Annotated in this window: 228 protein-coding genes, 1 pseudogene, 4 riboswitches and 1 other annotated feature (2 of these 234 cut by a window edge); of the genes and pseudogenes, 167 read left to right on the top strand and 62 right to left on the bottom strand. The window is 45.3% G+C overall.

Translation table 11 applies throughout. The features are described from left to right. Together DP120_RS01620 and DP120_RS01615 are read left to right on the top strand one after the other, a co-directional pair. Positions 1 to 216, top strand: the 3' end of a protein-coding gene (locus tag DP120_RS01620) for an amino acid ABC transporter ATP-binding protein (RefSeq protein ID WP_084243924.1). It extends 507 nt beyond the left edge of the window; only the last 216 of its 723 coding nucleotides appear in the window; its start codon lies beyond the left edge, outside the window; its stop codon occupies positions 214 to 216. A gap of 117 nt (positions 217 to 333) precedes the next feature. Continuing rightward, positions 334 to 759, top strand: coding sequence for a CBS domain-containing protein (locus DP120_RS01615; RefSeq protein ID WP_112221435.1), 426 nt, complete (start codon positions 334 to 336; stop codon positions 757 to 759). Positions 760 to 845: 86 nt separating this feature from the next. Here the strand turns inward: DP120_RS01615 and DP120_RS01610 are convergent, their stop codons facing one another. Further along, complete coding sequence (locus tag DP120_RS01610; RefSeq protein ID WP_112221434.1) at positions 846 to 1,265, bottom strand: hypothetical protein; 420 nt, start codon at positions 1,263 to 1,265, stop codon at positions 846 to 848. A gap of 157 nt (positions 1,266 to 1,422) precedes the next feature. Here DP120_RS01610 and DP120_RS01605 point away from each other — a divergent pair, with 157 nt between their 5' ends. After that, positions 1,423 to 1,722 carry a cupin domain-containing protein gene (locus tag DP120_RS01605; protein ID WP_112221433.1) on the top strand — a complete coding sequence of 100 codons (300 nt, stop codon included), beginning with the start codon at positions 1,423 to 1,425 and terminating at the stop codon, positions 1,720 to 1,722. 232 nt (positions 1,723 to 1,954) lie between these two features. Here DP120_RS01605 and DP120_RS01600 read toward each other — a convergent pair whose 3' ends face one another. Together DP120_RS01600 and rluF are read right to left on the bottom strand one after the other, a co-directional pair. Then, a complete protein-coding gene (locus DP120_RS01600) occupies positions 1,955 to 2,671 on the bottom strand; it encodes a DUF6904 family protein (RefSeq protein WP_112221432.1) in 717 nt (238 codons plus the stop codon). Positions 2,672 to 2,683: 12 nt separating this feature from the next. Next, positions 2,684 to 3,391, bottom strand: coding sequence for a 23S rRNA pseudouridine(2604) synthase RluF (rluF, locus tag DP120_RS01595; RefSeq protein WP_112221431.1), 708 nt, complete (start codon positions 3,389 to 3,391; stop codon positions 2,684 to 2,686). 241 nt (positions 3,392 to 3,632) lie between these two features. Here rluF and adh point away from each other — a divergent pair, with 241 nt between their 5' ends. The 4 genes from adh (at position 3,633) to DP120_RS01570 (ending at position 6,772) form a co-directional block, all read left to right on the top strand. After that, positions 3,633 to 5,153: an aldehyde dehydrogenase gene (gene adh, locus DP120_RS01590; protein ID WP_112222275.1), complete on the top strand. Its 1,521-nt coding sequence runs from the start codon at positions 3,633 to 3,635 to the stop codon at positions 5,151 to 5,153. Positions 5,154 to 5,195: 42 nt separating this feature from the next. Continuing rightward, positions 5,196 to 5,558 (top strand): DUF779 domain-containing protein, encoded by a 363-nt coding sequence (locus tag DP120_RS01585; RefSeq protein ID WP_112221430.1) that lies wholly within the window; start codon positions 5,196 to 5,198, stop codon positions 5,556 to 5,558. A 442-nt stretch (positions 5,559 to 6,000) separates the two neighbouring features. Further along, positions 6,001 to 6,189 (top strand): hypothetical protein, encoded by a 189-nt coding sequence (locus DP120_RS01575; RefSeq protein WP_084246736.1) that lies wholly within the window; start codon positions 6,001 to 6,003, stop codon positions 6,187 to 6,189. Further along, positions 6,182 to 6,772 (top strand): Fic/DOC family protein, encoded by a 591-nt coding sequence (locus DP120_RS01570; protein ID WP_112221428.1) that lies wholly within the window; start codon positions 6,182 to 6,184, stop codon positions 6,770 to 6,772. The genes DP120_RS01575 and DP120_RS01570 overlap by 8 nt, the downstream gene beginning before the upstream one ends. A gap of 35 nt (positions 6,773 to 6,807) precedes the next feature. Here the strand turns inward: DP120_RS01570 and DP120_RS01565 are convergent, their stop codons facing one another. Then, entirely contained in the window at positions 6,808 to 7,611 is an 804-nt protein-coding gene (locus DP120_RS01565; protein WP_112221427.1) for an AAC(3) family N-acetyltransferase, read from the bottom strand. A gap of 106 nt (positions 7,612 to 7,717) precedes the next feature. On the opposite strand from DP120_RS01565, the gene DP120_RS01560 reads away from it, so the two are divergent. After that, the gene (locus tag DP120_RS01560; RefSeq protein ID WP_084243934.1) at positions 7,718 to 8,194 is read left to right on the top strand and encodes an acyl-CoA thioesterase; all 477 of its coding nucleotides are present in this window, start codon (positions 7,718 to 7,720) and stop codon (positions 8,192 to 8,194) included. A gap of 33 nt (positions 8,195 to 8,227) precedes the next feature. On the opposite strand, the gene DP120_RS01555 is transcribed toward DP120_RS01560, so the two are convergent. Further along, the gene (locus DP120_RS01555) at positions 8,228 to 8,737 is read right to left on the bottom strand and encodes a DUF421 domain-containing protein (protein ID WP_112221426.1); all 510 of its coding nucleotides are present in this window, start codon (positions 8,735 to 8,737) and stop codon (positions 8,228 to 8,230) included. Positions 8,738 to 9,012: 275 nt separating this feature from the next. Between DP120_RS01555 and DP120_RS01550 the strand changes: the two genes are divergently transcribed. Next, complete coding sequence (locus tag DP120_RS01550) at positions 9,013 to 9,219, top strand: hypothetical protein (RefSeq protein ID WP_112221425.1); 207 nt, start codon at positions 9,013 to 9,015, stop codon at positions 9,217 to 9,219. 233 nt (positions 9,220 to 9,452) lie between these two features. On the opposite strand, the gene DP120_RS01545 is transcribed toward DP120_RS01550, so the two are convergent. Both DP120_RS01545 and DP120_RS01540 read right to left on the bottom strand, forming a co-directional pair. Continuing rightward, entirely contained in the window at positions 9,453 to 10,475 is a 1,023-nt protein-coding gene (locus DP120_RS01545) for a YecA family protein (protein WP_112221424.1), read from the bottom strand. A gap of 107 nt (positions 10,476 to 10,582) precedes the next feature. Beyond that, positions 10,583 to 11,491 (bottom strand): acetamidase/formamidase family protein, encoded by a 909-nt coding sequence (locus DP120_RS01540; RefSeq protein WP_112221423.1) that lies wholly within the window; start codon positions 11,489 to 11,491, stop codon positions 10,583 to 10,585. Between the two features lie 96 nt (positions 11,492 to 11,587). Between DP120_RS01540 and lepB the strand changes: the two genes are divergently transcribed. From lepB to hutH, 7 genes are all read left to right on the top strand, one after another. Further along, the gene (gene lepB, locus DP120_RS01535; RefSeq protein ID WP_112221422.1) at positions 11,588 to 12,160 is read left to right on the top strand and encodes a signal peptidase I; all 573 of its coding nucleotides are present in this window, start codon (positions 11,588 to 11,590) and stop codon (positions 12,158 to 12,160) included. Between the two features lie 24 nt (positions 12,161 to 12,184). Next, positions 12,185 to 13,609 carry a helix-turn-helix transcriptional regulator gene (locus tag DP120_RS01530; protein ID WP_112221421.1) on the top strand — a complete coding sequence of 475 codons (1,425 nt, stop codon included), beginning with the start codon at positions 12,185 to 12,187 and terminating at the stop codon, positions 13,607 to 13,609. Positions 13,610 to 13,800: 191 nt separating this feature from the next. Further along, on the top strand, positions 13,801 to 15,483 hold the full coding sequence (gene hutU / locus DP120_RS01525) for a urocanate hydratase (RefSeq protein ID WP_112221420.1): 1,683 nt from the start codon (positions 13,801 to 13,803) through the stop codon (positions 15,481 to 15,483). After that, positions 15,476 to 16,723 carry an imidazolonepropionase gene (gene hutI, locus DP120_RS01520; RefSeq protein WP_112221419.1) on the top strand — a complete coding sequence of 416 codons (1,248 nt, stop codon included), beginning with the start codon at positions 15,476 to 15,478 and terminating at the stop codon, positions 16,721 to 16,723. Before hutU ends, hutI begins: the two co-directional genes overlap by 8 nt. Continuing rightward, the gene (locus DP120_RS01515) at positions 16,720 to 17,655 is read left to right on the top strand and encodes an agmatinase family protein (RefSeq protein ID WP_112221418.1); all 936 of its coding nucleotides are present in this window, start codon (positions 16,720 to 16,722) and stop codon (positions 17,653 to 17,655) included. The genes hutI and DP120_RS01515 overlap by 4 nt, the downstream gene beginning before the upstream one ends. Positions 17,656 to 17,669: 14 nt before the next feature. Continuing rightward, positions 17,670 to 19,010 (top strand): YjiH family protein, encoded by a 1,341-nt coding sequence (locus tag DP120_RS01510; RefSeq protein ID WP_112222273.1) that lies wholly within the window; start codon positions 17,670 to 17,672, stop codon positions 19,008 to 19,010. Between the two features lie 141 nt (positions 19,011 to 19,151). Continuing rightward, the gene (gene hutH, locus DP120_RS01505) at positions 19,152 to 20,666 is read left to right on the top strand and encodes a histidine ammonia-lyase (protein ID WP_112221417.1); all 1,515 of its coding nucleotides are present in this window, start codon (positions 19,152 to 19,154) and stop codon (positions 20,664 to 20,666) included. Positions 20,667 to 20,731: 65 nt separating this feature from the next. Here hutH and DP120_RS01500 read toward each other — a convergent pair whose 3' ends face one another. Beyond that, positions 20,732 to 21,895: a pyridoxal phosphate-dependent aminotransferase gene (locus DP120_RS01500; RefSeq protein WP_112221416.1), complete on the bottom strand. Its 1,164-nt coding sequence runs from the start codon at positions 21,893 to 21,895 to the stop codon at positions 20,732 to 20,734. 235 nt (positions 21,896 to 22,130) lie between these two features. Further along, positions 22,131 to 22,235, top strand: a riboswitch (SAM riboswitch). A gap of 71 nt (positions 22,236 to 22,306) precedes the next feature. Between DP120_RS01500 and DP120_RS01495 the strand changes: the two genes are divergently transcribed. From DP120_RS01495 to DP120_RS01440, 12 genes are all read left to right on the top strand, one after another. Continuing rightward, positions 22,307 to 23,320: a methionine ABC transporter ATP-binding protein gene (locus tag DP120_RS01495; RefSeq protein ID WP_112221415.1), complete on the top strand. Its 1,014-nt coding sequence runs from the start codon at positions 22,307 to 22,309 to the stop codon at positions 23,318 to 23,320. Then, positions 23,310 to 23,981 (top strand): methionine ABC transporter permease, encoded by a 672-nt coding sequence (locus DP120_RS01490; RefSeq protein WP_112221414.1) that lies wholly within the window; start codon positions 23,310 to 23,312, stop codon positions 23,979 to 23,981. Before DP120_RS01495 ends, DP120_RS01490 begins: the two co-directional genes overlap by 11 nt. Before the next feature lie 12 nt (positions 23,982 to 23,993). Beyond that, the gene (locus tag DP120_RS01485) at positions 23,994 to 24,824 is read left to right on the top strand and encodes a MetQ/NlpA family ABC transporter substrate-binding protein (RefSeq protein ID WP_112221413.1); all 831 of its coding nucleotides are present in this window, start codon (positions 23,994 to 23,996) and stop codon (positions 24,822 to 24,824) included. Positions 24,825 to 24,845: 21 nt separating this feature from the next. Further along, positions 24,846 to 25,934 carry an iron-containing alcohol dehydrogenase family protein gene (locus DP120_RS01480; RefSeq protein ID WP_112221412.1) on the top strand — a complete coding sequence of 363 codons (1,089 nt, stop codon included), beginning with the start codon at positions 24,846 to 24,848 and terminating at the stop codon, positions 25,932 to 25,934. A 103-nt stretch (positions 25,935 to 26,037) separates the two neighbouring features. Then, positions 26,038 to 26,487, top strand: coding sequence for an OsmC family protein (locus DP120_RS01475; protein ID WP_112221411.1), 450 nt, complete (start codon positions 26,038 to 26,040; stop codon positions 26,485 to 26,487). Positions 26,488 to 26,824: 337 nt separating this feature from the next. Then, positions 26,825 to 27,832: a M14 family zinc carboxypeptidase gene (locus tag DP120_RS01470; protein ID WP_112222271.1), complete on the top strand. Its 1,008-nt coding sequence runs from the start codon at positions 26,825 to 26,827 to the stop codon at positions 27,830 to 27,832. A gap of 186 nt (positions 27,833 to 28,018) precedes the next feature. Continuing rightward, entirely contained in the window at positions 28,019 to 29,608 is a 1,590-nt protein-coding gene (locus DP120_RS01465; RefSeq protein WP_112221410.1) for an ATP-binding protein, read from the top strand. After that, positions 29,608 to 30,276: a response regulator gene (locus DP120_RS01460; RefSeq protein WP_112221409.1), complete on the top strand. Its 669-nt coding sequence runs from the start codon at positions 29,608 to 29,610 to the stop codon at positions 30,274 to 30,276. Before DP120_RS01465 ends, DP120_RS01460 begins: the two co-directional genes overlap by 1 nt. A gap of 152 nt (positions 30,277 to 30,428) precedes the next feature. Then, complete coding sequence (locus DP120_RS01455; protein WP_112221408.1) at positions 30,429 to 31,442, top strand: Bug family tripartite tricarboxylate transporter substrate binding protein; 1,014 nt, start codon at positions 30,429 to 30,431, stop codon at positions 31,440 to 31,442. 64 nt (positions 31,443 to 31,506) lie between these two features. Further along, positions 31,507 to 31,965: a tripartite tricarboxylate transporter TctB family protein gene (locus DP120_RS01450; RefSeq protein ID WP_112221407.1), complete on the top strand. Its 459-nt coding sequence runs from the start codon at positions 31,507 to 31,509 to the stop codon at positions 31,963 to 31,965. 15 nt (positions 31,966 to 31,980) lie between these two features. Then, the gene (locus tag DP120_RS01445; RefSeq protein WP_112221406.1) at positions 31,981 to 33,480 is read left to right on the top strand and encodes a tripartite tricarboxylate transporter permease; all 1,500 of its coding nucleotides are present in this window, start codon (positions 31,981 to 31,983) and stop codon (positions 33,478 to 33,480) included. Positions 33,481 to 33,518: 38 nt separating this feature from the next. Next, positions 33,519 to 34,871 (top strand): SLC13 family permease, encoded by a 1,353-nt coding sequence (locus DP120_RS01440; RefSeq protein WP_240611937.1) that lies wholly within the window; start codon positions 33,519 to 33,521, stop codon positions 34,869 to 34,871. 190 nt (positions 34,872 to 35,061) lie between these two features. On the opposite strand, the gene DP120_RS01435 is transcribed toward DP120_RS01440, so the two are convergent. Further along, positions 35,062 to 35,727: an oxidoreductase gene (locus tag DP120_RS01435; RefSeq protein ID WP_112221404.1), complete on the bottom strand. Its 666-nt coding sequence runs from the start codon at positions 35,725 to 35,727 to the stop codon at positions 35,062 to 35,064. A 136-nt stretch (positions 35,728 to 35,863) separates the two neighbouring features. On the opposite strand from DP120_RS01435, the gene DP120_RS01430 reads away from it, so the two are divergent. The 5 genes from DP120_RS01430 (at position 35,864) to DP120_RS01410 (ending at position 40,054) form a co-directional block, all read left to right on the top strand. Further along, on the top strand, positions 35,864 to 37,972 hold the full coding sequence (locus DP120_RS01430) for a type IA DNA topoisomerase (protein WP_112221403.1): 2,109 nt from the start codon (positions 35,864 to 35,866) through the stop codon (positions 37,970 to 37,972). A gap of 24 nt (positions 37,973 to 37,996) precedes the next feature. Then, positions 37,997 to 38,656: a potassium channel family protein gene (locus DP120_RS01425; RefSeq protein ID WP_112221402.1), complete on the top strand. Its 660-nt coding sequence runs from the start codon at positions 37,997 to 37,999 to the stop codon at positions 38,654 to 38,656. Between the two features lie 26 nt (positions 38,657 to 38,682). After that, the gene (locus DP120_RS01420) at positions 38,683 to 38,889 is read left to right on the top strand and encodes a heavy-metal-associated domain-containing protein (RefSeq protein WP_112221401.1); all 207 of its coding nucleotides are present in this window, start codon (positions 38,683 to 38,685) and stop codon (positions 38,887 to 38,889) included. 148 nt (positions 38,890 to 39,037) lie between these two features. Then, positions 39,038 to 39,328 carry a hypothetical protein gene (locus DP120_RS01415; RefSeq protein ID WP_240611936.1) on the top strand — a complete coding sequence of 97 codons (291 nt, stop codon included), beginning with the start codon at positions 39,038 to 39,040 and terminating at the stop codon, positions 39,326 to 39,328. Positions 39,329 to 39,559: 231 nt separating this feature from the next. Beyond that, positions 39,560 to 40,054, top strand: coding sequence for a DUF2243 domain-containing protein (locus DP120_RS01410; RefSeq protein WP_112221400.1), 495 nt, complete (start codon positions 39,560 to 39,562; stop codon positions 40,052 to 40,054). 276 nt (positions 40,055 to 40,330) lie between these two features. On the opposite strand, the gene DP120_RS01405 is transcribed toward DP120_RS01410, so the two are convergent. Next, on the bottom strand, positions 40,331 to 40,912 hold the full coding sequence (locus DP120_RS01405; RefSeq protein WP_112221399.1) for a protein-L-isoaspartate(D-aspartate) O-methyltransferase: 582 nt from the start codon (positions 40,910 to 40,912) through the stop codon (positions 40,331 to 40,333). A 554-nt stretch (positions 40,913 to 41,466) separates the two neighbouring features. On the opposite strand from DP120_RS01405, the gene msrA reads away from it, so the two are divergent. The 9 genes from msrA (at position 41,467) to DP120_RS01365 (ending at position 46,718) form a co-directional block, all read left to right on the top strand. Beyond that, a complete protein-coding gene (gene msrA, locus DP120_RS01400) occupies positions 41,467 to 42,147 on the top strand; it encodes a peptide-methionine (S)-S-oxide reductase MsrA (RefSeq protein WP_112221398.1) in 681 nt (226 codons plus the stop codon). A gap of 165 nt (positions 42,148 to 42,312) precedes the next feature. Further along, positions 42,313 to 42,507, top strand: a complete 195-nt coding sequence (locus tag DP120_RS01395) for a PLDc N-terminal domain-containing protein (protein ID WP_112222267.1) — start codon at positions 42,313 to 42,315, stop codon at positions 42,505 to 42,507. Next, a complete protein-coding gene (locus DP120_RS01390; RefSeq protein ID WP_112221397.1) occupies positions 42,504 to 43,385 on the top strand; it encodes an ABC transporter ATP-binding protein in 882 nt (293 codons plus the stop codon). Before DP120_RS01395 ends, DP120_RS01390 begins: the two co-directional genes overlap by 4 nt. Then, positions 43,382 to 43,870 carry an ABC transporter permease gene (locus tag DP120_RS18640; protein WP_240611935.1) on the top strand — a complete coding sequence of 163 codons (489 nt, stop codon included), beginning with the start codon at positions 43,382 to 43,384 and terminating at the stop codon, positions 43,868 to 43,870. The genes DP120_RS01390 and DP120_RS18640 overlap by 4 nt, the downstream gene beginning before the upstream one ends. A 9-nt stretch (positions 43,871 to 43,879) precedes the next feature. Further along, complete coding sequence (locus DP120_RS18635) at positions 43,880 to 44,167, top strand: hypothetical protein (protein WP_240611934.1); 288 nt, start codon at positions 43,880 to 43,882, stop codon at positions 44,165 to 44,167. Between the two features lie 82 nt (positions 44,168 to 44,249). Continuing rightward, positions 44,250 to 44,645, top strand: coding sequence for a VOC family protein (locus DP120_RS01380; RefSeq protein ID WP_112221396.1), 396 nt, complete (start codon positions 44,250 to 44,252; stop codon positions 44,643 to 44,645). A gap of 1 nt (position 44,646) precedes the next feature. Then, on the top strand, positions 44,647 to 45,351 hold the full coding sequence (locus DP120_RS01375) for a CBS domain-containing protein (RefSeq protein WP_112221395.1): 705 nt from the start codon (positions 44,647 to 44,649) through the stop codon (positions 45,349 to 45,351). A 13-nt stretch (positions 45,352 to 45,364) separates the two neighbouring features. Further along, the gene (locus DP120_RS01370) at positions 45,365 to 46,189 is read left to right on the top strand and encodes a metallophosphoesterase (RefSeq protein ID WP_112221394.1); all 825 of its coding nucleotides are present in this window, start codon (positions 45,365 to 45,367) and stop codon (positions 46,187 to 46,189) included. Between the two features lie 46 nt (positions 46,190 to 46,235). After that, positions 46,236 to 46,718 carry a GNAT family N-acetyltransferase gene (locus DP120_RS01365; protein WP_112221393.1) on the top strand — a complete coding sequence of 161 codons (483 nt, stop codon included), beginning with the start codon at positions 46,236 to 46,238 and terminating at the stop codon, positions 46,716 to 46,718. Between the two features lie 377 nt (positions 46,719 to 47,095). Here the strand turns inward: DP120_RS01365 and DP120_RS01360 are convergent, their stop codons facing one another. Beyond that, the gene (locus DP120_RS01360; RefSeq protein WP_112221392.1) at positions 47,096 to 47,419 is read right to left on the bottom strand and encodes a CHY zinc finger protein; all 324 of its coding nucleotides are present in this window, start codon (positions 47,417 to 47,419) and stop codon (positions 47,096 to 47,098) included. 82 nt (positions 47,420 to 47,501) lie between these two features. Then, positions 47,502 to 47,669: riboswitch (FMN riboswitch) on the top strand. A gap of 58 nt (positions 47,670 to 47,727) precedes the next feature. Here DP120_RS01360 and DP120_RS01355 point away from each other — a divergent pair. The 5 genes and pseudogenes from DP120_RS01355 (at position 47,728) to DP120_RS01335 (ending at position 50,335) form a co-directional block, all read left to right on the top strand. After that, positions 47,728 to 48,012 carry a hypothetical protein gene (locus DP120_RS01355; protein ID WP_112221391.1) on the top strand — a complete coding sequence of 95 codons (285 nt, stop codon included), beginning with the start codon at positions 47,728 to 47,730 and terminating at the stop codon, positions 48,010 to 48,012. Then, positions 48,012 to 48,644 carry a riboflavin synthase gene (gene ribE, locus DP120_RS01350; RefSeq protein ID WP_112221390.1) on the top strand — a complete coding sequence of 211 codons (633 nt, stop codon included), beginning with the start codon at positions 48,012 to 48,014 and terminating at the stop codon, positions 48,642 to 48,644. Before DP120_RS01355 ends, ribE begins: the two co-directional genes overlap by 1 nt. Before the next feature lie 13 nt (positions 48,645 to 48,657). Beyond that, positions 48,658 to 49,254: pseudogene (gene ribB, locus DP120_RS01345) on the top strand (3,4-dihydroxy-2-butanone-4-phosphate synthase); the annotation flags it as partial. A gap of 44 nt (positions 49,255 to 49,298) precedes the next feature. After that, complete coding sequence (gene ribH / locus DP120_RS01340) at positions 49,299 to 49,766, top strand: 6,7-dimethyl-8-ribityllumazine synthase (protein ID WP_112221388.1); 468 nt, start codon at positions 49,299 to 49,301, stop codon at positions 49,764 to 49,766. Between the two features lie 38 nt (positions 49,767 to 49,804). Next, positions 49,805 to 50,335 carry a histidine phosphatase family protein gene (locus DP120_RS01335; protein WP_112221387.1) on the top strand — a complete coding sequence of 177 codons (531 nt, stop codon included), beginning with the start codon at positions 49,805 to 49,807 and terminating at the stop codon, positions 50,333 to 50,335. Between the two features lie 34 nt (positions 50,336 to 50,369). Here DP120_RS01335 and DP120_RS01330 read toward each other — a convergent pair whose 3' ends face one another. Then, on the bottom strand, positions 50,370 to 50,993 hold the full coding sequence (locus DP120_RS01330) for a flavodoxin family protein (protein ID WP_112221386.1): 624 nt from the start codon (positions 50,991 to 50,993) through the stop codon (positions 50,370 to 50,372). A 132-nt stretch (positions 50,994 to 51,125) separates the two neighbouring features. Between DP120_RS01330 and DP120_RS01325 the strand changes: the two genes are divergently transcribed. The 4 genes from DP120_RS01325 (at position 51,126) to DP120_RS01310 (ending at position 55,704) form a co-directional block, all read left to right on the top strand. Continuing rightward, positions 51,126 to 52,139, top strand: coding sequence for a GTPase (locus tag DP120_RS01325; RefSeq protein ID WP_233786114.1), 1,014 nt, complete (start codon positions 51,126 to 51,128; stop codon positions 52,137 to 52,139). A gap of 95 nt (positions 52,140 to 52,234) precedes the next feature. Continuing rightward, positions 52,235 to 52,915 carry a response regulator transcription factor gene (locus DP120_RS01320; protein ID WP_112221385.1) on the top strand — a complete coding sequence of 227 codons (681 nt, stop codon included), beginning with the start codon at positions 52,235 to 52,237 and terminating at the stop codon, positions 52,913 to 52,915. Next, a complete protein-coding gene (locus tag DP120_RS01315; RefSeq protein ID WP_233786116.1) occupies positions 52,896 to 54,299 on the top strand; it encodes a sensor histidine kinase in 1,404 nt (467 codons plus the stop codon). Before DP120_RS01320 ends, DP120_RS01315 begins: the two co-directional genes overlap by 20 nt. Before the next feature lie 214 nt (positions 54,300 to 54,513). After that, positions 54,514 to 55,704 carry a S1C family serine protease gene (locus DP120_RS01310; protein ID WP_112221383.1) on the top strand — a complete coding sequence of 397 codons (1,191 nt, stop codon included), beginning with the start codon at positions 54,514 to 54,516 and terminating at the stop codon, positions 55,702 to 55,704. A gap of 86 nt (positions 55,705 to 55,790) precedes the next feature. Here DP120_RS01310 and DP120_RS01305 read toward each other — a convergent pair whose 3' ends face one another. Both DP120_RS01305 and DP120_RS01300 read right to left on the bottom strand, forming a co-directional pair. Beyond that, complete coding sequence (locus DP120_RS01305; RefSeq protein WP_112221382.1) at positions 55,791 to 56,009, bottom strand: hypothetical protein; 219 nt, start codon at positions 56,007 to 56,009, stop codon at positions 55,791 to 55,793. Between the two features lie 56 nt (positions 56,010 to 56,065). After that, on the bottom strand, positions 56,066 to 56,770 hold the full coding sequence (locus tag DP120_RS01300; RefSeq protein WP_112221381.1) for a type 1 glutamine amidotransferase domain-containing protein: 705 nt from the start codon (positions 56,768 to 56,770) through the stop codon (positions 56,066 to 56,068). Positions 56,771 to 56,996: 226 nt separating this feature from the next. Here DP120_RS01300 and DP120_RS01295 point away from each other — a divergent pair, with 226 nt between their 5' ends. From DP120_RS01295 to DP120_RS01285, 3 genes are all read left to right on the top strand, one after another. Beyond that, on the top strand, positions 56,997 to 57,314 hold the full coding sequence (locus DP120_RS01295; RefSeq protein WP_112221380.1) for a hypothetical protein: 318 nt from the start codon (positions 56,997 to 56,999) through the stop codon (positions 57,312 to 57,314). 22 nt (positions 57,315 to 57,336) lie between these two features. Then, positions 57,337 to 58,155, top strand: coding sequence for a manganese catalase (locus DP120_RS01290; protein ID WP_112221379.1), 819 nt, complete (start codon positions 57,337 to 57,339; stop codon positions 58,153 to 58,155). Positions 58,156 to 58,222: 67 nt separating this feature from the next. Next, on the top strand, positions 58,223 to 58,906 hold the full coding sequence (locus tag DP120_RS01285) for a YqjF family protein (RefSeq protein ID WP_112221378.1): 684 nt from the start codon (positions 58,223 to 58,225) through the stop codon (positions 58,904 to 58,906). A 170-nt stretch (positions 58,907 to 59,076) separates the two neighbouring features. Here the strand turns inward: DP120_RS01285 and DP120_RS01280 are convergent, their stop codons facing one another. From DP120_RS01280 to DP120_RS01260, 5 genes are all read right to left on the bottom strand, one after another. Beyond that, a complete protein-coding gene (locus DP120_RS01280) occupies positions 59,077 to 59,472 on the bottom strand; it encodes a DUF2512 family protein (RefSeq protein ID WP_205854486.1) in 396 nt (131 codons plus the stop codon). Between the two features lie 114 nt (positions 59,473 to 59,586). Then, positions 59,587 to 60,462: an SDR family oxidoreductase gene (locus DP120_RS01275; protein WP_112221376.1), complete on the bottom strand. Its 876-nt coding sequence runs from the start codon at positions 60,460 to 60,462 to the stop codon at positions 59,587 to 59,589. A gap of 82 nt (positions 60,463 to 60,544) precedes the next feature. Then, a complete protein-coding gene (locus DP120_RS01270) occupies positions 60,545 to 63,124 on the bottom strand; it encodes a YfhO family protein (protein WP_112221375.1) in 2,580 nt (859 codons plus the stop codon). A gap of 19 nt (positions 63,125 to 63,143) precedes the next feature. Further along, on the bottom strand, positions 63,144 to 63,539 hold the full coding sequence (locus tag DP120_RS01265; protein ID WP_112221374.1) for a GtrA family protein: 396 nt from the start codon (positions 63,537 to 63,539) through the stop codon (positions 63,144 to 63,146). Further along, the gene (locus DP120_RS01260; RefSeq protein ID WP_112221373.1) at positions 63,529 to 64,467 is read right to left on the bottom strand and encodes a glycosyltransferase family 2 protein; all 939 of its coding nucleotides are present in this window, start codon (positions 64,465 to 64,467) and stop codon (positions 63,529 to 63,531) included. The genes DP120_RS01265 and DP120_RS01260 overlap by 11 nt, the downstream gene beginning before the upstream one ends. A 363-nt stretch (positions 64,468 to 64,830) precedes the next feature. On the opposite strand from DP120_RS01260, the gene DP120_RS01255 reads away from it, so the two are divergent. The 11 genes from DP120_RS01255 (at position 64,831) to serA (ending at position 77,356) form a co-directional block, all read left to right on the top strand. Further along, the gene (locus tag DP120_RS01255) at positions 64,831 to 65,445 is read left to right on the top strand and encodes a TerD family protein (protein WP_112221372.1); all 615 of its coding nucleotides are present in this window, start codon (positions 64,831 to 64,833) and stop codon (positions 65,443 to 65,445) included. A gap of 13 nt (positions 65,446 to 65,458) precedes the next feature. Beyond that, a complete protein-coding gene (locus DP120_RS01250) occupies positions 65,459 to 66,037 on the top strand; it encodes a TerD family protein (RefSeq protein ID WP_112221371.1) in 579 nt (192 codons plus the stop codon). A 394-nt stretch (positions 66,038 to 66,431) separates the two neighbouring features. Beyond that, positions 66,432 to 67,577, top strand: a complete 1,146-nt coding sequence (locus DP120_RS01245; RefSeq protein ID WP_112221370.1) for an HpcH/HpaI aldolase/citrate lyase family protein — start codon at positions 66,432 to 66,434, stop codon at positions 67,575 to 67,577. Further along, complete coding sequence (locus DP120_RS01240) at positions 67,510 to 68,859, top strand: phosphoribosyltransferase family protein (RefSeq protein ID WP_112221369.1); 1,350 nt, start codon at positions 67,510 to 67,512, stop codon at positions 68,857 to 68,859. Before DP120_RS01245 ends, DP120_RS01240 begins: the two co-directional genes overlap by 68 nt. A 13-nt stretch (positions 68,860 to 68,872) precedes the next feature. Next, positions 68,873 to 69,982 carry a cysteine protease StiP family protein gene (locus DP120_RS01235; protein ID WP_112221368.1) on the top strand — a complete coding sequence of 370 codons (1,110 nt, stop codon included), beginning with the start codon at positions 68,873 to 68,875 and terminating at the stop codon, positions 69,980 to 69,982. Beyond that, a complete protein-coding gene (locus DP120_RS01230; RefSeq protein ID WP_112221367.1) occupies positions 69,979 to 70,794 on the top strand; it encodes an HAD hydrolase family protein in 816 nt (271 codons plus the stop codon). The genes DP120_RS01235 and DP120_RS01230 overlap by 4 nt, the downstream gene beginning before the upstream one ends. A 15-nt stretch (positions 70,795 to 70,809) precedes the next feature. After that, positions 70,810 to 72,423 (top strand): YceG family protein, encoded by a 1,614-nt coding sequence (locus DP120_RS01225; RefSeq protein ID WP_112221366.1) that lies wholly within the window; start codon positions 70,810 to 70,812, stop codon positions 72,421 to 72,423. 23 nt (positions 72,424 to 72,446) lie between these two features. Then, positions 72,447 to 73,523 (top strand): toxic anion resistance protein, encoded by a 1,077-nt coding sequence (locus DP120_RS01220; protein WP_112221365.1) that lies wholly within the window; start codon positions 72,447 to 72,449, stop codon positions 73,521 to 73,523. Between the two features lie 21 nt (positions 73,524 to 73,544). Continuing rightward, positions 73,545 to 74,123 carry a TerD family protein gene (locus DP120_RS01215; RefSeq protein WP_112221364.1) on the top strand — a complete coding sequence of 193 codons (579 nt, stop codon included), beginning with the start codon at positions 73,545 to 73,547 and terminating at the stop codon, positions 74,121 to 74,123. Positions 74,124 to 74,307: 184 nt separating this feature from the next. Next, positions 74,308 to 74,526: a binding site (T-box leader), on the top strand. Positions 74,527 to 74,609: 83 nt separating this feature from the next. Continuing rightward, the gene (locus DP120_RS01210) at positions 74,610 to 75,767 is read left to right on the top strand and encodes a pyridoxal-phosphate-dependent aminotransferase family protein (RefSeq protein ID WP_112221363.1); all 1,158 of its coding nucleotides are present in this window, start codon (positions 74,610 to 74,612) and stop codon (positions 75,765 to 75,767) included. Further along, the gene (gene serA, locus DP120_RS01205; protein ID WP_112222263.1) at positions 75,767 to 77,356 is read left to right on the top strand and encodes a phosphoglycerate dehydrogenase; all 1,590 of its coding nucleotides are present in this window, start codon (positions 75,767 to 75,769) and stop codon (positions 77,354 to 77,356) included. The genes DP120_RS01210 and serA overlap by 1 nt, the downstream gene beginning before the upstream one ends. A 19-nt stretch (positions 77,357 to 77,375) precedes the next feature. On the opposite strand, the gene DP120_RS01200 is transcribed toward serA, so the two are convergent. Next, positions 77,376 to 78,161 (bottom strand): HAD family hydrolase, encoded by a 786-nt coding sequence (locus DP120_RS01200; protein ID WP_112221362.1) that lies wholly within the window; start codon positions 78,159 to 78,161, stop codon positions 77,376 to 77,378. A gap of 127 nt (positions 78,162 to 78,288) precedes the next feature. On the opposite strand from DP120_RS01200, the gene DP120_RS01195 reads away from it, so the two are divergent. The 5 genes from DP120_RS01195 (at position 78,289) to DP120_RS01175 (ending at position 82,136) form a co-directional block, all read left to right on the top strand. Continuing rightward, positions 78,289 to 79,392, top strand: coding sequence for a nitric oxide synthase oxygenase (locus DP120_RS01195; protein ID WP_276310387.1), 1,104 nt, complete (start codon positions 78,289 to 78,291; stop codon positions 79,390 to 79,392). Positions 79,393 to 79,406: 14 nt separating this feature from the next. Beyond that, positions 79,407 to 79,628 carry a hypothetical protein gene (locus DP120_RS01190; protein WP_112221361.1) on the top strand — a complete coding sequence of 74 codons (222 nt, stop codon included), beginning with the start codon at positions 79,407 to 79,409 and terminating at the stop codon, positions 79,626 to 79,628. A 139-nt stretch (positions 79,629 to 79,767) separates the two neighbouring features. Continuing rightward, a complete protein-coding gene (locus DP120_RS01185; protein ID WP_112221360.1) occupies positions 79,768 to 80,487 on the top strand; it encodes a YebC/PmpR family DNA-binding transcriptional regulator in 720 nt (239 codons plus the stop codon). Between the two features lie 392 nt (positions 80,488 to 80,879). Next, positions 80,880 to 81,149 carry a hypothetical protein gene (locus DP120_RS01180; RefSeq protein ID WP_112221359.1) on the top strand — a complete coding sequence of 90 codons (270 nt, stop codon included), beginning with the start codon at positions 80,880 to 80,882 and terminating at the stop codon, positions 81,147 to 81,149. 36 nt (positions 81,150 to 81,185) lie between these two features. Then, positions 81,186 to 82,136, top strand: coding sequence for a dipeptidase (locus tag DP120_RS01175; RefSeq protein ID WP_112221358.1), 951 nt, complete (start codon positions 81,186 to 81,188; stop codon positions 82,134 to 82,136). A gap of 70 nt (positions 82,137 to 82,206) precedes the next feature. On the opposite strand, the gene DP120_RS01170 is transcribed toward DP120_RS01175, so the two are convergent. From DP120_RS01170 to DP120_RS01160, 4 genes are all read right to left on the bottom strand, one after another. After that, entirely contained in the window at positions 82,207 to 83,049 is an 843-nt protein-coding gene (locus DP120_RS01170; RefSeq protein ID WP_112221357.1) for a YihY/virulence factor BrkB family protein, read from the bottom strand. 58 nt (positions 83,050 to 83,107) lie between these two features. Beyond that, positions 83,108 to 83,275 (bottom strand): hypothetical protein, encoded by a 168-nt coding sequence (locus DP120_RS18315; RefSeq protein WP_165843686.1) that lies wholly within the window; start codon positions 83,273 to 83,275, stop codon positions 83,108 to 83,110. Between the two features lies 1 nt (position 83,276). Further along, positions 83,277 to 84,560, bottom strand: coding sequence for a hemolysin family protein (locus tag DP120_RS01165; RefSeq protein WP_112222259.1), 1,284 nt, complete (start codon positions 84,558 to 84,560; stop codon positions 83,277 to 83,279). 86 nt (positions 84,561 to 84,646) lie between these two features. Further along, positions 84,647 to 85,297: a YfbR-like 5'-deoxynucleotidase gene (locus tag DP120_RS01160; protein WP_112221356.1), complete on the bottom strand. Its 651-nt coding sequence runs from the start codon at positions 85,295 to 85,297 to the stop codon at positions 84,647 to 84,649. Between the two features lie 89 nt (positions 85,298 to 85,386). On the opposite strand from DP120_RS01160, the gene DP120_RS01155 reads away from it, so the two are divergent. Continuing rightward, a complete protein-coding gene (locus DP120_RS01155) occupies positions 85,387 to 85,866 on the top strand; it encodes a metal-dependent hydrolase (protein ID WP_112221355.1) in 480 nt (159 codons plus the stop codon). Between the two features lie 618 nt (positions 85,867 to 86,484). Then, positions 86,485 to 86,676, top strand: coding sequence for a hypothetical protein (locus DP120_RS01150; RefSeq protein ID WP_112221354.1), 192 nt, complete (start codon positions 86,485 to 86,487; stop codon positions 86,674 to 86,676). A gap of 39 nt (positions 86,677 to 86,715) precedes the next feature. On the opposite strand, the gene DP120_RS01145 is transcribed toward DP120_RS01150, so the two are convergent. The 4 genes from DP120_RS01145 to ggt all read right to left on the bottom strand — a co-directional run bounded on the left by DP120_RS01145 (position 86,716) and on the right by ggt (position 92,327). Continuing rightward, positions 86,716 to 87,147, bottom strand: coding sequence for a hypothetical protein (locus DP120_RS01145; RefSeq protein WP_112221353.1), 432 nt, complete (start codon positions 87,145 to 87,147; stop codon positions 86,716 to 86,718). Positions 87,148 to 87,401: 254 nt separating this feature from the next. Then, positions 87,402 to 89,012 (bottom strand): L-lactate permease, encoded by a 1,611-nt coding sequence (locus DP120_RS01140; RefSeq protein ID WP_112221352.1) that lies wholly within the window; start codon positions 89,010 to 89,012, stop codon positions 87,402 to 87,404. A 19-nt stretch (positions 89,013 to 89,031) separates the two neighbouring features. Beyond that, positions 89,032 to 90,645: an L-lactate permease gene (locus DP120_RS01135; RefSeq protein WP_112221351.1), complete on the bottom strand. Its 1,614-nt coding sequence runs from the start codon at positions 90,643 to 90,645 to the stop codon at positions 89,032 to 89,034. Between the two features lie 23 nt (positions 90,646 to 90,668). Further along, positions 90,669 to 92,327 carry a gamma-glutamyltransferase gene (gene ggt, locus DP120_RS01130; RefSeq protein WP_112221350.1) on the bottom strand — a complete coding sequence of 553 codons (1,659 nt, stop codon included), beginning with the start codon at positions 92,325 to 92,327 and terminating at the stop codon, positions 90,669 to 90,671. A 129-nt stretch (positions 92,328 to 92,456) separates the two neighbouring features. On the opposite strand from ggt, the gene DP120_RS01125 reads away from it, so the two are divergent. The 15 genes from DP120_RS01125 to DP120_RS01055 all read left to right on the top strand — a co-directional run bounded on the left by DP120_RS01125 (position 92,457) and on the right by DP120_RS01055 (position 108,779). After that, complete coding sequence (locus DP120_RS01125) at positions 92,457 to 93,134, top strand: SOS response-associated peptidase (protein WP_112221349.1); 678 nt, start codon at positions 92,457 to 92,459, stop codon at positions 93,132 to 93,134. Between the two features lie 89 nt (positions 93,135 to 93,223). Beyond that, the gene (locus tag DP120_RS01120; RefSeq protein ID WP_233786122.1) at positions 93,224 to 93,667 is read left to right on the top strand and encodes a GNAT family N-acetyltransferase; all 444 of its coding nucleotides are present in this window, start codon (positions 93,224 to 93,226) and stop codon (positions 93,665 to 93,667) included. A 29-nt stretch (positions 93,668 to 93,696) separates the two neighbouring features. Beyond that, positions 93,697 to 95,301, top strand: coding sequence for a gamma-glutamyltransferase family protein (locus tag DP120_RS01115; RefSeq protein WP_112221348.1), 1,605 nt, complete (start codon positions 93,697 to 93,699; stop codon positions 95,299 to 95,301). Between the two features lie 6 nt (positions 95,302 to 95,307). Beyond that, complete coding sequence (locus tag DP120_RS01110) at positions 95,308 to 95,886, top strand: chromate transporter (protein ID WP_112221347.1); 579 nt, start codon at positions 95,308 to 95,310, stop codon at positions 95,884 to 95,886. Beyond that, the gene (locus DP120_RS01105) at positions 95,883 to 96,416 is read left to right on the top strand and encodes a chromate transporter (protein WP_112221346.1); all 534 of its coding nucleotides are present in this window, start codon (positions 95,883 to 95,885) and stop codon (positions 96,414 to 96,416) included. The genes DP120_RS01110 and DP120_RS01105 overlap by 4 nt, the downstream gene beginning before the upstream one ends. A gap of 431 nt (positions 96,417 to 96,847) precedes the next feature. After that, positions 96,848 to 97,729, top strand: a complete 882-nt coding sequence (gene hslO, locus DP120_RS01100) for an Hsp33 family molecular chaperone HslO (RefSeq protein WP_112221345.1) — start codon at positions 96,848 to 96,850, stop codon at positions 97,727 to 97,729. A gap of 125 nt (positions 97,730 to 97,854) precedes the next feature. Next, positions 97,855 to 98,457, top strand: a complete 603-nt coding sequence (locus DP120_RS01095; protein WP_112221344.1) for an alpha/beta hydrolase — start codon at positions 97,855 to 97,857, stop codon at positions 98,455 to 98,457. Between the two features lie 218 nt (positions 98,458 to 98,675). Continuing rightward, positions 98,676 to 99,641, top strand: coding sequence for a glutaminase (locus DP120_RS01090; protein WP_112221343.1), 966 nt, complete (start codon positions 98,676 to 98,678; stop codon positions 99,639 to 99,641). A gap of 131 nt (positions 99,642 to 99,772) precedes the next feature. Beyond that, complete coding sequence (locus DP120_RS01085; RefSeq protein WP_112221342.1) at positions 99,773 to 101,821, top strand: catalase; 2,049 nt, start codon at positions 99,773 to 99,775, stop codon at positions 101,819 to 101,821. A 123-nt stretch (positions 101,822 to 101,944) separates the two neighbouring features. After that, positions 101,945 to 103,132, top strand: coding sequence for a YsnF/AvaK domain-containing protein (locus tag DP120_RS01080; RefSeq protein WP_112221341.1), 1,188 nt, complete (start codon positions 101,945 to 101,947; stop codon positions 103,130 to 103,132). Positions 103,133 to 103,261: 129 nt separating this feature from the next. After that, complete coding sequence (locus DP120_RS01075) at positions 103,262 to 103,855, top strand: hypothetical protein (RefSeq protein WP_112221340.1); 594 nt, start codon at positions 103,262 to 103,264, stop codon at positions 103,853 to 103,855. Between the two features lie 82 nt (positions 103,856 to 103,937). After that, positions 103,938 to 104,138 carry a YwbE family protein gene (locus DP120_RS01070; RefSeq protein WP_112222255.1) on the top strand — a complete coding sequence of 67 codons (201 nt, stop codon included), beginning with the start codon at positions 103,938 to 103,940 and terminating at the stop codon, positions 104,136 to 104,138. A 64-nt stretch (positions 104,139 to 104,202) separates the two neighbouring features. Continuing rightward, complete coding sequence (locus tag DP120_RS01065; RefSeq protein ID WP_112221339.1) at positions 104,203 to 105,186, top strand: general stress protein; 984 nt, start codon at positions 104,203 to 104,205, stop codon at positions 105,184 to 105,186. Positions 105,187 to 105,332: 146 nt separating this feature from the next. Continuing rightward, positions 105,333 to 107,462 carry an ATP-dependent helicase gene (locus DP120_RS01060; protein WP_112221338.1) on the top strand — a complete coding sequence of 710 codons (2,130 nt, stop codon included), beginning with the start codon at positions 105,333 to 105,335 and terminating at the stop codon, positions 107,460 to 107,462. Between the two features lie 48 nt (positions 107,463 to 107,510). Further along, complete coding sequence (locus DP120_RS01055) at positions 107,511 to 108,779, top strand: MDR family MFS transporter (RefSeq protein WP_165843719.1); 1,269 nt, start codon at positions 107,511 to 107,513, stop codon at positions 108,777 to 108,779. Between the two features lie 101 nt (positions 108,780 to 108,880). On the opposite strand, the gene DP120_RS01050 is transcribed toward DP120_RS01055, so the two are convergent. Beyond that, positions 108,881 to 109,192 carry a DUF3243 domain-containing protein gene (locus DP120_RS01050; RefSeq protein ID WP_112221337.1) on the bottom strand — a complete coding sequence of 104 codons (312 nt, stop codon included), beginning with the start codon at positions 109,190 to 109,192 and terminating at the stop codon, positions 108,881 to 108,883. Positions 109,193 to 109,354: 162 nt separating this feature from the next. On the opposite strand from DP120_RS01050, the gene DP120_RS01045 reads away from it, so the two are divergent. Further along, positions 109,355 to 110,239, top strand: a complete 885-nt coding sequence (locus DP120_RS01045) for a VLRF1 family aeRF1-type release factor (RefSeq protein ID WP_112221336.1) — start codon at positions 109,355 to 109,357, stop codon at positions 110,237 to 110,239. 168 nt (positions 110,240 to 110,407) lie between these two features. Here the strand turns inward: DP120_RS01045 and DP120_RS01040 are convergent, their stop codons facing one another. Next, entirely contained in the window at positions 110,408 to 111,088 is a 681-nt protein-coding gene (locus DP120_RS01040) for a hypothetical protein (protein WP_240611933.1), read from the bottom strand. A 145-nt stretch (positions 111,089 to 111,233) separates the two neighbouring features. Between DP120_RS01040 and DP120_RS01035 the strand changes: the two genes are divergently transcribed. Next, positions 111,234 to 111,596 (top strand): VOC family protein, encoded by a 363-nt coding sequence (locus DP120_RS01035; protein WP_112221335.1) that lies wholly within the window; start codon positions 111,234 to 111,236, stop codon positions 111,594 to 111,596. Positions 111,597 to 111,710: 114 nt separating this feature from the next. Here DP120_RS01035 and DP120_RS01030 read toward each other — a convergent pair whose 3' ends face one another. Beyond that, positions 111,711 to 112,355, bottom strand: coding sequence for a hypothetical protein (locus DP120_RS01030; protein ID WP_112221334.1), 645 nt, complete (start codon positions 112,353 to 112,355; stop codon positions 111,711 to 111,713). Between the two features lie 2 nt (positions 112,356 to 112,357). Further along, on the bottom strand, positions 112,358 to 113,182 hold the full coding sequence (locus tag DP120_RS01025) for an ABC transporter ATP-binding protein (protein WP_112221333.1): 825 nt from the start codon (positions 113,180 to 113,182) through the stop codon (positions 112,358 to 112,360). Positions 113,183 to 113,376: 194 nt separating this feature from the next. On the opposite strand from DP120_RS01025, the gene DP120_RS01020 reads away from it, so the two are divergent. Both DP120_RS01020 and DP120_RS01015 read left to right on the top strand, forming a co-directional pair. Next, positions 113,377 to 114,354: an ABC transporter substrate-binding protein gene (locus tag DP120_RS01020; protein ID WP_112221332.1), complete on the top strand. Its 978-nt coding sequence runs from the start codon at positions 113,377 to 113,379 to the stop codon at positions 114,352 to 114,354. Further along, positions 114,354 to 116,315 carry an iron ABC transporter permease gene (locus DP120_RS01015; protein WP_112221331.1) on the top strand — a complete coding sequence of 654 codons (1,962 nt, stop codon included), beginning with the start codon at positions 114,354 to 114,356 and terminating at the stop codon, positions 116,313 to 116,315. The genes DP120_RS01020 and DP120_RS01015 overlap by 1 nt, the downstream gene beginning before the upstream one ends. Positions 116,316 to 116,526: 211 nt before the next feature. Here DP120_RS01015 and DP120_RS01010 read toward each other — a convergent pair whose 3' ends face one another. Together DP120_RS01010 and DP120_RS01005 are read right to left on the bottom strand one after the other, a co-directional pair. Then, positions 116,527 to 116,952, bottom strand: a complete 426-nt coding sequence (locus DP120_RS01010; protein WP_112221330.1) for a pyridoxamine 5'-phosphate oxidase family protein — start codon at positions 116,950 to 116,952, stop codon at positions 116,527 to 116,529. A gap of 122 nt (positions 116,953 to 117,074) precedes the next feature. Then, positions 117,075 to 117,308, bottom strand: coding sequence for a hypothetical protein (locus tag DP120_RS01005; RefSeq protein ID WP_112221329.1), 234 nt, complete (start codon positions 117,306 to 117,308; stop codon positions 117,075 to 117,077). 176 nt (positions 117,309 to 117,484) lie between these two features. On the opposite strand from DP120_RS01005, the gene DP120_RS01000 reads away from it, so the two are divergent. Beyond that, positions 117,485 to 118,504, top strand: a complete 1,020-nt coding sequence (locus DP120_RS01000) for an STAS domain-containing protein (protein ID WP_112221328.1) — start codon at positions 117,485 to 117,487, stop codon at positions 118,502 to 118,504. Between the two features lie 36 nt (positions 118,505 to 118,540). On the opposite strand, the gene pepT is transcribed toward DP120_RS01000, so the two are convergent. After that, on the bottom strand, positions 118,541 to 119,758 hold the full coding sequence (gene pepT / locus DP120_RS00995) for a peptidase T (protein ID WP_112221327.1): 1,218 nt from the start codon (positions 119,756 to 119,758) through the stop codon (positions 118,541 to 118,543). 206 nt (positions 119,759 to 119,964) lie between these two features. Further along, the gene (locus DP120_RS00990; protein WP_112221326.1) at positions 119,965 to 120,606 is read right to left on the bottom strand and encodes a glycerol-3-phosphate acyltransferase; all 642 of its coding nucleotides are present in this window, start codon (positions 120,604 to 120,606) and stop codon (positions 119,965 to 119,967) included. A gap of 133 nt (positions 120,607 to 120,739) precedes the next feature. Then, positions 120,740 to 120,855, top strand: a riboswitch (SAM riboswitch). Positions 120,856 to 120,961: 106 nt separating this feature from the next. On the opposite strand from DP120_RS00990, the gene DP120_RS00985 reads away from it, so the two are divergent. Further along, positions 120,962 to 122,251, top strand: coding sequence for an O-acetylhomoserine aminocarboxypropyltransferase/cysteine synthase family protein (locus DP120_RS00985; RefSeq protein ID WP_112221325.1), 1,290 nt, complete (start codon positions 120,962 to 120,964; stop codon positions 122,249 to 122,251). Positions 122,252 to 122,262: 11 nt separating this feature from the next. Beyond that, positions 122,263 to 123,279: a homoserine O-acetyltransferase MetX gene (gene metX / locus DP120_RS00980; RefSeq protein ID WP_112221324.1), complete on the top strand. Its 1,017-nt coding sequence runs from the start codon at positions 122,263 to 122,265 to the stop codon at positions 123,277 to 123,279. Positions 123,280 to 123,619: 340 nt separating this feature from the next. Here metX and DP120_RS00975 read toward each other — a convergent pair whose 3' ends face one another. Further along, entirely contained in the window at positions 123,620 to 123,850 is a 231-nt protein-coding gene (locus DP120_RS00975) for a helix-turn-helix domain-containing protein (protein WP_112221323.1), read from the bottom strand. A 108-nt stretch (positions 123,851 to 123,958) separates the two neighbouring features. Between DP120_RS00975 and DP120_RS00970 the strand changes: the two genes are divergently transcribed. The 5 genes from DP120_RS00970 (at position 123,959) to DP120_RS00955 (ending at position 129,796) form a co-directional block, all read left to right on the top strand. Further along, positions 123,959 to 124,843, top strand: coding sequence for an EamA family transporter (locus DP120_RS00970; RefSeq protein ID WP_112221322.1), 885 nt, complete (start codon positions 123,959 to 123,961; stop codon positions 124,841 to 124,843). Between the two features lie 79 nt (positions 124,844 to 124,922). Continuing rightward, positions 124,923 to 125,615, top strand: coding sequence for a response regulator transcription factor (locus DP120_RS00965; RefSeq protein ID WP_112221321.1), 693 nt, complete (start codon positions 124,923 to 124,925; stop codon positions 125,613 to 125,615). After that, positions 125,593 to 125,754: a hypothetical protein gene (locus DP120_RS18310; protein ID WP_165843685.1), complete on the top strand. Its 162-nt coding sequence runs from the start codon at positions 125,593 to 125,595 to the stop codon at positions 125,752 to 125,754. Before DP120_RS00965 ends, DP120_RS18310 begins: the two co-directional genes overlap by 23 nt. Position 125,755: 1 nt before the next feature. Next, complete coding sequence (locus tag DP120_RS00960) at positions 125,756 to 127,909, top strand: sensor histidine kinase (RefSeq protein ID WP_112221320.1); 2,154 nt, start codon at positions 125,756 to 125,758, stop codon at positions 127,907 to 127,909. 138 nt (positions 127,910 to 128,047) lie between these two features. Next, positions 128,048 to 129,796 (top strand): mechanosensitive ion channel, encoded by a 1,749-nt coding sequence (locus DP120_RS00955; RefSeq protein ID WP_112221319.1) that lies wholly within the window; start codon positions 128,048 to 128,050, stop codon positions 129,794 to 129,796. Positions 129,797 to 129,996: 200 nt separating this feature from the next. Here the strand turns inward: DP120_RS00955 and DP120_RS00950 are convergent, their stop codons facing one another. The 5 genes from DP120_RS00950 to DP120_RS00930 form a co-directional block, all read right to left on the bottom strand. Continuing rightward, positions 129,997 to 130,632, bottom strand: coding sequence for a response regulator transcription factor (locus DP120_RS00950; RefSeq protein WP_112221318.1), 636 nt, complete (start codon positions 130,630 to 130,632; stop codon positions 129,997 to 129,999). Continuing rightward, positions 130,610 to 131,653, bottom strand: coding sequence for a sensor histidine kinase (locus DP120_RS00945; RefSeq protein WP_112221317.1), 1,044 nt, complete (start codon positions 131,651 to 131,653; stop codon positions 130,610 to 130,612). The genes DP120_RS00950 and DP120_RS00945 overlap by 23 nt, the downstream gene beginning before the upstream one ends. Further along, a complete protein-coding gene (gene liaF, locus DP120_RS00940) occupies positions 131,650 to 132,348 on the bottom strand; it encodes a cell wall-active antibiotics response protein LiaF (RefSeq protein WP_112221316.1) in 699 nt (232 codons plus the stop codon). The genes DP120_RS00945 and liaF overlap by 4 nt, the downstream gene beginning before the upstream one ends. A 65-nt stretch (positions 132,349 to 132,413) precedes the next feature. After that, complete coding sequence (locus DP120_RS00935; RefSeq protein ID WP_112221315.1) at positions 132,414 to 133,052, bottom strand: PspA/IM30 family protein; 639 nt, start codon at positions 133,050 to 133,052, stop codon at positions 132,414 to 132,416. Positions 133,053 to 133,064: 12 nt separating this feature from the next. Further along, on the bottom strand, positions 133,065 to 133,406 hold the full coding sequence (locus tag DP120_RS00930) for a lmo0954 family membrane protein (protein WP_112221314.1): 342 nt from the start codon (positions 133,404 to 133,406) through the stop codon (positions 133,065 to 133,067). A gap of 169 nt (positions 133,407 to 133,575) precedes the next feature. On the opposite strand from DP120_RS00930, the gene DP120_RS00925 reads away from it, so the two are divergent. The 5 genes from DP120_RS00925 (at position 133,576) to DP120_RS00905 (ending at position 138,110) form a co-directional block, all read left to right on the top strand. Beyond that, entirely contained in the window at positions 133,576 to 134,655 is a 1,080-nt protein-coding gene (locus tag DP120_RS00925; RefSeq protein ID WP_240611932.1) for a metallophosphoesterase, read from the top strand. Positions 134,656 to 134,673: 18 nt separating this feature from the next. Further along, complete coding sequence (locus tag DP120_RS00920) at positions 134,674 to 135,282, top strand: DedA family protein (RefSeq protein WP_112221313.1); 609 nt, start codon at positions 134,674 to 134,676, stop codon at positions 135,280 to 135,282. A 76-nt stretch (positions 135,283 to 135,358) separates the two neighbouring features. Further along, the gene (locus DP120_RS00915) at positions 135,359 to 136,309 is read left to right on the top strand and encodes a 2-hydroxyacid dehydrogenase (protein WP_112221312.1); all 951 of its coding nucleotides are present in this window, start codon (positions 135,359 to 135,361) and stop codon (positions 136,307 to 136,309) included. 334 nt (positions 136,310 to 136,643) lie between these two features. Next, positions 136,644 to 137,606, top strand: a complete 963-nt coding sequence (trhO, locus tag DP120_RS00910; RefSeq protein ID WP_112221311.1) for an oxygen-dependent tRNA uridine(34) hydroxylase TrhO — start codon at positions 136,644 to 136,646, stop codon at positions 137,604 to 137,606. A gap of 162 nt (positions 137,607 to 137,768) precedes the next feature. Next, positions 137,769 to 138,110: a general stress protein gene (locus DP120_RS00905; protein ID WP_112221310.1), complete on the top strand. Its 342-nt coding sequence runs from the start codon at positions 137,769 to 137,771 to the stop codon at positions 138,108 to 138,110. Positions 138,111 to 138,384: 274 nt separating this feature from the next. Here the strand turns inward: DP120_RS00905 and DP120_RS00900 are convergent, their stop codons facing one another. Next, the gene (locus tag DP120_RS00900) at positions 138,385 to 139,251 is read right to left on the bottom strand and encodes a MerR family transcriptional regulator (protein WP_112221309.1); all 867 of its coding nucleotides are present in this window, start codon (positions 139,249 to 139,251) and stop codon (positions 138,385 to 138,387) included. A 253-nt stretch (positions 139,252 to 139,504) separates the two neighbouring features. Here DP120_RS00900 and DP120_RS00895 point away from each other — a divergent pair, with 253 nt between their 5' ends. Genes DP120_RS00895 through DP120_RS00885 form a run of 3 tightly spaced genes read left to right on the top strand, consistent with a single transcriptional unit; the run spans position 139,505 to position 143,395 of the window. Continuing rightward, positions 139,505 to 140,986, top strand: a complete 1,482-nt coding sequence (locus tag DP120_RS00895) for an aldehyde dehydrogenase family protein (protein ID WP_112221308.1) — start codon at positions 139,505 to 139,507, stop codon at positions 140,984 to 140,986. A 21-nt stretch (positions 140,987 to 141,007) separates the two neighbouring features. Then, the gene (locus DP120_RS00890; RefSeq protein ID WP_112221307.1) at positions 141,008 to 142,174 is read left to right on the top strand and encodes a saccharopine dehydrogenase family protein; all 1,167 of its coding nucleotides are present in this window, start codon (positions 141,008 to 141,010) and stop codon (positions 142,172 to 142,174) included. A gap of 27 nt (positions 142,175 to 142,201) precedes the next feature. Continuing rightward, positions 142,202 to 143,395: an acyl-CoA dehydrogenase family protein gene (locus tag DP120_RS00885; RefSeq protein WP_112221306.1), complete on the top strand. Its 1,194-nt coding sequence runs from the start codon at positions 142,202 to 142,204 to the stop codon at positions 143,393 to 143,395. An 80-nt stretch (positions 143,396 to 143,475) separates the two neighbouring features. Here DP120_RS00885 and DP120_RS00880 read toward each other — a convergent pair whose 3' ends face one another. After that, positions 143,476 to 144,387 (bottom strand): diacylglycerol/lipid kinase family protein, encoded by a 912-nt coding sequence (locus DP120_RS00880; protein WP_112221305.1) that lies wholly within the window; start codon positions 144,385 to 144,387, stop codon positions 143,476 to 143,478. Between the two features lie 103 nt (positions 144,388 to 144,490). On the opposite strand from DP120_RS00880, the gene DP120_RS00875 reads away from it, so the two are divergent. The 5 genes from DP120_RS00875 (at position 144,491) to DP120_RS00855 (ending at position 150,490) form a co-directional block, all read left to right on the top strand. Then, positions 144,491 to 145,675, top strand: coding sequence for an alanyl-tRNA editing protein (locus DP120_RS00875; protein WP_276310385.1), 1,185 nt, complete (start codon positions 144,491 to 144,493; stop codon positions 145,673 to 145,675). A 67-nt stretch (positions 145,676 to 145,742) separates the two neighbouring features. After that, a complete protein-coding gene (locus DP120_RS00870; RefSeq protein WP_112221303.1) occupies positions 145,743 to 147,905 on the top strand; it encodes a beta-propeller domain-containing protein in 2,163 nt (720 codons plus the stop codon). 101 nt (positions 147,906 to 148,006) lie between these two features. After that, positions 148,007 to 149,146 (top strand): zinc-dependent alcohol dehydrogenase, encoded by a 1,140-nt coding sequence (locus tag DP120_RS00865; protein ID WP_112221302.1) that lies wholly within the window; start codon positions 148,007 to 148,009, stop codon positions 149,144 to 149,146. A gap of 108 nt (positions 149,147 to 149,254) precedes the next feature. Continuing rightward, on the top strand, positions 149,255 to 150,010 hold the full coding sequence (locus DP120_RS00860; protein WP_112221301.1) for a threonine/serine exporter family protein: 756 nt from the start codon (positions 149,255 to 149,257) through the stop codon (positions 150,008 to 150,010). A gap of 12 nt (positions 150,011 to 150,022) precedes the next feature. Continuing rightward, positions 150,023 to 150,490, top strand: a complete 468-nt coding sequence (locus DP120_RS00855) for a threonine/serine exporter family protein (RefSeq protein WP_112221300.1) — start codon at positions 150,023 to 150,025, stop codon at positions 150,488 to 150,490. A gap of 29 nt (positions 150,491 to 150,519) precedes the next feature. Here DP120_RS00855 and DP120_RS00850 read toward each other — a convergent pair whose 3' ends face one another. Further along, positions 150,520 to 152,532, bottom strand: coding sequence for a sensor domain-containing protein (locus tag DP120_RS00850; protein WP_112221299.1), 2,013 nt, complete (start codon positions 152,530 to 152,532; stop codon positions 150,520 to 150,522). 192 nt (positions 152,533 to 152,724) lie between these two features. Continuing rightward, the gene (locus tag DP120_RS00845) at positions 152,725 to 155,049 is read right to left on the bottom strand and encodes an S-layer homology domain-containing protein (RefSeq protein ID WP_165843684.1); all 2,325 of its coding nucleotides are present in this window, start codon (positions 155,047 to 155,049) and stop codon (positions 152,725 to 152,727) included. A gap of 394 nt (positions 155,050 to 155,443) precedes the next feature. Here DP120_RS00845 and DP120_RS00840 point away from each other — a divergent pair, with 394 nt between their 5' ends. The 3 genes from DP120_RS00840 (at position 155,444) to DP120_RS00830 (ending at position 159,941) form a co-directional block, all read left to right on the top strand. Then, positions 155,444 to 157,171: an ABC transporter ATP-binding protein gene (locus tag DP120_RS00840; protein ID WP_112221297.1), complete on the top strand. Its 1,728-nt coding sequence runs from the start codon at positions 155,444 to 155,446 to the stop codon at positions 157,169 to 157,171. Continuing rightward, positions 157,164 to 158,990, top strand: a complete 1,827-nt coding sequence (locus DP120_RS00835) for an ABC transporter ATP-binding protein (protein WP_112221296.1) — start codon at positions 157,164 to 157,166, stop codon at positions 158,988 to 158,990. The genes DP120_RS00840 and DP120_RS00835 overlap by 8 nt, the downstream gene beginning before the upstream one ends. A 105-nt stretch (positions 158,991 to 159,095) precedes the next feature. Continuing rightward, entirely contained in the window at positions 159,096 to 159,941 is an 846-nt protein-coding gene (locus tag DP120_RS00830) for a GNAT family N-acetyltransferase (protein WP_112221295.1), read from the top strand. Positions 159,942 to 159,979: 38 nt separating this feature from the next. Here the strand turns inward: DP120_RS00830 and DP120_RS00825 are convergent, their stop codons facing one another. Next, on the bottom strand, positions 159,980 to 160,483 hold the full coding sequence (locus DP120_RS00825) for a YusW family protein (RefSeq protein WP_112221294.1): 504 nt from the start codon (positions 160,481 to 160,483) through the stop codon (positions 159,980 to 159,982). 148 nt (positions 160,484 to 160,631) lie between these two features. Here DP120_RS00825 and kynA point away from each other — a divergent pair, with 148 nt between their 5' ends. Beyond that, a complete protein-coding gene (gene kynA / locus DP120_RS00820) occupies positions 160,632 to 161,486 on the top strand; it encodes a tryptophan 2,3-dioxygenase (RefSeq protein ID WP_112221293.1) in 855 nt (284 codons plus the stop codon). A gap of 10 nt (positions 161,487 to 161,496) precedes the next feature. Then, the gene (locus DP120_RS00815) at positions 161,497 to 162,225 is read left to right on the top strand and encodes a glycerophosphodiester phosphodiesterase (RefSeq protein ID WP_112221292.1); all 729 of its coding nucleotides are present in this window, start codon (positions 161,497 to 161,499) and stop codon (positions 162,223 to 162,225) included. Between the two features lie 482 nt (positions 162,226 to 162,707). On the opposite strand, the gene DP120_RS00810 is transcribed toward DP120_RS00815, so the two are convergent. The 4 genes from DP120_RS00810 to DP120_RS00795 all read right to left on the bottom strand — a co-directional run bounded on the left by DP120_RS00810 (position 162,708) and on the right by DP120_RS00795 (position 166,834). Then, on the bottom strand, positions 162,708 to 163,727 hold the full coding sequence (locus tag DP120_RS00810) for a DUF2804 domain-containing protein (RefSeq protein ID WP_112221291.1): 1,020 nt from the start codon (positions 163,725 to 163,727) through the stop codon (positions 162,708 to 162,710). Positions 163,728 to 163,809: 82 nt separating this feature from the next. Continuing rightward, positions 163,810 to 164,664: a DegV family protein gene (locus DP120_RS00805; RefSeq protein WP_112221290.1), complete on the bottom strand. Its 855-nt coding sequence runs from the start codon at positions 164,662 to 164,664 to the stop codon at positions 163,810 to 163,812. Between the two features lie 109 nt (positions 164,665 to 164,773). Further along, the gene (locus DP120_RS00800) at positions 164,774 to 165,340 is read right to left on the bottom strand and encodes a glycerol-3-phosphate acyltransferase (RefSeq protein ID WP_112221289.1); all 567 of its coding nucleotides are present in this window, start codon (positions 165,338 to 165,340) and stop codon (positions 164,774 to 164,776) included. Between the two features lie 117 nt (positions 165,341 to 165,457). After that, a complete protein-coding gene (locus tag DP120_RS00795; protein ID WP_112221288.1) occupies positions 165,458 to 166,834 on the bottom strand; it encodes a dipeptidase in 1,377 nt (458 codons plus the stop codon). Between the two features lie 154 nt (positions 166,835 to 166,988). On the opposite strand from DP120_RS00795, the gene DP120_RS00790 reads away from it, so the two are divergent. The 3 genes from DP120_RS00790 (at position 166,989) to DP120_RS00780 (ending at position 171,019) form a co-directional block, all read left to right on the top strand. After that, on the top strand, positions 166,989 to 168,230 hold the full coding sequence (locus DP120_RS00790) for a CNNM domain-containing protein (protein WP_112221287.1): 1,242 nt from the start codon (positions 166,989 to 166,991) through the stop codon (positions 168,228 to 168,230). Positions 168,231 to 168,838: 608 nt separating this feature from the next. Further along, on the top strand, positions 168,839 to 169,375 hold the full coding sequence (locus DP120_RS00785; RefSeq protein WP_112221286.1) for an RNA polymerase sigma factor: 537 nt from the start codon (positions 168,839 to 168,841) through the stop codon (positions 169,373 to 169,375). 192 nt (positions 169,376 to 169,567) lie between these two features. Continuing rightward, positions 169,568 to 171,019, top strand: coding sequence for a phospholipase D family protein (locus tag DP120_RS00780; protein WP_240611931.1), 1,452 nt, complete (start codon positions 169,568 to 169,570; stop codon positions 171,017 to 171,019). A gap of 421 nt (positions 171,020 to 171,440) precedes the next feature. On the opposite strand, the gene DP120_RS00775 is transcribed toward DP120_RS00780, so the two are convergent. Further along, entirely contained in the window at positions 171,441 to 173,006 is a 1,566-nt protein-coding gene (locus DP120_RS00775; protein ID WP_112221285.1) for an ABC-F family ATP-binding cassette domain-containing protein, read from the bottom strand. A 140-nt stretch (positions 173,007 to 173,146) separates the two neighbouring features. Beyond that, entirely contained in the window at positions 173,147 to 173,329 is a 183-nt protein-coding gene (locus DP120_RS00770; RefSeq protein WP_112221284.1) for an SE1832 family protein, read from the bottom strand. 159 nt (positions 173,330 to 173,488) lie between these two features. Here DP120_RS00770 and DP120_RS00765 point away from each other — a divergent pair, with 159 nt between their 5' ends. Then, positions 173,489 to 175,315 carry a cation:proton antiporter gene (locus DP120_RS00765; protein ID WP_112221283.1) on the top strand — a complete coding sequence of 609 codons (1,827 nt, stop codon included), beginning with the start codon at positions 173,489 to 173,491 and terminating at the stop codon, positions 175,313 to 175,315. Between the two features lie 162 nt (positions 175,316 to 175,477). Next, a complete protein-coding gene (locus DP120_RS00760) occupies positions 175,478 to 176,041 on the top strand; it encodes an NADPH-dependent FMN reductase (protein WP_112221282.1) in 564 nt (187 codons plus the stop codon). 667 nt (positions 176,042 to 176,708) lie between these two features. Here the strand turns inward: DP120_RS00760 and DP120_RS00755 are convergent. Beyond that, positions 176,709 to 177,695, bottom strand: a complete 987-nt coding sequence (locus DP120_RS00755) for a nuclease-related domain-containing protein (protein WP_112221281.1) — start codon at positions 177,693 to 177,695, stop codon at positions 176,709 to 176,711. 153 nt (positions 177,696 to 177,848) lie between these two features. On the opposite strand from DP120_RS00755, the gene DP120_RS00750 reads away from it, so the two are divergent. The 9 genes from DP120_RS00750 to DP120_RS00710 all read left to right on the top strand — a co-directional run bounded on the left by DP120_RS00750 (position 177,849) and on the right by DP120_RS00710 (position 188,210). Further along, the gene (locus tag DP120_RS00750) at positions 177,849 to 180,008 is read left to right on the top strand and encodes a DNA topoisomerase III (protein ID WP_112221280.1); all 2,160 of its coding nucleotides are present in this window, start codon (positions 177,849 to 177,851) and stop codon (positions 180,006 to 180,008) included. A 64-nt stretch (positions 180,009 to 180,072) separates the two neighbouring features. Next, positions 180,073 to 180,564, top strand: a complete 492-nt coding sequence (gene ybaK / locus DP120_RS00745) for a Cys-tRNA(Pro) deacylase (protein WP_112221279.1) — start codon at positions 180,073 to 180,075, stop codon at positions 180,562 to 180,564. 88 nt (positions 180,565 to 180,652) lie between these two features. Beyond that, entirely contained in the window at positions 180,653 to 181,291 is a 639-nt protein-coding gene (locus DP120_RS00740) for a YczE/YyaS/YitT family protein (protein WP_338066459.1), read from the top strand. A gap of 83 nt (positions 181,292 to 181,374) precedes the next feature. Then, complete coding sequence (locus tag DP120_RS00735; protein WP_112221277.1) at positions 181,375 to 182,010, top strand: class I SAM-dependent DNA methyltransferase; 636 nt, start codon at positions 181,375 to 181,377, stop codon at positions 182,008 to 182,010. A 14-nt stretch (positions 182,011 to 182,024) separates the two neighbouring features. Further along, on the top strand, positions 182,025 to 182,498 hold the full coding sequence (locus tag DP120_RS00730) for an S-ribosylhomocysteine lyase (RefSeq protein WP_205854484.1): 474 nt from the start codon (positions 182,025 to 182,027) through the stop codon (positions 182,496 to 182,498). An 11-nt stretch (positions 182,499 to 182,509) separates the two neighbouring features. Continuing rightward, positions 182,510 to 183,442, top strand: coding sequence for a PLP-dependent cysteine synthase family protein (locus DP120_RS00725; RefSeq protein ID WP_112221276.1), 933 nt, complete (start codon positions 182,510 to 182,512; stop codon positions 183,440 to 183,442). Then, positions 183,442 to 184,575, top strand: a complete 1,134-nt coding sequence (locus tag DP120_RS00720) for a bifunctional cystathionine gamma-lyase/homocysteine desulfhydrase (RefSeq protein WP_112221275.1) — start codon at positions 183,442 to 183,444, stop codon at positions 184,573 to 184,575. Before DP120_RS00725 ends, DP120_RS00720 begins: the two co-directional genes overlap by 1 nt. Positions 184,576 to 184,805: 230 nt before the next feature. Beyond that, positions 184,806 to 186,926 (top strand): immune inhibitor A domain-containing protein, encoded by a 2,121-nt coding sequence (locus DP120_RS00715; RefSeq protein WP_112221274.1) that lies wholly within the window; start codon positions 184,806 to 184,808, stop codon positions 186,924 to 186,926. A 93-nt stretch (positions 186,927 to 187,019) separates the two neighbouring features. Beyond that, positions 187,020 to 188,210: a glycine C-acetyltransferase gene (locus tag DP120_RS00710; RefSeq protein WP_112221273.1), complete on the top strand. Its 1,191-nt coding sequence runs from the start codon at positions 187,020 to 187,022 to the stop codon at positions 188,208 to 188,210. Between the two features lie 415 nt (positions 188,211 to 188,625). On the opposite strand, the gene DP120_RS00700 is transcribed toward DP120_RS00710, so the two are convergent. Beyond that, positions 188,626 to 189,258 carry a hypothetical protein gene (locus tag DP120_RS00700; RefSeq protein ID WP_112221271.1) on the bottom strand — a complete coding sequence of 211 codons (633 nt, stop codon included), beginning with the start codon at positions 189,256 to 189,258 and terminating at the stop codon, positions 188,626 to 188,628. Positions 189,259 to 189,483: 225 nt separating this feature from the next. Between DP120_RS00700 and DP120_RS00695 the strand changes: the two genes are divergently transcribed. Beyond that, positions 189,484 to 190,428 carry an L-threonine 3-dehydrogenase gene (locus DP120_RS00695; protein WP_112221270.1) on the top strand — a complete coding sequence of 315 codons (945 nt, stop codon included), beginning with the start codon at positions 189,484 to 189,486 and terminating at the stop codon, positions 190,426 to 190,428. A gap of 181 nt (positions 190,429 to 190,609) precedes the next feature. Here the strand turns inward: DP120_RS00695 and DP120_RS00690 are convergent, their stop codons facing one another. The 3 genes from DP120_RS00690 to DP120_RS00680 form a co-directional block, all read right to left on the bottom strand. Next, positions 190,610 to 191,977: a YjiH family protein gene (locus tag DP120_RS00690; protein WP_112221269.1), complete on the bottom strand. Its 1,368-nt coding sequence runs from the start codon at positions 191,975 to 191,977 to the stop codon at positions 190,610 to 190,612. Between the two features lie 158 nt (positions 191,978 to 192,135). Next, positions 192,136 to 192,825 carry a bacillithiol biosynthesis deacetylase BshB2 gene (bshB2, locus tag DP120_RS00685; protein WP_112221268.1) on the bottom strand — a complete coding sequence of 230 codons (690 nt, stop codon included), beginning with the start codon at positions 192,823 to 192,825 and terminating at the stop codon, positions 192,136 to 192,138. A gap of 12 nt (positions 192,826 to 192,837) precedes the next feature. Further along, on the bottom strand, positions 192,838 to 193,188 hold the full coding sequence (locus DP120_RS00680) for a YojF family protein (protein ID WP_112221267.1): 351 nt from the start codon (positions 193,186 to 193,188) through the stop codon (positions 192,838 to 192,840). Between the two features lie 139 nt (positions 193,189 to 193,327). On the opposite strand from DP120_RS00680, the gene DP120_RS00675 reads away from it, so the two are divergent. From DP120_RS00675 to DP120_RS00665, 3 genes are all read left to right on the top strand, one after another. After that, complete coding sequence (locus DP120_RS00675; protein WP_233786131.1) at positions 193,328 to 194,191, top strand: ABC transporter permease subunit; 864 nt, start codon at positions 193,328 to 193,330, stop codon at positions 194,189 to 194,191. Beyond that, positions 194,192 to 195,211 (top strand): ABC transporter permease, encoded by a 1,020-nt coding sequence (locus DP120_RS00670; RefSeq protein WP_112221265.1) that lies wholly within the window; start codon positions 194,192 to 194,194, stop codon positions 195,209 to 195,211. A 163-nt stretch (positions 195,212 to 195,374) separates the two neighbouring features. Next, complete coding sequence (locus DP120_RS00665; RefSeq protein WP_165843683.1) at positions 195,375 to 196,262, top strand: GNAT family N-acetyltransferase; 888 nt, start codon at positions 195,375 to 195,377, stop codon at positions 196,260 to 196,262. 53 nt (positions 196,263 to 196,315) lie between these two features. On the opposite strand, the gene thiD is transcribed toward DP120_RS00665, so the two are convergent. Beyond that, on the bottom strand, positions 196,316 to 197,149 hold the full coding sequence (gene thiD / locus DP120_RS00660; RefSeq protein ID WP_112221263.1) for a bifunctional hydroxymethylpyrimidine kinase/phosphomethylpyrimidine kinase: 834 nt from the start codon (positions 197,147 to 197,149) through the stop codon (positions 196,316 to 196,318). Positions 197,150 to 197,212: 63 nt separating this feature from the next. Beyond that, positions 197,213 to 197,467: a hypothetical protein gene (locus DP120_RS00655; RefSeq protein WP_112221262.1), complete on the bottom strand. Its 255-nt coding sequence runs from the start codon at positions 197,465 to 197,467 to the stop codon at positions 197,213 to 197,215. A 71-nt stretch (positions 197,468 to 197,538) separates the two neighbouring features. On the opposite strand from DP120_RS00655, the gene DP120_RS00650 reads away from it, so the two are divergent. Genes DP120_RS00650 through DP120_RS00635 form a run of 4 tightly spaced genes read left to right on the top strand, consistent with a single transcriptional unit; the run spans position 197,539 to position 199,669 of the window. Further along, positions 197,539 to 198,261 carry a DUF4230 domain-containing protein gene (locus DP120_RS00650; RefSeq protein WP_112221261.1) on the top strand — a complete coding sequence of 241 codons (723 nt, stop codon included), beginning with the start codon at positions 197,539 to 197,541 and terminating at the stop codon, positions 198,259 to 198,261. Positions 198,262 to 198,273: 12 nt separating this feature from the next. Beyond that, positions 198,274 to 198,948: a uracil-DNA glycosylase gene (locus DP120_RS00645; RefSeq protein ID WP_112221260.1), complete on the top strand. Its 675-nt coding sequence runs from the start codon at positions 198,274 to 198,276 to the stop codon at positions 198,946 to 198,948. 60 nt (positions 198,949 to 199,008) lie between these two features. After that, positions 199,009 to 199,272 (top strand): YwdI family protein, encoded by a 264-nt coding sequence (locus tag DP120_RS00640; protein ID WP_112221259.1) that lies wholly within the window; start codon positions 199,009 to 199,011, stop codon positions 199,270 to 199,272. Positions 199,273 to 199,291: 19 nt separating this feature from the next. Next, a complete protein-coding gene (locus tag DP120_RS00635) occupies positions 199,292 to 199,669 on the top strand; it encodes a DUF423 domain-containing protein (protein ID WP_112221258.1) in 378 nt (125 codons plus the stop codon). 620 nt (positions 199,670 to 200,289) lie between these two features. On the opposite strand, the gene hemQ is transcribed toward DP120_RS00635, so the two are convergent. Then, positions 200,290 to 201,039, bottom strand: a complete 750-nt coding sequence (hemQ, locus tag DP120_RS00630) for a hydrogen peroxide-dependent heme synthase (protein WP_112221257.1) — start codon at positions 201,037 to 201,039, stop codon at positions 200,290 to 200,292. Positions 201,040 to 201,215: 176 nt separating this feature from the next. On the opposite strand from hemQ, the gene lipL reads away from it, so the two are divergent. From lipL to DP120_RS00615, 3 genes are read left to right on the top strand one after another with little or no spacing between them, the layout of a single operon-like run. Beyond that, positions 201,216 to 202,031 (top strand): octanoyl-[GcvH]:protein N-octanoyltransferase, encoded by an 816-nt coding sequence (lipL, locus tag DP120_RS00625; protein ID WP_112221256.1) that lies wholly within the window; start codon positions 201,216 to 201,218, stop codon positions 202,029 to 202,031. 59 nt (positions 202,032 to 202,090) lie between these two features. Next, positions 202,091 to 203,395, top strand: a complete 1,305-nt coding sequence (locus DP120_RS00620) for an HD domain-containing protein (protein ID WP_112221255.1) — start codon at positions 202,091 to 202,093, stop codon at positions 203,393 to 203,395. After that, positions 203,396 to 203,890: a YwgA family protein gene (locus tag DP120_RS00615; RefSeq protein ID WP_112221254.1), complete on the top strand. Its 495-nt coding sequence runs from the start codon at positions 203,396 to 203,398 to the stop codon at positions 203,888 to 203,890. 136 nt (positions 203,891 to 204,026) lie between these two features. Here DP120_RS00615 and DP120_RS00610 read toward each other — a convergent pair whose 3' ends face one another. Continuing rightward, positions 204,027 to 204,212 (bottom strand): 2-hydroxymuconate tautomerase, encoded by a 186-nt coding sequence (locus DP120_RS00610; RefSeq protein WP_033542009.1) that lies wholly within the window; start codon positions 204,210 to 204,212, stop codon positions 204,027 to 204,029. A gap of 62 nt (positions 204,213 to 204,274) precedes the next feature. Here DP120_RS00610 and DP120_RS00605 point away from each other — a divergent pair, with 62 nt between their 5' ends. The 25 genes from DP120_RS00605 to icmF all read left to right on the top strand — a co-directional run. Then, positions 204,275 to 204,790 (top strand): YwhD family protein, encoded by a 516-nt coding sequence (locus DP120_RS00605; protein WP_112221253.1) that lies wholly within the window; start codon positions 204,275 to 204,277, stop codon positions 204,788 to 204,790. A gap of 562 nt (positions 204,791 to 205,352) precedes the next feature. Next, positions 205,353 to 206,186: a spermidine synthase gene (speE, locus tag DP120_RS00600; RefSeq protein ID WP_112221252.1), complete on the top strand. Its 834-nt coding sequence runs from the start codon at positions 205,353 to 205,355 to the stop codon at positions 206,184 to 206,186. A gap of 3 nt (positions 206,187 to 206,189) precedes the next feature. Beyond that, a complete protein-coding gene (gene speB, locus DP120_RS00595) occupies positions 206,190 to 207,062 on the top strand; it encodes an agmatinase (protein WP_112221251.1) in 873 nt (290 codons plus the stop codon). A gap of 420 nt (positions 207,063 to 207,482) precedes the next feature. Beyond that, positions 207,483 to 208,727 (top strand): cation:proton antiporter, encoded by a 1,245-nt coding sequence (locus tag DP120_RS00590; RefSeq protein ID WP_112221250.1) that lies wholly within the window; start codon positions 207,483 to 207,485, stop codon positions 208,725 to 208,727. 161 nt (positions 208,728 to 208,888) lie between these two features. After that, complete coding sequence (locus tag DP120_RS00585) at positions 208,889 to 209,299, top strand: YwiB family protein (RefSeq protein ID WP_112221249.1); 411 nt, start codon at positions 208,889 to 208,891, stop codon at positions 209,297 to 209,299. Then, the gene (gene argS, locus DP120_RS00580; protein WP_112221248.1) at positions 209,296 to 210,957 is read left to right on the top strand and encodes an arginine--tRNA ligase; all 1,662 of its coding nucleotides are present in this window, start codon (positions 209,296 to 209,298) and stop codon (positions 210,955 to 210,957) included. Before DP120_RS00585 ends, argS begins: the two co-directional genes overlap by 4 nt. 44 nt (positions 210,958 to 211,001) lie before the next feature. Further along, positions 211,002 to 211,188: riboswitch (cobalamin riboswitch) on the top strand. 327 nt (positions 211,189 to 211,515) lie between these two features. Further along, entirely contained in the window at positions 211,516 to 212,493 is a 978-nt protein-coding gene (locus DP120_RS00575) for an ABC transporter substrate-binding protein (RefSeq protein WP_112221247.1), read from the top strand. Continuing rightward, positions 212,486 to 213,487 (top strand): FecCD family ABC transporter permease, encoded by a 1,002-nt coding sequence (locus DP120_RS00570; RefSeq protein WP_112221246.1) that lies wholly within the window; start codon positions 212,486 to 212,488, stop codon positions 213,485 to 213,487. Before DP120_RS00575 ends, DP120_RS00570 begins: the two co-directional genes overlap by 8 nt. Then, positions 213,480 to 214,940 (top strand): adenosylcobinamide amidohydrolase, encoded by a 1,461-nt coding sequence (locus DP120_RS00565; protein ID WP_112221245.1) that lies wholly within the window; start codon positions 213,480 to 213,482, stop codon positions 214,938 to 214,940. The genes DP120_RS00570 and DP120_RS00565 overlap by 8 nt, the downstream gene beginning before the upstream one ends. After that, positions 214,937 to 215,890 (top strand): adenosylcobinamide-phosphate synthase CbiB, encoded by a 954-nt coding sequence (gene cbiB, locus DP120_RS00560; RefSeq protein ID WP_112221244.1) that lies wholly within the window; start codon positions 214,937 to 214,939, stop codon positions 215,888 to 215,890. Before DP120_RS00565 ends, cbiB begins: the two co-directional genes overlap by 4 nt. Further along, the gene (locus tag DP120_RS00555) at positions 215,877 to 216,956 is read left to right on the top strand and encodes a pyridoxal phosphate-dependent aminotransferase (RefSeq protein ID WP_112221243.1); all 1,080 of its coding nucleotides are present in this window, start codon (positions 215,877 to 215,879) and stop codon (positions 216,954 to 216,956) included. Before cbiB ends, DP120_RS00555 begins: the two co-directional genes overlap by 14 nt. Beyond that, entirely contained in the window at positions 216,938 to 217,486 is a 549-nt protein-coding gene (locus DP120_RS00550) for a bifunctional adenosylcobinamide kinase/adenosylcobinamide-phosphate guanylyltransferase (RefSeq protein ID WP_112221242.1), read from the top strand. Before DP120_RS00555 ends, DP120_RS00550 begins: the two co-directional genes overlap by 19 nt. 12 nt (positions 217,487 to 217,498) lie before the next feature. Continuing rightward, on the top strand, positions 217,499 to 218,269 hold the full coding sequence (cobS, locus tag DP120_RS00545; protein WP_112221241.1) for an adenosylcobinamide-GDP ribazoletransferase: 771 nt from the start codon (positions 217,499 to 217,501) through the stop codon (positions 218,267 to 218,269). Beyond that, a complete protein-coding gene (locus DP120_RS00540; protein ID WP_112221240.1) occupies positions 218,242 to 218,826 on the top strand; it encodes a histidine phosphatase family protein in 585 nt (194 codons plus the stop codon). The genes cobS and DP120_RS00540 overlap by 28 nt, the downstream gene beginning before the upstream one ends. Next, the gene (locus DP120_RS00535; protein WP_240611930.1) at positions 218,823 to 219,203 is read left to right on the top strand and encodes a bifunctional adenosylcobinamide kinase/adenosylcobinamide-phosphate guanylyltransferase; all 381 of its coding nucleotides are present in this window, start codon (positions 218,823 to 218,825) and stop codon (positions 219,201 to 219,203) included. Before DP120_RS00540 ends, DP120_RS00535 begins: the two co-directional genes overlap by 4 nt. Continuing rightward, positions 219,178 to 219,768, top strand: coding sequence for a cob(I)yrinic acid a,c-diamide adenosyltransferase (locus DP120_RS00530; protein ID WP_112221238.1), 591 nt, complete (start codon positions 219,178 to 219,180; stop codon positions 219,766 to 219,768). Before DP120_RS00535 ends, DP120_RS00530 begins: the two co-directional genes overlap by 26 nt. A gap of 1 nt (position 219,769) precedes the next feature. After that, entirely contained in the window at positions 219,770 to 220,255 is a 486-nt protein-coding gene (locus tag DP120_RS00525) for an ECF transporter S component (protein ID WP_112221237.1), read from the top strand. Continuing rightward, a complete protein-coding gene (locus DP120_RS00520) occupies positions 220,245 to 220,922 on the top strand; it encodes an alpha-ribazole-5-phosphate synthase (RefSeq protein WP_112221236.1) in 678 nt (225 codons plus the stop codon). The genes DP120_RS00525 and DP120_RS00520 overlap by 11 nt, the downstream gene beginning before the upstream one ends. 259 nt (positions 220,923 to 221,181) lie before the next feature. Beyond that, complete coding sequence (locus DP120_RS00515) at positions 221,182 to 223,326, top strand: (Fe-S)-binding protein (RefSeq protein WP_112221235.1); 2,145 nt, start codon at positions 221,182 to 221,184, stop codon at positions 223,324 to 223,326. 573 nt (positions 223,327 to 223,899) lie between these two features. After that, the gene (locus tag DP120_RS00510; protein ID WP_112221234.1) at positions 223,900 to 225,093 is read left to right on the top strand and encodes an acetyl-CoA C-acetyltransferase; all 1,194 of its coding nucleotides are present in this window, start codon (positions 223,900 to 223,902) and stop codon (positions 225,091 to 225,093) included. Between the two features lie 2 nt (positions 225,094 to 225,095). Continuing rightward, complete coding sequence (locus DP120_RS00505; RefSeq protein ID WP_112221233.1) at positions 225,096 to 225,947, top strand: 3-hydroxybutyryl-CoA dehydrogenase; 852 nt, start codon at positions 225,096 to 225,098, stop codon at positions 225,945 to 225,947. Between the two features lie 17 nt (positions 225,948 to 225,964). Next, on the top strand, positions 225,965 to 227,101 hold the full coding sequence (locus DP120_RS00500) for an acyl-CoA dehydrogenase (RefSeq protein ID WP_112221232.1): 1,137 nt from the start codon (positions 225,965 to 225,967) through the stop codon (positions 227,099 to 227,101). 16 nt (positions 227,102 to 227,117) lie between these two features. After that, positions 227,118 to 228,257 (top strand): acyl-CoA dehydrogenase, encoded by a 1,140-nt coding sequence (locus tag DP120_RS00495; RefSeq protein WP_112221231.1) that lies wholly within the window; start codon positions 227,118 to 227,120, stop codon positions 228,255 to 228,257. A 14-nt stretch (positions 228,258 to 228,271) separates the two neighbouring features. After that, positions 228,272 to 228,916 carry a TetR/AcrR family transcriptional regulator gene (locus tag DP120_RS00490; RefSeq protein ID WP_112221230.1) on the top strand — a complete coding sequence of 215 codons (645 nt, stop codon included), beginning with the start codon at positions 228,272 to 228,274 and terminating at the stop codon, positions 228,914 to 228,916. Between the two features lie 3 nt (positions 228,917 to 228,919). Continuing rightward, positions 228,920 to 230,686, top strand: partial view of a fused isobutyryl-CoA mutase/GTPase IcmF gene (icmF, locus tag DP120_RS00485; RefSeq protein WP_112221229.1) — the 5' portion only. It continues 1,485 nt past the right edge of the window; the window shows 1,767 of its 3,252 coding nt (coding positions 1-1,767); the start codon lies at positions 228,920 to 228,922; its stop codon lies beyond the right edge, outside the window.

Here is a 230,686-nt window from a genome sequence, read left to right as displayed (position 1 = left end):
GAATTAGTGGGGGAAGTACTTCAGGTTATGAAGCAGCTTGCAGAAGAAGGCATGACGATGGTTGTCGTCACCCATGAGATGAAGTTCGCCAAAGAAGTGGCGGACCGTATCATCATGATTGACCAAGGGACGATCATTGAATCTGCCGACCCCAAGAATTTCTTTGAAAATCCACAAAATGAGCGCACCAAACAATTTATCCAATTGGTTGAGTGATTTAGCTGAAGCGATTCCGTTTAATAGCGGAATCGCTTTTTTTGTGTCCAAAAGGTTTCGATGGATTCAGAAAGGATAAACAAGGAATATGATGAAAATATAAAGGAGGCTTTTCAAATGAAAGTAGCAGATATAATGACAAAGGAAGTAGACACATGCACGCCTCAAACATCCCTGCAGGAAGCAGCCGCAAAAATGAAAGAGATTAATGTGGGATCAATTCCGATAGTTGATAATGACAAGTTGATCGGCATCATTACGGACCGCGATATCGTAGTCCGGGGTATTGCAGATAATATTTCATTGGATACTGCGGTTTCTGAAATCCTTTCAGAGAGCATGGTGACAGGAAGCCAAGATATGTCTGTGGAAGATGCAGCAGAACTGATGGCTGACCACCAGATTCGTCGTTTACCAATCGTTGATAATGACAAGGTTGTTGGAATCGTGTCGCTCGGGGATATAGCTGTAAAAGACAAATCGTATGGCAATGCAGACATTGCACTGGATGAAGTTTCAGAACCGGCAGAACCGGAAAAATAATCAACAAAAAACACAGAGAAACTATGAAAAAACCGGCCACCAAACGGCCGGTTTTTTCGTTTTTCGTTATAAAATATAGAGTTATTTTATTCCACAGTGATTACAGAAGCTGAAATAAGAGGCATATCTTCTTCGGCGTTGCCGTCGTAAATTCCTTCAAGCAGTATGGTGTCGCCCGGTTCAACAGGGGTTTCAGCCATGTTCCGTATATATACCTGCTGGCCGTCATTGACAAGAATGAAAGAAGGGAAAGCGACGTCATCTGCAAGTTCCTCTACCGTGCCTGAAATTTCAACAGCTGCGCCTTCTTCGATATTTCCTGCAGCCAGGTCTGAAACAGTAGTGGCTTCAGCGTTTTGCACTTCTTCAGGGTCGGTGGGATCGAGTTCATCACCTTCGGGGGCAGAAACTTCCGTTTGGGACTCTTCTTGCAGCTCAGGTGTTTCCTCACCGCCGCAGGCTGAAAGCAATAGCACAACACCAATTGGCAAGTACCATTTCTTCATCATAATCACTCCAGTGCGTTAAATTTTATCGTTACAGAAATATACCCTTCTTTCCGCTTTTTTAAAACGATTGGCAAAGTCATGAAGCAGGAATCAAGGCAGGTCTTCCCTGTCGTTTGTCGAATGGAGTGAATAAGGAAAGAAATGAGGTGCAAACATGGAATTATTTGAATTGCCCTATCAACTGGACAATAAGAAGAAACATGTCCAGAAAGTTGCGAAACTCGAAAAAATCAATATCGTGAACATGCAATTGGCAGCCGGAGAAAAGATTCCTGCACATGATGCGGACGCTGATGTCCTGATTATCGTAAATAGCGGGCGTGTCGAATTTACAGTAGAAGGAACAATCGCGGAAGTATCTCCCGGTGTCATGATGAGAATGACGCCGAAGGAAAAACATAGCCTGAGAGCTTTAGAAGATTCGAACTTCCTGGTTATTCAAATTAACCAATAGAAAAAGGAGTTATCCCAAAAGTAATTTTGGCAACTCCTTTTGCGACGAAGCTAGCGCTGCGATGCAACGCACTTTCATGTCTCGAAGCTAGCGCAGCGATGCAGAGACAGAGACAGGAGCAATAGTATTCCCTGCGCTTTATTAGAGACAAAAGGGCTGTCCAATAAGTCAATTGATGACTTACTGGACAGCCCTTTTTTCTATCTATACTTTTGAGATAAAGATTCTAAAATTACCATTCGAAATCCTCTGGATACTCAGCAGATACTTCGATTTCATGAATCTGCTTCTTGCCAGGGGTGGCGGCGGCCAGAACCTGCTTGCGGAATGCTTGATATTCATTGTCCTGAACAGCAAGTTTCAATGCAATTGTGGAAAGGCTCTTTTCGCGCTGCTCTTTCGTCATGCCGATATATTTCAGATTCATCAAGTCCACATATTGAATGGCATAATCATCCACTGTGACAGGCTGATTAAAGCCCTTTAAAATCGTTTCGTATTCTGCATCGGGAATATGTCCCTGCAGGCAATCGAGCACAAGAGACTGGAACCGATAGATAACCGGGAGGTGAATATCCCATATCGATTGAGATACCCGTTTCTGATAAAGGCCCACAAAGTCTTTCAGCGCTATTGCTGCGTATATCAATTCCGGCCACAGGATTTCTGCAGAAAAATAAATGTTCTTATCCGGCGCGATGAATTTGTGCTGTTTCATCGTGTGTTCATGGAGGCCATTGAAGACAAATTCGACATTGCGGTCACCTTGGGCAGCATGCCGGATTTCGTATGAAATTCCGAGGATGCGCCGGCGCGAACCTTCGTAGCCGTGGTATTGGTCTTCTTTGCCAATCACTTTATAAAAAGCCTGGTTCAACTCGTCCAGGTCAAAATAATCGCCGCTAATCTTTACTCCAGTATGGTTCGGTGTGCTCATCATCGTCAGCATGCTGAATCCTCCTCAACGTTTGGGTTTGTAATCAAGTTGCTTGAATAATTCATTGCGTTCTTCGTCGGTCAAATCGCGCCATTCACCTACAGGCAAATCTCCCAGGTGGATGTTCATGATCCGAATCCGCTGCAGGCTCCGCACTTCATAGCCGAGGGCCGTACACATCCTGCGGATCTGGCGGTTCAGTCCCTGGTTAATAGTCAGCTTGAAAATATACTTGGTCAGTTTTTCCGCTTTTGCCGGAAGAGTGACCGTATCCAGAATTTCCACGCCTTCCTGCATTTTTTTCAGGAAAGAATCGGTGACAGGCATATCGACTCTGACAATGTATTCTTTTTCGTGTTCATTTTCCGCCCGCAGAATTTCATTGACGATGTCGCCATCGTTTGTCAGGAGAATTAATCCTTCTGAATCTTTATCGAGGCGGCCGATGTGAAAGATCCTTTCGGAGTGATTTACGAAATCCACAATATTTCCTTCGATATGGCGTTCGGTCGTACTCGTAATGCCGACGGGTTTATTCAGTGCGATGTAGACGTATTCCTGCTGGGGCTGTTCAATCAGCTTGCCGTCGACATGCACTTGATCACCCGGCTGGACTTTGCTGCCGAGTTCCGCCGGTGCACCGTTGATGGTAATGCGGCCGTCTTCGATGAATTTATCTGCACCGCGGCGGGATGTGATTCCCGTCTCACTTAAAAATTTATTGATTCGCATAATAAAATCCCTTCGATTTATAGAATTTGCTGTGTGTTTCCATTATACCCTCAAATCAGAAAGAACAAAACGAAGCGCTAATTATGTTTTTAGGTAAAAAGAAAAGTTTAATCTATTGCAATTTTCTAAGTTGTTTGACAATATAAGAGGTAAGCTGTTTCATTATGTGCAGACAGATCAACAGTATAATGAAAGCGCATACATAACGGCAATTCAATTAAGGGGAGGAAACGGAATGGTAATGGAATATGCAGTACCGAACACAAGTGGGGCGAAGAGTTCATTTAAGGAAAGGTATGAAAACTATATTAACGGTGAATGGAGAGCGCCGGCAAAGGGACAGTATTTTGATAATGTTTCTCCTGTAAACGGTAAAAAATTCACAGAAATTGCACGTTCGACCGCGGAAGATGTGGAAGCCGCGATAGATGCGGCCCATGCAGCGAAGGATGCCTGGGGCAAAACATCGGTTACGGAACGAGCCAATATTCTTTTGAAGATCGCTGATCGGATGGAGCAAAATCTGGAAATGCTTGCAGTTGCAGAAACATGGGACAACGGCAAGGCAGTGCGGGAAACCTTAAATGCTGATATTCCTTTGGCAATTGACCATTACCGGTATTTTGCAGGAGTTATCCGTGCACAGGAAGGATCGCTCAGCCAAATAGATGATGACACTGTTGCGTATCATTTCCATGAGCCGCTTGGGGTAGTTGCACAAATCATTCCGTGGAACTTCCCACTGCTAATGGCAACCTGGAAACTGGCGCCAGCACTTGCTGCAGGAAACTGTGTCGTATTGAAACCGGCAGAGCAGACCCCTGCAAGTATCCTGGTATGGGCTGAACTGGTCGGCGATCTACTGCCGCCGGGAGTTCTGAATATCGTTAACGGTTTCGGGCTTGAAGCAGGGAAACCGCTTGCATCCAGTCCACGAGTCGCCAAAGTCGCTTTCACAGGTGAAACAACGACTGGGCGGATGATTATGCAATATGCGTCACAAAACTTGATCCCGGTCACTCTGGAGTTGGGCGGCAAATCACCGAACATCTTCTTCAAGGATATTATGGATCAGGACGACGCTTTCCTGGATAAAGCAATTGAAGGGTTTGTCATGTTCGCGCTGAATCAGGGTGAGGTATGTACTTGTCCGTCACGTGTATTGATTCAAGAGGATATTTATGAAGAATTCATGGAACGTGCGTTGAAGCGCGTTGAAGCAATCAAAATCGGGAACCCGCTTGATCCGGAAACGATGATGGGGGCGCAGGCTTCCCAGGAGCAGATGGAGAAAATCATGTCCTATCTGGATATCGGCAAGCAGGAAGGCGCGGAAGTCCTTGCCGGCGGCGACCGAAATGTGCTTGAAGGCGATTTGGCGGAAGGCTTCTATATCAAGCCGACCGTGTTTAAAGGAAACAACAAGATGCGCGTATTCCAGGAAGAGATTTTTGGACCGGTTGTTTCCGTAACAACTTTCAAAACGAAAGAAGAAGCGATGGAAATTGCAAATGATACATTATATGGACTGGGAGCCGGCATCTGGACTCGCGATACCCATACGGCTTATCGTTTCGGCCGCGGAATCCAAGCAGGACGCGTCTGGACAAACTGTTATCACCAGTACCCAGCTCATGCTGCATTCGGTGGATACAAAATGTCCGGTTTTGGCCGTGAAAACCATAAGATGATGCTGGACCATTACCAAAACACGAAAAATATGCTGGTCAGCTACAGTCAGGACAAGCAAGGGTTCTTTTGATCGGAAGAAAAGGTCCTTCTTCATTGAAAGGGAGGAATTCCAATGGTTGAACGTGTCATAGCTACTGATGCTGCCCTTGAATTGATTGAGTTTTTAAAAGAGAAGCATGGCCCTCTGATGTTCCACCAGTCAGGCGGCTGCTGTGACGGCAGCTCGCCAATGTGCTATCCGGAAGGTGACCTGTTTATCGGTGACCAGGATATTTACATGGGAGACATTGGAGGCAGTAAATTCTATATGCACAAAAATCAGTTTGAATACTGGCGCCATACTCAATTGATAATTGATGTAGTGCCTGGGCGCGGGGGGATGTTTTCACTTGAAGGCGTCGAAGGAAAACGCTTTTTGACAAGATCCCGGGCGTTTACAACGGAAGAAACGAAGGAATTGCAGGAACAGGTGTGAAACGAAGGCGGGATTTTGATCCCGTCTTTTTTTGTTTGGCAAAATTATTGGGATGGGACAGTTATATATATACAATAAATTCACTTATGAATTTCGGAAATGAAATTGGAAAGTATTTGAGCCGAATTGGAAAGTATTTCAGGTGTTTTGGAAAGTATTTTAGGAGAACTGGAAAGTATTTTAGTTGAACCGGAAAGTATCGCCAAATTATGGAATTAAAATTTCAAGTATTTCAATGTTTGAGTTGCTAAGACTTGAAAAAAATTATTTCTGTAAAGAATTTGCAGTGAAAAACGAGAAGGTATTCATTCCAACTGAAGTCCGGAAAAATGCGTTAAATATCAAGCCTGCGAAGGTGGTTTTTTTCTTTAAAAACCCTTGTTGTCAATAGATTTGATGCATGTTAAATGGTATAATGGAAGAATGAAAGGTGGTCATCAATTTGACGAAATTAGTTAACCGTATTTCTTTTGAGCAAGCCGAACACGCCATTTCTTATGCCTCACATTCACTTCATATTGAAGGCTTTGATGTGACCCATGAGGACTGTAATTTTGTCCGCTCGGTTTTGACAGGAGAAAAAACGGAAGCTCAATTCCATAAGGCCATTCGAAACAGATTTGATGTCTAGGTATAAGCATTCTTCCATGTATTGCTATCCGGGCTCGGACGTTCTGATCAATCACTTTTCCATCAAGGATGACAACAAATTGAAGGAATTGGAGACGGTGTATTCATTGCTGCGCCTCTCTGAACTGAAGTTGAAAGAACCGGCTGATCCGCTGGATATGGATGCTTTCATAGAAATCCATCGGACCATTCTTCAGGATGTCTATCCTTTTGCTGGTGAATTGCGCAAAGAGATGATTTCCAAAGGGTCTTCTTCCTTCGCACATCCGGACCATATAGAAGTCCAGATGCACAGGATTTTTAATGAACTGGAACAAGAAAGTTATTTGAAAGATTTGCCGCGCGACAAGATGATCGAGCGATTGGCCCATTATCTTGCGGAACTCAATGCGCTGCACCCATTCAGGGAAGGCAACGGGCGGACCGTGCGTGAATTTGCGCGCCAATTGATGGCAAATGCAGGCTATCAATTGAACTGGGAAAAAATTGCGGGGCCTGCAGAAATTATCAATGCATTTGTGGATTCATTCAATTCTACAAACGACCGGCTGGAAAATCTTCTTGATGAAATGATAAAACCATAGGATTGCCGCGTGCAAAAGGCGGCAATCCTATGGTTTTATTGTTTTTTATTTTCCTGCAGCCACTCAATTCCAAATTCCACCAAGGGCCTCATATAGACCAGTTTTACCTCCGCCTGTCCGAGTTTGTCGATTTTGATATCGCCATGAAAATTCTTGGCGATTTCAGGGAAGCGGTCCGAATCCATGTCGACGCATTCGAATCTTTGCCAAACCCTTTCGCCGTTCAGCATAATCGCAGCGCCTTGCGGAGAAGTTGTCCGATCATCCTGTGCAAATTCGGCGTAATGCAAAGCGGTACACGAATCAAAACCGACGCCGATGAAAAGGATTTTCACTTCAGCCTTCATCATTTTCGCAAGAGGTGAACCTTCTCCGAAAGAATCTTCAACGGGATGGTTACGCATCCACTCTGCAGCGTCAGCCCCCCAGGCCATAAAGGAGTGGGACGGATGCGGGCTGCGGATTGTGGAAGGGTGCCGGTGAAAACATTCAGCAATCTTCCCCATGCCTCTGAGCGGAGTCAAATGGGGATCATAAGCAGGAAGGTTTCCCCTCAGATCAGCATGCCAGTTTTCAGGAATCGGCGGCTCCATCCAATAAACCGGATCCGAGTTGTCAGCGGATTGCGAAGGCATAACGATGGTGCCGCTGTCAGTCACTGTTTCCATTAGAGCTTCGACGACTGCTTGGGCGCCGCCCGCAATCCATCCCATCGACTTCAGCGAAGAATGGACCATAATCTGGTCGCCTTTTTGGATTCCAAGTTCATTTAACTGTCTTTTCAATGACTTTTTTGACTGGAATTCGGGTGTGTTTAAAATGCTCATTAACTCTGTCATGGAGCACCTCCTGTCAAATCAATATAACATACGGCTAAAAGTTGCCGACCTGAAATATTGCGTATAGCATTAGTATATATCAATAAAAAGAGCAGGAGTGAAGAGTATGGAAGCAAGGCTAATGAAAGAATCACGGACGATCCAGACGAAATTGGTGCTTCCGCCTGACACGAACCACATGAATTCGATTTTTGGAGGAAAAGTTCTCGCGTATATCGATGAAATCGCAGGAATTACAGCAATGAAACATGCGCGCCGGCAAGTCGTAGTGACAGCTTCCATCGATTCGGTCGATTTTCTGTCTTCGGCACATGTGGGAGATGTTCTTGAGCTCGAAGCGAACGTCACTTCAACGGGGCGCACTTCCATGGAAGTCTATGTCAGAGTGAAATCGAAAAACCTGCAGACGGGAGAAGAAAGGCTGACAACCGAATCCTTCCTGACAATGGTAGCGATGGGCGATGACGGCAAGCCTACTCCAGTTCCAGCTGTCATCCCCGAATCAGAAGGGGAGAAGCTATTCTTTGAAACAGCGCCGGCCCGCCGGGAACACCGAAAGCAAAGGGCGAAAACGCCTCGATGAACAAAAGGTTCCGGAAGGATTTCCGGAACCTTTTTAAATGTTTTTTTTCGATTCCACATTGCTCAATGTGTTTCCAGGTTCTCCTTTAATGATGGACATGCTTCCATCAGTCTCCAAAACAACTGCTTTTACTTTCTCCAAATTGCCGATTCCCTGATTGCGGATGGACTGTAGTATTTCGACTCTGTTAATCCGTTCTTTTTTCATCGCATCTTCCAAAAAAGAACCATCCAAATAGAGTAATTTGGGCTCTGACTTTATAAACTTATTAAAACTCTTCGAGCGCACTGCCAAAAATGTAAAAATGTATTGTCCACCGATCAATAGCGCGAATGCGGTCAGTCCTTCGAGAAGGCTGACTTGACTGTTCAACAATATTGTAGCCAAAGTCGAACCGAGAGCTACTGTGACAACAAGGTCAAATGCGTTCAATTTGGTCAATGTCCGCTTACCGGATATTCTCAAAAAGAAAATTAGGCCAATGTAAGCGAGCGAACCTACAGTGACAATCCGTATAAAACTGTCCCAGGTTATTTCAAACATTCCTTCGGCTCCTTTCTGTGGAAAATATATTTGCCTTATGACTTACTTAACATGTTGATAAGTCTGCCTTATTTCCTTTTCTCGAAATAAAAGCAGAGTTACCCCCATCATGCACAAAGTTTTCCCGTATTCCATCTTTTCCCCATATACTTCCGAACAAACAGATTTCGATAAAACATCTTTTGTGAAAGGAATGAGATTCTGTTAATTAAGCATAGAAAGCTGGAAAAGGGTATATAAAGAAGAAAGGAAGTCACAAAAAAGGAGCGATTGCGATGAAAGTGTTCCTGAATGTTATCCGGTATGCGGGGCTCGTCATTTTCGTATTGGCCGTCCTCTTGCTGCTGGCAGCCATACTCAACTACTTTGTATCGTTTACAGATATATTATGGTTTGAACCAGCCTTCATCCGGTTATATCTGTTCCTTGCGGTCACTGGAATCCTTGCATATATATTGGTCAGGTTTCGGAGGAGAAAATAAAAAAAAGAGCAGCGAAGAGTTGGCCGAAGGAAGTTCGGCCGACTCTTTGCGACGAAGCTAGCGAAGCGATGCAGGAGCAGGGGTTAGGCCGAAGGAAGTTCGGCCGACTCTTTGCGACGAAGCTAGCGAAGCGATGCAGGAGCAGGGGTTTCAGAAGGATATATTGAGTAAGATTAATTCTCGAAAAATACTTTAATAAAAAAAGAGCAGCTGAAGCTGCTCTTTTTTTATACCTATTTAGCTTTCGCCAATAACTCATCAAAATAAGAACCGAATTCCTTCGAGCGTTTCAGGATAGTACTTGAAGCCACGCCGAATTTTTCGCTTAATTGTTTCGGTGCAAGCATAGGTCCCTTGATCAATTCATGATCCTGCAGGAATCTCCAATAACCGCCGACAAGTGCCTCCGGTTTTTGGACGCTAGGCTGCTGGCTTGCCAGGTAGCTGTTCATGATGCTGGTCACGTTATCAACCGTTTCCGCGTCAAAGTCGGCTTCCTGTACATGCTTTTGCAATTCGTCCATGACGGACTGATGTTCAGGTGAAAGGTCGATGCTTTCATCCACAGTACCTGTGGAATATTTGACGATGCTTTCAACGACCGCCAAGTAATTGTCACGGACGTATCGTTCGCCATCAGTCGCATTTTCTTTCTTCATATCAGCTTTTAATTGCTCGAAGAAAGGAGCAAATTCGCCGACAATGGTCAAATAGCCGTTAAGGAATAAAGCACCTTCTTCACCTACACGTGAATCCGGCAATAGGATTGCAAGCAAGCCCTGGCCGTCTTCCATGTCTGTCGGCGGCTGGTCGGACATCGTATAAGTTTCGCCTGTGAAAGCGTCTTTAAATTGAGCAGAGCTTTCGTCGCCTTTTACATATTGGCCGACAAATACTTTTACATCGCTCCAGTTTTTCAGAACGTCCTGAGTGGTAGGGCGCTGGGAAAGTTCAATCTGCTTATCCAGGTGTTCCTGCCAAAGTTCAGGTTTTTTCATGAACAGAAAATTCTCGATGACAAATGCCTGTGCATCATTTTCTGCCATTGTTTTCATCAGGCGCGGCTGCCATTCCTGCTGTAATTCACGGAAATCCGCAAGCTGTTCCTGATTCGGGTTTTCTGAGAAGAACAATTGGCGCACTTTGAATAGTTCCTCGTTCACCAAGTCATTTACCGAGACAGATTGTTCTTTCCCGTGACATTTTTTGTATTTCTTTCCGCTGCCGCATGGGCATGGATCATTTCTTCCTACCATTCTAATCACCTACATTTTTTCTTGAGTGTACCATACATTGCAGTTTCGCTCAAAAGTCCGACGATTCTGACGTCCATTTGACACGAAAACCATCAACAAGTGATTCTTTATACCTGGTTGAATAACTTAATCTCTAATGAGTCCAATATATGCTGTGGAACGAAGAAACGGGCAGTCACCAGTGGATCGACAACCTGGCTGATCTGCGCCTCGCCAGCCGCACTCATCAGCATGGTCATCTCACTTACACTTAAATCTGTGTAAGGCAATAAAAGATCGATCATTTCTTCGGTTGCAACTTTCACTGCTTCATCGAGCGTCATTGCTGAGACTAGAAGAGAAACCCCTTCGCTATTGATCAGCACAGGGAATTTTGAATGGAACCCTTTCACCACTTCAAGTGTGACCGTGGCGCGCCCAGGAACTTCTATTCCGGAAACACTGACTTCTCCGTCACCCATGGCGGCATGAAAATCACCGAGAGCAAACAAAGCGCCTTCTGCAAAGACTGGGAAATACAAAGTAGCGCCTTGTGTGATGTGCTTGGTATCCATATTGCCGCCATGTGCACCAGGGGTGCCGCAGGAAACCGGTTCGCCTTCAGGGGCAACACCGATGACACCAATCATCGGGTTCAACGGCAGATGCAATTTTTCATTGAAGATGGCTTTGCCGTTTTCAATCGGAATGATTTTGGATTCCATCGCTTCCATGCGGTGACCAATAACACCGAGGTCCGGCCCCGTTACCATGACGCCCTGATTGCCGATTTCAAGTTCGTCAATCGTCACTTTGAGCAAGTCGCCGGCAACCGCACCTTCTACGTAGACGGGTCCTGTTGCGGGATTAATGCGGTTCCAGTCGATTGCTTCCACTTCCTGATCGGCTGACTGGATCTGATTAGTGAAACAGTCGTAGGTATCAATACTGACCGTATCGCCGGAATTCACACGGAGTACGGGAGGGTTTTTTCTTGAAAAAGAATAAATAACATCATCGTTGGACAGTTTATGCACAGAAAATCACTCCTTTTCTTACTATTTAGTTAATTGTAGCAACTGCCCCTTTGAATAGCAAAACCCCGGATGCGCCCAGTTCAGCAGTATAGTATGATGAGAGAAAACAAAGTGGCATTGAAGGAGGAAGCTGATTTGATTGAAGAACCTTCTGAGCGGTTGATTGCCTGGATGAAAGTGATCATTTTAGCCTCATTGGTCGTTCTGAGTGCCCGGCAATTCATATTTGAACCAGTTGAAGTGCACGGCAAGTCGATGATGCCGACATTTGAGGAAAATGACCGCATCATACTGATGAAAATAAGTGAAATCGAACATTCCGATATGATTGTGTTCAAAGTGGCTGAGGATAGAAATTATTTGAAACGTGTAGTTGGAATTCCGGGTGACGTGGTGGAAATGAACAACGACCACCTATATATTAATGGCATAGAGACAGACGAACCTTATCTTGAGCAAAACAGGAAAGTGGCCGAACAATTGGGATACAGTCAGCTGACGGAAGATTTTGCGGCAGTGACTGTGCCTGCGGGCTATTATTTTGTGCTGGGCGATAACCGCCTGAATAGTGTCGATTCCCGCATACTTGGATTTATCAAAGAGGAAAATATTGTCGGAGAAGTAAAGTTCAGATTGTCTCCAATTGAACATTTGGGACCTGTGAAGTAGTGGCCGGAGAAAGAGGGGGACTTTGTGAAAATTGTGGTTATCTCGCAAAATGAGCTGGAAGCCCAAGGGTTGAAATGGGTAATGGAATCGCATATGAACGGCGTTGCAGTATCGTTTTCCAAGGAAGATGCTGCAGATTGCCTGGTGGTTGATATGGACCTATGGAACGACGAACTTGAAAAGGAATATACACAGCGCAACATTCCTTGGATCGGCTTGTCGTCCGACCGCACATTCATGACAGCTTACCGGGCTCTAAAGGGAAAAGCGGCTGATTTATTGTTTCGGCCATTCGACCCGTTGCTTCTTGTGAAGCAGCTGCAGCAGATCCGCTTTCAGCTGCGCAATGAAAAAACAGATGAAGGAAGCTTGAAGCATACGCTACTCAGATACGAAGATTTCTTTGATGCTGACGTACTGACGCCTGCTGTCACTTTAACTGCTTTTGTGTTGCCTGACAAAGCAGGCTACCCATTATTGAGCAAACAGCTCAAAAGTTATCCATTCCATAAAGGAGCGGAGGTATTTGCCTTTTCCGATTTTGTTCTAGCTGCGTTTTTGACGGATGATGAACAGTCCTGCATCGAAGAAAGCCGGATGTTCTATGAATCCTGGAAACGGGAGACCAATGAGGATCTGTCGATTTTCGTCAATGCCAACCGCCAAATGCGGCTGAAAGATTACTATCAGGGTACGAGGGATATGACTTCGCTGATTTTCTATGAAGGCTATGATATTTCTGTCATCGAACATGAACCAATCACCTGGCAGCCGCTCGATCCGTTTTTATCGCCGGTTGAACAGCGTGAATGGATAGAAATGCTCGAGAAAAAAGATACACGCGCCATCCACGCCTGGATGCACAATGAGTTTCTTTCCTATTCGCGTCCATACCCCGATCCTGAAATGATCCGTGTCCGGCTGACGAGTGTGCTGGCCCAGGCGCGCCGCTATATGAAATCAGCTCATCTGCATGATGAGCAATGGGAACAGCGCTATCATGAAATTTTTGAAGTTATCGTCAAAGATCCTGTTGTTTATAAAATTGCCCAGTCAACATTGAACTTCATTGTGAATGTGGTATCAGCGGCCGTTAAGCATGCTGAAAGCGGGGAATCTCCGGCTTCGGAAGAAATCCGGGCGCTGATGGAAGCGAATTACTGGAATCCGGATTGGAATCTCTCAGCCTGTGCTGAGCAGCTGCGGATGAATAAGAGCACATTGAGCCGCAGGTTCCAAAAGCAGAACGGTCGAAAGTTCAGCGAATTGCTGATGCAGATCCGCATTCGCGAAGCCAACCGGCTGATGAAGGAAACGGATATTCCGCTGGATGAAGTGGCGCGGCTCAGCGGCTTTGGAACCGCTTCGTATTTCAGCGCGGTATATAAGAAGCATGAAAAATTGACCCCTTCCCAGTATCGGCAGGGTGAACTTCATTTATTGGAATGAACGGCTTTCTTCGGAAAGCCGTTTTAAATTTGTCGAAATGTTAATGAAATGATTAGTTATATAAAATAATTCTAAAAATAAATAAGAGAATCAAAAATTATTTAAACAAAACAAAAGAAATGAAATAAATTATAAATAATTAACTGAATTATTAGTATAAGATAAAAATATAGACAAAGGAGGAGCTTGAAATGAAAACGGTTTCAGAACAAAAAGTAATCCAATATACAGGCACAAAGCTTAATACAAAAGGATGGCAGCAGGAAGCGGCATTGCGCATGCTGATGAATAATCTGGATCCGGATGTAGCGGAACGACCGGAGGATTTGGTTGTATACGGCGGCATCGGCAAAGCGGCAAGAAATTGGGAGAGTTTTGACGCCATCGTCCGGTCGCTGAAAGAACTGGAGAATGACGAAACGCTGATGGTGCAGTCGGGCAAACCGGTCGCCATTTTCAAAACACATGAAAATGCACCGAGGGTTTTGATTGCCAATTCAAACATTGTTCCTGCATACGCCAATTGGGAAACGTTCCATGAACTCGATAAGAAAGGGTTGATGATGTACGGCCAGATGACAGCGGGCAGCTGGATTTATATCGGTTCACAGGGAATCGTGCAAGGAACCTATGAAACTTTTGCGGAACTTGCGAAACAGCATTTTGGGGAGTCGTTGAAAGGGACTATCACGCTGACGGCAGGTCTTGGCGGCATGGGCGGCGCACAGCCATTGGCGGTCACGATGGCTGGCGGTGTCTGCATCGGCATCGAAGTGGATGAGACACGCATCGATCGCCGAATCGCTACGCGCTATACAGACGTGAAGACGGATTCACTTGATGAAGCGATCCGAATGGCTGAAGAAGCGAAACAGGAAGGGCGCGCGTTATCCATCGGCTTGCTGGGCAATGCAGCGGATGTTCTGCCGCAAATGATCCAAAGAGGCTTCACGCCGGACGTCCTTACTGATCAGACTTCAGCGCATGACCCTTTGAACGGCTATATCCCGTCAAAAATGTCGCTGGAGGACGCAGCTGCTCTGCGCGAAAGGGATCCATCGGAATATGTGAAGCTATCGAAAGCGTCGATGGCGCAGCATGTTCGTTCAATGCTGGAAATGAAAGAACAAGGGGCCATTACATTTGATTATGGCAATAATATCCGCCAGGTCGCAAAAGACGAAGGCATCGAAAATGCTTTCGATTTCCCTGGATTTGTGCCGGCTTATATCCGTCCTCAATTCTGTGAAGGCAAAGGTCCGTTCCGCTGGGTGGCATTATCCGGCGATCCGGAAGATATCCGCAAGACGGATGAAGTGATTCTTCGTGAGTTCAGCTACAATACGCATCTTTGCAATTGGATCAAGATGGCACAGGAGAAGATCCAGTTCCAGGGATTGCCTGCACGGATCTGCTGGCTCGGTTACGGTGAACGTGCCCGCTTTGGTAAAATCATCAACGATATGGTGGCAAGCGGCGAGTTGAGCGCACCGATTGTTATCGGCCGCGACCACTTGGACTCCGGTTCTGTGGCATCGCCAAACCGCGAAACGGAATCGATGAAAGACGGCTCGGATGTTGTTGCTGACTGGCCGATCCTTAACGCAATGGTCAACGCGGTCGGCGGTGCGACATGGGTTTCGCTTCATCACGGCGGCGGTGTCGGCATGGGTTATTCCATACACTCGGGTATGGTCATAGTTGCGGATGGCACGAAAGATGCCGAAGCGCGTCTGGAGCGGGTATTGACGACAGATCCTGGAATGGGAGTAGCGCGCCACGTTGATGCCGGCTATGATATTGCCGAAAAAACAGCGCGTGAAAAAGGCGTTAACATTCCGATGATGAAAGGTGGAAACCAGAAAAATGACTAAATCAGTTTGGATTAAGCATGCACAGCTTGCAACAATTAAAGGCCAGCAAGGCCCAAGATCTAAAGAAGCGATGAGCGAACTTGGATTGATTGAAGACGGCAGTGTCTGGCTGGAGGACGGAAAAATAGCAGCAGTAGGCACAACAGCCGAATTGGAAAAGAAATTCGCTGACCGATCAGCTGACGCTGAAGTCATCGATGCCAAAGGGCAATTGGTGACGCCGGGGCTGGTCGATCCGCATACGCATGTTGCGTATGGCGGAAGCCGCGAAGGCGAATTCGAAAAACGGCTGCAGGGAGTTTCCTATATGGACATTATGAATGCCGGCGGCGGAATACATGCCACGATGCGCATGACCCGTGAAGCGACGGAAGAGGAATTGGTGGAGCAGACGACGAAACGGCTTGATTCTTTCCTCGAACACGGTGTTACGACGGTTGAAGGAAAAAGCGGCTACGGCATGAATCTGGAAACAGAGCTGAAGCAATTGAAAGTGATGAAGAAGTTGAATGCGGAACATCCGATTGACCTTGTGTCAACATTCATGGGCGCGCATGCGGTGCCGTCTGAATACAAAGGAAAAGAAGATGATTTCGTCGATTATTTAATAGAAACAATGCTGCCGGAAGTTGCTGAGCTGGCGGAGTTCAATGATGTTTTCTGTGAAAAAAATGTCTACACACCGGAACAATCCGAGCGCATTCTGGAAGCGGGTAAAAAACACGGTCTGACGCCCAAAATCCACGCCGATGAAATCGTTTCATATGGCGGAGCGGAACTGGCTGCGAAAGTCGGCGCCATTTCAGCGGAGCATCTGTTGAAAGCTTCCGATGAAGGCATTGAAGCAATGGCGGATGCCGGCGTTATTGCCTGTCTTCTTCCTGCAACAGCCCTTTATCTCCGCGAAGAAGCGGCACAGGGGCGTAAAATGATCGATTCGGGAGTAGCGGTTGCAATTTCGACTGACTGCAATCCAGGGTCATCGCCGACCGTTTCAATGCCGCTCGTCATGAACCTGGCCTGCATTTCGATGCGCCTGACGCCGGCAGAGGCTTTAGTGGCAGCCACCTATAATGCAGCTTGCGCAATAAAACGTGAAGACCGGGCAGGATCGATTGAAGTAGGTAAAAAGGCAGATATCGTTTTATGGAAAGTGAAATCGTATCAGGAACTCCAGTATTTATTCGGTGTGAATCATGTTGAATCGGTTTGGAAAAATGGAGAGAAGGTGGTTGGATGAGTTATTTGAAAAGACCGGAATGGACTTGGCAGCCGGCGGAAAGAGTCACTCATGTGCATCATTGGGTGAAACAGGAGGGTGAAGCGGATGTCGTCCTTTTCGGCGCGCCGCTCTCGCGTTCGTCCATCTCCGCTTCGGCGGCTTCTGAATATCCCGAGGCTTTCCGTAAAATGTGGAAAGGCTTTGCCGCCTATAACTTGGACGAACGAATCGATCTGACAAAAGTTTCTGTGCGTGATGCAGGAGATGTCGCTATGCACACAACGAACATCAAGGAATCGCACCGCCGAATCGAAGAAACTGTGGAAGGTCTGGCAGACAGTAAACTGACTTGCATGATCGGCGGCGACCATTCGACGACTGCTTGCGCGGTCAGAGGGGTGAAAAAAGCATTTTCCCGTGAACGCATCGGCATTCTGCAACTCGATACACATCTGGATGTGCGGGACCCAAAGGCATTAGGGCCGGCGAACGGTACGCCGATCCGCCAATTGATTGACGGGGAAACGGTCAAGGGAGAAGATGTCGTAAACATCGGTCTCCATGGTTATTTCAATACAAAAGAGCTGGTTGAGTACGCAGATGAAAAAGGCATTCAGATGGTGACAATGCGTGAAGCGAGAAGAGCCGGCTTGACTGAAACAATCCGAAAAGCGGTAAAAGCGCTTGAACACGTGGACCGCATCTACGCCACAATCGACATGGATGTACTCGACATCAGCGTGGCTCCGGGTGTCCCTGCTTCTACGCCAGGCGGAATGAAATCAGAAGAATTGTTTGAAGCGTTATTGGAAATAGGCAAATCGGAGAAAGTGAGACATATCGATTTTGTCTGTCTGGATCCGCAAAAAGATAATCATGTGTCAGCCACAGTCAAAACAGGGGTGTATGCGTGGCTGCAATTTATGACCGGCGTTGCGATGAGAACATAATCCATTATAAGGGGATGGGGAAAATGGTCACAAAAGGGGTTAAAGGAAACGATCTTCCAGAAGTGAAAAGTAATACAGGAATGTGGAAATTTTTCGTTTACAGTTTTATCGGTGCGTTCATGTTTTTTGTGCCGGTGACAATCGGAGAAAAAAGCACCATTATGCTCGATCATATCGTTTCTTTTCTGCGCGCTAACGTCAGCGGCGTCTTACCTTATTACGCACTGGCAATAATTGCCGCAGGAGCGGTTTATCCGTTTGTATCGGGAACCTGGAAAAAGAGTACGGTAGATAAAGTGTTTTCTGTTTTCAAGGTGGTCGGTTTAGTTGTAGGATTGATGATTGTATTCAACATGGGACCTGCTTGGCTGTTTGATCCTGATATGGGGCCGTTTCTTTTCAATGCATTGGTAATTCCGGTCGGCCTGCTGGTTCCGATCGGCGCAGTTTTCCTGGCGTTATTAGTCGGTTACGGCCTGCTTGAATTCATAGGGGTTTTGCTGCAGCCGATCATGCGTCCGCTCTTCAAGACGCCAGGGCGGTCTGCAATAGATGCTGCTGCATCATTTGTCGGCAGTTACTCGCTGGGTTTATTGATTACAAATCGTGTTTATAAAGAAGGAAAATATTCAGCGAAAGAAGCGGCAATCATCGCGACCGGCTTCTCCACTGTTTCTGCAACTTTCATGGTTGTTGTCGCATCAACGCTTGATATTATGGATATGTGGCTGACGTATTTCTGGGTTACTTTAGTGGTGACGTTCCTGGTAACAATGGTAACAGTCAGAATCTGGCCATTATCGAAAATAAAGGACGATTACCATCCGGATGCAACTCCGCAGCCTGAGCAAAAAGTAAAAGGCAATAGATTTACCGCAGCTTGGAGCGAGGCTAAAGAAACGGTTGGGCGTTCACCAAGACTGGTTGATAATGTGCTTCAAAACTTGAAGGACGGAATTTTGATGGCAATGGCAATTTTGCCGACAATCCTTTCCATTGGTTTGTTGGGACTGGTACTGGCTGAGTTTACACCAATCTTTGACTGGGTAGCCTATCTATTCTATCCATTCACATGGGCGCTTCAATTGCCGGAACCGATGCTTGTTGCTAAAGCCAGCGCACTTGGCATAGCTGAAATGTTCCTGCCGGCGCTGTTTGTAACAGAATCAGACCTGCTTGTGAAATTCGTTATTGCGGTCGTTTCTGTATCTTCCATCATCTTCTTCTCGGCATTGGTGCCATGTGTTGTTTCGACAGAAATCCCGTTGTCGATTCCAAAAATGGTGGTTATCTGGGTACAGCGTGTAATTTTAACGCTGATTTTTGTAACACCAATCGCTTACCTGATCCTTTAACGCGGTGATACGTTACCACTGTATCTTGTTAAAATATGGTAATTAATACTTGAGCTTTGGTTAGCTGAAATTTATACTGAGGGTAACTCAAGATGCGATGGCGGCTGCTATCGCATCTTTTTTCGAAGGGATGGGAATTGAATGATTACATTAACAGGGAACGATTTAACAATCGAACAATTGCGAAGGATTCTGTTTGAGAACGAGACGATCGAATTGGACGACGGCGCAATGGAACGTGTATGCAAGAGCAGGGCAGCTGTCGATCGGATTGTAGCGGAGAAAAAGACCGTTTACGGCATTAATACCGGATTTGGCAAATTCAGTGACGTTAGCATCTCAGAAGAAGACGTTAATCCGCTGCAGCTCCATTTGATCCGGTCACATGCATGTGGCATCGGCAAACCATTTTCGGAAGCGGTTTCACGGGCGATGGTTGTGCTGCGCTTGAACGCGTTATTAAAAGGATTCTCTGGAATCCGTCCGATTGTCGCTGAACGGCTGGCGATGATGGTCAATGAAAAGATTCATCCGGTCATACCGCAACAGGGTTCGTTGGGAGCTTCAGGTGATCTGGCTCCGCTTTCGCATCTGGCATTGGTGCTGATCGGAGAAGGAGAATACTGGAAAGACGGGGAGCCGGCAGACGCTTCTTCTGTCTGGCAGCAAAAAGGCCTGTCTCCTGTAGAATTGCAGGCAAAAGAAGGGCTGGCGCTGATCAATGGTACGCAGACAATGACGGCCCAAGGAGTGGTCACATATATCGAAGCGGAAACACTGGCTCTTCAAAGCGAATGGATTGCGGCAATAACTTTTGAATCCCTATTCGGTGTTATGGATGCTTTTCATCCGGCAGTCCACGCGGCACGGGGCTATAAGGAACAAATGGCAGTTGCAGAGCGCATGCGCTGGTGGCTCGACGGCAGCCGTCTTTCAACGGTACAAGGAGAAAAACGGGTTCAGGATGCTTATTCACTGCGCTGCATCCCGCAAGTCCACGGCGCGAGCTGGCAGACGCTGGCATATGTAAAAGAAAAACTGGAAATCGAAATGAATGCGGCTACCGATAACCCGCTGATTTTTGAAGACGGTGAAGTAGTAATTTCAGGAGGAAACTTCCACGGACAGCCGATCGCTTTTGCTATGGATTTCCTGAAAGTGGCGGTCGCTGAACTCGCAAATATCTCGGAACGGCGGATCGAACGCCTCGTCAATCCGGCATTGAACGAAGGGCTACCCGCTTTCCTTAGTCCGGAACCGGGCCTTCAATCGGGTGCAATGATCCTGCAATACGCAGCGGCAAGCCTTGTATCGGAAAATAAAACCTTGGCACACCCAGCATCTGTCGATTCGATTCCATCGTCCGCTAATCAGGAAGACCATGTCAGCATGGGTACTATCGGCTCCCGCCATGCCCGCGACATTACAGAAAATGCCCGGCGCGTGCTGGCTATAGAAGCCTTCTGTGCGGCGCAGGCAGTCGAATACCGCGGAGCGGACAGAATGTCACCAAGAACGGCCGAGCGCCTCGGAGCCATTCGAAAAGTAGCCGGACCGATCGACGAAGACCGGGTGTTCAATCCGGATATCGAACGCATTGCGGCTTTTCTGCTTGGAGAGGCTTATCATGGAATTAAACAACGTGTTTTATCCTGAATCGAAAATCGTATATATATAAAAATGAGGGCGTGCCGAACAATCGGCACGCCCTCTTATATCGCTTAAAACAAATTCAGTTTTTCAATCCGGCGGATGGCTTCCGCAAGACGTTCTTCATCGACCAGCAGTCCGACTCGCACAAACCCTTCGCCGCTTTCACCGAATCCGCTGCCCGCTGCAACGGAAATATCCGCATACTTCAGCAGGTAATTGACGAATTCGATGCTTGTAAATCCTTTTGGCACCGGCAGCCAGGCAAAGAAAGAACCTTTAGGCGCTTCGATTTCCCAGCCGATGCGGGCACATTCTTCAATCAGCACCTGACGGCGTTTTTCATAGGTTTCAACGAGTTCTGTGACACAGGACTGATCACCCGTCAAAGCTTCAGCCGCGGCCAGCTGCAGAGCAGGAGGCAGTCCGGCGAATAGATGATCCTGGATCAGGTTCAGCGCTTCAACCATTTTCGAGTTGCCGACAGCAAAACCGATGCGCCATCCGGCCATATTATAAGTTTTCGATAAAGTATACATCTCGATTCCAATATCCTTGGCACCTTCAGACTGCAGGAAGCTTGGCGGCTTTACGCCTTCGTACCCGATGGCGCCGTATGCGAAATCATGGACGACAGCAATGCCATTGGTTTTTGCAAATTGAACGGTATCATCGAAAAATTCTTTGGTGGCGACTGCGCCGGTCGGGTTATTGGGGTAATTCAGATACATCATTGAAGCACGGTCGAGCACCTTTTGCTCCAATTCGCTGTAATTCGGCAGATAGCCGTTTTCAGGTTTTAACGTCATCAGATCCATGTCGATTCCTGCCAAAGGGGCACCGGACATGTAGTCCGGGTAGCCCGGATCAGGCAGGAGCAAAGATTCGCCTGGATCGAGGAATGCAAGCGGCAGCTCCACAAGTCCGATTTTCGTACCGGCAAGCAAGGCAACTTCAAGATCAGGATCGATATCGACATCATACTCACGTTTATAGAAATCAGCAGCGGCCTGCCGCATTTCCTTAATCCCCCGGAACGGTGAATATTTATGGTTTTTCGGATCGGCGACGGCTTCCTGCATGGCTTTGACGATATGTGCAGGCGTTGGCTGATCAGGATTTCCCTGACCCAGATTTATGACGTCGCGTCCTTCAGCCAAAGCTTTTGCTGTCTGTGCGGCAAGAGACGAAAAGAATTGTTCCGGCAATTGCTGCAAGCGTTTTGAAAATTCCATTATGCATTCCCTCATTTTCTGAAATATTACGAATCTTAACCAAATCTTATACAGTTGGAGAGGATATGTCTACATTGCGGAGAATACTTATTTCCCTGAAGCAGTTAGAGCCAAGCCGGGTTATTCGAAAAGTTGTTTATTGAGTTGAAACGGAGAAAAATTAATTAAATACAAATCAGGTTTGACTTTCGAAAAAAATGGACGTAATATAATAAACAATTCAAATTTCATACACTGCTTATCAAGAGAGACCGAGGGTAAGGCCCTATGACGTCCGGCAACCCCCAGAAATGGGTAGGTGCCAAATCCTGCAGAATGCTTGCATTCTGGAAGATAAGTCGGGAATATTTTATTTTTCGATGCCTCTTTCTTGATGAAGAGGCATTTTTTATTTTGCGAGGGAGGACAACTATGATTCAAATCCAGAATCTGACGAAAACATATATGACTAAAAGAGGAGCAGTCACTGGAGTCGACAATGTAACCATGGATATAAAGAAAGGGGAAATCTTTGGGATAGTTGGCTATTCAGGAGCTGGAAAAAGCTCATTGATCCGCTGCATTAACTTGTTGGAGAGACCAACATCAGGAAATATTATAGTGGATGGAAAAGATTTGACTTCCTTAAAAGGTGGGGAGCTTAGAAAAGCCCGGTTGAAAATCGGCATGATTTTTCAGCATTTTTCTCTGATCAGCCAAAAAACAGTTTATAATAATATCGCCTTCGCACTCAGAGCAGCCGGAATGAATGCAAGAGATATTGATGTCAGAGTCAGCGAGCTCTTGGAAATGGTTGGGCTGGCTGAGAAGCGAAATGTCTATCCTGCCCAGCTCAGTGGAGGTCAAAAACAGCGGGTTGGAATTGCCAGGGCTCTAGCCAATAACCCTGATGTATTGCTTTGTGACGAAGCAACTTCTGCACTTGACCCCAATACGACACTCTCCATTTTGCACCTGCTCAAAGATATTAACCGGAAATTGAATATCACAATTGTGCTCATTACCCATGAAATGAATGTGGTCAAGGAGATATGTGACCGTATGGCAATCATGCAAGGTGGAGTGGTTATTGAAGAAGGGCAGGTATACGATATTTTTGCCGATCCTCAACAGGAACTTACGAAAGAGTTCATCTCAAGCGTTGTATCTTTCAACGTGCCGGAACAAATTCTTTCAGAAACAGAAGGTTTGCTTGTGAAGCTTCTTTTTAAAGGAGCGATGGCCGGAGAAGGTGTAGTTTCGGATATGCTGCAAAAATATCAAATAAAAGGTAATTTTCTCCATGGCTCAATCGAATACATTCAGGAACGTCCCCTTGGCATATTCATCATGGAGTTAAAAGGTGAAAAGGCTACTATAGCTGAAGCATTGAAATATCTGGAGAGTCGGGCAACGCTAGTGGAGGTGGTCGGGAATGGGAATTGAAGTTGGACGCATTATTGAGTTATGGCCAGAAATACAAACGGCATTTTTCCAAACTTTAGTCATGATCGGCATTTCCCTGTCAGCGGCTTTAATCCTCGGACTGCCTCTCGGAATTCTTCTATTTGTTACAGACAAAGGATTATTTTGGGAAAATAAAGCTTTCAATTCTGTTATCGGATTCATCATCAATATTGTCAGGTCCATTCCGTACATTATTCTGTTGGTAGCGCTTATTCCATTGACCTTGGCAATTACTAACACTACCATTGGCCCGATAGCAGCCAGTGTTTCACTATCAGTGGCAGCAATTCCATTTTTTGCCCGACTGGTGGAAACTTCATTACGCGAAACAGATAAAGGTGTCATTGAAGCTGCAATCGCTGTCGGGGCGACACCATGGATGATAATAATAGATGTTTTGCTGCCGGAAGCGAAAGCAAGCATTATTCAAGGCATTACATTGACTATTATCAGTCTGATCGCTTACTCAGCTATGGCAGGAGTTGTGGGGGGCGGAGGCATCGGCGACTTGGCCATCCGTTTTGGCTATTATCGCTACGACAACACGATTATGGTTGTCACAGTCGTTATTTTAATAATCCTTGTTCAATTGATTCAACAATTGGGCGATTATACAGCAAAAGCAATCGATAAAAGATAAGGGGAGATAAGGATGAAAAAGTTAGGTTTAGTATTGACGTTGGCCGCATTGACATTGGCAGGCTGTGGAGAAGAAAATACAACGAGTGGAACGGGAGGAACAGCTGAAGCATCGAAGGAAGTTACATTGGGATCCACTGCAGGACCTTACAGCGATATGCTGAGTAAGGCCATTGTTCCTGCACTTGAAGAAAAAGGCTATACAGTGAAAACAGTGGAATTCAGTGATTATATCCAACCTAACGTGGCACTGAATAGTGGAGATCTTGATGCAAATCTTTTTCAGCACACCATTTATCTAGAGAACTTTGAAACAGAAAATAATATGGATTTAGAAGGATTGATAAGTGTACCAACAGCTCCAATGGGGATATATTCAAATAAATATGATTCTCTTGAGTCAATTGAAGAAGGGGCTACTATTGCTATTCCCAACGATCCAGTAAATGCTGCACGTGCCTTTTTAATTTTGGAAGATGAGGGCTTGATCACTTTGAATCCGGATGCGGAGGTACTTAAAGTATCTGAAAAAGACATTGAAGATAACATTAAAAATCTGGAATTCCAGCCGATTGAAGCAGGACAATTGCCGCGTGCGGTTGAAGGGTCAGATCTAGCAGCTGTTCCTGGGAATTTTGCACTCGCTTCAAGCATGAATTTACTGGATGCATTGGTTCTTGAAAATATGCCGGATGAATACCGTAACGTTGTAGCAGTGAAGGCGGAAAATAAAGATGGTCAACTGGCGGAGGATTTGATTGAAATTGTAGAGTCGGAAGAATTTGAGCAAACGATTGATGAAGAATTTGAAGGTTTCGGAAAACCGGGTTGGATGACAGAATAATAAAGAGTAAGGGTGAAAAAAATGACGGAATTTATTGTACGGGGAGCTCCAGGCACTTATATTTGCGAAGATGGGATCCTTGGACGTCTGGAAGAACATCTGCTGTCACTTGGGTACGGACGAATCCTGATTGTGCATGGTAGGGATTCCTGGAAAGCCGCAGCTTCCTACTTTCCTGAATTTCAGACCCTGAAGGCCGATTTTATTGAATATAGCGGTGAATGTTCACTTGCAGAAATTCAGCGTGTTGCTGAGTCTTCTATACAAGCGGATGCCATATTGGGCGTTGGGGGAGGCAAAATCCTGGATTTGGTAAAAGCTGCAGGTCAGGTCCGGAATATTGAAACAGTACTCCTGCCTACTGCTCCTTCCAATTGTTCAGCATGGACACCAATCAGTGTCATTTATACAGAAGAAGGAAACTTCCATCGCTTTGATATCCATTCCAGAAATGCTTCGTTGTTGATTATTGAACCGCAAATCATGCTGGAAGCGCCGACTGCTATGCTGGTTGCCGGCATAGGGGACACTGTTGCCAAATGGTATGAAGCAGATGTACAGATCCGTCAGCTTCCGGAAAAAACGGCAGCACTCGCAATTTCCCACTATACAGCTAAGCTTTGCCTGGACGAATTGATTGAACATGGGGGAGCTGCTGTAGCGGCTGCAGAGCGGGGAGAATTGACAGCTAGATTTGTAAAAGTAGTAGAAACCATCATTATGACAGGGGGAATGGTCGGCGGCTTTGGAGACAGCTACGGCAGAGTTGCAGCAGCCCACTCTATCCATAACGGACTGACCGTACTGCCGGAAACCCATAGTATTCAGCATGGTGAAAAAGTGGCTTATGGGACGTTGATTCAACTTATTCTTGAAGACCGTTGGGAAGAAGCGGAGAAATTGGCCGTTTACTTTCAGCAATTAGGGTTGCCGATTTCTTTGAGAGATATGGGACTTTCCGATATTTCTGATGAAGGTATCCTCGCGGTAGCTGAAAAAACGACTAAACCAGGTGAAACCATTCACTTGCTTAAAACAGGTGGTGTGACGGCAGAAGAAGTAGCACAGGCTATACGGGTATATGAAAAACATCAGACAATAGTTCAATAATCGAAAGCCGCTCCGGATTGTTGTCCGGCAGCGGCTTTTGTGCCAAACTGAGTGTTGAGAGTGAAAATTTTTTATTGTAGTAAAGCTGAAAAGGAGAGAGAATATGGCATTGCACAGTTTTCATTTAAAAGCGGATTGGCCGGGTCTGCGCAATGATGTAGGAACGATTGAAACCGGCAACTTGAAGACGGAAATATCGATTCCGCCTGAAATGGACGGTCCGGGGATCGGGACAAATCCGGATGAAATGTTGCTCGGTGCAGCAGCTACCTGCTATATCATCACGCTTGCTGCTATGCTCGAGCGCAGCAAAATCGAAAAAGAATCACTGACGATGGAATCAGAAGGGCTTGTGGATGTCACAAATGGGATTATCACCTATAAAAAAATTATTCACCGGCCAAAGCTGGTTCTGAAAAAGGATGCTTCTGAAAAAGATTTCTCGATGGCTGGGAAGCTTGCCGAGAAAGCGGAAAGCTCCTGCATGATCACACGCGCTATCAAAGGCAATGTGGAAGTCGAATTGGAAGCGGATATTTCCAAAGCTAAATAGGGATTGTAAGCCATTAGTGAACAAGAGCTGGTGGCTTATTTTATTTCGGAAATCACTCATTTTTCATAGAGTTGTTTCTGCATAAATGAAAAAAGGATTAAGAGCGAATAGGTACATAAGCATGAAAATATATTTCATTGTGGAACGATTTACCTCTTTTTAAAAATTAAAAAGGAATTCCCAAAAGACTTAATGAATCTATTTAGAGTACCGAAACGCTTAAGGGAGAAAGGAGGAAGCTCCAGTAAAGAAGGGGAACATGTTGCTTGGAATTTGGATAATATCAAACACAAAAGGAGCCGATCATTTTATGAAGAAGATGGGATTAAAGAAAAGCATGTTAAGTCTTTCTGTTGCAGGCGCTTTGGTTTTCAGCGCATCGCCACTGGCTTTGCCGACAGCACTTGCAGTAGGTGAAGGACCGGGATACGGCGGCAACGAAACAATCAACACTTCGATTTTGACCACCTATGATGAAATGGCAGATTACCTTAAAAAGCAAGATGCAAAGCAGGCAAATATGGAATTGGAAATCATTGGCCAAAGTGTGAAAGGCCGCGATCTCTATCTAGTTAAATATATGACGAATCCTGATAATCCGACGATTCTGTTTCTCACGCAGCAGCACGGCAATGAGCAATTGACAACAGAAGGCGCCCTGGAATTCATTAAACACATGGGATCCGGCAAGATGAAAGGTGTAACGGATGGAGTCAACGTCCTGATTGTGCCGATGCTGAACGCAGACGGGGCAATGGGAGATGTGAATTTCTCACTTGAAGATTATGTGGCAAAAGGCGATCGTAACCTAACCCGTTATAACGCAAATGAAGTGGATTTGAACCGCGACCACGTCAATAAAATCCAGCCGGAAACTCAGGCGCTTCACTATAACGTTATGCAGAAGTATGACATCGACTATATGATCGATTTGCATCACCAAGGCACTCAAAGTGAACGCGATGGCGAATTGGTTTCCGGATCGATCCTGTATCCGACTACCCCGAACGTCGATGAAGATGTGCTGTTAAAATCCAAACAGCTTGGAGCAGTCGTTTTTGATGCAGTGGATTCAACAGGATGGGGCCATCTAGGAAAATACAATGGAGGCAACGCGGAAACAATCAGCCGAAACGGTATTGCAGTTGAGTACGGCATTTCCACCCTGTTATTTGAAATGCGCGGAATGTCCGACCATGAATATGAGCCGTATGTCCTCGGCCAAAAGAGCAATGGCTATTTGATCAAGCAAACAATCACGACGCTTGATGCGGCAGTCCGTGCAATTTCTGACGGTTCCATCGAAAACGCCGATATTTCCTTCTGGGATACGCTGGCGACTTAAACTACACGCCGTACAGAATAAAATTAACTTGGTATTCAGGTAAATAGTTGAATTTATAAAACTGCTGTCCTTTGAGTTATAGGGACAGCAGTTTTTTGCATTGTTATGTATAGAAAAACATAAGATTTTCTAGCTGTTCAATTGTGGTAGACTACAAACATCTGAATTTTACTGGGAGACAACAAGATGAGAAATTTTTCATTGGAAACTAAAATTATAATTTTAAGCACTTCTCTTATATTATTAATTACCGCTATATTCGTTGCTATCCTCAGTTATGAAGAAGTTAAGGATACAAAAGAGGCTGTTGGAAAAAGGGCATTAGAGACGGCAATTGCCGTTTCGGTTACACCCAGTATAGTGAGAGCACTGGAGATGGGAGACCCACAAGGGGTTATTCAGCCATTTGCAGAATACTTGCGTAAACAAGTAGGGGCGGAATTCATAGTAGTAGGAGACAGGAACAGCATACGGTATTCGCATCCAAATCCCCAAAAAATTGGCGGAATGATGGTGGGCGGAGATAATACCCGTGCTTTGACTGATGGGAAATACTACATCTCAGAAGCTACTGGATCTCTTGGTCCCAGTCTAAGGGGAAAAGCCCCGATCTATACAGGAGATGGAAAGATTATAGGACTTGTATCAGTGGGATATCTGATAGAGGATATCAATGATATTATCTTCGGTAATGTTTTTGAAGTGTTGCGCTATACCTTGGTTGTTTTAGCATTCGGTATTTTTGGCAGTATTCTGTTGGCAAAAAACATCAGGAAGGAAACAATGGGACTGGAACCGCGTGAAATTGCGACCTTATACAGAGACCGTGAAGCATTACTCTCTTCTATTTTAGAAGGAGTGATAGCCATCGACAATCAAGGAAGAATAACTGCTATTAACCAATCAGCGCAGAATTTAATGGGAATAGGTGAATCAGCGCTGAATGCATATATAGAAGATGTAATGCCAAATTTCAAAATGAAAGAAGTTTTAAGAAACGGATATTCTGTTAAGAATGAGGAAATATTGATCAAAGATAAAGTTCTGATTTTTAACCGCACGCAAATCATTGATAATGGTGAAGTGGTAGGAGCTGTAGCCACTTTTCGTGATAAGACAGAGGTTCAGTCAATGTTGAAAACGTTATCTGAAATCCAGCAATATTCAGAAGGACTGCGTGCCCAGACCCATGAATATATGAATAAGTTATACGCAATTTCAGGATTGCTTCAATTAAACCAAATCAGGGAAGCGACCGAATTGATACAATCTGAAACAGATTACCAGGAGAATCATTCAAAACAAATGCTAAACCTTATAGAAGACACAAAAGTTCAAGCAATTCTTTTAGGGAAGATGGGAAAAGCATCCGAACAGAAAGTGAAATTGAGCATTGATGAAAACAGTTCCTTACGATCTTTGCCAGAACATATAGATATCACAAAAGTGATTCATATTGTCGGGAATCTAATCGATAATGCAATAGAAGAAGTGGTAAAAAAATCTGTTAAAGAAGTGTCTTTCTTTATAACAGATTTGGGGAACGACGTTATTATTGAAGTTGAAGACAGTGGAGATGGAATTGCAGAGGAAGATATCCAACGCATCTTTGAAGTCGGTTTTTCAACAAAAGGACGTACAGACCGAGGTTACGGACTTGTTATTGTCAAGCAGGCGATTGAAGAATTAAAAGGTACTATAGAAGTCCATTCAAACGTAGAATCAGGAACAGTTTTTACAGTGTATATCCCAAAACAACCTGGGGAGGTGGCATAATGCTGAGTGTATTGATAGCTGAAGACGATTTTAGAGTCGCCAATATTCACGAACAATTTTTAAAAAAAGTCAGAGGCACTAAACTTGTCGGGAAAACTTCAAATTGTAAGGAAACCTTGGCAGCGGTGAAGAAATACAAGCCGGATTTAATCATACTCGATAACTATATGCCAGATGGTTTAGGCATCGATTTAATAGAAGAAATTAGGGAAATAAATAACCCCACTGATGTTATCCTGGTTTCTGCTGCCAATGAAAAAGAATATATTGAAACAGCTATCAGAAAAGGGGTAAAAGGTATTATTATAAAGCCTGCCAGCCTTGAGCGTTTCATTTTTACCATTCAGAAGTATATTGATGACAAAATTAGTTTGGAAAGAAAAGACAAGGTGGAACAGAGTTTCTTGGACGATCTTTTCGGCGTAAAAATTGCAGAGGAATCTACTACTGCCGTAAAGGGAATAGACCCTTTGACTTTGGAAAAAGTCATTAGTATCTTAAAGCAGAACAAAACTGGAATAACCGCAGAAAAAACAGGGGAAAAGATGGGAGCTTCAAGGACGACTGCCCGCAGGTACTTAGAATACCTGGTTTCCATTGATGAGTGTTATGCAGAACTTGTATACGGAATTGTTGGCAGACCTGAGAGGAATTATTATTTGAAATGAAAGCTGATCAATCTGATCAGCTTTTTTGTGTGAACTTTATGAACAAAATGATTTTTAAAACCATTATAAACCTTATTTTGAAAACGGTTACATTCTGAAAATTCCAAGTTATACTTCGTTTAATAACAAAACAGCTATAAGGGGGAGAAATTATGAAGAAGACATGGTTAACTGCAATACTAGCGGCTGGCGCTTTAACACTGGCAGGATGTAACTCTGACAATTCAACTGAAGGAGCATCGAGCGGTGAAGGGGGTTCATTCGAACCTTCAAAAACAATTGAAGTAGTTGCTCCAGCAGGTGCAGGTGGCGGCTGGGATACAACAGCCCGTGAAGTGGCAAGGATTTTCGGGGAGACAGGAATCATCGAAGAAAATCTGACTGTGATAAATAAAGAAGGCGGCGGCGGTGCTATCGGTTGGGCTTATATACATGGCCAAGATGGAAGTGCCCATAATATGTTCGTTGCTTCTCCACCTCTTATGTTTGTTCCATTGAATGGGCAGTCGGAGCATGGGCATGAAGATTTTACGCCTTTAGCCAACGTGATTGCTGATTACGGTGCCTTTGCAGTAAGTGCAGACAGCGAATGGGATGATCTGAATGATTTGTTCGACCAAATGAAAGAAGATCCGGAAAGTGTCACAGTTGTAGGAACGTCTTCTCCAGGAAGCATGGACCATATGCAATTTGTCCGTATTGCAAAAGCAGCTGGCGTAGATCCGACAAAGATTAAATACGTTTCAGCACAAGACGGTGGAGCGTTGACATCTGTGTTAAACGGATCAGTTGATGTATTTTCTACAGGCGTAGGTGAAACTGTTGAGCAAGTTCGTGCAGGAAATATTAAAGTCCTTGGAATCACAGCGGAGGAACGTATGGAAGGGGAAGTGCTTTCAGAATTCCCAACTGCCATTGAACAGGGAATTGACGAAAGTTTCATTAACTGGCGCGGTTTCTTTGGTCCGCCAAACATGGACCAGGCAGCAATTGATTACTACGAAGAGAAATTCAAAGAGCTGAGTGAGTCTGAAGAATTTGCTGAAGTACGGAAGAAATATGGCTGGAGCGAAATGTACATGAGCGGAGAAGAATACAAAGAGTTTTTGGATACTGAAAAACAGGAAATCCAAACATTGCTTGAGGAAATCGGATTAGGTAATTAATTATAGGGAAATTGGGAACCGAATATTCGGTTTCCCTCTTTTCATTTTGAAAGAGGTGTCTTTAATGTTATCAACAATGAACCGGAGAATCGGTCTGCTGCTTTTCATCATTGCATCGGTGTATTTATATTTAAGTTTCCAGTTGCCTAATTATCCATACGCGCCTGTTGATGCAGATGTTATACCAAAAGGTTTGGGGATTCTGATGCTCATTCTATCGATTGCTCTTTTTTTCTCGCGAGCAATTGAAACAGAGGCGGAGAAAGCCAAGAGAGCTATTCCTAAAAAAGAATTGCTGGTCTTGCTGGCAGTCTTTGCCATGATTTTTGTCTATATTCTTTTATTTGAAACGATTGGATTTATCCTTATGACCGCTCTATTCATCTTTTTCTGCTCGTGGTTTTTGGGGTATCGTAATTGGAAAACAGGAATTATTGTTTCAATTCTTTTCCCGTTAGGAATGTATGTCATTTTTGTATTTGCACTGGGCATTGCCTTGCCTAGCGGCATTTTACCAATATAAGGAGGCTGGAATAATATGGATGCTTTTCAAGGTCTTTTGGCCGGCTTTCAAGTCGCTTTAAGCTGGGAAGGAATTTTATTTGTTTTAATTGGTGTTGTAGTAGGTACTTTAATCGGTATGATGCCAGGACTCGGACCTATCAGTGCAATCGCTATTATGATTCCAATTACATATGGTATGGATCCTGCACCTGCACTTGTTATGATGGCGGGTGTATACTACGGAGCAGTTTTTGGAGGGTCTACTTCTTCCATTCTTCTGAATGCTCCAGGTATTTCGGGGACGGTGGCTACGTCTTTTGACGGTTATCCGATGGCGCAGCAAGGAAAAGCAGGGAAAGCGTTAGCAATTGCGGCCATCGCTTCTTTCTTTGGCGGAACCGTTTCAGTTATTATGCTGATGCTCCTTGCACCGGCATTGGCGAGTGTGGCCATTTCATTTGGACCGCCGGCATATTTCGCGCTCATGTTAATGGGGTTAACAGCGATTTCCAGTTTGTCTGAAGGATCAACAATTAAAGCGATGATTTCTGCTGTTGCAGGAATCATGGTGGTCACCATCGGAATCGATCCGCAAACCGGAACACAGCGTTTTACATTTGGCAATGTGAACTTGCTTGACGGATTTGATTTCCTCGTTATCGCTTTGGGTCTGTTTGCTATTGCTGAGGTCTGCATGCTGATCATGAACCGTAAAAATCGTAATTTGAGCGATGATCAGAAGCTTGGCAGTTTAAAGGTAACACGAGCAGACTTGAAGGAAATGAGCGGGCCGATGACACGGCAATCTTTTGTTGGTTTCATGCTCGGCGTCTTGCCGGGAGCTGGTGCTACAATTGCTTCTTTTATCAGCTATATTTTCGAGAAGAAAATCTCTAAAAACCCGGAAGAGTTCGGGAAAGGTTCCATTAAAGGTCTTGCAGCCCCAGAAAGTTCAAACAATGCGGCGACAAGCGGTGCATTTGTTCCATTACTGAGTCTTGGTATTCCAGGTTCTGGTACAACTGCTGTTATGCTTGGAGCTTTCCTTGTCCTCGGTGTCCAGCCAGGACCGCTATTAATGTCGGATCGTCCAGAAATATTTTGGGGAATAATCGCCAGTATGTATTTAGGGAATATTTTCCTGTTAGTTCTGAACTTACCACTTATCCCTTATTTAGCGAAAATTTTAAGCATTCCACGACCATTGCTGATCTCTTTGGTTATCATGTTCAGCTTAATCGGAGTCTACTCAATCAGTTTCAATACTTTTGATTTGTATATGTTATTGCTATTCGGAGCTCTTGGTTTTGCTATGCGGGTCTTCTCATTTCCAGCTCCACCGTTTATCTTGGCATTCATCCTTGGTGGCATGATGGAGCAGGCTTTCAGACAGTCTATGACTATCTCGAACGGCAGTTTAAGCATATTTGTCAACAGTCCGCTTCCACTGGCTTTGATTATAGTTTCATTATTGTCTCTGACAATACCGGCACTTATAAAATGGAGAAGCCGACGCTTGTTGCTTAAGCAGTAAGGAGTGATGAATTGAGGCATCCAAAAGTACGATCTGTATTGTTTACGACCATATTGATATTGCTGGTTTTTGTCGGCTGGTATGCCGGGCTGTTGGATATCTACTCAACAAAACAAAAGTTGACCTTGCTTCTTCTGGTCATTGCCATCTACTTTTGGACAATCAGTAAAATGCCTTTTGCTGCATCGAGTTTGCTGGTAGTGGGGCTGATTATAATCTTTGGATTAGTGGATAGACCGGAAGAAGCCTTTACTGGTTTCTTAACGAATGCTTTGTATTTTATATTAGTGCTTTCCTTGATTTCAAAAGCTTTGGTGGCTGCAGGAGCAGACCGTGTATTTGTTACTATACTTCTGAAATTAAGCAGAGGCGGGATTCGGACTATATTGTTCGGCTTGCCTCTTCTTATTGCTTTAATGCCGATTTTGCTTCCTTCAGCGGTAGCAAGATTTCGAATTTTAGAACCTATCATTGAACAGTTAAACGTAACATTTAATATGGAGCAAGATAGCATGTTTAGAAAATACAGTATGTACGTAATTGGAATGATGAATCAGAATTCAACAATGATCGTATTTACAGGCGGGGGATTCCCAGTATTAGCGGCACAGCTCCTCAAGGACTTTGGAGGAGTTCAAATTTCATGGATTGGCTGGTTCATTCTTATTGCGCCGCCATTATGGCTTTCAATGTTTCTTGTCAGTTTCGGAGTTTTTAAGTATTTTCAACACACCACAGAAGAAGTAAGTATGGAAGCGCTTCAGCAATTAGATGAGGATACCCAACTGCCAAAGCGTTTTTGGTGGGTTGTCCTTCCTTTTGGATTGATGATTCTTAGCTGGGTGGTACTGGATCAGGAAACTGTTCCTTTAATTATTGCACCCATAATTCTGGCATCCTATTATGCATTGCCCATAAATAATCTGGTTACCGACAGCTTGGTAAGAAGCTATGACTGGGAAAATTTTTTACTGTTGGGCGCTTCTTTTTCGCTCGGTTATGTAATTGAAGAAACCGGAACTGCACTTATCCTGGCAGGACAAATGCTGGAATTGCTTCCAGATGGTATAGGAGATTTTGGGAATATTTTATTTGTAGCTATTTTTATCTTCATTTTGCGGTTTCTTTTCGTAGTTCCTTCTACTTCGATGATTGTTATATTTCCTATAATAATGAGCTATGCGGAAATACTGGGTTTATCAGTTATTACCCTCGCTTTTCTGGTTATCATGATTATTGGTGGAGTGACAATAATGCCGATACATTCCCCGACAACGTTTCTTGCTTTTCAAAAAGGAGCTTTTTCTAAGAAAGAGCAATATGCCATCGGAGGTTATTCGAGCTTCATCATAAGCACTGTAGCAATAATTTGGGCGCTTTTCATCTGGTGAGCAATTCTTTTTTTAGGCAGATTTTCTTAATTAAAGCATAAACCGGCGCAATGATAAGTCTCTTTGTGGCTGCGCCGGCAAAACAATTGGCAATTTACAGAACAAAGCAGTTCTCAAACTGAAAAAGCGGATTAAAAAAGCGAAGCCTGAGTGGCTTCGCTTTTTTTTATGCAGATTTGACAAACAAATTTCATAATGAGCCCATTTCAGCAATTCTGTCAGAAGGATAGACCTGTATACCGCCACTTTCAGTTTGTGCTGCAGTACACATAGCCTTAGCAACTTGCTCCGCCTGTATCGGCTTGTATTTTTTCATGCCGCCTCGCAGAAGCGGACTGAAAACAGGGGAGATCAGGCTGGCGACTTTTTCGCCGAGCCGGAATTCCTTGCGGTCGCCGAGCAGCAGAGATGGACGGAAAATATGTAATGCGGGAAGCTCCATTTTTTTGAGGCTGTCCTCCATTTGGCCTTTGACCCGGTTATAGAAAATATTGGAGCGGGAGTCGGCGCCCATTGCAGAGACGACGAGGAAATTTTTTGCGCCTGCTGATTTCGCCAACTGTGCCAAAGCGACAGGATAATCGTAATCCACTCTTCTGAAAGCTTTTTGTGAACCCGCCTTTTTAATAGTGGTACCCAGACAGCAAAACACATCATCCACCTGGAAATGTTTTTTATAGTCATCGAGTCTGTAATAATCGACGTGAATTTGTTCCAGTTTCGGATGCTCCAGCGTCAATGGACGGCGGACGAAAACGGTTATTTTATCATATTCAGGACGATCCAGCAGGACCTCCACCAGTTTGCTGCCGGTCAGGCCTGTTGCGCCTGCAATCAATGCGGATTTTCCAGACATGGCGATGCCTCCTCTTTTTTAGTTATTATACCGTTTCCAGTCAGAATATAAACTTTCTACCGATGTCTATTTGTTATGAAATATTGACCGGCGGGGTACAATAAAGGTAAAGAAAGCTTGTGAAAGGAAGAAATAGATGAAACCAGTGATAGTGGCTGAAAAGCCAAGCCAGGCAAAAGCTTATGCAGAAGCTTTCAAGACTGCTAAAAGAGAAGGGTTTTTGGAAATCATGCCCGATGCTATATTTCCGGATGGTGCTTATATCACGTGGGGAATCGGTCATCTGGTCGAGTTGAAGGAACCGAAAGCTTATGATCCGAAATGGGGGAAATGGTCGCTTGCGGCATTGCCAATCCTGCCGGTGAATTATCAATTCCAGATAGCGCGAGGAAAATACCAGCAGTTCAATATCATCAAGAAGTTGATCCAACAGACAGATACAGTCATTAATGCATGTGACGTGGACAGAGAAGGTTCAAATATTTTTTACAGTATTTATTATCATACAGGTGCAAAAGGAAAAATCATTAAACGCCTCTGGATCAATTCACTCGAAGCGGACGAAGTGAGAAAAGGATTTCAGGAGCTCCGCGATAATAAACATGATTTGCTGCTTTACCAGGAAGCCAGGGCAAGGCAAATCAGCGACTGGCTGGTCGGCATGAATGGCTCACGTTTATATTCACTGCTGCTTCAGGAAAAAGGGATACGGGAAGTATTCGCTATCGGGAGGGTGCAGACGCCGACGGTTTATTTGATATATCAGCGCGAAAAAGAAATCGAAGCTTTCGTACCGGAACCTTTTTATGAAGTGGAAGGCGAATTCCAGGCTGAAAAAGGAAAATATAAAGGCAAAGCGAAAATCAAGGCAAAAGTACGGAAAGAAGCGGAGGACCTGCTTGCAAAACATGCCATTAATCCAAAAGAAGAAGGTACAGTACTGCAGGTCAAGACGGCTGAAAAACGCCAGCCGGCTCCACAGCTCCATTCATTGTCGAGCCTTCAGGCTGCTGCAAACAGGAAGTGGAAATACAGTCCGGCGAAAGTGCTGTCAGTGATGCAGAAGCTGTACGAAAAAAAACTTGTAAGTTATCCGCGGACAGATGCGCAGCATATTACGAACGCGGAATTCAGTTATTTGGCGAAGCAAGTGGAAGCCTACCAGAAATTGATCGGTGCAGAATTTCCGATTGCATCCAGGGCACCAAAAAAACGTTTTGTGGATAATGCAAAAGTGCAGGAGCATTATGCCATTATCCCAACGAAAAGTATACCGACTGCGAGAAAGCTGGAAGGGCTTGCCCGGGATGAACGGAATTTATATGAAGAAGTGATGCGGACAACACTTGCAATGTTCCATAGGGATTACCGCTATGCGGAGACGAAGGTGACGACCGACGTAAAAGGCCTGCATTTTTTCACTACAGGAAAAACGGAAATTGATAAAGGCTGGAAGGAGTTATTTCCGGTTGCAAAAGAAAGTAAATCCGAACCGGCGTTGCCTGAGCTTCAGGAACAGGAGGCCGTGGCAGCTAAAGTAGCTGTAAAAGAAGGCATGACGACACCGCCGAAACCTTACACTGAGGGGCAATTGATTGCGATGATGAAAACCTGCGGCAAATTTGCAGAAGAAGCCGAAGACATCGAAATCCTGAAAGAAGTGGAAGGCCTTGGCACGGAAGCAACACGGAGTGGTATCATTGAAACCATTAAAAGGCATGAGTATATCCAGATAAGTAAAAATATCGTTTCTATCACAGAAAAAGGACGGATCCTGTGCCAGGCAATCGAAGGAAATTTATTGTCCAGTCCATCCATGACGGCGAAATGGGAAAGTTACCTGAAAAAGATTGGGCGCGGTGAAGGATCGCCGGAAGTGTTTTTGACGACAATCGGAAAATTCATTGAGAAACTCCTGGCAGATGTTCCGGCCCAGCTTCAGTCGAATGGTTTGCCGGAACGGTTGGAAATGGATAACAGTAAAAATGCTATTGCCCTTTGTCCGCGCTGCAAAAAAGGGAGCATCGTCTCCAGCAGGGGATCCTTCAGTTGCACTGAATATGCCAATGGCTGCAAGCAATCATTCCCAGGGACTTTCCTGAAAAAAAGGCTTACCGCGAAAACGATCGAGTATTTATGCACGAAAGGCAAAACGCCAGTGATAAAAGGGTTTGTATCGAAAAATGGTAAAAAATTCAGTGCCAAGCTTATTCTTGAAGACGGCAAGCTGAAAATGGAGTTTTAGTTTTATTGGAAATGAGGAGATAGCATGAAAAAGAAACAAATAGTAGTTGTCGGATTAGGGAGGTTTGGCAGCAGTGTGTGCAGGGAATTATATAAACTCGGCCATGAAGTGATGGCTTTGGATATGGATCCGGATAAAGTGGAAAGCATTGCTGAATATGCTTCCCAGGCATCTGTCGCGGATGCAACGGATAAGTCCCAGCTCAAGGCATTGGGAGTCAGAAATTTCGATCAGGCCATTGTTGCTATTGGTGATGATTTGCAGGCCAGTGTGTTGTGTACGCTTATGCTGAAGGAAATCGGACTGGAAAAAGTATGGGTTAAAGCACGGGATCTTCAGCACAAGAAAATCCTTGAAAAGGTCGGGGCTGACCGTGTAATCCAGCCCGAATTCGAAATGGGCGTCCGCGTTGCCCATCATGTAGATTCTGAAAAAATAGTCGATTATATCGATTTATCAGATGATTATAGTATCGTCGAGATGGCAGCATCAAAGAAAATCGCAGGCAAATCTCTGCTCCAACTGGATATCCGGACAAAATTCAATTGTATTACACTGGCAATTAAAAGAGGCCAGGATGTAAACATCGCCCCACATCCTGATGATGTAATTGCTATGGGGGATATACTTGTAGTCATGGGCCATCGTAATGACTTGAAGAAACTAGAAGATAAAAGATTGTAAAAAATCCATAACGAAAGGATGATTTGATGGAAACGATGACAATCCATATAAAAGAGGCAACTGCGGAAAAGCCGATTCAATCATTGGAGGATATTTTAGCCGATGTCCCAGAAATTGAAAGAGCTTTGGTGGATGTGGAAGATGGAGAAGTGAAAATCAGCTTTGATGAGAACCAAATTTCAGAAGAGCAAATCATCAAACGGATACAACTTGAAGGATTTCACATTGGGTAAAAATCCGTCTTTCTTTACGGGTGTATGTAAATTTAGTAAGATGAATGTACCTGGAAAACAAATAGTATTTCCATTATATGATTGAGTATGAACATTAACAGGGGACCAAGTCCTGATTTAACGTAAAAGACAATTTATATTTGGTCAAATGTTTCAGACAACAGTGCTGAAAACAGAGCCGAAAAGAGCCCGTAAATCGGGTTCTTTTCGGCTTTTTCTATTTCAGGAAAAGAAGGGAGTCCTACATATTACATACTTTATAGACCATAAAAATAAAAAAATACATGATCAACGGTTTGCCGGAGATAAATGCGGCTTTTTGGATACTCCAGTAGAAGAGCGTGAGTTTACAGCAGTTGAAGAATATATAAAAGAGCTGGAATTGAAAGAGGGCTTTGCTATATGCTCACACTGTCAAACTCCTCAGTTGATCATGTGAATGATAACAAATATTGATTATTGGTATTTTCTTGTTTAACTGTGTGGAATAAGGGTATTTTATCCTAATAGGTTCCAAAAAATATAAGCCATTTGAATTTGAAATTTTATATGGCATTCTGATGGGAAATTATTCATTAGTCCATAAATAGTGAGTTTTTCACATTGCTCCAATAACAGCAAAACAAATTTATTTTCTAAGTAAAAGTGATAGTTTTCGGAGGAGGATGGGATGGTAACCAATTCGGATAAGACGACTGCTTATGGGAATATAAGAAATCGGGCAGTCTTTGCTGCCCGCAATTTTTGGTCAGGCCTTCTTTTTGGAATTGGGATTATGGCATTCGGGACAGGGACTGTTTTTCATCAAATACTCCAATGGAATCATTTTTACGATCTTTCCAATAAAGAAACCGGAATTTTTTCAGATGGTTTGCAGAACTTATTTTCCTGGATTGTCACTGTTGCCGGATTGTTTCTTCTCTCCGGGCTCCGCAGACGAAAAGCTTTATGGCCGAAAAGATGGGTAGGATCCGCTTTAATGGGTTCAGGCATATACTTGCTTTTTGACGGATTTATTGTCCATAAAGTATTTGGATTCCATCAAATTAGGTACGATATGGATATTCTGCCATACGATATTGCCTGGTATGTTAGTGGAGGACTTTTTCTGCTGACGGGCTTGTTGATGGTACTTCAGACTAAAAAAGAAAATCACCGAAAATAACCGTTTTGTGCAATACAGTCGATAGCTGAAGATACTTAAAAGCTGCGCTCCAGTTCCTGTGAAAGAAGGGGGGAGCGCAGCTTTTTAATTTTTTTCGATGTTTTACGTTTGTCGGGGATTAACGGGCGTTTCCGCTTTTCTTGGTGTTCAGACTCCAGTGGCCCAGATCTTCGGGTCATAAGCCAACTACCGTGCTCCTGCATCGCTTCGCTGCTTCGTCGCAAAGAAATGCCCCAAATGGAATTTGGGTCATCTCTTCACTGTCGCTTTTCGTTTCTACTCATACTTCCCCTTTAAAGGCACAAAGCGGACGTGGTTCAGCAAAGTGGAATGGATTTTGCCGTTCTCATCTTTTTCTACCAGCCGAAGTTCCTGGCTGAAGGAAGAACCGACCGGGATGATCATTTTCCCGCCGGCAGCCAATTGGTCCAGCAATTCGTTTGGAATTACTGAAGCCGCAGCGGTCACCATGATCCGGTTGTAAGGCGCGTTTTCTTCCCACCCCATACTGCCGTCATCGAGCTTAAAGGAAATATTGCCGAAGCCCAATTCACCAAGGCGGTCTTTTGCACGGTGATGCAGTTCTTCGATGCGTTCGACGGTATAGACCTGTGCAGCGAACTCAGCCAATAAAGCGGTTTGGAATCCGGATCCTGTACCTATTTCCAATACTTTTGAATCGGTTTCAAGGTCAAGGGCCAAAGTCATTTCGAGAACCAGTGAAGGCTGAGATATAGTTTGTTCGTGTCCAATCGGGACTGCTTCATCGAAGGAAGCCATTTCCTTGAAGCTGTCCATGAAAAAACTTCTGTCCAGCTTGTGGAAATATGTTCTGATTTCCTGTTCTTTATTTTTCATGTTCAACACCCGCTTTCTTTTTAGAAGTAGCAGTCTGTTATGAAAAAATATTTATTATATAAGTTGAACAAAAGAATTACCTTTTATATAACGCTTCGGCGCTTTGGACAGTGCAAAGATTATGCTCCTGCGCACAGCTCGTCGCAAAGGAGGCGCTAAAGCGCTCCTTGCCTCCCACAATAAGCCGAGAAGACCACTCGTCTTATTGCTCCGCCCAGTCCTGAGCCGCGCCGGCGCTAGAGAAATCTCTAGAGATATGGAGCAAAACAGCGAAGACGCCTTGGGGAGCCCCCGGTAAAAACATTGTGCTCCTGCATCGCTTCGCTGCTTCGTCGCAAAGACTTGACCTGGCAAGCTTCGTTCAAGTCTTCGCAGCTGTTTTGCGGAATATCGATTATTACAACACATTCATTCAACTTATATATGTCCATTTTATAAAAAGCCTTGGGTCTTGTCCTGTAATGTCTCTTTTCATTGATTGTATGTGCCTTTTCTTAAATTCGGCCGCTTAAGTCATTATATTTGGGGAATAAAATATACAAGGAGTGGTGAATATGTTCCAAGGTTATCAGACTGTTGAAGACATGATCAAAAAGTTTAATCCTCAAGCTTCTGTAGTAGAAACTGCTACTTTCGGCATGGGTTGTTTCTGGGGGCCGGAAGCAATGTTCGGAAGTATGGCCGGCGTTTTAAGAACAAGGGTAGGCTTTGCGGGAGGCACATCTCCGAAACCGACTTACCGGCATATGGGAGACCACACTGAAACAGTCGAGATTGATTTTGACCCAGCCATTATCAGCTACGAAGATATCCTCAGGAAGTTTTGGCAGAATCATTATCCGAACCGCGGAAATTATAAAGGACGCCAGTATATATCGATGCTCCGTTATCACGGGGAACAGCAAAAGGAAGCAATTAAGAAAGTTCGGAAGGATATGGAAAAAAACCTGGGAGAAGCGATTGAAACTGAAGTTGCTGGATATGAAAATTTTACGCTGGCGGATGAACGGCATCAGAAATACTATTTGAAGCGGTATCCTAATACGCTGGAGCAATTGCAGGAACTCTTTCCAAAACCTGAACTGCTTATCGACTCGACCTTTGCAGCGAGATTGAACGGGTTTGTCAAAGGGTACGGGAAATTACATTTATTGAAAAGCGAAATTGCATCATGGGATATTGAAGAAGAGGATAAAGAAGTCCTGCTCAATAAACTCGAGACAATTAAATGGTGATCTCCTTAAAACAGTCCGCAGATTACAAGTGTGGACTGTTTTTATCGTTATCCAGCAAGTATTGGAATGTGAGCGATTAATTTGGATGATATAGCTATAAGGAGTACGTTGTTCTATATTAGTACTAAGAAGCAATTTGAAAACACAGCAAAAGGGGATACTAAAATGGAAGAGTCGAAGCTATTATTACTGTTGCTGCCAGTGCTCATCATCCAATTGGGGTTAATGATTTTTGCATTAATCGATTTGATAAAGATTCCAGTTACAAATGGCCCGAAATGGATGTGGGGAGTAATCATTGTCGTAGTGAACATCATCGGTCCAATTTTATACTTTGTCATTGGGAGGCGGAACTATTGAGCTTGCTGGAAGTGAAAGAGCTGACAAAATCCTATAATGGCACATTGGCAGTAGACCATGTTTCCTTTACGTTGGAAGAAAGGACGGCTACTGCCTTGATCGGACCGAATGGTTCCGGAAAAACGACGACATTGTCGATGATTGCAGGACTATTGAAGGAATCAGAAGGTTCGATTCACAGGGATTTCAAATCGGGCATCGGTTTTTTGCCGCAGTATCCACAATTTTTTCCATGGCTGAGTGCCTTGGAATTCACGGAAATGGCAGCGCAAATCAGCGGGGTGGATGGAAAAAAGGTTCGGCAGCAATCGATAAGGACTCTGGAATTCGTAGGGCTTGGTTCGGCGGTCAATAAAAAGACGGGAACTTTTTCAGGCGGAATGAGGCAGAGACTTGGATTGGCGCAGGCCATTGTACATCAGCCCAAATTATTACTGCTGGATGAACCGGTCTCTGCACTGGATCCAACCGGGCGCCGTGAAATAATGGACCTGTTGAAATCGCTGCAGCAGGATGCGACCATTCTTTACTCGACGCATATTTTGAATGATGCGGAAGAAATGACAGATCAATTGCTATTCCTGAAAGAAGGTAAACTTGTTGAGCAAGGTTCGCTTTCAGAGGTGAAGAGCCGTTATGCGGAACCTCAGATCCGCTTGCTTTTTGAAACGGAACAGGCAGCGGTGCTGTTCGAAAGCCGCAAGCTCTGGCCGATGCAAAGGGACAGGAATGTCATTGCCCTCCCCATATCTTATGAGGGCCCTTCGATGCAGCAGGTAATGGCAGTTTTGGCAAAAGAAGAAAGCGGAATTGCCGGAATCGATAAACAGAGTGCTTCGCTGGAAGAAATATTCCTGAAGGTGGCGGGTAAAAAATGAATCAATTTGGTGTAATGCTGAAAAAAGAATGGCGTGAAAACCTCAGGAATTATAAATTATTCTGGATTCCGGCAGTGTTCATACTTTTAGGGATTATGGAGCCTGTCAGCAATTATTTTTTGCCCCAAATCCTGGATTCAGTAGGGAATTTGCCGGAAGGCACCGTTTTGGAATTTCCGGTTCCGGAACCTGAGCTGGTGATGGCTGCTATAATGGGGCAGTATCAGCTCCTTGGCCTCCTGATTTTTACACTGGCTTATATGGGGACCATTGCAGGAGAGCGGAAAAGCGGAACTGCGACGTTACTGTATGCCCGTCCATTGTCCTTTCGAGCATATTTTATGAGTAAATGGGTGATGGCCCAGGTAATTGCCCTGCTGAGTGTATGGCTTGGATTTTTGGCAGGCTATTATTATACATACCTCCTGTTCGGCAGTATAGACTTTATGAATCTTATGCGATTTGGCCTCACTTATAGCCTTTGAATTCTGCTTGTGATTTCAATCGTACTTGTTGCCAGTGCATTAATGCCGAATGCGGGACTTGCTGCCGCGGTGTCACTTGCGATTATTTTCATCAGCCAGCTGGTGGATGGCCTGCTTGGCACTTATTGGCCAATTTCTCCGTTGAAACTTCCTGTCTATGCTGCAGCCTGGTTTGAAAATGGGCCGGATATGAGCGATTTCTGGTGGTCAGTGAGCCTGACTTTCATATTGATTATGCTGCTGCTCGTTATAGGGATTTTTATTTCCGCCAAAAAAGCTGCATCAACAAAAGTGTAACGTACGATGCCGCGGCTTTGGATTCAGAGATGCGGCATTTTTTGCATCTTTATATTTAAGAATTAAAGTTGGGAGTGGGAGTATGATTCATCACATTGAATTGAATGTATCAGATCTGGAGATGTCGAGGAAGTTCTATGACACGCTATTTTCCTTACTCGGCTATTCTTTATTCCAGGAATGGCCGGAAGGCTTCAGTTATAAACAAGGCACCAGTTATATTGTTTTCGTCCAGACACCGGCAGATTTTCTGGAAGCGGGTTACCATAGAAAATCGGCAGGGCTGAACCACATCGCTTTTCATGCATCATCGCCTCTGGAAGTGGACGCAATCACAGAAAAAATGCGACAATCAGGTGTAAGCATCCTGTATCAGGATCGGCATCCGTACGCAGGGGGCAATGATACATATGCCGTTTTCATGGAAGATCCTGATCGCCTGAAAATCGAAATTGCAGTATCGGAAAGCGGGGGCTAATATGGATAGGCAGAATTCCGAACGGTTTCTAATAGCATTCAATAAAATTGAGAAGTTAATGAAAGGGATGGTTGACCGCAAGGACCATTTCAGTTTTTTCAAGGCTATTGAACTCTCCAAAAAAGAGCATGCAGCGATCAGGAAGTATGAAGATGAGCTGCGTGAATTCGGAGATTTGCGGAATGCAATCGTCCATCATCGGACGGATACGGAATATGCCATTGCAGAGCCCCATACTGAAATTGTTGAATTGATTGAACATATCGAAAAACTTCTGTCTGAGCCGGTGACGGTGGGGACAAGCTTCGCAAGGAAAGTGCACACGTTCCAAGCGGAAGATACTTTAAGTGAAGTATTACGCAAGGTCAGGGATAAAAATTTCAAGCACATCCCGGTTTATCACAATGACGAGTTTATGGGGTTACTTACAGCCAGTGGCATAATGAGGTGGCTGGCGGCAACAGTGGAAGAAGAAATCATTTCCCGGGAAATAACCACAATGGATGATATTTTGAAATATGAGAAAAACGGGAACACATACCGTTTTATTGCGTCAAATACACCAGTATACGAAGCAGAAGAAGTATTCAAGAATTCAGTGTTATCCGGCCACAAACTTGAAGCATTGCTGATAACGCGAAATGGTAAAGAAGATGAGACTTTGACAGGAATCATAACACCGATAGATCTGATCCAAATAGAATAGTAGGTTGATAATAATGAAGAAATTGATTGTGTTTTTAGTCACGGCAGCATTAATCTGGCTGTTTGTATGGGGAAGCAATAACTGGATTCAAACTACTGAATATACGATTTCCTCGGACGATTTGCCCGCTGCTTTTGATGGGAAGAAAATTGTGCAGGTTTCAGATTTGCACAACGCCATGTTCGGGAGAAACCAAAAGTCATTGATCAAGAAAGTCGAAAAGGCTGAGCCTGATGCTATTTTCATCACAGGGGACCTTATTGACAGTGAAAGGTACGACCTGGATGCTGCTCTGGTACTTGTTGATGCATTAGTGGAAATGAGTGACGTCTATTTTGTCACAGGCAACCATGAAGTGGCGGTTAATAAACTGGAAGATATAAAAGCGGCTCTGATTGAACGGGGAGTCATCTTTCTTGAAAACGAGGCCGTGGAATGGGAAGTGGACGGAGAAACCTTGCAGATTGCCGGTATTCACGATCCTTTGATGGATATGTATTATCGGGATGAAGAATACACGAGAGACGCAATAGATACGGCTTCGCTGACCGATGATTTTACTTTGCTTCTTGCACACCGTCCCGAACAGCTTCCTGTGTATGCGGATAATGGAATTGATATCGTCTTTTCCGGCCATGCGCATGGCGGTCAAGTCCGGATTCCAGGGATGGGCGGTTTGTTCGCTCCAGGCCAGGGCTGGTTTCCTCGAATGACCGAAGGGGTTTTTGAGAACAGGGATACACAGCTTGTTCTAAGCCGGGGCCTGGGTAACAGCGGTTTTCCTTTGCGGATTTTGAATCTGCCTGAAATTGTTTCCGTTACATTAGAGAAGAGTTAATGAGTGAATGTCTTCATTCACTGTGTTAAATGGAAGGGGCGAGAACATGATCAAGAAAAAGGAAGTTTCCCTCAGCTTGTACAATCCGAAAATATCTGTGGAATATGAGTTGCCTTCAGAGCAACTGGAGTTTTCCGGAATGCCGCAGGATATTATTAACCGTGATAAAGAGAACCCTTTGAAGCATCTTGTAATTATTCATGCAAGAAATGAAGCCGCAGGTTTTCTTGAACTCGATGAATCAGAGGATAAGAAAAAATACTCAAGCAATCCCAACGCCCTACTGTTGAGAGGTTTTTCTGTAAACCCGAAATTCCAGGGACGCGGGATTGCGACAGGTTCGATATATGCTCTGCAGGATTTTATTCGAAGTGAATTTCCAGATTTTGATGAAGTCGTTCTTGGTGTGAATGCGAGGAATAAACCGGCGAAGAGACTTTTTGAAAAAGCTGGGTTCGAAGATACAGGCAGGCGTTTCATGCGCACAAGCGGGGAACAGATTGTTATGAGTATGAGAATTGAAAAATAGCACAAGGCGGAAATTGCCTTGTGCTACTTTTTTGATGGATAAGAAATTATAAAATTTAAAACAGAAGGTTCTTAAGAACGAGTGTTGCGCTGTCCAGACTCCAGCGCCCAGCCCCTCGAGTCGCTTCAGCCTTGTGTCTGCATCGCTTCGCTAGCTTCGACACATGAAAAAGAGCTGCCGTCAATGGCAAAGAACGCCATTACCGTCAAGGCTTCCAGCGCTTGTCGGGACTTAACAGGCGCTTGCGCTTTTCTTTAGTCCAGACTCCAGCGCCCAGCTCTTAGGGATATAAGTCAAACCTGCTGCATGGCAAAAGCGCCACTTCGCATGTTCGCCTTACACCTGTCAGAGCTGGACAGGCACTTCCGCTTTTCTCTTCACTCAAAATAAAGATGTTTGTGAAGGCTGCAGCCGGGATTGAATGCCGCCGAACAATTGGGACATGAAGATTCACACTTCAAATATTCTGCTATAGAAAGTTCGTAACCGCAGGACCCGCAGAGCACAGCTTTTTGTGTGAACTCTTTTTTGGGCCACACCTGGTGATTACCGCAGCCAACAGCCTGGTGGCATTCGAAGCACGGATAATATTCCCCGCAGCAATAAAATTTAATCGCGATGCGGTCGATTTCAGAATGGTAATGAGAGCAGCGGGTTTCCTCGTCGACGCCAATGCCTTTCACTGTTAAAGCATGTGCCATTTAATAACCTCCTCTGTCTGGTGATGAAATGATGTTTTCTTCTTTTATCCTATGCTACTATGGAAAAGACAAATAATCGAATTGAATTCTTCGGGGCGGGGTGAAATTCCCCACCGACGGTGAGCAGCGCCCTGCTGCAAGTCCGTGACCCGTATCCAAAGTATGGCAACAGCGTTGCCATACTTTGGATACGGTGGAGCTGGTGAGAATCCGGCACCGACAGTTAAAGTCTGGATGGGAGAAGAATTCATGTTCTATTTGTTATGTGCCTCTTCTTTTCGATAACCGAATCGGAAGGAGAAATTTTTATGAAAAGAACTGTTTTACTGAAGCAAACCAGTTTTTATGATTCACTGACTAAAAGAGAACTGTCTTCCCCCCTCAGGAAAGAGGGTTATTTGGGCAAGCTTGAAATTTGTATGCCCATGCTTCGTGAAAAGAAGGCCGGCACATCGGTAACAGCAAAATCATCTCAAAACTACTCTGCAACCCTATCCCCACCACCCATTCGCCCCATGGTGGAAAAATACCCATTTAATAAATTGGAACGAACAGAAATTAAAGCCCAAAAAAGAATAGAGGAGTGTGCCTGATGTTCACAGGAATTGTGGAAGAAGTGGGACATGTCACTGCAATCCGCACAAAACCTCAAGCTATGGAATTGACGATTGCCTGTGCTCTTATTTTGGACGACATTAAAAGAGGGGACAGCATTTCAATCAATGGTGTTTGTTTGACGGTATCTGTCCATGACCAAAAATCTTTTACAGTTGATGTCATTCCCGAGACAGTCAAATCTTCGACCATGTCAGATCTGCGGACCGGTTCTCGTGTCAATCTTGAACGGGCAATGCCGGCCACTGGCCGATTCGGGGGTCATTTTGTCAGCGGCCACGTTGATGGCGTCGGAGTAATCCGATCGGTGAAAAAAGAATCGAATGCAGTGACTAAAACAATCGAGCTGGATTCTTCATTGATGAAATACATGATGGTCAAAGGGTCTATTTCCGTAGACGGCACGTCTCTCACTGTTTTTTCAGTTGGCAGCAGCTCAGTTACAATTTCATTGATTCCCACTACACAGGAAGATTCATTGCTTGGAGAAAAAGGAATTGGTGAACGCGTCAATATCGAATGCGATCTTTTGGCGAAATATACAGAACGAATCCATCAGTCCGATAAACCGGAAATGTCAAGAAGCTGGCTGGCAGAGCAAGGATTCTAAGGGAGGCATAATTTTGTTTTACAAGGTAGAAGAAGCATTGGAAGATTTGAAACAAGGCAAGGCAATTATTGTTATTGACGACGAAGATCGCGAGAACGAGGGTGATTTTATTGCGCTGGCTGAACATGCAACACCTGAAATCATTAATTTGATGGCGACAGAAGGCAGAGGGTTAATATGCGTGCCTGTCACGGAAGGCCTCGCCAAAAAACTTAAAGTCGGGTTGATGACTGATGATAATACGGATGAGTACGGGACAGCCTTTACCATCAGCATTGACCATAAAGATACCACTACAGGAATCAGCGCATTTGAACGCTCCCATACAATAATGAGCATGATTAAAGAAGATGCCACGCCTGCGGATTTTAAGCGTCCGGGTCATGTATTCCCGCTAATCGCCAAAGATGGCGGCGTACTTGAGCGCTCCGGGCATACGGAGGCAGCTGTGGATTTGGCAAAGCTTGCGGGTTCAGCTCCAGCAGGAGTCATTTGTGAAATCATGAATGTCGATGGAACGATGGCCAGAGTACCGGATCTGATCAAGGTGGCTGAAAGGCTGAAACTGGGAATTTTAACGATAAAAGATTTGATTGCTTACCAGCAAAAATTAGCAGCTGAGGTTTTAGACCGCAGCGAAGGAGGAGAATGAATATGACTGTACACTATGAAGGATATTTAAATGGAGAAGGATTAAAGATTGGAATCGTTGTCGGACGTTTCAATGAATTTATCACAAGCAAGTTGCTGAGTGGTGCGGAAGATGCATTGAAAAGACACGGTGTAAATGATGAAGATGTATCAATTGCATGGGTTCCTGGTGCATTTGAAATTCCGTTGGTTGCCAAAAAGATGGCTGTCAGCGGAAAGTATGATGCTGTTATTACACTGGGCACTGTTATTCGCGGAGCAACTCCGCATTTTGATTTTGTTTGCAGCGAAGTGGCGAAAGGCGTATCACGTGCCAGCGATCAGGCCAATATTCCGGTTATCTTCGGTGTATTGACAACAGACTCCATTGAACAGGCAATCGAACGTGCCGGAACGAAAGCGGGCAATAAAGGCTGGGAATCTGCTGCAGGCGCAATTGAAATGGCCAACCTGATGAAAAAAATCCAATAAAGCTTACTGATTCAAAAAATATTCAATGAGGTGTACCTATGCAGAAGACTTTCTATTTGATCAGGCATTGCAAGGCTACAGGTCAGGCTCCCGATGCAGAATTGACGGCAGAAGGCAGGGAACAAGCCGAGGCGTTGACTGCATTTTTCAAAGGCATTGAAATCAGCCATATCATCAGCAGTCCATTTACCCGTGCCATCCAGTCCATTGAGCCGCTTTCAGCCTCACGTGAATTGTCGATTCAAATCGATGACAGGCTGGCAGAACGGGTACTCAGTACAGAAGATTTGCCTGATTGGATGGAAAAACTTGAGCAGTCCTTCAACAATTTTGAATTGAAGTTCGAAGGCGGCGAGTCGGCCAGTGAAGCGGCGGAAAGAGGAGCTGAGGTCTTGACGGAAGCTCCTGATAACGCTGTGTTGGTGACCCATGGGAATATGATGGGATTGTTGCTGAAGAAATTCGAGGAAGCTTACGGATTCGAAGAGTGGAAAGCATTATCGAATCCCGATGTTTATGTTCTGACTATTGAAGGTGAAAAAGCTTCTGTAAAAAGAATGTGGAAATGAAAATGAGCCCGGAACCTGAGTTCCGGGCTTTTTTCTATTCCAATGTATTGCCTTCAGCAGGAATCGGATTGTTTTTCAGCAACCCTGCAAAGTGGTATGTGTTATAGGCCAGTCGTTCGATTGTAGATTTGGTGAAGTCATTGTCCCGGCCTGCGTCCATATAGGATTCACCCGGCCCGGCTTCGCCGACCCAATAAGCGTCGACATTCGGTGGAATGGTAAAGCCTATATGCGAAAGGCTGTAAAGAATTTCTGAGGCAGAATGCTTTGCGCCGTCTTCATTGCCGGTTACGACAGCTCCGCCAACTTTATTGTAGAAAACGGCCTGTCCACTGTCATTGGTGACGCTGCTGCTGCCATACAGCCGCTCGATTGCCTGTGTGCAAAGTGAACTTTTCTCGCCGAGCCAGATTGGCGTTCCGATGATCAGGATATCAGCCGCCATCACCTTCTCTAAAATCTGCGGCCATTCATCGCCATCACCCATATCCTCCTGGACACCATGGGCGATGTTGTAATCCGCCAGCCTGACGATTTCCGATTCCACTCCAAGTTGATTGTAATGGATTTTCACATCTTCCATAAACCCTTCCGTATGAGAAGGGTCTGAAGTGCTTTTTAACGAAGTATTAAGAAATAAAGCTTTTAAAATCTGCATGAGAACACTCCTTTTCTGCTAGTTTTTCTTGTTATTCCCTTTCCGCTGTTTATTATTCATAGCGTTATAATAGTTAGAAAAGGGAGAAACGCTTATAATAAGGATAGATATTCTTTAAGGAGGCGACTGGATTTGGTGAAGAAGTTTGAAGATGAAGTAATGCAGACGATGAATAAGATGTTTGAAAATGAAATGAAGAAAGTCAACGACATGCTGGAGCAGGATTTGCTGATCTCACTGATCGGCGAAGTCAATGCCGGGAAATCTTCAACCGTCAATAAAATCATCGGTGAAGACATTGCCAGCACGAATCCGATGCCGGGTGAGACTGTAAGCGTCGATCCGTATAATATGCGCGGGCTTGAAAACATCAAATTCATGGACACTCCGGGCCTGAATGACCCCAATGATGAAAATCCGAAAAAGACGCTCGAATTCGTCCAGAAATCAGATGTGGTATTATTTTTCCTCAATGCTGCGGGAACGGTTTTCTCCGACAGCGAAAAAGAGAAATTCACAGCTATCGAAAAGAACAATAAGGACATTCTTATTGTCTTGAATAAAATAGACGCTGCTGAAAATATCCCTTCCTTAATTCAATTTGTTAAAAACCATACCAAAAATAAATATAAAGTGATTCCGATTTCCTCGAAAACAGGTGAAAATTTGGAAGATCTGAAGCGTGAAATTCTTGTGATGCTCGAAAAAAAAGGTAAAGACCTGCTTTTCGCAAAAAGCATGAAAGAAAAATCGGCCGCAGCTACCAGATGGATCGTCGGAGCAGGCGTTTCAGCCGGGATTATCGGGGCATCACCAATTCCGGGATCGGATGTCGTGCCGCTGACTTCACTTCAAGTAGGTCTGATTATCAAGCTTTCGAAATTATATGATAAGCCCTTATCCAAAAAAGCTGCGAAAGATATGATTGTCATAACGGCCACACAAACTGTCGGCCATACAATTTACAGGCAGGCTCTGAAATTCATCCCTGGGGCGGGATCGATTATAGGGGGAACAGTAGCGACAGCGATGACCGTGGCTCTTGGTTATGGTGTGAAATATGCATATGAAAACAATATGGCCATCGATTACGATATGATCGGAGATCTGTTTGAAAAATATAAGCAAAAGGCAACGAAAGCCTGACAGTCCAAGCCACTCGGTTCTGAGTGGCTTTTATTCAATTGCGTTTAAAAAAGCATTGGTATAACTTTAATACATAAAGGCAGAGGAGGTTCGGGATGCATATTTTAGTTGTCGAAGATAATCCGAGCGTCAGTTCAATGCTCGAATTATTTTTTTCAAAAGAAGGAATTACCGGGGAGTTTGCTTCTGATGGCATCGAAGGATTCAATAAATATCAGCAAAATGACTATGATCTGCTGGTCCTGGATTGGATGCTGCCGGGAATGGACGGCATCGCATTGTGCAGAAAAATCCGCGAGCAGGGAGATCAGGTGCCGATCATCATGCTGACGGCAAAAGACAGCGAATCGGATCAGGTAATCGGCTTTGAGATGGGTGCAGACGATTACGTCACAAAACCTTTCAGCCCGCTTACTTTAATGGCGAGGATCAAAGCGGTCACCAGACGTTCCCAAAAAGGGGAGACCGTTGATGATCAAATACAGACGAAGCATTTCACGATCAATAAAACAACGAGAGAAGTACAAAAGGATGGCACTGTTATAGAGAATCTCACACCGAAGGAATACGATTTGCTCGTGTTCCTGTTGCAGCATCCGAAACAGGTGTTCAGCCGCGAACAGCTGCTGGAAAGAGTTTGGGGCTATCAATTCTACGGTGATGAACGGACGGTGGACGTCCATATTAAACGGATCCGCAAAAAAATATCCGGCGGTGACCAGTACTTCCACACCGTTTGGGGAGTTGGCTATAAATTTGAAGAACAGGCGGATTAATTATTTCTATCAATTGATGGGCAGCCATTTGAGTATCCTGCTGATATCCTTTTTGATTCTCAGCCTTTTGTTCATTCGCTTTGTCGAAGATTTCGCCTACCAGGACAAAGCGGAGGAACTTGAAAATTACGGCCAGGAGATTCTGGCCGTATTGGAAGGCCCGCGTCCCGCGGTAAATCTGGAACAGTATGTTTCTATTTTACAGGCACAAAATATTAATTTTATCGTCTTTGATCAGCAAAGCCGGATTCTATATCCCATATCGGAAGCGTTCCCGCCGGTGGAGCTTTCACCCGAGGAATGGAATACGATTGAACGGGGAGAAACCCTTGTCGTCAACCGGGATGTAGAGCGGTTTGAGGATACGGTAACATTTGTGGCCCTGCCGTATGTAGAAGGCAATCAACTGGCTGGAGGTGTGCTGCTGGCTGCGCCGGTCAGCGGTACAAGTGAAATGATTTATGAATTGAACCGAACGCTGCTGACGGCAATGCTGGCTGCTCTGGCGATTGCATTATTGCTCAGCTACTTGCTGTCAAAGCTGCACGTCAGCCGGCTGCAGCGAATGCGAAAAGCGACGGCCATGGTCAGCGAAGGAAACTACGATGTGAAATTGCCTGAATCTGGTTCCGATGAATTCGGGGATTTAGCAAAAGACTTTAACAACATGACAACCAAACTTCATGCATCAAATGAAGAAATCGAACGTCTTGAAAATCGGAGGCGCCAGTTTATGGCCGATGTCTCCCATGAAATGAGGACGCCTTTGACTACGATAGCGGGCGTCATCGAAGGGCTTCGCAGTAATATGATTGAAGAAGAGCAGCGCGAAAAAGGCATACGTCTTGTCAGCGAAGAAACCAGAAGGCTGATTCGGCTGGTCAATGAGAATCTGGATTATGAAAAGATCCGTTCGAATCAGGTGACCTTGCTGAAAGAACGTGTGGAAACAAAAGAATTGCTGGAGATTATTCAAGACCAGATGGAGTTTCTGGCTGCAGAAAAAGGCGATACAATAACAATTGAAGCACCGGAGGATCAGGAAGTTTATGTGGACATGGACCGCATCATACAGGTGCTGACCAATATTGTGAAAAACAGTATCCAGTTCACTGACAATGGAGAAATACGTTTATCTTCTTATTCTGAACCGGGCTTTACAATTATTGAAGTTGCAGACACAGGAAGCGGAATCAACGTGGAAGAAATTGATTTGATATGGCGACGGTTTTTCAAATCCGATGTTTCCAGAGGGAGCGGGCAATTCGGCTTGGGGTTATCGATCGTCAAACAATTAGTGGAACTTCATGGAGGAGACATCCGGGTAGAAAGTGAACAAGGAAAAGGGACGAGATTCATTATCCGGCTCCCTGATGAAAAATGACGCACAAGCGATTATCGCTTGTGCGTTTTTACGTTTTTAAAAAGGGATTAAAAGTTTCCATATTATTTAAAGCTTCGGTCATAGTTTATTCATATTTGCTTGTTAATCTTTATACAACGGCATAAGTAATAGGGGGAGCAGTGACTGCCGCAGCTGTTATCCATGTCGATAGCATAAAAGATCACTTAAACTCATAACTCAGGAGGAATACTAAATGGGATACTATAATTCAACAGAACCGAAGAAAAGAAATAAAGGGAATTTTGCTTCAGGATTTACCGGTATATTGGCCGGGGCTGTCCTGGCTGGTGTCGTACTTCCCGGATTTACAGATATAGAGCAAGGGATTGGCGAAGAAACACAGCAAGTAGAGAATGTCAGTGGAGTGGAAAATGTTTCTTCCATTGTCACGTCAGATGTTACTGAAGTAGTTGATGCCACTTCTGCATCAGTAGTTGGAGTGACGAATTTGCAGACTGCAAAACAAAATCCGTTCAGCCAGAGCGGCGGTAGCAGCGAGCCTCAGGAAGCAGGAGCCGGGTCTGGTGTCATCTATAAAAAAGAAGGTGACTCTGCTTACATCGTTACCAATAACCACGTAGTTGAAGGTGCAGAGCAAGTTAAAGTAACCTTGTCTGATGGAACAGAAATCGATGCTGAAGTCCTTGGCACGGATGTCTGGACAGATCTAGCGGTTTTAAAAACCTCTTCAGCTGAAATCAAAGACGTAGCTGAATTTGGGGATTCTTCTGTTTTGAAAGCGGGAGAACCGGTTATCGCTATCGGTAATCCGCTTGGACTTCAATTTTCAGGATCCGTAACGACTGGCGTGATTTCAGGGACTGAACGTTCAATCCCGATTGATATCAATAAAGATGGAACAGAAGACTGGCAGGCTGAAGTATTGCAGACTGACGCAGCGATCAACCCCGGCAACAGTGGTGGCGCATTGATCAACAGCCAAGGCCAATTGATCGGGATCAATTCGATGAAGATTGCCCAGGATGCAGTTGAAGGAATCGGTTTGGCGATTCCAATCAATTCAGCTATTCCAATCATTGAAGATTTGGAAGTGAAAGGTGAAGTTGAAAGACCTGCACTTGGCGTATCCATTTTGGATCTGCAAAATGTACCAGCACCAATTCGCCAAAACGAATTGAATTTACCGGCCGAGTTGGAAAAAGGTGTCGTGGTTGAGTCTGTTGCCAAAGATTCAGGTGCAGAAGCTGCCGGCCTCCAGCAAAGTGACGTCATTGTCGAAATGGGCGGAGATGAAATCAATTCGGTGCTTGAACTGCGCCAATACCTCTATACAAAAGCGGAAGTCGGCGATACATTGAAAGTTAAATTCTATCGCGGTGCTGAACTGATGGAAGCGGAAGTTCAATTGACAGAAGGCATGTAAAAAAATTCAAGGCAAAAAAGCTCTCCCATTTCTGTTGGGAGAGCTTTTTTATATTCTGTAGATGAAAGTTATTGTCTGAATATATATCAGTCCATCAGCCCGAACAGATCAAATCCGATTCCTAATGCGAGGATGATCAGTACAATGACTACAAAGATAGCTACACCGATTTTGATTTTAGGCATTTCTTTCACATTCGGTTCCTGGATCCCTTCCTTTTTCTCAGGAGGGTGATCCATATTCTCGGTGCTGTCTCTCATATAATCCTTGCGTTCCTGCGGTTCATTATTATTTTTATCGCTCACAAATACTACCTCCCCGTTCTGTATGTTTCTATTTCTATACCCTCATAAGAAGGGTATTAATCAAAGTACTTCTCTTCCTGTTCCAGCTCCCGGCGGGTTAAAGCTTTTGCCAGTTCTCTGCCGAAGAGCTCGGAGGAATGAGGATCGCGCCCAGTCAGGATACGTTCGTTCGCCCAGACCGCGTATTGATCCTGATCTTCGGCTTTAGAGTAATTTCCAATTCTGCTCAGTTCGTCTTCAAGGCTGAAGGGAAGCAGACCGCGTACTTCTTCCGGCTCCTTGTCGTTTGGATAGCCAGTCACATCCAATCCTTCCAATAACGGCCGTCCGTCTTTCGTTTTTGTATAAATTAATGGAGCGGGACCGTGGCAGACGGCAGAAACAATTCCACCAAGTTCATATACAATATTGATCATATTATGAAGTTCTTCACTGTGTGCAAGATCAAACATTGCACCGTGGCCGCCTACAATCAAAATAGCGTCATAGTCGCTCGCTTTAACGTCTACAAGAGGTGTGGTTTTATCAGCGAGTCCGGATTCATATAATTTTTTGTACTTCCCTTCAGGATCGTAATCTTCTGACAGGCTTAATGGATCTACAACCGGTTTGCCGCCAAGCAAAGTTGCGATTCCAACGGTATGGCCTTCCTTTTCCAGTTCCATAGCTGGCGCAAATAGTTCTTCCGCCCACCATCCTGTAACGTAATTGTTTTTTTCATCTGTATATCCGCCTGAAAGAACAGCCAAAACTTTTGCCATGCTTTTTCCTCCTCAACATTTATGTTCTCTACTTCTTCATTTACCCTTCACTGCAATACTGAAACACTGCTTCAAGGAGAACCACTTATGCAAATGGGATCAGGAACAGAGAAAGGAAAGCTTATATACCACGCTTTTGTATTTTAATATCAAATAACTATGTTTTATCCGGACTTATGGGGGTATTCAAACTATGTATGTAAAATTTTTGAAGGAGGAGGCCGTGATGACTGACAAGCAGAATGAGCGTAATCTCGATCCTGAAAGGATGGAACAGCAAGAAGAAAACGGAACATCAGACAGTAAGGATTTTAATGCGGGAGGAAATTCTTCGGATTACGATGGCGGACACCCGAAAGACAGTCAGCCGGACAGCGATGGCCGCATAAAGAATGGTGAAGAATATGCAAGACGCCAGCATGGCAAGGATGAAATTGAAGACAAATCTTTCAATGCCGGCGGAAACGCCTCGGATTACGATGGCGGACATCCGAAAGATAGCTCCAGTGAAAGTGAAGGAAAGATTGATTCCGACCAAAACTAAAAACTGACAGGAGAGTGTGTTTATGTTTTTCCACAGAAAAGAGCTTCAATATCATGCAAAACCGGATGCTCCGGATCCGGTGTTCGCGAAACAGGTACAGGAACTGATTGGCGGTCAGTTCGGTGAAATGTCCGTAGCATTGCAATACTTATTCCAGAGCTGGAATACAAGAGGCAATGAAAAATACAGAGATTTATTGATGGATACAGGAACACAGGAAATCGGGCATATTGAAATGCTGGCAACGTTGGTCGCCAGATTATTGGAAGGCGCTCCTGTCTATGAACAGGAAAAAGCAGCGGCTGATCCGGTTGTTGGTGCAATTATGGGTGGCATGAATCCACAGCATGCAATTGTGCATGGTTTGGGAGCATCACCAAAAGACAGCAACGGTGTGCCTTGGAATGCTGGATATATTGTAGCAAGCGGCAATCTCCTGGCTGATTTCCGTGCCAACGTCAATGCGGAGTCACAAGGGCGTCTGCAAGTGGCGCGGCTATACAGCATGACGGATGACAGAGGCGTAAAAGACCTATTCTCCTTCTTGATTGCCCGTGATACAATGCACCAAAATCAGTGGCTGGCAGCGATTAAAGAAATGGAAGCTAAAGAAGGCGTCATCGTACCTTCTACAGTGCCGCCTGAATGGGAAGCGACAGAATTCTCACATACCTTGTATACAAATTCGGATAGCACTGCTTCACAGCTTGATTTCCTAAAACACCCTGCGCCGGATGGTCAAGCATTTAAAGTTGAAGAAAGCAAAGCGATGGGTGGAATTCCAGAATTAAAACCGGCACCACCTGAAGCACACAACACTTTACCAGGTGAAAATGACTAATATTTGACAGAGCCTCTTTTACGGAAGAGGCTTCTTTTAATGGAGGGTAAAAAAGGAGGCAAGAAAAATGTGGATGATGACTCAAAACTGGCATGATCTTTTGTTTCTCCATTGGCCGGTTGATCCTGCAGATATTCGAAAACATATTCCGGTGGAATTAGAACTGGATCTTTACGATAACCGGGCATGGATTGGTATTGTCCTTTTTAAAGCGAGAGGCACCAGACCCAGGTTTATGCCGCCGGTACCCGGTGCTGCAAACTTCCTTGAAGCGAATGTCAGGACCTATGTCAGATATAAAAACCGAAGCGGCGTCTACTTTTTCAGTTTGGATGCGAACAGCAAATTGGCAGTGGAAATTGCTTCAGTTGGAGGTTTTCTGCCGTATCGAAGGGCGAGGATGTCATTTGATAAGAATGAGGGGAAAATCCTTTTTAGAAGTGAAACTATGAAAAAAGAAGGACCTCAAGAAAAGATCGCTTTGGAGTATCGTATTTTGCCGCAGCCAGCTGTGTCGACTGAACTCGAAAAATGGCTGACTGAACGTTATTGTCTATGGACAAAACCGGCACACCAATTACTTCGGCTCGATATAGCTCACAAGCCATGGAAGCTTAAATATGTTCAAGGGGAAATCTCAGAAAACACGATGGCACCTTATCTCGGCAAAAAATTTAAAAATGAAAAGCCGATGGCACATTATGCTGAAGTGAAAAAAGTACGGTTTTTTCCTCCAGTAATTGAAACTTAAAAACCCCTGAAACTATAAAGTTTCAGGGGTTTAACGGGTGCCGCCGCTTTTCGTTGTCCAGACTCCGGCGGCCAAGTCTTGACCGACGCCTGCGAGGTCAAGGCTTTGCGACGAAGCTAGCGCAGCGATGCAGGAGCACAGAGCTAAACGGGTACCGTCGCTTTTCTGTGTCATGATTGCCTTGGTTCATCATGTTCGGTAGTATGGGAAGTTTCCTTATGTCCCCAAACACGTTTTGTCAGGTAGATATGGAAGAACCATTCTCCAGCTGCAACAACGATAGCAGAATAGAGGGCGGCCATAACCAGTGAAAAGTCGGGATTTTGAATCAGCCACATACCCAATAACCATACTGCCAGGAAGACTATAACAAAATCCCCGCCAGTCGCAACCTTATTGGATGTTTTCGGATAAATGGTGAGATCTCCGACAAATCCAACTACTGTAATAATAAGGCTCAAGATAAAAATCTCAAAGAGTTCAACTCCATATGCAAGTCCAAGAATGACGAAGAGGACTGAAAAAATCATAGCAAACTTAATGAGCAAAGCCTCGATGTATTTCAACTCAATCACCTCCTGGAATACTTTTATCATTACTCGCTGTATACCCGGATTTTCCTTTAAAAATCGTAAATAACAGAAAAATAGCGAAAAACCCTCAAATGAGGGTCTTGGCTATTACGAACTGATAAAGTCTCCGCCGTTTACATGGATGGTCTCTCCTGTAACGTAGCTTGAATCTTTAGCTGCCAGATAAACATAAGCCGGTGCCAGCTCAGCAGGCTGCCCACGGCGTTCCATCGGTGTATCCCCGCCATGCTCGCCGACTTTTTCAGCATCGAAAGTTGCAGGGATAAGCGGTGTCCAAATTGGTCCCGGCGCTACTGAATTAACGCGGATGCCAGAGTCGATAAGATTTGAAGCCAACGATCGTGTGAATGCTGTTATTGCGCCTTTTGTAGCTGAATAGTCAATAAGCGAAGGTGAACCTCTGTATGCTGTGACAGAAGAGGTGTTTATGATTGAATCACCTTTTTGCAAATGTGGTATTGCAGCTTGTGTCAAATAGAACATCGAAAAGATATTCGTTTCAAAAGTTTCACGTAATTGATCCTGTGAAATGTTCAGGAAATCATCCTGTGGAAATTGCTTGCCGGCATTATTTACAAGAATATTAAGCTCGCCGAACTCTCCAATGACATCAACGATCAGCTGATTGCAGTTTTCGACTTGGCTGATGTCAGTAGCTAATTTTATGCATTTGCCGCCATACGACTCGACAGCTTTTACTGTTTCTTCAGCGTCATCATGTTCATCAAGATATGCAATCGCGACATTTGCGCCTTCTTTAGCGAAAGCGACAGCTACTGCCCGTCCGATGCCGCTGTCACCGCCCGTAATCAAGGCTGTCTTGCCTTTCAATTTATCGGCGCCTTTATAGTCTTTGTCGTCGTAAATCGGTTCGGGATCCATTTTTTCTTCCAATCCCGGTTGCCGTCCTTGTTCCTGCGGGTCGATTGCTTCGTCAATTTTTTCATACTTATCCTTAGCCATTTTATCTCCTCCTAAAAAGTTGATTCCATGACTTTCCTATTCCCGATAGTCCTTCAGCTAAACGCTTTCGAGCTATTCCACGTCAGGCTGCTCTTTTTCTGAATATCCAAAAGGCTGCGAAGAAAAGAGATAGGATACTTACTATCAATGAAGGGGCGAAAAACGGAGGGCGGTAAGTAAATACAATGCGATTTTCGCCTGCTTCAATCGGTACGCCGACAAAAGCGTAATTGGCTTTCAACACTTCTGTGTCGATACCATTCACTTCTGCGCTCCATCCAATTTCATAAGGGATAACGGCGGATAAATAATCATCATTTGCACTGTTATCGTATAAAATTTCAACCCGGCTTCCATCTATATTCAGTTCTTTCAAGCCGGTTGGTTCAGCCGCTTCTCTTTCCAATGCTTCATAATCCTCTTCGAACAATTGGATTTCAGTTAAGAAATATCGACCTTTGGGTACACGGATACGGACACGTTCCTGAGAAGGCACACGGATGGTCAAGTCATCCACATAGGTTTTATAGACGGATTGATTTGATTTGCGGGAAGTGACATAGTCATTGACTGTGAGATTAAAACCTTTATCCTCGGCAGTGTTTACCAGGTTGAAAGAAACATAGAGGTCTCCTGGACCTTCAGTAGGATCTTCCCAGACCAGATCAATGCCGCCTGTTTTACCGGTCACTTCCAGAATGCCATCGTCATAACTGGCCACTTTTTCTTCAAGGGTGAAGTCCGAAGTGATATCACCAGTTACCTGGATTGGACTGCCTTCTTCTTCGTTATTCAGGACAATACCATTGAGCATCGCATGCTCACGAACCAGGGGCGGATGCATCGTCAGCTTTTCTTCGGAATAAACTTCTGTTGCGCCTCTTGCAAAGGGCAGCACGTTTTCATTTTCGTATACCTTATAATTTTCTGAAGCGAAAATTTCATTGAAACCATAAGGGATATTGGCGTCTTCAGTTGGACGGATGATGTATTTGCCGCGGACCAGGCTAAAGAGATTCGCGCGATTGCCGAGCGTTGCATAACGGCTGACACTTTCACGACCCATATCGATTTCCATATCATAGAGATAAAAATACAAGAGGTTTTTATTCAAGATGCTCGAGTATGCACTCAACCCCTGGAAATCCTGCACAATCGGCGTGTTATTGCGAACGCCTTGCATCCACTCAATTCGATACATTTCATCGTCTTCACGGTCATGGATCTGTTCGAGCAGGCCGCGGATTTCAAGATCGTCATAATCCTCGCCCGTAATCAGTTCTTTGTTTACCTGCGCGACATTTCCCATCTCCAGAATTTTTTCTGACTGGTAGAAATTAGCGAAGACAATCAGCCATACCAATAAAACCGTCCCAACCATACTTATTGCACTGGACTTCCTGAACTGGGTTGCTGTCCAAACAGTGGCAATAGTCAATAGCAGACCGCCGAGGACGAGGCCGGTTTCCATCCAATCGAATTCCAGAGCAGGGTCCAATAACGCATAAATTAAATAGATGAGGCCAGTAAACCCGGCCGCCAGTAATAAACTGCGGCGTGAAACTTTAGAAAGCATGCTTAGTCCGCTGGCGATTGCACCGCCTGCTGCGAAAGATATGAAATATTCCCACCGGTATTGCGGGGCGGAAAATCCATTGAAGACACTGCTGACTAGTGGGCTTAGATGCATCAGTATCCCCGCGATTCCGAGCAATGCAAAAAGGCGGAAGGTTTTATTGCGGTAAAAACGGAACATAAATAAAAACACTATAAATAATGCCGGTAAAATAATGTACCGGCTGGTATAAAGAATATTGTCAAAAGGATCGAAGATCGGGATTTCCTGTTGAAACGGTGGACGGTGATTATTTAAATACGCATAAACCGCAGGGATAAAAGCTACAGCACTAATGCCGAAACCGATAATGCCGGTCCCCGTGAATGTCAGCAATTTTTTCTTGCGGTTTTTTTCGTCATCCGTCAACGGGATCAACAGGCGGAACAGGATGTAGATGGCGGCCAAGAGGAAATTGATATAGGCAAAATAGAAGTTATCGAAAAATGAAATGGAAACCGCTAAAAGAAACCAGCCGGGTTTTTGTTCTCTGAATATTTTTTCGACGCCTAATATAAGTAAAGGAAGCCATAGAAATGCATCAGCAAAAAACTCCCAATACACGGTGTGCCGGAAAAACATTCCTGAAACACCGTAGACGGATGCACCAACCAACGACGGCCAATAAGGAATTTTTATATACATAAAAACGCGGGACGTAATGAACAGCACAAAACTCATGCGGATGACACTGATGAAAACCGCAGCATTTGCCCAGAAAAGCACGTCGGGCTCCTGGATAATGCCAGTTATGTCCAGCAGCCAGACAAATGGGATGGTCAATAGAAATACAATAGATGTAGAAAAATAATAAGCCAGCTCACTGAATGTGCCGGCACCTAATCCGAAATCGAAGGAATAGAATAATTCACCATTAGTATATTGTTCATATAGAAGATGTTTGAAAGGCATCATCTGTGACAAGCCATCATTGACGCCAGCCATATAATGTCCTTGTGTCCATTGATAAAGAAAGACGCCGTGGGACAGGATGGCAAGCGCAAAGCTGATAGCCAGCAACGACCAGTAAGGATGTTTTTTTAACATGAATTCACCGACTTTTATCTTATTTCTGTCGTACAGGATCTTTCATGATTTTGCTGGAAACGATGAAAGTGATAGGCACTGTGAAAATAACTGCCGCAAAAGGTGCTATGTTGCTGTTTAAATTCAGATATTCAACAAATATGAAGATTAGAATTGTTGAAACGGTCATATTGACCACTTGTGTCAAAGGGAAAAACAGGTATTTCTTTAAAGTGGGTTTTACTCTATACGTTACGTAAGTGTTCAGGAAAAAAGAAACGTTCAAGCTGATAAGGAAACCGGTTATATGGGCAAGCATATAAGGGAATGAAAAAAGGTTATGAAGAATCAGGTAGATGGAATAATAACTTAAGGTATTAATGACACCGACGAACAGGAAGCGGGTAAATTCAGTGTTCAACGATTTAAGACTCATGATACTCATCCACATTACTGATATCCACAAGGAAATTCGGTCGCCGCTTCGTTTCATTATAAATCCGTCCGATATACTCCCCGATTACACCAAGGCTGATCAACTGGATGCCGCCCAGCACCAGAATGGCAGTGATGGTTGTGAAGTAGCCGGGTGCCGTAATCCCTCTTTGGGCAATGCCGTAAAAAGTGTAGGCGATATAAATGAGGGAAAGGAACAGGACGATAAAGCCTGTGTAAAAACAAATACGCAGGGGTTTTGTATTAAAGGAAATGATGCCGTCAATGCCATAATTGATCAGGCTGCCGAATGACCATTTTGAACTGCCGCCTTCACGGAGAACGTTCTCGTAGCAGATTGTTTTTTTGCTGAGGCCGATCCATGAAAAGAGGCCCTTGGAGAAACGGTTGTTCTCGCTTAAGAGCAACAGGGAATCGATTGCCTTTCTGCTCATCAGCCTGAAATCTCCTTCGCCATCCGCGAGGTCGACATCAGTAATAGAATTGATCAATTTATAATACAAGCTGGATAAAAGTGTCCGGACTTTCGGGTCGCCTGTCCGTGTCCGTTTCGCGACTACCTGATGGAATCCTTCTTCCAATCCTTTAATCATTTCTGAAATAAGCGTCGGCGGATGCTGCATATCGCTGTCCATGAGAATTGCTGCATCTCCTTTGACTCGTTTGAGTCCTGCAAGAATGGCGGCCTCCTTGCCAAAGTTTCTGGTGAAAGAAATATACTTCACACTGTTCTGTTGTTCAGCGAGTTTGAGTATTTCTTTTAAAGTTCCGTCCCTGCTGCCATCATTGACGAACAATATTTCATATCTATAAGGAAGAACATTAAGTTCGTGAACTAGTTTTTCATAGATTGGAGAGATGTTTTCTTCTTCGTTGTAGGCTGGAACTATAATTGAAATCAGCTTCATGTTTGAACTCTCCTCCTCAAGATCTTTAAATTTGTATCTCCTTGCGGTATATACCCGGATTGAATGAAAAGTATGTACAATGACGCTTTAAATTTTGCGATTGCCCATCTTTAGAACTATGAAATGTGAAACCTTTTTAAAAGTCATACGTATAACTTAAATACAGCGGAAAGAATGAAGTTAATTCTTTATTTATCTGAAAATTCCGCTTAAACCGATTGACACATAATTTGGAAGATGCTAGGTTTAAGCTTGGAGAGAGTATGTGCTGAATAAGCCGCTCGACCCTTAGAATTGAAATTTTCCGCAACTATCAATAGTATTAACAATAGAATACATAAAGATGAATGGAGAGTGTTAACAGTGGCTATCAATTTAGTAAAAGGTCAAAAGATCGATTTAACAAAAGGACGTTCATCTCTTTCAAGCATTATGGTCGGACTTGGATGGGATCCTGTAGAAACGAAAAAGAGCGGTGGATTCCTGAGTTCACTTCTTGGCGGAGGCGGAGGCGGTTCAGATATCGACTGTGACGCTTCAGTCATCATGCTTGATGAAAACGGCAAATTGAAAGGTAAAGAAAACCTGATCTATTTCGGAAACAAGCAAAGCCGTGACGGCAGTGTTGTCCATTCAGGCGATAATCTCACGGGTGAAGGCGAAGGCGATGATGAAACGATCAACATCGATCTTAAACGCATCTCCCCATCAATCCATCGTTTGATCTTCGTGGTGAATATTTATAATGCGAAACAGAAAAAACAGGATTTCGGCATGATTGAAAACGCCTTTATCCGTCTGGTCGACAACCAGACTAGAGAAGAACTGATCCATTATAACCTGACAGAGAACTACTCTGGGAAAACTTCCTTGATTCCAGGCGAATTATACCGCCAGGGCAGCGAATGGAAATTCTCCGCAGTGGGTGAAGGAACTACAGATTCAGATATTGGCTCAATCGCCAATAAATATGCTTAAGGAGTGATTTGGAATGGCTATTAATTTATCAAAAGGACAGAAAGTCGATTTGACTAAAAGTAATCCAGGCTTATCAAAAGTAGTTGTAGGACTTGGCTGGGATACAAATAAATATGACGGCGGAAAAGATTTTGACCTCGATTCTTCAGTTTTCCTGTTGAATGCAGAAAGCAAGGCTTCATCAGAAGCAGATTTTGTTTTTTATAATAATACTAAAGGTGCCGGCGGTGCTGTAGAGCATACCGGAGATAACCGTACAGGAGAAGGGGAAGGCGATGATGAGCAAGTGAAAGTCGATCTTTCAGCTGTTCCTTCTTCTATTGAAAAAGTTACCTTTGCTATTACTATTCATGATGGGGAAGCAAGAGGCCAGAATTTTGGGCAGGTCAGCAACTCATATGTGCGTATTCTCAACGAAGAAACAAATGAAGAATTGATCCGCTATGATTTGGGAGAAGATTTCTCTATCGAAACTGCTATCGTTGTAGGTGAATTATATCGCCACGGCGGAGAGTGGAAGTTCAATGCAATCGGAAGCGGCTATCAAGGCGGTCTTGGTTCGCTGGTTAAGGACTTTGGCCTCGACAGCTGATCTGGCAAGTTGAAAAAGCAAGGGGCTGGGCTCCTTGCTTTTTTCTCAATTTAAGTGGAAATGGGCAATTGACTATAAATAAGAACTTGTTTTCTAAGAGGTCTTGATAAGCAGAGATGCGGTGTCTAGACTCCAGCGCCCAGATTCTCGGGATCATAAGCCACTCTGTGTCCAGTCTCCAGTGCCTAGCTCTTCGGGACATAAGCCGAACCAGCTATGCGGCAAAGAACGCCGCTCCGCTGATCCGTCTTATGCCTGTCAGAGCTGAACAGGCACTTCCGCTTTTCGAGACTGTGCGGCTGAAAACACGCCGCTTCGCCAGAGCGTCTTATGCCTTTCGAATCTAAACGGGCGCTTACGCTTTTCTTTATAATTGTGCCGGGAGGATTTCATAATGAGACATTTCAATGCATTGGATGATTCTGAGTTACAAACGTTTTTTAAATACCCCCCGGCAGAATTTAATCGAGATACGGATCGGGAAAAACTTGGACTCGCGTTGGGGGCAGCGCTCTATACACCGGGCTCAAGACCTGATTTCGCAGCTAAGATTATAGCCGGAAGTTATCGGCGGGACACATTTTCAGGATTGGCCACACTGATGATCTGCCTGGAAGACGCAGTGGCTGATACCGAATTGGAATCAGCTGAAGCGAATGTTGTCTCACAACTGAAAGTGCTTGAGCAAGCATCCCAATCACATATTACAGAAAGCCCATTGCTGTTTTTGCGTATCCGCAATTCTGATCAGTTGGATAAATTAACAAAACTGGCGGGCAGTTCACTCAGCATGCTGACTGGAATAGTGCTTCCTAAAGTCCAGGCAGATGATCTGGAACCTTTTTTCCTGGCTCTTGACCGTGCAAGCGAAAGTGCTGGCAGAAAATTATATGCATTGCCGCTGCTCGAAACAGAAGAAGTGTTATTCGCTGAAACACGGGAACAGGCGCTAATGGAAATTTACAGCAAACTTCGGCAGGAAAAGGACCGGATCTTGACAATACGAGTGGGTGCTACTGATTTTTCCAGCCTTTATGGTCTTCGGCGTCCAGTGGAACGGACAATTTACGATGTTCACCTGATCCGTGATTGTCTGATTTCGATACTCAATAAATTCACAAAAGCCGGAGATGGTTTTATTGTATCCGGACCGGTCTATGAATATTTCACAGCAGAGACAGATGCATGGCTGTCCTCGAAACCGGAGAAAACGCTATGGGAAGAAGTGCAACTGGACGTCCTGAACGGTTTTAAAGGGAAAACGTGCATCCATCCTTCACAAATTGCAATCGTAAACGCAGGACATATTATTACGCATGAAACGTATGAAGATGCAATGCTCATTTTGGCGAAAAGCGATACGTTCAATGGAATTCTGCAAAGTCCACAGCGCAATAAAATGAATGAAGTAAAACCGCACCTGAGCTGGGCTAAGAAAATTGCTGCTCAAGCGGAAATATATGGGGTGCTGAATGAATACTACAAACCAATCGACGTCCTCAATCACATACGGGCAAAACAACTTGCGAACCAGGTATAAATACTGGGGAAAAATGGATATAGAGGTTACGGTAACAGACAGTTATGGGGATTTGCCAATGGAATCCTTGTTTTCCATGGCGCTAAGGGTCAATAAAAAGCGGCAATTTCTATTTGTCAGCAAATTGATTGCCAAGCATTTAGCCGTTCATCCAGCCATAGCGCTGGGAACCGGAAGTTTGCTTGCTTCATTATTAATGGAAAAGTCAGGCTTGCAGCCAATTCCACAGGCTAAACAAATCGTTGAAATGATTGAGTCAGGAAAAGCCTGTCTCAAAACAAGCCATGAATCGCTTGCTTACAGAACGGTATTGCCTGAAAAAACGGTTTTTATCGGAATGGCTGAAACAGCCACCGGTCTCGGCCATGCAGTTTTTCATCATTTCGATGAGGCAGCCTATATCCACACTACCCGGGAAGAGATAATTGGGATTTCACCCGCGTTCGTATTTGAAGAAGAGCATTCACACGCTACGTCGCATAAAGTATACGCGCCAGCAGGAATGCTGGAAGATGCAGAAACGATTGTCCTGATTGATGACGAAATTTCAACAGGAAATACCTTATTGAATTTGATCACTGCCTTGGATTCCCAATTTCCAGGTAAAAATTACATATCCCTCTCCATCCTGGATTGGCGCAGCGATGGCCAAAAGCAAAAACTTGAGAAAATGGCTTCAGCAAGTAATTTGACTATCGATGTTTTGGCATTGCTTACAGGCGAATTCGATTTAAACCACAGTGAATCACCTGAAGAAGCTGAAGTGCCCGAGCTGGGGGGCTCAGGCAATCAAAGGCCAAACAGGTCAATGCAATTTCAGGCAATTGAGCTGCACTCGGCTACGGGGCAATATTATCTGCCATTTACTGGCCGATTTGGATTATCAAGCAGCAGCCATTTGGAAATCGGGAAATGGGCTGAAAAAATGGCAGAGGCAGTGCCTTCCAGCGAGAAACCGCTGGTGATCGGGATAGGGGAAAATATGTATTTGCCCCTCCGTTTCGCTTTAGCACTTGGTGGGGACGCTTTGGTGCAGACCACCACAAGAAGCCCCATTTTTGCTGCGGAAGAAAAAGGTTATCCGATCAAAGAGAAAGTCCGCTTTAAGTTGCCGGATGCTGAGGATGTCGATCAATTCCTATATAATATAAGTAGAGCTGATATTGACAGAATCTATCTTTTAGCGGAGTCGGTTGTAGACGAAGCGAGCTGGCAGCCCCTGATTTCATATCTTGAAAAAAAAGCTCCTGTTGAGTGGCTTGCGCTTACAGATAAAAAATAAAAGAGGTGGCCTGATGATTACTGCTGGTTTAGTGAAAACAAGCTATCCCGAAAATGATATTACATTTCTATTAAAAGATGTGACAGATGAATTTGAGGAAAGTTCTTTGGAAGAACGTGAAAAAGCGGTGCAGACAGGGGGCCATTACGCTGAGCGGCTGCCGGTCGAGTACCGGCCATCCGAGGAATACACGGAACTATATCATCAATCGGTCGAGCAGACGAAGAAACAATTGAGCCATCTTGTCGGCGTTGTAGCGAGAAGGATTCAATTGAATGCCGGAACAGAAGATATAGTACTGGTTTCTCTTGCGCGTGCCGGCAGTCCCATCGGCATATTGATCAAACGCTATGCGGAACAAATGATGGGTATGAGCTGGCCGCATTACAGCGTCTCGATTCTGCGCGATAAGGGGATAGACGAAAAAGCGATTGGTACGATTCTGAAAGCGCATCCCGGCAGTCGGGTTCAGTTTGTTGACGGCTGGACAGGAAAAGGCGCAATCCAGAAGGAATTGACGAAATCGCTCCAGTCGTTCAACCGCGAATATGGCACTGACCTGAAAGATGATATGGCTGTTCTCGCCGATCCTGGAGCTTGTGCCGTACTATTTGGCACAAGAGAAGATTTTTTGATTCCGAGCGCATGCCTGAATTCCACAGTTTCGGGTCTTGTAAGCCGAACAATCCTGAACGACCGCTATATCGGACCCGAGGATTATCATGGTGCGAAATTTTATGGCGAATTAATGGAAGAAGATTTATCGAATGACTTTGTGGATCAGGTGACAAGCTGTTTTGCCGAAACCAGCAAAATTTCCGAAGAGGAAGCATACAGCACACCAATTACTGCCGACCGCACATGGGAAGGCATGAAAGAAGTTGAAGAAATCGGCCGCAGCATGTACAGCGAAACAGATTATCATTTGGTAAAGCCAGGTGTTGGTGAAACTACGCGTGTGCTGCTACGGAGAAACCCATGGAAAGTTCTGGTCAGAGATCTGGAGCATCCGGATGTAAAACACATCCTTATTCTTGCAGAAGAAAAAGATGTTCCGGTTGAAGAGGTACCGGATTTATTCTATCGGTCAATCGGACTGATCAAATCGGGGAAAGAAATATGACGGTATTATTTGCAAGCGATCTCGACCAGACACTGATTTATTCGCGGAGATCCATGGGCAATGAAGTAAAACCGGAAGAATTGATCGAAGTCGAACGCTTTGAAGGAAAGCCGCAATCATTTATGACAGAACAAAGTCAGGCCGCTTTATGGGAATTGGAAGCAAATACTATTTTTGTTCCTGTAACCACCAGGACACGAGAGCAATACGAACGTGTGACTGGCATCTATGAAGGCAGCGAACCTCCGCAATTCGCCATCATTTCAAATGGCGCTGTCATTCTTGAAAACGGTGAACCCATTAAGGAATGGTCGACTGACATCAGGCGGCAATGCGTCCGCAGGAAGACGGTCATCGAAGAGATATTGCCGGTAATCCAACAGCATTTCAATGAAGAATGGGTGTTGCGGGTGAGACAGGCAGAAGATTGGTTTGTTTATCTGATTGTCGACAGAGCCCGTTTTCCTGAAGATAAACTTGCCTATTATACAGAGATTTTCCATAAAATCGGATGGGGAATGTCGCTGCAGGGAAGAAAGCTTTATTTGATGCCTGAAAGCATAACAAAAGCGGCTGCGATGGAGTATGTAAGAGATCGCATAAATGCAGATTACGTGATAGCCGCCGGAGATTCGCTGCTGGATTTGGATCTTTTGGAGAGCGCGGATACCGGCCTGTTAGCGGCCCACGGCGAGGCGGTCAAATCGGACGCCGATGTTTCGGAGCATATTATCGTAACAGAAGAACAAGGAATAAAAGCAGGCGAGGAAATATTGGCAAAAGTCGCGGATATTTCCCTGCAGAGCAAATAGCAAGGGGGGGAACCCATGGTTCAATTGCATCCGGTCCGTGTAAGAACATGGGATCCGGAGAAGGTTGGCGAATGGCTGAATAAGCCGGTCGTCAATCACACAGAAACGAAAGTGGAAGAGGAAGACATCACGTATCCGCAGCTTCTCGGCGAGTTTACCGGAATGCCGCTGGATGAAGATGATTATTTCGCTTCAATTTATGAAACGATGGAAGAAGCTGACGGACGGCTGATTCGCCTGTCCGGCAAGATGAACAAGCATATTGAGCAGGATCGATTGAAAGCGCTTCAGGACCTTTTTGAAATGAACCGGAAAGAAAATGGTTTATCTGCGAGCCGGATCGTCGCATTTCTTGATGGCAAAGGGTTATTGCCACGCTTGAAAGATGCCGGCTTGAACCGTCGCATCCGTTTGGTCATGATTGATGTACTCAAAGCATTTCAGGAACAATCGGGCGGCAGCACGGTGCAGTCTTCTTTCAGAAGAGTGGCGACCGATCTGGTGAAATGGACATTCAATCATATTGAGCCGGAGCTTATAAAATTGAATCTTGAAAAAGGGCTTCCCGGTTTCCTGTGGTATGGCGATGCCACGGAAAGTGAAAAATGGTTTTTGAAGCTGGCTGCAGCGTATGGTTTCCATATTGTTGTCTATGATCCGACAGGCGAGAAATGGTTCGGGAAAATGGCTGGTGAAGAAAATCTCCATAGCCACAGCTTCCAGGTGAACGCCGAAGCCCCTCCGCCTTTTCCGGAAGAAAAGCCTAAGCGCGTGGGAACGGTGGCATACCGTGCGACACAGGAAGTGGATCGGCTATTGCATCACGACGATTCAGGACTCTACAAACCGTTCCAGTTTAAATCCTATGTCACACATTCGATCCGCCTAAAAACAACGATTGATGAAGCTTTTATGCTGGCGAAAGAACGCGCCATGGTTCGTCCGTCTTTTTCGGTGGAACGCGGTGTCGTCCACATTCCAGTCGTCTTCGCCAAAGTCATGGGCATTGAGAAGGACCGGAAACGTTTCTGGGACAATATCCATAAATTGACGGAACGTGAAGACACGAAATTAGTTCGGAGCTTCCCATTTATCGAAGAACGTAAAGGCAATCAGCAATTTCATTACCGCGCAGCGCTGGACAAAAACGGCAAATTGGATGCCGAAAAAATGAAGAAAGCTAATTGGTGGCGTTACAGTAAGCTGCCGGATGGAGTTCAAACAGCGATTGGCGCCGCTATTGCGCGGCATGTCGAGAAGCCGATTTTATTGCCGCAGAACGGCGAGTCGTTTGAAGATCTTCAACTGTACGCTTTCTCCCAGTCCATGACACTTCCTGATTCTGTCATCCAATTGATCCAATTATTTGATTATCCGCAGTTTGTCCCGACTTTATTGTTCTATAATGAAGAGAAGGATGGTGAACTGAGCCGGGCTGACGCAAATGCCATAGCGCTGGTCCATAGCTTCGGACTTGATAATATCATCATCAATCCGCAAGGGCATCAGGATATCGAGCGTTGGGTGGACACAGAATCATTTGACGTGCATTGGCTAGATGAACGCAGTTTCAACGAACCGTTCCAGGAACCGTCGGTTGTACGGAAATTTCTTGGGAAATGGTTATAATTTAAAATAAGGAGGGGTTAATGATGAATACAATGCCAGACCAGATTGAACAACAGGAACTCGTCATGAAAGACGAAAATCAATTGAAAGTGCAATTGAAAAAAGATCCGGAAGTACTGCAGTTGGCTTCAAAAATCGATCCGAAAAACCAGATTGCATTATTGGAATTCGGACGCGAACCTGCAAATGAAATATCAGCCTTTACCGGGAAAGTCCTGAATTCTGTTCAAGCCAACAGCATGGAGGAATCCAGTGAGCTGTTGAAACAACTGGGCAGAATCATGGATAAATTCGATAAAAAGGACTTTGTTGAGAAGAAAGGTTTCTTGAACAAAATCTTCAATAAAGGCAATAAAATGATTGAACAGCTTTTCAATAAGTACCAAACGATGGGCACTGAAATTGATAAAGTATACGTGGAAATCACTAAATACGAATCTGAGATGAAAAAATCGACGACGACATTGGAGAACCTCTACGATCAGAATTTCCAGTATTTCATGGAACTGGAGAAATACATCGCAGCGGGTGACATTAAAGTCGAAGAACTGAAAGCAAAAGAACCGGAAGTCCGCAAGAAGGCGGAAAGCGGTGACCAAATGGCTTTGATGGAATTGAATTCATTGCAGAATGCCATCGAACTTTTGGAACAGCGCGTCTACGATTTGGAAATGGCTAAACAGGTTTCCTATCAGGCGGCTCCGCAAATCCGTATGCTGCAGCGCGGCAACACGAAGTTGATCGGGAAAATCAATTCAGCTTTCGTGACGACAATTCCGATTTTCAAAACGGGACTGATCAACGCAATCGCAGCAAAACGCCAGAATTTGGTTGCTGAATCGATGAGCGAACTGGACCGCCGCACAAATGAAATGCTGTTGAACAATGCAAATGATATTTCACGGCAATCGGTTGATATTGCGCGGATGTCCGGCCAGCCAAGCATCAAGATTGAAACGATCGAGCAGACATGGGAGACTATTATGCAAGGCATGAATGATACGCGTGCCATTGAAGATGAAAACCGCAAGATGCGTGAAGAAGGACGCCTGCGCATCGAAGAATTGCAGAAGAAATATGAAGATACTCAAAGAAAATAACTTTATCGGAGGAGATTATTAATGTCATCAATCAACCTGTCAAAAGGCCAAAAAATCGACTTAACAAAAACAAATCCGGGACTTACAAAAGTAACAGTCGGTCTCGGCTGGGACACGAATAAATACAGCGGCGGCGGAGATTTCGACCTCGACGCTTCCATCTTTCTTGTAGGTGAAAACGGTAAATCCCGCGGACCGGAAGATTTCGTTTTCTATAACAACCTGGTTGGAGGAAACGGTTCTGTTACGCATACGGGAGATAATCTGACAGGTGAAGGCGAAGGGGACGATGAGCAAGTGATCGTCGATTTGCCGAATGTGCCTGCTGAAATCCATAAAGTTGTTTTCACAGTTACAATCCATGAAGCGGACAGCCGCGGCCAGAACTTTGGCCAGGTATCCAATGCTTTCATCCGTGTCATGAACGAAAGCAATAACGAAGAAATTCTGCGTTATGACCTTGGCGAAGATTTTTCAATCGAAACAGCGCTTGTGGTTGGTGAATTATATCGCCACGGCGGCGAATGGAAATTCAATGCAATCGGCAGCGGCTACCAGGGCGGCCTTGCTGCACTGGTCAATGATTTCGGTTTAGCGTAAACAGAATCAGGATCGCTCCTCTTTTGGGGAGCGGTCTTTTTTATGCTAAAAAAATATAAAAATTTTCAAAGCAATAAGGGCACGGCTTCGAGAGGAATGAAAACGCTTCCTTATATGTCTGAATAATAAGACTTTATTGACAATAGTTTTCTATCTGTATATGATGGATTAAATTCCAATACAGACAATTATTTAGACGGAGATAAGTTTTGGGCATAGAAATCTGAAGAGAGCTGATGGATGGTGAAAATCAGCGTTTTCTTCCCGAATCAGCACTCCTGAATAGATGGGCCGAATCACAGTAGGTCTTTCCGTATCGTGCGCGTTAAGCATTGGACCAATGAGGCTGTATAACTGCAGCGAAATAGGGTGGCACCGCGAATAAAGGCTTTTCGCCCCTTGCATCTTTATGTGAGGAGTGAAGGGCCTTTTTTTCGTTCATTCCAAAGATTGCAGAGCAAAATGCAAAAGGAAGAGGGAGATTTTATGTTAACCGATCAGCAGATTTTAAGGATACCGGGGCCGAGCCCAATTCCACCAAGTGTAAGCCGGGCTATGACGCAGCCGATGATTGGCCATAGAGGACAGAGTACGTCGGAGATGCTGGCTGATATCCGGCCGAAACTGAAACGCGTTTTTGGCACGGCACAGGAAGTCCTGATTTTAACGGCAAGTGGCACTGCGGGACTGGAGGCGGCCGTGGTCAATGCGGTAGCACCAGATGATGAAGTGCTGGTCATTGTAAGTGGTGCGTTTGGGGAACGGTTCGCAGATATCTGCCGGACCTATAACATTCAAACACATATTATCGAAACAGAATGGGGAAAAGCGGCAACTGTTTCTGGTATCACTGGGGCGCTTGAAGCTCATCCAAATATTAAAGCGGTCTTCATGACTTATTGTGAAACTTCCACGGGTGTGCTGAACCCGGTAGAAAAATTGGCTGCTGAAATTAGGGGCAAATCGGAAGCAATGATTATTGTGGACGGTGTTTCCTGTGTAGGCGGTGTGGAAACAAAGATGGATGAGTGGGGACTTGATATTGTGGTGAGCGGCTCCCAAAAAGCTTTCATGCTTCCGGCAGGTCTTGCGTTTATTGGAGTAAGCGAACGTGCCTGGAATAAGATCGAAGCAAATCTACAGCCCAGGTTCTACCTGGATTTGAAAAAGCATCGGGATAATCTCATAAAAGATACAACCCCCTTTACGCCGGCGCTATCCCTCTTGTTCGGTTTGCAGAAAACACTTGAGCTGATGGAAGAAGAAGGGCTTGGAACTGTTTATGCAAGACATGAACTGTTGATGAAGATGACGAGGGCGGCTTTCAAAGCACTCGGAGTTCCGCTCCTGACAGTGGATGAAGATGCTTCTCCCACTGTAACGGCCGTTAAACCGGCAGACTTTGAAGCTGAAGTTTTACGGAATGTACTGAAAGAAGAGTTTGCCATGGAAGTGGCTGGCGGGCAGAAAGTTCTGGCGAATAAAATATTCCGAATCGGGCATATGGGCTATTGTTCACCGGCAGATTTGCTGCAGGCGATAGCCGCTATTGAAATCGCCATTGTTAAAGCAGGGAGAGAAATTGAACTGGGCAGCGGTGTCAGGGCAGCTCAACAGGAATATCTGAAAGGGGCGAATAGATGATGAAGGACTATAAAATTTTGGTGAGTGATCCCTTGAGTGAAGAAGGTATATTTCCTCTTCGCGATGCAGAAGGGTTAACAGTGGTTTTTGATACTGAACTGACTCCACAGCAACTGACAGAAAAAATTGGCGGTTTTGATGCATTGCTCGTACGCAGTAAAACCCAGGTGACGCGTGAGTTGATTGAAAAAGCGGACCGGCTGAAAATTATCGGACGCGCAGGAGTCGGAGTGGACAATATCGATTTGGAGGCGGCCACTGAAAAAGGGATTATTGTTGTAAACGCGCCAGATGGCAATACGAATTCTGCCGCGGAACATACCATTGCGATGCTGATGTCGATGGCCCGCAAGATTCCACAGGCTTTTACAGCACTTCGCAACCGGGAATGGGATCGGAAATCGTTTGTGGGTGTTGAGTTGAAAGGAAAGACTTTAGGTGTCGTTGGATTGGGTCGCATCGGAGCGGAAGTAGCTGCCAGGGCAAAAGGCCAGCGGATGAAAATCATCGCTTATGATCCTTTTTTGACGCAAGAGCGGGCTGATGAACTCGGCATCGATTTCGGAACAGTGGAAGAAGTTCTGAAAGCTTCGGATTTCATAACGGTGCATACCCCATTATTGAAGGAAACACGGCATCTGATAAATGCAGATGCTTTTAAAATAATGAAGCCCGGGGTGCAGATCATCAATTGTGCCAGAGGCGGTATCATAGATGAAAATGCCTTATACGACGCCATTAAATCCGGCAAGGTAGCAGGAGCGGCGCTGGATGTATTCGAACAGGAACCGATGGTGGATTTCCGGCTGCTCGACTTGCCTGAAGTCGTTGCGACCCCGCATCTTGGTGCCAGTACTTTTGAAGCTCAGGAAAATGTAGCAATTGATGTAAGCCTTGATGTGGTTAGTTATTTCAGCACCGGAACAGTGAGAAACTCAGTAAACCTGCCATCTGTGCCGAGTGAGATTATGAAGAAAATCGAACCTTATTTTGATCTTTCGGAGCGGTTGGGCGCTTTTTTGACAGACCTTTCGGACAGCACTGCTACCGAAGTGAACATCAGTTATTCAGGTGAACTGGCTGATTTCGAAGTTGGTCCGCTTACACGCAATGTCCTTAAAGGACTGCTAAAACGCCATTTGGGAAATCGGGTAAATGACGTCAATGCCATGTTTCTTGCACACCAGAAAGGCATTACGGTAAATGAAAGCAAATCTGCCTCTTCCAAAGGTTTCACCAATCTTATTTCTGTCGAAATCCTGACAAATGCAGGCAAGCGGAAAACGGCAGGTACTTTATTGAACGGGCAAGGCCCACGTATCGTAAAAGTTGATGATTATATCGTAGATGTAGTTCCTGAAGGGCACCTGTTGTTTATCCGCCATCACGATCGCCCTGGAGTCATCGGGCGCGTGGGGACGCTTCTTGGACAAGAAGGAGTCAATATTGCGACGATGCAGGTAGGGCGTTCAGCGGAAGGCGGAGACGCCATCATGATGCTGTCGATTGATAAGCCGGCTGAAGCTAAAAGTCTCCGCCAATTGGAGGAATTGGCGGAGATCGATAAGGTGAAAGCAGTGGATTTATAGAAGCTGCTGGTTCCTTGATTTAAAGTCCTTCCAATAACGGTATCAATTCCTGCAGATGCCGAATTTCAAAATCGGGAGAAATGGAATCATGCGCATTTTTTTGCTCCCTGTTCACCCAAACTGACTTTATGCCGGCTCTATTGGCGCCGAGAATATCGGTCAGCAGGTTGTCGCCTATCATCAGAGCCTCTGACTTTTGAGAGGTGGTTTTGGATAGTGCATATTCAAAAATGGAAGCATCCGGCTTGCCCACGCCAAAGGCACCGGAAACGATAATCGCATCGAAATAAGGAGCGATTTCTGGTGACATTGTCAGTTTGGTCTGCTGCAGGCTTGGTGAGCCGTTTGTCAGCAGCACCAATTGATAGCGGTCTTTCAATTGATCAAGTACCTGGAAAGTTTCTTCGAATATAAAGGGGTTTTTCTGGCGCATTGCCGGGAAGTAATCACTGAGTTTCTCACCAAGCTCAGCATTATCGATACCCGATTTTTTCAGGGCATTTGTCCAGGCTGAACGCCGGTAAGCCGGCATAAGCGTTTTCATGACTTGGAACTGTTCACTTTCATCATCGAATTCGCCCCATAATCCTTCGAAGGGGTTGATACCGATGGATTTGGTGAACTCATGAACTTCCGTTTCAGCGTAGGCAGCTACAGCTTCAGAGCGGATTGATTGTTCCAGCTGGCTGGCGTCCACACCGCATTGGGCTTCAGCGTATAAACAAGTTAAATGCAATGATACCTCAACGCTCTTTTTGTCCCATAATAAAGTGTCGTCCAAATCGAACATAATCGTTTTAATCATATAACTCAACTCCCCAAAGGCTTTTTTCAAGTGTACTGCACCTTCACCGGAAATCATAGAGTGGACACAATTGATTAGGCTGAAGTATTTGGAAGATGCTATTATGTTGGGAGAAGGAGTGAAGTTCATGAAAATTGCCATGGCCAATCGACCTTTAATCGAAGAAGCGGGTTATTTTATTCAAACTTGCTACGAAGAATTGGGAAAAAATGAATCAGAAATACACAGTCGAATGGACAGGATTATAGAGGAAGTTGAAGAAACAGGCACCTACACACATACATTCGAGGAGTTGGAACACGGGGCCCGGATGGCGTGGCGGAATAATAACCGCTGCATCGGCCGGCTGTTTTGGAATACATTGACTGTTTTTGACGCCAGGCATCTTGAGACTGCGGAAGACGCATTTGATGTGCTGGTGGACCATATTGAATTCGCTGCGAACGGCGGAAAAATTCGTCCGGTATTGACCGTATTCCCCGCACAACAGGGTGGTGCAGAAAAACTGCGCATCTGGAATCACCAGCTATTGCGTTACGCTGGCTATGAAAAAGATGGCGCGATAGTCGGTGACTCTTCTTCTGTCCAGTTTACAAAGCAATGCATGGACCTGGGCTGGGAGGGTCAAGGGACTGCCTTTGATATTCTTCCCATCGTAATTGAAGAAGCTGGGAAAGGTGTGAAATGTTTCGAACTTCCGGAGCAGGCAGTCATGGAAGTGGAAATTAAACACCCGGACTTTGAAGGTTTTGCCGAACTCGGGGCCAGGTGGTACGGAGTGCCGATCATATCGGATATGAAGATGGAAATTGGTGGCATCCATTATACGATGGCCCCTTTCAATGGCTGGTATATGGGCACTGAAATCGGAGCGCGCAACCTTGCAGATGAAGAGCGTTATGATTTGCTGCCGGCAGTCGCTGAGAAGATGGGCTTGGATACGAAATCGAGTCGCTCTCTTTGGAAGGATAAAGCACTTGTCGAATTGAATATAGCAGTACTGGAATCTTTTGCGGAAGCCGGCGTTACAATCGTCGACCACCATACGGCAGCCAAACAGTTCAAAAATTTTGAGAAGAAGGAAGAGATGGCCGGACGCAAGGTCACCGGAAATTGGGCATGGCTTATCCCACCAATGTCCCCGGCTACAACGCATATCTTCCATAAGCCTTATAAAAATGACATCGTCAAGCCGAACTTCTTTTATCAACAAGCACCTTATCATTCCTGAAAGAGGCATAACTTATGAAAGAATTCAAAATCACTTATTTTTTCGATGAAGAACATTATATTCGCCGGTTTATTTTTGTGGAGTCACAAGAAAAGGCGGAAGCGCTTGTCCAAAGTGAGCGGGACCAGTATATTTCGTTCACCGACAGCAGAGGGATTTATCATGAATTGGATACGGGTAAAGTAAGGGTTACCCAGATTTCAGAATATCACCGTATCGATAAAACAAAATCTTGAAAAGTGCCGGTTTGATTTCCGGCGCTTTTTCTTTTTGCAGCTTTCCTGCTGTATAGCTCGAATATACGACGGGTTTTATTATATAATAGAAGGAGTGAACGTTCTTCACATTCAAAGTTGAAAGAAAGTGGGAAACAGTATGGGACGCAAGTGGAATAATATTAAAGAGAAAAAAGCATCAAAAGATGCCAATACAAGCCGCATCTATGCGAAATTCGGACGGGAAATCTATGTCGCCGCCAAACAGGGTGAGCCGGATCCGGAATCGAACCAAGCATTGAAAGTCGTATTGGAGCGGGCGAAAACATATAGTGTACCAAAAGCGATCATTGACCGGGCGATTGAGAAAGCCAAAGGCGGATCAGAAGAAAGTTATGACGAACTTCGCTATGAAGGATTCGGGCCGAATGGTTCAATGGTGATTGTTGATACATTGACGAATAATGTTAACCGTACAGCATCCGATGTACGTGCAGCTTTCGGCAAAAACGGCGGCAATATGGGTGTCAGCGGTTCTGTCGCTTACATGTTCGATCCAACGGCGGTTATCGGCATCGAAGGCCAGAAGACGGCTGATGAAGTGCTCGAAATGATGATGGAAGCGGATATCGACGTTCGCGATGTCATTGAAGAAGAAGAAGCGGTCATCGTTTATGCCGAGCCGGATCAGTTCCATTTGGTGCAGGAAGCTTTCAAAGAAGCGGGGATTACTGATTTCAATGTAGCTGAGCTGACGATGATGGCACAGAATGATGTGGAATTGCCGGAAGACGCACAGGCACAATTTGAAAAAATGATCGATGCCATCGAGGACTTGGAAGATGTCCAACAAGTTTACCACAATGTCGATTTAGGCTAATGAGTATAGGAAAAGCGCAAGCTCCCGTTAAGCTCTGACAGGCAAGAGATGGCACAAATTATATTTGGGCCATCTCTTTGCGACGAAGCTAGCGAAGCGATGCAACGCCCTTTCATCTCTCGAAGCTAGCGCAGCGATGCAGAGACAGGAGCAATACGGGCTTAGAGCGATCAGCGAAGCGGCGTCTTTCAGCCGCATAGCGAGTGGCTTATGACCCGAAGAGCTGGGCAGCTGAAGTCTGGACAAGAGAAACAGCCCTTTTAACTTGAGGGCTGTTTTTGGTTTTTATGAAAATAATTCCAGCTGTAAGGAGTCGGTTTATCAGGTCCAATGAAGAAACGATTCCGATTATTTGCTATACTGTCCCTATCAGATGAAACGGAGGCGTTACGATGAAAGATATCTGGGAAATAAAACATTCTTCACATCGTATTCGGATAGAAAGTACTTGGGACCAAAAGAAGTTGTGGGTGGACGGAGTTCTGCAGGATGATCAGCCCGGGTTTACGTTAAGTTCACGCTTATTTGGCAAACTGCGGGATGAAAACGGAGAATTTCAGGAAATAAAAGTTTCTTTGGGATTGAGCTGCTTTTACACAAAATGTCGAATTTTTGTAGGTGACAGCCTCATCTATTCAACGGAAATCGCCTGGGAAGGATGAGAGTTTTGAATTTAAGAACTGAAAGGAGCGGTAAAGGTGAAAATCATTGATATGCATTGCGATGCTTTGTTCAAAATGCAAGTGGCAAAAAGAGATTCCCTTTACCACAAGCCGCTATTGAATTTTACAGACGCAAAAGAGCTGGATACAAACTTTCAGCGATTGCAGGCAGGCGGCGTTAAAGTACAGTTTTTTGCAATTTTCCTTCATCCGGAACTGCCTTCCGATGAAAAATGGCAGCATGCCCTTGAGCAGGTTGACCTTTTTCATACAGAAATAATCGGCAAGAATCCGCAAATGCGCCATATTGCCAGCTGGCAGGATATCAACGAGCTTAAAGATGATGAAATCGGTGCAGTGCTGACGCTTGAAGGCGCAGAGCCTGTCGGCAATGACCTGGCCAAGCTGCGGCATCTCTTTCGGTTGGGCGTTTTGTCTGTGGGGCTGACGTGGAATTATGCCAATCTCTGTGCAGACGGAGCTGGTGAGCCAAGAGGCGCAGGACTGACACTGTTTGGTAAAGATGTTGTACGGGCAAATAATGAAAACAGGATTTTTACAGATGTGTCCCATCTGTCGGAGAAGTCTTTTTGGGATGTTCTCGAACTGGCGGATTTTCCTTTTGCCAGCCATTCGAATGCACGGGCATTATGCAATCATGCGCGGAACCTGACCGATGAACAGGCCCGTGCCATGTTCCGGAGGAAGGCAATGATCAATATAGTCTTTTTTCCTTCCTTCATCAATGAAGAAAGCCACACAGCGACAATTTCTGATCTGATCCGGCATATCGACCATTTCTGTTCACTGGGCGGAGTGGAGCACATCGGTTTTGGTTCGGATTTCGACGGCATCAAATTTTATACGGATAATATGAAAAACGCAGGTGATTACCAGAAACTGATCAATGAACTGCAGAAGCATTATACTGAAACAGAAGTGGAAGGGTTTGCTTATCGGAACTTTTTAGCTCATTTACCGATTTGACTGGAAGAAGTGGACATTAAAAAGCGCTCTGCTGTAAGCAAATGCTTACAGCAGAGCGCTTTTCGTAATATCATTGGACTTTAGCAGGACCAGTCTTTTGGTGTTTATGTTTGTGGATGATAGCATTGATTTCAGCACCGATCACCAGGATCAGCCCTGTCAGGAAGAACCACAATATCAATATGATTAAACCTCCGAGACTGCCATATGTGGCACTGTAACTGCCGAAATTAGACACATAGAATGAGAATGCAAGAGATACAAGCTGCCATAACACTGTCGCTATCAATGCACCAACAATTACTTCTTTGAATGGGAAGTGCTTATTTGGTGCAATTTTGTACATGAACGCCAGAACGATACTCATTACCGCAATGGAAATGACCCAACGGAGTACTTGGAATAAAATTTCCGTCTGTGACGGCAGGTTCATGAATGAACTAATCATATCAATGATTGTTCCGCCAAAAATCGGCAATACAAGAGCTACAATAACAGCAACCAGCATGAACAATGTCAAAAGAATTGCAATACCTTTCTGTTTGATGAACGATCTTGTCTCTTCCACATCATAGGCTTCATTGGTCGCTTTGATAAATGCGCTTACCGCGTTTGATGCAGACCATAATGTACCCAGGATACCGACAGTCAATAGACCACCAGCTGGCGTTGTGACAACACTGACAATTTGTTCTTCAAATGTCGATGCAACTTCGCCGGGAAGGATCGTACCCATAAAGTCCATAACACGCTGCGGTTCGATTTGCAGATACGGCAGGATAGCCAGCAGCAGGATCAATAATGGCACGATAGCTAGTAAATAATAATAAGCCTGTGCTGCTGCAAGAATCGTGGCATTGTCTTCTTTAAACTTTGCCCCGAACTCTTTGCCGTAGGATTTTGCTTTTCCCATATTTTCAACCTCCATTTTTTAGTTTCTTTATCTTGTGTATGCCCGCTGGAACAACAGCTTAATCATAAAGCAGCATAAATAAGGTAAATGAGGAAGAAAAGCCACGGTTGGTTTTACGAATATGAATGTTGAAACACAGTATAGATATAGAAGGAAGACAATGCCCATGCAAAAAAGCAGCGAAAGGAATCTGGTTGATTCCTATCACTGCTTTATCTGTTTTCATTTTAATCCCCCAAAATATCAAGCGAGATTTTAAGGATATGATGGTTTTCCATTTTCAGTATGGACCAGCGGCAACCATTGTTTTCAAATGTGCTGCCGGTTTCAGCTTCTATCAGCTGATGCTGAACCCATCCGGCAATCGTATCAATATCCTCACTGTCGTCAAATTCAAGGCCAAAGCGCTCTTCAAGATCTTTTAACAGCACCCTGCCATTCAATAAATAGCGGTGTTCGTTTTCTTTAATAATATCCGCTTCCTCATCTTCATCAAACTCGTCCCGTATTTCTCCGACGATTTCCTCCAGAATATCTTCCATTGTGATCAAACCGGAAGTCCCTCCATATTCGTCTATTACTAATGCGATATGGGTACGGTCCTTCTGCATTTTCACTAAAGCTGTCTGAAGAGGGGTCGTTTCATGAAAATACGGCAAGCTGTGAATAAGCTCGGTCATTTGGACTGATCCATTGACTGCGAAATGAGTCAGAACTTCCTTGGCATTGATGAAACCGATCAGATCGTCTTTATCACCGTCACGAGCGATCGGGTAACGTGTAAAGCGATGTTCCCGGATTTCTTCCAGTAATTCTTCGGAGCTCAGTGAATCTGGAAATGCGATCATTTGTGTGCGCGGTACCATGACATCTTTTGCGCTGCGCTCATCAAATGCAAAGATATTCTGCATATACGATAATTCTGTCTGGTTAATCTCGCCGCTTTGAAAGCTCTGGGCCATGATAATCTTCAGCTCTTCTTCAGAATGCCCTTGCTCAGCCTGGGCCGGCTGTATACCGAATATGCGCAGCAAGAGTCGTGAAGCGCCAGTCATAATGTAAATGAACGGAGACATGACTTTTCCGAACGCATACAGAATTGGCGCAAGTGCCAGCGTCATGCGCTCAGCTGAATGCAGGGCGAGTGACTTTGGCGTCATTTCACCAATGACAACATGAAGAAAAGTTACCAATGAGAAAGCCAGGATGAAAGAGATGAATAAAGCGGACGAAGAGGGCAGACCAAAATCTCTAAAAAAAGGAAGAATCAGCTGTTCGACAGCCGGTTTACCCAGCCAGCCAAGTCCAAGCGCAGTCATCGTAATGCCAAGCTGGCAGGCGGACAGGTAGTAATCGAGATCATCCAGGATCTTTTTCGCGAGCCCGGCCCGCTTATTGCCTTCTTCGATCAACTGATCAATGCGCGACATGCGGACTTTGACTACTGCAAACTCTGCTCCGACAAATACGGCAGTAAATAAAATTAATAAAACGAATAACGCTGAATTCACTAAAAGTATGGGGTCCAATAAATTCCCTTAACTAAGGGATTCACCTCCGGGTTAATTTGTACTATATACAATTTACCACAAGGTGATTATGAAATATATGGTGAATGCTTGTGGCGCTCAAGTACCTGCAGCGTAATCGATTTAACATCCATAACGCTGTCTTCATTGATCACATCTTCAAGAAGGATGTTTTTGAAATAGCTGACGCTTGCTTCAAGCGGGATATTGAGTAATTTCGTCAGAGCGATGCGGTACATTTTAGCGAATTCAGGGTCGGCATTTCCGCGCTTCATTTCGTTGAAGGATTCATAGAATTGATCCAGTTTGTCAGCAAGCTCGAGCAGACGGCCTTCAATTGTTTCATCCTTGCCTTCTTTCATGCGGTCAGAAAACACCTGTTGAAATTCTTCAGGAATTTCCCGGGAGATGAATTTCGCCATCATCCCTTCTTCGACCTGGGCGATCATTTCTTTCAGCTCGGGTGAAGAATGTTTGACAGGTGTTTTAATGTCGCCGATAAAGACTTCGGCGAAATCGTGATTGATGGTTTTTTCGTAAAGTGATTTCCAATCGATTGCACGTCCGGCGCGTTCTTCGATCGTGGCAAAGAACATGGCGTACTGGCTGACCTTCCAGGAATGGGCAGCCACATTATGTTCTTCAAATTTAAATCTGCCTGGCGCACGGATGATACGCTCCAGATCATTCAATGAGTTAAAAAATGCATGGATTCCCATAGTTAAAACTCCTTTTTCTTTATTTCTATATCTCCACCATACCCGATTTTCCGTATAATAAAAGAGATTACAGCAGAAGGAGAATCAGCATGACTGGGAAAACACACATCATCGGCGGCATCGCAGCAAGTCTTGCATTCGCACAAATTACAAATTACGAACCGGTGCTCCTGCTTGGCGCGGGAGCAGTAGGAGCCGTGATACCGGATATCTGCCACGGAGGCAGCAAAATCGGCCGGACTTTTCCGGTTGTTTCGAAAATCATCAATACACTATTCGGCCACCGGACATTCACCCACAGTCTTATCTTTCTATTGATGGCAGCTTTATTGTTTAACGCCTTCTTGCCGAATGAGGCCATTGCAGCCGGTTTGCTGGTGGGAATGGCCAGCCATTTAGTATTGGATATGGCAACTAAAAATGGCATAAAATTATTGTTCCCATTTAAAGTCACAGTCCGTTTTCCTATTACTGCAAAAACTGGCGGAACAGCAGAATATGTTGTTTTTGCAATGTTGTCCCTGCTTTCCGTCTATTTCGGACTGTCAGCTTTTGATTTTAATCTTTGACTATGTAAGTTGAATATAAAAAAAGAAATATACCGCTTCGGCGCTTTGGACAGTGCGAAGATTATGCTCCTGCGCACTGCTCGTCGCAAAGGTTGCGCCATCTTCGTATGGCGAACCTTGCCTCCCGCAATAAGCCGAGAAGAACACTCGTCTTCTGCTCCGTCGGCATTCGCCTGCTCCGGCGACGCGCCTTTGCTGAGAGATATCTCTAAAGATATGGAGCAAAACAGCGAAGACGCCTTGGGGAACAGCGCCCTTTCATGTCTCGAAGCTAGCGAAGCGATGCAGAGACAGAAACGGAGTTGGCTTTCCAACTCCGTTTCGACGAAGGGCGAGATCCACTCGGGTTGCTCGCATAATAAGCTAGGCGTAAAAACCGTGCTCCTGCATCGCTGCGCTGCTTCGTCGCAAAGACTTAGCCTCGCAAGCGTCGGCTAATGTCTTCGTAGCTGTTTTGCGGAATATCGACTACTAAAGATTTTTAGTTCAACTTATAATGGAAGCTAGGGGTAGCTTTGTTGGCCCTGATGATTGCTCAACAACAATTGCCTCTTGTGTTTTCTTTGAATAGATTGGGGAAAGGGATAGATAAGACAATTTTCTTGGGAGGGGATCAACATGAGCAAGCAGGAATTTTCTGATCGGGAACAAGAGAACAAAAGTACCAGAAGAGGCGACCAAAAACACGGAAGTTTTGGCGGCAAGAATGCAGAACAGCGTGATGGAGAAGAGCTTCGAAAAGAAGGAGCCCACAGTAATACAGGCATAGGGGATGAAAAGATTCCCATCCGTGAAAATGAAGAAGAATAATAAAAAGACAGCTCCCTTAAAAAGTCGGGAGCTGTCTTTTTACATTTTATTGAAGAAAGAAAGAATTTGCTTTTTGGATGGTTCCTGTAAACGATAGCGCAATTCCTTATTCTGTGTATTGACAATATGGTAAGCCGGGTTTTCAGCTACAGTAAATTTCCAATGTGGCTTTGTATTTTTTTTGGTGATTTTCAGCTCAGGAGGCATCATTTTATCAATGAAGCTTTCAAGCTTGGCCATGAGAAAGGTATCCATATATCGGACAATAAGATATCCCTGTTGTTTTTCTGGATCATATTTCGCCAAAGTAAAATCGCTGACGTCAAATCCTTTTTCATATCGCTGGACAGACGGTGATAACACAAATGTATCCTCATTTGTAAATACAGCCGAATTGCCCTGTTGCTTCAGCCCGAGTTCTTCTACCAAAAAATCTTTATTGACCAGACTCATTTCTCGTGCAGTAGCCATGTTATTCCTCCTTACAAAAATCTTTGTATACCTATTATAACACTCTTTCCTTAGGAAAGGGTTTTGAACCCTCTCGATTGGTTGTATTCAAGAAAAAATCAGCAGAACATTAACAATTTATGTAAAATAATCGGAATTTTCATAATGTATAAGTGATTCTGTAATAATATTATGCGGAAATCGTCATGAAAAACCAGCAAAAAAGTATAGCTTTTTTGCTGGCGGGCAGATTTTTTTTAGATGATGGATTTTTATCAAACAGGAAAGAAAACATGTAAAGCGATAGAACCTAAAGATACAAGTATTCCTGAGATTATACAAAAAACAATAGTAGGTTTGAAAACTTCAGAATTCTGTCCTTTGATTCCAGCTGTACTTGTACCTAAAATTACATTGGAGGGTGAAATGGAATTCCCTATTGCACCTCCGGCAGATTGTGCAGCAATGACATGGGCGACACTCAACCCCTCCATATTATTCGCTACATTCTCGTGTAACGGTGAAAAAAGAATATTTGAAGATGCGTTGGAAGAAGTCATAAACGAACCGGTGATGCCAATAAGGTTTGCCAGTGCCATGTAAATAATAGGAGTGGATACCTCTCCAATGCCGAGTGCCAGTACGGTAGTCTGTCCTGAGTGTTCAAGAACTTGTGACATGGCAAGAAAAGCTAAAATTGAAAGAGAGGCTGCCTGTCCATCACTCCATATATCTTTACGTATCTTTGAAAGGGTATTTTCCTCATAAACATTTTTCGACTTGAACCAAAAGTAGCCGAAAATGGAAGCTATTAATAAATAGGTCCCTGGATGGGTGAGTGGTGCAATAGGGGAATACGAATTTTCCCCTTCAACCTCATACCCATATCCTGTTTCCGCACCAGGAAAGGGGATGCCAACATCCAGGTTATCCAGTGTGCTCTGTATAAATGGAATTCCTAGCATGATGACTGATAGGACCATCAACACATAGTAAGGCATAAATGCCTGGTTCATTGTCAAAGGCACATCTTCTTCTTCTGAATCCTTGTCCTGCAAAATTTCGGTCTTATCCTCGAGGTCAGTCTTTTCACTGTATCTCTCCCATTTTGAAAGAAAGTAAAGAGCCCCAAGCGCGATGATAGTCGGAATAAAGTTGCTGAGGGAAGGGTTGACCTGAGAGAGAGCTACTTGGCCGCCGCCGTGAATAAGGGAAATAACCAAGACAGCCCATATTCCTTCTTTTACTCCCTTCCACTTGGCGAAAAGCCAGCAAATCATAATTCCGGCGATTAGATTGGGTATCCAAAGCAGCAGTGCTGTATAGAAAGCCGCCAAGGCCTGAGACTGGAGATCAACGATATTTACAGTGGCAATCCAGGCGACAGCCAATGTCCCGAACGTGTTTCCCCAAGCGTGGCCGATCAAAGGGATAACAACCGCAGTCACGGGTTTTACGCCAATTCCGATTAACAGCGGAGCAACAACGGCTATGGGTGCCCCGAAGCCGGTGATGCCCTGCAGAAAAGAAGCGAACACCCATCCAAAAGCCAGAACAAGAAACAAGTAATTTTTGCTGTACTCTAATATTCCTTTACGAATCGCTTTGAAAGCACCCGCTTTATCTGTAACCTGGTAAAGCAGAAGGGCGGGCCAGACAACCAGCAGGATGAAAAATGCATCCCATGCTCCCTTTCCTATCCCTATCAAAGCCATATCAAATGGTGTTTGATAGAGAAGAAGGGATGTTGCCAGAGCAATTGCTAAAGCAATTGCTCCAGAAACCGGTGCAGAAAGCTCTATCCATATAAGCATAATTAGCAGAGCCGCAAGGGGGAGTAAGGCAATAAGCCAATAAGTGATAGTGATAGGTAAATTATGATCCATCATGTACGCTCCTTATTTATCAGCCTGGGAAAAAGAGATGCAGAACAATGGAAGCGGCAGAGACGAGCAAGCCTGTAATAAGACAGAACACTATTGTCGGTTTGAACACTTCAGCATCCTTGCCTTTTATTCCGGCAGTACTCGTGCCTAAAACTACGTTAGCAGGAGCGATGGCATTTCCTATTGCACCGCCAGCTGATTGGGCAGCCAAAACATGTGCAAGGCTGAGTCCTTCCATGCTGTTCACTACACTTTCATGCAGAGGAGAAAACAGGATATTAGAAGACGTATTGGAAGACGTCATGAATGCCCCTGTAATTCCTATCAGATTTGCCAATGCGACATAAACTACAGGCGGTGAAACTTCTCCGATACCTAACGCAAGAACGGTCGTTTGTCCCGAATGTTCAAGCACCTGTGTCATTGTCAGGAAAGCGATTATGGCGATTGAAGCACTAACGCCGTTATCAGTAACACCCTTTCGAATTTCTGACAGTGCTCCTTTATCATAAGCTCCCTTGGACTTAAACCAGAAATACGCGATTACTGAAGAAATCAGCAAATAGGTACCTGGATGCGTCAATGGCTCAATTGGTGAATACGAATCAACACCTGCTATTGTAAAGTCATAGCCGGTTTCAATCCCTGGGAAAGGAATGCCAAAGTTTAATTGGCTGAGGAAATCCTGGATGAAAGGAATTCCCAAGGCTAAAACAGACAAAATGGTCAGTGCATAATAAGGTAAGAATGCCTGATTAAGAGACATATCTGATTCTTCTTCGCTCTCAGAATCTGTGTCTTCCAAAATATCTGTTTCTTCCTCCAGTTCAGTCTGTTCACTGTAGCGGTTCCATTTTGCCAAAAGGAACAAAGCCCCGAGTGCCACAATGGTAGGAATAAAATTACTCAGTGTGGGGTTGACTTGGGTCAAAGCCACTTGGCCTCCGCCATGAATCAGTGAAATAATAAGTACGGCCCATAAGCCTTCTTTGATGCCTTTCCATTTGGCGAAAAGCCAGCAAATCATCAGTCCGCCAACGAGATTGGGAATCCATAAAAGAATTGCCATATATAGAGCAGCGAGAGCAGGATTTTCGAAATCCACAATATTATTGGTGGCAAGCCAACTCACGGCCAAAGTTCCGAACATATTTGCCCAGGCATGGCCAATCAAAGGTATGACCACCGCTGTGACAGGTTTTACACCGATACCAATCAATAAAGGTGCTACAACAGCAATTGGTGCACCAAAACCGGCAATTCCCTGGAGAAAAGATGCGAAAACCCAGCCAAAAGCGAGAACCAGGAATAGATAATTCTTGCTGTATTCCTGGATTCCCTGTCGGATTGCTTTGAATGCTCCTGCTTTATCCGTGACCTGGTAAAGCAATAGGGCTGGCCAGACAACCAGCAATATAAAGAACGCATCCCAAGCTCCTTTGCCTATTCCAACCAAAGCTGCATCAAAAGGAGTCTGATAAAACAGAAAAGCTGTAGCAAGGGCAATCGCCAATGCAATGCCTCCAGAAACCGATGCCGACCATCTTAGCAGCACAAGCATGACAAGCAGAGCTGCCAAAGGCAATAACGCGATTAGCCAATAGACAAGTGTGATGGGTAAATTATGTTCCATCTTCTCAACTCCTTTTTATAGATTTACCAGCTGAGTCCAATACCATCTCCCCGTGGATCTGCACCGGCACTCAGCACACCTCTTTCTCTGTCGATAATGATTCCTTGAGCGTGGCCCATCGTACCAGTCCAGTTTTCTACACGTTCCACGAGCTGCCCCCTCTTATCCAATTCATCTGTGATGTCCTTGGAAATGCGGCTTTCCAGTTTAAAAGTTTTACTTTCCTCTCCCCAGGTTTTTCCATGAAGCCATCTTGGTGCTTCAATTGCCTGCTGAATATTGTAGCCAAAGTCAACGACGCGAGTAGCGATGGCTGCCTGTGTTTGTGGCTGTCCTTCTCCTCCCATTGATCCATAAAGCATAAATGGCTTTCCGTCTTTCAGCATCATCGCAGGAATAATTGTATGGAAAGTTTTTTTGCCCGGGGCAAGAGCATTCGGGTGTTCAGGATCGAGTTCAAAAAAAGATCCGCGGTTTTGCAGGATAAATCCTGTGCCTTCCGGTACAAAACCTGAGCCGAATTCATGATAGATGCTCTGGATAAGCGAACAGGCATTTCCTTCTTCGTCCACAGCACACATATAAGTTGTGTCTTTATTCTCCTTGAATAATGGGAGCGATTTTTGGCGTTCAAGCGCCGGAGATACACGATCAAACTGAATCTGCTTAGCCAACTCCTTGCCGATTTCTTTGGCGATGAGTTCCTCAGGTTCACGCTCCATATAATTCTCGTCTGTCACCCATTCATCTCTGTAGAGAAAGGCGAGTTTAGTTGCTTCGGCCATAAGGTGATAGTAATCAGCCGTATTGTCGCCCAGCTCTTTCAAATTAAATTCATCAAGGATATTTAGTATTATGAGCGAAGCGAGACCTTGTGTATTTGGCCGGATCTGAAAAACATCGTATCCCCTGTAAGAAGATTGAAGCGGCTCCTGCCATTCGGATTTATGGTTATTCAAGTCATTTTTGGTTAATAAACCGCCGTGTTTCTCTAAACTGCTTATAATTTTTTCGGCAATTTCTCCAGAGTAAAATACAGAAGGGCCTTCACTGGCAATAAGTTTCAGTGAGCGGGCAAGATCAGATTGGACGAAGAGGTCGCCTTCTTTGAGGATATTGCCGTCCTTCATAAATATTTTCTTGGTTTCTTCATGAAGTTCAAGAACGTCTTTCTTTTCGGGAATGAAATCACTGAATTTCTGTGAAACAGGAAAACCTTGCTCCGCATAGTGGATAGCGTATTTGAAAAGGGATTCCCATTCCTTTTTCCCATATTTTTGGTGAATTTCCCACCAGGCATGAACCGTGCCGGGGACAGTATTGGCGGCGAGTGGGCCGCGCTCAGGAATTTCCTCGTGCCCATTATTCCGATAATAGTCAATCGTCACATTTTCTCCTGACTTGCCGCTTCCATTGATTGCATCAACTTTGCCGTTTTTATTTGTCCAGATTAAGGAGAATAAATCTCCGCCTAAACCTGCCATATGTGGGTAAACTACACACAGAACGGCATTCATGCCAATAGCGGCATCTACCGCGTGGCCTCCGTCTTTAAGGATTTCCTGTCCTGCTTGAGTAGCGAGGTAGTGAGGTGATGCGACCGCGCCGGTAGTTCCAAAAGCAGGGGGACGGTGAGTGGATAAAAATTCAGTAGCAGCACCAGTAACATTGTTATTATCCATGTGAATTCCTCCTTTACGTTTCTTCTATATAGGCTCCTTACCACAAAAAAATGTCATTAAACTATAAAAATGGTATTCCTGTTAATTTGTCAGAAAACAAAGTACAATATTTGCGAAAGGGTGGTTGATATGTGCGGAAGATTTGCGTTATATGCAGATTATAAGGTGATACTGGAACGCTTTGATATTGACCAGGCATCGTTTGACGAGACTGAGTATGAGCAAAGTTATAATATTGCACCTTCCCAGCAAGTGGCAGCAGTTGTCAGCGACGGGAATAAAAATCGCTTGGGCAAACTGAAGTGGGGACTTATTCCGCCGTGGGCAAAAGATGCGAAAATAGGGTATAAGATGATCAATGCCAGGTCGGAAACTGCGGCAGAAAAGCCGAGTTATCGCAATGCCTTCAAGAAGAAGCGCTGCCTGGTTGTAGCAGATTCCTTCTATGAATGGAGAAAGGAAGAAACAGGGAAAACACCGATGCTGATTAAGATGAAGTCAGGCGAACCTTTCGCATTTGCAGCTTTGTGGGAATCCTGGGAATCTCCTGAAGGAGACACAGTCCATAGCTGCTCTATTTTGACGACTAAACCGAATAAAATAATGGCATCGATCCATGACCGTATGCCGGTCATTTTGTCCAAGGAAGCGGAAAAGATCTGGCTGGATCCAAAAGTTCAGGATTTTGAATTGCTGGAGAGCTTTCTAAAACCGTACGATGACGGCGAATTGGAAGCTTACGAGGTGTCGGATGAAGTTAATTCACCCAAAAACAATAACCCGGCCCTGATTCGCAAAATAAGCTGATTCTTCTGGGTAGAAATGAATGAGAGAGGGCTGGAAAATGGCTCTCTCTTTTTTTGAATTATGCTACTATTATAAAGAGGTGACTTTAATTGATTCGTGAAATAGACCACCGCAATGAATCTGCAGCCAAGGCAATTCAGCGTATTCAGCGTCCGGCTTATTTGGTGGAAGCAGAATTGATGGGTTTCAAAGGCATCCCGCAATTAAAAGAGTCCATCCTTGAAATTCAGAATAGCGGCGAAAACTTTCTCGGGTATCTGGAACATGAGCGTCTGATGGGCTTCATTTCTTATAAAAAAGAAGGAAATGTGGTAGATATCCACCGCCTGGTAGTTGACCCGGAGCATTTCCGAAAAGGGATCGGAAGGGAACTGCTGACGTCTTTAACTAAAACTTTTGAAGGAATAGAATTTATCGTCAGCACTGGCAAAGCGAATAAACCGGCAAAAAATCTTTATACAAGTTTCGGATTTACCGAGTCAGAGGATTTTGAAGTGGCACCGGGCATTTTCTGTACTACTCTTGAAAAATGAAATTTATATAATAGATTGGAGGAATAGTTATGGATTATTTAAATCACCCGTTTGCATCCAAGAGGCATACAGTATTTTCGAAAAAAGGGATGGTGGCTACATCGCAACCGCTGGCAGCACAGGCAGGGCTGGAAATCATGCAAAAAGGCGGCAACGCCATTGATGCGGCTATTGCAACAGCAGCTGCATTGACGGTTGTGGAGCCGACTTCGAACGGCATCGGAGGAGACGCGTTTGCGCTTGTATGGGTAAAAGATAAGCTTCACGGCCTGAACAGTTCAGGCCCTGCGCCTAAAAGCATTTCTGCAGAGGCAGTAAAAGCATTAGGGCATGAAAAGATGCCGGTACATGGTGTAGTGCCCATCACTGTTCCGGGAGTCCCGGCCGCTTGGGCGGAATTATCACAGAAGTTCGGTAAACTGTCGCTGGTGGAAACATTGAAACCGGCAATCAGGTATGCCGAAGATGGTTATCCGCTGACACCGATTCTCGGAAAGTATTGGAAAGCTGCTTATACGAGTTTCAAGAAAAACTTCACTTCTGAAGAGTATCAAGCGTGGTTCGATACATTTGCACCTGGCGGCAAAGTTCCTGCCATCGGGGAGATGTGGTCGTCACCAGGGCATGCGGCTACCTTAAGAGAAATAGGGGAAACCGATGCACGCTCTTTTTATGAAGGTCCAATCGCTGAAAAAATTGATACATATATGAAAAAGCATGGCGGCTTTTTGGCTAAAGAGGATATGGCAGCTTATAAACCTGAATGGGTGGAGCCCATTTCTGCTCATTATAAGGGTTTCGATGTATGGGAAATTCCACCGAATGGACAAGGTATGGTGGCATTGATGGCGTTAAATATCTTTAAAAAAATGAAGAAGCCGCAGTGGCAATCGGCACAGACGCTGCATGAGCAAATCGAATCGATGAAACTGGCGTTTACTGACGGCAAAGCATTTATCACTGAACCTGAAGCCATGCCAGTCAGCGCAGAACATCTTTTATCTGAAGAATATGCGGAAACACGAAGTGCGTCCATTGGTGAAACGGCATCAGCTCCTGAACCATACGAATTGCCGAAAGGCGGCACCGTGTATTTGGCTGCAGCGGATGAAGAAGGAAATATGATTTCCTATATCCAGAGTAATTATATGGGCTTCGGTTCCGGCATCGTCATTCCGGGAACAGGCATCGGCATGCAAAACCGCGGAGCCGATTTTTCATTGGATGAAAGCCATCCGAATGTGTTGAGGGGCGGGAAAAAGACGTTCCATACGATAATTCCCGGTTTCCTGACGAAAGACGGTAAAGCAGTCGGACCTTTCGGCGTTATGGGCGGATACATGCAGCCACAGGGCCATTTTCAGGTTGTTACGAATACAATTGATTATCTGCTGAATCCACAGGCCGCACTTGATGCGCCGCGCTGGCAATGGATGGAAGGCAAAATCGTTTTGGTCGAACCGGAGTTCCCGAATTATTTGGCTCAGGCTTTAGCCAGAAAAGGGCATACAATCCAAGTGGCGACCGATGGCGGAAGTTTCGGGCGTGGCCAGATTATCTGGCGCAACCCGGAGACCGGCGTTTTAGCCGGAGGTACCGAATCGCGGACAGATGGCATGATTGCAGCTTGGTAGAAAGTTATGGGAAAGGGAAAGGAGGGGCTTTTTGTGAATAAGAATACCGATTTGTTCGCTGCTTTTTTTCGTATCGGCATGCTGGGGTTCGGCGGAGGCCCTTCAGCGATTCCGCTTTTTGAACAGGAAGCAGTTAAAAAATATAAGTGGATGACAAGCGATGAGTTCGGGGATACCCTTGCTTTGGCAAACACAATGCCGGGACCGCTGGCAACAAAGATGGCTGGATATATCGGTTACCGCGTAAACGGCATTATGGGTTGCCTGGTGGCTTTGCTTGCTTCTGTCGTGCCTACAGTCCTTCTGATGATCATACTTTTAGGGGTGCTGCAGCAATATAAGGATGTTGCCTGGGTAGATGGCATGTCTGAAGCTGTTGTTCCGGTTGTTGGTGTAATGCTTGCAATCCTGACGCTGGATTTTCTGAAGAAATCCAGAGATTCCCTCGGCTGGCTGAGAGCTGTAATCTATACAGTGATTTCCATAATATTGATGGAAGTGGCAGGAGTTCATCCAGCTGTCCTGATTGTGGCGATACTGGTAATTGTATTTCTTCCGTTCAGGAAGGAAGGTGAGCCGAAATGATTTATTGGCAAATCTTTATGGCCTTCTTTATTCCAGGAATTTTGGGATACGGCGGAGGCCCTGCTTCCATCCCGCTAGTGGAAAAGGAAGTGGTGGATCGCTATGGCTGGATGACTACCCAGGAATTCGGCGAAGTATTGGCACTCGGCAATGCACTTCCTGGACCGGTCGCCACTAAAATGGCCGGTTATATCGGTTACACGGAAGGGGGTATCCTTGGTTCGGCCGTTGCGCTTTTTGCTTCGGTTGCGCCTTCTTTGATCTTGATGATCGGATTGATGGTTACCCTTTTAAAATACAAAGACTCACCTAAAGTGAAGAATATCACCAAAATGATACGCCCTGTCATCGCTGTGTTGCTTGGTGCCATGGCTCTTCAGTTCTTTGTGACTTCTTATGAAACATCGGGCACCATTCAAACAATTTTGCTGATCGTTATCAGCTATTGGCTGCTTGAAATACGTAAAATGCATCCGGCATATGTAATTCTGATGGCGCTTGCTTACGGCGCGCTTACCGGTTTCTTTTAAACTCCGGCCATCCGCAATGCGCGGATGGCTTTTTGCGTGCTTTTCTATGTCCAGACTCCGGCGACCCAGCTCTTCGGGTCATAAGCCACTTTGTGTCTAGTCTCCAGTGCCTAGCTCTTCGGGATATAAGTCAAACCAGCTGCGTGGCATAGAGCGCCACTACGCTGATTCGTCTTATACCTGTCAGAGCTGAACAGGCACTTCCGCTTTTCGAGACTGCGCGGCTGAAAAGACGCCGCTTCGCCAAATCGTCTTATGCCTTTCAGAGCTTAACGGGTGCCGTCACTTTTCTAGCAAGCAGATTTATTTACTTTTATTTGCAGAGGTTTTAATCTATATGAAGCAAAACTTTACGCTTGTATTGTTAAATGAATCAACATAGTGTCCGGTGCAGTAAGCCAGCAGGATACTTTATATGAGAGGGAGAAAAAATGGGAGATTATCTTATTAAAGCTCTGGCCTTTGATGGCCAGGTTCGCGCATATGCAGCAAAAACGACAGACACGGTAAGTGAGGCACAGCGACGCCATTATACATGGCCAACCGCCTCTGCAGCGCTTGGACGCTCAATGACAGCAAGTGTCATGATGGGCGCCATGATGAAAGGCGAAGAAAAATTGACAATCAGCATCAACGGCGGCGGACCTATCGGAAACATTCTGGTCGACGCCAATGCCAAAGGCGAAGTACGGGGCTATGTGTCAAAACCGCAGACTCATTTCGAATTGAATGAAATCGGCAAACTCGACGTACGCCGGGCAGTCGGAACAGAGGGGACCTTATCTGTTTCCAAGGATATCGGTTTACTTCAGCCGTTTATCGGCCAGGTGCCGATCGTTTCAGGTGAAATCGGCGATGACTTTACACATTATATCGTCACGTCCGAACAGGTTCCTTCTTCTGTTGGCGTAGGTGTAATAGTCAATCCAGACAATACGATTTTGGCTTCAGGAGGGTTTATCATCCAATTGATGCCCGGAACTCCGGAAGAGATTATTACGAATATTGAACAGCGTTTGTCGACAATCCCAACGATTTCGAAAATGATCAGTGAAGGAATGACGCCGGAAGATATTCTTCATGAAGTTCTTGGAAAAGAGAATGTGAAGATACTGGACGAAATGCCGGTCACATTCACTTGCCAATGTTCACGTGAACGGATAACGAATGCCATTACAAGCCTTGGTTCAGAAGAAATTGAAGATATGATCGAAACAGACGGACAGGCAGAGGCGGAATGCCATTTCTGCAATGAAAAATACCATTTCTCCAAAGAAAATCTGGAGAACCTTTTGGAACAAGCGAAATATTGAAAATAGCCACTCGCTAAAAAGCGGGTGGTCTTTTCTTAAGGGAAATATCTTGAATTCGAGATAAGTTTCATTTACCCTTAAAATGGGAACTTATTAAAAGACGAAATCGTACGGGAGGTAATTTTATGAAACACATCTTTAAAGCCGGAAAGGATCCGGAAAAACCGGTTCTGCTGTTGCTGCACGGCACAGGGGGCACTGAAAACGATTTGCTGCCGCTTGCTGCACATATTGACCCAGAGGCATCTGTATTAAGTGTACGGGGAAATGTCTCGGAAAACGGCATGCCGAGATTTTTTAAACGGCTCTCTGAAGGCGTTTTTGACATGGAAGATTTGAAACTCCGCACAGAAGAGCTTTATCAATTTATCGTGGATTCCGCTGAACAATACGGTTTTGACCGCTCAAACGTCGTAGCGGTCGGCTACTCGAACGGAGCGAATATCGCTGCGAACCTGCTGTTCACTTATGATGATGCATTAAAAGCCGCCATTCTCCATCATCCGATGGTGCCAAATCGCGAGACGGAATTGCCTGCATTAGACGGAACGCCGGTCTTCATCGCGGCTGGAACAAATGATCCGATCTGTCCGGCGCAGGAATCGAAAGATCTTGAGAAGCTGCTGGCGGATGCCGGTGCCAGTGTTGAACTGCACTGGGAAAACCAGGGCCATCAGCTGACGATGCCCGAAGTCGAAGCGGCCAAAGTTTGGTACAGCAAAATTTAGGGAATCTATCCCCCTGCAGGGTGCAGGGGGATTTTTTTTGTCTAGACTTCAGCGGCCCAGCTCTTCGGGTCATAAGCCAGTCCAACTGCGCGGCCAAGGCCACTTCGTTGGTCTGTCTTATGTCTTTCAGAGCTTAACGGGCGCTTACGCTTTTCTTTAGCATTTCAGCCATTTTTCAGGCACAATGAAACCACAATGGAAAATAGAGGAGGGATCGTGTGCAAACCAATCCAAGAATACAACAGCAGCTTCAGAAATGGGTTGAAGAAAACAGGGGGCACGTGATACTCGGCACTACAGCCCAGTATATTCCTGAACTAGGCAAAGCCGATCCAAGTAAACTGGGCATTTGTATGCTGGACGAAGAAGGCAATTATTATTGTGCAGGAGACACTGATATCGAATTTACACTTCAAAGCATCTCGAAGGCTTTAACGTTTATCGCCTTGAGCTGCCATTACGGGTTGGAATTCGTCTTGGAACGAGTGGACGTTGAGCCGACAGGCGAAGCCTTCAACTCAATTATCCCTTTTGAGATCCATCGTCCGAACAAGCCGTTTAATCCATTTATCAATGCAGGAGCCATTACTATTTCCGCTTTGCTGCCAGGCCAGACGAGCCAGAAGAAATATGAATATCTGCTGCACTTCCTGGAAGAGCTGGTCGGCCATCCGCTTGAAATGGACCGTGAAGTTTACGATTCCGAATGGAAAGCATCGCACCGCAACCGGGCGCTTGCCTATTACTTGAAAGAAGCGAAATTCCTCGAAATCGAAGTGGAAGAAGCGCTGGATATATATATCCGCCAATGCTCCATCAAAGTGTCCACAAAAGACCTCGCATTAATCGGATTGATTATTGCCTATGACGGTTACAACCCGATTACCAAAGTTAAGCATTTCTCCGACGAGATTGCGCAAGTGGCCAAGGTTCTTATGGTTACGTGCGGCATGTATAATTCTTCAGGGAATTTTGCGGCGCATGTCGGTATACCGGCAAAAAGTGGAGTTTCCGGCGGAATCATGGCTGCAGTGCCGCCGAAATTGCATTCACAGACATACGAGTTCCGTGCAGGTGCCGGAATCGGCGTTTATGGTCCGGCAATTGATGTTCAGGGCAATAGTGCTGCAGGTACAATGATGCTCCGCCAAATCTCGAAAGAATGGGATTTGAGTATATTTTAAAGTAATCCACGGGTCTGATAAGGACTCGTGGATATTTTTATTAACAAATAACTGATATTTCTGTTAAATTCGTTTCTTCTATAGGAATTAGGGTATTTTAAAACTACTACTAAACCAAAAGGAGAGGGAAAATGAAGAGAAAACCTGCGTTTGACGAAAACTCGAAAAACAGGCAGTTGGAAGAGTTTAGAACGGATGATTCAGGAAAGGATTTAACGACGAACCAAGGGCTGAAAGTATCGGATGATGAGCACTCCTTAAAAGCAGGAGTCAGAGGCCCAACGTTAATGGAAGATTTTCATTTCCGCGAAAAGATGACGCATTTCGATCATGAGCGCATACCGGAACGGGTGGTCCACGCCAGAGGATATGCTGCACATGGGGAGTTTGAAGTTTACGAGTCCCAATCTCATTTGACCAAGGCGAAATTTTTGTCTGAAAAAGGGAAGAAAACTCCGGTATTTGTCAGATTTTCCACTGTCGTTGGATTCCGGGGTTCTGCTGAAACTGTTCGTGACGCAAGGGGATTTGCTACGAAATTCTACACCGAAGAAGGAAACTATGATCTAGTGGCAAACAACATTCCCGTTTTCTTTATTCAGGATGCCATCAAGTTTCCGGATTTGGTACATTCCATTAAACCTGAACCGCATAATGAAATGCCTCAGGCTTCAGGAGCACATGATACATTCTGGGATTTTGTAGCGAATAACCAAGAGTCTGCACATATGGTGATGTGGCTCATGTCGGACAGGGCAGTACCGCGAAGCTTCCGCATGATGGACGGTTTTGGTGTGCATGCGTTCCGTTTCATTAACGAGGAAGGAAAAGCCCATTTAGTCAAATTTAATTGGAAATCCACGCTGGGTGTGCATTCACTTGTATGGGATGAGGCGCAGAAAATCGCAGGGAAGGATCCCGATTTCAATCGCAAAGATTTGTATGAAGCGATTGAAAAAGGAGATTATCCGGAATTTGAACTTGGTGTGCAAATAATAGCGGAAGAGGATGAGCATAAGTTCGATTTCGATCTTTTGGATGCTACGAAGATTTGGCCGCAGGAAGAAGTTCCCATCCAAATGATTGGGAAGATGACGTTGAACCGTAATGTGGACAATGTATTTGCTGAAACCGAGCAGGTTGCATTTCATCCTGGCCATGTAGTTCCAGGCATCGACTTTTCCAATGACCCTTTATTGCAGGGACGGTTATTTTCCTATACAGATACCCAGCTAATACGGCTCGGGGGACCAAACTTCCATGAAATTCCGATAAATCGGCCGGTATGCCCTTTCCATAATAACCAGCGGGATGGCTATAACCGGATGACGATCAATAAAGGCCAAGTTTCCTATCATAATAATTCATTGGCGGGTAATACACCTTCTCCGACCAGTGAGGCCGACGGGGGATTCAGCCATTACCAGGAAAAAGTGGAAGGACGCAAAATCCGTGCGCGGAGCGAGAGCTTCGATGATCATTTTACCCAGGCGGCGATGTTCTGGAACAGCATGTCGGATCCTGAAAAAAAACATATTATTGAAGCTTTCAGTTTTGAACTTGGAAAATGCAAAGAAATATCCATCAGGAAACAAGTGGTTGATATGTTTGCCAACGCAGATTTGAAGATGAGCCAGCAAATCGCTAAAAATATCGGAGTGGAAGCTCCAATGAGCGGAGTATCAATACCGGAGAAAACTTCGCCGGCATTGAGCCAGGAAAACACCATTAAAACACCGATGACACGAAAAGTGGGAATTTTGCTGGCACCGGATTTTAATGGTGAAGATTTGAAGCAAGTGCTGGATTCGTTTAAGGAAAAAGGAGTCAAACACGAGATCATCAGTGAAATGCAAGGGATTTTGAAAGGGTCAGATGGAACTGAAATGAAAGTGGACGAAACTTTTTCGACGACTGATCCCGTATTGTATGATGCGATTTATGCAGTTGGAGGACCCATCATCAATAAGAAATTCGCAAAAGAAGGAGCTCGGTATATCGCCGAAGCATTCGACCATTATAAACCTGTTGGTGCCACCCATGAAGGGAAGAAATGGCTGCACAATTCGGAGATGAGAAAACAGCCGGGTGTAATTACAGGAGACGATATGGGAATGTTCACCGATGCATTTTTAGAAGCAATCAGAGAGCACAGGCACTGGAAGCGGAATGTTGGCTAAACAGCTTAAAATTAAGTCGAAAGTATTATTGAAGTATGGAGAGGTTTCAGGATGTGGCATACGGGTAAATCTAACAGTAGATACATCTTATCAGCAGAAACATAAAAATTGGAGGAATAGAAGATGGCCAACAATAAATTTATGGGTACTTTCGACACAGAATCAGAAGTTCTGCAAAAGATTGAAGAACTTAAAGCAACAGGTTCAAAAGAAGATGACATGTTTGTAATGGCACGCGATAAAGATCAGATTTCAATGGTTCGAGGTCGTACCGATGTCGATTATAAATCGTCGGAAGGCAATTGGATGGACAAATTCATGGGTTTCCTGTCAGGAGATGATTCCACCCGTGAAGCATTCTCGGGATTGGATATTGATAAAGATGAAGCAGACCGTTATTACAACGAAGTCCAAAATGGCAAAATCCTTTTATTCGTAGACCGTGAATTTGGTGCCAACTACGAAGGGAAAGCACCTTATGACAATCAGGCATACGGAGAACCGACAGATGCTGCGACGGGATCGACGGGCGCTGCCGGAGTAGCGGGCAGCAGTGGAACAGCATACAATACAAACCGCTCTGATGTAACGGACAGCACAAAACCGGGCTATGTTGAATCCGGCACAGTGGCCCGCGATGGACTGACGGTGGATACTAATGATGAAAATGATGTTTATTATAATAGCAGAAGAGACAATGCACTTGGTGATGGCGAGTCGATGGACCGTTCCATCAGAGATGATGAGACCGCCGGCGTCGGCCATGACAGTGGCACAGGATTCGGCCTCGGTTCTCCGACAACAGGAACCAATTATTCTGATGCCGACCGTGATCGGGACCGGGACTCTGGCCGCGACCGCACGGACAACGATACAACTTTAGGCCGCGGCCATACGGACGAAGAAAAGCTTCGTTTACATGAAGAGCGCCTGCATGTGGATAAAGAGCAAGTTAAAACCGGCGAAGTGAATGTAGATAAGCATGTAGTGGAGGAAGAACGTTCAGTCGATGTTCCGGTCGAACGGGAAGAAGTTTATGTGGAACGCCGCCCGGTTGACGAAAAATCAACGGATGCGCGTGACACAGGATTCAACGAAAACGACAACATCAACATTCCTGTCTCTGAAGAGCGGGTGAATGTTTCCAAAAACGACGTAGTCAGCGAAGAGATTGTCGTCGGCAAACGCAAAGTGGAAGACACGGAAACTGTACGCGATACGGTTCGCCGTGAGGAAGCTGATATTGACGAAGACGTTAATCTGACGGATGAAGAAAGAAGTCGTGACCGGGACAACCGTGACCGCTTCTAATAATTAACACCTGACAAGAAAAGACGGAGACCCTCCGTCTTTTTCTTTTAGTCATTGAATATGCTCGATTTGGTCAAATAATTGTGCAGGATTTTATTTCTGCCTGAAACAGGTTTGGAGGAGTAAAAGATGGCTGATAAAAAGAACAATAACAATGATGCACAGGAACGGGGATTTAATTCGGGCGCAGCCTACGGCGATCCAAAAGAGAATACCCAGGAGAAGCAGAAAAAGCCAGCTGAAAGAAACGAAAAGGACAGTCCATTCCGTATGGATCCCGATGGGAATCTGAGTACGGGAGATGGAGAAACAGGCAGCGGCATCTATACCGGGCAGCGAACAGATGATTTGGCCGCCCCGGGCGATAATTTGACGGACCAGGCAGAAACCGGACGGAATCGGGGAGACACCCCGATGATGGATAAACAGATTGATGACGTGCCTGCGAACGACCCGAATGCTGCAGATGCAGGACCGGTAAAAACGGATGAAGGAACAGAAAATGTACGTACAACAGATTCAGTCGTGGATGACCTTGCCGGTATTGATGTTTCTGATGAAGGCCTCCCGGCAAACGACCAGGCGGAATCCGATGTTCCGGCGGCAGACCCGGCAATCAACGATGTGCCGGATGCTGATAGAAGCATGTCCGATTCTACCGAGCATCTGTCCCAAAACGCTGCAGACCGCACGCGGCGGAATGAGGATAATGAACGGAAATGATGATTCAGGAGGCGGGAGATTCCCGCCTTTTTTCATTTTCAGGATAAAAGAGTATGATAGAGAAAAGAAAGGCGTGATTTTTATGGACGGAAAGAAAAGAAACGATATTAAACCGGGCATGGCAGTGAATGTAATTCTGAAGCAAGACCAGCGGAGCGGCAAAAAGACGAGTGGAGTTGTCAAAGACCTTTTAACCAACTCAGCGACACATCCGCACGGCATTAAAGTCCGTCTCGAAGACGGCCAGGTCGGCCGTGTCTGTGAAATTCTGGAGACGAAGTAGCAGCGCGTTTGCAGTTTTCAGCTCGGGGTAAACTAGAGCAGCCCTATAGAGTGGAGTGGAAAAGATGGATCGTCATTTCATCGAGAGCTACGAAGATGAGCGGGAAGTGCTCCGCAAAATCGAAGAGCTGAAAGCATTGGGATATGCTGAATCCGATATGTGCGTGCTTGCGCGGTCGAGTGAACAGTTAACGAAAATCCGTACACGTACCAATGTCGCGTACCATGCAGCGGAAGGAAGAGGCATGGGACGTTTTGGCATGTTCATCAGAAGCAGATATGTCTTTTCTTGTATTAATGAAGATGAAGTTAAGGCTAAGGAAATTGCTGATCTTTATCAACATCTTTCAGAAGGGGAAATATTATTTTTCTACAGTGAAAACAATAGAGTGCATGCGGAAGAGTTTGAAAACGACAGGAATCCTGCCCTGCCAAGTTATTGGAATGATGAAGAAGATAGGATAAGTATCGACAGCAGTCATTATGAAACATCGAATGAAATTCAGCTTCAAGGAGTGATGATAATGGATAAGCGCTTTATTGAAACTTATGAGACTGAAGATGAATTGATGCAGCAGGTTGAAAAGCTGAAGGACGAAGGCTATTCCGAAAGCGATATGTATATAATGGCTAAAAAAGACGGCCAGTTATCTATGGTAAAAGGACAAACGAATATAGATGCCCATGCTGAAGAAGGGGATTGGCTTGATCGTTTCACTTCTTTTCTGACTGATAATAACCAAATGGAGTTGGCTTTTGAAAACATGCAGCTTACTGAACACGAAGCAGAAACATATCACAAAGAAGTGGAAGACGGCAAGTTGCTGCTGTATGTAAATAAAGATTATGAAGCCCGTTTCAATGAGGTCGGAGGAGATTCCTTCAGATTGGGTGAAAAAGAGAAAACAGAACTTCAGAACAGGAAAAAGCAGTCGGAAAATGCAACTCCTGCTGCTGCAGAACGGGAAGAAAAAGTGGAATTGGATGATCATCATTATGCAGAGGAAAAAGATGGGGATTTGCACCGCAACAGAAAATCCGATATTTAATCGGAGGAAAGATATTAGATGAAGTGCTAGAGAGGATCCGTTCATCCGGGTCCTTTTTTTCTGGATATAAGTCAGGACTGAACAGGCACTTCCGCTTTTCCTTTGTGGTAGAATAGCAGTATTGAAAAAATTCGGAGGCACACAATATGACTGATTTTTTTGAACGGAAAAAGCAGCAGCTGGGCGTAGAATTGAATAAGATCCAGCGGAAAGCGGTGGAACGGACAGAAGGGCCGCTTCTTCTGCTTGCTTGTCCGGGATCAGGCAAGACCACTACTATGATCATGCGCACAGGCTATTTGATTGAAGAAAAAAACATTGCGCCCCACCGGATCAAGGCGATTACGTTCAGCAAAGCATCCGCGGACGATATGCGCGAGCGATTCAAGCGCTTTTTTCCGGAACTTGCACCAGTGGATTTTTCAACCATCCACAGTCTCGCATTCCGGATAACCAGGGAGTATCTGGCAGGTTCCAGCTATCTGATGATCGAAGGCAATGAAACAAACGGACTGCATAAAAAGCGCCTGCTGAAGGAAATGTACCAGACTGAAAACGACGAACCTGCAACAGAAGATCAATTGGAAGAGCTCATGTCTTTCATCAGTTTTGTCAAAAACAAGATGCTGCCAAGAGAACGGTGGTCGGCTTTAAAGGAGCCTTTTACCGGAGCAGTGGAAATTCTGAAAACCTACGAAGCTTTCAAGGAAAACCATGATACCCGCCTCGTCGATTTTGATGACATGCTGACTTTGGCTAACGAAGCGCTTGAGAAGGATGCGGCGATCTTGTCCAAATACCAGAAAAAATGGGATTACGTCATGACTGACGAAAGCCAGGATACTTCTCTGGTCCAGCATTCGATTGTGGAAAAACTGGTCGAACGGCACCAGAATCTTTGTGTGGTGGCGGATGACGACCAGTCGATTTACACCTGGCGTGCTGCGGAACCGACGTATCTGCTGAAATTCAAGGACGTTTACCCGAACGCTTACATTATGAAAATGGAACGGAATTACCGGTCTTCCGGAACCATCGTCAATGCGTCGAACCTCTTCATCAAAGCCAATAAAAAAAGGCATGACAAAAACATGTTCACCAAACAGGAGGAAGGACCGCCCATAATTCTGAAGCGCCTGTCTTCTGAAGAAGATCAGTTGAAGTATTTGATGAAGCAACTCACACAACTGGACCACTTCGGTGATGTGGCGATCCTTTACCGCAATAATTCATCTTCCACTCTCTTGATGAGTGAACTTGACCGCCTGGGCATCCCTTTTTATATGAAAGATGCGGATAACCGCTTTTTCTCCCACTGGATTGTGGAAGATATGCTCAACTTCATGCGTTTCAGCCTGAAACCGGAACGTGTCGACATCTATTCAAAAATCGCTTCGAAGACAAACGCCTACTGGTCCGGAAGCCAATTGCGCTTTCTGAGCCGCATGAAACCGGCAAGCACGCATGCATTGGATGAAATTCCCCGAAACGTAACGATGAAGGATTATCAGCTGAAAATAATCGCCGAACAGAAAAAGTGGTTTGAAGCCATGCGTACGATGAAACCCTTGAAAGTTATCCGTACTATCCGGGCAGAGCTTGGCTATGATCAGATGCTTGCAAGCCGGGCTGAAAAATTCGGCATGCGGCTGAAATACCTTTCTCAAATCCTTGTCACACTTGAGCAGATTGCCGAACCTCTTTCTTCAATGATGGAATTTGCGAAGCGCCTGAAGGAATTGGAGGCGGTGACACAGCAAGCGAAAGCGGAAAAAACTGATGAGATGCTGACCTTGTCGACGTTCCATAGCGCTAAAGGACTCGAGTTTGAACGGGTGTATATGCTTGATCTGGTGGAAGGAATCATTCCGACAGAAGAAGATGCTGAAAAACCGGATACGCTGGAAGAAGCGCGTCGCCTTTTTTATGTTGGAATGACGCGGGCAAAAAAACAGCTGGAATTGATCAGCTATGGCAGCGGCTCCCGTTTTATTGACGAAGTGAATGATATTGTTCTGCCGGAAAAAGCGCTGTCAGCTCCAAAGCGTAAAGCGGTTGCCACACCGGTGAAAGTGAAAGTTCCCGATAATCCGAATGCTGTAGGCGACCAGGAATCTCTGGTCGAGGGGGCAACAGTGCGCCATCGTGTTTTCGGCATCGGAGAAATAGTGGAGCGGGATCATGAACGTATTTCAATCCAATTTGCAAAAGAAAGAAAGGACCTGATGATCGATATTTGTCTCAGCTATAAGTTGTTGGAGTTGATAAACGGATAAGGAAGACGCATCGGGGCGTTCATGAGTAAAGAACGCGGGGAAATGAAGATGAAAATCAAAGATTGGAACAGAAGTTTAAAAGTGCGCCTGGTAGGCGAGTTTTTCATGAACACGAGTTACTGGATGGTTTTTCCGTTCCTGGCAATCTATTTTGCCGAGGAATTCGGAAAAGGGATGGCAGGCTTGTTGCTTGTCATTTCACAAGTCTTTTCAGTAGCAGCGAATCTGGTCGGGGGTTATCTGGCGGATCGCTACGGGAGAAGGCGAATGCTGATCATCGCGTCGATTGGGCAGGGCTTTGCCTTCCTGCTTTTCGCTCTCGCCAATTCACCATGGCTGGAATCACCGGAAATCGGTTTTATCGCTTTCACGATTGCCGGAATGGGCGGTTCCCTGTACTGGCCGGCGAGCCAAGCAATGATAGCTGACGTCATTCCGGAAAAATACCGGAGCGATGTCTTTGCGATATTCTATACAACGTTGAATATCGCTGTTGTCGTGGGACCGCTGATCGGGGCTGTACTGTTCTTTTCCTACCGGTTTGAGCTATTGCTGGTTGTTGCGGTTATTTCACTGCTGCTTGGATTGGTTCTCCGTTTATTTACAGACGAGACCCTATCGCAAAAAATGCTGGATAAATGGGCAACGGAAGAAGCGACCGGCTGGGTCGGCGCGGTATCCAAACAATTCAAGGAATACGGCATTATTTTCAAAGACCGGGTATTCCTGCTGTTTGTTATTGCCGGCGTACTGGGGGCTCAGACCTTCATGCAGCTGGATCTGCTGATTCCTGTTTACCTGAAGGAAACGATCGACAGCCAGACCATCGCTTCATTTTTCAGTATAGATTGGAAAGTTACGGGAGAAACATCCTTCGGTATCCTGCTGGCTGAAAACGGATTGCTGGTTGCTTTATTTACAGTGTTCATCACGCGTTGGATGACTCGATATCCGGAGAAATGGGTGTTTTTCACCTCCGCAATATTATATGGTGTGGCGATGTTATTATTCCCGGTTACTTCTATTTTCTGGGTCTTTGTTATTGCTATGGGAATCTTCACTCTCGCGGAATTGATGGTTGTCGGCATCCAGCAGAGCTTTATCTCGAAACTGGCGCCGGAAGAAATGCGTGGACAGTATTTTGCCGCGGCCAGTATGCGCTATACAATTGGACGGATGATTGCACCAGTGGCAATTCCCATGACTGCCTGGTTCGGATTCAATTGGACTTTCGGGATATTGGGTATTGTTGCAATGCTCAGCGGCGTTGTTTATCTGGTGATGTTCCGAGCATTTGAAAAGCGGATTGCTGCATAGTGGATCAGGAACGTACAATTAAATAGCTAAAAAGCAGATTTCATTATAAAAAGGGCACCGGATAAGTTTCCGATGCCCTTTTTGCGTTACTGTAAAGTTTTTTAGTCTTCTTTTTGCACCATGCGCAATAGCATATGAGCTAACATGTGCTGTTCTTCTTTATTGCCGACTTTCCATAGTTCCTGAAGAAGATGTTCCTCACGGTTTTTCGGCTCCTCATTCTTCGCGAGATAGCCTGCCACTTTTTCAGTGATTTGTGCAAGACGTTCTTCACTCAAGCCCATTTTTTCACCGATTTCAACTTTATCATTCAAATATTGTTTAAACTGATTGAAATTCGCGAGGATGTCTTCTTTCTTTTCATCATCAAAATTCTTCAGTTTTTCATCAACTTTTTTGTTTACGTTTTCCATTCTATAACACTCTCCTTTTAATTTTTGTTGCTAGTCTCTGTTTACCACGTAGCTTAAAAGATAAACTTTTGGATAATTTTAAATTTAAAAAAAGGTCAGTTTAAAACAGAAGTGTTCGGGTATTCAGGTAACAAGCAAGGAAATAGGGAGGATGATGAATGCATGACATTATACGATGAAATCCAGGAGTTAAAAAACTTCAAATGTGAAGACCGCTGTGTTTTAAGTGTCTACCTGAATACGAATCCTGCAGATTTAAATGCGCAAAATGGGGCATGGCGGATTCATCTGAAGAATGGCCTTAAGCGAATTGAAGAGTACCTGGAAGCTTCGCACGATGAAAATGAAATCAAAAACTATAAGTCTCTTAAGAAGAAAGTGGAAAGAGAAATAAATGACAATCAAGACGACCTCCAGAAGGGTGTCGTTATTTTTGCATCTCCGCATAAAGATCTTTGGTCTGTGCATTATGTTCAAGTCCCGGTTAAAACCAATTTCCATTGGGAGACGGAGCCTGTATTGGATCAATTGAGATATATGTATAAAGCCTATCCTTATGCAGGCGTTATATTGCCTAGCTTTAAAGGAATAAGAATTTTGGATACTTCGATGGGAATTGTCAATGAAGAGATTTATTATGATTTTGATGCCAACCTTGAAGTCTGGACGGAACAAAAAGGTGTCCGCAGTTCCGGCAGGGTCCAGGGAAGAGCTGGTGTCGGTGCAAATTCAGTTGGTGCCGGATCGCCGGGCGGCGGCGCTGCAGGCGGCAACAGTCCTGTGATTGGAGGCAGCGGCGGTGGAAGCCCTGTCGACGAATTGGATCACCGTTTGAAAGAGAATTTGGAACGCTTCTACAAAGATATGGGATCTAAAGTCGAAAAGCTGAAAAAAGAACGCAAATGGGAAGAAATTCATGTCGTGGGAGAAGCAGATCATGCCAAGTCTTTCTCGAAAGCCCTGCAGAAAAAACCGAATAGCTGCATTTACAAAAACTTCATCAACAGTTCGCCAGGAAATATCCTGCATGAAGTATTTGAGAAATAAACGAAAAGCCTCAGCGGATGCTGAGGCTTTTTTGTGGATTCAATGAGAATCGCTGATAAACAACGAAAAACCGCTGATAAACCATCGAAAATCGCTGATAAACAGAAAAAAATCGACGATAAACCGTCAAAAATCGCTGATAAATCCTCAAAACAAAAAATTCACATGCTAATTTGGCTGGGGACAGAACGTGCACGTATCAAATTGCGGAAGTTCCTTGTAAAGGCAGCACGTTTTCCTCAAAGGGCGGGACACGGCTTGCCCGAGTGAAGCGTCTCCCAGCAGCCGGGCCAAATGGGATTTTCGCATAGGCGACCAATTTGCAGCATCCATCAGCCATTCCAGATCCGCCGCCGCCCGCCGCGGGTCACGCTGTTCCAGATTGGCATAAAACCAGATGACCGAACCCAACACGTTGTCCCATAGAATAAGAGGGGATATTTTTACATGGCTGCGGAACTCGTCAATCAGCTTTGCTGTTTGTTCATGCAAAATGTAGTGGAAAGCGGAAAACCTTTCATTCGTCTCGACGTTTTTGAAATGTGCAGAAGGGACATGGGTCTCGAGTAAATTGAAACCATAATTATGTATACGGTTGAAAGTCAGATCTTCACCGGCACATTCGAAATAGCCATTCTGGTAAGTGAGCAAGTGAAATTGGGCAGACACGAATAAAGCATATTGCCGGAAAAAATAAGAAATTGCGACACCGCTGTTTTCCGAACCGCTCCAGCGTTTCAACTCTTCAATACGCGATTCCCTATCACGTGAAAGAGGATTTACCGGCTCACGGTCGACTGCAACCGACTGGGATGCCAGTGCCATTTTTAATTGATTGGAAAATTCCACACAGCCGTCCTCCTTTTTCTTTTATGCTACTGAAAGTAGCGTACAATTGCAAAGTGATAAGAGAAGATTATAAAGGTCGATAGAAAACTGCTCATTTCATTTCAATCGCCTGTTGGGTAATCTAAGAAAGAAAGAGGTGGGCGAAATGGAATTTTCTATTGGTAAAATCGATCATATTCAAGTAGCAGCACCAAAAGGCGGCGAATCGGAAGCAATCGCTTTTTACAGCGGGGTATTGGGCATGAAGGAAATCGAAAAACCGGAACCGTTAAAAGCGAGAGGCGGAGTATGGTTTGAATTCGATGAGTTTCAATTGCATGTGGGAATCGAAGAACCGTTTAATCCAGCTAAAAAAGCACATCCGGCTTTCAAGGTTTCAGAATACGGAATTTTGCAGAACCATCTGGAAGAAAACAGCATCACTGTTACTGTCGATGACAGCATACCGGGAGTGGAAAGGTTTTTCGTATTCGACCCTTTCGGCAACCGTCTGGAATTCCTGAAATAAATTCTATGAGCGGATTTTTCAGTTCTATGGGCAGTCAAAGCGATTCTATGATCACTCGCCAGCGAAATCACTCGATAAACACAAAAACGCTCCGCGGCAAGCACCGCAGAGCGTTTATTTTCGCAGGGGACAATAAGGGCATTTATCGGTTTCCGGCAACTCTTTATACAAGCAGCAGGTAATCCGTTTATAGTCGGCTTTCGCTTCTTCAAAACTGTGGCCGCCTAAAAACTGGCGGAAATAGGATTTCCGCATTTCCGGCTGCCAGATTTCATCTTCCATAAGAGTTTCAATGTCCCGTTCTGCCTGTTCGGAACTCTGCATGCCATACATCCAGATAGCATACCCCCAGATATTCTCCCATAATATAATCTTCGAAACATGTCCGGCTGTGCGGAAAGCTTCAACGACCGGAAAAGCATAATCTTTCAAAACCTTCTCCAAATCACCATCCACCCGTTCGCGTATAAAACGTTCATCGACTGCAAAACTGATGCTGCCCTGTGTATTTTCCAGATGCACTTCATCCAGCGGACCAACCCATATTTTATTGTGCGCCAATAAATAAAGCTGTGCAGTTATGAAAAAACCGAAGCGCCTCATGAAGATAGACGAGGCTACGGCTTCATTTGGTGCTCCGGATGCATGAACTATTTCTTTTATCAATTCAGGGTAACGGCTTTCCGTGGCTTCTTCCATATTCATGAAGCCGTTCGCTTCACGCCGGACTTTAACCTGGAAAAGTTCAAGTTCTTCCATAATTAAGACCCCAGCGCTTCACGGAGTTCCGGAACGATGCAGCGTCCTCTGCCGAAAGGCACGCAATGAGGTGTTCCAAAAAGCGGATCTTTTGAAACCTGGCATTCCATACCGAAAACAGAGCGGACCAAATCACAGCTGATAACACTTTCAGGAGTGCCCTGTCCGAACACTTCACCGTCTTTTATGGCGATGATATTATGGGCATAGCGAGATGCAAGGTTTAAATCATGCAGCACCATGATAATTGTGCGGCCATGCGTTTCATTTAATTCGAATAAAAGATCCAAAATCTCTATTTGATGGGTCATATCCAAAAATGTTGTTGGCTCGTCTAGAAGTATGACATCGGTATCCTGTGCAAGCGTCATTGCAATCCAGGCGCGCTGGCGCTGGCCGCCGGAAAGTTCATCGACCGGTTTGTCGCGGAATTCATCGACGCGGGTAGCTTTCATCGCAGCTTCCACTTTTTCTGTGTCATCTTCCATCCAGCGTTTAAGCCATGACTGATGAGGATAACGACCTTGCTTAACCAAATCGTGTACAGTCAAACCTTCCGGTGAAACAGGAGATTGTGGAAGGATGCCCATTTTCTTGGCAACTTCTCGTGAAGACATTTTATGCACTTCTTTGCCTTCGAGTAAAATCGAACCTTCCTGCGGTTTCAACAGGCGGGCGATTGAACGGAGCAATGTAGATTTACCGCAGCCGTTGCTTCCCACAAAAACAGAAATTTCACCGCGGGGTATAGAAAGGTTCAAATTTTCAAATAGAAGTTTATCGTTGTATCCGATTGATAGGTCATTGGTTTTGACAGCCATAGTCATCGTTCAATTCCTCCGCATCTTTAGCCATAAATCTAACTGATAGGTTTTCTCAATACCCATACTATATCATAAATTAATGATAAGTGAGAACGATTTTCACTATTTATTTAAACTTTCCCTTTACAAATGTGACAGGAAGTCCTAAAATAAAAACGTATTGAGAATCGTTATCAAATAACCTTGGAGGTTACATCATGAAAAAATGGACATTATTATTACTTGCAGCAATTATGCTGGTCTTGGCGGCTTGTTCGTCGGGAGAAGAAGATACAGCAACTGAAACTGAAAACGGAGGAGAATCCGTTACGATACAGGGGACAAATGGCGAAGTCACTTTAGACCAGCCGGCTAAGAAAGTAGTTGTTCTTGAGTGGACGTATGCTGAAGATTTATTGGCAGTAGGCGTTCAGCCTGCAGGTATGGCTGATATCGAGTCTTATGGTGACTATGTGAATATCGAACCGCAATTGGATGAAACGGTCATCGATGTCGGCGGCCGCCAGGAACCGAACCTTGAAGCCATTGCAGAGATTGATCCGGATCTGATTATCGGTGTTGACTTCCGTCATACGGCGATGCTTGAAGAATTGGAACGCATTGCTCCGACGGTCATCTTCAATCCGTATCCGGAAGATGACAGCATCAATTTATATGAAGAAATGGAAACGACGTTCCTTGAAATTGCCAAAGCTGTAGACAAAACAGAAGAGGCTGATCAGGTCCTTGCAGATCTTGAAGAAAAATACGAAGAAAGCGCGGCTGAAATCGAAGCTGCTGACCTTAAAACAAATGACGTCATCTTGACACTGGCTTATTCAGGCCCTCAGGCACCGGAAATCCGTGTGTTTACGCCACATTCGATGGCTTCGATCATTCTTGAGCGTATCGGGTTGAATAATGTCCATGAACCGGATCAGTTCGAAGTTTTCGGTTCAAGCACATTCAACGTGGAAGGATTGGTGCAGTACGAAGATGCCAATTACCTCTACACTGTCCCGGATGAAGACAATATCTACGAAAACCAGCTTGCCGGAAACCCGGTTTGGGAAAACCTGAATTTCGTCCAGGAAGGCCGCACGTATGATTTAGGGCCGGACACTTGGTTGTACGGTGGTCCTTTATCCGCTGAAACATTGATGGACCAAATTACAGATGTGATGGTGAATAATTAATGCAAGGCAAACTGAAAGCGAAGTCCTTTGTCTCTTTGACAGGGGGCTTTTTCCTGCTTTTTGCGTTATCTATTATTCATTTGACGCAAGGGCAGGCGGATTATTCCGTTTCGGATCTGCTTTCCGGTGTTTGGACGGAAGGGCGTATCCAGGATATTGTGGTCAGTCTCCGCTTGCCGCGGCTGGCAGTCGGTATTTTGGCCGGTGGGGCGCTGGCAGTGTCCGGAGCAGTTCTGCAGACGCTGACGAATAATCCGCTTGCTTCTCCCGGAACTCTCGGCATAAATGCCGGCGCATTCTTTTTTGTTGTGCTCAGCACGATCCTTTTTCCCGGTTTTGTCGGCGGCTTTCCGTTTGCAACGGCGTTATTGGGTGCAGTCATATCATCTTTGCTTGTCATAGGTCTTTCTGGGAAGCAGATGGATCCGGTCCGTGTAGCGTTGACAGGAATGATCATCTCGCTGCTCTTCGCGTCCATGACCGGGACGATGCAATTGCTTTTTGAAAATGAAACTAATGGGCTCTTCTTATGGGGATCCGGCACATTGGTGCAGTTGAACTGGGGGGGCGTGCAATTTGCGGCACCTGTGATTTTTGTTACATTTGCCGTTGTTCTGTTGCTCGCTAAGCCGATGGATATCTTGTCTCTTGGAGAAGATATCGCTTCTTCGCTTGGCCAAAATGTCCGCCTGGTAAAACTGGCGGCATGGGGAATGGCCATCGTTTTAGCGGCAACGACTGTAAGTGTTGTCGGGCCCATCGGATTTATCGGATTGATGGCACCGCACATTGTCCGCATGATGGGCATCCGTGGCCATCTTCAAATATTGATCCATTCATTCCTGTGGGGCAGTGTCATGCTCATTGGTGCAGATGTACTTGGTCGTCTGATCCAGCCAGGGCAGGAAGTGCCAGCTGGCGCGATGACCGCGCTGATCGGCGGACCTTGGTTATTATACTTGGCATGGAAAACAGCCAGGTCTATGAAGCGCGGCGAGCGGCAGATGGGCGGAACGACAAAACCTATCCGTTTGAAGATGCTCGTCCCTATTTTGATAGCAGCAATCATCGGTGTTACGACGCTTGCTTTAAGCTTTAACGGCAGCGCATGGAATTTCGACTGGTTATCGCCGGTCGTGTGGGAATTCCGGGTGCCGCGTGTATTGACTGCCTTCATCGTTGGCGTCATGCTGGCGATTACCGGTGTGATTCTGCAGGGAGTCTTAAGAAATCCTCTTGCAGATGCCAGTGTGCTCGGTGTCACGTCGATGGGAGGAGCAGGAGCGATGTTGTTACTGGTCGTATTTCCGGCGATTCCTCCCGCATTTCTGCCGCTCGGTGCCACACTGGGGGCATCTCTGGCGCTTGGCATCATATTGCTGACGGCCTGGAAAAATAACTTTCAGCCGATGCTAGTCGCATTGATGGGAATCGCCATTTCAGCGTTCGGTTCCGCAGCGACTCAAATTCTTGTTGTGAAAGCAAAACTTGCCGTTGCCAGCGCACTTGTCTGGTTGTCGGGCAGCACGTACGCGAAAGGATGGGATGATGTGCAATTTGCACTGATTCTGTTCGCTTTGTTTATCTGGCCGGCGGTCTACATCACACGCAGCCTGGATACATTGACTTTCGGAGATGATGTCGCTGCAGGACTTGGATTGAATATCCGCTCCACCCGCGTTTGGGCGCTTGTCGTTGGAGTGGCGATATCCACTGCCGCAGTTTCCATTGTCGGAACGATCGGCTTTATCGGATTGGTTGCGCCGCATATTGCAAGGCGTCTGGTTGGTTTCCGCCATTTGCCGCTGATGCTGTCTTCCGGTCTGATCGGCGGGCTGCTGCTCGTGACAGCGGATTTCATCGGCCGCACATTGATTGCGCCAAATGACATACCGAGTGGACTGATTGTCGCTTTAATCGGGACACCATATCTTTTATATTTATTGAAAAAAATGAAATAGCAAAAAGGCCTGCCGACTTGGCAGGCCTTTTATTAATGGATATGAAAGTATAACTTTTTAAACTAAAGGGTCTCGAAAAGAGTGTTGCACTGTCCTGACTCCAGCGCCGAGATTCTCGGGTCATAAGCCGATTTGGCTATGCGACTGAAAACACACCACTTCGCCAAATCGGCTTATGCCTTTCGAATCTAAACGGGCGCTTACGCTTTTCTTATTGGAGTTCGATATTTTGTGGCTCTTGCCCTTTTTTATTCATCAGGCGCATGCGGGTAGGTTTAATGGCGATGATTAATAAATTCGGATCATCGGGACCGCTGAACCAGCCGGATAGATGGTCATTCCATAAATCTTCCAAAATGCTCCGGTCGTCATGTTCTGACATTTCGCCTTCGATTTCCAGGAATGTATCTCCGACACCTTCGCCTTCGTAGCCAAGGAGGATGTGCGCATGAGGATTCTGTTCGAGTTCATCAACTTTTTGCGTTTTTTTGCTGGTTGCCGTGTAAAGCGTGAAATCTTTGTTGAAAAAAGTCATATACCGTGAGTGTGGCTTGTTTTCAGTAATTGTAGCAAGCACTCCCACATGGCTGTCGTTTAAAATTTTAAGGGCTGCACCTTTCAATTCTTGCTGATTCATCCAATCACTCCTTTTAATCTCCTTATTCCTTTTTAAACTTCGAGTAAACATAAGAAAGATCCGTTATCATAACGGATCTTCTGCTTTCAAATCTGAATTCGCCTTTTTCCTGAAAATAGGGGTTAGAATCCAGGGTACTTTTCTTCGCTGGAAGAATCGCTTTTAGTTTCACGCGGGTTTTTTTCTTCCTGTTGCTCCTGCTTAAGATCTTCCAACGGAATCGTATCGACATTCATCTCTTCTTCATGCATTTCGGTGAGTGTTTCTTTATCAGTTTTATATTGTTCGGGATTGTCCATTGGAGCCCCTTTGCTTTCTTCGCGGTCATCTTCAGTGAAATGTTTTTTATCTGACATATTGGAACACCTCTTTCAATTAGTCTTATCAGTGTATTCCTGTTATGAATACATTTAAAACATTGAGGGAGTCGTCCGGAAAGTTTATAATGGGGAGTCACGGTACTTGAGATAACCTGCTAAATCCTGTTTTAATATGTGGTAAAATAGAATCACTGAACGAGAGGAGTTTTTATATGAATACACAAGCTTCCATTAATGTTGGAGGACTGAGTTTTGAATGGGACCTTGAAAAAGGGAAATTTTTATTCGAAGGTCAGGATTCTGTCCTTTTTTGGACTTCCACAGCGATGAAAATGTTTTTTGATACGATAGAAGAAATAGCAGGAGAAGATGCGGCAGAGGTAGTGATGGAAACTACCGGGTATCGGCAGGGCATAGTAGTCGGCGATTATTTTTCAGAAATGGAAAATGTGGATGCAGCAGAAGCGGCGGCACTGATCACTAATACATATGCTTCAGCTGGTTGGGGATTAGCGGAAACACATAAGCTGGATATCGAAAAGAAAACCGTTGAAGTCCATTTAAAGGATAGCTGGGAGCATAGCATTAATATTGCACAACAGAAAAAAACTGGCGGCAGGTTTCTTCCTGCCCATTATGCCGGTATTTTCACCAAACTTTTTGGTGAAAATATATGGTACGAAGTAGACCATTTTCAATTGGAAGGATACAGCGAAAGTGTCATCCGTTATTTTCCTTCAGATGAAACCGTCGAAGAGAATATCCACAGGCTGGCGCGTTCCAATGAAGCCAAGCAAATCCGTCAGCTGCAGAACCTGGTGGAAGAAAAGACAGCGGAATTGACCTTGCTGGTCAAAGAATTATCGTCGCCGATCATTCCGGTGTTGGATGGCATTGTAGTAGTGCCGCTGCTGGGAACTTATGATGAGGAACGGGCAGAGGAGTTAATGATCAAGACCTTGCAAAACCTGCCGACTTATAAAGCGAAGTATTTGGTTCTCGACCTGACAGGACTGAATAATAATTTCACACAGCAAGCTGCCGCACTGATTGAAAAGCTGGGTGCTGCAGCCGGGCTCATCGGAACGGAAACAATCCTGGTGGGAATTTCTCCGGCAATGAGCATGGTGATTTCTGAAAGTGGAATTGATATTTCGAAATTCAATTGCTTCCAGACCCTGCAACACGGCATTCATTTTGCACTCGCACAGAATGGAAGAAGCATTATATAAGAAAAGCGCCCTTAGCTTGAGGGCGCTATTTCCTGTTTATTTTTGAGATTTTACGATTTCGACGATCAATTGTGCTGCCTTCTCCATGTTTTCTGCAGAGATGAATTCGTATTTGCCGTGGTAATTTTCGCCGCCTGTGAAGATGTTCGGCGTTGGCATTCCCATATAGGAAAGCTGAGAACCATCGGTGCCTCCGCGAACCGGTACGATATTTGGTTCGATGCCAAGTGTCTTCATTGCAGCTTCAGCAGCGTCCACAATGTGCATGACCGGCTCGATCTTTTCTTTCATATTGTAATATTGATCGTCCAATTCCAGTGTCAGTGCGTCAGCGCCATACTGTGCCTGCAATTTTTCGGCAGTTTGCTGCATATGCATTTTTTTCGCTTCGAATTTCTCTTTGTCGAAGTCGCGGATGATATAACTCAATACCGCTTGTTCCACGTCACCTTTAAAGCTGTTCAGATGAATGAACCCTTCATAGCCTTCTGTTTTTTCAGGAACTTCATTTTCAGGCATGGCATTCTGGAATTTGACGGCGATCGTTGAAGCATTGACCATCTTATCCTTGGCTGATCCGGGGTGGACGCTTTTCCCTTGGACTGTCAGCTTTCCAGCTGCCGCATTAAAGCTTTCGTATTGTAGTTCACCCAGCGGACCGCCGTCCATTGTGTAGGCGTATTCGGCACCAAAGCGTTCGACATCGAATTTATGGGGGCCGCGTCCGATTTCCTCATCCGGTGTAAAAGCGACACGGATTTTGCCGTGTTCAATCTCAGGATGCTGGATGAGGTACTCCATCGCTGTCATAATTTCAGCAACACCGGCTTTATTGTCTGCGCCGAGAAGAGTCGTGCCGTCTGTCGTAATCAGTGTGTGGCCGATATAATTCTGCAGATCCGGGAAATCTTTTACTGTCATCGCCACTGAATCGTTCAACGGAATATCTTTTCCGCCGTAATTGTCTATGCGCTGGGGATTGACGTTTTTGCCTGTAAAGTCAGTAGCCGTGTCGACATGGGCAAGAAATCCGACTACAGGAAGTTCTTTATCCGAAGTAGCCGGAAGTGTGCCGAAAAGATAGCCGTAATCGTCCATTTGGACTTCTTCCAGGCCGATTTCCTTCATTTCCTTTTCCAATTCACGCAACAGATCCCACTGTCCTGGAGTGGAAGGTGTTTCACGGTTTTCAAAATTGGATTGTGTATCGATTTTTGCATAGCGGATCAATCGTTCGATTAAAGTTTCAATCATGGATAAAGACCTCCTGAAGTATGTACTGGCTATATTTTACCACGAATGAAAAGAATACAGGAAATCTGAAAAAGCTGCCGGCCCTCAGTGGGGATTGGCAGCTTTCTTTGTCCAGACTCCAGCGGCCCACCCCTTCGGGTCATAAGCCATATCAGCTGCGTGGCAAAAACCGCCACTCCGCTGATCCGTCTTATGCCTTTCAGGGCTTAACGGGCGCTTGCGCTTTTCTTTCGCAAAACAGCTGACACTTTGTTTTCAGTGCCGTCTTTTACTCGGCGGATATTTTCAAGGTGTTTCAGAAAAGCCATCGCCATCAAAGAAAGAGCGATAACATAAGGCCATAGCCCATCCGCCGGCCAGAAAGCGATAAGGAGAAAAACGGCATATAATGCGAGTACACCGATGACCAGATAATCGGTGGCAAGTGCGATTACGATAAGAAGTGCGAGCCCAAGAAGTCCGAGTTGCCAGTCCAGCGCAATCATCACTCCGATAACGGCCGCGGTTCCTTTGCCGCCGTTGAACTTCATATAGAAGGGGAAGTTATGGCCAAGAACGACTCCGGCCGCAATAAAGAACAAAATTGCCCAAACCGTTTCGGAAGGAAGGCTGCTGCTGCCAAGTAACAGGCGCATCGCCATAACTGCGGCAAACCCTTTAAAGATATCGAGAAATGCGACCAGTGCGCCGTATTTCCATCCAAGGACGATTGCGGCATTGGAGGCTCCCGAATTTTTTACGCCTGTTGCTTTGATGTTGGTGCCGGATAAAATTTGGGCAACCAGCGAGCCATGAAGGCAACCGATTACATAACCTGAAATAAGTGCTGAAACAATCCAAAGAGTCATATTTTGCCCCTGCCTTTCTTAATAGTAAACGTATGAACAAAGATAAAGTTTCAAAATTATCCGACAATCTTCTTGACAAAATATCGTATCATTCTTTATACTTCTCAACAAGATGGAAAACTGAATCTGAATACTCTTATCAAGAGTGGCGGAGGGAATAGGCCCTGCGATGCCCGGCAACCACCAAGCAACCCAGCTTGGAAAGGTGCTAATTCCTACAGACTGGAACGACAGTCTGGAAGATGAGAGGAGGAAACTCCGTGTATAGCGGCCCTCTTCTAATTAGAAGGGGGCCTTTTTCTATTCCCTCATCTCCTTTAAGGTCCATCTATTAAAATTACTGGAGGAATGAAAAATGACAAATTTCAAAGCAGAGACAAATTTACTTCACGGAGGACAGCAGCCAGATCCTGTCACAGGATCGCGGGCAGTGCCCATCCATAAGACGACTTCATATGTATTCCGTGACACGGAGCATGCACAGAATCTTTTCGGGTTGAAAGAGGCAGGAAATATTTATTCGCGCATCATGAATCCGACAGTGGATGTATTTGAACAGCGAGTGGCCCTTCTTGAAGGTGGCACAGCCGCAGTCGCTTTGTCATCTGGAATGGCCGCAATCGCATTTTCAATTCTCAATATCGCTGAAGCGGGTGATGAAGTGGTTGCCGACAGCAATTTATACGGAGGCACATATAATCTGTTTGCCAATACGTTGCCGCGTTATGGCATTACAGTGAAATTCGTCGACGGTACAGACCCTGAAAATTTCCGTTCGGCTGTAACTGAGCGGACAAAAGTTTTCTTCGGAGAAACAATCGGCAACCCTAGTCTGAATGTATTCGATGTAGAGAAGGTTGCAGCGATTGCGCATGAATACAATATTCCATTATTAATCGACAATACATTCGCTTCTCCATATGGCAGCAACCCGATAGCTTTTGGAGCAGATGTCGTTATCCATTCAGCGACAAAATGGATTGGCGGCCACGGCACTACAATCGGCGGCATCGCGGTAGATGGCGGCAAGTTCAATTGGAACCATGAAAGATTTCCGAACTACACACAGCCTGACGACAGCTACCATGGTATCCGTTACGGAATAGATGCGGAAGGCGCATCTTTCGCAACGAAATTACGCGTTCAGTTATTGCGTGATTTTGGTCCGTCACTCAGTCCAGACAGTGCCCATGCATTTTTGCAGGGCTTGGAAACATTGCATTTGCGTTTGCCAAAACACAGCAGTAATGCGGGAATCATCGCGGACTACCTGAGAAACCATCCACAGGTCGAATGGGTTAATTATATCGGCTTCGAAGATCACCCGTCTCATGGGTTAGCAAAGAAATACCTGAAAGATACATTTGGTTCCATCGTCAACTTCGGTATCAAGGGCGGCAGGGAAGCAGGCAGAAAAGTAATTGACGGCGTCGGTTTATGGTCGCATGTGGCGAATGTCGGAGATGCCAAATCGTTGATTATCCACCCGGCTTCAACAACGCATCAGCAATTAAGCGCGGAGGGATTGAAGCAGTCCGGCGTCACGGAAGAACTGATCCGTTTATCAGTCGGACTGGAAAATCCGGAAGATCTGATTGCTGACTTGGAGCAGGCCATTAAAGCGGCGGCAGTCCAGGAAGTATAGGAGGAGAAAATATGGGGACAGTATCCATCGGGAACTTAGTGTTGGAATCGGGCCATGTGCTGGAAGAGGCGGAATTGGCGTATGAACGAAGCGGTGATCCTTCTGCTCCGGCCATCCTGATCTGCCATGCGCTTACCGGGGATCAATATGCTGTCGGCAGTGCAGAGCATCCGGGTTGGTGGAGCGGCTTGGCCGGTCCCGGAAGAGCCATTGATACAGAAAAATATCAAGTAATCTCCTTTAATGTACTCGGAGGCTGCAATGGCTCGACCGGCCCGCTATCCTTAAATCCACTTACTGGTAAGCCTTATCGGTCGGAATTTCCTTTGCTGACGATCAAAGATATGGTGAATGCCGAGTATCAGGCATTGAAGACGCTGGGAATAAATAAATTGAAGTCCGTAATCGGCGGTTCGCTGGGGGGCATGAAAGCACTCGAATGGGGAGCATTGTATCCGGATGTTACCGAATCTATTGTTCCGCTCGCCGTCACCCCGGCTTTCAGCAGCTATGCGCTTGCCTTTAACCATATTGGCATTCGGGCAATCGAGAATGACCCTGATTTCCATAATGGAAATTACGTTGGATCACCCGATTTCAACGGATTCCATCTGGCAAGGATTGTTGGCATGATCAGTTACCGGAGCGGCAAACTGTTCAATGATCGATTCGGACGCTCCGAAAGTGGAACGAATTTCCAAGTGGAAACGTATTTGGATTATCAGGGGCGGAAACTGGCGCAGCGGTTCGATGCCAATAGCTACCTGGTTTTATTGAAAGCCATGAACAGCCATGACGTGGGGGAACGAAAAATAGATGTTCCGATATTTTCCGTTTCGTACACACACGATTTGCTTTATCCCGCTGAACTTATGATTCCCTGGCTGGAAGAGCAGCCAGAAGCCCGATGGGAAATCGTCGAAACTGATTTTGGGCACGATGGATTTCTGGTGGAATTCGAAAAATGGAACGAATTAATCCGGGGATTTTTACAAACAAAAGAGCAGATTGAAGCGACTCGGCAATAATTAGAACAAGAAAAAGCATCCCGAAGGGGATGCTTTTTCTTCATTCTTAAGGTTTTGGGATTCCGGTTTTCTTTTTGTCCAGACTCCGGCGTCCCAGCTCTTCGGGTCATAAGCCAGCCCAACTGCGTGGCCAAGGCCACTTCGTTGGTCCGTTCAACCCCTTATTGCTCCTGCATCTCTTGCCTTACAGAGCTAAACGGGCGCCTCCGCTTTTCTTTGTGTCCAGACTTCGGCGGCCCAGCTCTTCGGGTCATAAGCCATATCAGCTGCGTGGCAAAGACCGCCACTACGCAGATTCGTCTTATGCCTTTCAGAGCTTAACGGGCGCCTACGCTTTTCTTTAGTCTTCGTCTTTAATATCCACGTCATCCGGTATAGGGGTGGCTTTCCATTCTTCGAGCTGCTGTTTGGCGAGTTCCAGCTGTTGGAAATGTGTTTCGAACTGAGAGGTGTTGACCATGTATTGTTCTCCATCATGGACTGCTTTGATACGTCCTTCGAGTATATATCGATTAACTTGCTCTTGCGGCATGGACAAATAAGCAGCAGTTTCCGGGACTGTCATATACATAAGATCGCCTCCTCTTTTTCTTTTATTATAATCGCTGAAGAGCAGTATCTCAAACGATTGAAATAATGGTATGGTAATTGATATAACTGGGAATTCGAGGTGCAGAATATGAATGCGACACCATATATAATGGTGCTGCTTGCTGCGATGCTTTGGGGCACGACCGGCACAGCACAAAATTTCATTTCAGGAGAAGCGCATCCGCTGACAATCGGTGCATTCCGTTTGATGATAGGCGGTTTTTCCCTGCTTCTTTTCACAATAATAACCAAAAGTTTAGTTATTCGTAATGTTTCCTGGCAGGCTGTACTCATTTCAGCGGCCAGTATGGCGCTGTTCCAGCCATTATTTTTTTCTTCTGTCCAGTTGACCGGCATCGCAATCGGTACAGTTGTGGCCATCGGCAGTGCTCCTGTCCTGGCAGGAATGATTGAATGGCTATTTTTGAAAAGACGTCCCGATCGCATTTGGTCGGCAGCTACAATGATGTCGATCATTGGCTGTATTTTACTGTTCGCAAATAAAGGCGCAGCAGACGTTAATGTACTGGGCATAGCAATGGCACTGGGGGCAGGACTTGCGTTTGCATTATATGCAATTGCCAGTAAAAGCGTTCTGGAATCGATGGAGGCAGTGCCAGCGGTCGCCTTGATCTTCTCTATAGCGGCTGTTTTCCTGATTCCATCTTTATTCTTTTTTGATATTTCCTATATCCTGATTCCCGCAGATGCCGGAATTATTCTTTATCTGGGATTTGCGACGACCAGCCTTGCTTACATACTATTTTCAAGAGGCTTAAAGAAAATCCCTTCATCATCAGCAGTCACCTTATCGTTGGCAGAACCGCTTACCGCTTCGATACTCGGTGTACTGGTGGTTGGCGAAGTGCTGAGCGGACTTTCATGGGCCGGTGTCGTTTTATTGCTGGGCGGAATATTGGTCCTGACGATGGGCAAAAAAAGAAAAGCTGAAGACAATTATGAGCTTTCTTAAGAATTTCTTCATTTTTATCCTAGTATCGGCTTAAGATTTTATCCTTATGATGAATATAGTGAGAAAAGAGGGAGATTGTATGAGTCAATTTACTGTATTAGTAACTGATGATGATCAGGATATTCGGGATGGCATTGAAATATACTTGAAAAACGAGGGATATCGGGTGCTGAAAGCCGAAAATGGGCAAAAGGCGATTGAGCTGCTGGAATCCAACGAAGTGCATGTTATTATTCTCGATATTATGATGCCGAAGCTGGATGGAATTTCAGCCACTTTCAAAATACGTGAACAGCGTAATATCCCCATCATTATGCTCAGCGCGAAAGCGGAGGATTCGGATAAGATACACGGATTATCGGTAGGGGCTGACGATTATGTTACAAAACCATTCCATCCCATGGAGCTGGTGGCGCGGGTTAAATCTCAACTAAGACGTTACGTGAGTCTTGGTACTTACCAGGATAAATCACAGCGTATTGAAATCGATGGTCTTGTGTTGGATTCGGATGCGAAAGAAGTACTGCTTCACGGAGACCCGGTGAAATTGACGCCAATTGAATTCAAAATCACTGAGCTGTTGATGGTGAATGCGGGACGAGTTTTCTCTATCCGAGACATTTACGAGAGAGTATGGAATGAACCGGCATATAATGCAGAAAATATCGTCGCTGTCCATATACGGAAAATCCGCGAAAAAATAGAGACTGATCCAAAGAATCCAAGATATCTGAAGGTGGTGTGGGGCATTGGCTACAAAATTGAAAAATGACCTATGGTCGATTATTGCCGTGACAATAGCATTGTTTACGCTTCTTTATTGTTTATCGTTCTTTGTGGAAACCGTTTTTAATAGTCCTGCGATAGAATTACTGGCATCACTTCGAACGGTGTCCAAAGGGGAAATTTAAAATGAAGAAATGGCTTTGGCTGACAACTTTATCAATCGTGTTGATCAGTATTTTCAGCGTAATGGAATTGGGCCCGAAATATTTCGGGAAATCTTATCTGGAGACTACTGAGTTTAAAGAAGAATACAATCACTTCGTCAACCGGCTGATTGTTACTGAGTTGGACCCTCCAAAAGCGGAAACCGAGTTCACAGTATCGATGGAAGAAATAGAGGAATACCGGACCAGATACGGCACATTGGCTGAGCAGATTCAAAGCATTCAAGACCAATATAACCCGGACATAGAGTCCGCGCGTGAAAGTGGAAATGACAGCCTGCTGGAAATACTGACAGAAGAACGTGATGGCAAAATACAGGCGATCCGCGACAATTTTGCAGATGATGAAACCGTCAGGGAAAAGATTCTTGAAGACAAACAAAGGGCTGCTAAAGTTGCAGTCAATGGAATATTAACCGAAGAAGGCAGCTTCAATTCACAGTTTCCCTATTATGTTTACGATTTAACCAACATTGAGACTGGTGAAAATTTCAATAAAGGAGAGATGAGCAGCCGCCCGTTTTATGAGAAGAAATATACAAACGCTGCGCCGCTTCATTTCAATGGTGAAGAACTGTATTATTCCAATTACAATAATACAGAAATGATGATTCCTGCCTCAGATGCCGAATTTAAAGGAATCGTCCAGATTGATCGTTCCCTTCTTGCTGCAAGCGACCGGGGCGCTGATATCGTAGGACATGAATATATCAAGAACACTTTGTATCTTTTGGGAGCTTTGGCGATTGCGGGTATAGTGTTGCTGTTTACAAAGTTGAAATTTGAACAAGACGCATTTTTAAAAACACCTTTATACAGGAAATGGTCGGCATGGCCGCTGGAAATAAAACTTGGACTTTTCGCAGTCACCTTATTTTTTGCCTTGCCTTTTGGAGTGGCGAACTCGTTAAGGATAATGGAATACACCATCTATGACGGCCTCGCTTCTTTTATCTGGAACACTATAAAGAACTTAGGGATTAATGCTGTGGTCCTAGGATTGCTCATTCTTCAGGGAATCTGGCTCTACGCCTACTACAATAAATCAGATAAGTTGGTGGATGATTTCAGAAACAGTTATTTACAGCGTTCGCTGCAGCTGTCACGATATGCTTTTTTGAAAAAATCGATTGGAGTTCAAATGCTGATTTTATTGATTGTAATATTCTTCTGGGGAGCAGGAACAATGCTGTTGTTCATGGTTCCCGAAGCGATACTTATATGGGTGCCGGCGACTCTTTTCATTGGACTGCCGGTATTGCTGTTCATGATGAAACGTTTTGGCTATTTAAATGTACTAATGAACAGCACGCAGGCAATTGCGGACGGCAGTTTGAATGAACAGATTCCTATCAAAGGGAAGTCGCCTCTTGCACACCATGCCATTCAGCTTAACCGGCTGAAGGAAGGGGTGCGCCACTCAGTGTCAGAGCAGGCAAAAAGTGAACGGCTGAAAACGGAATTGATCACGAACGTCAGCCATGATCTGCGGACTCCGTTGACATCCATCATTACCTATACGGACTTGATGAAAACACCAGACCTTTCCACAGAAGACCGGATGACGTATGCGGATATTCTGGATAGAAAATCACAGCGATTAAAAACATTGATCGAAGATCTTTTCGAAGTCTCCAAAATGGCGAGCGGAAATATGGAATTGCATCACCAGCGTGTCGACTTTACACAACTGATGACTCAAGCGTTCGCTGAGCATGCAGAAGATATTTCCTCGTCAGGACTCGACTTCCGCATTTCAACACCGGAGCAGCCAGTTTATATTATGGCAGACGGCCAAAAATGGTGGCGCGTTTTGGACAATTTGATAATGAACGCCATCAAATATGCATTGCCGGGCACCAGGGTTTTTGCAAATTTGAAAGAAACGGATGGCCAAGCGGAATTTATAATGAAAAATGTTACCCGCTTTGAATTGGGTGAGAACACAGATGAATTATTTGAACGCTTCAAACGGGGAGACGTGGCCAGGCAGACAGAGGGTTCAGGTCTGGGGCTTGCTATCGCCCAGTCAATTGTCGATCTGCATGGCGGCTCTATGAAAATTGAAGTGGACGGCGACTTATTTAAAGTCACTGTTTCATTGAGAAGTATATAAAAAGAAGCGGGGAAGGCTGTGTCCGAATGGACATGGCCTTTTTTCTGTTTCCTCTATATAAAAGGATATAAGGTTTTGAATAAGCAGAGCAAGGGGATAGGAGTTAAGAACACAATAAATTTGAATGGGGGACGACATATGGATACCAGCGGTTATTTCAATAACTTCATGAACGCGCTTCCCGAAATTCTCTTGGCAATTCTCGTACTTATTATCGGTTATATTGTAGCCAAGTTGGTGGAGAAAGCAGTTTATAAATTATTGGACAAAACTAAGCTCGATGAAAAAGCGGGCATGTCACAGCAGAAATACAGCCTGTCAAAGATCATCAGTAAAATTGTATTTGTCCTGATTTTACTTTTCGCAGTGGCATTATTCTTCAACATTCTGAACCTCGGGGCAATTGGGGCGCCTTTCCTGGGCATCTTCGATAACTTATCCGGAGCATTCCTGAGCATCCTGAAAGCTGGCCTGATTCTTTTACTGGCGTGGGTTCTTGCAACAGTTGTGAAACGCCTGATTTTAGTAGCGGGCAGAAAATTCGATTTTGGAAAAGTCACCAAAAAGACCGGTTCTTCTAAAAAGGACACGGTGAGATGGACAGAAACGGCAGCCAACATCGCATTTTATCTGATTCTGCTGCTATTCTTGCCAGCAGTCCTGAGTGCGTTGAATATCGACGGTCTTAGTGAGCCGTTCTCGAATATGCTCAACAGCGTCTTGAATTTCATACCGAAACTGATTGCAGCGGCAGTCATCTTTGCAATCGGCTGGATTGCAGCGACTATCGTTAAGAAAATCCTTTCAAAATTCCTGGAATCGATCGGAACGGATCGTTTGGCTGCAAAACTGAAGATTTCACAATTCTTTAGCGGCACAAGTGTTTCGAATGTCATTGGCATCGTTGCCTTTATCCTTATTATGCTGCCTGTGACGATTGCTGCACTTGAAGTTCTTGCTTTGCGCGGAATTTCCGGACCGGCAATTGCCATGCTTAATGACATCCTGACAATGATTCCGAATATTATTGTAGCGATTCTCCTGGTTTTAGCAGGAGTTATCATTGGTCGATGGGTGAAAGATTTCGTCATTCAACTTATGAAGAATTTGGGTGTCGACTCACTTACTGAAAAAATGGGGATGAATAAAACCGGAGATCCTGACACAGATCCTTCTGCTTATTCACTTGCCAGAATAATCGGCGTGGTAGCACAGGTATTGATTGTGCTGCTATTCACAGTTGAAGCACTTCAATTATTAAATCTTGAGTTTATGGTTTCCTTGGCGAGCGGAATTTTTGCTTACATTCCTGCTGTCATCGCGGCCCTGGTAATCCTGGCTGTCGGTTTCTGGCTGGCTAATCTTGCTGAAGATTTTATTGGCAGTGTATTCAAAAAGTCTTCAGGTGGCCCTCATGTACTTCGCCATGTTGCAAAATATGCAATTTTGGCATTCGCATTCTTCATGGCACTTGACCAATTGGGCATCGCGGCTTCAATCATCAATTCAGCCTTTATCCTGATTCTTGGTGGAGCAGCCCTGGCGTTCGGTCTTGCTTTCGGACTAGGAGGCAAAGAACATGCATCGAGATATTTGGACCGCATGGAAAATAGCCTGAAAGATACCAAAGTGGACCAGGAACAATGGGAGGAGAAAAAAAGGGAGCAGGAAGCCAAAAAAGTAGGCTTGGCCAAAGAAGCAAAAGCGGCGACTGACCCGATCGTAGAAAAACCTTCACCTGATGAAAGGCATCCCTATAAAGGGACTGCAGGCACGCAAAACAAAAAAGGCACGTCGACAGATTTGCCGAAGGATTTCAGCAAAGATGCACGTGATAAACGTTCAGGTCGAAACCGAAACACGGACGACCCGTTCAAGAATAAGTAAGCACAAAATGAAAAGGCGGCCGCGGCCGCCTTTTTTTGTGGATTTATTTTAATTTTAATATATTGTCGCTTTTCTAGTGTCTAGACTCCAACGGCCCAGCTCTTCGGGTCATAAGCCACTTTGGCTGTGCGGCTGAAAACATGCCGCTTCGCCAAATCGTCTTATGCCTGTCAGAGCTAAACGGGCGTTGTCGCTTTTCTCTATTCAGGTGGAGCCACCAGTTTATGCTGGAAGGCATAAATGACCGCCTGCGTCCGGTCATGCACCTCCAGCTTGGACAGCAGATTGCTGACATGAGATTTCACTGTCTTTAAAGCTATGTAGAGCTCGTCGGCAATTTCCTGGTTCGTATAGCCATGTGCGAGCAGCAGAAGAATCTCCATTTCCCGTTCGGTTAAATCTTCATGCAGCACCCGTTCATGGCGCATTTGTTTCATCATTTTACTCATCACTTCCGGTTCCAATACCGGTGTGCCATTCATCGTTTCACGGATCGAGTCGGCAATCCGCGAAGCTTTTGAGGTTTTCAGGATATAACTGACTGCGCCAGCTTTTAGCGCAGGATACACTTTATCGTCATCCAGAAAACTGGTGACGATCATAATTTTCGCTTCGGGCCATTCACGGATGATTGCTTCTGTAGCCTCTGCACCGTTCATGACCGGCATGACCATGTCCATCAGAACTACATCCGGCCGTAATTCGAGTGCCATTTTAACAGCTTCTTCGCCGTTTGCCGCTTCACCGGCAACTTCCATATCTTTCTGTGCCTGCAAATAAGCGGATACACCGATTCGGACCATTTCGTGGTCGTCAACTAACAGAATTCGTATCATCCGGAATCTTCCTTTCAATGGGTACTTTAACTTCAACAATGGTTCCCTCGGAAGGAACCGATACAATTTTGCTTGTGGCACCGATTTCGATGGCGCGCTCTTCGATATGCTTCAAACCATAGGAAGTGGATTTCGATTGCTCACTTTCAAAACCGATGCCGTTGTCCTGAATGCGTAAAATGGCAAAATTATCCCGCTCTATAAATAAGATGTGGACTTCGGTGGCTTTGGAATGTCGCAATGTATTCGACAATGTCTCCTGGGCGATGCGGAAAAGGTGGTCTTCCGCACCTTTTTGCAGAGATACCTCTTCAAGTTTATGGTCAATCGTAAAATAGACTTTTTCTTTCAATTCGGATACCAGTTCAAACAAGCCCTGGCGCAAACTTTTGTCATGCAGAGCAGCCGGTCGCAAATGAAGAAGTAACGCACGCATCTCCAATTGTGCCTGCTGCACCATTTTTTCTGTCTGCAGCAGCCCGGCCGATACTTGTTTGCCTTCAGTCATGGAAGACAATAGCATGGAAGCTGCGAATAATTGCTGGGAAACCGAGTCATGCAATTCCCGTGCCAGCCGCTGGCGTTCCATGACGAGCCGTTCCTGGATGATCTGGTCCTGAGTTTCAGCCCGCTCGTTGGCAATCCGCGCCAGGCTTTTGCGCTGGGACTCCAATAATTTTTGAAGTTTTAGAATGGATACGGAAAGTTGCGGCGGCAAAGTTTTCATTTGCGCAGCTTCGATGACAGTTTGGTCTTCATTGCGCAGAAGGGCCTGGAAGATTTCTTCGATATCCTGAACTTTCGAACGCGATAAAGACTCGGTCCACCAGGAAATTCCCGCAGACAGAGCCACCATCAAAACGAAGAGCCAGACACCAAATGGAAGTCCAGCCACAAAGTCTTCCCAAAGGACGGACCAGGTATTTACAGCAGGAAGCCCTAAAAGAGCAAGTAAAATACTGAAGATGATGGCTGCGAACAAAGACATGAAAAATAAACTGCGTGGCAGAATCTGTCTCATCGGCGAATCACCTCGACATCTCCCATCCACGTGGTGACAGAAACGAGCAATTCTGTTTTCACATCATCCATATGTTCATAGCCATCCTGAGTATGGACAGAGCCATACCAGATCCGCTGCTTGTCACCGTTGAAAAAACGGGCATCCCCAAAAACAGTCGAGTAATATACCCGCACCGGCACTTCATAGGGAACGATCAAACGGACCCTGCCAAAACCCTGGCGAATTGAAATCAGGGAAGTTTTCTTCGGTAAGACGGTTTGTGTTGCATCAATCAGCAGATCGCCGACGAAGCCCTGGATGTGGATATCTTTCCACTCGTAGGATTCAATGGGCGTAGCCTGGGCTGAAAAGAATTTATTTTGGATCAGGCCTTTATCAACCGGCCCTTTCATCGGTACATCCTGCTGCCATTCTTCACCTTTCCACAACCGGATTAAAAGGTATACTGCCGCAGCCAAAATCAACAGGCGCAGGCTCCACATGGAGAGAATTGAAATGCCGATCAGGATAAAACCGGTCCAGAAATAGGATTTGCGATATTTAGGGCTGTTCTTATTGCCGTAATAGATGAGTCCGATGCCAAGAAGAACCAAAAACACACTGCCATTTCCAAAAAAAGCAGCTTCCACGAATATGAGAAATAATGCGCTTAAGGCAAAAAATGCCTGTCTGTTGGTCGAGAAATAATTCATCGCTGTTTTTGCCTCCTTCTTTGCAGCAGAAAAGTAAGAGGGGAACGTGTCCCTCTTACTCTAGCTTACACAATATCTTTGGATTTAGCGCTGTTTTTTTCCAGCGCTTCAAGACGGCGTTCCATTATCGAACGTTCATGGCGTTCTTCAACTTTATTGCCAAGGGATTTAATATAGCTGGCCATATCATCGTAGGAACCGATCCGTTCAGCAACCAGTTCAGGGCTTAGGATTTTGTCCATCTGGTAATGTGCGCGAGTTGCGTTTTCTTTGCCCATCAATTGAAGCTGGCGTACTTTCATATCTTTTACTTTATGTTTCATTTCCTCATAACGCTGCTCGAGTGCAACACTTTCTGCTGTATTTTCGTCTAGAGTCTTGCGCAGTTCATCGACGCGGGAGCTATAGGCGTCAACTTCCTGTTCAGCGAATGCGGTTAAGTCACTTTCGCCTGCAGCCTTGGCAAGCTCAGCCTGTGCCTGGCGTTTTTCGAGGAGACTCTCAGCTTCCTGCAATTCTTTTTCCAGTTTGTTGCTCAAGCTTGTTTGGCGTTCCAGCCATTTGCCTGCAGTCTCTGTTTCTTTCTCCGATTCCTGAATATATTTATTCAATAAACTGATTGGATTTTTTTCCTCTTTCTTGTCGAGTATTGCATCCATGTCCGTTGCCACCGCGAATTTTAAACGCTGCCATAATGTTGTCATGTAATTTCCTCCTTATTTGTTTAGCTTTTGCCATTCTCTTTCAAAGTTGGTGAAAGGATCATTTTTAACTGAAGTTGAAACTTCTTTTTCGTTCCACTTTTTGTAGATATACCATAATACTGCAATGGCCAATACCCCTATAATCGCGGGCACATTGGAAACTGCTGATATCGCTCCCACTGCTGCAACAAAGCCCCACCAGATTTTAGCGCCTGTTGAACTGCTTCTCAGGTAATAATGCACACCGATATAGATGATGACTCCTGAAAAAGCGAGACTGATGATGGGGCCGAGATTCGATAGGGCGATAATTCCGGCAATAATGCCGATGACTGTCATCCAAAATTTGTTCAAGTTGTTTCCTCCTCTCAATTTGTAACTTAATCTTATCAACTCTCCGAAAATGGCAACACGGTCTGTCACTGCATCTTTTACTCAGACCTTAGGCTTAGTCGGCTTTGGGTAGTTAACGCAAGCGCAGGGAAGGGTATAATGGAAAGAAAACGGAAATGAGGTGGGATTTTTGAAACAGATAGCTGCAGGGGTTGTAATGCTGCTGATATATTGCTCTCTCGCAGGATACATAGGATGGACCGTTTTTATATGGCTGAACAGTTTTGCATTGCCCGTCAACGGCTGGGTTTTTGCGTTTTTATGGGCAGTTCTGGCATTCAGTTATTTTATCGGAATGCTGGGCCATAAATGGTTGGGATTTACGATTGCAGGTTCTTACTGGCTTGCCTTTTTTCAATACGCACTTTTGATAGTGCCGATTGCCAATCTGCTGGTTATCGTGATTGACCACCCCCGGGATGTTCAGATTGCCGGTTCGTTGGCGGCAGCACTCTTCATACTGATTTTTAGTATCGGAACTTTCCTTGCCTACAGTCCTGTAGTGCGTAAAAAGGAATTCATTGTAAAAGGCAACGGTGATGATTTGGATATCGTCATTGCTTCTGACTTTCATCTCGGCGTTCTATCGGGCAAACGCCATCTGAAGCGCTTTGTGAATTTAAGCAATAAACTCGAACCGGACTTGGTATTGCTGGCTGGAGATCTGGTGGATGACGATCCGATTTGGTATGCCAGATATGGCATGTCGGAAGTGATGCGCAAGCTTAAGTCGAAATACGGCGTATTTGGAGTATTGGGCAACCACGAATATTATGGGAAGAAAATCCCGTTGCTTGTCCGTGTGATGGAAGAATCCGGCGTTGTGATATTAAGGGATGAAACGGTTGAAGTTGCAGGGAAATTCAATCTGACCGGGCGGGAAGAACGAACCAACGGCAAAAGAGATCCACTCGAAAATTTAAAGCCTGCAGCAAACCTTCCATGGATTGTCATGGACCATACACCGTCTGATTTGAAAACACCGGTCGAGCTCGGTGTTGATTTTCATATTTCGGGCCATACCCATAAGGGGCAGATGTGGCCCAATCGTTTGATAACCAAAAGAATATTCGAACTCGATTATGGCTACCGCTTAAAAGAAGCCACACATTTTATCGTTTCTTCGGGCTTCGGTTTCTGGGGTCCGCCCATCCGCATAGGCAGCCGATCGGAATTATGGAACGTGCGGATAAAATTCGAAAATATTTAATTGAAAGAGTTGGTATAGATGGAAGCTTGGATCACTGCTGTAATGGAAGACTATGGATACGCGGGTATATTTTTTTTGATTCTGTTGGAAAATATTTTCCCGCCGGTCCCATCTGAGGTTGTGCTGACTGTCGGCGGATTTATGACGACTACAGCTGGGTTGAGTATTACCGGAGTCGTTGCAGCTTCGACTGCCGGTTCTGTTGCTGGAGCTGTCATTCTTTATTACATAGGCAGGTGGCTGAGCGTGGAGCGCTTGGAAGGACTGGTCGAGAAATACGGCAAGTGGCTGCGCCTTAAAAAGGCTGATCTTTACAAAGCGGATGCCTGGTTCGATCGCTACGGCGTCTGGGCCGTTTTTTTTGGAAGGCTGGTTCCTGTGGTCCGAAGCCTTATCTCGGTTCCCGCAGGCATGTCCGGCATGAATGTGAAAATGTTTCTGTTGTTCACGATTGCCGGTACGCTGATATGGAATACCATTCTTGTCATTGTCGGCGCCGCGGTCGGGGAAAACCGGGAAGAGATTATGCGGCAGCTGGACATCTATTCGAATGTTGTTTATGTTTTATTGGCCATTGGCGCAGTCGCTTTCGTTTGGTATTTAATCCGGAGAAGACATAAGAAATAGGCAAGGACAGCTTGAAATTGAAGCTGGTTACATAAATTGCTATAATAATTAGACAATTAGATTGGAGGATGTTTTTATGAAGCCGATTGTTTATATAACCCGAAAATTGCCGGAGGAGGCAATAAAGGGTCTTGAGAATTCCTATGAAGTGCGGATGTGGCAGGAGGAAGAAAAACCTGTTCCGCGTGAAGTTTTAATGGAAGAAGCCGGAAAAGCATCAGCCCTGTGGACGATGCTTTCCGACCAGATAGACAGGGAATTGATAGAAGCAGCGACGGATTTAAAAATCATTTCCAATCTGGCGGTGGGTTATAACAACATTGATTTGGATGCAGCGAGGGAACGTGGAATTGCTGTAACAAATACGCCGGAGGTCCTAACGGAAACGACGGCTGATTTGGCATTCGCTTTGCTTCTGGCAACTGCCAGACGACTGATTGAAGCGGAAAAAACGGTCCGTTCAGGTGAATGGAAATCCTGGACGCCGATGGGCATGACCGGACAGGATGTCTATGGCGCAACTCTCGGAATCATCGGGATGGGACGAATCGGAGAAGGCGTCTGCAGAAGAGCCAGCGGTTTTGACATGAAAGTGATGTATCACAACCGCACTCGCAGAAGCCTGGAAGATGTGGAATATGCGGAACTTGATGAACTATTGGCCAAATCCGATTTTGTTATGATCCTCACTCCTTTGACAGAAGAAACCAAAGGGATGATCGGCAAACGGGAATTGGAATTAATGAAGAACACGGCATGCCTGATAAATGTCGCCAGAGGCGGTATCGTGGACGAGGACGCCTTATACGAAGCGCTGAAATCACGGAAAATTTGGGGAGCTGGACTTGATGTCTTTGAACAGGAACCGCTTCCGCTCGACAATAAGTTGCTGGAGCTCGATAATTTGACTGTCCTCCCGCATATCGGCAGCGCTGGTATCCGGACAAGGCTGGAGATGATGGCATTGAACGCCGAAGCAATAACAGCGTGCCTAGAGGGGCAATCTATCAAAAACAGGGTTTGTTGATCGATAAGTAATTTAGTGAAAATCCCTTATGCTATAAAAACAGTCGTTTCTGCGGCTGTTTTATTTATTTTTTCTAAGAAAGTATAACTTTTATTAATCAGAAATTTCTTAGAAACGAGTGTTGCATTGGCCCAGCCCCTCGAGTCGCTTAAGCCTCGCCGTCAATGGCAAAGAACGCCATTACCGTCAAGGCTTCCAGCGCTTGTCGGGGCTTAACGGGCGCTTGCGCTTTTCTACTCGAAAGTTGAATAATAGCTTAATTTATTGTAAAATGGTTGAGGTTTTGAAGTCTCGATGACTGATGAAGCAAATAGAAGAATAGGGGGTATGATTCATGCAAAATCATACGCACAACGTTTTACTTTATTACTTATATACACCGATCGAAGATCCGGAAATTTTTGCAACTGAGCATTTGGCAGCCTGCAAGGAGCTCGAATTGAAAGGCCGTATCCTGGTGTCTGAAGAAGGCATCAACGGTACATGTTCAGGCACAATCGAGCAAACGGAAGCTTATATGGAGATGATGAAAAATGATGAACGTTTTTCGGATATCGTCTTTAAAATTGATGAAGCTGACGGACACGCATTCAAGAAAATGCACGTCCGCGCTAAAAAAGAAATTGTTCACTTAGGCCTGGAAGATGACATCAATCCAAACGAATTGACTGGCACTTACCTGGAGCCTGCTGAATTCTATAAACGCATGCAGGATCAGGACACAATCGTTCTTGATGCCCGCAATGACTACGAATACGATCTTGGCCATTTCCGTGGCGCTATCCGTCCGGATATTGAGAACTTCCGCGATTTGCCGGAATGGGTCAAAGAAAATAAAGAAATGTTTGAAGGCAAGAAAATTTTGACGTATTGCACAGGCGGAATCCGCTGTGAAAAATTCTCCGGCTGGCTGAAAAGAGAAGGCTTTGAAGATGTGGCACAGCTTCACGGCGGCATCGCTACTTACGGTAAAGACCCTGAAGTGAAAGGGCAGCTTTGGGACGGACAGATGTACGTCTTTGATGAGCGTATCGCAGTGCCTGTTAACCAGGTGGAACATACAGTAGTCGGTAAAGACCATTTCACAGGTGAGCCATGTGAGCGCTACGTAAACTGTGCAAACCCGGAATGCAACAAGAAAATCCTTAGCTCTGAAGAAAACGAGCATAAGTTTATGCGTTCATGCAGTGACGAATGCCGCGAACATCCGCGCAACCGTTATGCATTCGAACACGGTTTGACTGGTGCAGAAGTGCAAGAAAGACTTGACGCTTTAAAAGAAAAATCTGAAGTTTAATAGAAGAAAACCAAAAAAAAAGGAAAAGCACTCCCAACGTCGTATGCAGTAATAACGACGTTGGGGGTGTTTTTCTGTATGGGTTCATAAAATGATTCAGGTTTTAGCTTTTTGGATGTTCGGGTAAATAAATGTAAGACGATAAACAGGAGGCTGATTAGTATGAAATCAACAAACCGTGAATTTGAAGTGGTTTATACGGAACGGGAACTTGAAGAAAAAGTGGAAGAAATGAAGTCGTGGGGATATAACAGAAATGATATTCATGTTTTGACGGATAATGCGGATATACTTAACTCTGTTGAAACGCAAGAAGGAGTCCACACACACGAAACAGAAACGATTACAGATAAATTCAAATCAATCTTCACCGGGAAAGACGCAGTACGGGACGAGTTGACTAAACTGGATTTAAGCCAAACAGAAATTGATGAATTTCACGATATTCTCGAAAGTGACGGAATTGTGCTGTATACAGACCATCGAAACGATAATCGAATATAGCCTAAAAGAAACGACTGAAAACGCAACGCGGCTTTCACTCTTTTTGGACATGACATAGAACGTGGTGGAGAAAAATTCAATGAGGAAAAATAAGAGACGAGAATGTTTGATAAACAAAAAAGTACCGGGCATCTATTTGCCCGGTACTTCTTATGCTTCAGAATCTTTTTCTGTACAATTGAAACAGAAAAGTTCCCCTTCAATATACACTCCATCCAGGAAACCATCACGGCAATAAACTTCTTTTCCGCAATTCACACAAGTTCCAATCAGCTCAAGCATCTGCCAAACCGTCAGCAAATATGTACATTGCTTCACGCAGGTATTTCGATAAGCCAGCTCCGTGCCGATCAATATTCTTAGCGAAACGGCTGTCGTTGGCATATAGATCGGCAAGGCCACGGAACATTTTCGGTGAACAGTTGTAGAAACGGTCCAGCAGCGTGTAATAGGCCTGCATTTCGACTTGAACTTCAGGCGCTTCCGGAGGCAGATGCATCAAATTGGAAACGGCATTGTAAATTCGATCGCCTTCCCGGTTGATTTCTTCGAGATCCTCTTCTTCTTTTTCCGGTTTTTCAGTTGCAACTGCCGTTTCCGGTTCATTCGCAACTGTTTCCTGCTGTGCCACAGAGGGTTCCGGCTCAGTAAAGTTAACCTCTTCCAAGATTTCATCCTGGCTGTCAATTTCTTTATCTGCTGCCTCGATTTCTACAGCAGCCTCTGGAGCTGGTGAATCCAAATACAGTTTAATATTGTCATCTGTCTTTTTGATGCTGAATGCTGAAAAACGTTCTTCATTGCTTTGTTCCTGCACTCCGGCATATTCCAGCTGAGTACGCTCAGCATTTTCTATCAACTTTTCAATGCGCAGTTTCTTCTGGCGCAATAACTCTGCGTGTTGTGTCAAAGCATAAGTGGCGTCAAAACCTTCTGCAACTAATTCCTGAATTTTTTTCAGTGAAAATCCTAATTCTTTGAAAAATAAGATGTGCTGGAGCAGTTTCAAATCATCGTCATTATAATAACGGTACCGGTTGGATCCTATATTCGAAGGCTTCATCAATCCGATGCTGTCGTAATGATGGAGAGTGCGGACACTGACTCCTGCTATTGTAGCTACTTCCTGTACTTTGTACATAATTAATCACCTCTTCCATTAGATTAGACTATGACGTTCCGTAAGTGTCAATACCTTTTGGTGCTTGTTAAACAAAATGCTACTTTAAGCATGGAAATTAATCTTTGAAACAAGGCGTTTTAAGAATAGAACATTAAATTTAGAAGATTCATTAAAGTTAGAAAAATACCTGTAATTTCTTATTAGCTTGTGGAATAATGTACATGTAAGCGCTTTCTTTAATACTGAACCATTACAGAGGAGGAACGGATTAATGAAATTAACGAATTACGTAAATGGCAAATGGCAGGATGCAGGTAATAGAAAATATGCTGCTGTATTAAATCCGGCGACAGGTGAAGAGTTGGCGCAAGTTCAGATGTCATCTGCAGAAGATGTGGATGAAGCAGCAAAGGCTGCGAAAGCGGCACAAAAGTCATGGGCAAAAGTTCCGGCGCCGAAACGGGCGTCGTATTTATATGAAATCGGACGGATTATGAAAGAAAGAAAAGAGCATCTTGCACAGGTACTGACAAAAGAAATGGGCAAAGTGATTGAAGAAGGGCGTGGAGAAGTGCAGGAAGGGATCGACATGGCTTTTTATATGGCAGGAGAGGGGCGCCGGCTTTTTGGAGAAACGACTCCTTCGGAGCTGGCTGATAAATTTGCCATGAGCATCCGGGCACCCATCGGGGTTGTCGGATTGATCACTCCCTGGAATTTTCCTGTGGCGATCGCCACATGGAAGTCGTTTCCGGCAATCGTCGCAGGCAACACGTTCTTGTGGAAACCGGCAACAGAAACACCGATGATGGCCTATGAGATGAGCAAGATATTTGCCGAGGCTGGACTGCCGGATGGAGTGGCCAATATTGTTTTTGGGGCAGGGTCGGAAGTTGGAACCGCAATGCTGGAACATCCAGATATACGGGTCATTTCCTTTACCGGATCAACCGAAACAGGGAGAAAGATAGCAGAACTCGGAGGGCGCAATCTGAAAAAAGTTTCTTTGGAGATGGGCGGGAAAAATGCCGTCATTGTAATGGAGGATGCAGATTTGGATTTGGCGGTTGAAGGCATTCTATGGAGTGCTTTTGGAACAGCCGGGCAGCGGTGCACCGCCTGCAGCCGGGTTATTGTCCATGAACAAGTAAAAGAAGAGCTTCAAAAAAGGCTGCTTGCTAAAATGGAAAGCCTGACGATTGGCGATGGATTGGATGAAAGCATAAAAGTGGGCCCGGTTATCAACAAAGAGGCCCTTGAAAAAATACATTCCTATATTGAAATCGGCAAACAGGAAGGCGCAGTTCTTCTCGCGGGAGGAGAGATTTTGACCGGCGGCCATTTCGATAAAGGAAACTATTACGCACCGACATTGTTTACGGATGTATCAGCATCGATGAGAATTGCGCAGGAGGAAATTTTTGGTCCGGTTGTTTCTATTATTGAAGTTGATAGTTTTGAAGCGGCGGTTGAAGTTAATAATGGTGTGATTTATGGTCTTTCCAGTTCCATCTATACCCAGGATATTAACCGGGCATTTATAGCACAGCGGGATCTGGACACAGGAATTGTCTATATTAATGCGGGTACGAGTGGAGCTGAAATTCATTTGCCGTTTGGTGGAACAAAAGGTACCGGCAACGGCCATAGAGATTCTGGGGTTGCGGCGCTGGACGTCTTTACTGAGTGGAAATCCGTCTATGTGGATTTCAGCGGTAAGCTGCAGCGGGCGCAAATAGACAATGAAATTTGAAGAAGAGAGGGGCATTCTGAGATGAAAGTTGTGGTATTAGGCGCGGGACTGATGGGAAAGCAGGCTGCAGGAGATCTTATTCAAAACGATGAAGTGGAAAAAGTCTTTTTGGCAGATCTGGATACAGAAAAAGCAGTAGCTTTTAAACAAAAATTGGATAGCAATAAACTAGAAGTAATTCATTTGGACGCAAAAGACGAACAATCGTTAAGGGCGGTCATAGAAAAAGCGGATGTCGTGATTAACGCCTTGTTCTATACTTTTAATGTTAAAGTGGCTGAAATAGCACTCGAATGCGGTGTCCATGCTGTCGATCTTGGCGGGCATATCGGCGGAGCCACAGATGCCGTACTTGAACTCCATGAAAAGGCTCTGGAACAAGGAGTGACGCTCATACCGGATTTAGGCGTGGCACCGGGGATGATCAATATCATAACGGGTTATGGTGCCGGCAAATTGGATCGGGTCAATGACATCAAAATTCTGGTCGGAGGCATTCCTGTCCATCCGGAACCGCCTCTTCAATACAATCACGTCTTTTCATTGGATGGCGTTTTCGATCATTATACGGATCCTTCCCATGTTCTGAGGGACGGAAAATTGCTGGAGGTCCCATCGCTTTCTGAAATTGAACATGTCGAGTTTGAAGAATTTGGCGAGTTGGAGGCTTTCCATACGTCGGGCGGAACATCTACGATGACGGAAACGTTCAGCGATATCGATAACCTCGAATATAAGACGCTTCGTTATAAAGGGCACGCGGAAAAGTTCCAGCTGCTCGTTGATCTCGGTTTCACAGACCGTAATAAAACAGTGGAAGTGGAGGGTCAGAAAGTAAAAACCCGCGATGTCCTGCGCGAAGTGCTGACCCCGATTACGGTACTTGGCGACAAAGAAGATGCAGTGGTGCTTCGAATTACAGTATCTGGCACAAAAAACAATGAAGATATAACTTTCACTTATAATATGGTGACTAAAAAAGACCGGCAGTCAGGAGTGACGGCGATGGCGCGGGCAACAGCATTTACTATCTCGGTGGTAGCCCAAATGATTGGGGCAGGTTTGATCGATAAGCGCGGCTCTTATCCGCCCGAACTTATTGTGCCAGGGGATGCCTATATCAGGGAAATGGCGAAACGTGGAGTGGAGATTAAAGAAACGGTGCAGCGGACAGCATTTCAGCAGTAAGAAATCATGCGGCGGGAGGTATAAAACATGGACTTCAGCTTTTCGGAAGAACAATCACTGTTAAGAAAGACAGTCAGGCAATTCGTCGATAATGAAATTCTGCCCCACATCGCAGAATGGGACAGCAAAGGAGGGTTTGATCCAGCCATTTGGAAGCGGCTTGCTGATCTGGGATTAATGGGAGTCTGTATTCCGGAGAAATACGGCGGCAGCGGAATGGACTATAATTCGCTGGCCATCGTTTGTGAGGAATTGGAAAGAGGGGATACCGCATTTCGAACAGCTGTATCCGTCCACACCGGCTTGAATTCAATGACTATCCTGCAATGGGGAACGGAGGAGCAAAAGCAGAAATTTTTATTGCCGCAGGCGAAAGGTGATAAAATCGGAGCTTTTGGCCTGACTGAACCTGGAGCTGGATCTGACGTGGCGGCAATCTCAAGTACGGCAGTACAGGATGGGGACAATTATATCCTGAACGGCCAAAAAACCTGGATTTCCCTATGCGACTCGGCTGATCATTTCATCGTTTTTGCCTATACCGATAAATCCAAAAAACATCAGGGCATCAGCGCCTTTATCGTCGAACGCGACCGTAAAGGCTTTTCCTCCAAAGCGATCAAAGGGAAGTATGGGATTCGCGCCGGCAATACGGGGGAAATATTTTTTGAGGATGTCCGGATTCCAGCTGGAAACCGACTGGGTGAAGAAGGGGAAGGCTTTAAAATTGCGATGGCATCTTTAGACAACGGACGGTTCACAGTAGCAGCCGGTGCTTGTGGATTGATAAGCGCCTGTATCGAAGAAAGTGTGAATTATTGCCATACACGTTCTACATTCGGAAAATTGATCGGCGAACATCAACTGGTCCAGCAGATGATAGCCCGCATGGAGGCGGGCTATCAAATGAGCCGCTTGCTGGTATATCACGCCGGAGAGCTTAAAAACCAGGGAATCAGGAATACACGGGAAACATCGCTTGCAAAATGGCAGGCCTGTGATTTCGCCAATAAGGCTGCAGATGATGCAGTTCAAATTCACGGTGCTTATGGTTATTCTGATGAATATCCGGTAGCCCGCTTCCTGCGCAACTCGAAGGCTCCGGTGATCTACGAAGGCACCCGCGAAATCCATACAATTATGCAGGCGGAGTATGTATTGGGTATGAGAGAGGATAAAAATTTGAACAAGATGCTCCCGCAATGGCCATTCGAAGAATAAAGTGGATTTTAAATTTAATGATCCGTTAAAAAGACCTTAAAGAAGATGGTTTCTCTTCTTCAAGGTCTTTTTTTGTCCAATCAATCAAGCATTTCGACAGGTCTTGGAACAAACATCTTCAGTCTTTCTGGAAGAACCTCTATATTAGCTGGAGTTTTTAAATATATTTCCCCATCTGTATCGATATCCATTGGTTCATTTGTCGCGATACGGATGTTTCTGCCTTGATAATGGCGGACATGGGATAATTCTTCTATGGGAACATCGGGTTTAGAGAGTGAAAACCATTCGAGTATAGCTGCAATCGAAGATGTCTGGATGATAAAAACATCGAGGAGGCCATCTGCAGGGTCAATCGAATCCATTGGCAAGGCATGAGTTCCGATGGATTTTCCGTTCATGACGAGAGCAAGTACTCCGTTTTCTCCGTATTCAACACCATCAACAGTCAAATTGATGGCAAAGGGTTCAGTCTGGCGCATAGATTGCAGCCCGCTCATGAAATAACTTAATTTGCCGTAGCGTTCTTTCAATTGGGTATCTATATTCGTCGAAGCATCCGTAATAATACCGATTCCCGCAAAATTCAGGAAAGAATGGCCATTTATACTGGCAGCATCAATGCCTTTTACCAGGCCGTCAGAGAGGGCTTCGGCAGCCAGAGACAAGTCCATCGGTATATCAAGTGTCCGTGCGAAATCATTGCACGTACCGCTGGGAATTATGCCGAGCGGAGGAGGATCTTGTAAATCGGACAAAGCTTGTACGGCATCGTGGATCGTTCCATCTCCTCCTGCCACAAATAAGGCGTCGGCATCAGCAGACAATTTTCTGCAGGCAGCCGTCAATTCTTCGGGACTGTTGGTCTGAACGAGTTCAAGTTTATCTGAAACGGCCGCTAAAGCGGGAGCTGCCATGGAAATGACCGAGTCCGCCGTGGACGCCCCTGCTTGTCCGTTATACAATAAAACTGAACGCTTAAATTTCTTCACGGTGAATCCTCCTTATAACTGCTCTTATAAATATATTTCCACTGGAAGCTTACCAGTAAACTAGCTGGATTGATACTAATGAATAATATTGCAGGAGGTTAAAGTGATGACGGAAAAAATCTACTACCAGGATGCCGGAATAATGACGGCGACAGCAAAGGTGAAAGCGAGTGGAACAGACGGAAAAGGAAATTATGCAGTACTAGACCGCACCTGTTTTTATCCCGAAGGCGGCGGCCAGCCGTCAGACACAGGTGTCATTGGACAAACTGTAATCAGGGATGTTCAGCTCATTGATGGGGAAATCCGTCATTACATCGAGGGTAAAGTGGAAATGGGCGAATATGAAATCGCCATCGACTGGGAGCGCCGTTTCGACCATATGCAGCAGCATACCGGACAGCATTTGCTGAGTGCTGTGTTCGAAGATGAACTGGGAATGGCGACAAAAAGTTTTCATCTGGGTGTGGAGAGAGTTTCAATCGATCTGGATGTTCGGGAAATAAGCAACGGACAATTAAACGAAGTAGAGCAGCAAGTGAATTCATTGATCTACAGCCAAATACCGATTGAAACGGAATGGGTTACACAAAATCAGGCAGCTGAGATGAAATTGCGCAAAGAACCGGCGGTAGAAGGAGACATCCGTCTTGTGAAGGTAGCAGACATTGATATCAATGCCTGCGGAGGTACGCATGTACATAATACAGGCCAGTTAGGGTTGCTTAAGATTATCCGGACGGAAAAAGCTAAAACCGGCACACGTGTCTATTTTTTATGTGGCCATCGGGCGATGAAGCATTTCCGCTTGCTTCAATCTGTCACTGACCTGTTGACGAAAAGCTTGAATGCTCCTGCAGCAGAATTGGCGGGAGCTGCAGCAGCTGTTTTGGACGACAGGAAAGAAAAAGAGAAACAATTGAAGAAACTTGCTCTTGAGTTGGTGAAGCTGGAAGCGGAAAGTCTGAAACCTGATGGGAATATAATAGTCAGGAATTATAGTGGCCGTCCGATAAAGGAAGTGCAGCAATTGGCGAAGCTGGCTATTGAAAATCACCCATCTCTTTATTTGCTTTTCATTGTTCCGGAAGAAGAGAGTGTTCGCTTTGTTTGTGCAAAAGGGAAAAATGCAGCCGGAGATATGAAGGAAATACTAGGAGAGATTGTAGAAGCCAAGGGCGGCAAAGTTGGCGGCACTGAAAGTCTTGCGCAGGGAGGCGGCCCTCTGGATGATAATCTGGAGGTCTATTCAGAGGCATTTCAGAACAAAATCAAGGAAATTGCATAAATTCTGTAACTTTTCTGTAACATGGCTGTCTAATGAGTAAAGCAGGCAGAAAGGATGTGGATGATTCATGAAGAAAAGAAGTTTATGGCTCGTTGCGGCTGCACTTATCGCAGCAATAGGAATCGGTTTTGCTTTTATGATTGATAAGGTGTCGATCAGTGCCTCATCCATTGCATTGGCAGAACAAGGCTGGAGAGCTAACTTTTCTTCAGAGCTCCATCCTGACGCAATCGAAAAAGGGCATGTCTATTTAACAGATGCAGAAGAGAAACCTGTAGATGTGGAAATGAACTTGCTGGAAAATGGGAAGACGCTGGAAATACCTGAGATTTCAACTGGACAATACATTTTGCATGTCGAGAAATCAGCGATTAAAGGGAAATTCCTTAAAAGCCTGGCAAGCAAAAAAGTGGAATTTTCCGTCCAGGAAGAAATTACAGCACTTTCAAATGAAGAAGAGTTAAAAGCATATTTCAAACAATTGCTTGAGCTTCAAAAAAATAGTGAGCGCTACGGGGCATTTGGTGAAGGGAGTGGAATGGCAACTGAGGAATCCGGTGCCAGTGAATCTTCAGCGGCTGATTCTGCGGGGTCAGGAGAAAGCGGCAGCTATTCTTCAACCAATAACCAGGTTGAAGGCGTCGATGAAGCGGACCTGGTGAAAACGGATGGTTCCTATATTTATTCCATCAGCGATTCTAAAGTGCTGATAACGGATGCCAGGAATCCAGAAAATCTGTCAGCTGGAGCTGAATTGTTGGTAGAGCCCGAAATGTATCCAGAGCAGCTCTTCCTGTCGGATAATACTTTAATCGTGATGGGAAGCCAGTATGGTGTTGCACGGACAGAAGGAAAAGTCGATGCGGAAATGGCCCCGCATCTATCTATGACCACTGTATATTTGTATGATATCAGTGATCCGGCTTCCCCTCAGTTTCTGCGGAAAGTCGGTACCGAAGGGAATCTGAACGGAGCACGGCTGACTGATGGGATCCTCTATTATGTAACCAATGTTTATCCGGAAATATGGATGATGGAGGAAGGGGAAGATGTGGAACTTCGGCCGATGGTTTTCGATTCGAAAAATGGCAGGAAGTTTTCTGCTTTGCCTTATGACAGGATTTCCATACTTCCAGGAACCATGGAAGGCAGCTACAGCCTTGTCTCGGCAATCGACCTGGCTGATCCGGAAGAAAACGAATTATCAACAGAAGGTTTTCTTGGCGGCAGTGAACAACTTTACATGACAAAAGAAAACCTCTATCTGACTGCATCAGCTTATGTGCCGATGGATGAAGAGGAAACTGACGAGAATGTTTCCATGGATATATGGATTCCGCAATTAGCAAACACAGAAGTCTTTAAATTTGCATTGAATAAAACCGACATTACTTTTCTTGCTTCAAACGAAGTGAAAGGATCTTTGCTGAATCAATTCTCGATGGATGAATACAACGGCTTCTTTAGAATTGTAACTACTGAAGGAGTAGCGTGGGATGAAGCTTCACCTTCAAAAAACCATCTATTCATCCTGGACGGCGGGATGCAGCAGGTCGGTTCTGTCGAAGATTTGGCGAAAGGCGAGAGAATCTATTCAGCCCGTTTCATGGGGGATAAAGCTTACATGGTCACATTCAAGGAAACGGATCCTTTGTTTGTCATCGATGTAGCGGTGCCTTCTTCTCCAGAAGTACTGGGAGAGTTGAAGATACCGGGATTCTCGAATTATTTGCATCCATTAGGTGAAGATCACCTTATCGGCTTTGGCTCCGATACTAAAGTGGAATCCTCGAAAGAAGGAGAAGCCCGTGTGGTCACAGGTGGCGTGAAAATCTCTTTATTTGATGTCAGTGACTTCAATAATCCAATTGAAAAAGACACTGAAGTGATTGGAGGGCAAGGAACCAGTTCCGCCCTGCAATACGACCATAAAGCATTATTCACTCATCAGGAGAAAAGCCTTTTCGGATTCCCTGTAGCTCTCTATAAGGAAACAAACGGTGAATATATCGAGTTTGAAGGAGAAGGAGCGATGATTTACACCATCACTCCTGATGGGATTGAAGAGACAGCGAATCTCATCAAGGAAAGTTCAGCCCAATACGAGGACTGGAGCAGCAGCATCCAGCGCATCATTTATATAGATGATACATTATTTACAATCGCCCACAGCGAGATTAAGAGCTACGATTTAAGTACCTTTAAAATTTTGGACACTATCGAATATTAGTTTTGGAAGAAATGTGCCAGGAAATTTCACCTGGCACGTTTTTTTATTGGCAGAAAAGGGAAGTAGAAGAGTATTCTGAAAATTCACTGGAGGGATAGTAAATGAAGGCAGTTACTTTTCAAGGTGCAAAAGATATTCAGGTGAAAAATGTCAAAGATCCGGAAATCCAGAAAAAAGACGATATCATTATTAAAGTCACTTCCACAGCGATTTGCGGGTCCGACTTGCATATTTATCATGGGGCTTTGCCAACACATAAAGGTTACGTAATTGGCCACGAGCCGATGGGGATTGTAGAAGAAGTCGGTTCTGAAGTGACAAAAGTCAAAAAAGGCGACCGGGTAGTCATTCCATTTAACGTAAGCTGTGGACAATGCTTCTACTGCAGCCATGAAATGGAAAGCCAATGCGACAACTCTAACAGCAACCCGCATTTTGATACTGGCGGTTACTTAGGATTTACGGAACGCTATGGCAATTACCCTGGCGGGCAGGCAGAATACTTACGGGTGCCTTACGCCAATTTCATGCCATTTGTCATTCCAGAATCATCTGAACTCGAAGATGAATCGGTTCTGTTCCTATCTGATGTTCTTCCCACTGCCTATTGGAGCGTTGAACATTCAGGTGTAAAGCCAGGCGACACAGTTGTTGTTCTCGGTTGTGGTCCGGTAGGATTGATGGCGCAGAAATTCGCCTGGATGAAAGGCGCTGCGCGCGTTATTGCTGTCGATGAACTGCCTTACCGGATGGAACGGGCGAAACGGATAAACAATGTCGAAATTGTCGACTTCAGCCAACACGATAACACGGGCGCCTTTATTCATGACCTGACAAAGGGCGGGGCACGTGTCGTCATTGACTGTGTCGGAATGGACGGCAAGAAATCTCCAGCTGAAGCGGTCCAGCAGAAACTGAAATTGCAGGGTGGTACGCTGAGTGCCATCGATATTGCAAAAGACGCTGTCAGCAAGTTCGGGACAATTCAATTAACCGGTGTTTACGGACTGACATACAATATGTTCCCTCTCGGAAATATTTTCGAACGTAATGTAACGATGAAAATGGGGCAGGCTCCAGTAGTACACCTCATGCCGAAGATCTTTGACATGATCAACAGCGGAGAGCTCGATCCTCGGGAAATTATTTCCCACGTTATGCCGATGGAACAAGCCAGCGCTGCCTATCAGATTTTTAACGACCACACAGATGAGTGTACAAAAGTTGTTCTGAAACCTTAATCTAGTGAATAAAGCTGAAATTTGAACGCTCCGCTTAGGCGGAGCGTTTTAATTTTTGCCGATGTGCTGTATGATTAGGGGCGAGTGAAGAGTGAAAGGGGGGATCTTGTGAATCAGGCAGGTGAAACCAGAAGGGAATTGGCACTTGATTGCTTCCTTTTAGCGGGAAAAATCATGATGGAAAGTGGAGCTGAGACGTATCGTATAGAAGATACGATGATCCGCATGGCGGTTTCTCAGAAAATGATGGATTCACATTGTTTTATTACGCCGACAGGCATTATGTTTTCTCCGAGCAATGAGATGGCCACAAGGTTCGTCCGCATTAACAGCAGGCGTACCGATCTCGAAAGAGTGGCATTGGTTAACGCGGTCTCCAGAAGATTGGTCTCTGGTGAACTGACGCTTCAACAGGCGTATGATGAAATGTTAATTATTGATCAAACAGATTATATGTTTCCAATACAGATACAGGTCCTTGCAGCAGCAGTGGCCAGTGGCTGTTTCCTGATTTTGCTCGGTGGAGGCTGGCAGGACCTGCCTTTCGCGTTCATTATCGGGGGCACAGCCTTCTATACAGTTGAAACGATCCTGGTGCAGACCAGAGTCAAGTTTTTTGCGGAATTTGTTGGTGCATTGGTAATCGGATCGCTGGCTTCGCTAGTCATTTATGTTGGTTTGGGACAGGATCTGGATACCATCATTATTGGTTCTGTCATGCCGCTTGTGCCGGGTTTATTGATAACAAATGCTGTCAGGGATCTGATGGCAGGGCATTTTGTATCGGGGTTGTCCAAAGGGGCAGAAGCATTCCTTACCGCGTTTGCAATTGGTGCAGGAATTGCGCTTGTACTTTCATTTTAAAGGAGGAATTGGATGAATTGGCCACTTGAAGCCTTTCTGAGTTTTTTGGCTGCTGGAGCATTTGGCGTCGTTTTTAATACCCCGCGCCGGACACTTGTCAGTTGTGGATTGGTCGGGATGAGCGGCTGGCTCATTTACCGGATGTTTTTCCTCATGTTCGATGATTCGGTTCAGGCGACTTTTGCAGGCGCATTTGCAGTGGCATTAGTTGCTCACATCCTTGCCAAGAAGTTTAAAATGCCTATGATCGTTTTTAGTATTGCAGGCATCATTCCTTTGGTCCCGGGCAGTCGGGCTTATAATTCGATGCGAAGTATAGTGGAAAATAATTACTTGGAAGCTATTTCATTTGCTGCTGATGCCCTGATGATTTCAGGAGCAATAGCGATGGGATTGGTGTTTGCGGAGGTTCTAATGCAGATGGTTTTCAAACAGCAGGCGAAAAGAATACAAAAGAAAATCGGTATGACACGGAATTGAATTCCGCGGCATACCGATTTTTTATTTGCCTATGAATGCTTCAGCCAGGTTTCCAATTCGTTTGCTGTCATTGGATGCCCAGTAATATAACCCTGGATACTGTCACAATCCATGACTCTCAATAGTTCAAGCTGCTCTTTTGTTTCCACACCTTCAGCAACTACCTGCAGATCAAGCGATTTGCCGAACTGGATCATTCCATTGATCAGTTTTTGCATCTTTTCCTGCTGCGTAATCGATTGGATAATATCCTTATCGATTTTCAAACTGGAAATCGGCAAAAGCAGCATATAGCGGAATGATGCATAACCGGTTCCGAAATCATCCAAAGAGAATGAGATTCCTTTTTGATTCAACTGTTTCATCTGGCGTACTATCGAATGTTCTGCTTCCGCTTCCAAAGCGAATTTTTCGGTGATTTCGATTGTCAGCCGGTTGGCATCACAGCCGTTGATGGTCAGATGTTCCATAAATAATCGTGCCATATCTTTATCGCGGAATTCCCGGATGGACGAGTTGATGCTGACATTCATCGGGATGTTGCGTGATGTCCAGTCCTTGAGCTGGCGGCAGACAGTTTCGATAACGAATTTACCGATTTCATGAATCATGCCGTTTTCTTCTGCAATCGGAATGAGTTCATCTGGCGATACAATCCCTGCTTCTGTGTCCTGCCAGCGGACGAGCGCTTCAACGCCTTCGACGTCACCGGTTTTCAAATTGATCTGTGGCTGATAAAGAACCTCCAGATTTTTCTTATCAAGCGCATGGATCAGTCGGCGTTCGATCAGTGCTTTACGGTTCAAGCGTTCATGGTCGTCGGCAGTCAGCGCTGAAATGGCACTGCCGCCGCGTTCCTTGATTTTTTTGATGGTGGCATTTGAAGCTTTCATAAGATGTACAAAAGTTTGCTGGTCTTCCGGATAGCGGGTGACAGCACCGCTTACCGTCAATGGAATTGCAGTTCCCTGAATGTAAATGGGATGCTGTTGCAGGTAAGCAAGGAAGCCTTCGATGAACCATTGGCTCAAAGGAGTAACTAATGCAAATTCATGCAAGCCGGTTCTCGTAATCAAGGAATCCGAGAAATACATGCGCAGCCTTTTCGTGAACTCAATCAGCAATTCTTTTTCTGTATCAATATTGGAAACATCACGCAAAGTGTAAAAATGGTCGATATCGAAGAATACAAATGAAAAATGCTTTCGTTCTTCGATAAATTCATTGACCACCTGTTCAAGGCGATGGCGATTTTCCAATCCGGTAACGGAATCGATAAATGCAATTTGTTCCAGATGGTGCTGGGTTTCTTTAGCTTCAGTAATATCTTTCTCCAAAAATATGTAGTAAGTTTCAGAACCGGTAAGTATCATAGGAATGGCTGTTAAATCCACCCAGTAGAAGTCCCCGTCTTTCTTTACTTTTTTGGCTTCACCGTTCCATACTTCACCTTTTTTCAAGGTTTCCATTAATTCTTCGATTATCTGATGGTCTTCTTCCGTATCCCCGAACATTTGCCAAATAGGCTTTCCAAGAATCCGCTTCGGCGTCCATTTACTTAACTTCAGGAAATGCGGGTTAGCGTAGGTGATCAGGAATTCTTCATCAAAATAAAGCATCATAAAGGACTCATCCAAACCGCTTCGCAAGCTCTCAAGTTCCCTTGCAGGGGAGTCGGCTTGTTGGGTTTCATCCATTTCAAAAATAGTAAGTATAAACTTTTCTTTTCCGGATTTAAAAACCTTCGTCACAACGGTTGTATATGTCAGTGTCCCGTTGCCAAGTTCAATTTCAACTTCTTCAAGGCGTATCGGATCTTTGCTGTTTATTATCTTTTCCCATGAACACTTATATTGAGCAGCTTTATCAGGATTCATATAAGGGCTTATCTGTCCTTTGACAGAATCCGACTCTATTTGGAATACTCTTTCTGCATGGCGGCTGCACCAAACGGCTTGGCCATTCTCGTTCATAATGATAATGGGAAAAGGGATATGGTTGAAAACGAGATTATCAGCCAGTAGTTCTTGCAATTCACTCATTCCATAACGCTCCTTCTCCTAAGTCTACTCTCATTATAGGGGAGAAAATACATATAGTCATCCTTTTCAAAACATTCATGTTTTATTTTAGGGAAATAGTGAATTTATGACTATAAAATATTTGAATAGAGAATAAAAATCAGCAGCTGTACCGTAGTTATACGGCAAGCTGCTGATTTACTAATTAAACCGTTATTGATTTTTTTCTTTGTATTCCAAAGCCCGGTACATGAAGGCGGCGAACTCTGCTCTAGACACTTCACCATTTAAATCAAATATGGTTTTGCTCTTCCCTGCAGTAATCCCTGAGCTGTAAAGCGGACCGATATATTTTGCTGCCCAATGGTTGGCCGGGACGTCGGTGAAGGGATGTGTACCTGTTAATTCGATGTCAAACGCCACTACCAATACCTTCGCCATTTCAGCGCGTGTCATTTTTTCAATAGGATAGAATTTATTTTGGTTACCTACAAAAATCCCTGCCTCTTGAACTGCCATAATTTCATCATAAAATCTGGATGTTTTAGGAACATCGGCGAATGGAGTGGGAGGTACCACTTTATTTAAATCGATAGCCTTGGTGAACATCAAAGCAACGTGCTGTCTTTGGATGCTGTTGCCTGGTTTAAAAGTACCGTCTTCTTGACCAGTAATAATACCGCGTGCAACCATCGCTTCAATCTCATCGAGTGCCCATTCATATTTAGTTCCTATAATATCAGGGAAGGAAGATTCGATTGGCTCATCTGGGTCAGGTTCTCCCGGCTCCGGCAGCGCAGCGTCATTTGTCGTGAATCGATATATTTTCGATGTTTTTTTCTGGTCAGAAGCATTTGTAATATTTACGTACCAGAAGTATTGAGTTAAAGGCTCGAGTTCATTCCATTCAACTGAAGCTTTGTTTCCGGAAGCCAGGTTGCTGACCGAACCGATCACATCATCGGTAAAGACGTTTACAGCGATATAATCAGTTGCAATCTGACGAACTGCCGGAACTTCTACAGCTTCTGTCGGCTCCAGTTTATAACCTTCAGTAAAGTCGTCACTGCCGTCTTCAAAATAATTATAATCATCGTGGTAAGGAGAGTACGTGTCGAAATCCACTGTGTCCGTCGCAGGGTCAAAAGTTAGCAGTCGCATATAGCCTTCCGCTCCGTCTTTCCCTTGATAATTTGACAGGACTTCCAAAATTTCGCGTGTGGTGCCGTCCGGATCGGTGACAGTTCGGATTTCACGGTCAGCGCCGAAATAATGACCACCGAGTACCATTTTTACGTTTGGACTTTTTCTAACCACATTATCGAAGATATAAGTCCCGTCTTGTGATCTGTAACCACCTGGGGACAAGTAATTGTGCACGACCAATATTGCGTTTTTATCTGAGTGTTTCGCAAGCATTTGGTTGGTCCACTGAATCGTTTCGTCTTCCCGCACTTTTCCGTATCCAAGATAAAGGATGATGAAATCGTGTGCACCAAAGGAGAAGAGATCATAATGGTTCCGGTTATTGTCCATCTGCTCACCGTACCATGGTTTGCCCTCGTATCGGTCTTTGCCGGCATACGTCCAGAAATTCGTATAGTCGATTTCCATCGTATCCTGGTTAACGACATCCCGGTTTCCGGCCATGACGCCATATGGAATATTGGCTTCATCCATTCTTGTCAGGTTTTCATCGGCGACTGCCCATTGGTCAAGATCTGTAGAGATATTAACGAGGTCACCTGAATTGATAACATAGCCGAATCTTCCTTTGCTGTATTCTTCGATCATCCAGTTAGTCATCGAAGTCCAGACTTCGGGTTTTTCAGCTGCGTAGAATTGAGTGTCAGTAAACCACGCCATTGTGAACTTGCTATTGTCAACGACAGCATCCTTGGACGCAGCGGCATCATGCACCATCGCCTGCACTTTTCCGTTCTGGAAGAATTTGCTGTCAGCCAGTACTTTGGAAAATACGATATTGCCGCCCTGATTGGCTGTTTCATCTTCCAGCACGACCCATTTACCTGCGGTATAATCCCAGGCTGAAAGGATAAGTTTGCCTTCTGCCGAAGTTTTCCCTTGCCAACTCAACTCGATTTCGTTTCCGGCTTCAAGATGTTTGGAAACGTCGACTTCAAACCGGTGGTAAGGGTAGGCTCCTTGTGCATCTGTAACAGCATAATTACCATCAGCAACAGCTGCCTCGCCTTTATTTGAATCGGTAAATGCGGTACCGCCGAGGGGAGATGTTAATGGATCAGAGTCGGAGGTACCAAAGAAACCATTTACATTGTTGCTGCTGGCATAGTCATATGTAAAACCTTCCATAAAATCGACGGTTTTCAAAGACGAACCATTTGGATCTTTAATGACGGCCTCTAGGACTGCATTGCGGTCAACGTTTTTTGCGTGGTCCGCAGGGGCGATACTCGAGACTTCTCCTTGGCCAACATTAGTGGCGGCGAAAGACAGGGATGGCAAAGTGGATGCAACCAGAACTGTTGCCAGCGAAACAGAAAGAATCTTCTTCATACTCATCCTCCTAAAATGTTTGATAGAATTGCATTTAAGTGATTGTGGCATGCGACAAAAGTCATTGCTGGTTAAACCAGCTAAAGAAATACATTATTATGTAAATCTTTTTAACCATATTAACACAGAAAATTTCAAAATAAAGTATTTTATCTGAATAAATTGAATATTTAATTATATATTTTCAAGGTTAAATTTTTTAACCTAAATTTAACCTTTGGCTGTTTAAATGGTGGTTTTCTTTTAGTTGTCCCTTTATTTTTGAGTGGCTTATCAACAAATCCAAACGGATTTTCCAGCGGATCAATTTAAAAAACTACCCGTTATCAAAATATTATGTAATAATAGTCAACATAAAAGATTCGAGTTTCGAAATGTTCAGGAGGCAATTCCCTTGAAAACTGTATTTTCCTACGCTAAACCCTATACATTTTATATAGTGATCGCATTAATTCTCATGTTATTGGAATTGGCTGTGGAACTGATGCAGCCGTTGGTTATCGCGGGCATCATTGATGACGGCATTGTAGCCGGCGACAGGGATGTGATTATTCAGCTCGGCATTTTGCTGATGGTACTGTCATTGGTGGCCTTTGCTTCAGGGGTTGCCAATTCCTATTTCGCAGCCCATGTATCACAGAGTTTCTCTTTTGATCTGCGGAGGTCCGTATATGGGCGCATCCAATCGTTCTCACTTGCGATGTTCAATAAATTCCCGGCGTCCGGGCTGATTACGCGGCTTACCAGTGATGTCACACTGGTTCAGCAGATTCTTTTCATGAGTTTGCGCATCATGCTGCGCGCTCCGCTGCTGGTCATCGGCAGTATGATTATGGCTTTTGTGGTCAATCCAAAATTGGCGATTTATCTGGTAGTTGTTTTTCCGATTCTTTTGGCTTTCCTCTATATAATGGTAAAAAAAGGCGTTACTTATTTTAGTTTTGTGCAGCAAAGGCTGGATCGGGTCAATCGGATGGTACAGGAAAATCTGCAGGCTGTCCGTTTGATCAAAGCTTATTTGCGGGGCAAATATGAAGCCAATCGATTTTCGGAAGTGGCCGGCTCATTAAAAACCGATACGGTCAAAGCATTCCGGATCATGGAAATCATTCTGCCGATTTTGTTGTTTGGCATGAACTTATCGCTGTTGGCTGTCTTATGGTTTGGAGCTTTTGAAATCCGGAGTGGTGATGCACAAATCGGTGAATTGGTGGCAATCGTCAACTACGCGATGCGAATGACAGGAGCTTTCTCGATGTTCTCTTTTATCATCATGGCTTTTGCGCGGTCGAAAGCATCGTCTGAACGCATCGAGGAAATTCTTCTGGCTGAAGACGTGCGTGAAAAAGATACAAAAGGCGAAGAGAAATTGCTGCGCCGAGGCGATATTGTATTCGACAATGTTTCATTCACTTATCCGGGAACAACGATTCCAGTGTTGAAAAATCTGTCGTTCCATATCAAACCCAATGAAAAATTGGCTATTATGGGTGCTACGGGTTCCGGTAAGTCTTCCTTGCTTCAGCTGATTCCCCGTTTCTATGATGTCAGTGGCGGACGGGTATTGATTCATGGAAGAGATGTAAGAGAGTGGTCACTTAGTGCATTAAGAAAAACAATAGGTATTGTTCCTCAGCAATCCCTGTTATTTACGGGGACCATTTCGGATAATCTTTCCTGGGGCAAAGAACAGGCTCAGCAGGAAGAATTGTCGGATGCCGCTGTCAAAGCACAAATACATGACACGGTGGAACGTTTTCCGAAAGGTTATTACACACGTGTCGGGCAAAAAGGAGTCAATCTTTCCGGCGGGCAGAAACAGCGTCTGTCTATAGCGCGTGCACTGGTGCGCAAGCCATCTATTTTAATACTGGATGACAGCACAAGTGCATTGGATGTGAAGACAGAAGCCGCATTATGGCAGGAGTTGGAGCAGGAAAAAGCGACGATGCTCGTGGTCACGCAGAAAATTCGTACAGCAATGCGCGCGGACCATATTCTTCTATTGGAAGAAGGAGAGATTTCTGCTTATGGCACGCATGAAGAATTGCTCGAAGACTCGGAGCTATACAGAAAGATTGCTTTGTCGCAACAGGAAGAGGAGGTGGATGAATATGTTTGATGCCATTCGTCGCCCTTTCGGGTATGAACCGCTGATCAAAAAAGAAGACTTAAAAAAAGATGCTGATAAGAAAACAGAGCGGGCGGATAACTGGAAATCCACCTTGCTGCGGATTTGGAAATTGGTCGATGAACAGCGTTTCCTGTTGATAGTCGTCCTCGCCCTGGTTTTTGTCAGTTCGGCTTTAGCCCTTCTGGGGCCTTATCTTGTCGGACGGGTCTTAATCGACCAATACATCATCCCTGAACAATTTAGCGGAATGGGTGTTGTTATTGCGTGGCTTGTATTAATTTATATCGGACATTCCGTTTCACTGTATCTGCAGAATTATTGGATGGTCGGAATCGCCCAGCAGGTAATATATCGAATGCGCACAGGCTTGTTCAGTCACTTTCAGAAACTTCCTGTATCTTTCTTCGATAAGCGGCAGCATGGAGAATTGATGAGCCGCATGACGAACGATGTCGAGAACGTTTCAACCACATTGAATACATCATTTATTCAGGTATTCTCGAGTATTCTTACGCTGACGGGTACAGCTGTAGTCATGTTCCTGCTGAGCCCGCTGCTGACTGTATTGACATTTTTCATCATTCCGCTCATGTATGTTTCTGTGCAGTGGATTACAAAACGGACAGGGCGATTGTATAAAGAACAGCAAAGGGCAGTCGGCGATTTGAACGGAATGATTGAAGAAACCATTTCCGGCCAGAAAATCGTCAAAGCGTTTTCTCAGGAACCACGGGTGATGGATGAATTTCTCGTGAAAAGCGAACGGCTGCGGCGTGCCGGTTTCTGGGCATGGACCTATGCTGGGTTCATACCGAAAGTGATGAACTTTTTAAATAACGGAAGTTTTGCCATTGTAGCAGGGGTAGGCGGTCTTCTGGCATTGAACGGAGCCGTATCGATCGGGGTTATTGTGATATTCACGGAATACTCCCGCCAGTTCACCAGACCGCTGAACGATCTGGCCAACCAGTTTAATACCGTGCTATCGGCGATTGCCGGAGCGGAACGGGTTTTCGCCATCATGGATGAAACGGAAGAAAAAGATGGTTTGGTGAAAAATGTAGACAAAGAGTTTTCGGGCGAAGTCGAATTCGACAATGTCTCTTTCAAATACGAAGGCGCTGAAGAAGAGTGGACGATCCGTAATGTCAGCTTTTCAGTCGCTGTCGGGCAGACTGCAGCTTTAGTCGGTGCGACCGGTGCAGGAAAAACGACAATTATGCAATTGCTGGCAAGGTTTTATGATGCCAATGAAGGTGAAATCCGGATAGACGGTACGCCGATTTCATCAATGCCCCGTGAAACGCTTCGAAAGCAGATCGCTTTTGTGCTGCAGGATCCATTCCTATTCGAAACGTCTGTTTACGACAATATCCGCTATGGCAAACTGGATGCAACTGAAGAAGAGGTCATTGAAGCTGCGAAGAAAGCAAATGCCCATGACTTCATCCAAAAACTGCCGAACGGCTACGATACAATTCTCGAAGGAGACGGTTCCATGATTTCACAGGGACAGAAACAATTGCTGTCCATTGCGCGTGCTTTGATTGCAGACCCGGTCATTCTTCTTCTTGATGAGGCCACCAGCAGCATCGATACTGTGACCGAATTAAAAATTCAGGAAGCACTTGAGCGGCTGATGGCCGGCAGAACGAGTTTTGTAATAGCTCACCGGTTGAACACAGTAAGGCAGGCGGATTTGGTTTTCGTCATGGAACTGGGCAAGCTGGTGGAAGCTGGAACACAGGACGAGCTACTTGAAAAAGGCGGTCTGTATGCCACAATGCTGACTGATGCGAAACTGTAGAAAGAATCCCGGAGGAATTGATTTTTCCTTCGGGATTTTTTTCTCCTCAAACATCTCCTATGGCAGGTATGATACGATAAATAAAAAAAGGCAGGTGGGTCGGAGATGGAATTGTCTCTTTCAATCGCGTCATTTCCCTTGGATTCTGAAACGATCCAGGATATGCGGGAACTATTGAAAATGAGCGATAGAGATTACAGTAAACCTTTATTTGAATCCAGTTGGCATCTGGCTGATGTACCGGGATTCGCTGTTCTTGCCTATACCGAAAACAATGAATTGCTTGGCTTTGCTGCCGCTGCAGACCTTATCGGGCTGGATTCGTATGAATGGTCAGCACTTGTGCATCCTGACTATAGACGGTTAACCATCGGTTCAGCACTGGCTGGGGGAGTGGCATACGGATTGCAGCAGCGTCAGGCTGTAGAGGGGCTTGCTGTTTTTACAGAAGAAGAAGGGGCAAAAGATTTTATAGCGAGCCTGGGCTATCAGCCGGATTTCAAGGAAATCGAACTTGAAGCAGAACCGTTGGCAGAATTTAAATTGCCAGGAGGATTGACCATCATTCCTTATGATGGAAAAATAGAGAAACTCGAAAATCTGATGGTTGCCGCATTCGATGAAGATATTCTACCGGTTGTCCACTACAATATAGAAAAAAACGATAGAGAAGTTTTCGTTATGAAACGGGAGGGTGAGCTCGTGGCAAGCGCTTCACTTATAAAAGAAGAAGACGAAAGTGGACTCTGGATTACGGCTTTTGCTGTAGATCCGGTAGAGCAGGGAAAGGGATATGGCAAAGCTTTCTTGTTATGGTGCCGTCATTATGCCATGCAGCAAGGGAAGAAGCGTGCAGTTCTCGAAGTTGAAACTGAAAATGATGCGCTGACGGTCTACCGAAAATCCGGTTTTAATCCTGTTCATACAATCGAGTATTGGAAAAAGCTATAAAAAATAAACCACCCAGCTGAGGATGGTTTATTGCACGGTCAATTTCCTGATGCCTGGTATTCTTTATCGGTTCCTTCGGGGTAAGTTACTTCAACCTCAATGGATTCAAAATTAGAGTCTATATTGAATACTTCTGTAACTTTGCTGATGACATCTTCCTCTGACATATCTTCAGTCAACTCAAGTTCAGCCAATAAAGGTTCGAGTTTATCGAAGGCATCGTTGCCGGTCAGTGTTTCATTAGAAAGTTTGTCTTCATATTCAGCTTCCACTTGGTCTCTGATTTCTTCGTACGAGGCTGTCAATGCATCATCCTGGTCAGGATAATCGACATCAAGTTCAAAATCTGTAAAGCCGAAAACTTCACCGCCGACATTTTCTTCGGCAAGACCGCCTTCAGGATTGGCGTCTTCTACTCCGTCGTAATCAGAAGCTTCGTCTGTAACAGGTTCTGTCACTTGTTCTTCATTGCCGCAGGAGCCAAGCAAGAGGACCGAGGAAAAGAGGAATCCTGCTGCAAGCGGAAATTTTTTATTGATCATTACTCTCATCCTTTCATTTTGCATTTATAGATTCCATTCCCGAATTTCGAAAACATAAGCTTTTCATTTCATCTAAGAAGGATTTACAGCAGTAGAGTTAACGCAAAAGTCGAGAAGAGGAAAAGCAGAGCATAAAGGGGTTATCTTCATGGACAAATATACTAACGGCCAAAACATTGCAGCAGCTTCCGAAAAAAATATCAGAACAGATTTTAAGGAGAGCATGACTTACGGTGATTATTTGCACCTGGACCAATTGTTGACAGCACAGGATGGAGTCAGTGGCCATCATGACGAAACTTTGTTCATCGTTATCCACCAAGTGTCGGAACTGTGGATGAAATTGATACTGCATGAATTGCGCGCAGCAATCCGCAGTATTGATGCCGACGATCTTCAACCGGCATTTAAGCAAATGGCCCGTGTGTCAAAAATACAATCCCAGATCATTAATGGATGGGATGTGCTGGCAACGATGACACCAGCTGAGTATATGGAATTCCGCGATGATCTCGGCAATGCCAGTGGTTTCCAATCCTATCAATATCGGATGATTGAATTTGCGCTGGGTTATAAGACGAAGCATGTGCTGAAAATATATGAGAAGGATCCAGCTCTTCTGAAAGAACTGACTGCAGCTTTTGAAGCGCCAGGCCTTTATGACGCAGCAATAAAGAAACTGGCACGGAGCGGTTTTGCCATTGATAAAGAAGTTTTGGAACGCGACATCACAACAGTTTATGAACCACATGACAGTGTAAGGGAAGCCTGGAAAACAATTTATCGCGATGTGGATACGCACTGGGAACTGTACCAATTGGCAGAAAAGCTGGTTGATATAGAAGACTGGCTGCAGCAATGGCGTTTCCGCCACATGAAGACCGTTGAACGCATTATCGGTTTCAGACAAGGAACAGGCGGTTCTTCTGGTGTCCATTATTTGAAAAAGGTGCTTGACCAATATTTTTTCCCTGAACTTTGGGATATCAGAACAGAGATTTAGGAGGGGCTTTATGAGAATCTATGCACATAGGGGATGTTCAGGAACATATCCTGAAAATACATTAGCAGCTTTCAAAGCGGCAGCAGAATTGCCGATAACCGGAGTGGAAATTGATGTTCATCTCACAAAAGACAGGGAAATCGTAGTGATCCATGATGAAAAGGTCAACCGGACTACAGACGGGAAAGGGTACATCAAAGATATGACCCTGAGTGAAGTGCGGAAATTGGATGCTGGTTCCTGGTTTTCGGGGGAATTTGCCGGCGAAAAAATTCCCACTCTGGATGAAGTTTTCGATATCTTTCAGGAAACGGATCATCGCTTGAATATTGAACTGAAAACGGATGTTTTTCCATACGAAGGCCTTGTGGGCAAAGTTCTTGAAGCTGCGGAGAAACGGGGATTCCTGCATCGGATCCTGATTTCTTCGTTTAACCATGAAGATATTCAGACAGTCAGCCGCAAAAAAACAGTTGAATCCGCGATCCTTACTTTGGATATATACGTCGATGTCTATGATTATGCCCGGGTTGTCGGCACCGACCGCATCCATATGTCCTTGCCTGGCGCCTTTCGCCGAATGGCTACAGATGCACTGCGCAGAGGCGCAATTGTTTATGCATATACAGTCAATGAAATCGAGTATGCCCAGCAATTGCAGCAAATAGGCATTCACGGCATATTTACCGATTTTCCCGAACTGATGCTGGCGGAATTGGAAAGTCCCGTGAATCAGTAGAAACTGATAGAAGAATGTAAACCGATATTGCGCAAAACAGCTTCGAAGACATTAGCCGACGCTTGCGAGGTTAATGTCTTTGCGACGAAGTGCGCAGCACTGCAGGAGCACGTGATTTTTATATCAACATGCTGTCATGCACTAACTCAAACCCATGCTCCTGCATCGCTGCGCTGCAACGGTTTTTCATGTCTCGAAGCTAGCGCAGCGATGCAGAGACAGCAGCACAAGGTTTTCGAAGCGGATGAGGAGGCTTAGGCCGCTCCCCGCGGAAAGCGTCCATCTGAAACGTAATAATTATAGAATTTGTATGTTTCTAGAAAGCTCGAAAAGACGCCGGCGGGATGCCGGCGTCTCTTTTTTTGTCCAGACTCCGGCCACCCAACTCTTCGAGTCATAAGCCTGCTCAGCTGCGTGGCCAAGGCCACTACGCTGATCTGTCTTATGCTTTTCAGAGCTGAACGGGTGCCGTCGCTTTTCTATTACCACTTCGCATAATGCTCTTCAATAGAGCCGAGCAATTGGCTGATTTTTAACTTCCTGCCATCTTCATAGCGTACATACCCATTATAATAACCGAATAGCTGATGGACTTCGGATTTCACCAGTTTCATATCACTCTTGGAAACACGCTCGAAAAAGGGCGTGAACTCCAATTTGACATCATCAGAAAACTTTGTGGCAATCTGCCAGGGCGCTTTATAATCCGTATCGTCATAATGGAACAGAACGTCTTCGTGTATTTTATGCATTTTACCGTTTACGAAAAACGCATTTTCAGTCATTCCGGTGCCGTCAGTCCATTTGCCGCCGAAGTTCAATCCAATGGTTTTACCGAGTGAGCGCTGGGAAGCCATGGCCCAGTTCCATGAAGACTCCCGAGGCCATACGCCTCTGCCCGTATCCAGAACGGCAAAACTTTCAACCGGTTCGAAATTATACTGATGGGCACCGACTTTCACGGTACCGGTTGCCGGCAGGCACAGGTGCTTGCCGGTGAATTGGAAAGTCTGGCGGTTCCAAGGAATCACTACGTTCAGGGATTCATGATTTTTAGGATAACTGATGTCCAGGTTGGCACTCAGTTTTTCACCATCAAAGTCATCGATTTGAACAGTGATATGGGTTGAGTCCTGATTGTACAGAAATTCGATTTCCATGTCCGGATGCTGGAATTTACAGGTTTCCAATGCTTCATCTGCAATAATGCGCTTTCTGGAAAAGGGCATAACTACGGTTTTTTCATAAAAACGTTGAGTTTCGTAATTCAGGAAATAGACAAAACAGACCGTTGCGTAATCCAAATGGCTGATGGTAGCGGAAAACATGATCTCTTCTCCAAAAACACACCAGTAATTCCACTTTTTCTTGCGCATGAAATTCCCTTTAAGGTTGCTGATGATTAGAGGCTTGCGCGCAAATCCAATCGCTTCAGGATTTAACTGGCCTTTTGCATCGCATAGTTCTACGGTATTAAAAATCTCTCGTTCAACATGCTGCATAAACTCCACCTCACCGTCATTCTGCTTTTATTGTAGCAGAAGAAACAGTGGATATCTTCTATGACCTCTGTGAAAATTCTGATTATTGAGGGCTTTTTCTCCACATTAATGCCAAGGTGCCTTCGCCTGCATGGACTGCCAGGGATGAACTTAAATCTCCGACAATAATCTGGGCTTCGGGGATAACTTTTAAAACTTCACGCTTTAAATTCTCGGCTTCATCGTGTGAGTTGCCGTGCATGATCTGGAACGTGTCGACACCGAGTTCCTTGTTATCTTTGACCGCGTGGTCAATCAGGTATTTTACGGCTTTTTTATGGGAACGTACTTTATCAATCGGTTTTAATTCGCCTTCCTGGCTGATCTGAACGATTGGCTTAACTTGCAGAAGGCTTCCGATATAGTACTGGGCGCCGCTCATCCGGCCGCCTTTGTATAATTGCGTCAGATTGCCGATAAGAATATAATTGCGGAAATCAGCAGTTTCTTTCTCAAGCTTCTGTGCAATCTGTTCAGCGTCGAGTCCTTCTTTTTCAAGTTCCATGCCACGTTCCAGCAGGCCCGATAGACCATATGACAGGGCAAGGGAATCGACTGCATAGACTTTAAAGCCTGACATGTCAGCTCCTGCAGTAGAAGAAGCAATTGTTCCGCTCAATTTTGCAGAAGCGTGGACAGCGATGGCGCATTCATATTCTTCTTTCAGCTTGTCGTACAGCTCAGCGAATTTCCCGGCAGATGGCTGGGAAGTCTTCGGGAATTCCGGAGCCGCTTTAATGCGCTCATACAGTTGAGCTTGTGTAAGATCCACTCCGTCAATAAATTCTTCAGAGCCGAAATGTATATTAAGCGGCACAATATAGACGTCTGGATGAGCTTTCATTTCTTCGGTTACGTAGCCAGTAGTATCCATCACCCATGCAATTGGTTTTTTCATGATTCAACATCCCATCCTTTAATTTTTTGAATAATAAAACTATAACACGAATAATATTATGCGGATAGAGCAGGGGGTTATGAAATTCCGTTTGGCTGACAATCCTATGTTACGTGTTGCCAAACCGTCTGATATAGGACTGTTCAATATCGAAACGGTGTTTGTAGACAATAATAATAATTGCCAAAATCAGGGGCCATACAACCGGAATGACGTGAAGAACAGCAGCCAATACGATAAATGCCGTAAAGGCGCTCAGCATACATAAAGTGGCGCTTTTGAAAAATGGATAAAATGCGATGAACATCACGAACATCGCCAGAAAAAGTTCAGGCGTCAAAAAGAATGTCACACCGAGAAAAACAGAAATGCCCTTCCCGCCGCGGCCGCGGAGCCAAAAAGGGAACAGATGCCCGAGCACCGCCAAAAGTCCAGCGATGGCAACCGCCCATAACGGAAAGTTGAAATAGAAACCCGCAAAGACCACTAATGCCCCTTTGCCTGCATCACCCAGGAATGTCAGCAGGAAAGCGCTCTTGCCGATGACAGCACCGGCATTACGGGCGCCAAGATTGCCACTGCGCTCTTTGCTGAGGTCGACCCCTTTCCATTTGCCGATGAGCCAGGCGGTCATCAGGGTGCCGAACAGATAAGAAAATAAAAAATAAAATAGCATATAATGGCCTCCGTTGAAAAGATCTAATGTCTATAAGTAAAGCAGTTTTTCCGCAGGAAGGAAACTGCACGATAAAAAAACCTTCCTGCCGCTGGGGCAGGAAGGTTGAAAATCGCTTTACTTCAACGCGGAAGCTTCAAACAGGTAATCGCAGATGACACGAAGCCCTTTATCGAAGTTCTCAAGATGGAAGTGCTCGTTTGGTGCATGGAAGTTCTCGGAAGCAAGGCCGAATCCCATAAGAACGACAGGGCGCTCGAGGATTTCATCGAAGGCTGCCACAATTGGAATCGAGCCGCCCATGCGGGTGAATGCTGTCGGTACGCCGTAGATTTTCTCATATGAACGGCCAGCTGCCTGGATTGCCGGGTGATCGAATGGCGTCAGGAATGGTTTTCCTTTATCGAATTCTGTAATTTCAACAGAAACGCCAGCCGGTTTATGCGACTCGACATGAGCTTTCAGTTTGGCGACAATGTCGTCCGGATCCTGGTCAGGAACCAAGCGGCATGTTATTTTACTGCTTGCTTCTGCAGGAAGCACTGTTTTGATGCCTTCACCAGAGAAGCCACCTGTAATGCCGTTGACTTCAAGAGTCGGACGGATCCATGTACGTTCAACAAATGAATAACCTGTTTCACCGAAATCTTCTGTGATGCCAAGTTCTTTCTTTTCATTTTCCAAGTCAAACTCGAGTGATGCGAATTCAGCGCGTTCCTTATCGGAAACAGGCAGAACGTCATCATAGAATCCTTCCACTTGGATGACGCCTTCTTTGTCACGGAAGCTTTCAAGGATTTCAACAATGGCGTGCAGCGGATTTTGCACAGCTCCACCGTAAAGACCGGAATGCAGATCGCCTTTCGGACCTTTCACATCAATCTGGATGCCTGCAAGACCGCGAAGGCCGTAGCAAACTGCCGGACGCCCAGGCCCTTGCATGCCTGTATCGGAAATGACGATTAAATCTGCTTCAAGAGCATCTTTATTTTTTTCTACATAGGCCGGGAGGCTCGGACTGCCGATTTCCTCTTCGCCTTCAATGATGAATTTCATATTGACTGGAAGTTCGCCATTCAGCTGCAATAGCGCTTCGGCCGCTTTTATATGCATGAAAGTCTGGCCTTTATCATCGCTTGCACCGCGGGCGTATAATTTATTGTCGCGCACCTGCGGATCAAATGGAGACGATTCCCACAAGTGAAGAGGATCGACAGGCTGGACGTCATAATGGCCATAAACCAATACGGTTGGTTTGTCTTCGGCATGCAGCCAGTCGGCATAAACCAGGGGATGGCCACCGGTTTCATCGATTTTAACATTCTCCATTCCCGCTTTTTCGAAAGCGTTGACCAGCCATTCGGCCGCTGTCAGCATATCTTCTTTATGTTCTGACAACGAGCTGACCGAGGGAATACGGAGGAAAGACTTCAACTCTTCCAAATGATCTCCGCGGTGTTGCTGGAAATAACGTTCAATTTGCTTTGCATCCATTCTGAAAAACCTCTTTTCTTTGAGTTTTTACAATGAAAAAAGTATACCATAACGAAGTTGTACTTTTCGACAGAAGGAAAATCGCTGTGATATAATTGTACGTACGGAAATAGCACGTAAAAATTTTGTGTTTTAGACACTGGAGGAAACAATTTTGTTTATAGCGTTAGTATTATTTTTAATGATGTCGTTCTTCTTATCGGGAAGCGAAACGGCATTGACTGCGGTTAATAGGATGAAGGTCCATCTTCGCGCAGAGCAGGGGGATGTAAAAGCGCAGAACCTGCAAAGATTGATTGCGAAGCCGGACCGGATGATCACTACTATATTAATCGGAAATAATATTGCCAACATTATGCTGCCGACCCTCGTCACCATGATTGCAATTGACAGAGGGTGGGAAGTCGGGCTTGCCACGGCAATTTTGACTTTAATCTTAATCATATTCGGTGAAGTTCTGCCGAAAACAATTGCAGCGACTTTTGCAGATAAAGTTGCTTACGTTGTGGCTCCGGTAATCAGGGTGCTTGTGTTTTTGTTCAAGCCACTTACTTGGTTGCTTGCGCAGTTCACCAATATCTTTATTCGCATCATTTCAAAAGGCAGCGTCAAGGAAGCGACGATGACAAAGGAAGAATTGCGTACGATGGTCGATATTGCTTCGACTGAAGGAACTTTCGAAGAAGATGAATCTGAAAGGATCAAGGGAGTTCTCGATTTCCCGCATAAAGACGTTTCAGATGTAATGTCCACTCACCGTACGGATATCGTCGGTATTTCCATCGAATCAACTTATGAAGAAGTCCGCGATTTAATCCTGGATTCTTCTTATACACGTTATCCAATCTATGAAGAAAGCATGGATAACGTGGTTGGCCTGTTCTATTCGAAAAAATTGATCGAATGGTCCATGAACCCGAATCTGACCTTGCAGGAATTGATGGATGATAATCCGCTATTCGTAGTCCAGTCAGTCAGCGTTGAAAAAGTCTTTAAGATGATGATGGCCAAGAAAAAACACATGGCTGTTATTTTGGACGAATACGGCGGGACACTGGGAATCGTTACGCATGAAGATATTATCGAAGAAATGATCGGCCAGGACATCGAAGATGAAACGGACGAGGAAGATGATGAACTGGTATTTGTAATGACCGACACGACCTTGTCTTGCCATGGGCGTCTTGAAATTGAAGATGTGAATGAAATGTTTGAAGTGGAAGTTCCGAATGACCACGACACCATTGCCGGATTTGTCATGCAGCAGCTTGGCCACGTCCCGGATGAAGGTGAGCAGTTCACATATGAAAATCTTCATGTTGAAGTAAACGAAATGGACCGCAACCGCATTGTGCGCTTGACCATAACCAAAAAAGATGAAGAAGTTTTTGCTTAAAACCTGCCTTTGGGCGGGTTTTTTTGTTTTGCTTTAAATGTGAGCGGGGGTTTCCGCTTTTCTCTGTCCAGACTCCAGCCGCCCAGCTCTTAGGTTCATAAGTCAATCTAGCTATACGGCAAAGACCGCCGCTTCGCTAGCTCGCCTTAAGCCTTTCAGAGCTTAACGGGCGCTTCCGCTTTTCGTTGTCCAGACTCCAACGGCCAACTCCTCGAGTCGTAAGCCACTTTTTGTCTAGTCTCCAGTGCCTAGCTCTTCGGGATATAAGTCAAACCAGCTGCGTGGCAAAGAACGCCACTACGCTGATTCGTCTTATACCTGTCAGAGCTGAACAGGCACTTCCGCTTTTCGAGACTGTGTGGCTGGAAAGACGCCGCTTCGCCAAATCGTGAAAAACCTTACTGCTCCTGCATCGCTGCGCTAGCTTCGTCGCAAAGAGATGGACCAAATTACATTTGGTCCATCTCTTGCTTGTCGGAGCTGAGCGGCCGTTTCCGCTTTTCGTTTCATTACATAACTGTAAGCTAAATGAAAGCGGAAGCGATAGAGTGAAAGGTTCTTTTCCGGCACAATAAGGTCAATAAGAAAAACGGACGGAGGAACAATTCATGGAAAGTTTATATACAGAATACAATCGTTACATTTATCATTTATGCTTAAAACTGACACGCAATAAGGTGGAAGCGGAAGATCTTATGCAGGAGGTTTGGCTGAAAGTGGTGCGATATGAAGATTCGATCAAAGAAGTGGATCATGTCAAAGCCTGGTTGACGACAATCTGTATGAATACGTTCCGTGACCGTTACCGTAAAAATGTGCGCCGCAGCAAACATGTCCAGCAGCAGCCGGAAGGTCTCGACATTTCATTGCTTGACCTGATCCCATCGGATAATGCAGGAGCGCCTGAATTATTGGAGCAGCAGGATGTATCTGAATTGCTGCAGAATAAAATCTCGGAGTTGGATTCGATTTACCGGACGACGATTGTCTATTTCTATGTGCATCAATTATCATTGATCGAGATTGCGGAAGCGATGAAAGTTTCAATCGGCACAGTCAAATCCCGTCTGTTCCGGGGCAAGCAAAGATTAAAAGATTTATTGCTTGAAGATGTCCAAACACGTGAATATGTATTGCCGGCTTAACAAGTGATATGAACGTTTCTTCTATATAAAAGAATTGCAGGTGTACTGGAGATTCTCAGTGCACCTTTTTTATGTGCAATAAATCTCCTGATGCTTGCAAGTTGTAAGGAAACTAATATTTATTATGGAAAAAATTTAAAGAAATTTTGCTTTATCTACAGTAAGATTAGGAGAGATGAGGGGGATTTCAGGATGAGAAAAAGAGTGCGCGGCTGGAGTAGGCGCAAAAGGATAATTATGGGCAGTATCGGAGTGCTTGCTTTGCTCTATATTGCGGTAATTGTATGGCATACGATAAAGCCACTGCCTGATGGCCTGGAATATGCAGGCGATCTTCACCAGGTGGAAGAGGTGGAAATGATTTATGATCTGTCTTTTGCGCAGAATCAAAAGGGAACTAATTTAAAGCATGAGTTACATATATTTGATGAGATTTACGGAATGATTGATGAGGCGGAGGAATTCATTGTCATCGATCTGTTCCTGTTTGATAACTATACGGATCAGGAGATCGAGTTTCCGGCTGTTGCTGAAACATTGACTGACAAGCTGCTGGCAAAAAAAGAAGAGGATCCCGACTTTCCGATTTATTTTATAACCGATCCGCTGAATTTCGGCTACGGATCGTATGAAAGCCAGCTGCTTGGTACGATGGAAGATGAAGGGATTGAAGTCATAGTCACTGATTTGGATGAGCTCCGGGATTCGACTCCGTTGTATTCCGGCTTATACCGCGTTGCTTTTCAGTGGTTTGATGCGGGCGGAAAGGGGTGGCTGCCAAACGGCATGTCGAGCGAAGCTCCGGATTTAACAGTATCGTCATACTTGAAAATGATGAATATCAAAGCGAATCACCGCAAAGCGGTCATTACGGAAAAAGAAGCAATCATCAGTTCTGCCAATCCCCATAATGCCAGCGGACTGCACGGCAATATGGCTTTTAAAGTGAGTGGTCCGGTTTTAAACGATATCCTGGAATCGGAAGAAGCGGTATCGCAGTTTTCCGGTGGTCCTAAACTGCCGCGCATTGAAGCAGAAGAGCAAAAAGGGGAGTATCAGGTCCAGTATGTGACAGAAAAGAAAGTCCTTGATACGCTACTGGACGATATCGGAAAAACAAGAGAAGGCGACAGCATCCATCTGGCTATGTTTTATATAGCTGAAGGGGATGTCGTACGTGCGCTCACCGACGCTGCCAACCGGGGAGTAGATGTGCAAATGGTGCTCGATCCAAATGAAAATGCTTTCGGTACCGAGAAAACAGGGTTGCCGAACCGTCCGGCTGTCCATGAAATGACCGAAGAAAGTGACGGGAAAATCGATGTCCGCTGGTATAATGCCGTAGTCGGCCAGTTCCATACGAAATCGATTATGATTAAAACAGCGGAAGAAAGCTATATATCAGGAGGCTCCACCAACTACACGGAACGTGCATTCAAAAACTATAACCTTGAGAACAATATCCGTATCGTTGCGCCGAATGACAGTGACCTTGTAAAAGATATGGATGCTTATTTCGAACGCTTATGGAATAACGAAGATGCACTTTACACATTGGATGCGGATGCCTACCAGGATACATTTACATTTTGGCAACGGGGAATCTATGGATTCCAGAAAGTGTTTAAGTTAACTACTTATTGAGTAGAAAAGCTATCTCTTGCGACGAAGCAGCGCAGCGATGCAACGCACTTTCATGTCTCGAAGCTAGCGTCAGCGATGCGGAGACAGGAGCAGCCTTTTTCTCGAAGAGCTGGGTCGCCGGAGTCTGGGCACCGAAAAGCGGAAACGGCCGCTCAGCTAAGAGTTGGACGAAGGTAGTTCGGCCGACTCTTTGCGACGAAGCTAGCGCAGCGATGCAGGAGCAATAAAGGGTTTAGTCGAATCAGCGTAGTGGCGCCCTTTGCCACACAGCTGGTTTGTCTCATATCCCGAAGAGCTAGGCACTGGAGACTAGACACCGAGGGGCTAGGCGTTGAAGTCTAGACAAAGAAAAACAAAAATGTCTATAAAGATCTAAACATAAAAAAGGTCTCTTCCAAAAATGGAAGAGACCTTTTACTATTTACTTAATTTGCGGTTCCTGGCCGGCTGCAATCCATTCTTCGACATCCCAGACTTTTGTGGCAAGTCCTTCGTAGAATTCCGGTTCGTGGCTGACCAGTACAATCGTACCTTTATAGGCTTGCATCGCGCGCTTCAATTCAGCTTTGGCATCGATGTCCAAGTGGTTTGTCGGTTCATCGAACAGCAGCCAGTTGCTTTCTTCGAGCATCAGTTTGCACAAACGGACTTTCGCCTGTTCGCCGCCGCTCAATTGTTTCATGGAGCGGGAAATGTGCTCGTTCTTCAATCCTGTACGTGCCAATGCTCCACGCACCTGACCCTGATCCATGCTTGGGTAAGCCGACCAGATTTCATCCAGCGGTGTATGGTCCGGCGCTTTGACTTCCTGTTCAAAATAACTCGGAGTCAGATATTCGCCGCGGATTACATCGCCGTCGAGCGGTTTGATTTTACCGAGCATTGTTTTCAGCAGCGTCGATTTACCGACACCGTTCATGCCGACCAATGCGATTTTCTCACCGCGCTCAATCATGAACGACAGCGGCGGCAATAATGCCTTATCATAACCGATGGATAAAGACTCAGCTTCCACTACATAGCGGCTTGGGCTGCGCGTTTCCTTGAAGGCGAATTGCGGTTTTGCCGCAACTTCGGGTTTATCGATGCGGTCCATGCGATCAAGCTGTTTCTGACGGGATTTGGCGCGGCCTGTTGTAGAGGCACGGGCTTTGTTTTTTGCAATGAATGTCTCGGTCTTCTTGATCATTTCTTCTTGCTTCTCATAAGCATCCAGATGTTGTTTTTTGGCAAGCTCTGCAAGCTCGATGAATTTCTCGTAAGTGGCTGTATAGCGCGACAGACGTGAAAACTCCAAGTGGAAAATGACATCCGTCACTGAACTCATGAATTCTGTATCATGTGAGATCAATAAGAAAGCATGCGGGTAATTCTTCAGATAGTTGACGAGCCACTGGATATGTTCCTCATCCAGATAGTTGGTCGGCTCATCGAGAAGGAGGACTTTCGGTTTCTCCAACAGCAGCTTCGCTAAAAGCAATTTTGTACGCTGGCCGCCGGATAATGCTTCGACCGGGCGTTCAAGTCCGATGGCGTCAAGGCCGAGTCCCCGTGCAATTTCTTCGATTTTTACATCAAGTGTATAGAAGTCCCCAGCATCAAGCGCATCCTGCACTTCAGCCATTTCGTCCATCAATGCCTCGAGGTCGGCATCGTCCTCGCCCATCTTCATGGCGATTTCGTTCAATTCTTCTTCTTTTTTATAGAGCGGCAAAAAAGCATCCTGCATCGTTTGGCGAATTGTCCGCCCCGGCTCCAGCTGGGTATGCTGGTCCAAATAACCATAATGCGTTTTCGGCTGCCACTCCACACGGCCGTTGTCATGGATCAGTTTGCCTGTCAAAATGTTCATCATCGTCGATTTGCCGACGCCATTTGCGCCGACAAGGCCGACGTGTTCGCCTTCAACCAAGCGGAAAGACACGTCGTTAAACAATGTCCGGTCGCCGAATGTATGGCTTAAATTTTCTACTGTCAATAAACTCATGTATATTATTCCTCCATTTATAGCTGAAAAGCCCGGCCAGTTTTTCGACCGCCCATAGTATTCAATTCAGACATTAATTTAATCTATTCTTCCTGCGCTGCAAATATACAGGCATGAAAACACTCAAAAAAAAACCGCGGTTACAAATCCGCGAGTTTTTGGTTTAATTCCGCTAATTGCTGCTCCATCCGTTCAAGGCGCTGTTCGGCTTCCTCGACCATTTGGGCATGCCCAGTTGTTTCCAGTTTCTCGATATCACCTTGATGGCGCACGTAATCCGATTTCAATTCAGCAATCTGATATTCAATTTCCTGCCTGTTCACCTAATCACCTGCATTTTTCCTTCATTATAGCATAAATACATGGAATTAAAATCATTTCGGTTTGCTTCATGCTTTTAATTGTGGGAATAAAAAACGTATAATGTTGAAAAAAGAAGTAAAAGGAGGCGAAGGCGAATCGACACTTTATTATTTGATCTCATGTTAATCATCTTTCTCGGGGTGATTTCACAGTGGCTGGCTTGGGCCTTTCGCTTGCCTGCGATAGTTTTAATGTCAATTGCCGGCTTGATAGTCGGACCGATACTTGGCATCATCCACCCGGAAGAAAGTTTCGGAGAATTGTTCAATCCTGTCATTTCATTGGCTGTTGCAATTATCCTATTTGAAGGAAGCTTGAACCTGAATTTCAAGGAGATCCGGGGATTTAATAAACCGGTTTGGCGGATTGTGACATTCGGCGCGTTCATCGCCTGGATCTGCGGTTCGCTTGCAGCACATTACATAGCCGGATTATCTTGGGCAGTAGCATTTGTAATCGGCGGCTTGTTCATCGTCACCGGCCCGACTGTTATTCTGCCGTTGCTGCGTCAGGCAAAATTGAAAGCACGGCCGGCGGCAATTTTGAAGTGGGAAGGAATCATCGTTGATCCTTTTGGTGCCTTGCTGGCTTTATTCGCGTTCCAATTCGTGCTGTTTGCAATTGGCGATGAAACAGCTGCAGCCTTCGGTCTATTCTTCCTTGCGTCCTTATTTGCTGTGGCGCTGGGAGCAGGAGTCGGCTGGCTGCTTGGCTGGATGTTCGAAAAAGGTCAGGTGCCGGAATTCCTGAAGGCGCCGATCGTGTTCGGCGTCGTGTTGCTGACATTCGTACTGTCGGATATTGTCATGCATGAAACCGGACTTTTGGCGGTTACGGCAATGGGGATGGTGATGGCAAATATGCACATCGCATCCATTAACGATATGCGGCATTTCAAGGAGAATATTTCTGTGCTGCTGATTTCGAGTATTTTTGTCATGCTCACGGCTTCTTTGAGCATGGATGTACTGATTGAAATCTTTAACTGGCGCATCATCGCTTTTGTTCTGGCAACTTTGTTCGTCGTTCGGCCCTTGTCCATCTGGCTGTCGACAATTGGCACGGACCTTACTACAAAGGAAAAGACGCTTATCGGCTGGATTGCCCCACGTGGAATTGTGGCGCTCACCGTATCCGGTTACTTTGCCGGCGTCCTGCTGGATGCTGGATTTGAAGATGCGGAGCTCTTAACAGCACTGACTTTTGCTCTCGTATTTTCGACCGTTGTGGCGCATGGCTTTACAATTGGCTGGCTCGGCCGGAAATTGGGCTTAGCGACCGGTGATGATCCCGGCATCATTATTGTTGGGGTTGGCCGTTTTGTCCTGAAGCTTTCCGAAGCCCTTTCCGAATACAATAAAAACTTATTGATCATGGACCCTTCATGGGGCCGGCTGCAACCTGCCCGCCTCGCCGGATTGAAAACTTTCACCGGTGAAATTTTATCCGAGCACACCGAGTATGAACTGGATATGACCCCTTACGAAACAATGATTCTGGCAGGGGAAATCGATTCCTATAACGCGCTTGTCATGAACAATTACGTGCCGGAGTTCGGCAGAGAGAACCTTTACAAGACAGCGATTCACCAGGGAGATCCGGCGGATTATCATTCTTCATTGAAAGGCAGGACGCTTTTCGGCAATGAATGGAATATCCACGAATTGGACCGGAAAGTTGAAGAAGGCTACACCATCCGTAAAACTCAATTGACTGAGCAATACTCTTATGAAGACTATAAAAAGAAATGGAGTGCCGACACCATACTCCTATTCGTTTACCGGGAACAAGGGAAAATTGAGTTTTTCACAAGCGATAACTTCCCGGAACCGAAACTTGGAGACACAGTTGTGAGCTTTACATCACCGGCACGCCAATCCGACCGCATCCAGGAACGCCTGGAAAACAAGCGCGCCAAAAACAATCCTCCTCAGCCTAAAGAATGAAATCTCGATTTCATAAGGTTTTTCGATACGTATCTGCATAGGCTGTTTGTTATGATGGAATAAAGTCGGGTTCGATGAAGGTTTTTCATTGGAGTCGAATAAAAAATCATTGAGAGGCAGCCTTGCTGCCCAGTATATACGTACTCGAGGAGGAACAGTTTTATGAAGGTATTATTAGTGGACGGCACAATAGTGGGCAGAAAAACTGGGGCCGTATTGGAACAGATTAAAATGTATATCCAGGAATTCCAGCCTGATATGGAATTGGATATCCTGAGCCTGGCCGATTATGAACATCAATTCGTTGACGGACGCCCAATGGGTGAATACAACAGCAGCATGCAGGAACTGGCCCGCCGCTTTAACGAGGCAGACGGATACATCATCGCGTCACCAATTTTCCAGGGTTCCATTCCAGGCGTTCTCAAAAATACTTTCGATTTGCTGCATCCGCGTACGATGCGCTATAAACCGGTATCGATCGTGGCAAACGGCGGAACTTACCAGCACCATCTCGTAATCGAAAACCAGCTTAAGCCGATTCTCGATTACTTCCGCAGCCTTGTCACACCGAATTACGTTTACACACACACCAGCCATTTCGATGCTGACAACAACATCATCAGTGAAGACGTCCACGACCGCCTTCGCGAACTGGCCCGCGTATTTGTGCAATACGCCGAAATGAGCAAGCATCTATCGAAAGAAACATTGGATCAGCACTAGGATTCAGTTTAATAAACCTCCTGCGGGAGGTTTTTTTGTATCGCGTATATATTTGTGGGGACAGAAGCTGTTAAGTTCAAGAGAAAAATGGATGCTTTTCGCCCAAGCCCAGGCGAAAAGCGAAAAACCGTGAGTTCAAGGACAATAGTGGGTGTCTTTTGCGGGGGAAATGTTCTTTGAGTTTTATTATGTAGGCTATGATTTGTATTGCTCTCTAAAGTTGTGATGGATTGATGCAGAAACTGTCATGCAATGCTAAGTTCAAAAGAAAAATGGATGCTTTTCGCATAAGGCCGGGCGAAAAGCGGAAAACCATTAGTTCAAGACCCCAGCGGACGTTTTCGCACGGCGAAAACGTCCTGTTTTTGAGGGAATCTTCGCCTTGGCGAAGATTTTTTCAATTTAAGGGGTTGGTTTGGTTGTGAGTGTTGGAAATTGGTTGATTTGGGTGTGATTTAGTCGTGAAAGAGTCGCTCGGATGCCGGAATTTGAATGGCGAATGAGATTATGGGCTGAAATCCAGGTGAATATGGTGAAATAGGTCATGAAAAAGGGATGTCGCTGGATTTTATTAACAGTTTTAAAAAAGTGATTTCCATTAAAAGAGCTTACTTTCCGAAATGGCCAAAATACTTTTCAAATTAGCTTAAATACTTTCCAATATGACTTAAATACTTTCCAAATCAGTCGAAATACTTTCCAGTCTGATTATCTCTTCAGGGATAGTATAAATTCGATCTTTATAACTGCCTTTAGAGGGCATATTAGCTATTCTTAATAACTTTGATGCAGTAGCAACAGAATCAATTCCGGTAAATTTCCGGAATTCATTATTTGTAATTGTTTGGCTGATTAACACTCTATATTGCAACAATGTTTCGAAATGGGCATAGCGATCAATGCGAGAACATTTATCGCAAATCCACTTACGCCAGTTTAAATTCATTGTTCCTCCGCAATCTTTGCCACACAACACACCCCTCCGCAAACCCACCGGAACCGCTATCCGCCGCAACGGCCTGACACTGTGCAATTGCAGAAGACGTCCGGCGAGGTGGCGGGTTTTGCGCGTATTGAGCAACTCGTTCGGATATTTCGCCAACAGCTGATCCATTAAATAAGGCAAACCGGATGATTGAATGATGATGCGGTTTTTCGGCCGGCTGTTCACAATAGACGATGGATAAGTGAATACGATTACTCCAATGACTGGAAGTGATATTTTTTGCTCCGCTAAAAAATGCTGCATCCATTTTTCGTGGCGGCGGATTTGGTCGTCGGGGTTGTTCATGCCGTCGACGCTGCCGTCTTTATTGGTACGGGAAAATTGGCGCAGCTGTGGATCGAAATTCAACTCGCCTGTAATGGATTTAATTTCAAGCAGCAGGACGAAACGGCTGGTGACGAGCACGGTATCAACCTGGTGTGAGGACTTGGGCTTTTGGATGTAGAGATCTTGTATAAAGTAGTGGGAAGTTTCGATAGGAATCTCGTAGAAAAGGGAATCGACGCGCTGTTCACCGTTGAAGCCGGCAGAGATTCGGCGAAGCTGTTCCGTCCAGTGGGGAAATAGGGGATGGACGATGGGTACACGTTGCATCAGACTTTCCAGTTGAAAAATTTCGGGTGGCTGGCAGCGTTCTTTAAGTATCAATAATTATCATCTCCTTCATCTGAATATAGCTGAACTAAAATCGCATAGCAAGAAAATTCCGTCTACTCCAAAACCGAACTCCCCAATCACTCCGCACCACCCGCAAAAAAGAAAATGTTATAATAACCAAATGAGAAATGAGGGTGAATAGATATGAAATCAATCGTATTAGCGGAAAAGCCATCGGTGGCACGCGATATTGCACGGGTGCTCGGATGCAATCAGAAAGGCAACGGCTATCTGGAAGGCAAGCAGTATATTGTGACGTGGGCACTGGGCCATTTGGTGACGCAGGCGCAGCCCGAGCAATACGACAACGACTTCAAGGAATGGAAGATGGAGAATCTGCCGATCATTCCAAAGCCGTTCAAGCTGGTGCCAATTAAACAATCAATGAAACAATATAACGCAGTCAAATCGCTGCTCAGTCGCGGGGACGTCAAAGAAGTTATCATCGCGACGGATGCCGGGCGTGAAGGTGAACTGGTTGCGCGTTGGATTCTCGAGAAGACGAATACGAAAAAGCCGGTCAAACGTTTGTGGATTTCGTCGGTTACCGACAAGGCGATCAAAGACGGCTTCAATAATCTGAAAGACGGCAAAGCCTACGAAAACCTTTACCAGGCGGCTGTAGCTCGCGCCGAGGCTGACTGGGTAGTCGGTATCAACGCGACTCGTGCGTTAACGGTAAAATACAATGCGCAATTATCAACAGGCCGCGTGCAGACGCCGACGCTTGCGATGATCGCGGAACGCGAGCAGCAAATTCGCAATTTCCAGCCGAAGCCGTATTACGGCATGCAGGCGATTACGGACCAAGCCGCATTCACATGGACAGACGGCAATTCAACGCAATCGTTCGATAAAGAAAAAATCGACGCTTTATTCGCGAAGCTCGACAATACGCATGAAGGCACCGTGACAGATATTAAAATCACGCCGAAAAAGCAGCCGGCACCGCCTTTATTCGACTTGACCGAATTGCAGAAAGAAGCGTATAAACGCTACGGCTGGTCGGCGAAAGAGACGCTGGGCACGCTGCAGAATCTGTATGAGCGCTATAAAATCGTGACGTATCCGCGGACGGATTCGAAGCATCTGACGTCCGATATGAAAGATACGCTGAAAGACCGCATTAAAGCCGTACAGACGGGTCCATACCGATCGCTTGCCGCGACGATTCTGAAATCGCCGGTAACGGCACAAAAAGGGGTAATCGATGACGCGAAAGTATCCGATCACCACGCCATCATTCCGACCGAGGAAAATCCGCCGCTGCACGAGCTGTCGGCGAATGAGCATAAATTATACGATATGATCGTCAAGCGCTTCCTGGCGGTATTCTATCCGCAATATGAGTACGACCAGACGACAGTCAAACTGACTGCCGGCGGCGAAACGTTCCAGGCAAAAGGCAATACTGTGCGCAATGAAGGCTGGAAACGCATCTACTTGGATGATGATGAAGACAAAGACACTACTCTGCCGAAATTTGAAAAAGGGCAGACGCTGAAGATAAAAGGCATCTCCCTGACAGAAGGCAAAACCAAGCCGCCCGCTTTCTTCAATGAAGGAACATTGCTCGGGGCGATGGAAAATCCGGCGCAGTTCATGGCCGGCGAATCGAAGGAATTGATCCGGACACTTGGCGAAACAGGCGGGCTGGGTACAGTAGCGACCCGCGCCGATGTCATCGATAAATTGTTCAATACATTCCTGATCGAGAAAAAAGGCAAGGATTTAACGATCACGTCCAAAGGGCGCCAATTACTGGAACTGGTGCCGGAAGATCTGAAATCGCCGAAACTGACAGCTGACTGGGAACAGCAGCTGACGAAAATCGCCAAGGGACAGATGAAAAAGAATGAATTCATGCAGGAAATGATCCGGTTTGCCGAGAAATCGGTGTCCGATATTAAAAAGAGCGACAAGAAATTCAAGCACGACAATGTCACTGGCAAAATGTGCCCGGATTGCGGCAAGCCGCTTCTTGAAGTCAACGGCAAACGCGGCAAGATGAATGTCTGCCAGGACCGCGAATGCGGCTACAAGAAACAAGTGGCGATGCTGACGAACGCGCGCTGCCCGAACTGCCATAAGAAACTGGAGATGCAGGGTGAAGGCGACGGCAAGATTTTCATCTGCAAATGCGGACACCGCGAGAAACTGTCGGCATTTGAGAAACGCAAAAAATCCGGGCAGTCGAAGGCGACCAAAAAAGACGTCAATCAATATTTGAAGCAGCAAGATGAGCCGCCGCAAAACACGGCTATGGCCGAAGCGCTGAAAAAATTAATGAACCAGAACGATTAGAAATATTTTGAAAATGGTGGTAAGCTGATTTCATGATTACAGTTTCCAGATAAGGAGCGCCGCCATGGGAAAAAAGATTGCAAAAACCAATGCTGCAAGAATCCTGGATAAAGAAAATATCCCTTACGACATCATTCATTATGAAATTGAAGATGGCCTGGTGGACGGAGTATCGGTAGCTGCCAAAATCGGTCAACCGGAAGAAATGGTTTATAAGACGCTCGTAGCTGCAGGGTCTTCCAAACAGCATTACGTGTTTGTGATTCCGGTAGCCGATGAGCTGAATTTAAAGGCAGCCGCAAAAGCTGCGGGCGAAAAGAGGATTGAAATGGCGCCGGTAAAAGACATACAGGCACTGACCGGTTATGTGAAGGGCGGTTGTTCGCCGGTCGGCATGAAAAAGCCCTTTCCGACCTTTATTGCCCGGCAGGCGGAGGAGCAGAAAGAGATTATCGTATCAGCCGGGAAAATCGGTATGCAGATTAAATTGGATCCCGGCAACTTGCTGGCAGTCACTAAAGGACGATTTGCAGAGCTGACAGCGAAGGACGATTAATCCGGATTTCCACCCATTGCATTAAATGGGTGGATTTTTCTTAAGCCGGAAAAAGTGGTGAACACTCAGTGAAAGAAGGGGCTTAATGATGAGGACGTTGTTTTACCGCTGGCTGTTCTTTCTCAGCGGATTGATTATACTGGCACTGGGATTCACGATGATTATCAAGGCCAATAAACTCGGGATCGGCCCATGGGATGTGCTGCACGTCGGATTGTTCATGAATTTCGGACTGACAATCGGGACCTGGTCAATTCTAGTCGCTTTTATATTGATCATCATATCCACCATCTCGCAGCGAAGGCTGCCGCAGATCGGCACTTTCCTCAATATGATTCTGATCGGTGTATTCATCGACATATATTATTTCTTAATCCCTGATATCCCTTCCATCACAGGTCAGGTGTTGATCCTGATCGGCGGTATTATCGTTTCCGGCTTTGGCGTGGGAATCTACGTGGCGCCAAAAATCGGAGCGGGTCCCCGGGACAGCTTGATGCTGGTGCTAATGCAGAAAACCGGTTTGAGCGTCACTGTTGTGCGCGCTGGAATCGAAATCACTGCAGCATTAATCGGCTGGGCACTTGGTGGGCCAGTAGGGATTGGCACGATAGCCGTAGCTCTTCTGACAGGCAGAATCGTTCAATACACCTTGCCGCAAGCTGAAGCTTTATTGAAAAAAATCATTGAAAAAAAAGATGAAGTTCCGCCGGTTTTGAAAGTTTGAAACCGGCGCTTCTTTATGTTATAAATAAAGCCGAGTAAAACTATTGGTTTTATGTACAATAAAGCCGAAAAAGGGGAAAAAGTATGGGACGAGAGTTCGTAACAATATTTGATGAATGGGTTCACACCTATGATGACTCAGTTAGTGGAAATGATGCGGAATACAGAGATGTATTCTTTAAATATGAAGAAATACTGCAGGCTGTTGCCGATGCGGCAATAAGTCCAGTGATTGAATTTGGTGTTGGAACAGGCAACCTGACTGAAAAATTGCTTGCCAAGGGATATGAAGTTGCCGGCATCGAGCCGAATGCGGCAATGCGCGAAGTGACAAATGAGAAGTTGAAAGATGCGACGATTATAGATGGAGATTTCTTGGAATTCGATCTGTCTTTGCAGCCAAAATCTTTGGTCTGCTCATATGCGTTTCACCATTTAACGGATGCGGAAAAAGCCGAGGCGTTCAAATTGTATGCGGAACTGCTTCCGGCAGGCGGCCGTGTGGTATTTGCCGATACGTTATTCCTGTCAAAAGAAGCGCAGCAGGAAGTGATTGACTTTGAAAAGTCACGCGGTCATGATAACCTTGTAGAAGATTTAAACCGTGAATATTACACGACTTTGCCTGTGATGAAAGAGCTGATTGAACAGGCAGGATTCACGGCAGAGTTCACCCAGCTGAACAATTATGTTTGGCTGATAAATGCTACTAAAAATTAAAGGAGACGATCCCATTGAAAAAAATGAACGTTGAAAGTTTTAACCTCGACCATACAAAAGTTGCAGCACCATACGTGCGTCTTGCAGGAGAAAAAACAGGAGCGAACGGAGATACAATCCGCAAGTACGACATCCGTTTCAAACAGCCGAACAAAGAACATATGGAAATGCCAGGCCTTCATTCGTTGGAGCATATGATGGCAGAACACAGCCGCAACCACTCGGACCAGATTATCGACATCGGGCCAATGGGCTGCCAAACAGGCTATTATCTTTCATTGATCAACCATGATGATTACGACGATGTATTGCGCATCATCGAAAACACGTTGAAAGATGTAATTGAAGCAGATGAAGTTCCAGCTTGCAATGAAGTGCAGTGCGGCTGGGCAGCAAGCCACAGCTTAGAGGGCGCAAAAGAATTGGCCCGTGAAATGCTGGCGAAAAAAGACGAGTGGCACCAGGTGTTCGCTGAAGAGACTGTCTGAGGAGAATGGCTATGAAATATGCTACCGGCATCCAGCAATTGATCGGTGAGACACCGCTTTTGGAATTGACGAATATGGACATTCCGAACAATTGCAGGATTTTCGCTAAACTTGAGTATTTTAATCCAGGCGGAAGCGTCAAAGACCGCCTGGGTGTTTCTTTAATAGAAGATGCCGAACGCCGTGGTGTATTGAAGCCTGGCGGCACAATGATTGAGCCGACTGCCGGAAACACAGGCATCGGCCTTGCTATTGCCGCAATCGGCAAAGGCTATAAAGTGAAGTTCGTCGTTCCTGAGAAATTCAGCCAGGAAAAACAAGGGCTGATGCGTGCACTTGGCGCAGAAGTCATCAATACACCGACTGAAAAAGGAATGAAAGGCGCGATTGAAAAAGCGCAGCAACTCGCAAAAGACGAGCAAGCTTTTTCACCGTCACAATTCTCAAATCCCGCAAACCCGGAAACATATGTCCGGACTCTCGGACCAGAATTGTGGGAAGCACTCGATGGTAAAATTGATGTGTTTGTCGCAGGAGCAGGTTCCGGCGGCACATTTATGGGAACATCCCGTTATTTGAAGTCGCAAAAGGCGGATATAAAAACCGTGATTGTGGAACCGGAAGGATCCATTTTGAACGGCGGTGAATCCGGACCGCATTTGACGGAAGGCATCGGCATGGAGTTTTTACCGGATTATATGGACCCTGCGCTATTTGAAGCTATTCATACGATTACCGACCGGGAAGCTTTCGCCGCTTTCAAGGAATTGGCGAAACGGGAAGGTTTATTGGTCGGCAGTTCTTCAGGCGCCGCATTCGTTGCAGCGCTAAGGGAAGCTGAAACCGCTGTACCCGGCAGCCATATCGTCACTGTTTTTGCTGATTCCAGCGAACGTTATATGAGCCAGGACATTTATAACAAAACCTTCGAGGAGGAAAATTGATGAGATCCAAAACGAGATTAATCCACGGCGGTATTTTTGGAGACGAAGCTACAGGAGCCGTTTCCACGCCTATTTATCAGGTAAGTACGTATAAACAGGAAGCTGTTGGTAAATTCAAAGGCTATGAATATTCACGTACAGGCAACCCGACGCGCCATGCGCTTGAAGAGTTGATCGCGGACGTCGAATACGGACATGCCGGATTTGCATTCGGTTCAGGTATGGCGGCCATTTCATCTGTCATGATGCTGTTCTCAGCCGGCGACCATGTCATCCTTACTGATGATGTTTACGGTGGCACTTACCGTGTCATGAATAAAGTACTGAACCGCTTCGGATTGGAATTCACTTTTGTAGATACCGGCAATTTGGAAGAAGTGGAAGCGGCAGTCAAAGAAAATACGAAAGCGATTTTCATCGAGACACCGACAAATCCGTTACTGAAAGTGACGGATATTGAAGCGGTGGCGAATTTCGCCAAAACGAAGAATCTCCTGACGATCGTCGACAACACGTTCATGACGCCTTATCTGCAAAGTCCGATTAAACTCGGCGCTGATATCGTGCTGCACAGCGCAACAAAATACATTGGCGGACACAGCGATGTTGTAGCCGGCCTTGTCGTAGTGAACTCAGAAGAACTTGCTTCTGAACTGCATTTTGTCCAGAACTCGGTTGGCGCAATTTTAGGGCCGCAGGATTCGTGGCTGTTGATGCGCGGACTGAAAACACTCGGCATCCGCATGGAAGAAACGGGAAGCAACGCACAGAAAATCGCGGAATTCCTGAAAAGCCATGACGCTGTCGGAACTGTCATTTATCCAGGACTCCCTGAGCATACTGGCTATGAATTGATGAAAAAACAGGCGACCGGATTTGGCGGCATGATTTCATTTGACGTTGGCAGCAAAGAAAAAGCGGGCGAGCTCTTGGCGAAGTTGAAATACTTCACACTGGCGGAAAGCCTTGGAGCCGTCGAAAGCCTGATCTCGGTGCCTGCGCAGATGACGCATGCCTCGATTCCAGTCGAACGCCGCGGCGAATTGGGCATTGTTGAAGGCTTGGTGAGGATTTCTGTCGGCATTGAAGACGTAGAAGATTTAATCGAAGATCTTGAGCAAGCATTAAATTAACAAAAGAAATATCGAATAAAGGGAAAACCGCCTATATGGCGGTTTTTTTTATTTTTTTCACAAATGGTATGGTAGGTAATATTTAGGCATTGATGGAAAAAATACCTATACCATATACCTAATGATTCGGGTACCGAAATAATCTATATACCCTATTCTTCTGAATTATCAGACGTGATAAGATTTTAATAAGTAGTAAAATTCTGATAAGTTTGGAAGGGGAAAAAATAATGATTAAAAGCAAGTGGGTTTCAATATTATCAGCAAGTGCATTAACTTTATCATTGATGGCGCCGGCGGCCTTGGCGGCTCCAACAGAAACATTGCCATCACCGGCTGATTGGAACGAGGCACGGTATGGCGATAGAATTGATATCGACCAAAGCTTGAACGAACTTTCGCAGGATGCTGAGTTCCAAAAAGAAGCAGAAGCAAAAATTAAAGCACAGGCTGGTTCTTTGAATGACGAAAATGCTGACGGCGGCGAAGAAGCTGCAGCTGACAGCACATTCACTGAAGATCACGGAACAAAATTATTCCTTGATCGCAATTTATCATTTAAAGAATTCACGCTTCGCAGCATTGGTGACAATGTTGAAATCTGGGTAGCTAAAGATTTGGCTTACGGTCCGAATAACCCGAAACCCGCTGATGTCGTAACGCAGGCGCAAGTCGATAAATTGCGTGATGAGTTCGACAGCAATATCTATCCGGTAGCAACTGATTTCTTCGGAACACCAGATTCCTTGGACGGATCGAATTCTCCTCTTCCTGGAATGGTTGGACTTCCTGAAGGTTATTACGAAGGTTCTGATAAAGTGATCATGCTTGTTGATAACGTGCAGGATGAAGGCTGGAACAATCCTGATTATCCATTCTTCGTCGCCGGTTTCTTCTGGCAGACACTTGAAAATTATATGGATCGCAACATCATCACTATTGATACGAATTCATGGGAAACTCGTCTTGAATCCACTTTCTTCGGAACAACAATCCATGAGCTTCAGCATTTAATTCAGGCTGATAACGACGGCTCTGAAGAAACTTGGTTGAACGAAGGGATGTCAACGTTCTCTGAATATCTTGGAGGATATGGACATGGTGAAGGGTCGATCAACTTCTACCTGGATCACCCGGAAAACTCACTTGTAAACTGGGATGAACACGGGACAGCAGCAACTGGTCCGGAAACAATTGCAGATTACGGACAAGTTTACTTGTTCACACTTTATATGTATGACAAATTCGGCCAGGAGTTCATCCGTGAACTAGCAACTGATGGCGAAAGCCAAGGTATGGCAAGCGTCAACAAAACGCTTCAGGATTATGGCACCAATAAAACATTCACTGAAGTCTACCAGAACTTCATGACTGCATTGACATTGGATAACTCTGATGTAAGCAGTGACTATAATATCGACAGCATCGACCTGCGTGAACTGCCAGTTGGTGATGGCGTACGCGGGAAAACTGTCGACTTTGAAAAAGCATTAACATTTGAAAAAGAAGGCGTTCCGGCATGGGGCGGCGACTTTAAAGAATTCAATTTCGGAAAAGATGTTCGAGGCCTTGAATTTGACGGCGTAGACTTCCTTCCATTGCAATGGAGCACAGTAGCAAATCCGTTGGATGCGTCTGAGCAGGTCCTGCATGCGAACAACGGCGACGAAGCGGATCAGTCACTGATCTTTGGAGCAACTGTTCCAGCGGACAACCCGACACTTACTTTCGATCATTATTATGACATCGAAGAACAATGGGATTACGCAGTGGTGCAAGTTTCAACTGATAACGGCGAGACTTGGACTTCGCTTAAAAATGAAAATACTCGCACTGATGTAGTTGAAGAAGGCTATCCGACCATCAAAGAAAACGTGCCAGGATTCACTGGCCATAAATTGGACTGGTCAACTGAGACATTCGACCTTTCAGCTTATGCTGGACAAGATGTATTGGTTTCATTCCGCAACTTGACGGACTGGGGCTACAATGATGCAGGCTGGTTCATCAAAAATGTTCAGCTTGGAGATTTCTCTGCTGATGGATCTTCAACAGAAGCATTCCAGTCACTTGGCCAATTGAAAGGTCAATATGTCGATTTCACAACGACATTCATCCAAACGAAGAAAAACGGCAAACAGCATGTCTTCCATGTTGATCCATTCAACGTAACAGAAGAAGATGCTTTGGATCTTCGAAATGTACTTCGTGAAGGCAATGTGAAAATGATCACTTCTTATGCAGCTGAAGAAGGCCAAAAAGAAGCGCAGGAGTTCACTTATGAAGTTCAATACAAAGTGGATAACCCGAACAAAGGAAAAGGCAAGAACAACGGAAAAAGCAAAAACTGATTAAAAGCGGACTGCGGTCCGCTTTTTCTTTTGGGCAAAATTGCGTTATGATAAGAAGGTAGAAGAATTCAGGTATATGAAAGGAAGATTATATTGTCGAAAAAACTGGATGCTTTCCTTAACGAGAATCTTAACGAACTTAAAGAACAAGGCTTATATAATGAAATCGATCCGGTTGAAGGGCCGAACGGACCGATTATCCAGGTTCGCGGAAAAGACCTTATCAACCTGTCATCAAACAACTATCTTGGATTGGCAACAAACGAAGATTTGAAAAAAGTCGCGAAAGAAGCAATCGATAAATATGGCGTTGGTGCAGGGGCTGTCCGTACCATCAACGGTACACTGGACCTTCACGTGAAATTGGAGGAAAAACTGGCTGAATTCAAAGGAACAGAAGCTGCGATTTCCTATCAATCAGGCTTCAACTGCAACATGGCTGCCATATCAGGTGTCATGGATAAAAATGATGCGATTCTGTCTGACCAACTGAACCATGCATCGATCATTGACGGCTGCCGTTTGTCCAAAGCGAAAATTATTGCCTATAAACACTCGGATATGGAAGATCTTCGCGCTAAAGCAAAAGAAGCGACTGAATCCGGCCAATACAATAAAGTAATGGTTATTACAGACGGCGTGTTCTCCATGGACGGCGATATTGCGAAACTTCCGGAAATCGTTGAAATTGCAAAAGAATTCGACTTGATTACGTATGTAGATGATGCGCATGGTTCAGGTGTTACGGGTAAAGGTAAAGGAACTGTGAAGCATTTCGGACTTGAAAAAGAAGTCGACATGCAAATGGGTACTTTATCGAAAGCGGTTGGAGTTGTCGGCGGTTATGTAGCCGGGAAACAAAACTTGATCGACTGGCTGAAAGTCCGTTCACGTCCATTCTTGTTCTCCACAGCTGTTACTCCTGGTGATACTGCGGCAATCACGGCTGCACTTCAAATGATCATGGATTCAACCGAGTTGCATGACAAGCTTTGGGAAAATGGCGATTACCTGAAAAAAGGCTTGAAGGAACTTGGCTTTGATATCGGAGAATCTGAAACACCGATTACACCTTGTATTATAGGAGAAGAAAAAACGACACAGGAATTCTCGAAACGCCTGTTCGAAGAAGGCGTTTACGCGAAATCCATCGTCTTCCCGACAGTTCCAAAAGGCACAGGCCGCGTACGCAACATGCCGACTGCTGCCCACACAAAAGAAATGCTTGATGACGCAATTGCCATCTATGAAAAAGTTGGTAAAGAGCTTAACATCATTAAATAATGAAAAAATCGTCCCGCCGGAATTTCTGGTGGGGCGATTTTTTGATGGTTAAGAAAATAAAACTTTTATAATCTGAAGGCTCTTGTAAAATGTGTTGTGCTGTCCAGACTCCAGCGCCCAGCTCTTCGGGTCATAAGCCGCCCCAGCTATGTGGCAAAGAACGCCACTTCGCTGATTCGTCTTATGCCTTTCAGAGCTAAACGGGCGCTTGCGCTTTTCTTTAGTCCAGACTCCAGCGCCCAGCCCCTCGAGTCGCTTCAGCCTCGCCGTCAATGGCAAAGAACGCCATATAATTTATAAGTATTTAACGCTGCTCCTGCATCGCTGCGCGCTTCGTCGCAAATAGATGGCTCAAATTACCTTTGAACCATCTATTGCTTGTCCGGGCTAAACGGACACTTCCGCTTTTCTCGATTTAAGGTAAGGGTTTCTTCATCCGATTAAAGCTTTTTTCCAGCGTATATTTTTGGATGCCGCGCGCTGCCTTCACGCTGTTGTCCACATGCGAATGAAAATTGGCATCATTATTTTCAAAAGCAATGAGCGCATCAATTGAATGGTTCATCCAGGGTTCATGGATTTGGCTGCTAAGCTCCGATGCACGCTGGAATTCTCCTGAAGAAGCCGCGATATGAGCGAGGTAATAACTGCGCATCGGTTCGCGGTCAATTGCTGACGCATGCTGGGCAGCAATACCAGGCTGTCCCCGATATATTGCGAGCAAGGTGCGGTAAATCGATTGCATCACCGGCTGTTTATGAGTCATTAATATTCGTTCGATGGATCTTTCGACATCCTGGTCGTTCCCATGTCCAAGCGCGTAAGGAAATGCAAAAATGACTTTATGTCGATTGCGGTAAATATAACGTTCAATTTGCCGAAGTGAATTGGAGAAATAAGTGACATAGATCCCTGGCAGAACCATTGCTGTCAGATAAAAGGTGATGACGATGGCAAACACCAGCCATCTGGGCGTATCGATGGACATTAAAAATGCGGTGACGCCTATTCCTATAAGAAACAGGATTAACAATCGCAAGGATTTCATAGTCCACCTCCACTGAAAAAATATGACTTGATCTGCAACATACGCCATAAAGGCTTTCTATCAGTATATCAAAAACATTCGTTCCGGGGCATCTCCAAAGTCGTTGTGTTTTTTAAGCGAACAATTTATAATGACGGTATAGCAAAGACTGTTATATCAATGTTTATAATGAAGTATATGTGTTTTTACAAAGGACAAATGTTTTATTCGAAAGGAGCTTATAAAATGAAACGAATTATGATTACGGGTGCACTGGGGCAGATTGGATCGGAATTGACAGGGAAATTGCGTGGCATTTACGGCGCTGAAAATGTTTTGGCAACGGACATCCGTCCATCAAATGACACCAACGGCCCGTTTGAGATCCTGGATGTAACGGATGCACAAAAAATGCACGACCTGGCCAAGGATTTCGGCGCAGATACGATGATGCACATGGCGGCGTTATTGTCGGCTACGGCAGAAGAGAAACCGTTGCTTGCCTGGAATTTGAATATGGGCGGTCTCATCAATGCACTGGAAGCGTCGCGTGAACTCGGCATGCAATTCTTTACGCCAAGTTCTATCGGAGCATTTGGTCCATCCACTCCGAAAATGGATACACCGCAGGATACATTGCAGCGCCCGACGACCATGTACGGTGTCAATAAAGTCGCAGGCGAATTGCTGTGTGATTATTATTATCAAAAGTTTGGCGTCGATACACGCGGCGTCCGTTTCCCTGGCTTGATCTCTTACGTGGCTCAGCCAGGCGGTGGCACTACCGACTATGCGGTCGATATTTACTACAAAGCTTTGGAACAAGGCAGCTACACTTCCTATATCGATAAAGGCACCTACATGGATATGATGTATATGCCGGATGCGCTTCAGGCGATTGTTGATCTAATGGAAGCGGACCCGGCAAAACTTGAGCACCGTAACGCGTTCAACGTGACGGCTATGAGTTTCGAACCTGAACAGATTGCAGCTTCAATCCGCAAGCACATTCCTGATTTCCAAATGAAATATGATGTGGATCCAGCACGCCAGGCAATTGCAGCCAGCTGGCCGGACAGCATCGATGCATCAGCTGCGAAAAAAGAATGGGGCTTTAAGACAGCCTACGATCTTGATGCAATGACTGCAGATATGCTCGAAAAATTAAAGTCAAAACTTCAAAATGCGTAATCTCGAAAAGCGACAGCGCCCGTTAGGCTCTGAAAGGCATAAGACAGAACAGCGTAGTGGTCCTGACCACGTAGCTGGGCTGGCTTATGACCCGAAGAGCTGGGCGGCTGGAGTCTGGACACCGAAAAGCGACAAAATAAAAAATGCCATCCGCAATCGCGGATGGCATTTTCTCTTTTTATTAGAATAGTAGATGAGCAACTCCGGCAATGATCGGCAATGCGATAATTGTGCGAAGAAGGAAAATGACGATCAAATCAAGAATATTGACAGGGATTTTTGAACCAAGCAAGATTCCGCCTACTTCTGACAAGTAGATTAACTGAGTGACAGACAGTGTCGCTACGACAAAGCGTGTCAGTTCAGATTCGATACCTGAGCCTAGAATAGCCGGGAGGAACATATCTGCGAATCCAACAACCATCAATTGTGCCGCATCTGCTGCTTCAGGGATGCCGAGCAAGTTCAGATATGGAACAAATGGTGTGCCAAGTATGACGAACAGTTGTGTATATTCAGCAAGGATCAAAGCGATTGTTCCGAATGCCATAACAACCGGTGCAACACCGATCCACATATCGAGCACGTTTTTGAAGCCATCTTTGAAGAAATTGCTGACTGAGCGGTTGCGGTTGGCTTTATCAAGGGCTTTTTCTAAACCATGAGTAGCTACATTATAGCCTTTAGGAACATCTTCCGTTTGGGACTCTTGTTCAGAACCATCGATGAATGTCGTTGGTTTACGTGACAACGGATAGATGCGCGGCATGATCAGTGCGAGAATGATACCCGCAAGAATAACTGTAGCGTAATATGGAAGGAAGTAACTTGCCAGACCAATTTCACCGATAACAACAATTGCGAAAGTGATGGATACAACTGAGAAGGTTGTTCCGATAATAGCAGCTTCACGTTGCGTATACCGATTATCCTCGTATTGCTTACTTGTTAAAAGGACACCGATTGTACCATCTCCTACCCAAGAAGCAAGGGCATCGATAGATGAACGGCCAGGCAAGCGGAATAATGGGCGCATAATTTTAACCATCATGGAGCCGAAGAATTCAAGAAGCCCGAAATTCATTAACAGCGGCAATAGAAGACCGGCAAACAGGAAGATCGTGAACAGGAATGACAATAAACCGTCTCCGGAAAGAAGAAGTCCGCCTGTGTTTTCGCTCCAAACAGGTTCAGGTCCTAATTGGAACAAGACCATGAAAGCGAAGATAGCTGCTACGACGCGTGTAATTGTCCAAAACAAACTGACATTGAAGAGTTTGTCGAAGAACGGTACATTTTCATCTGTATTCGGTTTTTTGGCTATGTAAACCAATGACCCAATAGCGGCAATTGATAAAATAACGAGCATGATCCATGGCACGAACGATGCGATGTTATCGGCCAGCCAGTTAGCGAGTACAGCGATGGTAACCATCCATTCCGTATCGCCATCAGCATTTGTTGTAGGTATCGGAACTAGGAACAGCAGGATACCAAGTAATGATGGAATGAGAAATAAGAGCCATGTAGATGTTGAAAACTTTTTCATTGTCTTTCCCCTTTTCTTTGTGCATAAAAACACATTCTAACTACTGATTATACAGCATTCTTTCCCCGAGAACGCTTTCAGTAATATTGTTTATTTTATCTGAAAACGCCAGAAAAAACACCCTTATTTTCAATTAAGAAAATAAGGGTGCAAATTACTTAGAAAGTTGCTTCAAAATCATCTTCCCAGCGGTAATTATAGAAACGCTCTTTCGTGAGCCAGTTTTCCGTTTCGGTGTCCCCCTGCGCCAATTTATGTTCCATTTCCTCCAGCATCCAAGCTGTTTGGGAAATGTGCGCTTTCATGGACGCCATCTTATGGTCTCTGACTGGTGTGATGTCATAGACGATGTCCGGGTTGCCGAGAACTTCGAGTGTGTTATTGGCAAATGCCACACAATGCAATTTCGGGCGATCTTCCATCCGGCGGATAGCTCGGACAACCGCACGTGCTGTCGCTTCGTGGTCGGGATGGACGGCGAATTTCGGATAGAATGTGATGACCAAAGAAGGATTCAATTCTTCAATAAGATCCGTCATCATGCCGACCATTTTTTCGTCATCTTCGAATTCGATCGTTTTATCGCGCAGCCCCATCATGCGAAGGTCGGTCAAACCGATGGCTTCAGCGGAGGCTTTCAATTCTTTTTTGCGGATTTCCGGGAGCGATTCCCGTGTCGCAAACGGCGGGTTTCCTAAATTCCGGCCCATTTCACCAAGAGTCAGGCAGGCATATGTAACCGGCGTACCCTGTTTAATATGTGTAGTCATTGTTCCGGACACACCGAACGCTTCATCGTCCGGGTGAGGGAACACCACCAATACATGTCGTTCTTTTGGTATCGTCATTTCTATTCCCCCTTAATAACTGAATGGTGTTTCGCTGATCTGCAGCGCCACCGCCAATTTTCCTGTTCCGTCATGCCCCGCGAGAAGCAGGCGTCCCTCGTCGTCCATTTCGTAATGGGTGATGCCTTGTGCATACACCCAGCCATGCGGCAGTTTTAAACCGACGCGGTGAGGGCTGTCACCGACTACTTTGCCCAGCTCATAATTAATAACCACATTGCGAATAAAAGCTCCGGCATTAAAAAATGCTTCATTAAAATGGCTGGCGTATGATCCATTCGTGGTTTCCAGGTGAAGATATACATCTTTTCCTGCGAACGCATCCAATTGGACCTGCAATTTTTTCACTTCGACTAATTCCACGATAAAACCCTCCTCAAACAATCCGTATCTTTTAAGTATATGGAAAAAATAGCGAGATTGCGATTAGTTAGCTCTACGGGTTCCGAAATAATGGTAGAATAATGAAAGAGAGAATTTTCCAATAAAGAGGATGGGGAACATGAAATTATTGCTGAGATTTTTTATTGCCATCGCAGGGATTATCCTTGCCAGCAGTTTGCCGGTTCTGATAGCCGGCTGGTTAAAAGGGGAATGGAGATGGAATATCTATTTCGAGTCCATCCGGACAACCGTGCAGGAACTATGGCCGATCAATGAAATGGCTTTTTTCAATTACCGGGCGCAAAGGCCGATGCCATTATTTCCAAATGTCTTTGACTACATAATCTATTCGCTTGAAATTCTGTTTTTGGCTTTGCTGGTCGCAGTGGTGGTTTCGCTGGTCCTGACCGTTATTACGATGCTTCTTTCCGAAAAATCGCGTGAAAGAGTCAAAATGGCCCTCTATTTTCTGGAGTCGATTCCTGATCTCTTGATCATCATGCTGGCTCAGCTGGCAGTCGTTCTGTTCTTTAAGCAGACAGGAATTCTGGTTTCCAAAATAGCTGCAGTAGGAGATGACCGGATTTACTGGCTGCCGGTGCTGTGTCTCGCAATTCTGCCGACCATCCAGTTATACCGGTTGGCGATGCTGACTTTCCAGGAAGAAGAGCGGCAGATGTATGTGGATCTTGCACGGGCACTGGGCTTTTCAAGAGTCTATATCGTCTTGGTTCACATGTTCCGAAATGCTGTCGTCAGTGTCTTTTTCCAATCCAAAAAGACGATGTGGTTTATGCTGTCGAATCTGTTCATTCTGGAACTGATGTTCAATTTACCGGGCATCATGCTGTTTCTTCGCGATAATATGTATCCTGCTGGTTTCCTGGTTGCTGTATTCAGTTTCTTCTTGCCGATGTTCTTCTTGTATAGCTTCGGCGAATGGTATTTTGTGCGCCGGATGCGCGGAAAGGGGGCGGTGTGAATGTGGAAACAGCCTTATTTTGTCATCGGTTTCAGCATTATCGCCTTCTTCCTTATAGGCAGTTTCGTTTATGAATGGATATGGGGCAATGTTCCGCGCCAGATTTATTACATCATGGAAGGTGGACGTGCGGTGGAAGGTGCGCCGATTTCACCGAACTGGCAATTTCCGCTGGGTTCAGATGAATTCGGCTACGATCTTCTCGGCAAGCTCATGCTTGGTGCGAAGTACACAATTCTTGCCGCTTTGGCGGTAGGGGCTTTGCGTATGCTGATTGCTGTGCCGCTTGGCTATATTCTTGGAACCTATTTGGATAAACATCGCAAATGGATTTCAAGTCTTGCGGATTCGATGCACTATATTCCATTGACCTTGTTTGCTGCCTTTGTTTTGACACCTGTCTTATGGATGCCGCCGGAAGGTTTCACAAATACAATTTGGGAACGGATCGGCATACAGGTTGTCATCATGGCGTTGTTGACGGTTCCGATTGTCGCAATATTGATTGCCAATGAAGCGGCATTGCTGCGTGACAAGGAATATATTCTTGCGGCAAAAACACTTGGCGCAGGCCGCTTACGGATTATCCGGCAGCACCTTTATCCACAGATGCGTGAAAAAATTGCCGTGCTGTACGGCCAGCAGGTAATGGAGACATTCATCGTTTTCGCCCATCTTGGTCTTCTGAAACTGTTTCTTGGCGGCACCAAGGTCAGTTACGACCCAATGTTCGGCGATCCGCCGATGTCCATATCCTATGAGTGGGCTGGATTATTCGGCTCAACATTCCGGTATCTCCAAAGCGCCCCGTGGCTGCCGCTTGCGCCAGTCCTGTTTATCGGCCTGACTATTTTCGCGGTATCGCTGATGATGGAAGGCTATCTGCGTTCCAAAAATCCGAAAGTTAAAAAACTGCGGAAAGCGAAAGTCGAAGAACCTTTAGTCGAATGGAACCGCGAGCAGCTTCGGAATAATATGGTGCGGATTAAAGAGCAGGAAATGGTGAAGGCGGAAGAATAGGATGAAAATCGAGCAAAACAAAACCCTCACGAATAGCGAGGGTTTTATTTACTATTGGTGAAATATAAAGATGCATGAAGAATGACGAAATTTCTGCAGGAAAACATGAAGCTTAGAAAGAATTAATTAACTTGCAAACACTTGAAACAAAGGGGAAATGAAGATGGTTGAAATCAGAAGGCTGTCGGAATGTACGGTTGAACAAGGGGTGGAAGCTTGGAATAAAGGATTTGAGAGCTATCATTTTGACATGACGACAACACCGAAAGCCTTTAGAAAGAGAATGAATCAGGAAGGCCTTTCAAGAGAACTGTCTGTGGTGGCGTTTGACGGTGAGGAACCGGTGGGCCTTGTGTTGAACGGAATACGGGAATTCGCCGGCAGAAAAATCGGCTGGAACGGCGGCACAGGCGTGGCAATGTCCTGTCGCAAAAAAGGCGTCGGCATGCAATTGATGGAAAAGACGCTCGAAATATTGAAAGAACAGGATGTGGAAGTGGCGACTCTTGAAGCAATTTCAGGAAATGAAAAAGCAATCGCCTTATATAGAAAGCTAGGTTATGAAATTGTGGATGAACTTCATTTCATGAAATTGGACGGAGCGGTTGAAGAAAAAGTGACACATGCATCTAGAGATTACGGCATTCGAAAAGCTGATCCGGAAGAAATCGGCCAGCTGCCATTCTATCGAGGTGATTTTCCGTGGCAGATCCAATGGCAAAGTGTCCGGGACGGCGGCGAAGGGCTGATTGCCTTCAATGAAGAAAGGCAGCAAACCGGCTATGCGTTCTTCCGGAAACTTACCGATGAAGAAGGGAAACATTCCCGCACTATTCTGTATCAATGCGAAACTGCATCGGATGAAAAGGCGCGGGAAGAAATTACAAATGCACTTTTAAACAGAGTCTTTGGGAATTTCGCAGATGCAATCAGCCGGACAGCGGTCAATGTGCCTGTGTCTGCAAATGCTGTAACCTATAAGGTCTTGCAGGATAGAGGATTTGAAAAGAATATTTCACAGGTGTTTATGAAAAAAGAGCTGAAGGAATAAGAAAAGGAGGACGCATTTTCAGCGTCCTCCTTTTCTATTGAAGAATCCGGAAATTACAATTCCAATACTTCAACTTCTGTTTTCGGGAATTTATTGGCAGCGCCGTGCATAACCGGGCCGACGTATTCATTCAGTTTCCAGCCATGTTCAATAGCACCTGATACGAAAATTTTAGCGTTCAATACGGCATCTTTTACCGATTGGCCATTTGCGATGTTGGCTGTTATGGCGGCGGCGAATGTGCAGCCTGCGCCGTGGTTGTAGTTCGTATCTGTTTTCGGTGCTGTCAGCAAATAATGCTTCTCGCCGTCGAACAGCAAATCTGCCGCTTTTTCATGCTTCAACTGTTTGCCGCCTTTGACGACTACAAATTGCGCTCCGCTTGCATGGATCTTTTCAGCAGCTGCCTGCATTTCTTCAACCGTATTAATACGGCCAAGGCGTGATAATTCTCCAGCTTCGACAAGGTTTGGTGTAACGACTTTTGCGTGTGGCAATAAATACTTGATCATGGCATCGACATTTTCAGGGAACATCACTTCCGCTTCGCCTTTGCATGCCATAACGGGATCGATGACAACATCTTTGATGCCGGAAGCGGCAATCGCTTCGCCCGCGGTCTGAATGATTTCAGCTGTTGGCAGCATACCTGTCTTTAATGCATCAATGCCAGTGGAAAAGGCAGTTTCCATTTGTGATTTCAACGTATCAACCGGAATCGGGTGGACCCCGTGGCTCCAATTATTATTCGGGTCCATAGTGACAATGACCGTCAAAGCGTTCATACCGTAAGTTCCGTGTTCCTGGAAAGTTTTGAGGTCAGCTTGAATGCCGGCACCGCCGGATGTATCGGATCCTGCAATTGTTAAGGTCTTTTTGAGTGACATATATATTACCCCTTTAATAGATAGAATGTTTGCTATGTTTCATTTTAACAAAAAGCCCTGCATTTACAATCTATTGGGCTTTTGTGGCCATAACAGCAGCACTGAAGTAAGCGCGCCGATAACTGCGAACAATAAAGCAAAGGTGCCCATGATCCAGTTGCCGTTTCTGAAAAGACCAAATGCTATCAGGAATGTTAGAATGGTAGCAATGGCAATAACGGCAGCAAGACAGCCGACGCCCGCGCTTTTTGCGCTTTCGGGAGCAGTTGCCCCTTTAGTTGAAGAAACGGTTTTGATTTTATCAAGCCAGTCAGCCATGGGCATCGCTCCTTTTATAGAAATATCGTAACACGACAATCAGCTGAAAAAAATAGAAAGAGGGATGTCAATTGGCAAAGGATTCGAAAATTACGGAAATGGAGCGCTTGCTCGAAGAAATGAAAGGCAAAAAAGGAACCGAGGAATCGGGATTCTGGAAATCGATGAAATTGATGATGGGCGTTTTCCGCAATTCATTTCTTGTATTGATCGTCGTAGCGTTAATACTGTTGATTGCATTGCCGCTCGGTACCTGGTGGATGATACAACAGGGCAGCACAGCGACCGAAAGCAAAAGCGCTTTCCTTGAGAGGATGCAGGACCTGAACGAATTATCAACAGCAGAAGCTTATTCGAAAGTCATCATCAAACGGGAAGACAATCAAATATTCGGCCAGGATATCGGATTGGATATCCCGGGCACGAAGCGGGAGCTGCTTGTCGTGATCCCTGGCTCCGTTCGCGCCGGGATCGATTTCTCGGAAATCACAGAAGATGATATTGAAGTGGACGAAGAAGCGAAAACAGCGACACTTACGCTGCCGAACGCAGATTTCCTCGGCGGTCCGGAATTGTTCATGGACAAAGTAGAAATTTATTCGAATGAAGGCCTGTTAAGCGGGGGGAGAGATTTCCCTGAAGCCTACGAACTGGCTGAAGAAGCGAAAGAAATGATGCTTGAGGAAACCCGTGGACAAGGCGTATTGGAGCTGGCGGAAAAAAATGCGGCACGTTCGGTTGAAGAAATGTTCCAATTGGTGGACTATGATGTAACGGTAGAGTTTGAAAATTAAGGAGTGATGATTATGGCAAAGAAAATCTTATCCAACGACTGGCAGGACGTAGTTGGGGAGGAATTTGATAAACCTTATTACACAGAACTTCGTGAATTCTTAAAAGAGCAGTATGCCAATGAAACAGTTTATCCTCCACAAGATGAAATCTGGTCGGCATTTGAACATACGGCTTTCAAGGATGTCAAAGTTGTCATTCTTGGACAAGATCCTTACCACGGCCAGGGCCAGGCGCATGGCTTGAGCTTTTCTGTCAAACCTGGCGTCAGAATTCCACCTAGTCTTCGTAATATATTCAAGGAATTGAACGATGACATCGGCTGCGAACAACCTTCTGACGGCACTTTGACCAAGTGGGCAGACCAAGGCGTCATGATGCTTAACACCGTTTTGACGGTTCGGAAAGGGGATGCCAATTCTCACCGGGGCAAAGGCTGGGAAGAATTCACGGATGAAGTGATTCGCAAATTGTCAGCTCGCAAGGAACCCGTGATTTTCGTTTTATGGGGCAAACCGGCTCAGACGAAAAAAGGTCTGATCGATTTGGAACGCCATGATGTCATCGAAGCGCCGCATCCGAGCCCGTTCAGTGCCAAAAAAGGCTTTTTCGGCAGCAAGCCTTTTTCAAAAGTGAACAGCCTGTTACAAAAGCGCGGCGAAGAGCCGATTGATTTCTGTTTGGACTGACGTGTTCTCTATGGGCGTGTTAAAATAAGGGACGATATAAAAAAGGAAGGGGGATTTGAGATGGCGATTGGACAGGAACGTGTTCTCACTGAAATTGAAAAACATGCGCGACAGGCTCGCTCAGGCGATTCCGCAAAGATGCGTGAATCCGTTGCGGCAATCCGTGCGCTTTGCGACTTGCTGCTTGAAAGTGATGAACAGCAGCCCGCTGCACCGGCGCCGCGAGCGATTCCGTTGTCAGCCTCCCCCGCGCCGCAGCCTGTACTGTCAGAAAAGAAGCTTGTAGAAGACGGGGCGAACGGCGATTCACTTTTTGAATTTTAATGGGAATGAGGAATAAGGAATGAAATTTTTCTTGATTGCCGGAGCTGTTAATGCATTACTAAGCGTAGCTTTCGGTGCGTTCGGCGCGCATATGCTGGAAGGCCGCGTTGCTGATAAATACTTGGACACATGGCAAACTGCCGTACAGTATCAGATGTTTCATTCAATCGGACTGATGGTCGTAGCCGTTTTGATGAGCACCACTTTAATCGGTCCACTGGGATCGCTGAGCTGGGCAGGATATTTGATGCTTGCCGGCATCATCATCTTCTCGGGAAGCCTGTACGTTTTAAGTTTGACCGGCATCAGCATTTTGGGTGCCATCACGCCAATCGGCGGCGTAGCATTCATCGCTGGCTGGGTCATGCTCATCATTGCTGCAATGAAAGCATTATAAGAATTGGAAAAGCTGTCCGCGGGTTAGATGCGGACAGCTTTTTTTGATGGGCAGAATGCGTGCGGATAATAGTTAGTATTTCAGTAATTCCGGATAGTATATCCAAATAAGCGAGAAGGATCAAAAAATCAATAAAGGATAGATGGAAGTGAGCGGCGCAGCGCTCACGGACCGAGGCAGTTTGCGGGGGCAAACTGCAGGCAGTCAGGGCTTTGGGTAAGGGTAAATTGATGTGGATAGTATATCCAATAAAATGGAAATGAAGAGAGGGCGATATGGTGGTTGGTTGGAAATGGACTTGGAAAGTCTTTGATTCAGACGCTGAATTATCCAATAAAATCCAAATTTTTCGTCACACATATATGAGGTGCGGAAATATGCTTCTGAGGTGCGGTCTGAAGACAATTAGTTGCGGTTGAAACCAATTTAGTTGCGGTTAAAAGGCAATTAGTTGCGGTTAGAACCAATTTAGTTGCGCTTGAAGAAAAATCGGTGGTTATGATTATAATTATGTATTTTATTGCCAGTAGTTGCATGCTCAAACACTCCAACAACATCTCAATATAAAATTCCCACTAATAAAAGCCGCCCAAATAGGCGGCTTTCCATTCACTCTACTATTAAACTTCCAAGAACTTAACGATTTTTTCTTTGTCCAAACGAGTGCCGACGTAAAACGAACCGAATTCAGCGTAACGCGCGCTTACTTCGTCAAAACGCATTTCGTAAATCAGTTTCTTGAATTGGAGAACGTCATCTGCGAACAGAGTTACGCCCCATTCGTAGTCGTCAAAGCCGACAGAGCCGGAAATGATCTGTTTTACTTTGCCTGCGTAGCTGCGGCCGATTTTGCCGTGTGACAGCATCAAATCTTTGCGCTCGTCCATCGGCAGCATATACCAGTTGTCGTCGCCGTCGCGGCGCTTGTCCATCGGGTAGAAGCAGATGTACTGCGAACGCTGAAGTTCCGGATACAGACGTGCGCGGACATGCGGGTTCTGATATGGATCTTCTTCTGATTTACCGGCAAGATAGTTGGAAAGTTCGACTACAGACACGTAAGAGTAAGTCGGAACCGTGTAAGCGACCAATGTCAGCTTATTGTATTCCGTTTCAAGCTCACGCAATTCGTCCATCGTTTCGCGCAAAAGCATCAGCATCAAGTCAGCCTTTTGGCCAATAATTGAATACAATGCGTGTGCGCCGGTTTTATTTTCATCGGCCTGGTTTACTTTGTCCATAAATGCCTGATATTCGTCGATTGCGAATTGGCGCTCTTCGTCTTCAAGCATTTTCCAAGATACCCAGTCCATCGAACGGAAATCGTGGAGGACGTACCAGCCGTCTAAAGTGATTGCTGCTTCATTCATCTGTAAAACACTCCTTTTAATCAAAAAATCTCTCAAAACCAGTTTATCATACCCATCCCTCAAGTTCCTTCAAAAGGAGTGTCTGTCACTAATTTGACATGACCATCGTTCCTTTTCACAGAACACGCTGTAGGGTAAAATGAAAACAAGCGATAGCTTTGAAGAGGAGAAAATATATGCCGTCATTTATTGATCAAAAAGAATGGCGTTTCTGGGACCAGTCCCTGAGCGCAAAAAATAGATCCGCACTCGAATCATTCGCAGCGGACGATTTATTATGTGAATTGGTCGGCTCCGGTGCAAGCGTTCCGGCGATACGCACCTGGGTCCACGACGATACGGTCGTACTCGGTATCCAGGACCACCGGCTGCCGCATATCAATGAAGGAATCGGATTGTTGAAAGAGCGCGGATACACTCCGATTGTCCGGAATTCAGGCGGCCTCGCGGTAGTGCTCGACGAAGGCGTATTGAATATTTCGGTTGTATTATCAGAAAAGGAAAGTGCCATTGATATTCCGGAAGGCTACGAAATGATGCTCGATCTTGTCAGGCTACTGTTCCCTGAAGCAGAAATCGATGCGTATGAAATCGTCGGCTCCTACTGTCCGGGTTCATACGACCTCAGCATCGGCGGACGGAAATTCGCGGGAATCTCCCAGCGCCGCATCCGCAAAGGCATCGCCGTGCAAGTGTATCTTTGCGTCGAAGGCAGCGGCTCGGAGCGCGCGGAACTGATCCGCGATTTCTATGAAACGGGATTAAAAGGCGAAGAAACGAAATTCACTTATCCTGCCATCCAACCGGAAACGATGGCTTCACTCAGTGAACTGCTCGGCCGCAACATTACTGTGGCCGAAGTGGTGGTCGACTTATATAACCTGCTTGAAAAACCGGAGATGAAGCCGCTCCAGCCGGAAGAAACCGAGCGCTACGGCTATTACCTCGAGCGTGTTGTAGAACGCAATGCGAAAATGCTAAGCGCGACTTGAACGGCTGAAGCAGACTGATGTAAACTGAAGAATAAATAGAAAAATCTGGAGGTGCGTGTGTGGATTATGCAAATCAGAAATTAGCGGAAGAGAAAGTTTTTAAAGATCCGGTTCACCGGTATATCCACGTACGCGACCAAGTCATCTGGGATTTAATCAATGCCCGGGAATTTCAGCGCATGCGCCGCATCAAGCAGCTTGGCACATCCTATCTCGTGTTTCACGGAGCGGAGCACAGCCGTTTCAGCCATTCGCTTGGCGTCTACGAAATTGTGCGCCGCATACTGGACGATATATTCCACGGCCGTCCGGAATGGGATGAAAGTGAACGTCTCGTCGTTCTTTGTGCAGCCTTATTGCACGATCTGGGACACGGCCCGTTTTCGCATTCATTTGAGAAAGTATTCAATGTCGACCACGAGGATTTCACGCGTGAAATCTTGCAGGGTGATACGGAAGTCAACAGCATCCTGAAGAAAGTTGCGCCGGATTTTCCGAAGAAAGTGGCGGAAGTGATCGGCAAAACCTATGCCAATAAACAAGTGGTTTCCTTGATATCCAGCCAGATTGATGCGGACCGGATGGATTATTTGCAGCGCGATGCCTATTATACAGGGGTTTCCTACGGCCATTTTGATATGGAACGGATTCTCCGTGTCATGCGGCCGTTTGAAGACCAAGTCGTCATCAAATCGAGCGGCATGCATGCGGTTGAAGATTACATCATGAGTCGTTACCAGATGTATTGGCAGGTTTATTTCCATCCGGTAGCGCGCAGTGCGGAAGTGATTCTTCGGAAGATTCTTCAGCGCGCCAAATATTTGAGCGGCCATGGCTATAAATTCGAGCAGCCGCCGACACATTTTCTCGCCTTTTTCGATCAATCTTTTACTTTGAAAGATTATCTGGCGCTTGATGAAGGTGTGCTGATGACGTATTTCCAGCTATGGATTACAGAACGCGATCCGATTCTTTCAGATCTTTGCGACCGTTTCGTCAACCGCCGTCTATTCCAGTACGTCGATTTCGATCCAGGAAAAGATTATAAAAAACTGGGCGAACTGGCGCAGTTATTCCAAAAAGCCGGCATCGATCCGGAATATTATTTAATAGATGATTCGACATCGGATCTGCCTTATGATTTCTACCGGCCGGGCGAGGAAGAAGAACGCCTGCCGATACACCTGTTGATGCCGACTGGCGACATTAAGGAATTGTCGCGCCTGTCCCAGATTGTTGACGGGATTTCCGGCAAACGGCGCACTGACTATAAATTATATTTCCCTGCGGAATTATTGATTGATGGCAAAAAGAAGGAAATAAAACAGCAAATAATTGAGTTATTAAGAGAAGGAGGGGTTTGATTGCTCCAGGAACACGCAAAAATAGTGGATTTCATCTCCACGGCGGAAGGTGTAACCGGACGCAAGAAATTGCAGAAGATGATATACATATTGAAGAAAATCGGTGTGCCGTTTCAAGAAAAATACGAATTCCATATTTATGGACCGTATTCGGAAGAACTGACTGCGCGCATTGAAGAACTATGTGATATGGGTTTTATTCTCGAACAGAAAGAAGATAAAAGTTCCTACGTCCAATACCGCTACACGGTGACGGATGAAGGACTGGAATTCCGCAATGCACTCGGCAAGCCGGTGCTCGAAAACAGCGAGCATGCCATACAGCTGAACGGCAAAAGCGCCAGATTCCTGGAATTGACGGCGACATTGTTGTTCTTTGATGATTTGGAGCAGGTTGAGCAGATTGCGAAACTCCACAGCGTTAAAGGGAAACTCAATTTTACAGAGGAAGAAATTGGGGAAGCATTTGCTTTTATAGAAGAATTGAAGCAATAGGTTTTGCAAAAGAAAAAGCTTCCTTGAAGGAAGCTGAGGGTGGAGTCGCTTTTCTTAGTGTCAAGCCTTGGCGACGAAGCTAGCGCAGCGATACAGAGACAGGAGCACAGAGCTAAGCGGGTGCCGTCGCTCTTCTTTATTGATCAGAAAAAAGTTTCCCCTTCGTGCCGTAATCGGTTTTCTTCATGTCTTCGATGAAAACGACAACGTTCTCGACAGGTGCACCGGTTGTTTCGGAAACAGCTTCCGTGACTTTCTCGACAAGCGCACGTTTTTGGTCTTCCGTTCGTCCTTCGAGCATTTTAACAGTTACGTATGGCATAATGGACACAGCTCCTTTTCTTTGGGTTAGCCTTATCATAGCAGAATGGAGGGAATGTACACATGTCGAACAATGAAAAACCAAAACAAAAAGTAGGATTCACCATTATAAAAGACGATCCAACTGATGGCCATAAAGGCTACGGCATCGGATCTCTTTCGCTGGAAAACGTCTCGCCGCTGTTTATCGATGTTGCCGAACAGGAAGCATTTATCGATATCGGCGCCATGCACGCCCGCAGCCAAGTGGAGAAGGGCATCAAATTCACGACGAATCGAGAAGATTCGGCAGGCGGCAAGGATTACTGGCTGATCTGGATCACCATCGATTTCAACCCGGAAGGCCCTTATTACGCAGGCGTAACAGCCTGTGAGATGGTGGTAAACCGGGAAAAACGCCGCGGCTATAAAATTTTGGCCGACCACGTCAATCGCATGGACAAATCCATGAAACGCAGAATTTTGGTCGATAACATGGACGCGCCATCTAAACGCGTGCTTGCTGAATACTTGCGAAGCCACAATCCTGAAATGTGGCAGCGGAGTTCAGAACAGCTGCATAACGAACTGGATGTTTAAGTGGAATTAGAAAGAGTTTCAGCCGGTAATGGCTGGAGCTCTTTTTCATGTTGATTCTATCAAGGCAATCGGTTTAATAAAAACAGTGTTTCTTTCTACTATCATTTGCCTGATATAATTTCTTCCGGCTCAGACAGGTCACAGATTTCCTGAAATGAAAAGTCATTTATTTGCTGTCGACCGTATTTTTTTATTATTTTTGAACAAAATATGACTTTTGAAAATGGGTATAACAGGCAGTTGAAGTTGCAGGGAAAAGGAAGTACACTAGGGATACAGCTTTTAAAATAGAAAGCTAGGACACCTGTCGGCAAGCAAGTGCCGTGAGTGATTGTGAGTAAACCCAAGCCCAATGCCTCATGTCACTTTCTTCGCCAATCAGGATTAAAAAGGTTTTCTGTGCAGGGAAAAATTCTCTGTGCAGAAAGCCTTTTTAATTTAAAGAATAATGTTATGACAGGCGGGTAAAGGAGACTGTGGGAAAAATTCTATTGCACTTTCGTCCAAAACACTTATACTTTTTTAAGTGATTACTATAAGAGATAAAGGAGTTTGATTATAGATGGCAGGATTCTGGTACACAGAAAAGCAGACTGAGAATTTCGGTATTACAATGAAGATCAACAAAACGCTTCACACGGAGCAGACGGATTTTCAATATTTGGAGATGGCTGAAACAGCTGAATGGGGCAATATGCTGTTCCTTGACGGCATGGTCATGACTTCGGAAAAAGACGAATTTGTTTATCATGAAATGGTGGCGCACGTGCCATTGTTTACGCATCCTAACCCTGAAAATGTACTGGTGGTAGGCGGCGGTGACGGCGGTGTTATCCGTGAAATCCTAAAGCACCCTTCTGTTAAAAAAGCGACGCTGGTCGATATCGACGGCAAAGTGATCGAGTACTCGAAGAAATTCCTGCCATCAATTGCATCCGGCCTTGAAGATGCACGCGTGGAAGTGATTGTTGGAGACGGGTTTATGCACATCGCGGAATCGGATAACGAATATGACGTTATCATGGTTGATTCGACTGAACCGGTCGGCCCGGCTGTGAATTTATTCTCCAAAGGCTTTTATGCCGGCATTTCAAAAGCGTTGAAAGAAGACGGCATTTTTGTCGCTCAATCCGACAACCCTTGGTTCAAAGGCGACTTGATCAAGCAGGTGCAAAGTGACGTGCGTGAAATTTTCCCAATTACGAAATTGTATTTGGCGAACATCCCGACATATCCGAGCGGCCTGTGGGCATTCACGATCGGTTCGAAAAAATACGATCCGTTGACTGTGCCGGCTGAGCGTTTCCATGAGATCGAAACAAAATACTACACGAAGGAGCTGCACAACGCGGCATTTGCGCTCCCTAAATTCGTGAAAGATTTGGCAGGTGAATAAAATATGAGATTCGACGAAACTTATTCAGGCAAAGTATTTATCAAAAGCCATCCGAATTACGAAGAGTCAAAAGCAGTCTTATACGGCATGCCGATGGACTGGACGGTAAGCTACCGTCCCGGTTCCCGTTTCGGCCCGAATAAAATCCGTGAAGTGTCAATCGGCCTGGAAGAATACAGCCCGTACCTTGACCGCGAACTGGAAGACGTTAAGTTTTTTGATGCAGGCGATATTCCGTTGCCATTCGGCAATCCGGAAAAATCATTGCTGGAAATCGAAACTTACGTTCATACCTTATTGAAGGATGATAAAATCCCGATGGGCATGGGCGGCGAGCATTTGGTATCATTGCCGGTGATGAAAGCTGTCGCCAGCAAATACGACGACTTGGCAATCATCCATTTCGACGCGCACACGGACCTTCGTGAAAACTATGAAGGCGAAGAATATTCGCATTCGACGCCGATCCGCAAAATCGCGGACCATATCGGACCGAAGAATGTTTATTCATTCGGCATCCGTTCCGGAATGAAAGAAGAATTCGAGTGGGCAAAAGAACAGGGTATGCACATTTCGAAATTCGAAGTTCTCGAGCCGTTGAAGGAAGTATTGCCGACGCTTGAAGGACGCAGCGTCTACGTGACGATCGATATGGACGTATTGGACCCGGCGCACGCACCAGGCACAGGAACTGTCGACGCAGGCGGCATTACGTCGCGCGAGTTGTTGGCATCTATCCACGCCATCGCTGCATCCGGCGTCAATGTTGTCGGCTTCGACCTGGTCGAGTTGGCACCCGTATACGACCATTCCGACCAGACAGCGAATACAGCGAGCAAGCTGATTCGTGAAATGATACTTGGTTGGGTAAAATAGAGAAAAGCGACTGCGAAGAGATGAACCAAATGGAATTTGGGACATCTCTTTGCGACGAAGCAGCGCAGCGATGCAGGAGCACGTTTTTAAATTGGCGCAGCTGGGCTGACTTATGACCCGAAGAGCTGGGCCGCAGGAGTCTGGACAAGAGAAAAGCAACACTATAAAAAGGCGGTCCGGGAAAATTTCCCGGATCGGCTTTTTTGTATTTAATTTTGGGCTGCCGCGGATAAAAGCCGGCTAGGCGCGGATAAACAGTCATTTGCCGCGGATAAATCAACGCTAGGCGCGGATAAACAGCCTCCAGCCGCGGATAAACCACAAAATCCTCCCCATTCCTCCATAAAAGAAGGCATATTTATGTTTATTCCTGTCTGTTTAGAGAAATGGTTACCTAACGATCAAAAAGGGGGTAGCAATATGCATGAATTTAATGAAGTCTTTATTCAAATCCTCTTATTATTGGCGATTGCAATCGCGGTAGTCGGTGTTGCCAAAAAGATCAACCAGCCTGACACGATTGCGCTGGTGCTGGTCGGCTTATTGCTTGGCGTCATCAATCTGCCGTTCCCGCTTATTGACCATGCAGAAGAATTCATCACGCAATCGGAAGTATTTCAGGTCATCATCATTTCCTTGTTCCTGCCGATTCTTTTGGGGGATGCGACGCTCAAGCTTCCGTTCCATCATTTGTATCAGCAGAAAAACACAGTTATCGGAATGGCGCTCGGAGGAACTTTTCTATCCTTTATCATTATTGGCTTTTCAGCGCATTACCTGATTGGCATGCCGATTGCCGTAGCCTTTACGTTTGCCGCACTGATGAGTGCAACGGATCCAATCAGCGTTCTCTCTATATTTAAATCTGCAGGTGTTTCGCAAAAGCTGTCGACCATTATGGAAGGCGAATCTCTGTTCAATGATGGAATCGCCATTGTCCTATTCCAAATCTCATCTATTTATCTGCTGACTTACATAGAGATGGGATGGGCAGGCGTTGGCAGCGGTGTTTGGATGTTTATGCGATTTGCTGTAGGTGGCGTATTGGTCGGTGTGATTCTCGGCTTTATCTTTTCGCAAATCATCCGCTTCTATGACGATTATCCATTTGAAATCGCCATCTCGGCACTGCTGTTCTTCGGCAGTTATTTTATTGCAGAACATCTTCATGTTTCGGGTGTTATTGCAGTCGTTGCAGGTGGATTCGTATTCGGTGATTACGGCGGAAGAATCGGGATGTCTGCGACGACCGAAAGGAATATCAATTCTTTTTGGGATGTAATAACATTGATCGCCAACTCACTCATCTTCCTGATTGTCGGTCTGGAAATACGAAATATCGACTTCGCGGGGCAATGGAATATCATCTTATACGCAATCTTGATCGTTATCGGAGCGCGGATCATTGCCATTTTCCTCAGTACCATGCCGGCGAAAAGCTTGAGCAGAAAGGAAAGAATCCTTGTGAACTGGGGAGGGCTAAAGGGAAGTTTGTCGATTGCACTGGCACTTAGCCTTCCCGCAAGTTTCGAAGGCAGGGAAACGATCCTGCTGCTGACATTTTCCGTAGTGCTGTTCTCTTTGATTGTTCAGGGTCTGACAATAAAACCGTTGATCGCGAAACTTGGCCTCAATCAAAAAGAACAGGATAAAGAGGCGCATTAACTGAATGACTGTATCTTCCGGGCAGTTGTCTGAAACCTATTCCATGGGACAGACAACTGCCCCGCTTTTTTCCTGTAGTGTCGAAATAGAAACTTAATTGAAAAATCCTGTGGACTCGGGCTATAATATAAAGGTTATTATTGAACGGGGAGGCGGCAACTTTGGAAAAATCAGTGGACATCAAACTGACGACGACCATCCGCCAGCCGGATATGGAAGAGCAAGTGATGAAACTGCAATCCCTCGGGACATTGACGGAAAAAAACAACCGCCAATACCTTCAGTACCGGGAGCAGCAGGATGAGCTTGAGATTAGGACCATTGTGAAATTCAATGAAGAAGAAGCGGTAATTATGAGAAGCGGCGGCCTTCAGATGAGGCTACCGTTTTTATTGCATAAAGAGCAGACAGGAAACCTGACAAATGCGCAGGGTTCTTTTATGCTGACGACGACCGCCCACGAGTTATCTGTGAGCGGAACTCATTTTAAAGTCCGGTATGATTTAACGTTCGGCGCTGATTATGCCGGAGAGTATGAAATGGAAATTCAATTTATGGAGGCTACAAAATGAATGCAGTTGAAAAAGTCCAGCACGCCATTAAACTGGCGATAGCGGAAGCCGTAGAAAAAGCGGAATTGACGACAGAACCGGTGGATGTCCACTTAGAAGCGCCAAAAGATAAGGCTAATGGCGATTATGCTACGAATATCGCAATGCAATTGACGCGTATAGCAAGAAAAGCGCCGAAAATGATTGCGGAAGCGATTGTTTCCAATATTGATAAAGAATCTGCAAACATCGAGAAAATTGAAATTGCGGGCCCAGGTTTCATTAATATCACGATCAAAAAAGATTATCTTCTGGACGTTGTAAAAACGGTTCTGGATCAACAGGAGAATTACGGCCGCACCAATTCCGGCGCAGGCGAAAAAATCCAGGTCGAGTTCGTATCTGCGAATCCTACAGGAGATCTTCACCTCGGCCACGCACGCGGTTCGTCAGTCGGCGATTCACTTTGCAACGTGCTGGACTTTGCAGGCTATGATGTGTCCCGTGAATACTATATCAATGATGCCGGCAATCAAATCAATAACCTGGCATTGTCCATTGAAGGGCGTTATTTTGAAGAGCTCGGCAAAGGCGAGAGTATGCCTGAAGATGGCTACCGTGGCCAGGATATCATCGACATCGCCAAAGGACTTGTTGCTGAACACGGCGATAAATTCCTGAACATGACCCACGAAGAGCGCTATGCGGAGTTCCGCAAGCACGGACTTGAAGTGGAATTGGCGAAACTGCAGAAAGATTTGGCTGATTTCCGCGTCGAGTTCGACGTCTGGTTCTCGGAAACTTCACTATATGAAAATGGCAAAATTGACTTGGCTTTGCAAAAACTGCGCGACAATGGCCATATCTACGAAGAAGGCGGCGCAACCTGGTTCCGTTCGACGACTTTCGGCGACGATAAAGACCGCGTGCTGATCAAGAACGATGGATCGTATACTTACTTGATGCCGGATATCGCTTACCACGAAGACAAGATTTCCCGTGGCTTCGGCAAATTGATCAATATTTGGGGAGCTGACCACCACGGTTATATTCCGCGGATGAAAGCGGCAATCGAAGCGCTTGGCTACGACCGTGACACGCTTGAGGTGAGCATCATCCAAATGGTGCAATTGTATAAAGACGGCGAGAAGATGAAGATGAGCAAGCGTACCGGTAAAGCGGTAACGATGCGTGAATTGGTCGAACTTGTCGGACTGGATGCTGTGCGTTATTTCTTCGCGATGCGTTCAGGTGATTCGCATATGGACTTCGACTTGGATCTGGCAGTTTCACAGTCCAATGAAAACCCGGTTTACTATGCGCAATATGGCCATGCCCGCATCTCTTCGATTTTGCGCCAGGCAGAGGAGCAGGGTTATACGGCTTCAACTGACAATCTGGAGTTATTGGCAGATGAAAAGGAAATTGACGTACTCAAGAAAATCGGTGATTTCCCGCAAGTCATCGCGGATGCTGCAAAACAGCGCGCGCCGCACCGTGTGACGACATATATCCAGGAATTGGCTTCACAATTCCACAGTTTCTATAACGCCAATAAAGTGCTTGATACTTCGAATGAAGAAATGACCCGTGCGCGTCTTGCGTTGATCACAGCCGTTAAAACGACGCTTGCAAACGCATTGAAAACTGTCGGTGTATCTGCGCCGGAAAAAATGTAAGCGACATTTCACAAAATTTCTGTATAATGAACTAGAGAAGTAAATTTTATATCAATCATAAAGGTGCTTATGTCTAAGAACATGAGTTAAAAGGGAAGCCGGTTCGATTCCGGCGCGGTCCCGCCACTGTAAGTGAGAGCTATCTGTAAAATGCCACTGGAACAATGTTTCGGGAAGGTGCAGAATGCGATGATCATGAGCCAGGAGACCTGCCTTTATGAAACACCCATAAGCTTGCGAGGACAGGCTGGATGCGCATGTCTTTTTATGGCGTCCTTTCAGACCTCCCGCAGTTTTTTGTGGGAGGTCTTTTTATATGAAAAGCGGAAGCGCCCGTTTAGCTCTGAAAGGCATAAGACGATCTGGCGAAGTGGCGTCTTTTCAGCCGCACAGTCAGAGTGGCTTATGACCCGAAGAGCTGGGCCGTTGGAGACCGGACACTAGAAAAGCGGAAGCGCCCGCTTAGCTCGGAAAGCCGGTTCAGCCTCGAATCAGCGGTACCCCCTCCGCTGATTCGGTGCTGAACCGCAAACAACAAACACATTGGAGGAATACAACATGAAGAAATTTTGGAAATTCGGTATGAGTGCAGGACTCGCAGCAGTGCTGCTTGCAGGATGCGGCGGAGAAGACGCGGCGAATGAAGAACAGCAAATCGAAACACCGGCAGAACCGCCGACAGAAGTTGCGGAAGCGGAATTCCCGGTAACATTGGTGGATGCTACGGGTGAAGAAGTAGTGATTGAGGAAGAGCCGCAGGCGATTGTTTCCATGATCCCTTCCAATACAGAGATAGCCTATGAATTGGGATTAGGCGAAAAGATAGTAGGCGTTTCCGATTTTGATAATTACCCGGAAGAAACAGCTGATGTAGAGAAAATTGGTGGCATGGAATTCAACGTGGAAAAAATAATCAGTCTGGAACCGGATATTGTCTTTGCTCACGAGTCGGGACTTGGTGCTGGAACTGAAGGATTGGATCAGCTTACTGAAGCAGGACTCACTGTATTTGTTGTCGACAATGCAGAAAGTTTTGAAGAAGTCTATGACACAATCACTGTAATTGGCCAAGCTACGGGAGCTACGGAAGAAGCCGATGCAATTGTACAGCAAATGGAAGTACAGGTTAATGAGATTTCAGAGCAAGCAAGCAATGTAGAAGAAACGAAATCTGTTTTTGTGGAAGTGGGCAGTGATCCTGAGATTTATACAACTGGCTCTGGAACTTTCATGGATGAGATGCTCCAAATCATTAACGCTGAGAACGTAGCCGGTGATCAGGAAGGCTGGGTCAGCATGGATCCGGAAGCTATTGTAGCAGCCGACCCTGAGGTCATTGTTACTACAGAAGGCGGATATATTGAAAATGCTGAAGAAATGATCAAAACCAGAAGCGGTTTTGCGGAAGTTACCGCAGTCGAAGAAGATGCTGTCTACAGCGTTGATGCCGACCCGGTTAATCGCCCAGGCCCTCGTTTGACAGAAGGTCTCCTTGAGCTGGCTCGTGCAGTTTACCCGGAGGTCTTCAGTGAGTAAAAACATACTGGCATATATCGTTTCCCTGCTGTTATTATGCGGAGCGATCGTGCTGGGTGTAACGATCGGCACGGTGTCAATTTCACCTGTCGTTTTATGGAATCCTGCATCAGATGCAGCGGCAGCCAATATTCTTTGGAATATCCGTATGCCGCGTGTGGTTCTGGCAGGTCTTGTCGGTGCTGCTCTTGCGATTGCAGGGGCTGCATTCCAGGGCCTGTTGAAAAATCCGTTAGCCGATCCTTACACTTTAGGAGTGTCTTCCGGTGCCTCTGTTGGCGCCGTGATGACACTTTTTTTCGGCATATCGCTCCCTTTTCTTGGAACGTTCACATTACCGGTGATGAGCATGATCGGCGCATTGCTGACCATGTTCATGGTTATGGGATTTGCTAAATTGGTCGATCGTTCAATGAAAATGGAGACAGTCATCTTGACGGGAATCATTTTCAGTTCATTTCTTGGGTCTATAATTTCATTGATGATCGCTTTGACGGGCGAGGAGCTGAGGCAGATTATCGGCTGGCTCCTCGGAAGTGTATCGATGCGGGGATGGCCATATGTACAGATGGCTCTGCCTTTTATTGTGATTGGCTCATTTGTACTGTGGCTGAATCGCCGCGAATTGAATGCTATGCTATTCGGTGAAGAGCGTGCACAACACCTGGGTGTGGATGTGAAAAAAAGAAAGCTATTGATACTGATTGGTGGATCGGTGCTTACCGGTGCAGCAGTTGCAGTTTCTGGTACAATCGGGTTTATCGGATTAGTAGTGCCCCATATGACGCGTCTTGTTTGGGGATCTGATCATCGTCATTTGCTGCCTTTATCATTTATCAATGGAGCATCGTTATTAATCATCTGTGACCTGGTAGCGAGAACGATTATTTCTCCAACAGAGCTGCCGATTGGGGTTATCACCTCGTTTATAGGTGCACCTGTTTTTGCTTATATTTTTTTCCGCCAACGCAAGGGAGGTTCATTGAATGCTTAGCATTAAAAATTTATCGGGCGGCTATGGAGATAAAAAAATTATTGAAGATGTTTCTTTCGAAGTGGAAAAAGGGGAAATGCTCGGAATATTGGGCCCGAATGGCAGTGGGAAATCGACACTTATGAAACTCATAAGCGGAGTACTGCCAGTCAAAGAAGGAATGATTACGGTAGACGGAAAGCAGATTGCCGATTTTCCGCCTAAAGAACTCGCCAGAACAATGGCGGTTCTGCCTCAACTTCATGTCCATGCTTTTTCGCATTCTGTCCGTGAAACAGTTTCGCTTGGAAGATATCCGCATCAAAGCGGCTGGTTTTCCAGCTGGTCCAAAGAGGATGAACAATCGGTTATCGAAGCGATGCGTCTGATGGATATCAGCCATTACGAAACGAGTCAAATCGATCAATTATCGGGTGGTGAACAGCAACGGGTCTTTGTAGCTCAAGCTCTTGCACAAAATGCTTCGATTTTACTGCTCGACGAACCGACCAATCATTTGGATATCAATCATCAAAAAGAATTGCTTGATACTATAAAAAAACAGGCTATTGAAAAAGATTTGACCATTGTTTCGATTTTTCACGATATTAATCTGGCTGCAATGTATTGCGATAAATTATTGCTGTTGGATAAAGGGGAAATCTATCGCATCGGCGAACCGCACGAAGTAGTCAGGGAGCTAGACGTGGAAGCTGTTTACAGAACCAGAGTAAGCAATCATCCGCATCCGGAATTGCCTAAGCCTCAAATTACACTGTTGCCGAATGTAAAAAGAGATATTTCATTGACTCAAGTCAGAGCAGAAGATTTTTTGATTTCATCCCAAATGGTTCTTTACAGAAGCAAGGTGCCGTTGAAAACTGTTTCGTCTGCAGTCGTTAATCCAGGTTCTGGCTGGTTCCGGAATTTTATGAACCGCCATGTCGATGCTGCTTACAACATTGATAACAGCCCCGCGGAAATGAAAAGTTTTATTGAAAAGAATGAATTGAAATCGACGGACACGGTAGGCATGATGACAGCGGTGCAAACCGAGCATGCCGTAGTAAAAGAATATGAAGGCCCGTTCGGTACCGTTGTAATCACTGTTACAGCAGGTGTCGGCAACGGAGTCGATGTTTCTAAAGCAGTTGAACGGACAATGCATGTAGGAACGATCAATACGTGGATAATGGTCAATGGGACGTTATCGGAAGAAGCTTTTATCCAAGCTATGATTACAGCGACAGAAGCGAAAACCAAAGCGCTGCAACAGGAGCGGGTCTTAGATCCATTAACGGGTACAATCGCAACAGGTACTTCAACGGACAGTTGTTTAGTGGCAGCAACGCAGCAAGGGGAGTATCTGCCCTATGCCGGTCCAATCACCGAAATCGGTAAATTGATCGGCCGCGGCGTTTTTGAATGCACTGTAGAAGGGATCAAAGTGTATCGGGAGGCAAAGAAGGCATGATACACCATATACTCGCAATTGGTATAGGTTTGATGCTCGACCGTTTGATAGGAGATCCGCCGCACTGGCCACACCCGGTTCGTTGGATCGGGAAGTATATTTATAAAGCAGTCGAATTATTAAACAAAGAGCCACATGCTTTTCGGAACGGTTTTCTGTTAGTGGGATCATTGATTGCCATCGTTTTTGTGACTGTCTATAGTGCAGTATTCTTGGCTTATTCGGTCCATCCGTTTTTGGGGATTGCGGCAGAGGCACTTTTAATCGCTTCAGGCTTGGCGCAAAGGAGTCTGCAAGTTGCAGCCGAGGATGTTTATAAACCTCTGCTGAATAACAATCTGGATGCGGCACGCCAAAAGCTGTCATGGATTGTTGGACGAGATACATTACACTTGGATGAAAGCGAAATTACACGCGGAGTAGTCGAAACTGTATCGGAAAATACCAGTGACGGGGTTACGGCTCCCTTATTTTGGGCTTTTCTGTTGGGTGCCCCTGGTTTATGGATGTATAAAGCGGTCAATACGTGTGACTCAATAGTGGGATATAAAAATGAGCAGTTTCGGCAATTCGGATTTGCTTCGGCCCGTTTGGATGATTTACTGAATTATATACCGAGCCGCATTACGGGTTTTTTGATCCTGATGCTTACATGGAATAAAAGAAATCTCTCACTCGCGGATCGTTTGAAGGAGTGGATCCACTACGCTCCGAAACATCCGAGCCCGAACAGCGGCTGGCTGGAAGCGGCTACTGCGGTGCAGCTGGGAATCAGATTAGGCGGCGAAAATTCCTATGGAGGCGTCTCTTCGTTCCGCGCTTATATGGGTCACCCGGTTTACAGTCTCGAAGCAAGCCATATCAGAGAAACAGTGACCCATATGCAGATTGCAACATGGGCTTTTTTTATATTATTTGCGATGGGAGGAATAATCATTGAATTTGCCTAATCATGGTGCGAATCCGCTGCGTCTCTATAGTCAGTCAGGTATAGAGCCTCCTGAAAAGTTCCTGGACTTCAGTGATAATATTCACCCTTTCGGTCCGCCTTCATTTATAAAGGAAAACTGGTCCGGATTTTATCCGTTGCTGAATGCGTATCCTGATCCGCACGCGGAACCTTTTCGAACAGCAGCAGCTGCTTATCACCAACTAGAGACAGACCAGATAGCTGCAGCAAATGGCGCTGCCGAAATTTTCACATGGCTTGCCAGGCGCTACCGTGGTAAACGGGTAATCTTATTGGAACCTGCTTTTTCTGAATATCGACAAACTCTGGAAGCAGAAAGTGCAGTTATCAGCGAAATTCAATTATCCTCTGAAAACAATTGGCAAGTGAATGTCGATGCAGTCAAAGCGGAATTGGGTAACAGTGCAGCTGTATATATTTGCAACCCGCATAATCCTACCGGAATATTATTGACAGTGGAAAAACTGAAAGAAATCGCAGATTCTTGTTGTGCTGCAGGTTGTGAATTAGTTATAGATGAGGCTTTTATCGATTTTATTGGTGAGGAAGCATCGTTTGCTGAATACCTTTCTTCATATCCTCAAGTAATAATTGTGCGTTCGATGACAAAGATGTATGCAATTGCCGGTTTAAGGCTGGGATATGTATTGGCTGCGCCGAAAAAAATCAGTGAATTAACCGAAGGCGCGGCTCATTGGAATGTCAATGCATTGTCAGCAACGATCGGGTCCGGCTGTTTTCCGTTGGAAGACTACCGCCAAACTATTCGGCTCGCTGCCAATAAGGAACGGAACAAGATGATACAATTCTTTATAGAAGAAAACTGCCGCTTTTCCAATTCCCAGGCTAACTTTCTTTCATTCAGCCTGCCGGACGGCAAAGATCCAGATCTGTTTTTTCAGGATATGCTGAAAAAAGGCATCGTATTGCGTCATACATATTCATTTAAAGGAATGGACGGCCGTTGGTTCCGAATCGGCATGAAGTCGGATGCTGTGATGGACCGGCTTAGGGAGGAGATTTCCTTATGGCTCGCGCAAAAATGATTTTTATCAGCGGTGGTGTTCGAAGCGGAAAAAGTGCCTGCGCTGAATCCATGGTTCGGAAGTTTGATGCGCAAAGAAAAATTTATCTGGCAAGCGGCCGGGCAGATGATACCGAGATGAGGGAGCGCATAGAAAGGCATCGCAGTGATCGGAGAACGGACGGCTGGCATACGATTGAGCAGGCAAAACAGTTCGAACAGGTGTTGCCTTTACTGGAAAACGGGGATGCTGTGTTATGGGATTGTGTAACAACCTGGTTGGCCAATGAATTATATGAAGGCTGGGATAACGGACAAACTTGTGCTGAACAAAAAGGCTGCATGGAACTGAAGTGGAGAAATATGCAGAAGACGTTATTGCAGATTTTAAGCAAAATAGAATTCATGGTAATAGTTTCCAATGAGATACTGGACGATTTTATGCGTGACGAACAATATATGAAATGGCTGGGCAAAATTCATATGTGGCTGGTGCAGGAAGCGGATCAGGCATTTGAGATGGAAAATGGAATAGCATTTAAAAGAAAGTAGGGAGAACTCGCAATGGCCAAGTATATAGGAACAGGACTGCTGCTGGCGTTGCAGTTTTTCTCTGTTTTTCCAATCAGAAAAAATTTACCTATGGAGCGACAGCATGTGACCGCTATGTACATTCAACTGCCAGTGATTGGCATGTTGATGGGCGGCGTATTGGCAACTGCAGCTTTATTACTGCGGGATGCAACTGATGCCAGTTCTTTATTGGTCGGATTTTTAATGACACTGCTTAGCATTGCCATGACTGGCGGTCTTCACCTGGATGGATTGGCTGATTCAGCAGATGCCTATTTTTCCTATCAGGAAAAAGAAAGGCGTCTGGAGATAATGGGAGACCCGCGCATTGGGGCATTCGGCGCAATTGCATTAATTTTAACGATAACCGGAAAAATCGTCATTATTTCTGAAACGGTTCTTTCAGTGTCTGTTTGGATGATTTTATTAATACCAATCATTTCCCGAATCGGTCTTCTGCTTCTTTTCACTTTGACTTCAACTTCCAAAAATTCTGGTCTCGCTGCCTTTTTTCGAAAAAAGGCGAACTTATCCATGATTACAGCGTTTGCCTTGGCATGGATAGTTATTGTGGCTGCAGCAATTATTATTTTGGCAGGGTGGCAGAATGGGATTGCGCTACTCGTTGCATTTCTTATCGCCTCTTTTCTTTACCGCCTATGGTGCAATAAAAACTTTGGTGGAGTCACAGGCGATTTGTTCGGAGCCTACGTGGAAGGAATTGAGTTATTATTATGGATAATGATTTTATTCTTCATCTGATCCGCCATGCACCGACTGCCGGAAATATAAAAAAGCAATACATAGGCTGGACAGATGAACCCATACTGCCATTCAAAGCGAGATCCGATAAGATGAATAGAGTAGTATGGGGAAGTGATTTACTGCGTTGCAGACAAACCGCATCGATATTGTTTCCGAATGCGGAATATAAGGCAGACCCGAACTTTCGGGAATGCAATTTTGGACAGTGGGAAATGAAAACCTACAAAGAGTTAGAGCATATTCAAAGCTACCGGGACTGGATTGATGATCCGTTTTTGAATACTCCTCCTGATGGCGAAAGTTTCAACCATTTGATAACGCGGGTCGAAGCGGCTTTGCAAAATCTGCCGGCAGGCAATGAATTTACTATTCTCATGCACGGGGGGCCACTCCGGAATCTGCTGGCACGCGCGAAAAAGCAAACGTTTCGGGAACAAATTGCGTTGCACGGGGATTGCCACACACTTATATGGGAAAATCGAAAAGCATTCGGGGAGGGAGCCAGTTGCAAATCGTATTCGGTGGAGCCTTTAATGGTAAAAGGCAATTTGTGAAACAACAAGTGAAATTGGATGAATGGTCTTGGTATGAAGGAATATGTCCGGAGAGTATCAGCGAACCGGCTGTCATTGCAGGTTTTGAAAATTGGGTAAAGCTGCAATTGCAAAATGAAATATCGGAAGAAGAAATTCTACAGCAAGTAAAAAAAGTCAGCCAACAGGCTGGAAGTTCGGAACAGATCTGGATTTTAACCGACATGAACCGGGGCATTGTGCCGATTGATCCCGTTGAACGGGAATTGCGGGATGTAATCGGGAGGATCTATCAATATCTTTTCGCTGAAGCACAACAAATAACGCGGATTTGGTACGGCATTCCACAAATTATAAAAGGGGCGGATCATTGTGAAAATCTATACAAAAACAGGTGACAAAGGGCAGACGAGTCTGATCGGAGCACGCGCAGATAAAGATGCACCACGGATAGAAGCTTACGGGACGATTGATGAAGTGAACTCATTTATTGGAAAAGCAATGACTGAGCTGGATCCATCAAGATTTGCCGATCTGCTGGAAGATCTTGAAGCCATTCAAAATGAGTTGTTTGATTGTGGAGGCGATTTGGCAGATGTTCGTAAAGATCCCCAATACAAAATGACGGAAACACCAGTGGAAATTTTGGAAAAAAGAATAGATGAGTTAGTGGAAGAACCGCCATTGCTGGAACGCTTTATCCTTCCAGGAGGTTCACCTGCAGCAGCAACTCTCCATATCGCCCGTACAATTACACGCCGTGCTGAACGTCAGACGGTGACATTGACGAAGTCCGGAGAAGAATTCCCATCCGTCGTGCAGCGCTATTTAAACCGGCTATCCGATTATCTTTTTGCAGCAGCCCGTGTAGCCAACTCAAGAAATGGTATGCCAGACAATGAATATGTCAGAAGTGCTAAGGTTTTCAAAGGCGGCGGACTAGGCAAAAAATCGGAGGAATAAAATGGAGACAAAAAAATTGGTGCTGGCTGCTTTATTCATCAGCTTATCAGCAGTTGGCGGTATGATAAAAATTCCGCTCGGTATAGCTTCGATTGCGCTCGATACGATGCCAGCGTTGATAGCCGTCTTGTTTTTTTCGGCTCCACTGGCTGGCACTATCGCGATTTTCGGCCACTTACTGTCAACGCTCTTTGGCGGCATGCCTCTTGGACCTTTTCATTTCCTCATTGCTTTGGAAATGGGTGCAATCGTCTGGTTGTTTGCGAAATTGCATAACATAAATAAAAACTGGATCAAATGGGTGGCATTCATTCTCGGCAATGGGGTAATCGCAACTGTTCCTTTTTATTTTCTGCTGTCGCCGGCATTTTTTTACGCATCCGTGCCGGCACTGTTGTTTGCGTCATCTGTCAATGCAGCAGCAGCGGCGATTGTTATGCCATCTATCATTAAAATGACTGCGGGGAGATCGTTCCATGCGACATGAACTGATCATTGATGACCTCGTCGTGACAACTGATAATTCTGCAGCTATTGGCGAAAAAGAGTTTGACGAAATCAAAGCGCCGGACCGCATTGTGGCAAAATTCTCGGCAAGAGTGGCATTGCTGGAACAATGGGCGGCCGGCAGTGAAGCACAGGCAGTATTACTGCATAATTTCAGCGGAGCGGGACAATGGGCCGAGTATGTTTCTGGCATAGAAGAACTTTTTAAAGAAGCCGGATTGCAGCCAATTCCGATGAAAGGAAGTTCCGAAACAAACATGAGCACACTTCAATCTGGTATTTCGGTAACAATTCTCGGAAAGAAAAGCAGAGAAATCAGCTATACAAACTTAACGTGGTTTGTTTATGGATTGCCGTTGACAGGCAGAGATGTAATGGACAAGCCTGGTCATGTTGCAGATATGAAATTATTAAACCAGTTGATAAAAGAAGAAATCATCGAGACCCTTTGGCCGATTGGGTCCAAAGGAATTGAGGCTGAAATAGAAGCAATGTTGGGCAAGCCGGTTTCACCGATAAACGGCCTGGATCTTCAAGCTTCCGGCGGACCTTCAACAGCTGTTCTGATTGGCGTCAGTCATGAAAAGAATGAGTTGTTGAAAAAGTATAAGGTTGAACCTCTTTTTCCATTATCTTTTATTGATTGAAAGGCATCGCTATCGGCGATGTCTTTTTGTTTTATTGATGTCCACAAAGTATGAACTAGTGATATTTTTTCTGTCCCGGTGAATGAAAAGAAGTGGAATAATATTATTAATTAAGGTGAAATATGAAAACCCTTTCAAATGAACTATTGACTGAATGCTCATTCATATTTTAATATAGAACTAAGCATCGACAATCGATGGGAGTTCACGTAAGCTTTGAATAAGGATTTTTTGGAATATATTTTAAGGGGGAATATCAATGGAGCCATTGCTCATTGCTAACTGGATCTTGTTCCTGGCTGTGACGATATATGCAGTTTATCTATTCGTTTATTTGCTGAAGTCACGCTACGATTACATCCAACTTGGGAAAAAAGTGGAGTTTGAGGACAATTTCAATGAACGTGTCCGCAAAGTCATGGTCAACGTTTTTGGTCAGAAAAAATTATTGAAGGATAAGAAAAGTGGAACAATCCACGTCATGTTCTTCTATGGATTCCTGTTGGTGCAGGCAAGCGCCATCGATTTTATTATCAAAGGCTTGTCACCAGGTTCTCATTTGCCGCTGGGACCACTGTATCCGGCGTTTACGTTTTTCCAGGAAATTGTAACGTTAACAATTCTGGTTGCCGTGGTGTGGGCATTCTACAGACGTTATATTGAAAAATTGGTTCGTTTGAAACGCGGTTGGAAATCCGGGCTTGTGCTCATTTTCATCGGCGGTTTGATGGTTACAGTCCTGGTCGGAAATGGCGCCGGAATGATTTGGCAGAACCATCCGACAGCTTGGACAGAGCCGGTTGCTTCTTTATTCGCGATGCTATTCTCTGGCCTTCCGGAAGTAGCGGCAGCGTCAATTTTCTATGTTATGTGGTGGGCACATTTATTGTTCCTGTTAACATTCCTTGTTTATGTTCCACAATCGAAACATGCTCACTTGATCTTCGGGCCGGTCAACACATGGTTCCACCGTGTTGATCACGTCGGCCGCTTGAAGCCGATCAATTTTGAAGAGATGGAAGAAGCGGATGAAAATGATCCAGACGCTATGCCTACATTTGGTGTCGGCAAAATCACAGATTTCAACCAGGCACAGATGATCGACTTCTACGCTTGCGTTGAATGTGGACGATGCACGAATATGTGTCCAGCAACCGGTACAGGGAAAATGCTGTCGCCGATGGACCTTATTACAAAACTCCGTGATAATTTAACAAACACGGGTGCAGTAATGACCCAGAAAAAACCTTGGGTGCCTGCAATGGCATTCGGCAATACGCAAGGAAACCAGTTGGCTATGGCTGCTGGCGCTGAAGGCGTAAGCATCGATGATCTTTACAGCCCAAGCCTTATCGGAGACGTTATCACAGAAGAAGAAATCTGGGCATGTACGACTTGCCGTAACTGTGAAGACCAATGTCCGGTAATGAACGAGCACGTCGATAAAATCATCGACCTTCGCCGTTACCTTGTTATGACTGAAGGGAGAATGGATAAAGATGCTCAGCGCGCGATGACAAACATCGAGAAGCAGGGGAATCCATGGGGCCTTAACCGCAAAGATAAAGAAAACTGGAGAGATGCGCGTGAAGACGTTCATATCCCGACTGTCAAAGAGATGAACAAAGCTGGAGAAGAATTCGAATTCCTGTTCTGGGTTGGTTCAATGGGTTCATTCGATAGCCGCTCTCAAAAAATCGCTCTGTCATTTGCCCGTCTGATGAATGAAGCGGGAGTGAAATTCGCAATTCTTGGCAATAAAGAAAAGAACTCCGGAGATACACCGCGCCGCCTAGGGAACGAATTCCTGTTCCAGGAACTTGCGACTGCGAATATCAAAGAGTTTGAAAAAGCGGATATCAAGAAAATCGTTACAATCGATCCACACGCATACAATATCTTCAAAAATGAGTATCCTGATTTCGGTTTCCAGGCTGAAGTCTACCACCATACCGAAATGCTGTTCGAGCTATTGCAGGAAGGCAAGCTGAAACCGCAATATCCGGTACATGAAAAAATTACGTTCCATGATTCCTGCTACCTTGGACGCTACAACGATGTCTATGACGCACCGCGTGAGATCTTGAAATCAATCGAAGGCGTCGAACTTGTTGAAATGGTCCGTAACCGCCAGGACGGAATGTGCTGTGGCGCCGGTGGCGGATTGATGTGGATGGAAGAAGATGCCGGACACCGCGTGAACGTTGCGCGTACCGAGCAGGCACTCGAAGTTAACCCTACAATGATTTCTTCCGGTTGTCCGTACTGCCTGACAATGCTGTCAGATGGAACGAAAGCGAAAGAAGTTGAAGAAACAGTAGGCACTTATGACGTGTCCGAACTGCTTGAAATGGCGATCTTCGGCAAAGAAACTCCGATGCCGGAAGAGACTATTGTCCAATAAAGAGAAACTTCATTCAGCGGAGTCTATTTTTCCGCTGAATGTTAGTTGATCCATTCGGGTTTTTAGGGTCAGTTGAGCTACCGCTTGGCAAAGTGGGAGCCTTACTGACCATTAAAACGGGATAAACATTGCTAAAAGTGGGATAATTCTATAATATGAAAGATAAGAGGAGGGAGTGTAAAAGCTCCCTTTTTTCACGAGAAATTGTCGAGCGAGCGTTCAGTCAATTTTATTCGCCGAAAGGAATTCGGCGAATAAAATTTGCGACGAAGCAACGGAGCGAAGCGTAGTGGTGCAGGAGCAAGTATGACCTGTCTCCAATTCTAGAAATGGTAACCCTCTGAAGCTAGTGAGGCATTGAATATTTATCAGCGGTTTTCAGAGGTTTATCAGCGATTTTTCTTGATTTATCAGCGATTCCGGTATTTATCGTCGATTTTTAAAGGTTTATCGTCGATTTTCATGAGTTTATCGTCGATTTTTCACCATTTATCGTCGATTCCGAGAAAAAAGCACATCCAAAATTTTTTTATTTCATGTGAAAACGTTTACAAAATGGGAGGAGAATTTATCATGGCAAAAACAGTTATCATTGATGGCGCAAGAACAGCATTTGGGAAATACGGAGGCGGTCTGAGTTCATTGACAGCCAGTGACCTAGGCGCTGCAGCAATCAAAGAAGCAATGAACCGTGCAAATATCCAGCCGGAAGATGTTCAGGAAGTGATCATGGGCAATGTTCTGCAGGCTGGTCAGGGCCAGATTCCATCAAGACAGGCCGCTTATAAAGCCGGCATTCCATATAACGTTAAATCGGAAACAATCAATAAAGTTTGTGCATCAGGTCTTCGTTCAGTAACGATGGCAGACCAGATCATCCGCCTTGGTGACGAAGAAGTAATCGTAGCCGGCGGAATGGAATCCATGTCGAACGCGCCTTACTATTTGCCGAAAGCACGCTGGGGCTTACGCATGGGTGATTCCCAAGTTATTGACGGAATGGTTCATGACGGATTGTCGTGTTCATTCCATCCGGACAAAGTCCACATGGGCACATACGGAAACTCGACAGCAGAAGAGCACGGCTTGACGCGTGAAAAACAAGATGAATGGTCTGTCCGTTCACATGAACGCGCCATCAAATCGAAAGACATTTTTGCTGAAGAAATCACAGCGATCGAAGTGAAGCAGCGCAAAGGTGATCCGATTAGAGTGGAAGTAGATGAAGCGCCGCGCGAAGGCACGACTGCCGATGCGCTTGCAAAACTGAAACCGGCATTCGGCAAAGACGGCACAATCACTGCCGGAAATGCACCAGGGATCAATGACGGAGCGGCTGCACTTATCCTGATGAGTGAAGAACGCGCACAAAGGGATGGTAAAACGCCATTAGCGTACGTACTTTCTCACACAGAAGTGGCTGTAGAACCGCACCGTTTCCCGGAAACACCGGGTCTCGTCATCAACGAGCTATTGAAGAAAACAGGCAAATCTTTGGATGACATCGATTTATTCGAAATCAATGAAGCATTCGCAGCTGTAGCACTGGCGAGTTCGAAAATTGCCGGGTTGGATGCAGAAAAAGTGAACGTCAACGGTGGATCTGTAGCACTTGGACACCCGATTGGTGCAAGCGGAACACGCATCATCCTGACTCTTGCATATGAACTGAAACGCCGTGGCGGCGGAATCGGCATTGCGGCAATCTGCTCAGGCGGCGGACAAGGCGATGCAATCATGATCGAAGTTCCTAAGGAGGCAAAATAAGAATGGCAATTCAAAATGTAATGGTGATCGGATCCGGACAAATGGGCTCCGGCATCGCGCAAGTCTGCGCTCAAGCTGGATTTAATGTGAAGTTGAATGATATGAAACAGGAAGCGTATGAGCGCGGAATTACGAATATCACGAAAAACCTTTCCCGCAATGTGGAAAAGGGTCGTATGACGGAAGACGAAAAGTCAGAAACTCTTGGACGCATTACGTCTTCATTTGATTTAAAAGACGCCCATGACGTCGATATCGTCATCGAAGCGGCAGTTGAAAACATGGAAATCAAGCACAGCATTTTCAAAACGCTTGATGAAGTGGCGCCGAAGCACGCTATTCTGGCGACTAACACGTCTTCATTGCCAATCACGGAAATTGCTGCTGCAACGAACCGTCCGGAGCAGGTTATCGGCATGCACTTTATGAACCCCGTGCCGGTCATGAAATTGGTTGAAATCATCCGCGGCCTTGCGACAACGGATGAAGTTTATAAAACAATTGAAGAAATGACATTGAAATTGTCGAAAACACCAGTGGAATGCAACGACTTTCCTGGTTTCGTTTCAAACCGTATCCTGATGCCGATGATCAATGAAGCAGTTTTCACGCTACAGGAAGGCGTCGCGACGAAAGAAGCGATCGACAGCATTATGAAAATGGGCATGAACCATCCGATGGGCCCGCTCGAGCTGGCTGATTTTATCGGACTCGACACATGCCTTTACATCATGGAAGTTCTTCATGAAGGCTTTGGCGACAGCAAATACCGCCCAAGCCCATTATTGCGCCAGTACGTGAAAGCCGGTTGGCTTGGCAAAAAAACAGGACGCGGATTCTACGAATATAATTAATCGAGGGGGAACCCGCAGTGGATTTACATTTTACAGATGAACAAATAATGATGCGCAATATGGTGCGCGATTTTGCTAAAGAAGAAATTACGCCTTTTATCGAAAAGATGGAAGAAGGCGAATTTCCACGGGGAATTTTGAACAAAATGGCTGGTCTTGGCTTGATGGGCATTACAGCTCCGGAAAAATACGGCGGCTCGGAAATGGATTTCACTTCATATATCACAGCTATCCATGAATTATCGAAAGCAAGCGGCGTCATCGGCGTTATTCTTTCCGTCCACACTTCAGTCGGAACGAATCCGATTTTGCATTTTGGGACAGAAGAGCAGATTGCTAAATATGTGCCGAAACTTGCAAGCGGCGAATATCTCGGCGCGTTTTGCCTGACAGAACCAGCAGCCGGTTCTGATGCAGGAAGTTTGAAGACAAGAGCTGTGCTGGACGGCGACGAGTATGTATTGAACGGTTCAAAAGTGTTTATCACGAATGGCGGCGAAGCGGATACTTATATCGTCTTCGCTTCCACGAAACCGGAAGCCGGCTCGCGCGGCATCTCCGCTTTTATTGTCGAAAAAGATTTTCCAGGCCTGATCATCGGCAAAGATGAGAAAAAAATGGGAATGCACGGTTCAAGAACTGTGCAGCTTACGTTCGACAATATGAGAGTTCCCGCTGAAAATCTTCTGGGCAAGGAAAACAAAGGCTTCAGCATTGCCATGGCTAACTTGAATGTCGGCCGTATCGGCATCGCCGCTCAGGCGCTGGGTATTGCCGAAGCTGCCTACGAGTATTCAGTTGCCTATGCTAAAGAACGTGAGCAATTCGGTAAACCGATTGCCCAGCAGCAAGGCATTGCGTTTAAACTTGCAGACATGGCTACTCAGGTTGAGGCGGCAAAACTTCTCGTCTATAACGCTGCCAGTCTCTATTCTGAAGGCAAGAATTGCAATAAAGAAGCGTCGATGGCGAAGTTATTCGCCTCAAAAGCTGCTATGGATATTGCTATTGAAGCAATTCAGGTATACGGCGGCTACGGCTATACAAAAGATTATCCGGTGGAGCGCTTGTTCCGCGACGCGAAAGTGACAGAAATCTACGAAGGCACGAGTGAAATTCAACGAATCGTTATCAGCAAGCAATTATTAAAATAGCAGGGGGAAAATGAAAATGAATTTTAAATTAAGCGAAGAACATGAAATGATCCGTAAAATGGTGCGCGATTTTGCAAACAAAGAAGTGGCACCGACAGCAGAAGAGCGTGACGAAGAAGAACGCTTTGACCGCGAAATTTTCGACAAGATGGCTGAACTTGGCCTGACTGGGATTCCTTGGCCGGAAGAATACGGCGGAATCGGTTCCGATTACTTGGCGTATTGCATCGCAGTTGAAGAATTGTCACGCGTTTGTGCATCAACAGGTGTAACCCTTTCAGCGCATACATCACTTGCGGGATGGCCGGTATACACATTCGGAACAGAAGAGCAGAAACAGAAATATCTTCGTCCGATGGCAGAAGGTTCGAAAATTGGCGCTTATGGTCTGACTGAACCGGCTTCTGGTTCGGATGCGGGCGGCATGAAAACAAATGCCAAAGAAGACGGCGACCACTGGATCCTTAACGGTTCGAAGATCTTCATCACAAACGGCGGCATTGCCGACATTTATATCGTCTTTGCTGTGACTGACCCGACTTCAAAACATAAAGGGACAACTGCGTTCATCGTAGAAAAAGATTTCGAAGGCTTCTCTGTCGGCAAAAAAGAGAAGAAACTCGGAATCCGTTCAAGCCCAACAACTGAAATCATTTTCGACAACTGCCGTGTACCGAAAGAAAATATGCTCGGCGAACTTGGCCAGGGCTTTAAAATCGCAATGCAGACACTTGACGGCGGACGCAACGGAATCGCTGCACAGGCAGTCGGCATCGCACAAGGTGCAATGGACGCTGCAATCGATTATGCGAAAGAGCGCGAGCAATTCGGCAAACCGATTGCTGCGAACCAGGGGATTTCATTCAAACTGGCGGATATGGCGACTTCAATCGAAGCTTCACGCCTGTTGACTTACCAGGCTGCTTGGCTTGAGTCGAATAAATACTCTTACAGCAAAGAATCGGCTATGGCTAAATTGATGGCTGGCGATACAGCGATGAAAGTTACAGTTGAAGCTGTGCAGGTATTCGGCGGTTACGGCTACACGAAAGATTATCCGGTCGAACGCTTCATGCGCGACGCGAAAATCACCCAAATCTATGAAGGCACACAGGAAATCCAGCGTTTGGTCATTTCCCGTATGGTCACAAAATAATCGGAGGCAGGCCTATGAATGAAAAGCGTGCAATACAGTCTTCCGTAAAAGATGAAAGCCTGATCGAAAAGCGCCGAGCGCAAATGATCCGCGGCGCTGTCACGCTTTTTAAAGAAAAAGGCTTTCACCGCACGACTACTAGAGAAATCGCCAAAGCAGCAGGCTTCAGCATCGGCACTTTATATGAATACATCCGTACAAAAGAAGATGTGCTTTATCTGGTCTGTGACTCGATTTATGACGAAGTGCATTCACGCCTTGCAACGATCGATATGGAAAATGGCTCATGGGAAGTGCTGATTACTGCACTCGAGCATTATTACGGATTGATCGATGATATGCAGGATGAATTTGTCGTCATGTACCAGGAATCGAAATCATTGCCGAAAGACGCCTTGCAATACGTGCTGAAAAAGGAAACGGAAATGGTCTCCCTTTTCGAGCGCCTATTGACTGAATGCGCCGAACGCGGGCAGGTGGATCTGACGCCGAAGGAAATCGTTTTGGCGTCCCATCATTTATTCGTTCAGGGCCAGATGTGGGCATTCCGCCGCTGGGCCCTGCGCGACTTCACCATTCAAGAATTTATCGCAATGCAAACGAAGTTCCTTCTGCAGGGGATGGCAGGAGAAAAAATCTCGATAACAGGGGGCTACTAATAAATGGCTACAATCCAGGAATCAAAAACGTACCAGCCGAAAAACCATATCCGTTTTGTGACGGCTTCCGCGTTGTTTGACGGACACGACGCTTCGATTAATATCATGCGCCGTATCCTTCAGTCGACAGGAGTGGAAGTGATCCATCTTGGACATAACCGTTCTGTTGAAGAAGTTGTTAATGCTGCAATCCAGGAAGATGTACAGGGCATCGCCATCTCTTCTTATCAGGGCGGCCACGTTGAATACTTTAAATACATGCACGATCTTTTGGCGGAAAAAGGTGCAGGACATATCCGCATTTATGGCGGAGGCGGAGGGGTCATTCTGCCGCGTGAAATTATGGAACTTCATGATTACGGCATTGCCCGCATCTTCTCTCCTGAAGACGGCCGTAAAAAAGGCCTGCAGGGAATGATCACGGAAATCGTGGAAGAATGTGATTTCTCGACTGTCAAAGAGGGTCTTACTTTGGACAACCTGTCTCCAGAAAATCCGGTAACAGTTGCTAACTTGATCACAGCCGCAGAAGAAACGCATACCCGCGGCGGTGATACAGCCGATTTGATGGAAACAGTTAAAAAAGCATCAAAGAATACACCGGTCCTAGGTATCACCGGAACAGGCGGAGCGGGGAAAAGCTCGTTAACGGATGAATTGATCCGCCGTTTCCTCACTGAATTGCCAGGCAAAAACATCGCAATCCTGTCAATCGACCCGACAAAACAGAAAACGGGTGGGGCCCTCTTGGGTGACCGGATCCGCATGAATGCCATTTTCAACAAACGCGTCTTTATGAGAAGTCTTGCAACCCGTGGTTCACGCACGGAATTGTCCGCAGCTCTTGGTGACGTACTCGACGTGATCAAAGCTGCCGGCTTCGACCTGATCGTCGTGGAAACGAGCGGAATCGGCCAGGGCGATGCTGAAATCGCCAACTTCTCGGATGTCTCCATGTACGTGATGACAAGTGAGTTCGGAGCTCCTTCCCAACTTGAAAAAATCGACATGATCGATTATGCAGATTTGATCGTCATCAATAAATTCGAGCGTAAAGGTTCAGAAGATGCACTTCGCCAAGTTCAAAAGCAATTCCAGCGCAGCCATATGCGTTTTGATGAAGCCTTGGATAAAATGCCGGTTTATGGCACAATTGCCAGCCAGTTCAATGATAAAGGAACAAATTCCCTATTTGCGGCATTGGTGGCAATAGTCAATGAAAAATGTGGAACTGACTGGGAAACGGATTATGAACAATTCGCAAAAACCCAAAAAGAGAATCTGATCATCCCGAATGACCGCCGTTATTATTTGCGTGAATTGACGGATACAGTACGCGGCTACCATGCCAAGTCAAAAGAACAGGCAGCATTTGCCCGCCGTTTGTTCCAATTGGAAGGTGCCATCGAAGAAGTGAAGAAAAATTCACCGGACGATGCATTGGTTAATTCGCTTGAATCTCTTGCTAATGGCATTCGCGATCAATTGACGAATGAATCGAAACGCATTCTTGAAAACTGGTCGGCTTTGAAAGAAGCCTATACAGGCGATGAATTCGTGACCACTGTCCGCGACAAGGAAATCCGCACGATTTTACGTACGGAAAGCTTGTCCGGCCTGAAGATTCCGAGAGTCGTATTGCCGAAATTCGTTGATTACGGAGAAATCCTCAGCTGGGTTTACGCTGAAAACGTACCGGGTTCATTCCCTTACACGGCTGGCGTATTCCCGTTCAAACGGGCTGGAGAAGATCCGAAACGCCAATTCGCG

This window comes from Planococcus halotolerans, assembly GCF_003289955.1.
Taxonomy (GTDB): Bacteria; Bacillota; Bacilli; order Bacillales_A; family Planococcaceae; genus Planococcus; species Planococcus halotolerans.
Note: the sequence above shows the minus strand (reverse complement) of the source record. Positions and strands in the feature narration are given on the sequence as shown.

Bases quoted from the DNA above. Each gene is read 5' to 3' on its own strand.
- hemQ (WP_112221257.1), bottom strand. From the start codon at position 201,039: ATGAATGAAGCAGCAATCACTTTAGACGGCTGGTACGTCCTCCACGAT.
- DP120_RS01155 (WP_112221355.1), top strand. From the start codon at position 85,387: ATGACTGGGAAAACACACATCATCGGCGGCATCGCAGCAAGTCTTGCA.
- liaF (WP_112221316.1), bottom strand. From the start codon at position 132,348: ATGAATTATTTCTCGACCAACAGACAGGCATTTTTTGCCTTAAGCGCA.
- DP120_RS01220 (WP_112221365.1), top strand. From the start codon at position 72,447: ATGAATACAATGCCAGACCAGATTGAACAACAGGAACTCGTCATGAAA.
- DP120_RS01200 (WP_112221362.1), bottom strand. From the start codon at position 78,161: ATGATTAAAACGATTATGTTCGATTTGGACGACACTTTATTATGGGAC.
- DP120_RS01365 (WP_112221393.1), top strand. From the start codon at position 46,236: ATGATCAAGAAAAAGGAAGTTTCCCTCAGCTTGTACAATCCGAAAATA.
- DP120_RS00865 (WP_112221302.1), top strand. From the start codon at position 148,007: ATGAAGGCAGTTACTTTTCAAGGTGCAAAAGATATTCAGGTGAAAAAT.
- DP120_RS01065 (WP_112221339.1), top strand. From the start codon at position 104,203: ATGGATCGTCATTTCATCGAGAGCTACGAAGATGAGCGGGAAGTGCTC.
- DP120_RS01260 (WP_112221373.1), bottom strand. From the start codon at position 64,467: ATGAAGCTGATTTCAATTATAGTTCCAGCCTACAACGAAGAAGAAAAC.
- hutI (WP_112221419.1), top strand. From the start codon at position 15,476: ATGACTAAATCAGTTTGGATTAAGCATGCACAGCTTGCAACAATTAAA.
- DP120_RS00675 (WP_233786131.1), top strand. From the start codon at position 193,328: ATGAAATTATTGCTGAGATTTTTTATTGCCATCGCAGGGATTATCCTT.
- DP120_RS01600 (WP_112221432.1), bottom strand. From the start codon at position 2,671: ATGCTGACGATGATGAGCACACCGAACCATACTGGAGTAAAGATTAGC.
- DP120_RS00565 (WP_112221245.1), top strand. From the start codon at position 213,480: ATGCTTAGCATTAAAAATTTATCGGGCGGCTATGGAGATAAAAAAATT.
- DP120_RS01355 (WP_112221391.1), top strand. From the start codon at position 47,728: ATGAAAAGAACTGTTTTACTGAAGCAAACCAGTTTTTATGATTCACTG.
- DP120_RS00520 (WP_112221236.1), top strand. From the start codon at position 220,245: ATGCGACATGAACTGATCATTGATGACCTCGTCGTGACAACTGATAAT.
- speE (WP_112221252.1), top strand. From the start codon at position 205,353: ATGGCAGGATTCTGGTACACAGAAAAGCAGACTGAGAATTTCGGTATT.
- DP120_RS01210 (WP_112221363.1), top strand. From the start codon at position 74,610: ATGTTAACCGATCAGCAGATTTTAAGGATACCGGGGCCGAGCCCAATT.
- DP120_RS00990 (WP_112221326.1), bottom strand. From the start codon at position 120,606: ATGACTCTTTGGATTGTTTCAGCACTTATTTCAGGTTATGTAATCGGT.
- DP120_RS01475 (WP_112221411.1), top strand. From the start codon at position 26,038: ATGGCATTGCACAGTTTTCATTTAAAAGCGGATTGGCCGGGTCTGCGC.
- DP120_RS00855 (WP_112221300.1), top strand. From the start codon at position 150,023: ATGAATTGGCCACTTGAAGCCTTTCTGAGTTTTTTGGCTGCTGGAGCA.
- DP120_RS01145 (WP_112221353.1), bottom strand. From the start codon at position 87,147: ATGGCTACTGCACGAGAAATGAGTCTGGTCAATAAAGATTTTTTGGTA.
- DP120_RS00885 (WP_112221306.1), top strand. From the start codon at position 142,202: ATGGACTTCAGCTTTTCGGAAGAACAATCACTGTTAAGAAAGACAGTC.
- DP120_RS01455 (WP_112221408.1), top strand. From the start codon at position 30,429: ATGAAGAAGACATGGTTAACTGCAATACTAGCGGCTGGCGCTTTAACA.
- DP120_RS00955 (WP_112221319.1), top strand. From the start codon at position 128,048: ATGGATACCAGCGGTTATTTCAATAACTTCATGAACGCGCTTCCCGAA.
- DP120_RS01460 (WP_112221409.1), top strand. From the start codon at position 29,608: ATGCTGAGTGTATTGATAGCTGAAGACGATTTTAGAGTCGCCAATATT.
- speB (WP_112221251.1), top strand. From the start codon at position 206,190: ATGAGATTCGACGAAACTTATTCAGGCAAAGTATTTATCAAAAGCCAT.
- DP120_RS00720 (WP_112221275.1), top strand. From the start codon at position 183,442: ATGAGATCCAAAACGAGATTAATCCACGGCGGTATTTTTGGAGACGAA.
- kynA (WP_112221293.1), top strand. From the start codon at position 160,632: ATGGACAAATATACTAACGGCCAAAACATTGCAGCAGCTTCCGAAAAA.
- DP120_RS00965 (WP_112221321.1), top strand. From the start codon at position 124,923: ATGAGTCAATTTACTGTATTAGTAACTGATGATGATCAGGATATTCGG.
- hutH (WP_112221417.1), top strand. From the start codon at position 19,152: ATGATTACATTAACAGGGAACGATTTAACAATCGAACAATTGCGAAGG.
- bshB2 (WP_112221268.1), bottom strand. From the start codon at position 192,825: ATGACGATACCAAAAGAACGACATGTATTGGTGGTGTTCCCTCACCCG.
- DP120_RS01080 (WP_112221341.1), top strand. From the start codon at position 101,945: ATGGCCAACAATAAATTTATGGGTACTTTCGACACAGAATCAGAAGTT.
- DP120_RS01215 (WP_112221364.1), top strand. From the start codon at position 73,545: ATGTCATCAATCAACCTGTCAAAAGGCCAAAAAATCGACTTAACAAAA.
- DP120_RS01470 (WP_112222271.1), top strand. From the start codon at position 26,825: ATGTTAAGTCTTTCTGTTGCAGGCGCTTTGGTTTTCAGCGCATCGCCA.
- ggt (WP_112221350.1), bottom strand. From the start codon at position 92,327: ATGGATAATAACAATGTTACTGGTGCTGCTACTGAATTTTTATCCACT.
- DP120_RS01320 (WP_112221385.1), top strand. From the start codon at position 52,235: ATGCATATTTTAGTTGTCGAAGATAATCCGAGCGTCAGTTCAATGCTC.
- argS (WP_112221248.1), top strand. From the start codon at position 209,296: ATGAATGCAGTTGAAAAAGTCCAGCACGCCATTAAACTGGCGATAGCG.
- DP120_RS01170 (WP_112221357.1), bottom strand. From the start codon at position 83,049: ATGGGAAAAGCAAAATCCTACGGCAAAGAGTTCGGGGCAAAGTTTAAA.
- cobS (WP_112221241.1), top strand. From the start codon at position 217,499: ATGGCCAAGTATATAGGAACAGGACTGCTGCTGGCGTTGCAGTTTTTC.
- DP120_RS18315 (WP_165843686.1), bottom strand. From the start codon at position 83,275: ATGAAAACAGATAAAGCAGTGATAGGAATCAACCAGATTCCTTTCGCT.
- DP120_RS00490 (WP_112221230.1), top strand. From the start codon at position 228,272: ATGAATGAAAAGCGTGCAATACAGTCTTCCGTAAAAGATGAAAGCCTG.
- DP120_RS01555 (WP_112221426.1), bottom strand. From the start codon at position 8,737: ATGTTTGAAATAACCTGGGACAGTTTTATACGGATTGTCACTGTAGGT.
- DP120_RS01125 (WP_112221349.1), top strand. From the start codon at position 92,457: ATGTGCGGAAGATTTGCGTTATATGCAGATTATAAGGTGATACTGGAA.
- DP120_RS01045 (WP_112221336.1), top strand. From the start codon at position 109,355: ATGACATTATACGATGAAATCCAGGAGTTAAAAAACTTCAAATGTGAA.
- DP120_RS00715 (WP_112221274.1), top strand. From the start codon at position 184,806: ATGATTAAAAGCAAGTGGGTTTCAATATTATCAGCAAGTGCATTAACT.
- DP120_RS00960 (WP_112221320.1), top strand. From the start codon at position 125,756: ATGAAGAAATGGCTTTGGCTGACAACTTTATCAATCGTGTTGATCAGT.
- DP120_RS00975 (WP_112221323.1), bottom strand. From the start codon at position 123,850: ATGTATATGACAGTCCCGGAAACTGCTGCTTATTTGTCCATGCCGCAA.
- DP120_RS01115 (WP_112221348.1), top strand. From the start codon at position 93,697: ATGGATTATTTAAATCACCCGTTTGCATCCAAGAGGCATACAGTATTT.
- DP120_RS00870 (WP_112221303.1), top strand. From the start codon at position 145,743: ATGAAGAAAAGAAGTTTATGGCTCGTTGCGGCTGCACTTATCGCAGCA.
- DP120_RS00525 (WP_112221237.1), top strand. From the start codon at position 219,770: ATGGAGACAAAAAAATTGGTGCTGGCTGCTTTATTCATCAGCTTATCA.
- DP120_RS01020 (WP_112221332.1), top strand. From the start codon at position 113,377: ATGAAAAAATGGACATTATTATTACTTGCAGCAATTATGCTGGTCTTG.
- DP120_RS01450 (WP_112221407.1), top strand. From the start codon at position 31,507: ATGTTATCAACAATGAACCGGAGAATCGGTCTGCTGCTTTTCATCATT.
- DP120_RS00905 (WP_112221310.1), top strand. From the start codon at position 137,769: ATGAAATCAACAAACCGTGAATTTGAAGTGGTTTATACGGAACGGGAA.
- DP120_RS00645 (WP_112221260.1), top strand. From the start codon at position 198,274: ATGGCAAAGAAAATCTTATCCAACGACTGGCAGGACGTAGTTGGGGAG.
- DP120_RS01480 (WP_112221412.1), top strand. From the start codon at position 24,846: ATGACGGAATTTATTGTACGGGGAGCTCCAGGCACTTATATTTGCGAA.
- DP120_RS01375 (WP_112221395.1), top strand. From the start codon at position 44,647: ATGGATAGGCAGAATTCCGAACGGTTTCTAATAGCATTCAATAAAATT.
- DP120_RS01610 (WP_112221434.1), bottom strand. From the start codon at position 1,265: ATGAAGAAATGGTACTTGCCAATTGGTGTTGTGCTATTGCTTTCAGCC.
- DP120_RS01235 (WP_112221368.1), top strand. From the start codon at position 68,873: ATGATTACTGCTGGTTTAGTGAAAACAAGCTATCCCGAAAATGATATT.
- DP120_RS01085 (WP_112221342.1), top strand. From the start codon at position 99,773: ATGAAGAGAAAACCTGCGTTTGACGAAAACTCGAAAAACAGGCAGTTG.
- DP120_RS00635 (WP_112221258.1), top strand. From the start codon at position 199,292: ATGAAATTTTTCTTGATTGCCGGAGCTGTTAATGCATTACTAAGCGTA.
- DP120_RS01615 (WP_112221435.1), top strand. From the start codon at position 334: ATGAAAGTAGCAGATATAATGACAAAGGAAGTAGACACATGCACGCCT.
- DP120_RS00575 (WP_112221247.1), top strand. From the start codon at position 211,516: ATGAAGAAATTTTGGAAATTCGGTATGAGTGCAGGACTCGCAGCAGTG.
- DP120_RS01445 (WP_112221406.1), top strand. From the start codon at position 31,981: ATGGATGCTTTTCAAGGTCTTTTGGCCGGCTTTCAAGTCGCTTTAAGC.
- DP120_RS00845 (WP_165843684.1), bottom strand. From the start codon at position 155,049: ATGAAGAAGATTCTTTCTGTTTCGCTGGCAACAGTTCTGGTTGCATCC.
- DP120_RS00510 (WP_112221234.1), top strand. From the start codon at position 223,900: ATGGCAAAAACAGTTATCATTGATGGCGCAAGAACAGCATTTGGGAAA.
- DP120_RS01095 (WP_112221344.1), top strand. From the start codon at position 97,855: ATGAAACACATCTTTAAAGCCGGAAAGGATCCGGAAAAACCGGTTCTG.
- DP120_RS00945 (WP_112221317.1), bottom strand. From the start codon at position 131,653: ATGAGACAGATTCTGCCACGCAGTTTATTTTTCATGTCTTTGTTCGCA.
- DP120_RS01225 (WP_112221366.1), top strand. From the start codon at position 70,810: ATGGTTCAATTGCATCCGGTCCGTGTAAGAACATGGGATCCGGAGAAG.
- DP120_RS00605 (WP_112221253.1), top strand. From the start codon at position 204,275: ATGTCGAACAATGAAAAACCAAAACAAAAAGTAGGATTCACCATTATA.
- DP120_RS01270 (WP_112221375.1), bottom strand. From the start codon at position 63,124: ATGTTAAAAAAACATCCTTACTGGTCGTTGCTGGCTATCAGCTTTGCG.
- DP120_RS01430 (WP_112221403.1), top strand. From the start codon at position 35,864: ATGAAACCAGTGATAGTGGCTGAAAAGCCAAGCCAGGCAAAAGCTTAT.
- serA (WP_112222263.1), top strand. From the start codon at position 75,767: ATGAAGGACTATAAAATTTTGGTGAGTGATCCCTTGAGTGAAGAAGGT.
- DP120_RS00760 (WP_112221282.1), top strand. From the start codon at position 175,478: ATGAAGGTATTATTAGTGGACGGCACAATAGTGGGCAGAAAAACTGGG.
- DP120_RS01310 (WP_112221383.1), top strand. From the start codon at position 54,514: ATGGGATACTATAATTCAACAGAACCGAAGAAAAGAAATAAAGGGAAT.
- DP120_RS01150 (WP_112221354.1), top strand. From the start codon at position 86,485: ATGAGCAAGCAGGAATTTTCTGATCGGGAACAAGAGAACAAAAGTACC.
- DP120_RS01560 (WP_084243934.1), top strand. From the start codon at position 7,718: ATGGAAGCAAGGCTAATGAAAGAATCACGGACGATCCAGACGAAATTG.
- DP120_RS00890 (WP_112221307.1), top strand. From the start codon at position 141,008: ATGAAAGTTGTGGTATTAGGCGCGGGACTGATGGGAAAGCAGGCTGCA.
- DP120_RS01250 (WP_112221371.1), top strand. From the start codon at position 65,459: ATGGCTATTAATTTATCAAAAGGACAGAAAGTCGATTTGACTAAAAGT.
- hutU (WP_112221420.1), top strand. From the start codon at position 13,801: ATGAAAACGGTTTCAGAACAAAAAGTAATCCAATATACAGGCACAAAG.
- DP120_RS00735 (WP_112221277.1), top strand. From the start codon at position 181,375: ATGGGACGAGAGTTCGTAACAATATTTGATGAATGGGTTCACACCTAT.
- hslO (WP_112221345.1), top strand. From the start codon at position 96,848: ATGGGAGATTATCTTATTAAAGCTCTGGCCTTTGATGGCCAGGTTCGC.
- DP120_RS00985 (WP_112221325.1), top strand. From the start codon at position 120,962: ATGACAAATTTCAAAGCAGAGACAAATTTACTTCACGGAGGACAGCAG.
- DP120_RS01010 (WP_112221330.1), bottom strand. From the start codon at position 116,952: ATGAATCAGCAAGAATTGAAAGGTGCAGCCCTTAAAATTTTAAACGAC.
- DP120_RS01140 (WP_112221352.1), bottom strand. From the start codon at position 89,012: ATGGATCATAATTTACCTATCACTATCACTTATTGGCTTATTGCCTTA.
- DP120_RS01055 (WP_165843719.1), top strand. From the start codon at position 107,511: ATGAAAATCAAAGATTGGAACAGAAGTTTAAAAGTGCGCCTGGTAGGC.
- DP120_RS01070 (WP_112222255.1), top strand. From the start codon at position 103,938: ATGGACGGAAAGAAAAGAAACGATATTAAACCGGGCATGGCAGTGAAT.
- DP120_RS01005 (WP_112221329.1), bottom strand. From the start codon at position 117,308: ATGTCAGATAAAAAACATTTCACTGAAGATGACCGCGAAGAAAGCAAA.
- DP120_RS00640 (WP_112221259.1), top strand. From the start codon at position 199,009: ATGGCGATTGGACAGGAACGTGTTCTCACTGAAATTGAAAAACATGCG.
- DP120_RS00665 (WP_165843683.1), top strand. From the start codon at position 195,375: ATGGTTGAAATCAGAAGGCTGTCGGAATGTACGGTTGAACAAGGGGTG.
- DP120_RS01185 (WP_112221360.1), top strand. From the start codon at position 79,768: ATGGGACGCAAGTGGAATAATATTAAAGAGAAAAAAGCATCAAAAGAT.
- DP120_RS01500 (WP_112221416.1), bottom strand. From the start codon at position 21,895: ATGGAATTTTCAAAACGCTTGCAGCAATTGCCGGAACAATTCTTTTCG.
- DP120_RS00775 (WP_112221285.1), bottom strand. From the start codon at position 173,006: ATGAGTTTATTGACAGTAGAAAATTTAAGCCATACATTCGGCGACCGG.
- DP120_RS01110 (WP_112221347.1), top strand. From the start codon at position 95,308: ATGGGAAAGGGAAAGGAGGGGCTTTTTGTGAATAAGAATACCGATTTG.
- DP120_RS01275 (WP_112221376.1), bottom strand. From the start codon at position 60,462: ATGGCTAAGGATAAGTATGAAAAAATTGACGAAGCAATCGACCCGCAG.
- DP120_RS00655 (WP_112221262.1), bottom strand. From the start codon at position 197,467: ATGGCTGACTGGCTTGATAAAATCAAAACCGTTTCTTCAACTAAAGGG.
- DP120_RS00700 (WP_112221271.1), bottom strand. From the start codon at position 189,258: ATGAAATCCTTGCGATTGTTAATCCTGTTTCTTATAGGAATAGGCGTC.
- DP120_RS00810 (WP_112221291.1), bottom strand. From the start codon at position 163,727: ATGCAGCATGTTGAACGAGAGATTTTTAATACCGTAGAACTATGCGAT.
- DP120_RS00970 (WP_112221322.1), top strand. From the start codon at position 123,959: ATGAATGCGACACCATATATAATGGTGCTGCTTGCTGCGATGCTTTGG.
- msrA (WP_112221398.1), top strand. From the start codon at position 41,467: ATGTTCCAAGGTTATCAGACTGTTGAAGACATGATCAAAAAGTTTAAT.
- DP120_RS01285 (WP_112221378.1), top strand. From the start codon at position 58,223: ATGTGGATGATGACTCAAAACTGGCATGATCTTTTGTTTCTCCATTGG.
- DP120_RS01405 (WP_112221399.1), bottom strand. From the start codon at position 40,912: ATGAAAAATAAAGAACAGGAAATCAGAACATATTTCCACAAGCTGGAC.
- DP120_RS01300 (WP_112221381.1), bottom strand. From the start codon at position 56,770: ATGGCAAAAGTTTTGGCTGTTCTTTCAGGCGGATATACAGATGAAAAA.
- DP120_RS01585 (WP_112221430.1), top strand. From the start codon at position 5,196: ATGGTTGAACGTGTCATAGCTACTGATGCTGCCCTTGAATTGATTGAG.
- cbiB (WP_112221244.1), top strand. From the start codon at position 214,937: ATGATACACCATATACTCGCAATTGGTATAGGTTTGATGCTCGACCGT.
- DP120_RS00590 (WP_112221250.1), top strand. From the start codon at position 207,483: ATGCATGAATTTAATGAAGTCTTTATTCAAATCCTCTTATTATTGGCG.
- DP120_RS00805 (WP_112221290.1), bottom strand. From the start codon at position 164,664: ATGAAAAAACCAATTGCATGGGTGATGGATACTACTGGCTACGTAACC.
- DP120_RS01075 (WP_112221340.1), top strand. From the start codon at position 103,262: ATGGCTGATAAAAAGAACAATAACAATGATGCACAGGAACGGGGATTT.
- DP120_RS01435 (WP_112221404.1), bottom strand. From the start codon at position 35,727: ATGTCTGGAAAATCCGCATTGATTGCAGGCGCAACAGGCCTGACCGGC.
- DP120_RS01035 (WP_112221335.1), top strand. From the start codon at position 111,234: ATGGAATTTTCTATTGGTAAAATCGATCATATTCAAGTAGCAGCACCA.
- DP120_RS01565 (WP_112221427.1), bottom strand. From the start codon at position 7,611: ATGACAGAGTTAATGAGCATTTTAAACACACCCGAATTCCAGTCAAAA.
- DP120_RS01510 (WP_112222273.1), top strand. From the start codon at position 17,670: ATGGGGAAAATGGTCACAAAAGGGGTTAAAGGAAACGATCTTCCAGAA.
- DP120_RS01380 (WP_112221396.1), top strand. From the start codon at position 44,250: ATGATTCATCACATTGAATTGAATGTATCAGATCTGGAGATGTCGAGG.
- DP120_RS01330 (WP_112221386.1), bottom strand. From the start codon at position 50,993: ATGCAGATTTTAAAAGCTTTATTTCTTAATACTTCGTTAAAAAGCACT.
- ybaK (WP_112221279.1), top strand. From the start codon at position 180,073: ATGGGAAAAAAGATTGCAAAAACCAATGCTGCAAGAATCCTGGATAAA.
- DP120_RS01230 (WP_112221367.1), top strand. From the start codon at position 69,979: ATGACGGTATTATTTGCAAGCGATCTCGACCAGACACTGATTTATTCG.
- DP120_RS01495 (WP_112221415.1), top strand. From the start codon at position 22,307: ATGATTCAAATCCAGAATCTGACGAAAACATATATGACTAAAAGAGGA.
- DP120_RS01295 (WP_112221380.1), top strand. From the start codon at position 56,997: ATGACTGACAAGCAGAATGAGCGTAATCTCGATCCTGAAAGGATGGAA.
- DP120_RS00690 (WP_112221269.1), bottom strand. From the start codon at position 191,977: ATGAAAAAGTTTTCAACATCTACATGGCTCTTATTTCTCATTCCATCA.
- DP120_RS01515 (WP_112221418.1), top strand. From the start codon at position 16,720: ATGAGTTATTTGAAAAGACCGGAATGGACTTGGCAGCCGGCGGAAAGA.
- DP120_RS01190 (WP_112221361.1), top strand. From the start codon at position 79,407: ATGAAAGAATTCAAAATCACTTATTTTTTCGATGAAGAACATTATATT.
- DP120_RS00610 (WP_033542009.1), bottom strand. From the start codon at position 204,212: ATGCCATACGTAACTGTTAAAATGCTCGAAGGACGAACGGAAGACCAA.
- trhO (WP_112221311.1), top strand. From the start codon at position 136,644: ATGCAAAATCATACGCACAACGTTTTACTTTATTACTTATATACACCG.
- DP120_RS00785 (WP_112221286.1), top strand. From the start codon at position 168,839: ATGGAAAGTTTATATACAGAATACAATCGTTACATTTATCATTTATGC.
- rluF (WP_112221431.1), bottom strand. From the start codon at position 3,391: ATGCGAATCAATAAATTTTTAAGTGAGACGGGAATCACATCCCGCCGC.
- DP120_RS01605 (WP_112221433.1), top strand. From the start codon at position 1,423: ATGGAATTATTTGAATTGCCCTATCAACTGGACAATAAGAAGAAACAT.
- DP120_RS00800 (WP_112221289.1), bottom strand. From the start codon at position 165,340: ATGCTATTTTATTTTTTATTTTCTTATCTGTTCGGCACCCTGATGACC.
- DP120_RS00835 (WP_112221296.1), top strand. From the start codon at position 157,164: ATGTTTGATGCCATTCGTCGCCCTTTCGGGTATGAACCGCTGATCAAA.
- DP120_RS00740 (WP_338066459.1), top strand. From the start codon at position 180,653: ATGAGGACGTTGTTTTACCGCTGGCTGTTCTTTCTCAGCGGATTGATT.
- DP120_RS01415 (WP_240611936.1), top strand. From the start codon at position 39,038: ATGTTTCAGACAACAGTGCTGAAAACAGAGCCGAAAAGAGCCCGTAAA.
- DP120_RS00915 (WP_112221312.1), top strand. From the start codon at position 135,359: ATGAAGCCGATTGTTTATATAACCCGAAAATTGCCGGAGGAGGCAATA.
- DP120_RS01000 (WP_112221328.1), top strand. From the start codon at position 117,485: ATGAATACACAAGCTTCCATTAATGTTGGAGGACTGAGTTTTGAATGG.
- DP120_RS00765 (WP_112221283.1), top strand. From the start codon at position 173,489: ATGTTAATCATCTTTCTCGGGGTGATTTCACAGTGGCTGGCTTGGGCC.
- DP120_RS01195 (WP_276310387.1), top strand. From the start codon at position 78,289: ATGAAAATTGCCATGGCCAATCGACCTTTAATCGAAGAAGCGGGTTAT.
- DP120_RS00695 (WP_112221270.1), top strand. From the start codon at position 189,484: ATGAAACGAATTATGATTACGGGTGCACTGGGGCAGATTGGATCGGAA.
- DP120_RS01240 (WP_112221369.1), top strand. From the start codon at position 67,510: ATGAATACTACAAACCAATCGACGTCCTCAATCACATACGGGCAAAAC.
- DP120_RS00670 (WP_112221265.1), top strand. From the start codon at position 194,192: ATGTGGAAACAGCCTTATTTTGTCATCGGTTTCAGCATTATCGCCTTC.
- thiD (WP_112221263.1), bottom strand. From the start codon at position 197,149: ATGTCACTCAAAAAGACCTTAACAATTGCAGGATCCGATACATCCGGC.
- DP120_RS18640 (WP_240611935.1), top strand. From the start codon at position 43,382: ATGAATCAATTTGGTGTAATGCTGAAAAAAGAATGGCGTGAAAACCTC.
- DP120_RS01245 (WP_112221370.1), top strand. From the start codon at position 66,432: ATGAGACATTTCAATGCATTGGATGATTCTGAGTTACAAACGTTTTTT.
- ribE (WP_112221390.1), top strand. From the start codon at position 48,012: ATGTTCACAGGAATTGTGGAAGAAGTGGGACATGTCACTGCAATCCGC.
- DP120_RS01160 (WP_112221356.1), bottom strand. From the start codon at position 85,297: ATGGGAATCCATGCATTTTTTAACTCATTGAATGATCTGGAGCGTATC.
- DP120_RS01290 (WP_112221379.1), top strand. From the start codon at position 57,337: ATGTTTTTCCACAGAAAAGAGCTTCAATATCATGCAAAACCGGATGCT.
- DP120_RS01485 (WP_112221413.1), top strand. From the start codon at position 23,994: ATGAAAAAGTTAGGTTTAGTATTGACGTTGGCCGCATTGACATTGGCA.
- DP120_RS00895 (WP_112221308.1), top strand. From the start codon at position 139,505: ATGAAATTAACGAATTACGTAAATGGCAAATGGCAGGATGCAGGTAAT.
- DP120_RS00850 (WP_112221299.1), bottom strand. From the start codon at position 152,532: ATGAGTGAATTGCAAGAACTACTGGCTGATAATCTCGTTTTCAACCAT.
- DP120_RS00540 (WP_112221240.1), top strand. From the start codon at position 218,242: ATGGATAATGATTTTATTCTTCATCTGATCCGCCATGCACCGACTGCC.
- DP120_RS00920 (WP_112221313.1), top strand. From the start codon at position 134,674: ATGGAAGCTTGGATCACTGCTGTAATGGAAGACTATGGATACGCGGGT.
- DP120_RS01335 (WP_112221387.1), top strand. From the start codon at position 49,805: ATGCAGAAGACTTTCTATTTGATCAGGCATTGCAAGGCTACAGGTCAG.
- DP120_RS01570 (WP_112221428.1), top strand. From the start codon at position 6,182: ATGTCTAGGTATAAGCATTCTTCCATGTATTGCTATCCGGGCTCGGAC.
- DP120_RS01135 (WP_112221351.1), bottom strand. From the start codon at position 90,645: ATGGAACATAATTTACCCATCACACTTGTCTATTGGCTAATCGCGTTA.
- DP120_RS01465 (WP_112221410.1), top strand. From the start codon at position 28,019: ATGAGAAATTTTTCATTGGAAACTAAAATTATAATTTTAAGCACTTCT.
- DP120_RS00495 (WP_112221231.1), top strand. From the start codon at position 227,118: ATGAATTTTAAATTAAGCGAAGAACATGAAATGATCCGTAAAATGGTG.
- lipL (WP_112221256.1), top strand. From the start codon at position 201,216: ATGCCGTCATTTATTGATCAAAAAGAATGGCGTTTCTGGGACCAGTCC.
- DP120_RS00515 (WP_112221235.1), top strand. From the start codon at position 221,182: ATGGAGCCATTGCTCATTGCTAACTGGATCTTGTTCCTGGCTGTGACG.
- DP120_RS00795 (WP_112221288.1), bottom strand. From the start codon at position 166,834: ATGGATGCAAAGCAAATTGAACGTTATTTCCAGCAACACCGCGGAGAT.
- DP120_RS00725 (WP_112221276.1), top strand. From the start codon at position 182,510: ATGAAATATGCTACCGGCATCCAGCAATTGATCGGTGAGACACCGCTT.
- DP120_RS01395 (WP_112222267.1), top strand. From the start codon at position 42,313: ATGGAAGAGTCGAAGCTATTATTACTGTTGCTGCCAGTGCTCATCATC.
- DP120_RS00830 (WP_112221295.1), top strand. From the start codon at position 159,096: ATGGAATTGTCTCTTTCAATCGCGTCATTTCCCTTGGATTCTGAAACG.
- DP120_RS01490 (WP_112221414.1), top strand. From the start codon at position 23,310: ATGGGAATTGAAGTTGGACGCATTATTGAGTTATGGCCAGAAATACAA.
- DP120_RS01180 (WP_112221359.1), top strand. From the start codon at position 80,880: ATGAAAGATATCTGGGAAATAAAACATTCTTCACATCGTATTCGGATA.
- DP120_RS01420 (WP_112221401.1), top strand. From the start codon at position 38,683: ATGGAAACGATGACAATCCATATAAAAGAGGCAACTGCGGAAAAGCCG.
- DP120_RS01360 (WP_112221392.1), bottom strand. From the start codon at position 47,419: ATGGCACATGCTTTAACAGTGAAAGGCATTGGCGTCGACGAGGAAACC.
- DP120_RS00815 (WP_112221292.1), top strand. From the start codon at position 161,497: ATGAGAATCTATGCACATAGGGGATGTTCAGGAACATATCCTGAAAAT.
- DP120_RS00505 (WP_112221233.1), top strand. From the start codon at position 225,096: ATGGCAATTCAAAATGTAATGGTGATCGGATCCGGACAAATGGGCTCC.
- DP120_RS01025 (WP_112221333.1), bottom strand. From the start codon at position 113,182: ATGACTATGGCTGTCAAAACCAATGACCTATCAATCGGATACAACGAT.
- pepT (WP_112221327.1), bottom strand. From the start codon at position 119,758: ATGATTGAAACTTTAATCGAACGATTGATCCGCTATGCAAAAATCGAT.
- DP120_RS01105 (WP_112221346.1), top strand. From the start codon at position 95,883: ATGATTTATTGGCAAATCTTTATGGCCTTCTTTATTCCAGGAATTTTG.
- DP120_RS01030 (WP_112221334.1), bottom strand. From the start codon at position 112,355: ATGGAAGAACTTGAACTTTTCCAGGTTAAAGTCCGGCGTGAAGCGAAC.
- DP120_RS00950 (WP_112221318.1), bottom strand. From the start codon at position 130,632: ATGATACGAATTCTGTTAGTTGACGACCACGAAATGGTCCGAATCGGT.
- lepB (WP_112221422.1), top strand. From the start codon at position 11,588: ATGAGAGAAAACAAAGTGGCATTGAAGGAGGAAGCTGATTTGATTGAA.
- DP120_RS01015 (WP_112221331.1), top strand. From the start codon at position 114,354: ATGCAAGGCAAACTGAAAGCGAAGTCCTTTGTCTCTTTGACAGGGGGC.
- DP120_RS00825 (WP_112221294.1), bottom strand. From the start codon at position 160,483: ATGATCAATAAAAAATTTCCGCTTGCAGCAGGATTCCTCTTTTCCTCG.
- DP120_RS00935 (WP_112221315.1), bottom strand. From the start codon at position 133,052: ATGACAACATTATGGCAGCGTTTAAAATTCGCGGTGGCAACGGACATG.
- DP120_RS01545 (WP_112221424.1), bottom strand. From the start codon at position 10,475: ATGGTAGGAAGAAATGATCCATGCCCATGCGGCAGCGGAAAGAAATAC.
- DP120_RS00900 (WP_112221309.1), bottom strand. From the start codon at position 139,251: ATGTACAAAGTACAGGAAGTAGCTACAATAGCAGGAGTCAGTGTCCGC.
- DP120_RS01410 (WP_112221400.1), top strand. From the start codon at position 39,560: ATGGTAACCAATTCGGATAAGACGACTGCTTATGGGAATATAAGAAAT.
- DP120_RS01050 (WP_112221337.1), bottom strand. From the start codon at position 109,192: ATGGAAAACGTAAACAAAAAAGTTGATGAAAAACTGAAGAATTTTGAT.
- DP120_RS01425 (WP_112221402.1), top strand. From the start codon at position 37,997: ATGAAAAAGAAACAAATAGTAGTTGTCGGATTAGGGAGGTTTGGCAGC.
- metX (WP_112221324.1), top strand. From the start codon at position 122,263: ATGGGGACAGTATCCATCGGGAACTTAGTGTTGGAATCGGGCCATGTG.
- DP120_RS01265 (WP_112221374.1), bottom strand. From the start codon at position 63,539: ATGAGTCTTAAATCGTTGAACACTGAATTTACCCGCTTCCTGTTCGTC.
- DP120_RS00550 (WP_112221242.1), top strand. From the start codon at position 216,938: ATGGCTCGCGCAAAAATGATTTTTATCAGCGGTGGTGTTCGAAGCGGA.
- DP120_RS01550 (WP_112221425.1), top strand. From the start codon at position 9,013: ATGAAAGTGTTCCTGAATGTTATCCGGTATGCGGGGCTCGTCATTTTC.
- DP120_RS01370 (WP_112221394.1), top strand. From the start codon at position 45,365: ATGAAGAAATTGATTGTGTTTTTAGTCACGGCAGCATTAATCTGGCTG.
- DP120_RS01060 (WP_112221338.1), top strand. From the start codon at position 105,333: ATGACTGATTTTTTTGAACGGAAAAAGCAGCAGCTGGGCGTAGAATTG.
- adh (WP_112222275.1), top strand. From the start codon at position 3,633: ATGGAATATGCAGTACCGAACACAAGTGGGGCGAAGAGTTCATTTAAG.
- DP120_RS00780 (WP_240611931.1), top strand. From the start codon at position 169,568: ATGAGAAAAAGAGTGCGCGGCTGGAGTAGGCGCAAAAGGATAATTATG.
- DP120_RS00750 (WP_112221280.1), top strand. From the start codon at position 177,849: ATGAAATCAATCGTATTAGCGGAAAAGCCATCGGTGGCACGCGATATT.
- ribH (WP_112221388.1), top strand. From the start codon at position 49,299: ATGACTGTACACTATGAAGGATATTTAAATGGAGAAGGATTAAAGATT.